Source organism: Sphingomonas sp. BRN-1R (genome assembly GCF_057748035.1).
This window is the reverse complement of the sequence record NZ_CM173236.1, coordinates 808,510-1,037,386: the sequence shown is the minus strand read 5'-3', so window position 1 is coordinate 1,037,386 and position 228,877 is coordinate 808,510. Positions and strand designations below refer to the sequence as shown.

Genomic DNA, 228,877 nt, shown 5'->3' with positions numbered 1-228,877 from the left:
GCACGGCAGCCGGTTCTCGAGCGCGATCTCCTGCGCGCGCAGATGCTTCTTCACGGTGAGCGGGAAATAGGTGCCGCCCTTCACCGTCGCGTCGTTGCAGGCGATCATCACCTGCCGACCGGAGACGCGGCCGATGCCGGCGATGATGCCCGCACCCGGCACCTCGTCGCCGTACAAGCCGTTGGCGGCCAGTTGGCCCACCTCCAGAAACGGCGACCCCGGGTCCAGCAACCGCTCCACCCGCGCGCGCGGCAGCAGCTTGCCGCGCGCGACATGCTTGGCGCGCGCCGCCTCCGATCCGCCGCTCGCCGCCTGAGCTACCGCCACGCGCAGGCGATCGACCAGCGCGCGGTTGTGGCCGGCGTTGGCGGCGAACGTCTCGCTCGCGGTCAGGATCTTGCTGTCGAGGACCGGCGCGCTCACTGGGCGATCCGTTCCGACGCGCCGATCAGTTCGCGGCCGATCAGCATGCGGCGGATCTCGTTGGTGCCGGCACCGATGTCGAGCAGCTTCGCGTCGCGCATGAACCGCTCGACCGGCCAGTCCTTGGTATAGCCCGCGCCGCCGAGCGCCTGCACCGCCTCCAACGAGACCTTCACGGCATTCTCGCTCGCCAACAGGATCGCGCCCGCGGCGTCGAAGCGCGTCGTGCGGCCCGCATCACACGCCTTCGCGACCGCATAGACATAGGCGCGCGCGCTGTTGAGCGCGACGTACATGTCGGCGATTTTGGCCTGCATAAGCTGGAACGCGCCGATTGGCTTGCCGAACTGCCTGCGTTCGCGGACATAGGGCAGCACCACGTCGAGGCACGCCTGCATGATGCCGAGCTGGATGCCCGCCAGCACGGTGCGCTCATAGTCGAGGCCGGACATCAGGATACCGACGCCGCCGTTGAGCGGCCCCATGATGTTTTCCTCCGGAACTTCGCAATCGTCGAACACCAGCTCGGCGGTCGGCGAGCCGCGCATACCGACCTTGTCGATCTTCTGCCCGATCGAGAAACCTTTCATGCCCTTCTCGATCAGGAAGGTGGTGATCCCCTTCGATCCCTCGCCCGTCTTGGCATAGACCACCAGAGTGTCAGCGTAAGCCGCATTGGTGATCCAGAATTTGGTGCCGTTCAGCACATAACGGTCGCCGCGCTTCTCGGCCTTCAGCTTCATCGACACCACGTCGGAACCGGCGCCGGCTTCCGACATGGCAAGGCTGCCGACATGCTCGCCGGAGATGAGTTTCGGCAGGTAACGCGCCTTCTGCTCGGGCGAGCCCCAGCGGCGGATCTGGTTGACGCACAGGTTCGAATGCGCGCCATAGCTGAGCCCGATCGAGGCGGAGGCGCGCGCCACCTCCTCCTGCGCGACGACATGATCGAGATAGCCGAACCCAAGCCCGCCATCCTCCTCCGCCACGGTGATGCCGTGGAGTCCGAGCGCCCCCATCTCCGGCCACAGCTCGCGCGGGAACCAGTCCTTCGCGTCGATCTCGGCGGCGAGCGGGGCGATCCGGTCGGCGGCGAACCGCTGCGCGCTTTCGCGGATCATGTCGGCGGTCTCGCCGAGCGCGAAATCGAAGTCGGTCATGGCATCTCTCCTGCGCACCAGTGTAGCGGGTGCGCAGGCTTTGCAAAATTGAATTTGCGGCAATGACTGTATAGATGCGCTCTATGATGCGTGCGTTGGTGGTGAAAGGACGAGCATGACGTTAGCAGCGCCGTTGCCGTTCGCGTAGTGAGCCGCCGCGACCGGCACGACGCCGCTCGTTCAGAACTGGCTCCAGTCGCCCTCGCTCGGTTCGACGGGCCGGGTGAGCGCGGCGACGGCGGCCTTGGGGAGCGGCTTGACCGGCGAGGTATAGCTTTGCGCCCGCGCGGGCGTGCGGCTGCGACTGCCGTCGACGCGGAAGCGCGCGGCCTGTTCGGTCAGCGCCTGCACCTCGCTGGTCAGGTTGCGCGCGGCGGCCGATGTCTCCTCCACCATCGCCGCGTTCTGCTGGGTCGACTGGTCCATCGTCGACACCGCCACCGAGATCTGCGTCACCGCTGCCGACTGCGCGATATTGTCCGCCGCCATCGTGTTGAGCAGCTCGTGGACCTGCGCGACGTCGCCCGAGATCGCCGACAGCGCGCTGTCCACCTTCGTCACCGCCGCCACGGCGGTGACGATGTCGCCCTGCGTGACGGTGAGCTGGTCGCGCGCGCGCTTGGCCTCTTCCTCGGCGCGCATCGCCAGCGCCGAGACGAGATCGGCGACCACCGCGAAGCCGCGCCCCGCATCGCCCGCCCGGCCCGCCTCGACGGCGGCGTTCATGGCGAGAACGCGCGTCTGGAACGCGATCTTGTCGAGCCCCTCGATCACGTCGTCGATGCCCTTGGCGCTTTCGGACACACGGCCCATCGCGTCGACCGCTTCCTCCGCCACCGCGCGCCCGCCGCCGACCGTCTCGATCGCCTTGTCGGCGCGTTCGACGGTGCGCGCAGCGGCGCTCGCGGTCGCCTTAAGCCGCGTGTCGATCTGCGTCAGCGAGGCGGAGGTCTCCTCCAGGCTCGCCGCATTGCCCTCGGTACGGCGCGCCAGATCCTCCGACGCCTGCGCGATCTCGCTCGAACCCGTGCGGATCTGCGCGGTGCTGTCCGACACCGCGCCGATCAGCTCACGCAGCGCACGCACGGCGTTGTTAAAGTTGACCTTTACGCTGGCGTAGCTCGGCGAGAATTCTGCGTCGATGCTACCGGACAGATCGCCGTTCGAGAGATCCTGCAAGCTTTGCGACAGCGTCGCGACGACCATCTTTTGCTCGGCATCGGCGCGGGCTTTGGCGGCATCGTCCCGCTCTTTGGCTGCCGCGGCGTCTCGGAAGACGAGCACTGCTTTCGCCATGTTGCCGAGTTCGTCACCGCGATCGATGCCAGGCACCTCGAGGTGGTGGTCGCCCTGCGCAAGTCGCTCCATGGTTTTGCGAAGCGCGTCCAGAGGACGTACGATCGCATGAAGCACAATCCAGGCGCCGAGCCCGAGAGCGACCAAGATGCCGACGATGCTGCCGGTCAGCAGAGCCCATGAGGATGATGCCGCAGCGGCCGAAAGATCAGAGGACAGCTTTTTCGACGACGCGATGCGCGTGTCGTTGAAGGATTTGATACTGACGCCAATCGAGACGATGTCGTCATTCGCGCTTTTCATGATCTCCGTAGCGTCGGCATTGTGGTCCTTCATCCCCTCGGCGATAGCGTGCTGAAGCACATCATGAACGCTCGTGATTTTTGCTGCCAGAGTGTCGATCCGCGCTGTCGTGCCGGGCTCGCTGCTCTCGACGTCACCGAGTAGCTTCAACGCCTCCTCGAAGGCCGACTTCTCGTCGTGCGCGGCGGCTTTTGCTTGTGCGCTTGCGCTGTCGAAGGCAATTGTCCGATATGCGGCGAAACCCATTTCGGTAACGCGCCGGTTCGCGCGCGCGAGCTTCGTGCTGTTTGGCAACACGACGTCGGTGAGGCTGGAATATGCAGCGTCGGCAGTCCGCAACTGACTCGATGCGTAATATGCAATCGCGAGCGTCAGCGCACCCAGGATGAGCAGGAGCGAAAGAACCTTGGCCCTGATGGTTGCGTTCTGGAGAAAATTCATGATGCCCTCGGTGCGCTTGAAGTGGCCGCAAAAGATTGATCGTTGCCCGTCACTTATATTCTAGGATGTGATCGCAGATCGTGTGGGGGTTGCGGCGTCGAAACCTCGCCCCGACTTTAAACTGCGTCCGTCTGTTCGGTTTGAAGTCTCGATACATTTTCAGAACTGACTCCAGTCGCCCTCGCTCGGTTCGACGGGCCGGGTGAGCGCGGCGACGGCGGCCTTGGGGAGCGGCTTGACCGGCGAGGTATAGCTCCGCGCGGGCGTGCGGCCGCGAGCGCTGTCGACGCGGAAGCGTGCGGCCTGTTCGGTCAGCGCCTGCACCTCGCTGGTCAGGTTGCGCGCGGCCGCCGATGTCTCCTCGACCATCGCCGCGTTCTGCTGGGTCGACTGGTCCATCGTCGACACCGCCACCGAGATCTGCGTCACCGCCGCCGACTGCGCGATATTGTCCGCCGCCATCGTGTTGAGCAGCTCGTGAACCTGCGCGACGTCGCCCGAAATCGCCGACAGCGCGCTGTCCACCTTCGTCACCGCCGCGACCGCAGTGACGATGTCGCCCTGCGTGACGGTGAGCTGGTCGCGCGCGCGCTTGGCCTCTTCCTCAGCGCGCATCGCCAGCGCCGAGACGAGATCGGCGACCACCGCGAAGCCGCGCCCCGCATCGCCCGCCCGGCCCGCCTCGACGGCGGCGTTCATGGCGAGAACGCGCGTCTGGAACGCGATCTTGTCGAGCCCTTCGATCACGTCGTCGATGCCCTTGGCGCTTTCGGACACACGGCCCATCGCGTCGACCGCTTCCTCCGCCACCGCGCGCCCGCCGCCGACCGTCTCGATCGCCTTGTCGGCGCGTTCGACCGTGCGCGCAGCGGCGCTCGCGGTCGCCTTCAGCCGCGTGTCGATCTGCGTCAGCGAGGCGGAGGTCTCCTCCAGGCTGGCCGCATTGCCCTCGGTACGGCGCGCCAGATCCTCCGACGCTTGCGCGATCTCGCTCGAACCCGTGCGGATCTGCGCGGTGCTGTCCGACACCGCGCCGATCAGCTCGCGCAGCGCATCGAGCGCTTCGTTGAAATTGACCTTGAGCGCCGCGTACGCAGCGGGGAAGTCCGCCGTCACCCGCGCGGTCAGATCGCCTTGCGCCAGGTTGGACAGGCCCTGCTGAAGCGCGGTCACGGCAACCTCGAGCTCGCGCATCCGCTCCGCGCGTTCCTCGGCGACCTCTGCCTGCAAACGCTCCTGTTCCGTGGCCTGCTGCGCCACCGCGTCGAGCAGACAGGTGAGTTTGTGGACGATCCACATCAGCGTTCCCGCCTCCGCCGACAGGATCGCCGCGTGCAGCAGTACCCGCGACATCGAGCTGCCGCCTTCGAACACCCAGGCCGGCACGACCAGGCCGAACAGCAGATGGTGGACCGCGACCACCCCGGTCGCGACCGCAATGGCTTTCCAGTCGCACAGGATCGCGACCATCGCGACCGCCGCGAAGAACAGGAGATGAAGATCGGTCTGCCACAGGCTCCCTCGTGCCGTGTAGAGCAGCAGGGCGGGAACGGCGACGACCGTCATGCTCATCACCAGCCGCGCTTCCGGTCCGGTGCGGGCGGTGAGAGCGAGATTGGCCGGCGCGACGAGCATCGCCAGCGCCAGCAGCGTCGGCACCCCCGGCATCCCCGTGTTCGCCACGTCCGCGATCGCGACGGTAGCGCACAACAGGACCGTGGTGGCGAACAGAAGGCGCATTCCGGTCTGGCGGAGCGAGTTCAACGAGAAAAGCGGCATTGTCATTCTACTCCGACCGTGGCGAACAGCTTGCATTGGCTGCCGCGATCATCAGGGTGCGATGCGCCCAGGACGGCGCAGCAAGCGCCGCGCGCGAACCCTGGACGATGAAGGAACCCGGCAAGGGCCCGGCACGCTGAACCAGCGCACCGGCCGGGATCGCCCAGCCGAGGACGTTCGCACTGCCTCCACCGAGCGGTACGAGCAGCATGGAGCCCTGCGCGGGCGGTACGAGCGCGACCAGCGGGACGATTGCTACGAGGCTAAGCTGAAAGACGAGCCCCCGTATCATCGGCGGGTCGCCGCGATGTTGACGCCGAGAGCGAGGGACGGGCGGCGATGCGCGTCGCCAAGCGCGTGCAGACCGCAGTCGCGGGCGCCAGGTCCGCTATCGGACGGTCGCAACGATCCGGTGTCGCCAATCATCGTCCTTCCGCCGCCTCATCTGCTCATGCTCATCTATTGTATGAAAACATCCGCGTGCCCCGCTGGAAGCGCCTCGCTTTTGACCCGAAATGAGTATGCCGAACGCGCTCGTCCGCCGGTTGAATCGGGACGCTCACAAGGTGGCGGCGAGCCAGACGAACCGTGGCGCGTATCGCCGGTGCGAGGCGTGTCCGATATCGCCGAGGGCGTCGGCGATGTGATCGACGGCCTCGACAGGATCGCGTTTCACACTCACGGTTTGGTATGGACGCCGCCGTCGCGGCGCTCACCAGATCCGCCGACGTCCGCTTTACGCCACGCAATTACGCGCAGCAGCCGAGCGCGTGCCCGCAAGGGTACGAGCCACTCGCCGTCGTCAGTTCGTCGGCGCGCGCCGCCGGTAGCTCAGCGCCTCGGCCACATGCAGCCGCCCCACCCCTTCGCTGCCGGCAAGATCGGCGATGGTGCGTGCGACGCGCAGTATGCGCGTATAGCCGCGCGCCGACAGCCGCATCGCCTCCGACGCCTGCGCGAGCAGCGTGCGCCCCGCCTCGTCGGGCGTCGCCACCGTATCGAGCAGCGCGCCGTCGACCTCCGCATTGGTGCGGATCGGGTGCGCGGCGTAGCGTGCAGTCTGGATGCCGCGCGCCTCCGCGACCCGCGCGCGCGCCTCGGCCGACCCCTCGGCGGGCGGCGGCAGCACGAGATCGGCGGCGGAGAGCGCCTGCACCTCGACATGCAGGTCGATGCGGTCGAGCAGCGGCCCCGACACCTTCGCCTGATAATCCGCCGCGCATTTCGGCGCGCGCGAACACGCCAGCGCCGCGTCGCCGAGATGCCCGCAGCGGCACGGGTTCATCGCCGCGACCAATTGCACGCGCGCCGGGAAAGTGACGTGCGCGTTGGCGCGCGCGACGCTGACCGTGCCGGTCTCAAGCGGCTGGCGCAGCGAATCGAGCACCGCGCGCTGGAACTCGGGCAGTTCGTCGAGGAACAGCACGCCGAGATGCGCGAGGCTGACCTCGCCCGGCTTGACCTTCAGCCCGCCGCCGGTCAGCGCCGCCATCGAGGCGGAATGATGGGGGCTGCGGAACGGCCGCGTCCGGGTCAGCCGCCCGCCGGCGAGCGTGCCGGCGACGCTCGCCACCATCGACACCTCCAGCGCCTCGGCGGCGTCGAGCGGCGGCAGGATGCCTGGCAGGCACGACGCCATTAGCGATTTGCCCGCGCCGGGCGGCCCGACCATCAGCAGATTGTGCCCGCCAGCCGCGGCGATCTCAAGCGCGCGCTTGGCGGTCTCCTGCCCCTTCACCTGACGCAGATCGGGGCCGTGCGTCACGTCGATCGCCTCGCCCGGTTGCGGCGCGCCGATCAGGCCGTGGCCCTTCAAGTGGTTGACGAGCGCAAGGATGTCGGGCGCGGCCAGCACCCCGACCGAGCCGGCCCACGCCGCTTCCGCCCCCTGCGCCGCTGGGCAGATCAGCCCCTTGCCCTCCTCCGACGCATGCAGCGCGGCGAGCAGCACCCCCGGCGACGGCGCGATCCGCGCGTCGAGTCCGAGTTCGCCGACCACCACGAAATCGCCGAGCTGTTCGGCATCCACCACCCCCATCGCGGCAAGCAGCGCCAGCGCGATCGGCAAATCGAAATGCGAGCCTTCCTTGGGCAGATCGGCGGGTGACATGTTGACGACGATGCGCTTGGGCGGGAGCGCCAGCCCCATCGAGGCGATCGCCCCGCGCACCCGCTCGCGGCTTTCCGCCACCGCCTTGTCGGCAAGACCGACGACGTTGAACGCGGGCAGGCCGGGGATGAGCTGCACCTGCACCTCGACCGCGCGCGCCTCGAGCCCGAGATACGCCACCGTCGATACGCTCGCGACCATCAGAAATCCCCCCGCGCAAGCGCTTAGCGGGCGACAGCGGTTTAGAGAAGGGGCTCGACGGCCGGGTAGTCGTTGCCGCGCTTGTCGGTATAGCGCCCGTCGGCGGTGAACAGCATGTCCACGTCCGAATAGCCGCCGCCGAGATCCGGCCCGGCCGAAATCGCGATGAACACGCAGTCGGCGTCGCTGCGGTTGACCAGCATATGACCGTTGCGCACGCCTTCGGGGAAGGCCGCGCAATCGCCGCTGCGCATCGGATGTTCGCCGTCGTCGTCGATCAGCACCGCCTCGCCCGACAGGATCACGACGAACTCGTCCTCACCGTCATGCCAGTGGCGCTGCGCGGATTGCGCGCCGGGTTTGAGCACGACGTGGCTCACCCCCATCTGCGTCAACCCTGCGGCGGGGCCGAGCCGGCGATACCAGCGCCCCGCCACAGCTTGCGCGAACTGCGGTGGATAATCGGTGCGGTTGACCTGCGGGATTGTATCCAGATCGAGCTTGGGCAATGTCCGCTCCCCATGACTGACCAAAGCAATCTGCCCGATCCGGTGGCGCTCACCAAGGCTCTGATCGCCTGCGACAGCGTGACCCCCGCACGCGGCACGGTGTTCGACGTACTGGAGGCGGCGCTGCTGCCGCTCGGCTTCACGGTCGAGCGATTCGTGGAGGGCGAAGCGCCCGACGGGCCGGTCGAGAATCTGCTCGCGGTGCGCGCCGGCGCGGGGCCGCATTTCGCCTTCGCCGGGCATCTCGACGTGGTGCCGCCCGGCACCGGCTGGACCGCCGACGCCTTCGCGCCCGAGGAGCGCGGCGGGCTGCTCTACGGGCGCGGCGCGGTCGATATGAAGGGCGCGATCGCCGCGTTCGTCGCCGCGATCCCGGCAGAGCCCGGCATTCCGCTCAGCCTCATCATCACCGGCGACGAGGAAGGCCCCGCCACCTACGGCACGCAGGCGCTGATGGCGCGCATGGCCGAGCGCGGCGTGCGGCCGGACCTGTGCCTGGTCGGCGAACCGACCTCGGTCGCGCGGCTCGGCGATATGGTGAAGATCGGGCGGCGCGGCTCGGTCAACATCTGGATCGACGTGCCCGGCAAGCAGGGCCATGTCGCCTACCCGCACCTCGCCGACAATCCGATCCCGAAGCTGGTCGCGATCCTCGCCGAGATCGACCGGGTGGTGCTGGACGAGGGCAACGACTGGTTCCAACCCTCGAACATCGAGGCGACCGATATCACCGTCGGCAATCCGGCGACCAACGTCATCCCCGGCCACGCCACCGCGCGGCTGTCGATCCGCTTCAACGACATGCACCGCGGCGCCGATTTGGTCGAGCGGGTCCGCGCGATCGTCACCGCGCATGCACCGCACGCGGCCGTCACCGCGCGTATCTCGGGCGAGGCGTTCCTGACTGAGCCCGGCGCGTTCTCGACGCTGATCGGCGACGCGATCGAGGCGCGACTCGGCCATCGGCCCGAACTGTCCACCACCGGCGGCACCTCGGACGCGCGCTTCCTGTCGGCCTTGTGTCCGGTGGTGGAGTTCGGGCTGTGCAACGCGACGATGCACAAGCTGGATGAGGCGGTCGCGGTCGAGGATCTGCCCGCGCTCACCGCCGTCTATGCCGATATCCTCGTGGCGGTGGCGGCGCTGCCGCGCTAGAGCAGCCCGAGTCGCCGGAAGCTTTCGGTGCGGGCGCCGGCGAGCACGAGATGGTCGATCAGCCGCACCCCCACCCCGTCGAGCGCGCGCGCCAGCCGGCGGGTGAGCGTGCGGTCGTCCTCGCTTGGGCTAGGGTCGCCGCTCGGGTGGTTGTGCGCCATCACCACGCCCGCCGCATCGAAGGCGAGCGCATCGGCGACGATGGTGCGGACCGGCACCTCGACCATATCCACCCGGTCGGACGGCGCGGTGCGCACCGCGAGCAGCCGCCACTGGGGATCGACATAGGCGAACATCGCGACTTCGGTGGTGAGATGGCTGATCGGCGCGAACAGCGCGATCGCGGCCTGTTCGGCATCGAGCGCGCGCGGCGGCACGGCGAGGATCGGTCGTATCTCCACAAGCGCGAGTGTGCCCGTTCCGGGGCGGCGCGGAAGCACAACCCTCTCCAAAACGGCGCATTTCAATCGAGCGGTGACGCGCGCGCATCGCCGCGCTAGACCGCTGCCATGCAGCAATATCTCGATCTCATGCAACGCGTGCTCGACAGCGGCGCACAGCAGATGGACCGCACCGGCACAGGCACGCTTTCGGTGTTCGGCGCGCAGATGCGGTTTGATCTCGCGCAAGGGTTTCCGGTGCTAACCACCAAGAAACTCCACCTGCGCTCGATCATCGTCGAGCTGTTGTGGTTCCTGCGCGGCGACACCAACGTCCAGTGGCTGCGCGATCACAAGGTGAGCATCTGGGACGAATGGGCCGACGAGTCGGGCGATCTCGGCCCGGTGTACGGCAAGCAATGGCGCGACTGGGCGACCGCCGACGGCCGCCACATCGACCAGATTGCCGATTTGATCGAGCAGATCAGGACCAGCCCCGCCTCGCGCCGCCAGATCGTCAGCGCGTGGAACCCGGGTGATCTGCACGCGATGGCGCTCGCGCCGTGCCACTGCCTGTTCCAGACGCATGTCGCGAACGGGCGGCTCTCGCTGCAACTCTACCAGCGTTCCGCCGATATCTTCCTCGGCGTGCCGTTCAACATCGCCAGCTATGCGCTGCTGACCCATCTGCTCGCGCAGCAATGCGGGCTGGAAGTCGGCGAGTTCATCTGGACCGGCGGCGACTGCCACCTCTATTCGAACCATCTCGAGCAAGCGCGCGAGCAACTGAGCCGCACGCCGGGGCCGCTGCCGAGGCTGGAGATCGTGCGCAAGGCGCCGTCGATCGACGCGTATGACTATGAGGATTTCGTGCTGCACGATTATGTCGCGCAAGCCCATATCAAGGCGCCCGTGGCGGTATGATGACGCTCGTCTTCGCGCATGCGCAGAACGGGGTGATCGGGCGCGACGGCGCGCTGCCGTGGCACCTGCCCGCCGACCTTAAGCGCTTCAAGGCGCTGACTTTGGGCAAGCCGATGGTGATGGGCCGCAAGACCTTCGAGAGTTTTCCCGCGCCCCTGCCCGGCCGCCGCCACATCGTCCTCACCCGCGATGCCGCATGGAGCGCGCCCGGCGCGGAGGTGGCGCACGATGTCGACAGTGCGCTCGCGCTGGCGGGCGACGACGTGTCGGTAATCGGCGGCGCGGAGGTGTTCCGGCTGTTCGAGACCCGCGCGGACCGCGCCGAGGTGACGGTGATCTGGCGCGATTACGAAGGCGACACGAACTTCGCGCTCGCTCCGGGCTGGATCGAGACGGGGCGCGAGGATCATGCGGCGGAGGGGGACCGCCCCGCCTATAGCTTCCTCACGCTGACGAGCCCGCGCGCATGAGCGTCCCCACTGGCGCACGGTGCCGCGCCTGCCTATAGCCCGGCGCATGGAGCGACTGGACGGTGGCTCGGTGCTGCCGGCGGCGTTGCGCGGCGGCATCGTGGCGCTTGGCAATTTCGACGGCTTTCATCTGGGCCATCAGGCGGTGGTCGGCCGGGCGATCGCGCGCGCCCGCGCCGAGGGCCGCCCGGCGCTGGTCGCGACGTTCGATCCGCATCCGGTGCGGTACTTCAAGCCCGACGCCGCGCCCTTCCGGCTCACCACGCTCGACCAGCGCGAGCGGCTGTTCGCGGATGCCGGCGCGGACGGGATGATCGTCTTCCGCTTCGACGCCGCGCTCGCCGCGCTCGATGCCGCGGCGTTCGTCGAGGAGCGGCTGGTCGGCGCGATCGGGCTCGGCGGCGCGGTGACGGGGGAGGATTTCACCTTCGGCAAGGGGCGCAGCGGCAATATCGGCGTGCTGAGCGATCTCGGCCGCCGCCACGGCTTCTCGGTCGAGGCGGTCGCGCCCGTCACGCTCGACGGCGAACCGGTCTCGTCAAGCCGCATCCGCGCCGCGCTGACCGGCGCCGATCCGCAGGGCGCGGCGCGGCTGCTCACCCGGCCGTTCACGATCGAGGGCGTGGTGACGCACGGCGCGAAGCTCGGGCGGACGATCGGCTTCCCCACCGCCAATCTCGATCTCGGCAATTACCTGCGCCCGGCATACGGCATCTATGCGGTGCGCGGGCGGCTGCCCGACGGGCGCGTGCTGGACGGTGCCGCCAATCTCGGCGTGCGGCCGAGCTTCGATCCACCCAAGGAACTGCTCGAACCCTATTTCTTCGACTTTTCGGGCGATCTCTACGGCCAGACGATCGCGGTCGAACTGATCGACTTCATCCGCGCGGAGGCGAAGTACGACACGCTCGACGCGCTCACCGCGCAGATCGCGGCGGATTGCGACGCGGCGCGGGTGGCGCTCGCGCGCGGCTGAGTGTTTTGCGCGAGCGGTGCAACCCGCCGCGCGACCAGACGTTACGCAAGCGGATCGAACCCGGCCGGGTGTCGCCGGCTCGTAACACGGCTCGGCCATCCTGCCCGGGCACCCAAGGAGACGCATCATGACGACCCGTTCCGGTTCCGCACGCTACGAAGGCCTCGGCAAGGATGGCAAGGGCCATGTCTCGACCCAGTCGGGCGTGCTCAGCGACTCGCCCTACGGGTTCAGCACCCGCTTCGAGGACGAGCCCGGCACCAACCCGGAGGAGCTGATCGCCGCCGCCCACGCGAGCTGCTTCACCATGGCGCTGAGCTTCGCGCTGGCGCAGGCCGGCTTCTCGGCTGGCACGCTGGAAACGACCGCGAAGGTGACGGTGGTGCCGGCGGACGGCGGCTTCAAGATCACGCGGTCCGACCTCGACCTTACCGCGACGATCGACGGCATCGCGCCCGGGCAGTTCGAGGAGATTGCCGCGGGTGCCAAGGCGAACTGCCCGGTGTCGAAGCTGCTCAACGCCGAGATCACGCTCACGCACCACCTCAACGGCTGAGCGCGCGGATAAACATTGCGTGAACGCAACGTAGTTTGCCGTTCACGCAACTTCCGTCAGCCACCGGCGGTTCTGGATGCACGAACGACAAAGGATGACTGACATGCGCAAGCTGATCTTCGCCGCCCTCGCCGCGGCAACGCTGGTCCCGATGGCCTCCGCCACCGCGCAGGACCGTCAGTGGGACAACAACGGACGGCACGATCGCGATGGCGACCATGATCGTGGCAATCGCGGCGATCGCGGACCGGACGATCGCGGCCGTGGCGACTGGCATGGCGACCGCCGCGACGACCGTGGGCGGGGCGACCGCGCCGACTGGCGCGGCAACGGCAACCGCGACTGGCGTCAGTTCCGAGGCTATGACTATAACCGGCTCGAGCCGGGCCAGCGCGTCTATTATGCCGACCGCTATTACCGCGACGGCGGTTATTACCAGCCGCGCCGGCTCGGCCGTTATGACCGCATCTATCGCGGCGGCAACGGGCGCTATTACTGCCGCCGTTCGGACGGCACGACCGGCCTCATCATCGGCGGTCTCGCCGGCGGTGCGCTCGGCAACGTCCTGTCGAACGGGCGGTCGAGCACGCTGGGCACCCTGCTCGGCGTAGCGGGCGGCGCGGCACTCGGCAGTTCGATCGATCGCGGTCAGGTCGTCTGCCGCTAAGGTTCGAAGACTACCGACAGGCCCGGCGGGAAACCGCCGGGCCTTTTGCGTTTCAGATGATGCCGTGGCCGAGCATCAGCCGTAGCGCGCAGAACACCAACAGCACGAGGTTGAGGTTGCGCCCGCTGCGATGCGACGAGAGCATGCCCACCACCAGCCCGAACAGCGCGACCGGGATCAGGAACCAGTTGAACCAGCCGAACAGCGGGATGAACCCGATGATCGCGCCGAAGAACACCAGCACGCCGACCAGGATTGAAAGCAGATTGAGCATGGCGCCGAGGATGCCGCTCGCGGCGGCGATACGCAAGCGGCGTGCGCACGGTTAACATGCATTTCACGCATTAACCCCGTTCCCGCCTTCGATCTTAACGGAAAATACGGCATGCGGGCGCATTGTCCGCCGCGTACATGGATTGGGAGCTTCTGGAATGCGTCGTAACCGGCTGATCGCCGCACTCGCGCTTGCGCTGGCGACCGCTGGCTGCGGCGCGCGCACCAGCGAGCAGGGCAACCTCGATTCGCTCGACAACCAGCTCGCCGACGCGGGCAACGGCAACAGCCGCGATCCGGCGATGATGGCGGCGCTGCACGACCAGATCATGGTCGACCCCGCGCTCGCCCAGCAGGCCAACAACGATGCGGTGCGCCCGCCCGCGCAACCCTATTCGGGCGCGGTGCCGGCCGACACGGTGACGGCATCGGCCAGCGGTGCGACAACGGGTGCCGATACCAGCGAGACGCTCAAATCCGCCCCTGCTCCGCGCGCCGACGGATCATGCCCGCAATGCGACGCGGCGCGCCAGTCGCTGACGCTCGGCGCGCTCGCCGCGCGCCAGAAGGACAAGCGCACCGCCGGTTGCGCGGGCGACATGCGTTATTCGGCAAGCTGGGCGACACGCCTCCCCACCGACCTGCCGCTCTATCCCGATGCGCGGGTGAGCGAAGCGGCGGGCACCTCCGCAGGCGGCTGCGCGCTGCGCGCGGTCAGCTTCGCGACCTCGGCCTCGCTCCAGACGGTGATCGACTGGTATTACACCCGCGCATCGGGCGCGGGCTTCGCCGCCGAACATGAGGCGGACGGCAGCCAGCATGTGCTCGGCGGCACGCGCGGGCGCGACGGCGCCGCGTTCGCGCTGTTCCTCACCGCGCGCGGCGACGGCGGCACCGACGTCGATTTGGTGGCGAACAACGGGAGTTGAGCGGGGTCGCCCTTCCTCATCCGTTCGTGTCGAGCGAAGTCGAGACACTTGGCGCCAAGTGTCTCGACTTCGCTCGACACGAACGGGTGGTTAGGCGCTTACAAATCAGCGCAGCAGCTTGCGGATGAACCCGATGATCCCGGTCTGGCGCGACCGCTTGAGCCGCTCCGCCGCGAGGATCGTCTTCACGCTGGCGAAGCATTCCTCGACATCGTCGTTGACGAGCACATAGTCATAGCCGTCCCAGTGGCTAACCTCGTTGGCGGCGCGCGCCATGCGGGCGTCGATCACCGCCTGCGAATCGGTGGCGCGGCGTTCGAGCCGCTCGCGCAGGATCTCCATCGACGGCGGCAGGATGAAGATGCGGACGATATCGCCGCCGGCGAGTTGGTGAAGCTGCTGCGCGCCCTGCCAGTCGATATCGAACAGGATATCGCGCCCCTCTTCCAGCACATGCCAGACCTGCGACTTGGGCGTGCCGTAGCGGTGATCGAACACGTGCGCCCATTCGAGGAACTCGTGGTTGCCAACCATCTCGCGGAAGCGTTCGAGATCGACGAAGTGATAGTCGACGCCATCGACCTCGCCCGGGCGCATCGGCCGGGTGGTGTACGATACCGACATGCCGAGTTCAGGCTCGTCGGCGAGCAATTTGCGCGCGATCGTGGATTTGCCCGCGCCCGACGGCGAGGACAGGACGAACAGCACGCCACGGCGTTTGAAGCCGTGCGGATCGGCGGGGTCGAAAGTGCTCATCGCGCGCTCATCGCGCGTGGGTGCCGCCTACGTCAAGGCGGGAAGACGGTTACGCCTCCGCATCGCCCGCGCCGAACGCCGCATCCTTGAGCTTGCCGATGCCGCGCAGCACCAGCCAGCCGGTCGCGAAGGTGAGCGCGAGCGGGATCACCGCGCGGATCACGGTCGCGGCGACCGCACCCTCGATCGCGCCGTCGACCGTGCTGTCGTCGCCGTCCGAACCGTCGATCGCCGCCCCGATTGCCGCGCCGATCATCGTGCTGAAGTTCATGTCGTGTCTCCGTTCGGGAGGACAAAGCACGAGCCGGCGCGATGTTCCGCGCGCGAAATCACACCATCGTCTCGGGCCGCACCAGCCGGTCGAACGTGTCGGCATCGACCAGCCCGAGGTCGAGCCCCGCTTCCTTGAGCGTCAGTCCCTCGGCATGCGCGTGCTTGGCGATCTTGGCGGCATTGTCGTAGCCGATCTCGGGCGCGAGCGCCGTTACTAGCATCAGCGAACGATCGACCAGTTCTGCGATGCGCCCGCGATTGGGCTCGATCCCGTCCAAGCAGCGCTCGGCGAAGCTCTGCATGCCGATGCTGAGCAGATGCACCGAGCGCAGCACCGCCGCCCCGATCAGCGGCTTGAACACGTTAAGTTCGAGATGCCCCTGCATTCCCCCGACCGTCACCGCCTGATGGTTGCCGATCACCTGCGCCGCGACCATCGTCAGCATCTCGCACTGGGTCGGGTTGACCTTGCCCGGCATGATCGAGCTGCCCGGCTCGTTGGCGGGCAAGTCGATCTCGCCGAGGCCGGAGCGCGGGCCGGAGCCGAGCAGGCGAATGTCGTTGGCGATCTTGGTGAGCGCCACCGCCAGCGTGTTGAGCCGCCCGGAGAAATCCACCAGCGTATCATGCGTCGCCAGCGCCTCGAACTTGTTGGGCGCGGTCTCGAACGGCAGCCCGGTCAGCGTCGCGATCTCGGCGGCGATATCCTCCGCAAAGCCGGCAGGCGTGTTGAGCCCGGTGCCGACCGCCGTGCCGCCTTGCGCCAGCTTGCAAAGGCCATGTTCGATCAACGGCACGGTGCGCGTCCGCGCGAGCCGAACCTGCGCATAATAGCCTGAAAACTCCTGCCCGAGCGTGACCGGAGTCGCATCCTGCAAATGCGTGCGGCCGATCTTGACGATATCGCCCCACGCCTGAACCTTCGAGAGCAACGACGCTTCGAGCTGTTCGAGCGCAGGCACCAGATCGCGCGTCGCGGCGATCGCGGCGGCGATGTGCAGCGCGGTCGGGAAGCTGTCGTTGGACGACTGGCTCATGTTGACATGATCGTTGGGGTGGACCGGGGCCTTGCCGCCGCGCTTGCCCGACAGGATCTCGTTGGCGCGGCCGGCGATCACCTCGTTGACGTTCATGTTGCTCTGCGTGCCGCTGCCGGTCTGCCAGATGACGAGCGGGAACTGATCGTCGTGGTCGCCTGCGATCACCTCGGCGGCGGCGGTGTCGATCGCGTCGGCGATCCCGGCGGCGAGACCGTGCTTGCGGTTCACCCGCGCCGCCGCCTGCTTCACGATCGCGAGCGCATGGACGATGCCGATCGGCATCCGCTCGGTCGCGCCGAACGGGAAATTCTCGATGCTGCGCTGGGTCTGCGCACCCCAGTAGGCGTCGGCGGGCACTTGGATCGCGCCGATCGAGTCGGTTTCGGTGCGGGTGTCGGTCATGGGAACCTCGGAACGGAGCTGGGGGTCGAACATAGGACGCATGATCGGGAATTTCGATGCGCGGTAACGGGCGGTGCCGTTAACGCGATCTCATCTCCCTCAGGTGAAGATCGCAGCCATGCGCACTCTCTATCTCGCCGCCCTGCTAGGCCTGACCGCAACCGCCGCAGCGGCGAAGCCGGGCGATGACATACCAATGGTCGTGATCGGGTTGCCGTTCCGGCCGGAGACGCCGCAACCGGTCGCCCCCACCCACCCGCTCTATCATCGCGTGCAGGTCGGCGAGATCGACGGCCTGCCCGCGGTCGTCAAAAGCTCCTCGCTCAACTTCATCGGTGCCGCCAAACGCGCGAGCGTCAATGCCGCGCTCCGCGACAGCTTGCAGTCGATGCACTTGCTCGCCGAAGCGCCTGCCGATGCACGCTTCCGGCTGACGGTGACGTGGCTGGCGGGGCGTGCGCCGTTCCACATCGGCAGCCACAACACGGCGAGCGTCACGCTGCACTACCGGCTTGCGCGGATCGACAATGGCCGGGTTCTGTTCGACCGCGACATCACGACCGCGAGCGATGGCGGCGGCGTGGACGCTTCGATGCGGGACAACGGCATCGTTCGCGCCGCGACCGGGGTAAATTTCGCGTCCGCTGCCAATTGTCTCGACCACGCCGCGTATGGCACCGCGCCGCGTGACTGCGCGCTGGTGCCGAAGTTCCATGTATCGGTAGAGCGTCGGTAGCGGGGGTGAGGCCGTCACGGGAGTGAATCCCGTAAGCCTGCCCTCGCGCAGGCGAGGGTCGGACGCGGGCGTTGCCCGCGCCGGCCGGTCGGGAGCGTCGCTGGCGCGACCGCCTCGTAGCGTCGCTACGCGGCTCGCTCCCTTATTTCTTCCGCTTGAAGTCCACGCTCACGACGTTCGAGCCATCCTCGACCGGCGTCACGCCCGGGCCGTCGTTCTCGGCGCTGTCCTGCGGATCGGGGCCTTCGGGGCCTTCCTGCGCCTGGAAGCGCAGTTCGAAGTTCACCGCCGGATCGTGGAAGCCGGTGATCGCCGAATAGGGAATCACCAGTTTGGATGGCACCTGGTTGAAGCTCAGCCCGACCGAGAACTTCGAATCATCAACCAGCAGATCCCAGAAACGGTTCTGCATGACGATCGTCATCTCGTCGGGGAAACGCTCCATCAGGCGCTGCGGGATGTCGACGCCAGCCGCCTGCGTCTTGAAGGTGATGTAGAAATGGTGGTCGCCCGGCAGGCCGCCGTTCGACGCGACCGAGCCGAGCACGCGCCCGACCACGGCACGCAGCGCCTCCTGTACGATCTCGTCATACGGAATCAGGCTGTCTGGCATTCCATCGCTCATGCGCCCTTGGGTAGCGGGGTTTGCCCGGGGGTCAAGGTTCGAGCGCGAAGTTTCCCCTTCCGATTGCATGACGGCCAGCGCGCGCTATGGAGACGCGATGCGCACCGCCACCATCTCGCGCTCCACCAAGGAGACGTCGATCGACGTGACCGTCAACCTCGACGGCACCGGGCTCTATCAGGTCTCGACCGGGATCGGCTTCTTCGATCACATGCTCGAACAATTGTCGCGCCATTCGCTGATCGACCTCACCGTCAAGACGGTCGGCGATCTGCACATCGACGAGCATCACACCGTCGAGGATACTGGCATCGCCATCGGCGAGGCGGTGGCCAGGGCGCTCGGCGACAAGACCGGCATCCGCCGCTACGGCGACGCGCTGTCGCCGATGGACGAGACGCTGGTGCGCGTCGCGATCGACATTTCGGGGCGGCCGTATCTGGTGTGGAAGTGCGACTTCACGATGGAACGGCTGGGCAGCATGGATACCGAGATGTTCGGCCACTTCTTCCACAGCTTCGCCGGCGCGGCCGGGCTGACGCTGCATATCGAGAAGCTGTACGGCACCAACAACCACCATATCGCCGAGGGCGCATTCAAAGGCGTCGCGCGGGCCTTGCGCACCGCGACCGAGATCGATCCGCGCAAGGCGGACGCGATCCCGAGCACCAAGGGGGTATTGTGATGCCCCTCCTCAAGCCGTCACCCCGCGCCTTGTCGTCACCCCAGCGAAAGCTGGGGTCTTCCTGGGGCTGGCGTTCCACCCGGCACGCTGAGACCCCAGCTTTCGCTGGGGTGACGATAGAGGTGTGGGATCAGGCTGCCGGCCAATCCAGCCGCGTAGCGGCGCCGGCCTGCGCTGGGGTGACGAGTTTGGCGGTATGACGCTCGCCCTCATCGACTATGGCGCGGGCAACCTGCATTCGGTCGCCAATGCGTTGAAGGCAGCGGGTGCGGACGATGTCGCGATCACCGCCGACGCCGCCGTGGTCGCCAAGGCCGACCGCATCGTCCTACCCGGCGTCGGCGCGTTCGCCGCCTGCGCCTCGGCTTTGCGCGCGGTGCCTGGTATGGTCGAGGCGATGGAGCAGCGCGTCCACCGTGATGGCGTGCCGTTCCTCGGCATCTGCGTGGGCATGCAGTTGCTGGCCGACACCGGCGAGGAGTTCGGCGTGCATCCCGGCCTAGGCTGGATCAAGGGCACGGTCCGCCGCCTCGCCCCCGCTGATCCCTCCGCCAAGGTGCCGCATATGGGCTGGAACGACGTCGTGCCGGTGCGCGACCATGCGATGATCCCGCGCGGGGAGGCCTATTTCCTGCACAGCTACGCCTTCACCGGTGCGGATGTCGTCGCCACCAGCGATCATGCCGGCCCGGTCGTCGCCGCGATCGGGCGCGACAACGTGCTCGGCGTGCAGTTCCATCCCGAAAAGAGCCAGCGCTACGGGCTGGAGTTCCTGTCACGGTTCCTGACGTGGAAGCCGTGACCGTAGCCCGCCACGTCATCCCAGCGCAAGCTGGGATCTCCCGGTATGGGCGGGGCGCCCTCCCCATTCAGACCCCAGCGTTCGCTGGGGTGACGCATATGGCCAAGCGACGGATTTGATATGACCCTCATCGTCTTCCCCGCGATCGACCTCAAGGGCGGTCAGGTCGTGCGCCTCGCCGAGGGCGATATGGACCGCGCCACTGTCTATGGTGACGATCCCGCCGCGCAGGCGATGCTGTTCGCCGATGCCGGCGCGGAGTATCTGCATGTGGTCGATCTCGACGGCGCGTTCGCGGGCGCGTCGGTCAACGGCGATGCGGTGCGCAGCATCGTCGAGCGCTTCCCCGGCCATGTGCAACTCGGCGGCGGCATCCGCACGCGCGAATCGATCGAGCGCTGGTTCGATCTCGGCGTGTCGCGCGTGGTGATCGGCACCGCCGCGCTGGAGAACCCTGATCTGGTGCGCGAGGCGGCGCGCGCGTTTCCCGGCGGCATCGTCGTCGCGGTCGATGCGCGCGACGGCTTCGTCGCCACCAAGGGTTGGGCGGACATCTCGACCGTCACGGTCACCGACATGGCGCGCCGGTTCGAGGATGCCGGCGTCGCGGCGCTGCTGTTCACCGATGTCGGGCGGGACGGGCTGCTCAAAGGCTGCAACGTCGAGGCGACCGTTGATCTCGCGCGCGCGGTCCGCATCCCCGTGATCGCGAGCGGCGGCGTGGCGGGAATCGGCGAGATCCACGTGCTCGCGCTCCATGCCCGCGACGGCGTGGAGGGCGTCATCACCGGGCGTGCGCTGTACGACGGGCGGCTCGATCTGGCGACGGCGCTGGCGGTGGCGAAGGCGGCGTGAGCGATATAATCGGCGCTACCGTTCTCTCCGGGATCGGGATCTACGCTGGTTACATCACATACGCTGATTATCAGGCGCGAAAGGTCCGCGTTTTGCTCGCGCGTGGCGAACAATCGATTTTCAACCGCCAAGACGATCCGCGCTGGTTTCTGCCGGTCGTTGCCGTCAATTTCGGGGTCGCTGCCGGCTTCTTCGTCTGCGGGCTGTTACTGCTTAGGTTGGGGTTGCAAGAATGACCGTCCGCGCGCGCGTGATCCCCTGTCTCGACGTGGCAAACGGCCGCGTCGTCAAGGGCGTCAACTTCGTCGACCTCAAGGATGCCGGCGATCCGGTCGAGCAGGCACGCGCCTACGACGCCGCGGGCGCGGACGAGCTGTGTTTCCTCGACATCACCGCCAGCCACGAGGCGCGCGGCACGATCCTCGACGTGGTGCGGCGCACGGCGGAGGTGTGCTTCATGCCGGTCACGGTCGGCGGCGGCGTGCGATCGGCCGAGGATGCGCGCGCGCTGCTGCTGGCAGGGGCGGACAAGGTTGCGGTCAATTCGGCGACGGTGACGCGTCCGGAGGTAGTGGCGGAGATCGCCGACCGCTTCGGCAGCCAGTGCATCGTCGCTTCGATCGATGCGCGCCGCAGCGCAGACGGCTGGGAGGTGTTCACCCACGGCGGGCGGCGCGGCACCGGTATCGACGCAGTCGCGCATGCGGTGCGGCTCGCCGAGCTTGGTGCGGGCGAGTTGCTCGTCACCTCGATGGACCGCGACGGCACGCGCAGCGGCTTCGACCTCGACCTGACGCGCACGATCGCGGACCGGGTCGGCGTGCCAGTGGTCGCCTCGGGCGGCGTCGGGGGCCTGAGCGATCTTGTCGCCGGCGTGGTCGAGGGGCATGCCAGCGCGGTGCTGGCGGCTTCGATCTTCCACTTCGGCGACGCCAGCATTGCGGACGCGCATGCCGCGCTCGCGGCGGCGGGGATACCGGTGCGGCGGCCGATTGCCTGATCCGTCGCCCCGGCGCAGGCCGGGGCCGCTGCGTAATCTGGCAGGCGCATTGAACCAAACTCGGCGGCCCCTGCGCCGGGGCGACGAGTGTGGCAATCCGCCGTGGCGCTGCTAAGACGCGCTTATGCCCTTCACTCTCCTCCTCGCCTCCGCCGCCCATACCGGCGTGCCCGTCGAGCGGACCGCCCCGGCCGCGTCCGATATCGCTTTGTTCGTGATGGCGGCGATCGGCGTGTTCCTCGTCCGCCGTGCTTTGCGCAAGCGCTTCCTCAAGCCCCGGCAGAAGCCGCCGGTCGAACGGGACTGACACGCATGGACGACATTCTCGACACGCTGGAAGCGACGATCCGCGCGCGCAAGGGCGCCGACCCTGCCTCATCCTACGTCGCCAAGCTGTTCGGTAAGGGCCGCGCCAAGATCGCGCAGAAGGTCGGCGAGGAAGCGACCGAGACGGTGATCGCCGCCGTCTCCGAAAGCCGCCAAGCGCTCACCAGCGAGGCGGCGGACCTCGTCTTCCACCTGCTCGTGCTGCTCGCCGACGCGGACCTCAGCCTCGACGACGTGCGCGCCGAACTGCGCCGCCGCGAGGGGCTGTCGGGGATCGACGAGAAAGCCACGCGCCAGGCGTGATTCCCGTTCGTGCGAGCACAGGTGCCTCGACTTCGCTCAGCACGAACGGACTTGGGAATGACCGATCCGAAGGAGCCGCTATGCCGATCGACGCCACCCTGCCCTATGACGACCAGAACGTCTTCGCCAAGATCCTGCGCGGCGAGATCCCGTCGAAGCGGGTCTATGAAGACGATTATGCGGTCGCCTTCCACGACATCGCTCCGCAAGCGCCGACGCATCTGCTGGTGATCCCGCGCGGGGCCTATGTCTCGTGGGACGATTTCAGCGCGCGCGGCAGCGACGCGGAGATCGCCGGTTTCGTCCGCGCCGTCGGCGCGGTTGCGCGGGCGGCGGGGCTGGTCGCGCCGGGCTATCGGCTGCTCGCCAATACCGGCTTGGATTCGCATCAGGAGGTGCCGCACCTTCACGTCCATATCTTTGCCGGGCGCAAACTCGGGCCGATGCTCGCGGCGGACTGAGCGGTAAAGGGATTGCGTGACAGGAATTTACCGGTACGCTCGCGCCCATTCCGACAGAACGGCCAGTGAGAGCCGGGCGTTACCGATTTCCCGGGGGTTCCTTGATGATTTTTGGGCGTATTAAATCTCTGGACGCGATCCTCGCGACGGCGGAGAAGAAATCTCTCCACCGCTCGCTCGGCGTGTTTCAATTGACGATGCTCGGCGTCGGCGCCGTGATCGGCACCGGCATTTTCGTGCTGACTGCGACCGCCGCGCAAAAAGCGGGACCGGGCATGATCATGTCCTTCGTCGTCGCCGGCGCGGTCTGCATATTCGCTGCCTTGTGCTATTCCGAACTAGCGTCGATGGTGCCGGTCGCGGGGTCTGCCTACACCTATTCCTATGCGGTGATGGGCGAGTTGATGGCGTGGCTGGTCGGCTGGGCGCTGATCCTCGAATATGCGCTGGGGGCAAGTGCGGTGGCGGTCGGGTGGTCCGGCCACATCGTCGGCTTCCTCGACGGGTTCGGGATACATCTGCCGCATTTCCTCACGGTCGGGCCGAAGATCTCGCTCGGCTTCCTTGAGGGCGGTGAGGTCGGCGGCATCATCAACCTGCCGGCGGTGCTCGTCACCGGTTTCGTGACGTGGCTGCTGGTGATCGGCACCAAGGAAAGCGCCACCGTCAACGCCGTGCTCGTCGCCATCAAGATCGCCGCGCTGACGCTGTTCGCGATCATCACCGTGCCGATGATCATGGGCCACACCGCCAACTTCGCGCCGTTCGCCCCGCGCGGCTGGGGCAGCCTGGTCGGATCGACCGGCACCGGCGTGCTGGGTGCGGCCGCCTCGATCTTCTTCGCCTATGTCGGTTTTGATGCGGTTTCGACCGCGGCGGAGGAAACCAAGAACCCGCAGCGCAACGTGCCGATCGGGCTGATCGCCTCGCTCGCGATCTGCACGATCTTCTACATCGTCGTCGCCGCCGGCGCGATCGGCGCCTATGGCGCACAGCCGCTGATCGATGCGGCGACCGGCAAGTATTTCATCGAAGGCTCGCCCGAACTCTATGCCAGCGCCGCCTGCCAGTCGGCGACCGCGCCGCTGGTCTGTTCGAAGGAGGCGCTCGCTTATGTGCTGCGTCAGGTGTCGTCGCCGATCTTCGGCCAGATCGTCGGGCTTGCCGCGACGATCGCGCTGCCCTCGGTGGTGCTGCTGATGATGTTCGGCCAGACGCGTGTGTTCTTTGTGATGGCGCGCGACGGGCTGCTTCCCGCCAAGCTGTCGGCGGTGCATCCGCGCTACAAGACGCCTTATGTCGTGACGATCGTCACCGGCACGGTGGTCGCGGTCGCTGCGGCCTTCCTGCCGGTGGGTACGCTTGCCGATTATTCGAACTCGGGCACGCTGTTCGCGTTCGCGATGGTGTCGATCGGCGTGATGGTGCTGCGCATCACCGACAAGGGCCGCAAGCGCCCGTTCCGCACCCCGTTGGTGTGGGTGGTCGCGCCCTTGGCGATCATCGGCTGCCTGGTGCTGTTCTTCAGCCTCAACATCCAGTCGCAGGTGCTGTTCTTCGCCTGGACCGGGATCGGCCTGGTGCTCTACTTCCTGTATGGCTACCGCCGCTCGAACATCGCGCGTGGCGTGATGGACTCGGACGACGAGACCGCGCCGATCGTGTAAAAGCGTTCACCACAACTATCGCTTTTCCTGCCCCTTTCCTCGATTTAATCATGACTTCGCCGATCTGCCGCGCACGACGCGCCGGTCGGCGGGGACATTCCGGGGGGGGGGCATCGATGAAGGTTTCGCGCGCAGGCGCCGGTTCAGCAATATTTGGTCTCACGATGGTGATGGCATCGGTTGCATCCGGGCAAACCGAGCCTCCCGCACCGGCAGCGGCGGCAACAACAGCTTCGGCGCTTGACCCTGCTCCGCTCATCCCACTCGAAGCCTTTGCCGCGTTGCCGTTCATCGAGGCGCCGCAACTCTCGCCCGACGGCACACGCATCGCGACGCGTATCGCACTGCACGGCAAGCAGCGGCTCGCGATTGTGCCGGTCGCAGACAAATCGAAAATGGCATCGATCGATCCCGGCAAGCAGGATCTCAACGGCTGGCAGTGGGTCAACGATCAGTGGCTGGTGGTCCGCACCGGCAAGAGCCAACCGGTCGACGGTGACGATTTCTATGTCACCCGGGCAGTGAGCGTGTCCGCCGACGGCAAGAAGATCATTCCACTCGTGGCCGATCCGATGGGGCAGAATGGCGACGACATTCTGTGGAGCGCGCACGACGGCACGCCGCACGTGCTGATCGCCATGCAGCGAAGCATCTACGTTGGGCAGGATTTCTGGCCCGACGTCCGCGATTTCGATGTCTCAACCGGGCGCAGCAAGGAAGTCGTACCCTCCACCGACTCGGTGATGAGCTGGTATGCCGACGGGCGCGGTGTGGTGCGGTACGGCGTAGGATATAACGATCGGGACCGCACCTATCGTGCGTTGTACCGCGAGCAGCCAGGCACCTCGTTCAAGGTAATCGAGCGCGCCAAGGGCGCGGGCAATTCGCTCGACAATTACCCGGCGTTGTTCCTGCCCGAACCCGGCAAGGCGCTCGCCATCCACGATGATGCCGGCGGTTACTCGACGATTTACCCGCTCGACCTCAAGACCATGACGCGCGGCGCGCCGCTCTATTCGGTCTCAGGCTACGATGTGGACAGTCTGCTGACCGACGATGCGCAGACCCAGATGATCGGTGCGCGCTACACCGACACCCACCTCCACACGCATTGGACCGATCCGGTACTGGCCGGCATTCAGGATGATTTCGATAAAGCGATAGCGCCGCGCCACGCGCAGATCGTCTCGTGGAACAGCGATCGTTCGCGCCTCATCGTCAAGGTCAGCGAACCATCCTCCCCCGGCGCTTATTATCTCTACACACCCAAGGAAGGCGTGCTGCATCTGTTCGCCGTCACCAACAGTCAGCTCGACGGCAAGCGGCTCGCACCGGTGAAGACGATCACCTACAAAGCACGCGATGGGCTGGAGATCCGCGCGGTACTCACGCTGCCTGCCGGACGCGCGGCCAAAGACCTGCCGATGATCCTGATGCCGCACGGCGGCCCGATCGCGCGCGACGACGAGAGCTGGGATTGGTGGGCGCAGTTTCTCGCCAATCGCGGCTATGCGGTACTTCAGCCCAATTACCGCGGCTCCTCGGGATATGGCACCAAATTCACCGAGATGGGTCGTGGGCAGTGGGGCCTCGCCATGCAGGACGATCTGACCGACGCGGTCAGCTGGGCGATCAAGGCAGGGCTGGCGGATAGTAAGCGTGTGTGTATCGTCGGCGGCTCCTACGGCGGCTATGCGGCACTGCGCGCGGCGCAGCGCGACACGGGCATATACCGGTGCGCGGTATCGTTCGCGGGTGTTTCAGATATGCCGGGGATGGTCCGCTATGATGGCGCGTTCCTCAATGGCGGTCGCAACAAAGATTATTTTCGCGCCCGCTCGCCCGATCTGAACGCGGTGTCACCCGCCAACTTCGCGGCCGATTTCTCGATCCCCGTGCTGCTGATGCACGGCACTGACGACACCACCGTGCCCGTCAAGCAATCGCGGTTAATGGTTTCCCGGCTTAAAGCGGCGGGCAAGACCTACCGTTATATTGAACAACCGGGCGGCGACCACCATCTCTCATCCGAAGCCGACCGGGTCCAGTTCCTCAAAGAACTCGAGGCGTTCCTGAAGCAATACAATCCGGCGTGACGCGCCGGATTCACGGCGCCGCAGCCGCATGCTTCCCTTTGGAGCGCTTTGCGGCTATGGGCGCGCTTCACTTCGGATTCCCCTAAAGTTACCCAGAGGTTTGTTTGGCAAAAGAAGAACTGCTCGAAATGCGCGGACAGGTGGTGGAGCTTCTGCCCAACGCCATGTTCCGCGTCCGGCTTGAGAACGATCACGAAATCCTCGGCCACACCGCCGGCAAGATGCGCAAGAACCGCATCCGCGTGCTCGTCGGCGACGAGGTGCTGGTCGAGCTGACGCCCTATGATCTCACCAAGGGCCGTATCACCTATCGCTTCAAGTGATGCGCGCGGGGGCGCACGCCCGCTTCGAACCGAACCGACCCGATGACGCCTGAGCTGGTCCTCGCCTCCTCCTCGCCGCGCCGGCGCGATCTGCTTGCGCGGATCGGTGCCGTGCCCGCGCGGATCGAAGCGCCCGCGATCGACGAGACGCCGCGCCCGCGTGAGCTGCCGCGCGCCTATGCGCTGCGGCTGGCGCAGGAGAAAGCCGCCGCCGTCGCGCGCGGGGCCGACGAAGTGGTGATCGCAGGCGACACCACCGTCGCAGTCGGCCGCCGCATCCTGCCGCCCGCCGAAACCGAGGCGATCCAGCGCGAGCTGCTCGCCTTGCTGTCGGGCCGGCGTCACCATTGCATCAGCGCAGTCTGCGCGATTGACGCGAACGGCAAGATGCGCACCCGCATCGCCGACACGATCGTCACGTTCAAGCCGCTCTCTCCCGCCGAGATCGACGCGTACGTCGCGTGCGGCGAAGGGCTCGGCAAGGCCGGCGGTTACGCCATCCAAGGCCGCGCGGAGGCCTATGTGCGCTACCTCGCCGGTAGCCATTCGGGCGTGGTCGGCCTGCCGCTGTTCGAGACGCGGGCGCTGCTGATCGCCTCCGGCATCCCGCTTGGCTGAGTGGCTCTACGAAGACGGCATCGGCGAGGCGCGCGCGCTGCTGGTCGAGAATGGGCGCATCCTCAAAGCCCGCCTCGCGCTTGACGAGACCTGTCCAAGGCTGGGCGCGGTGCTGGCGGCGCGACTGATCGAGATCACGATCAAGGGTCGCGAGGGGCGCGTGACGTTCGATGGCGGCGAAGCGACGCTCCACGCGCTGCCGCCCGGCATCACGCAAGGTGCGGCGCTGACGGTCGAGATCACGCGCGAGGCGATCCGCGAGAGCGGCCGCGACAAGCTGCCACGCGCCTTCCCCACCGAAGCGCCGCTCCGCCCCGCCCCGACCTTGCTCGAACGGATCACCGCCGGCGGCACGGCGGTGCGCACCTGCCTGCCCCACCAGAGCGACGCGTTCGAGGCGGCTGGCTGGTCCGAGCTGATCGAGGAAGCGATCACCGGCGATATCGTCTTCCCCGGCGGCGCGCTGCGCATGACACCGACCCCGGCGATGACCCTCTTCGACGTCGACGGCTCGGGTCCGCTCGAACCGCTCGCCGTCGCGGCGGCGCGGGCGGTGGCGGCGGCGATCGTGCGGCACGATATCGGCGGCTCGATCGGCATCGACTTCCCGACGCTCGCCGGCAAGGGCCCGCGTCAGGCGGTGGCGGCGGAGATCGACGCCGGCCTACCGCAGCCGTTCGAACGCACCGCCGTCAACGGCTTCGGCTTCCTGCAAATCATCCGCCGGCGAACGCGCGAATCGCTGCCCGAACTGCTCCGCGCCGACCCGGCCGCGACCCGCGCGCGCGCGCTGCTGCGCACGATCGAGCGCACGCCCCCGCCGGTGCCCGCGCTGCACCCTGTCAGCGCGCCGATCCACGCCGCGCTCGCCCGTCGCCCGCACTGGCGCGACGCGCTCGCGCGGCGTACCGGCGCCGACATCCGTTTCGAGGTACGATGATGGCGAGAACCAAACCCTGCCCGCTTTGCGGCAAAGCGCCCCATCCCCTTCACGCGCCCTTCTGTAGCCAGGGCTGTCAGGACCGCGACCTGCTCAAATGGCTTGGTGAGGGCTATACGATTCCGGCTGGCCACCAGGAAGATCCCGACATTCTTGCGCATAACCGCGAAGACGGGGTGGACAGCGCCGAAAAGCCCGATTAAGGACGCGCCTCTCCGGTCCGCCAAGCGGATCATGCCCGGGTAGCTCAGTTGGTAGAGCATGCGATTGAAAATCGCAGTGTCGGCGGTTCGACTCCGTCCCCGGGCACCACTTTCACCCATCAGTCGAGCGTAAGCGGCGGCCCGCGTTACCTGCGCCGCCTTACGGCCGATCCCGCGCTGAAGCAGCTTTTCCCGGGCGCGGGGCGGCAGCATGGCACGCGCGAACAGTCTTCGGGTAGCGAGCGCCAGCGTTCAGCCGCCGCACATCGGCGCTATACCGTAGTGGCGTGTCAGGCTCGCTTGCGGCGCAGCGCTCCCGCGATATCCTCCTCGGTGGCGACATGTTCCTCGATGATGCAGCGCAGTTCGAGCGCGCTGATGCCATGTTCGGACACGACCGCCGCCTGCGCGACGTTGAGACCGTCGAACGCGCGGATCTGCGGGGCCACGCCTGTCGCGATATGCGGGTGCTTGCTGTGGTACGGATAGCTGCCGGTGGTCGCGACGATCCGCCCCCCGGTGTCGACGATGGAAACCACCGCATCGGCGGCGGAGCGTTTGAGCACGCTCATGATCGCCGCCGCCTGCCCTTCGAAATCGAACTCCAGATAGCAGACGCCGATGGTCGCACCGTCGAGCCGCACGGGTGCGACGTAGATCACCACCTTGCGATCGTTCGACCACGGGTTCTGCCAGACCTCGTCGGTCATCCACGTCACCGACGCGGGCGCGGCCAGCGCGCTTCTGAACTGGGTGTAGCCGCTGAAATCCACGCCGCGCACCGCGGCATTGGCATGCGCGCACACCGCGACCTTGCCCTCGGCATCGACCACGAAGGCGTTCAGGAAATAGGGCGAGCAGGCGAGCAGTGCGCGCAACCGTTCGAGCGCACGGTCCTGGATCTTGCTGGACGCGCCGTCGAGCAGCACCGCTTCCGCGATCGAGAAATCCGTGGCGAGCATCCGCACGTCGATCGAGCGATCGTAAAGGGTCCGCGCCAGCGTGTCGGCGAGCGACTGCGCAAGGTCGAGCAGCCGGCCGCCCTCGATCTCACGCGCGAGTTCGTCGGCGATCTGGGTGCCGTGCTGGAGATAGCCTAGGACCTCCTCGCGAAACTTCACCGCCGAGTTACGCGCGAGGCCGGCCAGCGCCTTCACCTCCTGCGCCACCACCGCGAACCCCCGCCCCGCCTCGCCCGAACGTGCCGCCTCGATCGTCGCGTTGAGTGCGAGCAGATTGGTGCGGCTGGCGATGGTCTCGGCCTGATCGGCGTGGGCGCGGACTTCGTCGCTGAGCGAATTGAGCAGGGTTCGGATTCGACGGGGCATCCACGACTTCCATCCACGAGACGCTTGGGAGCTAACAGAACTGCCTTAGCAATTGGTAACGCATCGGATTAACCATGCGCTCCACACGGCGTCGTGAAAACCGCCGCCGCGCTCAGTACGGGTCGGCAAGCGCGGCCACGCCCTTCCCGCTATATTCGAGCTGCAATGCGGCGGACAGTTCGACCAGGCCGAACGGTTTGTTGAGGCGGGTCAGTCCGGCAATCGGATCGGCAACACCGGTGTAGCCCGATATGAGCAGCACCGGCAGCCCGGGCCACCCGTTGCGGATGCGGCGGGCGAGTTCGGCGCCGTCCATGCGCGGCATCTTGTAATCGGTGACGACCATGTCGATCCCCGGCGTCTCGGCCAGCAGCGCCAGCGCCTCGGCACCGCCCTCCGCCTCATGGACGCGGTGGCCGAGCTGGCGGAGCATCTCGGCGGTGCCGCGCCGTACCAGTTCCTCGTCGTCGACGATCAGGATTTCGAGAATGCGGGACGGCTGGAGGCCTTGCGCCGCGGCAGGAGCCAGCTCCGGCGACGAGGAGGCTTCGGTGATCGGCATGTACAGCTCGGCGCGCGTGCCCTCGCCGGGCGTGCTCGACAGCACGAACGCCCCGCCGAGCTGCGCGGTCAGCCCGTGAACCATCGACAGGCCGAGCCCGGTGCCACGCCCCACGTCCTTGGTCGAGAAGAACGGCTCGATCGCGCGCGCCAGCGTATCGGCGTCCATGCCGGTGCCGCTGTCGATTACCGCAAGGCGGATGTAGGTGCCCGGCGGCAACTTGGGTTCGGTCGCCGCGCCCAGCCGGACGCTCTCCGCGGCGATCGTCAGATGGCCGCCGTCGGGCATGGCGTCGCGCGCGTTGACGCACAGGTTGAGGATGGCGAGTTCGAGCTGATTGGGGTCGGCAAGTGCCGGCGGCAGATCGGCCTCGCATGCCAGCCGCAGTTCGACCGTGGCCCCGACCGAACTGGCGACGAGATCGCGCATGCCCTCGATCAGCGCGGCGACATCGACGGCCCCGCGCTGCAACTCCTGCCGCCGCGCGAAGCCGAGCAACCGCTGCACGAGCGTCTTGGCACGCTCGCCAGCCTGTAGCGCGTTGGCGATCCAGCGCTGGACGCGCGGCTCCTGCCCCTCCAGCCTTTGCTGGAGAAGATCGAGCGCACCGATGATCGGGGTGAGCAGGTTGTTGAAATCATGCGCGACGCCGCCGGTGAGCTGCCCCAGCGTCTCGAGCTTCTGCGCCTCGTGCAATTGTTCGAGCGCGGCCTGACGCTCGGCGGTGCGTTCCTCCACCCGCCGCTCGAGTTCGGCCGCCAACCGATGGAGATCCTCCAGCCGCTGCCGCGCCTCGTACTGGCGCCGCCGCGCGCGCCGCGCCGAGCGCGCGAGGCTGATGAGCGTGGTCGGATGGAACGGCCGTTCGAGGAAGGTGACGTTGCCGAGCATCTCCAGATAGCGCGCCGCGGTCGGGTTGCGCTCCAGCCCGCCGCCGCGCAGCGTCAGCAGGATGAAGGGGAAGTCCGACCATTCGGGCTGCGCGGCGATCCAGCTCGCGAGCGGGTGGAGATCGGCGGTGCGCAGCGCTTCCTCGGTTATCAGCCCGAAGCCCGCGCCCGCCGCCAGCTCGGCGACGACCTGTTCGATCGAGCGGCATGGCACGCCAACCAGCCCGGCTTCGGCCAGCATCGCCGCCGCGACCTCCGCATCGCGCCCCTGCGGCGCCAGGATCAGCGCGCGTTCCGAAAGGTGCGGGCTCAATCGGGCTCCCCGGCCGTCAGCAGCAGATCGGCCGGATCGCCGATCATGCTCGGCACGCCGCGCAGCACCCCGTGGAACTGGGTGAGCGGCTCGCCCAGCGTGATGCCGCGCTGGTCGATGCGATATTCGCGGATCGTGTCCTCATGCGCGCCGGTGCGCTTCTTGATGACCGAGATGGCCCGGCGCACGCGGCCCGCCGCCTCGAAATAGCGCAGCAGGATCACCGTATCGGCAAGATAGGTGACATCGACCGGCGCCTTCATGTCGCCGACCAGACCATGCTGCGCGACCGTGAGGAAGGTCGATGTGCCCTGGCGGTTCAGATATTGCAGCAGTTCGTGCATGTGCAGGATCAGCGCCTGCTCGCCCGGCATCGCCGCCTGATAACCGTTGAGGCTGTCGATCACCACCGTCTGCGCGCCGTGGATCTCGACGCAGCGCCGCACCCGCTCGGTAAACTCGCCCGGCGTCAGTTCGGCCGCGTCGACCTGTTCGATGACGAGCTGATCGGTGTCCACCATCGCCTTCAGGTCGATGCCGAGCCCGAGCGCGCGATCGAACAGCAGCCCCAGCTCCTCGTCGAACACGAACATCGCGGCACGCTCGCCACGCTCGATCGCGGCGGTGATGAAGGTCAACGTCAGCAGCGATTTTCCCGTGCCGGCCGGTCCGAGGATCAGCGTGCTCGACCCACGCGTCAGACCGCCGCCGAGCAGGGCGTTCATCTCGGGCGACTGCGTCTGCACGATCTCGCGCCCGCTGTCGCCCTTGTGCTCGGCCGAGACCAGCCGCGGGAACACGCGGACGCCGCCTGGCTGGATCACAAAATCGTGATAGCCGCCGCGATACCGCTGGCCGCGATACTTCACGATCCGCGTGCGCCGTCGCTCCTTGCCGTAATCGGGCGCGAGTTCATCGAGGTGGATGACCCCGTGCGCGATGCTGTGCATCGTCTTGTCGTTGGTGTCGGCGGTGAGATCGTCGAGCATCAGCACGGTCGCACCATGCCGCGCGAAATAATGTTTGAGCGCGAGCGTCTGCCGGCGGAAGCGCAGCGGGCTCTGCGCGAGCAGCATGATCTCCGAAAGGCTGTCGAGCACCACGCGCTCGGGCTTGACCCGCTCCACCGCCTCGAAGATGCGCCGCGTGGTCTCGCCGAGTTCGAGATCGGACGAATAAAGCAGGCTCTGCTGCTGTTCCTCATCGAGCAGGTTCTCGGGCGGAATCAGCTCGAAGATGTCGATGCCGGTGAGATCCCAGCCATGCGAGGCAGCCCCGTTGCGGAATTCGTCCTCGGTTTCGGACAACGTGATGTAGAGCGCGCGCTCGCCCGCCGCCGCGCCCGCGATCAGGAACTGCGTGGCGATGGTGGTCTTGCCGGTGCCGGGGCTGCCTTCCAGCAGGAACAGCCGCCCGCGTGCGAGGCCGCCATCGGTTATGTCGTCGAAGCCCGCGATTCCGAAGGCGGCTTTATCTGTACGTTGCGTCATCGAACTTCCGATTCGGGGCTCCTGATATGTAAAGCTTTAGCGGCGATTTCGCTCCCGCGTCCTGATTCCGTAACAGGCCGCATTGACAGCACTCAAGTCGCCTCCGCCGCGCGTGCCCAGCCTTTCGCGGCTGGCTCCAGCCGGTCGAGGAACGCCGCCGCACTTGCCCTGAGCGCTTCGCGCGCCTCAGGCTGCATCCTGTCCCACGTCCCGTACATGTTGCTCATGCGGCGGTTGCGGCGGAAGCGACGCTCGTGGCGGGCGAGGAAGTCCCAGTAGAGCGCGTTGAACGGGCAGGCATCCGCGCCGGTCTTCTGCTTCACGTCGTAGCGGCAGCGCCCGCAATGGTCCGACATGCGGTTGATGTACGCGCCGCCGCCGGCATAGGGTTTGGTCGCCATTCGCCCGCCATCGGCATGCTGGCTCATGCCGATCACATTGGGTAGCTCGACCCATTCGTACGCATCGGCATAGACGACGAGGAACCAGTCGGCGACCTCCTGCGGGCGCACCCCGGCGAGCATCGCGAAATTGCCGAGCACCATCAGCCGCTGAATATGGTGCGCATAGCCGTGGTCGCGCGTGTTGCGCACCGCTTCAGCGAGGCACAGCATGTCGGTCTCGCCGCTCCAGTAGAACTCCGGCAGCGGCCGTTCCGCGTCCAGCGCGTTGGCGCTGGCGACGTCGGGCATCTCCAGCCAGTAATAGCCGCGCACATATTCGCGCCAGCCGATGATCTGGCGGATGAACCCCTCCGCCGCATTGAGCGGCACGTCGCCCGATGCATAGGCATCGGCGGCGGCTCCCGCGACCTCCAGCGGGGTGAGCAGCCCGAGGTTGAGCGCGGGGCTGAGCCAGCTATGGTAGAGCCAGTCCTGCCCGGTCACCATCGCATCCTGATAGGTGCCGAAATCGGGCAGAGCGGTGCGGATGAAGTGCTTGAGCGCCGCCCGCGCCTGCGTGGCGGTGACGGGCAGAGCGAACTTCTCCAGCCGTCCGAAATGCCCGGCGAACCGCTCCGCCACCAGCGCGAGCACGTCCTGCGTGATCGCATCCGGCGTGAAGTGCATCGGCTCGGGATAGTTGAGCCCGTGCTTGGGCGGCTGGCGGTTCTCCGCGTCGAGGTTCCACTGGCCACCCTCGGGCGTGCCGTCGGGGCGCATCAGCAAGCCGGTCTTGCGCCGCATCTCGCGGTAGAAGAACTCCATCACCAGATCGTTTCGCGCTTGCGCCCAGGTCTGGAATTCGAGGATGCCGCACACGAAGCGGTCGTCGTCCAGCTCATCCACCGCGATGCCGAAGCGCTTGGCCCAACCGTCGATCATGGTCTTCACGCGCCATTCGCCCGATTCGACGATGCGGATCGTGTGTGGCCGATGCCGCTCGACCGCGCGTGCCACCTCGCCGGTGAAGCTGTCGGTGTTGGCGGGATCGTCCAGCGTGACGTAATCGACGCGCCAGCCGCGGCCGCGCAGTTCCTCAGCGAAGTGGCGCATGGCAGAGAAGATCAGCGCGATCTTGCGCTTGTGATGGCGGACGTAAATGGTCTCCTCGGCCACCTCCATCATCAGCACTATCGCCTCATCGCGCGGCACGTCCTGCAACGCGGCAAGGCCGTGCGAGAGCTGGTCGCCGAGAACGGGGATGAGGATCGTCATGTCGCCTGCGCCAACGCGCGGGGTGCCTCCCCGGATGCAACGAATCGCTGCGGCGCGCGCGCGGAGCCGCTAGCATGTGCCCCAAGACGTTGAAGGATCGCGCTTTGTCGAGTGATGTGCCCGCCCGAGACCTGCGCGCCGAGGCGCGGCTGGTGCTGCGGCAATGGCTGGCGAGCGACGAGGCGCAAGTGCTCGCGCGGATCGACGCGCTCGGCCGCCCGGCGATCGCCGCCGCTGCGGAGGCGAGCGCACGGCTCGGGCGTGGCGTCGCGGCGAGCGCGGCGGCGCAGGCAAGCCTCGACGCGCTCCAGACACTCGCGCAGAGCCTCGACGCGCCGGCGCCGGCGCGGGGCAGCTTCTTTCGCCGCAAGCCGGCGGAGGCACCGACGATCACCATCGACGCCCTGGTCGAGCGGCTCGACCGCGAGCGCGACGATGTCGCCCGCTCGCTGATCGTGATCGACACCGATCGCAAGCGGCTGCAAGCGGCGGCCGAGGGGCTGGACGCCGCGCTCGAGCTGGTCCGCGCCTGCGCGCGCGGGGCGGAGGCGGCGGCGCGCGAGATCGCGCCCGACCGGCCCGACACCGCGCGCTTCTTCCGCGATATCGTGGCCGAGCGGCTGCTGGCGCGCGAGCAGGATCTCCTCACGCAGCTTGCGGTGACGCAACAGGGCGTGCTGACGCTCGGGCTGATCGCCGACGGGCAGACCGCACTCGGCGAGGCGCTCGGCCGCGCGCGCGACACCAGCGTCGCGGCCTTGCGCACCGCCATCGCCGCGCGCGCAGCGCTCGCGGGCAGCCAGACCCTCGCCCGCCAGACCGCCGCGCTCGAAAGCACGGTCGGCGCGGCGCAGGACGCGAGCGCGGAGCGTGGCGACGTGCGGCGCATCCTCGACGATGCGCTGACACAGGCGCGCGCGGCGATCGGTGCGGCGGAGGCGGCGCGGCAACGCTGACCACTCTCCTCCCGTTCGTGCTGAGCTTGTCGAAGCACGTGCCTCACGCGCTGCGCTTCGTGGCACGCCCTTGGACTGTGCTCAGGGCGAACGGATGTTGGGTTAGTCAATCCGACTTCCCCCCTCCCGTTCATCCCGAGCGAAGTCCAGGGATGGTCCCAAACGAAGGCGCCTCGACTGCGCTCGGCACGAACGGTGGTGCGGGTAAGCGCGCATATCCAAAAACGGCTCTAGCGCGTTTCCCTGCCCATGCACTACGTAGCGGTTGCGATGGAACTTGGGTGATCGGTTGACGGGATTTCTCGACAGGCTGGCGGATTGGCTAAACGGACCGGCAACGCCCGCGCCTGCGCCACCGCGCGCGGAGCCGCCGGTGGCCAACATCTCGGCTGACGATCCGCGCCTGCCCGAAGCCTCGCGCCCGCTCGTCGCGCGGCTGCTCGGCCTGATCGCCGATGTCGAGGCGCGCACCCAGGCCGACGCGCTGATGGTCTCCGCGCTGACCGAGGTGCGGCAGATGCGCGACAGCCACCTGCCCCGCCTGATCGAAAGCTATGCCGAGATCCCGCCCGCGCACCGTGCCGAAATCTTCCGACAGACTGGTCGCTCGGCCAGCTACAATCTCAATCAGGGGTTCGAGCGGATGATCGAGCGTGTCGAGACGCTCTCCCGCACGCTCGCGCAGGAGGATCTCGACAGTTTCGCCGACAATCTGAAGTTCATCGAGAACCGCTACGGCAAGGACGATCCGCTGCGGTAGGCCGCAAGCGGATCGCCTCTCTACCCCTCACCCCAGCCGCATCGTCGGCGTCAGCCACACCGTGCCGTGCCCGCGAAACAGATAGACCAGCCCCTCGCCGCTGCGCCACGCGTTGCGCAGGCCCCGCACCAGCGGGCGCAGCTCGACCTGCAAACCAGCCGAATACATCAGCATCAGGTCGCCATCGACGATCAGTTCGTCCTGCCCGTTCAGCTCCACCACCTCGACCTCATCGACCGGCACCGGCGATTCGACCGCGAACGCGCCCGCACCAGTCAGCTTGGGCTGCATCAAGCCATTGCCCGACAGGACGCCCGAAACCGAGCGATGCAGGTGCGACGACACCGCGATGTTCGCGTCGCAAGCGTAGAAGGCACCATCATCAAGGATCAGCGAATCCTGCGGGCCGTCCATCGCGGCCAGGATGAAGTGCTTGGTCGTCACCTCGGTCCACACCTCGCCGTAGCCGGCATAGCGGGTCGCGAACGCGCTCTCGCCGGTCGCCGAGGAGGTGATCGCGCGCTGGAAGAAGCCGCCCGCGCCGGCGTTCTTCTGGATGTCGACCTGCAACTTGCCATGCGCATATTGCAGCGCGCCGGGCTCCAGCAGCGCCGCGCCGCCCTCCAGCACGATCCGCACCTGCCGCGCGGTGGCGGCATGTGGCGGGTGGACGTGGATGATCGGGGCGGTGCCGTTGCCTCCGCCGGCCGAAGTCGTCACCGGCGCGGCGAGGACGTGGCTCTTGCGTTCGAACTGATGCACTTCGAAGCGCACGCCGGCGCTTTTCTGCTCGTCGATCTTGGTGCGAAATCCGCTCATATGTCTCCTCCCGAAATCAGGCGCAGCACCGGCTGCGGGTCGGCGATGCCGTACAAAGCGGCACGGGCGAGCAGCCGCTCGGCCCAAGCGCGGTGCGTGGCGGGTTCGCACATCACGCGATCATGCGCGAACACCGCCGGCGCGTCGTCCGCTAGGATCAGCCGCGCCTCCTGCGCCTGATCGGCGGGCACTGCGAAGCCCGCGTGGATCACCGCGATCTGGTCGGGGTGGATCGCGGTCTTGGCGAGCAGGCCGTGCTCGACATCGCGCGCGACCTCCTCGGCAAGCAGCGCGGCATCGCCGAAGCGTTCGAACACCGGCGCGCTGAGTGCGAAGTCCCACGGCGCGAACGTCGCGACGAGACTGCCGATGATCCCGCCGAGCGGCCCTTCATAGGCGGTGCGGCCAGCGGCTCGACGCACACCCATCGCCCGCAGCAGATCGTTGCCGCCGATCCGCAGCGCGAGGATCCGGTCGTGCACCGCCATGAGTTGATCGCGCAGCCGGCGCATCTCATACGGATCGCACGCCTCGCGCGTTTCCAGCGTCGGCATCAGCCGGTGCCGGTCATGCAGCGGCAGCGCGAGATAGGCGGGCATCGAATCGGCATGCGCCTTGGGGATGACGAAGCCGGTCAGCCGCTCGACGCCGGGCATGCACAGCACGTGCTCCAGCATCGCCGCATCGCGCGGACGCACGAACAGCAACGGCTCGGCCGGACCGCCCTCGCGGCTGCCAAGCGTCCGCAGGATCGCGGCGAGGTGCGTCAGCGCAAGCGGCACGTCGCGCTCCAGCACCGCATCCTCGAGGCACAGCACCGCCGAGCGCAGGCCGGGGATGCGGCGCGGCCCGAGCAACGCCTCGGCAAGATCGGTGCGCGTGCACGGCATGTACAGCGTCGCGCCGAGATCGAGCGCGGAGATCACGCGTCGTGCCCCAGGCTGCGGATGATCGCCACCGCCCGGTAGCGGGCGGCGTCGCCGAGCGGCTCGACCGGCACACCGTGCTCGCCCGCGAGATGGAGCAGGTGGGCGACATCCGCATCGGCGCGGTCGCGCACCAGCAGCCGTTCGGGCATGCGGCGCAGCAGCGCGCGCGTCGCCTCGGCGATGCCGGGCTTGATGCGGTTGCGGTCGCGCGTCCCTGCGCGCGCGAGCAGATCGGTCATCATCGTCTCGCATCCCTCGCGCAGCGCCGGGCGGCGCGCCTCATGTCCGCCGATCGACTGCGGCACCGCCGCCGCCGCGTGCGGTGCGATGCCGTCGACGAAGGCGCGCGACAGATCAGCACCCGCATATTGCGGATACGTGACACAGGCGTGGAAGTCGCCCGGCCCCACCAGTTCGGCATTGAGGATCGAGCGGCTCACCAGCCCCGAAACGATGCCGTTGAGCAGCCCGGAGGCGATCAGATAATCGTCGTCGGTCGCGGCGACATCGGCCTGCCCCGCCGGATCGGCGATCACCGCGAGGTTAGGCGCGAAACCGAACGGGTGTTCGACGAGGTCGGCGCGGAGTTGCCCGGCGATCGCGCCCTTGCCGGTCCAGCCGTCGACGAACACCGCGTCGGCGGGGTCGTGGCGGGCGGCGATATGTTCGAGCGCGGCAAGGTCGATGCCACGGTCGCGGATGATGCTGATTGAATAATGGTGTGCTTCGTGCCCCCGTGCGCGCAGCGTCCGCGCGAGCAGCGCGCCGATCGGGGTGCCCGCGCGGGCGAGCGAAACGATTACCACCGGCCGTCCCGGTCGGCGCGCGGCAAGATGCCCGGCGAGGTTCGCCACATCCTGCGCGAGTCGATCGCCGTTACGCGCCAGCGCCGTTTCGTAGAGCGCGAGATAGGTTGTGCCGGGCACGCTCTCGGGCGCGATCATCTCCGAGTAGTGGCGGCGGCCCGACTGGATCGCGGCCTCCTTGTCGGCAATGTCGGTCGGCGCCATCACCACCGGCTTGAGCAGGAAGGTGACGTCGGCGGGATCGTAGCTGCCCGAGAAGCCGCGCGGTTCAGCCAGCATCGAACAGCCCCCCAGCAAGCTGCGAACGCGGCGGCATCATCGCGAAATCGCACAAGCCCATGAACGGCGCGTCGGTGTGGCTGTCCCCCACCCCGATCACCGGCGCATCGGGGAAGCGCGTGCGCAAGGCGGGCAGGATGTGGGCAACGGCGTGCGCCTTGCCGAGGTACGGTGGCATCAGCGCGACGTTGTTGCCGTTGCGATGGTCGGTCCAGCCGAGCGGCAGCGACGGCACGGCAGCGTTCACCACCGCGAACAGCGCGTCGGCATCGGCATCGGCATGCTTGGCGAGCGTGTAGAGCGGCAGGTCGCCCTCCATCAGCACGCGCGCGTTGATCGGGCTCGCGCGGCGCTCCGCCTCGGCCGCGATCGCGTCCGCCAAGGTGGCGAGCGCTCCGGCATGCGGCGCGGCGCGCGCGGCGATCGTCTCCGCCCAGCCGGCATCGACTTCGCCGGTTTCGTCTAAAATCACCCCGCCATGCGCGCACACCGCCGCGCGGAACGGGATGTGCGCGCGGCGCAGCGCGTCGAGGCTGCGCGCGGTGACCGGCACGAGGTGCGTCGTCTCCGCCAGCCATTCGAGGAAGCGCATCTGGCGCGGCGTCGCGTAACTGAGCGGCGAACCGTCCGTGGCGAAACCAAGCGGGGTCAGCCGCTCGACCGGCACGCCGGGCGGGCACTTCCGCAGCGTCTGGAACAGGGTGTCGTCGAGATCGACTAAAGCGATCGCGCGGATCATACCGCCCATCCGATCGGCGTCGCGTCGAGCGCCGCCACCAGCGCGGGGTCGATCGTGCCAGCGCCGGTTTCGTGGCACAGCCAGGTCGCGCGGCCGTCGGACGGGTCGGCGTTGTAGAGGTAATTGGGCACGCCGGTTCGGTAATTGTCGGAAAAGCTGAGCTTGCTCGCCATCGCCGCGCCGACGCGCGCCGGGCTGCGGCTGGTCGCCTGCACCACCACGTCATGGCCCGCCGCCGCCAGCCGCTCGGCGAGGCGGAAGGGCAGATAGGTGAACTCGCCGGTGCCGAGGATGCGCAACGGGCCGGCCACGTCGGGCAGAGCCCCAAGCGGCGGCATCGCGATCGGCTCCGCGATACCGAGCCGTCCGAAATTGCGATGCGTCGCCATCCGCCCGAGCGAGGCGGCCGCCATGTCGAACGCGGCATCGGCGGCGACCGCCTGCCCCTGCGTCCACTCCAGCCGCCCGGAAAGCAGCGCGGCGACCGAGGTCGGGCGCGGCATCCGCGCCTGCCATCCGCGTCCGACCGACCAGTCGGTCAGCGTCGCCACCACGATCGCCTCGACGCCCGGCCATGCCGCGACCAACGCATCGGCGAGGTTGCAGAGCGTCGTGCCTGTCGACACCTCGTCATCGACGATCACCAGCGAACGCGGATCGGGCAAATCGGGGCGGTAGATCAGATGCGCGGAGGCATGGCTGTGCGGCTCCTCGAAGCGACACAGCAACGGATGATCGAGCTGCTGGCGGGTCGAGTGCAGGAAATACACATCGTCGCGCCCGGTGGCGCGGCGCAGTTCCTCGTGTACGCTCTGGCCGAGGCACACCGCCGTCTCGGCGAGGCCGATCACCATCACCGGGCCGGGCAGATCGGCGGGGATGCGCGCGGCGAGATCGCGCACGCTCGCGCGCATCTCCTGTGGTGCTGCGGGCCGATGCCGGCCGAGCACGCGCGACACCACCAGGAAACCGCGCCGAGGGTTCTCGCGCGCGGCGAAGGCGCACAACTGGTCGAGCGGCCATGCCGCCTCCTCGACGGTGATGTCGAGCCGCCCGGTCGGCAGATCGACCGAGCGTGTGTCGCTGGCGAGCGTCAGCATGCGCACGTCACCCGTGCGATCGCATCGCGCGCCTGTCGCACGACGGCGGCGCGACCGATCACCGCGTCGCCATGCGCCATCTGCGGTTCGATGCCGAAAGCGTCGAGGAAACTGAGGATCATCGCGCCCTTGATGCCGAAATTGATGTTTTCCGCCGACCCGCCCGACTGCCGGATGCGGTCGAGGTTGAGCGAGGAACAGACCAGGCCGATCAGATGCCCCGCCATGTCGAGGATCGGCCCGCCGCTGTTGCCGCTGGCGATCGGCGCGGTGAACTGGAACAGGCTGCTGTCGTTGCCGATCCCGCACAAAGCCGCGACATTGCCCGCACTCGCCTGCGGACCCGTGCCGAGCAGCCCCTGCAAGGGAAAGCCGAGCGCCACCACATCCTCGCCGAGGTGCAGCCCGACCTGCGAGCGGAACTGCGCGATGCCGCCAAGCGGCGTGTCGACGCGCAGCAGCGCGAGATCGTTGCGCGTATCGGCAAAGACGATATCGGCAGGCAGCGGCCGCCCGCCCGCCTGCACCGAGACGCTGCCCGCGCCCTCCACGACATGCGCGTTGGTGAGGATGTGGTTGCGCTCGACCGCGACACCGCTGCCGCTCGACGGGCCGGTGCGGGGCGCGCGATCTTCATCGACGCCGCCATGCAGACGCGGGATCAGCCGCGCCACCCATTCGCGATCCACGCCGTGCGCCGCCGCGATCGCCGCCAGCCCCATCGCGTAGCCCTGGCCGTTGGCGGCGATCCGCCAGCCGCCGTGGTGCCGGTAGCATTCGATCAGGATCACCGCCGCATCGGCCCGCGCCCGCAGATCGACCGCGAAACGCAGCGCGTCGCTCGCAAGGGTTACGGTGCGCGCGATCGGCTGGTTGCCGGGATCGAACGCGACGATCAGCAGCCGCTCGACCACGTCCGGCATCGCACCGAGATCGAGGCGCAGCCGCGCACCGTCCTCGAACTGCGCAGCCGGGCGCAGCTCGCGCGTTACCGCGTCGATCGGCGCGAAGCCGGGCGACACTCGGCGGTCCGGCCCCAGCGCGATCAGCGCGAACGTCGGCGCGTCGCCGCCATCGACGGTCAGCCCGAAGACGGGCGTCCCGGCGATAGCGGCGCGCTCGCCCGCGACCAGATCGTGCATGCGCGGACCTGGTCCGCAAGCGTCAGATGTTGACGCCGAACGACTTGGCGAGCGGGCCGAGCCCGCCGGCGAAGCCCTGCCCGATCGCCTTGAACTTCCACTCGCCGTTGTTGCGGTAGAGATCGCCGAAGATCATCGCCGTCTCGGTCGAGGCGTCTTCGGACAGGTCGTAACGCGCGATCTCGGTGCCGCCATCGGCGTTGACGACGCGGATGTACGCGTTCGAGACCATGCCGAAATTCTGCCGGCGTGCGTCCGCCTCGTGGATCGTCACCGCGAAGCTCAGCTTGGCGACATCAGGGGGCACCGCGTCTAGCTTCACCGCGACCACCTCGTCGTCGCCGGCACCCTCGCCGGTCTGGTTGTCGCCCTGGTGGACGACCGCGCCGTTCGCGCCGTTCTTGTTGTTGTAGAACACGAAATCCGCGTCCGAGCGGACCTTGCCGCTTTCATCGAGCAGGAACACGCTCGCATCGAGATCGAACGCGCTGCCATCGGTCACGCGCGTGTCCCAGCCGAGCCCGACGTTGACAGCCTTGAGGCCGGGGGCTTCCTTGCTGAGGCTGACGTTGCCGCCTTTGGAAAGTGAAACTGCCATGTCCTGTCTCCCGTGAATCGTGGATATCAGCCGATGTTGACGCCGTAATTACGTGCCAGCGGAGCGAGCCCGCCCTTGTAGCCCTGCCCGACCGCGCGGAATTTCCACTCGCCATTGTTGCGATACACTTCGCCAAAAATCATCGCGGTCTCGGTCGAGGCATCCTCGGCGAGGTCGTAGCGCGAAATCTCGCGGCCGGTCGCGTCGTTGACGATGCGGATGAACGCGTTGGAGACCATGCCGAAGCTCTGCCGACGCGCCTCGCCCTCGTGTATCGTCACGGTGACGGCGATCTTCTGCACCTCGGCCGGCACGCGCGACAGATCCACCTTGAGCGCCTCGTCGTCGCCCTCGCCCTCGCCGGTGCGGTTGTCGCCGGTATGCTCGACCGAACCGTCGGCGGAGCGCAGATTGTTGTAGAAGATGAAGTCCTCGTCCCCGCGCACCTTGTCGCCGGGGCCGAGCAGGAACGCGCTTGCGTCGAGATCGAAGTCGGCGCCGTCGCTGGTGCGGGTGTCCCAGCCAAGACCGATCAGGATCTTGGCGAGGCCGGGCTCCTCCTTCGAAAGGCTGACGTTGCCGCCTTTGGTCAGGCTGACGGACATGGGTGTTCTCCTGGCTGTAGCGCGTTACAGATGTTCGCCGGTGGCGGAGACCGCACCGGCATCCTCCGCGCGGTTGCTGCGCACCGAGGCGAGGAAGGCGAGGCCGATGAACGCCGCGCCGATCAGTCCGGTCACCGCCTCCGGGATCTCGAATCGCACCGAAAGCAGCATGATCGCGGCAAGCGCGACGATCGCATAGAAAGCGCCGTGTTCGAGAAAGCGATATTCGGTGAGCGAGCCGCGATCGACCAGCATCACCGTCATCGAGCGCACGAACATCGCGCCGATGCCGAGGCCCAAAGCGATGATGAACAGATTGTTCGACAGTGCGAACGCGCCGATCACCCCGTCGAACGAGAAGCTCGCGTCGAGCACTTCGAGGTAGAGGAAGGCGGCGAGCCCCGCCTTGGCGACCGCCGCCGTCGCATCGGCGCCACCGCTGCCTTCCTCATCGTCATTCTCGAGCACCGCGCCGATCGCCTGCACCGCGATATAGGCGACCAGACCGAAGATACCGGCGGTGAGGAAGGTCATCGCCTCGGCCGGATCGATCAGCCGCGAGATGCCGTAGAGCGCGAGCAGCACCAGCCCGATCGCCAGCCCCGAGATCCTCGACAGCGCCGCGAGCGGGCGTTCGATCAGCCCGATCCAGTTCAGCTCCTTGTCCTCATCAAGGAAGAAGGTCAGCCCGACCATGCCGAGGAACGCGCCCCCGAACCCCGAGATGCCGACATGCGCGCTGGTGATGATCCGCTCGTAATTCACCGGATCGGTCGCGGCGAGCTTGATCGCCTCGATCGGCCCAAGCTTCGCGGCGATCGCGACGATCACCAGCGGGAACACGATCCGCATGCCGAACACCGCGATGATGATGCCCCAGGTCAGGAAGCGCCGCCGCCAGATCGGGTCCATGTCGCGCAGCACGGTCGCGTTGACGACCGCATTGTCGAACGACAGCGACGTTTCCAGCACGCCGAGCACGAGGATGATCCACAGGATGCCGAGCGTGCCGGCCAGATCGTGCGTGATCTCCCAGCCGAGGAATGCCCCGATGACGAGGCTCAACACGGTAAAGATCAGCGATCCCTTGAAATATTTGAACATTCTACCCCCGGTTTGCCGCAAGCGGCCTTCAATCCTTACGCCCGGCGACCCATTGCAGCCCCCAGCCGAGCATCTCGTCCAGCACGCGCTGGTCGCGCATATAGTCGACGATGCGCGTCATCTTCAGCTTGCCGCCGTCATTCTCGATCAGCACAACCCCGCATAGGCGGTGATCGTTGCGCCCCTCGGTCATCCGCACCTCGATCGGCGGCTGATCGGGCATGGTGACGAGCACCACGCCATCGGTCTGCTGCCAGTTGGGCACGCCCGAATAGATCGTCGCGAACACCGCGATGCGGCGGATGTCGTTCCAGTGCGCGCCGTTGACGCGGATCGTCTCGCCCTGCGACACGTCGCCGGTGCGATCGTCGCCCGACAGTGCGATGTACGGCGCCTGCGCGAACGATCCGAACGACTTGCCGACCGCCTGCACCGCGCCCTTGCGACCGTCCGCCAGATCGAACAGGCAGCCGAGATCGAGGTCGATCGCGCTGCCGCCGCCGAACAGCCCCTTGCGCCCGCGCGACCAGTTGAGGTTGATAGTGATCTCCCCGAAGCTGGTGCCGCGTTTTTCGAGGCTGACCGTCTGGCCCTTCTTCTCGAGCGTGACCTTGCTGAGGCTGACCGTAGGGGCAGGCGGCGGTGGTGGTGGCGGTGGCGGCGGTGCTGCCGGCGCGGGGGCGGCGTCTTCCGCCACGTCGATCCCGAACGAGCGTGCGAGCGGGGCGAGCCCGCCGTTGAACCCCTGCCCGACCGCCCGGAACTTCCACAGTCCGTTCCGCCGGTACAGTTCGCCAAAGGTCATCGCCGCCTCGCGCGCGCCGGCGAGCACCGGGCAGTAGCGCAGATCGGCCGCATTGCCGCGCGCGGCGACGGTGATCTCCGCGCCATTGAGCAGCGCCAGCGTCTGCCCCCGCGCCTGCGCCTCGTCGATCGTCACGCAGAACACGATGCGCTCGATCTCGGCGGGCAGGCGCGCGAGGTCCACCTCGAACGTGCCGCTGCCGACGCGCGCGAAGCGGATGCCGCCACTTTCGGGCTGGTTGTAGAACACCATGTCGGCATCGCTGCGCACCTTGCCCGCGGCGGTGAGCAGATAGGCGGATGCGTCGGCATCGACCCCGGCCGGCGCCACCCAGGCGAAGGCGACCGTCAGCAGGTCGCCGGGCACGGCCGCGTTGCCGCCTTGTTGCAGATCGGTCATGCGTATTCCTCCCGGTCCGGCGTTACAGCGCGCCGAGAATCTGGCTCATCATGTCCTGAAACGTGCGGCCCGAGGTCCGCTCGCCGAGCGCCTTCATCTCCCAGCCGTCGCCTGAACGCACGATCTTGGCCATCACCTGCCCCGTGTGCGGGCCGGATCCGGTCAGGTCGTAACGCGCCAGCTCCTTGCCATTGGTGGTGTCGACCACGCGGCAATAGGCGTTGGCGATCCGCTCGAAACTCTCGCCGGTGAAGCTGTTGACGGTGAACACCAGCGCCTGCACCCCGACCGGCAGCCGCATAAGATCGACGTTGATCGTCTCGTCATCGCCGTCGCCCGCGCCAGTGCGATTGTCGCCGCTATGGACGATGCTGCCGTCATGGCTGGCAAGCTGGCGGAACCACACCTGATCGACCAGCTTGCGATCACGATCGAACATCAGGCACGACGCGTCGAGGTCGATATCGCCGCCGCCACCGCCGAGCAGCCCGAACAGCCCCTTGGCCTTGCGCACGTCCCAGCCGAGGCCCATCGCCACCCGCGTCAGCGTGCCGCCACCCGTTTTCTCGAGCCGTACCGATTGACCCTTTTGCAGACTAACCAAGCGGCTCTCTCCGTTCTCGAACAGCGTTTCGGCACGTATGCCAGACGATTATGACAGATGATGCGCCCCCCGCAAGAGCCGGGCAAGCGCTTCGTGCGCTTTGTTTTTGCAGACGTTTGCGAACAGCCGACGTGAAGCAAGGAACGTCTCGTCTCATCGGATGATCTACACGGGCGGACGTTCGCCGCGCCAGTGTTTCAGTGTTGCTGGATTGTGTCTGCGCCGGTCATCGGCGCATTTCGGCTTGCACCACCGCGACGATCTCCGCGTCGACGTCGCCCGCGAACGGCCGTGCGTCGCCGGTCACCACGTCGATCCATGTCGTGCTGAACGGGATACCGACCGCATCGCAATAGGATGCTCCGCCGGCCGCGCGCGTGTTGATCTCGAGGATGCGCCACGCGCCGCCGCGATCCTGCTTGTACTGGACGTTGACCGCGCCGTGGAGCGTGAACCGCTCCACCAGTGCGGTCGCGTGGCCGATCAGCGGGTGGCGTGTCTGGATGCGCTGGCGATTGGCGTCGAGCTTGGTGCGCACCGCCGCCAGCAGCGTCCGCCCCGACGCGGCGACGATGTCGACCGATGCTTCGAGCCCGGGGAGATGCTCCATCACCAGCAGCGCGACCGACCGGCCCTGCGCCTCGCCGGCGCGGAGCGCAGCGGCAAAGGCTTCGGGCGTGATCCGACGTGCGTCCGGGTCGGCGAGATGATCGAACGGCCCGCGCGCATCGAGCGTCCAATAGCCCGCCCCGTAGATACCCTTCGACGGTTTGACGCAGGCGGCCGCGCCATCCCGCGCCAGCGCCGCGACCGCCGCTTCGAACGCCGCTGCCGACGCGACCGGGATCGTCGGGCACAGATACGGATCACCCGCCAGCGCCGCGCTGAACGCGGCCTTGTCGTCGAGCAGGTCGAGCGTCGCCGCATCGCCCGCGACGTGCAGCGCGATGCCGGCGGCGGCGAAGCGCCCCCGCACCCGCGCGAGATCGGCGCGGCCGCGCTGCGCGACCACGGCATCGACGCCGCGTGCGACTGCCGTCGCCAACACCCACTCGGCATAGTCGTCCGCGCCGCGCGGCGGCTCCACCCAGAACGCCGGCGCGACGTCGCGAACCGGGGATTGCGGGTCGATCGCGCTGACGCTCAGGTGGAGAGCGGGACGTTCCGCGACGATACGCGCGACGACGTTGCGGAGCGAGAACGCCTGATTGAACCAGATCTTCATGGCACCTGCGGATCGCGGGCACGACGGCATGCGTCAATCACGATCGCACATCGCTGCGCAATCGCGCTCGCATCCCCCGGCGGCTGTGATATGACACCGGTATCCGGCGCGCCGGGGACAAGGAGAGGATATGCGCAGACGAGACGTGATGCTGGCAGCGCCCGGCGCGGCGCTGGTGATGGCAGGACTCGTCCCGCGCGTCGCTGCGGCACGGCCGGCGGGGCAGCTCTGGCAGTTCGATACGCTGCGCACGATCGGCGGCCGCACGCCCGAACTGGTCGGCGCGCCTGCGCTCACCACCAGCCCATGGGGACCGGCGATCGCGTTCGGCGGCGTCGGCGATGGCCTGCTAATCGACCGCCATCCGCTCGCCAGTGCCAAGGCGTTCACCTTCGAGGCGCTGTTCCGCCCCGACGGCGGCGCGTTCGAGCAACGCTGGTTCCACCTCGAAACCGAAGACGGCTCGGCACCCGGCCTTGGCAAGACGCGGATGCTGTTCGAGATCCGGGTGGTCGACAACACATGGTATCTCGATGCCTTCACCACCGATGGCCATGCCAAGCAGACGCTGATCGTACCCAACAAGCGTTTCCCGGTCGGGCGCTGGTATCACGTTGCGCAGACCTACGACGGCACGACCTACCGCTCCTTTGTCGATGGCGTGGTGCAGATGGAGGCGGCGGTGCAGTTCGATCCGCAAGGGCCGGGGCGCGCCGCAGTCGGCATGCGGATGAACCGGGTGAACTTCTTCCACGGCGCGGTGCGCGCGGCGTTCTTCGCCAAACGCGCGCTCGCCCCGCGCGACTTCACGCTACTGCCGCGCGCACCCGTGCGGCAGCCGGCATAACCGAACAACCACAAAGGAATGGGATCGCCAATGCGGACATGGATGCGCAAAGCCCTCGGCGCGGTGGCGCTGTCGACGACGATGCTGTCGGGCGCGTCGTTCGCGCAAAGCTCGCCCCCGGCGCAGCAGCCGGCGAAGAAGGACACGCGCCCCAACATCCTGCTCATCCTGTCCGACGACAACAGCGTGCCGCATGACGGCTGCCACCCCTCGCGCGATCTCACCGCCAACACAATCACACCCAACTTCACCGCCTTCGCCAAGCAGAGCATGTGCTTCGATCGCGCCTATGCCACCTCCCCGCAATGCGCGCCCGCGCGCGGGTCGATCTTCGCCGGGCGCGATCCGCTCGACATCGGCATCAGCCGCTTCGCCGAGCCGGCCAGCCTCGATGTGCGCTACTTCAGCGATATCCTGCGATCGTCGGGCTATTGGGTGGGGCTCGACGGGCGCATCCACCATCTCGGCGGGCGCGAGGATGATCCGCCCCACGTCAAGCAGTTGCTGCGCGACACCGGCATCAGCCGGCTCGACAAGCGTTTCGATTTCGTGCGCGTGTTCGGCACCAAGAACGTCGCGCCCGCCGAGATCGTGCGGCGGCTCGGCACCACGTTCGACACGATGACGCCGGGCAAGCCGTTCTTCCTCTATTTCGGCTTCAACCAGACCCACCGCCCGTTCATCGCGCCGCACACCGATATTGATCCCGCCAAGCTGACGCTGCCGCCCGACTGGCCCGATCTGCCCGCCGTGCGCGCGGACTATGCCGATTACCTGTCCGACCTGCGCCAGATGGACGGACAGTTCGGCGCGGTGATGCAGATGCTGAAGGACCGTGGGCTCGCCGACAACACCATCGTCGTGTTCATGGGCGACAATGGCGAGTCGATGTACCGCGGCAAGGGCACGCTCTACGAACGCGGCAGCCATGTGCCGCTGATGATCCGCTGGCCGGGCGTGGTGAAAGGCGGCACGCACAGCGACGCTCTGGTGAGCCAGATCGATCTCGCCAAGACCTTCGTCGAGGCGGGCGGCCAGCAGCCCGATCCGCATATGACAGGGATCAGCCTCGTGCCGATCCTGCGCGATCCCAAGGCGCCCGGCCATGATTACGTCTTCACCGAACGCGGCGAGCATCCCGGCGGGCTGACCGTCTCCGAAGGGGTCGACTATATGCGCGCGATCACGGGCGTGCGGTATAAGCTGATCTACAACGCCCAGCCCAACCAGCCCTATTCGCCGGTCGATCAGGGCGGCCGCTTCCTCGCGCCCGACCAGCAGAAGATCACGTCGGACGCGGTGCCGGTGCTGCCCGCGATCCAGCGCACCGACGCGGAGCGCGCGCTCGGATCATGGAAGGCGATCGTTCAGGCGCATCAGGCGAAGACGCTGCCGGCCAAGATCGACCGCATCTACTTCAAGCGCCCGCGCCCGATCTTCGAGCTGTACGATCTTCAGGCCGACCCGTATGAGTTCGACAATCTCGCCGGCAAGCCTGAGATGAAGACGATCGAGACCGATCTGCGCCACCGGATGGACAATTGGCAGGTGCTCAGCCACGATTACCTGCCGCTCGCCACCGACGCCTATCGCGAGACGCCCGACCCGACCGCCGGAGACTGATGCACGCGCCCCTCACCTCTTCCGGCATGATCCATCTCGACGGCGGCACCTTCGAGATGGGGTCTGACCGCTTCTACCCGGAGGAAGCACCCGCGCGGCGCGTGCGAGTCGATCCGTTCTGGATCGACGCGACGCCCGTCACCAACCAAGCGTTCGCGGCGTTCGTGGCGGCGACCGGATACGTGACGATTGCCGAGCAGGCGCCTGACCCCAAGGTGTACCGCGACATCGACCCCGCGCTGGCGCACCCCGGCTCGCTGGTGTTCGAACGCACGCGCGGCCCGGTCGATCTGTCGGATGCGAGCCAGTGGTGGCAGTTCCGGTTGGGTGCCGACTGGCGGCATCCGCTCGGGCCGGAGAGCGACCTTGCCGGTCTGGCCGAGCATCCGGTGGTACATGTCGCTTACGCGGATGCGCTCGCCTATGCGACATGGGCGGGCAAGGCACTGCCGACCGAGGCGGAGTGGGAGTACGCCGCGCGCGGCGGGCTCGACGGTGCGGATTATGCGTGGGGCGACGAACTCGCGCCGGGTGGGGCCTTGCTCGCCAATTACTGGCACGGGCTGTTTCCGTTCGCGCACCAGATGCCCGACGCATGGGCGCGCACCTCGCCGGTCGGCACCTATCCGGCGAACGGCTACGGCCTCCTCGACATGATCGGCAACGTGTGGGAGTGGACCGCCGACTGGTATGCGCAGCCCAAGGCCGAGCGCAAGGCCAAGGGTAGCTGCTGCGTGCCGGCCAACCCGCGCGGCGGGTTCGAACGCGCCAGCCGCGACCCGGCGATGCCGGGGCTCGCGATAGGCCGCAAGGTGCTCAAGGGCGGCTCGCACCTCTGCGCGGCGAACTATTGCCAGCGCTATCGCCCGGCGGCGCGGCACCCGCAAATGGTCGACAGCGCGACCGGGCATATCGGGTTTCGGTGCATCGTGCGGGGGTGATTGCTCGAACGGATGGAGTCTTCATCTCGGTTCGTGCCGAGTAGCGTTCGCGTAGGAGAAGCCGTATCGAGACCGCGTATCGAGGCATCGTCTCGCGCGGAGCCTATCCCTCGATACGCCGCCTCGATATGCCCTGCGGGCTACTCGGCAGCTACTCGGGACGAACGGGGTTTGCGGGTGCGGCCCGAACCTTCTGCGCCTGCCACGAGACATTAAGCGGCCGGATCAGCGCACGTGTGAGTAGCCCGACCAGCCCGAGCGACGTTAGCTGAGTGGAACGGGACAAACTCCCCTCCCGTTCGTGTCGAGCGAAGTCGAGAGACCAGCGCTGGCCCCTCGACTTCGCTCGGGACGAACGATGTGTAGCAGGCGGGGCTTGAGCGCGCTTACGGGCGCGCGGTCAGATCCTCCGTCCGCCAGCCGCCGCCAAGCGCCTGGATCAGCGCGACCGCCGTCGTCTGACGGTCCGCCTGCGCCTGGATCAGCGCACGCCGCGCCGACAGCGCAGTCGCCTGCGCGCTCACCACGTCGGTGAAGACGACGATACCCGACTGATACTGGAAGCGCACCGACGCCTCGCTGCGGTCCGCCGCCACCGACGCTTCGCGCAGCAGCGCCTCCTGCCGCGCCAGGATCGCGGTGGCGGCGAGATTGTCCTGCACGTCCTGGAACGCCGCCAGCGTCACCTGCCGGTAGTTCGCCACCGCCGCGTCATAGGCGGCGCGATCCTGCCGCACGCGCGCGCTGCGCGCGCCTGCGTCGAAGATCGTCTGCGCCAGCGACGCGCCGACCGACCACAAGGACGCCGCCGAACTGAACAGCCCCGACAGGCTGTTGTTGTTGAACCCGCCGCTGCCCGAAAGGCTGAGCGCAGGGAAGAACGCGGCACGATCGACGCCGATCTGCGCGTTGGCAGCCGCAACCTGCCGTTCGGCCGCAGCGATGTCGGGGCGGCGTTCGAGCAAGGTCGAGGGGACCGCGACCGGCACGTCGGGCGCTGTCGGCGTCCAGGTTGCCACCGCCGGCAGCGTGAAGGCGGCGGCATTCTCCCCCACCAGCATCGCGATCGCATCCTCGAACTGCGCGCGGGTGCGCTTCTGCCCTTCGAGATCCGACTTGGCCGAGGCAAGCTGCGACTGGCCTTGGAACACGTCGCTGTGCGCGGCGATACCGGCGTTGTAGCGGTTGGTGGCGATGGTGAGCGAGCGCTGGTACGCGGCCACCGTCGCGGCGAGGCTGGCGATCTGCGCATCGCTGGCGCGCAGGCCAAGGTAATCGGTGGCGAGTTCGCCGTCGATCGCGAGCTGCGCCGAGGCGAGATCGGCAAGGCGCGCCTGCTCGGTCGCGCGCGCGTTACGCACGGTGTTGGTGATCTGGCCGAACAGATCGGGCGTCCAGCTCCCGCTCAGGCCCACGTTGTAGCTGGTCTGCGCGCTGCCGCCGCTTGAGGAGGCGACGCCGTTGGTGACGATGGTGCGCGATCCGCCGCTTGCCGAATGCGTGACCGATCCGCTTGCCGAGACGGTGGGGAACAGGCTCGCGCGCGCTTCGCGGGTGGCGGCGCGCGCCTGCGCGTAGGTGGCGGCGGCCTGTGCGATCGTCTGGTTGTGCGCGTGGGCGCGGGCGATCAAATCATCGAGCGTGGCGTCGCCGAAGCCGCTCCACCAGTCGGCGCGCGGCGCCTGATCGGACGGGTTGGCAGGCTGCCAACCGTCGATGGGCTTCCATGCGCCCGACGACGCCACGTCGGGGCGCGTGTAATGCGGCGCGAGCGAGCAGCCGGCCAGCGCCAGCAGCGGCAGGAGGGCGAAACGTACGGACATGGTCATGCGGGCTGCTCGCTTAGGGTCGGTCGCCGTGCGCGCGCGCGGCGCGACGTCAGGCGATCGAGATAGATATAGACGACCGGGGTGGTCAGCAGCGTCAGCAACTGGCTGCCGATCAGCCCGCCGATGATCGCGACGCCGAGCGGCTGGCGCAGTTCCGCGCCCTCGCCGAAGCCGATCGCGAGCGGCAGCGCGCCGAGCGCGGCGGCGATCGTCGTCATCAGGATAGGGCGGAAGCGGAGCAGGCTCGCCTCGCGCGCGGCGGCCTCCGCGCTGATCCCGCGCGTGCGCTGCGCATGGATCGCGAAGTCGATGATGAGGATCGCGTTCTTCTTGACGATGCCGAGCAGCAGGAAAACCCCGATCAGCGCGATGATGGAGAAGTCCATCCCGAACAGCATCAGCGCCAGCACCGCGCCGACGCCGGCGGCGGGCAGGGTCGACAGCACCGTCAACGGGTGGACGAGGCTTTCGTAGAGGATGCCGAGTACGATGTAGATCGTCACCAGCGCGGCGAGGATCAGCAGCGGCTGCTGCCCCTGCGTCTGTTGCGAGGTCGCCGCCTGCCCTGCGAACCGGCCGTGGACGGTCGCGGGCATCGCGATCTGCGCCTCGGTCTCGGCGATCGCCGCCTGTGCGGTGGAGAGCGCGACGCCGGGCGCGGTATCGAACGAGATGGTGGTCGAGACCTCGGTGCCGTCGTGGTTGACGCTCGCCGCCGTCGCCGCCTGCCCGAACGAGGAGATCGCATCGAGCGGCACCATCGTGCGCGGGGTGTTGCTGAGCGCGGTGCCGGTCGAGGGGCTGCGCAGCGCCGGGTTGGTCGGCACTGCCGCGCTCACGGCGGAGGCGGACTTGCCGGCGGTGTCGGTGGTCGCGGTGGTGCCGGTCAGCGTGGTGGCGGAGGTCGCGGTGGTCGCGACGCTGTTGGTGGCGGTCGCGTTCGGTCCGGTCGCGATCACCGCATCGGCATTGGTGGGCACGCGCACGTCAGTCAGCGCTTCGGGACCGCGCGTCGCCGTCTCGGGCCAGCCGAGGATGACGCTATACTGGTTCACGTCCTCGTAGATGTTGGCGACGCTGCGCTGGCCGAATGCATCGTACAGTGCGTTGTCGACATCGAGCGAGCTGATGCCGAGCCGCGCGGCGGTGTCGCGGTCGACCTTGAGGAAGCTCTCGACGCCGTTTTCCGAAAAGTCGCTGTCGACGTTCTTCAACTCCTTGCGCTTGCCGAGCGCGTCGCTGAGCTTCTGCGACCACGTCTTCAGCGCGGCGGTGCTGTCGGCCACCAACGTATATTGATAGGTCGAGTTCGACTGGCGCGCGCCGACGCGCAGATCCTGCACCGGCATCAGGAACAGGCGGATGCCGGCGACCGGTTGCAGCTTGGCCTGCAACCGCGCGATGATCTCGGGCTCCTTCGCGCCGTGGCGCTTGCCCGCGGGTTTGAGCGACACCATCATGAACGCGCTGCCCGCACGACTGCCGCCGGTGAAGCCGACGACGCTCTGCACCGCGCGATCCTGCTTGATGATGCCGACGACCTGCTTGAGCTTGCCCTGCATATCCTGAAACGACACGCTCTGGTCGGCGCGCACGCCCGCCATCAGCAGCGGGGACTGTTGCTGCGGGAAGAAGCCCTTGGGCACCACCACGTACAGCCAGCCGGTGAGCACCACCACGCCGATCAGCAGCAGCAGCACCAGCGGCTTCATCGCCAACGCCCAGTCGAGCGCACGCGCATAACCGCGTTCGAGGCGCTGATACCCCCCCTCCAGCGCACGCGAGACGCGGCCGGGCCGGTGGCTATGATCGGCCGGCCGCAGGAACCACGCGCACAGCATCGGCGTGGTGGTGAGCGACAGCACGAGGCTGATGAGCACCGATGCCGACAGCGTCACCGCGAATTCGCGGAACAGCCGCCCGACGATACCGCCCATGAACAGCAGCGGGATGAACACCGCGACGAGACTGACGCTGATCGACAGCACGGTGAAGCCGACCTCGGACGCGCCCTTCAGCGCCGCCTCGAACCGGTTCATGCCGGCTTCGAGGTGGCGGGTGGTATTCTCCAGCACGACGATCGCGTCGTCCACCACGAAGCCGGTCGCCACCGTGATCGCCATCAGCGACAGGTTGTTGAGGCTGAAGCCGAGGAAATACATCACCCCGAACGTGCCGAGCAGCGAGATCACCGTCGCCGCCGCCGGGATCATCGTCGCGCGGAAATCGCGCAGGAAGGCGAACACCACGACGATGACGAGGATCAGCGCGACCAGCACGGTGATCTCGATCTCGCGCAGCGACGCGCGGATCGAGCTGGTGCGGTCCATCGCCACGTCGAGCTTGATGTCGGGCGGCAGTTGCTGGCGCAGCGCGGGCAGTTCCGCGTTGATCTGGTTGACCATGCGGATCAGGTTTGCGCCGGGCTGTTGGGTTATGTTGACGATGATGGCGCGCTTGCCGTTGAACAGCCCAAGCGTGCGGGTGTCCGCCACGCTGTCCGTCACCGTCGCGATATCGCCAAGTCGCACCGCCGCCGCCCCGCGCCATGCCACCACCAGCGGGCGGTAATCGGCGGCGGTCTTGCCGGCGGCGTTGGTGTAGATCTGCCAGGAGCGGCCGCCCTTGCCCTCGATCAGCCCCTTGGGGCGATTGGCGTTCGACGCCTCGATCGCGGCGCGCACATCCTCCATCGCGATGCCATAGGCGTTGATCTGATACGGATTGACCGACACGCGCACCGCCGGCAGCGACCCGCCGCCCAGTTCGACATCGCCGACGCCGGGGATTTGCGACATACGCTGCTGGATGATGTTCGACACCGCGTCGTATATCTGCCCCGCCGTGCGCGTGTCGGAGGTGAGCGCGAGCGTCACCACCGGCTGGTTGGCGGGGTTGACCTTGCGGTAGGTCGGGTTCTGCCGCAGCGTCGCGGGAAGATCGACGCGCGAGGCGTTGATCGCCGCCTGCACCTCGCGCGCGGCGCCGTCGATGTTCTTCGACAGATCGAATTGCAAAGTGATCCGCGTCGAGCCGAGCGAGCTTTGCGAGGTCATCTCGTTGACGCCGGCAATGGTCGACAGCCGGCGTTCGAGTGGCGTCGCGATGCTCTGCGCCATCACGTCGGGGCTCGCGCCGGCAAGGCTCGCCGACACGCTGATGACCGGGAAGTCGACCTGCGGCAACGGCGCCACCGGCAACGAGAAGAACGCGGCGATGCCGGCGAGCGCGAGCCCGATCGTCAGCAGCATCGTCGCGATCGGCCGCCGGATGAAGGGTGCCGACAGGTTCACGGGCGCGCTTCCGGCCCGACCTCTGGCGCACGCGCGCCCCAGCCGCGCCGCGCGAGCGACTGCTGCGCGCGGTCGAAATAGAGGTACACCACCGGGGTGGTGAAGATCGTCAGCAACTGGCTGACCATCAGCCCGCCGAAGATGGCGATGCCGAGCGGCCGGCGCAGTTCCGCACCCTCGCCCATGCCGATCATCAGCGGCACCGCCGCGAACAGCGCGGCGAGCGTCGTCATCAGGATCGGGCGGAAGCGCAGCACCGCCGCCCGCCGGATCGCCTCCAGGGGCGGCAGCCCCTCGTCGCGCTCTGCGGCGATCGCGAAGTCGATCATCATGATCGCGTTCTTCTTGACGATGCCGATCAACAGCACGATGCCGATGATGCCGATCACGTCGAGATCATGCCCCGTCACCCACAAGGCGAACAGCGCGCCCACCGCCGCCGAAGGCAAGGTCGACAGGATCGTCACCGGATGGATGAAGCTCTCATAGAGTACGCCCAGCACGATATAGACGCACACCACCGCTGCGAGGATCAGATAGAGCTGGTTGGTCAGCGAATTGGCGAACGCGCCCGCCGCGCCGAGGAAGGTGGTCGACACCCCGGCCTTGACGTGGATGTCGGCAAGCTTGGCCTTGATCGCATCGACCGCGCTGCCCAGCGACACGCCCGGTGCGGTGTCGAAGCCGATCGTCGCCGCCGGGAATTGCGCGACGTGGGTGACCTGAAGCGGCGAACTGCCCTCGCGGATCGTGGCGATGGCATTGAGCGGCGTCGCCCCGCCCGAGGCTTGCAGGTGGAGCAGCCCGAGCGACTGCGGATCGGTGAGCAGGCCGGGCGCTGCCTCCAGGATGACGCGATACTGGGTCGTCTCGGTGAAGATCGTCGAGACGATGCGCTGGCCAAACGCTGAATACAGCGCATCGTCCACGCTCGACGCGGTAATGTTGAGCCTGGCGGCGGTATCGCGGTCGATGTTGATGAACGCGGCGGAGCCTTGCGCGCCAGCATCGGTGGTGACGTTGCGGACCTTCGACACTGATTGGAGGGCGGCAGCGATCCGCTTCGCCTCGGCATTGACGTCGGCGGTGTTCGATCCCTCAATCGAGAGGCGGTACTGGGTCGGCCCGCTCTCCGCATCGATGGTGAGATCCTGCGTCGGCTGGAGGTACAGAGTCACCCCCGGAATCCGGTCGACCGCCTCGCGCAGCCGCTTCATCACCTTGGCCTGCGCGCCGTGGCTTTCCTTGAGGTTGACGAACATGCTGCCCGAGTTGAGCGTGGCATTGTCCGACCCGTCGACCCCGACGAACGCCGACAGCGACTGCACGTCCGCATCGGCGAGGATCGCCTTGGCCGCCTGCGCCTGAAGCGAGGCCATCTTGTCGTAGGACACGCTGGTCGAGGCGACGAGCCGCGCCTGCAACTGCCCGGTATCCTGCGTCGGGAACAACCCCTTCGGGATGACGAGGTACAGCAGCACGGTCAGGATCAGCGTGCCGATCGCCACCAGCAACGTCGCGAAGCGCCGGTCGAGCACGAAGCCGAGCGCCTTCTCATAACGCCGCTCGACCGCGCCGAACATGGCGGCGGAGCGCTGCGCGATCCGGCTCGGCTTTTCATCGGATGGCGCCTTCAACCAGCGTGCGGACAGCATCGGCGTCAGCGTCAGCGACACCACCGCCGAGATCAGGATCGTCACCGCCAGCGTCACCGCGAATTCGCGGAACAGGCGCCCGACGATATCGCCCATGAACAGCAGCGGGATCAGCACCGCGATCAGCGAGACGGTCAGCGAGATGATCGTGAAGCCGATCTCGGCCGCGCCCTTCAGCGCCGCCTCGAACGGCGGCACGCCTTCCTCGATATGGCGCTGGATGTTCTCGATCATCACGATCGCATCGTCCACCACGAAGCCGGTCGCGATCGTCAGGGCCATCAGCGACAGGTTGTCGAGGCTGAAGTTCAGCAGGTACATCACCCCGAACGTGCCGATCAGCGAGATCGGCACCGCCAGCCCCGCTACCAACGTCGCGCGGCCGGAGTGCAGAAAGAAGAAGATCACCAGCACGACCAGCACGACCGCGAGCACCAGCTCGAACTCGACGTCGCTGACCGAGGCGCGGATGCCGGTGGTGCGATCGGCGATCACCTTGGCGTCGAGCCCAGCGGGCAGGCTCTTGAGCAGTTCGGGCAACTGCGCCTTGATGGCATCGGTGGTCTGGATCACGTTCGCGCCGGGCTGGCGCTGGACGTTGAGGATGATCGCGGGCGTCGTGCCGGCCAGCGCGCCGAGCCGGCTGTTCTCCGCCCCCTCCACAACCTGCGCGACCTGCGACAGCCGCACCGGCGCGTTGTTGCTGTAGCTGACGATCAAATCCTTATAGTCGTCGACCGACTCAAGCTGGTCGTTGGCGTTGATCTGATATGATCGGTTCGGCCCGTCGAAACTGCCCTTGGCGCTGTTGGCGTTGGCATTGTCGATCGCAGTGCGAAGCTGCGACAGCGACAGGCCGTAGCTCGCCAGTGCCTGCGTGTCGGCGCGGATCCGCATCGCCGGCTTCTGCCCGCCCGCGAGGCTGACGAGGCCGACGCCGCTAATCTGGCTGATCTTCTGCGCCAGCCGCGTGTCGACGATCGACTGCACCTGCGTGAGCGGCAGCGTCTTCGAGCTGATCGCGATGGTCAGCACCGGCGCGTCGGCCGGGTTGACCTTGGCATAGACCGGCGGCGCGGGCAGATCGGCCGGCAGCAGCGCGGACGAGGCGTTGATCGCCGCCTGCACCTCCTGCTCCGCCACGTCGAGGCCCTCGCTCAACCCGAATTGCAGCGTGATGACCGACGCGCCCGCCGAACTGGTGGACGCCATGCGCGTCAGCCCCGGCATCTCACCGAACTGGCGTTCGAGCGGCGCGGTGACGGTCTGGCTCATCACGTCGGGGCTACCGCCGGGATAGAGCGTCGTCACCTCGATCGTCGGATAATCGACCTCGGGCAAGGCCGACAGCGACAGCATGCGGAAGCCGACCAGACCGGCCAGCACGATGCCGACCATCAGCAGGGCGGTCGCGACCGGCCGCAGAATGAAGATGCGCGAGGGGCTCATGAAGCGCGCCGATCAGCCGCCGTTGCGCCGACGATGCCCACCGCTGCGCCCGCCGCCAGCCGCCGGCTTGTCACCGGGCAGCGCGACCTTGGCGCCTTCGCTCAGCCGGTCGCCGCCATCGGTGATGACGATATCGCCGACGTTCAGGCCGCTCACCACCTGCACCTTGACGGCACCGACGATGCCGGTCTTGATCGTGCGCTGCGTCACCGTCCGGTCGGGCTTGAGCAGCCACACGAAGCTCGAATCCTGACCCGAACGCACCGCGGCGGGCGGGATCGTCACCGCCTGGCTGATCGTGTCGACCGTCAGCCGCACGTTGACGAATTGGCTCGGGTAAAGCTGGTTCGCGCCGTTGGCGAAGCGCGCCTTGCCCTTGATCGTACCGGTCGTGGTGTCGACCTGGTTGTCGAGCGTCGAGAAGCGGCCCTGATCGAGCGTCTGCGTGCGCGTACGATCGAGCGCGATCGCCGGGATTTCCGCCCCTTGTGCGACGCGCTTGCCGATCGCGGGTGCCTGATCCTGCGGCACCGCGAACTCGACGTCGATCGGCTGGAGCGTCGTCACCACCGCGATGCCGTTGGTGTCGCCCGCGCCGATGTAATTGCCGATATCGACCACCTTGAGGCCGACCCGCCCGTTCACCGGCGAGACGATGCGCGTGTAGCCGAGGTTGATCTGCGCCTGCTGCACCGCCCCGCGATCGACCGCGATCGTGCCTTCGAGCTGCTTGGCGGTGGCCGCCTGCGTATCGACATCCTGCCGCGCAATCGAATCCTGCCCCAGCAGGGTCCGGTAGCGGCCGAGCTGGACGCGCGCATTGGCGAGCTGCGCCTGATCGCGGATCAGCGCGCCGCGCGCCTGCAACAGCGCCGCCTGATACGGGCGCGGATCGATGATCGCGAGCGTCTCGCCCTTATGGACGAGCTGCCCTTCGCGGTAGAGCAATTGCGTGATCGTGCCCGACACCTGCGGGCGGATCGTGACGGTCGCCGCCGGGGTGACGGTGCCGAGCGCCTCGACCTGGATCGGCATGTCGGCGCGCACCGCCTTGACCGTGCCGACCGTGGTCGGCTGGCCACCGCCGCCGCCCCGGCGGCCACCACCGCCACCGCCGCCGGGACCGCCGCCGAAGCCGCCACCCCCGCCGCCGCCACGTCCGCTGCCACTCGAACTGCTGGAATGGGCAAGCCACACCGCACCGAGCACGATCAGACCGAACACGACCAGCGCGCCGATCCAGCTCAACAGGCGCCCCCGGCGGCCGATCGGACGCGGCTCGACCGCAATGTCGTCCCGATAGGCTGGGGAGGAAGGCTCGACCTCGTTCATGCTCGTTCCGCGCTTGATTTCGTTGACGCTACCGTCTCGGAACGGACCCATCTGTCAATCGCGGAATTGTCGCAGAGTGTCGCGCCGCGCACCAAAATCGCGTTTCGCAGCGCTTTCGGGCGCTCTCATCGTCACGCGGCAGCGTCGTTCCAGGTATCGAGAACGTCGAGCATCTGCGGCGTCACCCAGCCATACCGATAGTTGAGGAGGAACAGCCCCCACAGGACCGTGCCGACGATCAGCACGCGCAGCGCGGTGCGGCCGGGACGGAAATCGTGCGGGGCGCTCTCCGCCTGTCCGGGCACATGCTCCACCCCGGCCTCTTCGGCGGTGCGGACGCCGAACGGCAGCACGAAGAACACCGACAGCGCGCAGAACAGGAACCAGATCGCGAGCGCCGATGTCCACCGCATACAGTCTTCCCCAAACTTCCGTTCGCACTGCGTGTGTCGACGTGCGTACCACGTGCGCCACGGTCATGGCACACGCTTCGACAGGCTCAGCACGAACGACCTTTCAGGCTCGCATGTTACGCCTCGATCAGCAGCACGTCGACGATCGGCTTCTTGCCCGTCCACCGCGTCGCCACCCGCCGCGCGGCGAGGCGGATCGCCTCGCGCAGCTTCTCGCGGTCCTTCGGGGGCTGCTTGGCCGCGGCGATCACCGCCTCGACCGTCTCCTCGATGAACGGCACGCGATCCTCCTCGACGGGCAAGCCGTTATAGCGGACCTGCGGGCTGCCGATCAGGCCGCGCCCGCCGATCGCCACCGCGACCGACATCTGGCCGTTGATGCTGAGCTTGCGCCGTTCGTTGATCGTACCGCCGTCGCCCGGCAGCAACACGTCGCCGTCGAGCACCAGCCGACCGATCGGCGCATGGCCGATCTTGGTCGGCGCGCCGGGCGCGAGCCGGACGATCTCGCCGTTCGACTGGACCATCGCCTGCGGCACCCCCTGCGACAGACCGAAGCGCGCCTGTTCCATCAAGTGGCGCATCTCGCCGTGGACCGGCATCAGGATCTCGGGTCGCAGCCAGCGATACATCTGCGCCAGTTCCGGCTGCCCCGGGTGCCCGGAGACGTGGACATGCGCCTGCCGGTCGGTGATCATCTTGATCCCCTTGGCGGCAAGCTGGTTCTGGATGCGCCCGATCGCGACTTCGTTGCCGGGGATCTGCTTGGAGGAGAACACCACCGTGTCCCCCGCGTCGAGCTTGATCGGGTGGCTGCCGAACGCGACCCGCGAAAGTGCGGCGCGATCCTCGCCCTGCCCGCCGGTCGCCACGATCATCACCTTTTCGCGAGGCAGGCGCATCGCCGCCTCGGGGTCGATCGTCGCGGGGAAATCCTTGAGATAGCCGGTCGCGCGCGCCACCTTCAGGATGCGGTCGAGCGAACGCCCCGCCACGCACAAAGCGCGCCCGGTCTCCTTCGCCACCTGCCCCAGAGTATGCAGCCGCGCCGCGTTCGACGCGAAGGTCGTCACCAGCACGCGGCCCTTCGCCGCCGCCACCACTTCGGACAGCCCGGCGTGGACGTCCGCCTCCGAACCCGACGCTTCGGTGTTGAACACGTTGGTCGAGTCGCACACCAGAGCGAGCACGCCCGCGTCGCCGATCGCGCTCAGCTGCTCGGGCGCGGCCGGGTTGCCGATCACCGGCGTCGGGTCGAGCTTCCAGTCGCCGGTGTGGAACACGCGGCCGAACGGCGTCGCGATCGACAGCCCGCTCATCTCGGGGATCGAGTGCGACAGCGGCACGAAATCGATCCCGAACGGCCCGAGCTGGAGCGTCTTGCCCGGTTCGACCACGTTCAGCTCGACGCGCTTGACGTTGCCTTCCTCCTCCAGCTTGCCGCGGATCAGCCCGGCGGTGAAGGCGCTCGCGTACAGCGGCACGCCGAGATCCTCGGCAAGGTAGGGCAACGCGCCGATATGATCCTCATGCCCGTGAGTCAGCACGATGCCGAGCAGATCGTCGGCACGCTCCTCAATGAATTGGAGGTCGGGCAGGATCAGCTCGATGCCGGGATAGTTCGGATCGGCGAAGGTGATGCCGCAATCGACCATCAGCCATTTGCCCTGGCATCCGTAGAGATTGACGTTCATGCCGATCTCGCCCGAGCCACCGAGCGCGAGGAAAAGCAGTTCGTTCTTGGGGGTCGTCACTAAGTTTCTGTTCTTTCTTATGCGCGGCGGTCAGGCCGCAAATCTCGGATCACCGCCGGGACCGGCGACCTCGCGCGGTCGCTTGAAAAAGCGGCACCGGCAGCGCGGTTCTGACCTGCGTCAGGATGATGTGCTCAGGCACCGGGCGGTCAGCCCGTTTCCCGTCACGTCTGCATATGGGCGCGATCCCACAGCATCGCCAGCCCCTGAATGGTCAGATCGGGTTCGATCGCGTCGAAAGCGTCAGTGTTCTGCTCGAACAATGTGGCGAGACCGCCGGTCGCGATCACCTTGGCGGGGCGACCGATCTCCACCTTCATGCGCGCGACCAGCCCCTCGATCATCGCGACATAGCCCCAATAGATGCCGATGTGCATCTGGCTGACGGTATCGCGACCGATCACGCTTGCCGATGGCGGCGCCTCGATCGCGATGCGCGGCAGCTTGGCGGCGGCAGTGACGAGTGCGTCGAGCGACAGGTTGATACCCGGAGCGATGATGCCGCCCTTGTACGCGCCGCGATAGTCCGCGACATCGAACGTCGTCGCGGTGCCGAAATCGATAATGATGAGGTCGCCCGGGTGATACGCATGCGCCGCGATCACGTTGAGCGCGCGGTCCGCACCGACCGATTGCGGCTCCTCGACGTCGAGCGGCATCGGCCAGCCCGCCGCGCCCTGCCCGGCGATCAGCGGCTCGACCGAGAAGTACTTGCGCGCCAGCGTCTGGAGGTTGTGGAGCGCACGCGGCACCACCGTTGCTATGATGACGCCATCAACATGAGAGCGCTCGAACCCTTCGAGCGCGAGCAACTGGCTGAGCCAAACCGCATATTCGTCGCCGGTCCGTCGCGCGTCGGTCGCGATCCGCCAGCGCGCGCGGATCTGGCCCGCATCGAGCAACGCGAAGACGATATTGGTGTTGCCGGCGTCAATCGCGAGCAGCATGCGTGTCCCCTCCCCTCGCCTGATGGTCGCGTCGCGTCCTCACAGCAGGAAAATATCGGCGGCATGAATGACACGCCGGCTGCCATCCGCCAAGCGCAACACGAGCGCGCCGTCCCCGTCGAGCCCATCGAACAGCCCGTCAATGGTTACGTCGTCAGGCAGGCGCGCGGTCAGCGGCGTGCCCGGCGGATGCGCGCGGTCGAGCCAGCGCGCCCGCACCGGCGCAAGCCCCTGCCCGCGCCAGATGCCGAGCCACCGCGCGAACGCCTCGGCCAGGGTTTCTTGGAAGGCAGGCGCATCGACGGTGACACCCTGCGCAGCAAGGCTGGTGGCGATCCGATCGAGCCTCTCGGGATGATGCACAAGGTTGACCCCGATGCCGATCACCACCGCATCGCCGCTCCGTTCGAGCAGGATCCCCGACAGCTTTCCACCGCCGATCAGCAGATCGTTGGGCCATTTGAGCATCGCCACCGCCGCCCCGCCGAGATGCGCGCGCACCGCCTCCTCCAGCGCGACCGCTGCGACCAGCGCGAGCGAAGCCGGCTGAGGATCGCTCGCCCGCAGCCGCACCAGCGTGCTCGTGCAGAGATTGCCCGGCGGCGAAACCCAAAGGCGCCCCTGCCGCCCGCGCCCGCCACTCTGCCGCTCCGCGCGCAGCCACAGCCCCTCCTCGGCACCGGCGCGGGCGAGATCGAGCATGTCGGCGTTGGTCGAGCCGGTCTCCGCGATCGTGCGGATTGTCATGCGATCGCCGCCCAAACGCACAGCGGCCGGGCACACGCTGCACGCGCGCACCCGGCCGCCAATGTCGTCGTCGCGCGCGCGGGACGGATCAGAACAGCGCCTTGGCCGCCGCCATCGTCGCCAACCCCAACGGCGCGAGCAGCACCCAGCCGACCGGCGACACGAACACCGCGGCCGCTGCGATCAGACCGCCTTCGACCACGTCGCCGCTTTTGGCGAAGCCCGCGCCGACGGGTTCGTCGAAGTACATCACCTTGATGACGCGCAGATAATAATAGGCGCCGATCACCGAGGCGACGAAACCGACCACCGCAAGCGGATACAGGCCAGCGTTCACCGCCGCATCGAACACCGCCAGCTTGGCGTTGAAGCCGAGCAAGGGCGGGATACCCGCAAGGCTGAACATGAAGATCGCCATCGCCAGCGCGAGACCGGGCCGCGTGCGCGACATGCCCGACAGGCTGCTGATCGTCTCGACCGGCTGGCCGTCGGCACCGCGCATCTGAAGCACGACGAGGAACCCGCCGAGCGTCATGACGACATAGACGGTCAGGTAGAACAGCACCGCCGCGATGCCCGCCTGCGTGCCGGCGGCAAGCCCGACCAGCACGAAGCCGACGTTGTTGATCGACGAATAGGCCAGCAGCCGCTTGATGTTGGTCTGCCCGATCGCCGCGACCGCGCCGAAGATGATCGACGCGAGGCTCGCGAAGATCACGATCTGCCGCCACTGGTCGACCGCCGGGCCCATCGCCTCGACCGCGACGCGCACCGCGAGGCCCATCGCCGCGACCTTCGGGGCGGAGGCGAAGAACGCCGTAACCGGGGTCGGCGCGCCCTCGTACACGTCCGGCGTCCACATGTGGAACGGAACCGCGCTCATCTTGAAGGCGAGGCCTGCGAACACGAACACCAGCCCGAACATCAGCCCGTAATTGTGCGTGCCCGGTGCGATGCCCGCATAAGCCTCGCCGATCCCCGAGAAGAGGGTCGTACCGCTGAAGCCGTACACCAGGCTGATGCCGTAGAGCAGGATGCCGCTCGCCAACGCGCCCAACACGAAATACTTGAGCCCCGCCTCGGCCGAGCGCGCATCGCGGCGCATGAAGCTCGCCAGCACATAAGCGGCGAGGCTCTGCAATTCGAGCCCGACATACAGTACCAGAAGATCGCCCGCCGACACCATCATGCCCATGCCGCACGCCGACAGCAGGATCAGCACCGGATATTCCGGGCGCAGATCGTCCCCGCTGGTCTGGCGGAAGAAGCGCGGTGCCATCAGGATCGCGACCGCGCTCGCGCCGTAGATCAGCACCTTGGAGAAGGCCGAGAACGCATCGGCACGCACGAGGCCATCAAAGGCGAGGCCACCGCTCGACGCCGGCCCGAGCAGCGCGATCATCGCCCCCGCCAGCACCGCGACCGCCACCCAGGAGATCATCCGCGTCGCGGCCTGACCGCCCCAGGCGGCGACCAGCATCAGCACGATCGATCCGATCGAAAGCACCTCCTCGGGGAGGACCATCATCAGCGAAGCACTGTTCATGGCCGTACCTCCGCGTGCTGGACCGGCAAGGCGGTACGCCCCGCGGTCGGGCGCGAATCCCCCGCCGGTGCGGCGCGATCGACGCGCGCGATCAGCGTGCCGACGTCCTTGCGCATCGGCGCGAGGAAGCTCTCGGGATACACGCCCATCCACAGCGCCACCGCCGCGACCGGCGCGAGCAGCGCGATTTCACGTACCGACAGATCGGGCATAACCCGCACATCATCCTTGGTCAGATCGCCGAATACGACACGGCGGTAGAGGTAAAGCATATAGGCCGCGCCGAGAATGATGCCGGTGGTGCACACCGCCGTCGCCACGGTCGACACCTGATAGGCGCCATCGAGGCTGAGGAACTCGGCGACGAAACCGCTCGTGCCGGGCAGGCCGATCGACGCCATCGTGAAGAACAGGAACAGCACAGCGTACTTCGGCATGTTGATCGCAAGCCCGCCGTAACGGTCGATCTCACGCGTATGCAACCGGTCGTAGATCACGCCGACGCACAGGAACAACGCGCCCGAGACGAGGCCGTGGCTGAGCATCATGATCATCGCGCCCTCGATGCCCTGCCGGTTGAAGGCGTAGAGACCAATGGTAACGATCGCCATGTGCGCGACCGACGAATAAGCAATCAGCTTCTTCATGTCCGACTGCACCAGCGCGACGAGGCTGGTGTACACCACCGCGATGCCCGACAGCAGCAGGATCAGCCAGGTGAGCTGCGACGAGGCCTCCGGGAACATCGGCACCGAGAAGCGCAGGAAGCCGTAGCCGCCGAGCTTGAGCAGCACACCCGCCAGGATCACAGATCCCGCGGTCGGCGCCTGCACGTGCGCGTCGGGCAACCAGGTGTGGACCGGCCACATCGGCATCTTCACCGCGAACGAGGCGAAGAAGGCGAGCCACAACCATGTCTGCGCGGTGCGCGGGAAATCGGTCTTGAGCAGCGTCGGAATGTCGGTCGTGCCGGTGTAGTGGATCATCCACAGCATCGCGACGAGCATCAGCAGCGAGCCGAGCAGCGTGTAGAGGAAGAACTTGTACGACGCGTAGATCCGGTTCGCCCCGCCCCAGATGCCGATGATGAGGTACATCGGAATCAGACCGGCTTCGAAGAAGATGTAGAACAGCAGCAGGTCCTGCGCCGCGAACGTGCCGATCATCAGCACTTCGGTGAACAGGAACAGCGCCATATACTCCTGAACGCGCTTTTCGATCGCGACCCAGCTCGCGCCGATGCAGATCGGCATCAGGAACACGCTGAGCATGATGAGCATCAGCGCAAAACCGTCGATGCCGAGCTTCCAGTCGAACACACCGATATTGCCGGCATTCTCGACGAACTGCCACTGCGCGCCGCCGATGTCGAAGTTCGCCCACAGCGCGATGCCGAGCACGAAATCGACCAGGGTCGCGGCGAGCGCCAGCCACCGCGCGCCATTGGCGCTCAGAAACAGGCATCCGATCGCGGCGAGTGCCGGGATGCCAAGCATTACCGAAAGAATGGGGAAACCGCTCATCGTGTGATCGCCCAGGTCATCGCTGCGGTCAGCCCGATAAGCATGACGAACGCATAGGTGTAGAGATATCCGGTCTGCAACCGGCCAGCCGCACGGCTGCCCAGCGAAACCAGCCACGCGGAACCGTCGGGCCCGAACCGATTGATCGTCTTCTCGTCGCCGCGATGCCAGAACCACCGGCCGATCGCGAAAGCGGGCTTGACGAAGATCAGGTTGTACAGCTCGTCGAAATACCATTTGTGGAGCAGGAAGTCGTACAGCACGCTGAACTGCGCCGCCATCGCCGCCGGCAGACCGGGCTTCGCGATATAAGCGTACCAGGCGCTCGCCAGACCGATCAGCATCGCGATCGACGCGCCGAGCTTCACCAGCAGCGGCAGTTCCTCGACCGCTTCGGAGAGATGCGCGTGGAACGCGACCGCACCGTGCCAGTAAGTATCGCCCGCCGCCGGATCGATGAAGAAGCGGTGGAAGGCGAACCCTGCGAACACCGCACCGACCGACAGCAGGATCAGCGGGATCAGCATCGGCAGCGGGCTCTCGTGCGGATGATATCCACCCGTCCCGGTCGGCAGATGATGTGCATCCGCGCCGTGCGGCACTGTGCTGCCCTGCCCTTCTTCGGCCGCCTCGCCGTGATGCGCATGCGCCGCCTGCGTGCCGTGACCGTGCGAGTGGTCGGCATCATGGCCATGCGCATGATCGTCGTGGCCGTGGCCATGCGCGTCATGGATGGCGTGCTGGATATGCTCGGACTGCGCCCAGCGCGGCTTGCCCCAGAAGGTCAGGAACATGAGCCGCCACGAATAGAAGCTGGTCAGCAGCGCGACAAGGATGCCGACGATCGACGCGCCCTGCTGGTTCGCCGCCCAGGCCGACAGGATGATCGCATCCTTCGAATAGAAGCCAGCAAAACCAAACACGCCCTCAAGACCGACGCCGGTGATCGCGAGCGTCCCCGCCATCATCGCCCAAAAGGTGATCGGGATGCTCTTACGCAGGCCGCCGTAATAGCGCATGTCCTGCTCATGGTGCATCGCATGGATCACCGAGCCTGCCCCAAGGAACAGCAAAGCCTTGAAGAAGGCGTGCGTGAACAGGTGGAACATCGCCGCGCCATAGGCGCCGCAACCCGCCGCGAAGAACATATAGCCGAGCTGCGAGCAGGTCGAATAGGCGATCACGCGCTTGATGTCGGTCTGCACCAGCCCGCAGGTCGCCGCGAAGAAGCAGGTTGCGGCGCCGATCGTCATCACCACGTGCATCGCGAACGGCGAGGTCTCGAACATCGGCGACAGGCGGCACACCATGAACACGCCGGCCGTCACCATCGTCGCGGCGTGAATCAGCGCCGACACCGGGGTCGGGCCTTCCATCGCGTCGGGCAACCAGGTGTGCAGGCCGAGCTGCGCCGACTTGCCGCACGCGCCGACGAACAGCAGCAGGCACAGCAAGGTCATCGTGTCGATACGATAGCCGAAGAAGCCGATCGTCGAGCCTGCCATGTGCGGTGCCGCCGCGAGGATCTCGGGGATCGACACCGTGTGGAACACCAGGAACGTGCCGAAGATGCCGAGCATAAAGCCGAGATCGCCGACGCGGTTGACTACGAACGCCTTGATCGCCGCCGCATTGGCCGACGGCTTGCGGAACCAGAAGCCGATCAGCAGGTACGAGGCGAGACCGACGCCTTCCCAGCCGAAGAACATCTGCACGAGGTTATCCGCCGTCACCAGCATCAGCATCGCGAAGGTGAACAGCGACAGATAGGCGAAGAAGCGCGGCTGGTCGGGATCGTCCGACATATAGCCCCAGCTATAGAGATGGACGAGTGCCGAGACGCTCGTCACCACCACCAGCATCACCGCGGTCAGCGCATCGACCCGGAGCGACCACGAGACGTGCATGTCGCCCGATTCGATGAACTTCAGCACCGGGGTGATGATCGGCTCGCCGCCGCCGAGATAGTGAATGAACACCGGCCACGACAGCAGGCACGCGAGGAACAGCGCGCCGGTCGTCACGGCCTTGGGGAAGGCCGCGCCGAACGCCTTGTTCGAAAAACCCGCGAGGATCGCCGCCGCCAGCGGCAGGAAAACGATGAAGAGGATCGAAGTCACGCCGGTATTACCCCTTCATCCGGTTGACGTCGTCGACTGCGATGGTGCCGCGACCCCGGAAGTAGATCACGAGAATGGCGAGACCGATCGCCGCCTCGCCCGCCGCAACGGTCAACACGAACATCGCGAAGATCTGCCCGACCAGATCGTGCAGGAACGCCGAGAAGGCGACGAGATTGAGGTTCACCGCGAGCAGGATCAGCTCGATCGCCATCAGCATGACGATCAGGTTCTTGCGGTTGGCGATGAGCCCGAGCACGCCGAGCGCGAACAGGATCGCCGCGACGACGAGATAATGCGTGAGGCCGATCACAGCTCGATCCCCTGTCCTACCGTCGGCCGGGTGTTGCGCGTCGCATCGTGCGGACGGCGCTTGACCTGGCGGCTGATGTTCTGCGGGCGAACCCCGCTGCGTTCGCGGTGCGTCAGCACGATCGCGCCGATCATCGCGACGAGCAGCACGAGACCCGCACCCTCGAACACGAACAGATAGCGCGAATAGAGCAGCAGCCCGAGCGCCTCGATGTTGGGCACCGTCTCCGGCTTGGGCGCAGCACGGCGCGCGAGTTCGATCGTACCCGCCTGCCACGCACCGAAGGCGATCATGATCTCGGCGGCGAGCGCCACCGCAAAGGCGAGCCCGATGAGCGCATAACGCACGAACCCTGCGCGGACTTCGGCGAAGTCGATGTTGAGCATCATCACGACGAACAGGAACAGCACCGCGACCGCCCCGACATAGACGATGACGAGCAGCATCGCGATGAACTCGGCGCCGACCAGCACCATCAGCCCGGCGGCGTTGAAGAACGCGAGGATCAGCCACAACACGGCATGCACCGGGTTGCGCGCAGTGATCGTCAGCACCGCCGACAGGATCACGATCGCTGCGAAAAGATAAAAGGCGAAGGCCTGGATCACGATGTTACTTCGAACCCCCGTTCGCCTGGGATTGGGTGATGGCCGTCGCGCCTGTTGGCGTCTGGGCGTGCGCGCGCACGGACGGCGCGGAATCGATGTGGCTGCGCATTAACGATACGGCGCGTCGGCGGCAAGGTTCGCCGCGACTGCGCTCTCCCAGCGATCGCCGTTATCGAGCAGCTTCGCCTTGTCGTAGATCAGTTCCTCGCGCGTCTCGGTCGCGAATTCGAGGTTCGGACCCTCGACGATCGCATCCACCGGGCATGCTTCCTGGCAGAAACCGCAATAGATGCACTTGGTCATGTCGATGTCGTAGCGCGTGGTGCGGCGGCTGCCGTCGTCGCGCGGCTCGGCCTCGATCGTGATCGCCTGCGCGGGACAGATCGCCTCGCACAATTTGCACGCGATACAACGCTCCTCGCCGTTCGGATAGCGCCGCAACACATGCTCGCCGCGGAAGCGGGGCGACAGCGGGTTCTTTTCGAACGGATAGTTGATCGTCGCCTTCTCCTTGAAAAAATACTTCAAGGTTAGCGCGTGCGCCTTCACGAACTCCCAGAGCGTGTAGGTCTTGATGAAATGCCCGAGGCTCATGCCGGTACTCCAACCCGCACGAGCATCAGATAGCCCGAGACGAGGAAAACGAAGATCAGCGACAGCGGCAGGAAGATCTTCCAGCCCAGCCGCATCAACTGGTCGTAACGATAGCGCGGAACCGTCGCCTTCACCCAGCTGAACAGGAAGAAGAACGCCGCCATCTTGAGCAGCAGCCAGATGATGCCCGGCACCACATAGAGGAAGCCGATGTTGAGCGGCGGCAGATACCCGCCCCAGAACAACGTCGCGTTGAGCGCGCACATCAGGATGACGTTGGCATATTCGCCGAGCCAGAACAAAGCGAAGCTCATCGACGAATATTCGGTCTGATAGCCAGCGACGAGCTCGCTCTCCGCTTCGGTCAGATCGAACGGCGCACGCTGCGTCTCGGCGAGCGACGAGATGAAGAACACCACCGCCATCGGGAACAGCAACGGGTTGCACCAATGGCCGTTGAGAAAGCCGTAATAGCCCTTCTGATTCTCGACGATGTCACCAAGGTTGAAGCTGCCCGAATAGAGCACCACCGAGATCAGCACGAAGCCGATCGCGACTTCATAGCTCACCATCTGCGCGGCTGCGCGGATTGCCGAGTAGAAAGGATATTTCGAGTTGGACGACCAGCCCGCGAGGATGATCCCGTACACGCCGAGCGACGACGCCGCGAGCACGTAGAGCAACGCCACGTTGATGTTGGCGACCGACGCCTCCTTGGCGAACGGCACCACCGCCCACACGATCAGCGCCACGGTGAAGGTGATGATCGGCGCGAGCAGGAACAACGTCTTGTTCGCCGCGATCGGGATGATCGTCTCTTGCAGGAAGACCTTGAGGCCGTCCGCGAACGACTGGAGCAGACCGAACGGGCCGACCACGTTGGGGCCGCGACGCAGCGCCATCGACGCCCAGATCTTGCGATCGACGTAGATGATCATCGCGACCGCGAGCATCAGCGGCAGTGCGATGATGAGGATGTCGATCAGCGTGGCGACGAACCACGCGATGCCGAAATCCCAGCCGAAGCGATAGGTGAAAAACGAGGTCATTCCGCCGCCTCCGCGAAATCCTGGCCGTGCAGGATCTCGGCCGAGCAGCGCTGCATGGTCGGGCTGGCCCGGCAAATCGCGTTGGTCAAGTAGAAGTCCTTGATCGGATAAGCGACTTCGCCCGCCCCTGCCGCGTCGAGCGCGGGCGGATTCCAGCCGAAGGTCTTGAGGCCCAGCGTCGCGAGATCGGGCGTATCGACCGCCATCGCCGCGCGCAGCTCGTCGAGCGTGTCGAACGGCAGCGTGTAGCCGAGCACGGCTGACAAAGCGCGCAGGATTGTCCAGTCCTCGCGCGCATCGCCCGGCGGGAACACCGCGCGGTCGCCGCGCTGCACCCGGCCTTCGAGATTGACGTAGGTGCCCGACTTCTCCGCATAGCTCGCGCCAGGCAGCACAACGTCGGCAGCCGCCGCGCCCTTGTCGCCGTGGTGGCCGATATAGACCTTAAAGCTGCCGGCGAACTTGCTGAAATCCACCTCGTCCGCGCCGAGGAAGAACGCGAGCTTGGGGTTCGCCGCCGCGACATCGGCGATGCCGCCCTTCTGCGCGAAGCCGAGCATCAGCCCGCCGTTGCGCGAAGCCGCCGCGTGCAGCACGTTGTAGCCGTTCCAGCCCTCGCGCACGAGGTTGAGCGTCTTGGCGAGCGCCAGCGTCGCGCCGTGTCCGCCCTTCAAGGCCGCGCCGCCGACGATCACCATCGGCCGTGCCGCACCCTCGAACGCCGACAGAACCGTGTCGGGCAGCTTGCCGAGCAGCGACAGATCGTTGCCGAGCCACTCGACCTTGTAGGTCAGGTCGACTTCCGGCCCGATCGCGAAGACCTTCGCGCCCTTCTTGATCGCCTTGCGGATGCGCGTGTTCACCAGCGGCGCTTCCCAGCGCAGGTTGGTGCCGACCAGCAGGATCGCATCCGCCGTCTCGGTGCCCGCGATCGTCGTGTTGAACGTAACCGCGCCGAGGCTCGACGTGTCGTAATCCATGCCGGTCTGGCGGCCTTCGAGCAGGGTCGAGCCCATGCTCGTCACCAGCGCCTTGGCCGCAAACATCGTCTCGCAATCGAGCAGATCGCCGTGGATCGCCGCGACGCTCGCGCCCGCGTTCACCGCCTTGATCGCCGCGAACGCCTCGTCCCAGCTCACCGCGACCAGCTTGCCGTCACGCCGCACATACGGCCGGTCGAGCCGGCGCCGCACCAGGCCATCGACCGCATGGCGCGTCTTGTCCGACGCCCATTCCTCGTTGACGTCCTCGTTGATGACGGGGAGCGCGCGCAGCACCTGCCGCCCGCGCGCGTCGAGCCGGATGTTGGTGCCGACCGCGTCCATCACGTCGATCGCCAGCGTCTTGCGCAGCTCCCACGGGCGCGCCTCGAACGCATAGGGCTTCGAGGTGAGCGCACCGACCGGGCACAGATCGACCACGTTCCCCGACAGCTCGCTCGACACGGCATGTTCGAGGTAGGAGGTGATCTGCATGTTCTCGCCGCGATACACTGCGCCGATTTCCTCGACGCCGGCGACTTCCTCGGCGAACCGGATGCAGCGCGTGCATTGGATGCACCGCGTCATCACCGTCTTGACGATCGGCCCCATGTACTTCTCGGTCACGGCGCGCTTGTTCTCGTCGTAGCGCGAGTGGCCGCGCCCGTAGGCGAGGCTCTGGTCCTGCAAATCGCACTCGCCGCCCTGATCGCAGATCGGGCAGTCGAGCGGGTGATTGATGAGCAGGAACTCCATCACGCCTTCGCGCGCGTTCTTCACCATCGGAGAATTGGTGAAGATCTCCTGCTTGTCGGCGGCCGGCAGCGCGCACGACGCCTGCGGCTTGGGCGGCCCCGGCTTCACCTCGACCAGACACATCCGGCAATTGCCGGCAATGCTCAGCCGCTCGTGATAACAGAAGCGCGGGATTTCCTTGCCCGCGATCTCGCACGCCTGAAGCACGGTGGCACCCTGCGGCACCTCGACTTCGACGCCATCGACTTTGACTATCGGCATTATTCGGCAGCTTCCATCATCGGAGCCGCGCCGCCGCCGTTCTTGGCGAGGATGCGGCGCTCCATCTCGGGGCGGAAATGCTTGATGAGGCCTTGGATCGGCCACGCGGCGGCATCGCCGAGCGCGCAGATCGTGTGCCCCTCGACCTGTTTGGTCACCTGCTGGAGCGTGTCAATCTCGGAGATGTCGGCGTCGCCGGTGCGCATTCGCTCCATCACGCGCCACATCCAGCCGGTGCCCTCACGGCACGGCGTGCACTGGCCACAGCTCTCATGCTTGTAGAAGTAAGACAGCCGGCTGATCGCGCGGACAATGTCGGTCGACTTGTCCATCACGATGATCGCGGCCGTGCCGAGGCCCGAGCCGACCTTCTTCAGCCCGTCGAAGTCCATCGGACAGTCCATGATCTCGGCGGCCGGCACCAGCGGCACCGACGATCCACCCGGAATCACCGCGAGCAGATTGTCCCAGCCGCCGCGAATGCCGCCGCAATGTTCGTCGATCAACTGGCGGAACGGGATGCTCATCGCTTCTTCGACCACGCAAGGGCGGTTCACATGGCCGCTGATCTGGAACAGCTTGGTGCCCTTGTTGCCCTCGGCGCCAAAGCTCGAGAACCACGCCGCGCCGCGCCGCAGGATCGTCGGGGCGACCGCGATCGACTCGACGTTATTGACCGTCGTCGGGCATCCATAGAGCCCCGCACCCGCCGGGAACGGCGGCTTGAGGCGCGGCTGGCCCTTCTTGCCTTCGAGGCTTTCGAGCATCGCGGTTTCTTCGCCGCAGATGTACGCGCCCGCACCACGGTGGACGAACACGTCAAAATCATAGCCCGAGCCGCTGGCGTTCTTGCCGATCAGACCCTTGTCGTACGCCTCGGCCACGGCTGCGAACAGCACCTCGGCCTCGCGGATATATTCGCCGCGGATGTAGATGTAGGCGGCGCGCGCGCGCATCGCATAGCCAGCGATCAGCGCGCCCTCGATCAGCTTGTGCGGATCGTGGCGAATGATTTCGCGGTCCTTGCACGAGCCCGGCTCGGATTCATCGGCGTTGATGACGAGGAAGCTCGGCCGGCCGTCCTTCGATTCCTTGGGCATGAAGCTCCACTTCATGCCCGTCGGGAAGCCCGCCCCACCGCGTCCGCGCAGGCCCGACGCCTTGATGATGTCGATGATGGCATCCTGCCCCAGCGCCATCAGATCCTTGGTGTTGTCCCAATCGCCGCGCATGATCGCGGCATCCAGGTTCCACGGCTGGAAGCCATAGACGTTGGTGAAGATCCGGTCCTTGTCGGCGAGCATCAGAACCGCCCCCCCTTGTTCTTCGAAAGCGCGAGATACAGGATCACGCCGAGCGCGATCACGACGATCGGTCCAAGCAGCGCGAAGGTCAGCTTCAAAATCCAGCCGAGCACGACGATCCCGCCGATGATGGTGAGGATCGTGACGATCAGATTCTTGTCACGCGCGCTCACGATGCCCACTCCGCGCGGTAATCGTGGTTCTCGTCGACCATCGCCTTAAGGTTGGTCGGGCCGCCGATCGCACAGCTGTCGCGGCGACCGGTCTGCGAGCCCGGCGTCACCGGCTTGCCCTCCGCAAGCGCCTCCAGGAGCGCGGTGGTCTTGTCGTAATCGAGATCCTCGAAATTGTCGTCGTTGATCTGGACCATCGGCGCGTTGGCGCACGCACCCAGACACTCGACCTCGGTCAGCGTGAACAGGCCGTCCGGGGTGGTATGCCCCTTCGACAGGCCCTTGTTCTTGCACGCCGCCAGCACGTCGTCCGACCCACCGAGCAGGCACGGCGTCGTGCCGCACACCTGCACATGATATTTGCCGACCGGTGCCAGGTTGAACATCGTGTAGAACGTGGCGACCTCGTACACGCGCATGTACGGCACGCCGATCTGGCGCGCGACGAACTCGATCACCGGGACCGGAAGCCAGCCCTGCGTGCCCGTATCCGCACCGACCTGACGCTGAGCGAGATCAAGGAACGGGATCGACGCCGACTGCTCGCGGCCCTTGGGATAACGTCCGAGGATCTCGTCCGCCTTCGCCTGGTTCTCGGCCGTCCACGCGAACGCGCCCCAGCGCGCGCGGGTCTCGGCTTCGTCGGGGATCTTGGGGGCGTCGGCCATTAGCGGATGAACTCCACGCGGTCGACCTTGTCGCCCACGAACGAATAGATGGACATGACTTCGAACGTCTCGCCGCCTGTGCTACGTGACACATCCTCATGCAGCACGACGGTCTCGCCGAGCACGAACGACTGGCGGATCTCCGCACGATTTTCAGGATATTGCGCGAACATGGCCTTCAGGCCCGAGCGCACGCCTTCCTTGCCCTCGCGCACCACCGCGCCGCGATACGTCGCCTCGCACGCGGTGTCGGTCATATGCTCGACATAGCCGTCTGCATCCTGCGCATTGTACAGCGCGATCATGCGATGCGTAATTTCGAGCCGGTTCGCGCTCACCGGTCGCACTCCCCGAACACGATATCCATCGCACCGAGGATGGCGGTGGTGTCGGCGAGCATATGCCCCTTCGACATGAAGTCCGCGGCCTGAAGATGCGAGAACGCGGTCGGGCGGATCTTGCAGCGATACGGCTTGTTGGTGCCGTCCGCGACCAGATACACGCCGAACTCACCCTTGGGGCTCTCGGTCGCGACATAGACGTCGCCCGCGGGTACGTGGAAGCCTTCGGTGTAGAGCTTGAAGTGGTGAATCAGCGCTTCCATCGAGCGCTTCATCTCGCCGCGCTTGGGCGGCACCACCTTGCGATCGAGACTGGCGATCGGCCCTTCGGGCATGTCGCGCAGACACTGCTTCATGATCCGCATCGACTGGCGGACTTCCTCGACGCGCACCATGAAACGATCATAGCAGTCGCCGCGCGTGCCGACCGGCACCTCGAAGTCCATCCTGTCGTACACATCATAGGGCTGCGACTTGCGCAGATCCCACGCCAGCCCAGAGCCACGGATCATCGGGCCGGAGAAGCCCCATCTGATCGCGTCCTCGCGGCTCACCACCGCGATATCGACGTTGCGCTGCTTGAAAATACGGTTGTCGGCGACGAGGCTGATCGCATCCTCGAACAGGCGCGGCACGCGCGTGTCGAGCCACTCGGCCAGATCGGCGAGCAGCTTGACCGGCAGATCCTGATGCACGCCGCCCGGACGGAAATAGGCCGCATGCATGCGCGCACCCGAGGCCCGCTCATAGAAGTTCATGCAGTCTTCGCGGATCTCGAACAGCCACAGGTTCGGCGTCATCGCGCCGACGTCCATGATGTGCGACCCGAGGTTGAGCATGTGGTTCGAGATGCGCGTCAGCTCGGCGAGCAGCACGCGGATGTACTGCGCGCGGATCGGCACTTCGAGGTCGAGCAACTTCTCGACCGCGAGCACATAGCTATGCTCCATGCACAGCGGCGAGCAGTAATCGAGCCGGTCGAAATACGGCAGCGCCTGCATGTAGGTCTTGTATTCGATCAGCTTCTCGGTGCCGCGATGGAGCAGGCCGACGTGCGGATCGACGCGCTCGATGATCTCGCCGTCGAGTTCGAGCACGAGGCGCAACACGCCGTGCGCCGCCGGATGCTGCGGGCCGAAGTTGATCGTGTAGTTCTGGATGTCGATATCGCCGACCGACGGGCTCTCCGCGTCGACGACGCCTTCGACCTTTTCGAGATAGTCGCTCATAGATTCTGTCCCTTGCCGGGAGTCGGAACCACGTCGGGGTCGCCCGGCTTCGGCTTGGCGTCAGGCTCCGCCTTGCCCGCGCCGGTCTGCGCCGGCGTCTCCGTCACCTTGGTCTCGGTCGGCGCGACCTTGGCGGTCTGCGCGGCGTCGGCCTTCTGGATCGTATCGGCGGTGAGCGGCGTCGGCGCGCCCTTCGCCTCGGGCAGAGCCGCCTTCTCGTCGCCGGGAAGGATGTATTCGGCGCCCTCCCACGGGCTCATGAAGTCGAAATTGCGGAAATCCTGCGCGAGCCGCACGGGCTCGTACACGACGCGCTTAGCCTCTTCCGAATAGCGCAGCTCGACATAGCCGGTGAGTGGGAAGTCCTTGCGCTGCGGATGGCCGCGAAAGCCGTAATCGGTGAGGATGCGGCGCAGATCGGCGTTGCCCGAGAACAGCACGCCGTACATGTCGTACACCTCGCGCTCGAGCCAGCCCGCGACCGGCCAGATGCCCGTCACCGACGGCACCGGCTTTTCCTCGTCGGTCCGCACATGCACGCGGATGCGGTGGTTGCGCGTCAGCGAGAGCAGGCAATAGACCACCTCGAACCGCTCGATACCCCGATCGGGATAGTCGACGCCGGCGATCTCCATGAGCTGCTGATATTCTAGGCCCGGCGTGTCGCGCAAAGCGAGCATCGTCTCGACCAGGCTGTCGCGCGCGACATGCAGCGCGACCTCGCCGACCAGCTCGGTCGCGAGATCGAGCCTGGACCCGAGCGCAGCGGTCGCCGCGTCGATCACGCCGTCATTGACGGCATACGCAGGAGCAGGCGCCCTCACCGTTCCACCGTTCCCGAGCGGCGAATCTTCCGCTGCAACTGCATGATCCCGTACAGCAACGCCTCGGCGGTCGGCGGGCAGCCCGGCACATAGATGTCGACCGGAACAACGCGGTCGCATCCGCGCACTACCGAATAGCTGTAGTGATAATAGCCGCCGCCATTGGCGCACGAACCCATCGAGATGACGTATTTCGGCTCGCTCATCTGGTCGTACACACGACGCAGCGCCGGGGCCATCTTGTTGCAGAGCGTGCCCGCGACGATCATCACGTCCGACTGGCGCGGGCTGGCGCGCGGCGCGGCGCCGAAACGCTCGAGATCATAGCGCGGCATGTTGACGTGGATCATCTCGACCGCGCAGCACGCGAGCCCGAACGTCATCCACCACAGCGAACCGGTCCGCGCCCACTGGAACAGCTCCTCGGTCGAGGTGACGAGGAAGCCCTTGTCGGTCAGTTCGCCGTTGAGCCCGTCGAAAAAGCTCTGATCGGGCGGCACCACGGAGCCACCGCTCGCGGGTTGCGTGAGTTCTACTCCCATTCGAGAGCTCCCTTCTTCCAGGCATAGACGAGGCCGAGCGCGAGTTCGCCGATGAACACCATCATCGCGAGCCACGCCGTCCAGCTCGCCCAGCCGCCGAATTTGAAGACGCTGACCGCCCACGGATAAATGAACGCCGCCTCCAGATCGAACACGATGAACAGGATGGCGACGAGGTAGAAGCGCACGTCGAACTGGGCGCGCGGATCTTCGAAGGCGGGGAAACCGCATTCATATTCGCTGAGCTTTTCAGGGCTTGGCTTGTGCGTCCCGGTCAGCCGCCCGACGATGATGGGCAGCACGACGAACGCGGTGGACAGTGCCAGCGCCACGCCAAGGAACAGCAGGATCGGCAGATATTGCAGCGGATCGAACAATGGGGTTCTCGCAAGTGCGAAGTGGATGCCTTGGGCTTTAGGCCGATGGTCCGCGCCGGGCAAGGGTCGAGCGCCTGAGAATGAATCGCAACTTAACGGAAATCAGCCACTTTTCGCGTAAAAACAGCAAGGTCCGCCCCGGCCGTTCGGCTGAGGCGGACCCGATTTCCAGCGAGAGCGATCGCCCGCGCGGATCAGCGCAAGGCGCCGGCGATCAGCTTGTGGAGGCGCGACTGGAGCGCATCGTTGGCGGCGAGGAACTCGTTGCGCTCCATCATCTTGTCGCCACCGCGAAAATCGCTGACGAAACCGCCCGCTTCCTTGACGAGCAGCAGCCCGGCCGCGACGTCCCACGGTTTGAGGCTCGACTCCCAATATCCATCGAACCGCCCGGCCGCGACCCAGGCAAGATCGAGCGCGGCCGAACCGAGCCGGCGGATCCCCGCAACTTCGGGCGCGACCGCACCGAAGATACGGCTCCACTGGACGAAATCGCCGTGGCCGAGGAACGGGATGCCCGTCGCGATCACCGAGTCGGCAAGATCACGCCGCGCCGACACGCGCAGCCGCTGTTCCTGCACCCAGGCGCCGCGCCCCTTCTCCGCCCAGAAACTCTCGTCGGTGAGCGGCTGATAGACGATCCCCGACGTCACCTCGCGCTTGCCGTTGGCGAGCGGCTCCTCGACCGCGATCGAGATCGAGAAGTGCGGAATGCCGTGGAGGAAGTTTGTGGTGCCGTCGAGCGGATCGACGATGAAGCGCGGCTTGGACGGATCGCCCGCGATCTCGCCGCGCTCCTCCATCAGGAAACCCCAGTCGGGGCGCGCCTTGCTCAACTCCTCGTAGATCGTCTGCTCGGCGCGCTGATCCGCCATCGAAACGAAATCGGCCGGCCCCTTGCGGCTGACCTGGAGGTGCTGGACCTCGTTGAAGTCACGACGCAGCCGCGGCGCGGCCTTGCGTGCGGCGCGGTCCATGACGGTGAGGAGGCCGGAATGGGATGGCATGGTGGTTCCTTTAACAACGCGACGCGGGCAAAGCCCGCGTCGTCGGCCGAACTGCGTTCGCCGGCCGAGCGGCAGCTTGGCGGATAGCTACGCTATCCGACTCAATCTGCTCGCTTCACATACGTCTGCTCGTAAACGTCGACGACGATCCGCGTGCCCGCGCCGATGTGCGGCGGCACCATCACGCGCACGCCGTTGTCGAGCACGGCGGGCTTGTAGCTGGACGAGGCGGTCTGCCCCTTCACCACGGCGTCGGCCTCGACGATGGTCGCTTCGATCTGCGCGGGCAGCTCAACCGAGATCGGGCGTTCGTCGTACAGTTCCATCACCACGTCCATGCCGTCCTGAAGGAAAGCCGCCGCATCGCCGAGGATGCCGGCGTCGAGCGTGATCTGCTCGTAATTGTCCTTGTCCATGAAGGTCAGCGCGTCGCCGTCGCGGAACAGGAACTGGAAGTCCTTGGTGTCGAGCCGGATGCGCTCCACCGTTTCCGCCGAGCGGAAGCGGACGTTGTTCTTGCGGCCGTCGATGAGGTTCTTCATCTCGACCTGCATATACGCGCCGCCCTTGCCGGGCTGGGTGTGCTGAATCTTGACGGCTTTCCAGATGCCGCCTTCATATTCGATGATATTGCCGGGACGAATGTCCACGCCGCTGATCTTCATGCGATGTACCTGTGGAAAGAGCGAAGGCTGCGGCCTTTAGCTCTAAGGTGTCGATCCGGCAACCCGCCGCCCGGTGAGATAGGGAAACGGGTCGATATCCGTGCCCTCGTACCAATGCTGCTGCGGTGTGGTGCGCGTGAGCCCGAAATGGAGATGGTAGTTGCCAGCCCCCGCATCGCCGGTATCGCCGACATAGCCGAGCGGATCGCCGGTGCGCACCGCCTGCCCCTCGTGCAGCCCCGCCGCGTAGCCCGACAGGTGCGCGTAATAATATGTCCAGCCGCGCGCCGGCGAGCGCACGTAGATGGTGGTGCCGCCCGCCTTGCTGTCGAACAGTTTCTCGACTGTGCCGGGGGCCGCGGCGGTGACGAGGGTTCCCGCCGCCGCCATGATGTCGGTGCCGTGATGCCCGCGCACGCCGCCTTCACGCGGGTCGCCCCAGCTATCGGCAATCGCCTCCCGCCGCACGCCGGCGACCGGCACCGCAAGCAGTCCGCGCGCGGGCGGCGACGCTTCCGACACGACCTCGACCGTCGCCGGACCCGGCGTCGCCGCGGGCCGGTGCGGCGCGTCGGGCAGGTTGAGCAGCGCCAGCCACCCCGCCGCCACCAGCGCCACCAACAGGATTACGGCCAGCCACAGCGTCCGCATCTTATTCCTGGAAGATGGCCGGCGTACCGGGCTTGATCATCAGCGACAGACGCGCCGCATTCCAGTTGGCGAGGCGGATGCAGCCGTGGCTCTCGGTGCGACCGATCGTCGACGGCTCGGGCGTGCCGTGGATGCCGTAATGCTCCTTGGACAGATCGAGCCAGATCACGCCCACCGGTCCGTTCGGCCCCGGCGGCAGGGTGGCGGCCTTCTCGCCCTTCTTGGCATCCCAGAACAGCTTGGGGTTGTAGTGGAACGGCGGATTGTATGACGGTCCGAGGATCTTCCACGTACCGATCGGCAATGGATCGTGCGTGCTGCCCATCGTGGCTTGGAATTGCGCGATCAGCTTACCGTTCGCGTCGAGCACGCGCAGCACCGAGTCCGACTTGTCGACCACCACCTTCGCGCCCTGCGGCTGTTGTGAATCCACGTTGAGGTCGCTCAGCGTCTGGCGCCATTTCTCGGGCAGCTTCGCATCGTAGTTTCGCGCGGTGGCGAGCGCGTTGGGCACGGTGATCTTCACACCGGGTGCGAGCTTGGTGTCGCCGCTGTTGAGCGCGACCAGCACGGCGGGCGTGGTGTGGAACATCTCCCCCATCTTCTCCATCGCGTTGCGATAGCCGAGTTGAGGCAGCTTCGCCTGCAAGGCGGGCTTCTTGGGGAGCGGGTTGGTGAACGGCCCGGACAGGATCTCGCGCGTGAGCGTCACGCTCTGCGTCGCGGTGATGTTCTGATAGTGCTGGAGCGCCGCGACGGTCGGCTTGTCGAGCGTGCCGTTCACCGTGAGCCCACGCGATTCCTGAAAGCCCTTCAGCGCCGCTGTCAGCGACATGCCGGTCTTGCCGTCGAGCACACCCGGCGAAAAGCCGAGATGATCGAGGATGACCTGTACGTGGAGGACCTTCTGGTCGACCGCGACGGGAGCGCTTGGCGCGGCGGCGGAGGCCGCCACCGGACCGACCGAGGCAAGCGCCAGACAGGCGGCAAGCAGCTTCGTTTCTCTCGTCATCTCAGCATCCTGAATAGCCTTCATGCCATCAACGATGAACTCCGCGCTTGTTTCCGCCCCGCAACGGTCGTTGATCGAAGTCATGCACTGCGGCCCACAAACGGAACTGTCCGGCCAAGGATGACGTTTCGATGACATGGAAGAGGGCGAGAGCAGGTACGAGGTGGTTTTCGCGCTCGACTCGCTTGCTTCTGCCACGCCACGCGCGGCATTCCGCTGGTCCTGGGTCAAGATCCGCGCGGATGGCGCGGTGGCGGTACGCGGGCGGATCTACGATACGCTTCGCGACGCGCTGGACGCCGCCGCCGAATATCGGCGCAGCCATGGCGGCGGTCAGATCAAGGTCAATATCCAGGAGAGCCGCCGCCACGACGCGCAGGACGCGGTGTACCTCGACTGAAGCGGGTCGTGCGTTCAGCCGAGGACCGACGCGAACGCCTTCACGCCTGTCGCCTCGTCACCGTTCCACACCGCGCCCGACACCGCGAGGAAATCGGCGCCCGCCGCAACCAGCGGCGCGGCATTGGCGGGCGTGATGCCGCCGATCGCGACACACGGCAGCTCGAACATCGTCGCCCACCAGCTCAGCAGCACCGGGTCGGCATGATGCTTCACCGCCTTCGTGGTGGTCGGGTAGAAGGCGCCGAACGCGACGTAATCGGCCCCCGCCTCGCCCGCTTCCATCGCGAGGTGGCGGCTGTCGTGACACGTCACGCCGATCTGCACGCCCGGCCCGAGCACGCGGCGCGCCTCCTCCGCATCGCCGTCCTCCTGCCCCAGATGCACGCCATCCGCACCGATCCGCTTGGCGAGCGCGATGCTGTCGTTGACGATGAAGGCGACCTCGCGATCCGCGCAAATCCGCAACAGCGGCTCGGCGAGCCGCGCCGCTTCGTGCTGGTCGATGTCCTTGACGCGGAACTGGAACGCCGCGACCGGCCCGGAGTCGAGCGCGCGCGCCAATCGATCCGCGAAGCCGCCGGTCACGTCGAGCGGCGAGATCAGGTAAAGCTGGCAGGGCGGCCGGCGGTCGTCGCGGCGGAACTGCCGCGCGAAGTCGGGGTCGAGCGGGCCGAGCGGATCGTCTTCTGTCATGCGGTCGCCCTAGCGCGGTTCGCGCGTGCGCGCTACTTCGCGAGCTCCGCCTCAATCGCGGCGACGAGCGCGGGATCGTCCGGCGTGACAGAAGGCGCGAACCGGCCCGCGACGCTGCCGTCGCGCGCGAGGAGGAACTTCTCGAAATTCCACAGCAGCTCGGGCGCCTCGGTCGGCTGCATGCCATAGCCGCGCAGCCGGTCGCGGAAGCTGCCGTCATCGCCCGTCGCACTCGGCTGGCCGGCGATCAGCGCCGCGTAGAGCGGATGCTTGCCCGGGCCGGTGACGACCACCTTGGAGAACATCGGAAAATCGACGTCGTAGCTGGTCTTGCAGAAATCCGCGATCTCCGCATCGCCACCGGGCTCCTGCCCGCCGAAATCATTGGCCGGAAAGCCCAGCACCTTGAAACCACGCTCGCGATACTGCCGGTACAGCCCCTCCAGCGCCTCATATTGCGGGGTCAGACCGCATTTCGAGGCGACGTTGACGACGAGCAGCACGTCGCCGGCATATTCGGCAAGGCTGGTGTGGCGACCATCGATCGCCTTGACCGGGGTATCGAGCAGGGTCGTCATTGCCGTTCTCCGTCAGATATCGGCATTCTCTAGCGTGCGCGCCGGACCGGGCCAAGCGCGTTCCCGGCGCACCTCGCAAACCCGTCACCCCAGCGCACGCTGGGGTCTGCCTGTGTGGACACGAAACGCCCGTCCCACGAAGACCCCAGCTTTCGCTGGGGTGACGATTTGGTCCTTACGCCGCCACCGGCTGCGCGACCTTGTCCACCGACGCCTGATAGATCTCGTCGATCGCCGAGGCGAGCGCCGCATCGAACGCGTCGTCGCTCATCTGGTGGCGCAGGTCGGACAGCAACGCACGGCTGAAGCTGGCGATCATGCCGCGATTCTTGGCGAGTTCCGCACAGGCTTCGCTGCGCGAATAGCCGCCCGACAGCGCGACGACGCGCAGCACGCGCGGATGATCGACCAGCGCGTCGTACAGCCCCGCCTTTTCGGGCAACGACAGCTTGAGCATAACTTTGTCGTCGCCCGGCATCGCGTCGAGCGCCTTGAGCAATTCGTCGACGAGGATCACCTCGGCTCGCCCACGCTCCGGGCTCTTGATGTTGAGCTCGGGCTCCAGGATCGGCATCAGCCCGCCCGCGATCACCTGCTGGCCGATCTCGAACTGCTGCTTGACGATCGCGGCGATGCCCTCGCGGTTGGCGAGGTTGACCACCGAGCGCTCCTTGGTGCCGAACACGCCGAGTGCCTTGGACCGGGCGAGCAGCGCATCGAGATCGGGCATCGGCTTCATCAGCTGCACGCCGTTCGCCTCCGCCTCGAGGCCCTTGTCGATCTTGATGAAGGGCACCACGCCGCGTGCGATCAGCGCGGCCGGGGCAGTCTTGCCGTCGACCTGCCCGTCCATCGTCCGCTCGAACAGGATCGCGCCGATCACCTTGTCGCCGGTGAAGCTCGGTGCGGTGATGATGCGGCTGCGCATGTCGTGGATCAGCGCGTACATCTCCTCATCGCCCGAATACGACCCCTCCGCGATGCCATAGCCGGCGAGCGCCTTGGGCGTGGAGCCGCCACTCTGGTCGAGCGCGGCGATGAAGCCCTGGCCGGCGGCGATCTTGGCGGTCATCTCGGCGGTGTTCATGCTGGCTCCATTCCCTGTTCGTGTTGCGGCGCAACGTAGCTTGGCGGACGCGTCCGGACAATCGCCGACACGCGGATTTCCGCCGTTTTCGTGGCGATGACGATGGTATCGCTATCAGCGTGCCAGTGCGGCGACGCCGGGCAGTTCCTTCCCTTCCATCCATTCGAGGAACGCGCCACCGGCGGTCGAGACGAAGGTGAAATCGTCGCCCGCGCCCGCCTGATTGAGCGCGGCGACGGTATCGCCGCCGCCCGCCACCGACACGAGCGAGCCGCCCACCGTCAGCGCCGCCGCCGTCCTGGCGAGCGCGACCGTGGCGGCATCGAACGGCGTCGTCTCGAATGCGCCAAGCGGGCCGTTCCACACCAGGGTCTTGCAGGTCTTGAGTACGTCGGCGAGCGCCTCGACCGCCGAGGGGCCGACGTCGAGGATCATCTCATCGGCGGCGACCTCATGGACGTTGCAGGTGCGTAAGCTCGGCGGGTTGGGTGCGAACTCCTTTGAGACGACCACATCATACGGCAGGTGGATCGTGCAGTTCGCCCCCTCGGCGGTGCTGAAAATCTCCTCGGCAGTGCCGACCAGATCATGCTCGCACAGCGACTTGCCGACATCCACGCCCCGCGCGGCGAGGAAGGTGTTGGCCATGCCGCCGCCGATGATGAGGTGATCGACCTGAGTGACGAGATGCTTGAGCACGTCGAGCTTGGACGACACCTTCGCGCCACCGACCACGGCCGCGACCGGATGCTCAGGCGTACCGAGCGCCTTGTCGAGCGCATCGAGTTCCGCCTCCATCGCCCGCCCGGCAAAGGCTGGCAGCGCATGCGCGAGCCCCTCGGTCGAGGCATGGGCGCGGTGCGCGGCGGAGAAGGCATCGTTGACGTAGAGGTCGCCGAGCTTCGCCATCATCGCGACTGTCTCGGCGTCGTTCTTCTCCTCGCCCGCGAAGAAGCGCGTGTTCTCGATCACCGCAATGTCGCCCGGCTGGAGCGTGGCGACCGCGTCTTCCGCGCCGTCCCAATCGATGAAGCGCACCGGGCGGCCGAGCACCTGCGAATAGGGCTTCACCACCATCGCCAGCGACATGTCCGGGTTGCGCTGCCCCTTGGGACGACCAAAGTGGGCGAGAACGAGGACGATCGCTTGCTTGTCAGCCAGTTCGCCGACCGTCGCAACGGTGGCGCGCAGCCGGGTATCGTCGGTGACGGCGCCGTCCGCCATCGGCACGTTGAGATCCTCGCGGACCAGCACGCGCTTGCCGGCGACATCGCCCATATCGTCGAGCGTCTTGAAGTTCCGAGCCATTATCGCACCACCTCGATTGTGTCGCCTATCCTGATCCTGCCGCCCGCCACGACGCGGGCGCAGACGCCGCCGCGCCAATCGGGCAGCAGCGCCGCCTTCAACCCTTCGGCGAGCGCTTCCATCCGCTCGCACGGATCGGTCTCGCGTGTGATTTCCAGCAGCACGTCCGCGCCGATCCGCAAGCGCACGCCCGGCACCTGCGGGAGATCGAGGCCGTCGACCAGCAGGTTCGAACGCCGCTCGATCCAATCGAAACTATGCCCGACCTCGGCCATCGCCGCCGCCCAGTCGCCGCGTTCGATCAGCGTGACCTGCCGCTTGTACGGCTTGCCTTTCATCGCGCCGCGAAAATCGCCAGCGATGCCGCCTTCGAGCGTCACGACCGCCTCCTCGATCGGCTCCATCGGTGCCTTGGGAAAGCCGTGGCGCGCGATGCCGGCAAGCACGCCGGTCGCCCCGACGACGGCCGGGGCGACGCGCGTCATCAGATGAACTTCGCCATCGCGCCCGCAGTGTCGATCATGCGGTTGGAGAAGCCCCATTCGTTGTCGTACCAGCTCACCACGCGCACCAGCTTGCCGTCGAGCACAGCGGTTTCGAGGCTGTCGATGGTCGAGGAATAGGGCGTGTGAACAATGTCGATCGACACCAGCGGCTCGTCCGAGAAGGCAAGGATGCCGGCGAGCGGACCGCTTTCCGAGGCGGTCTTGAGGATCTGGTTGATCTCCTCGACGCTGGTGTCGCGCTTGGGGGTGAAGGTCAGGTCGATCAGGCTGCCGTCGGGCGTGGGTACGCGGATCGCCGAACCGTCGAGCTTGCCCTTCAGCTCGGGCAGCACCTCGCCCACCGCGCGCGCAGCACCGGTGGTGGTGGGGATCATCGACATGGCGGCGGCGCGGGCGCGGCGCAGATCGGGGTGGATCTGGTCGAGGATCTTCTGGTCGTTGGTGTAGGCGTGCACCGTGGTCATCAGTCCGCGCTCGATGCCGACCGTGTCGTTCAGCACCTTGGCGACCGGCGCGAGGCAGTTGGTGGTGCACGATGCGTTCGAAACGATCGTGTGCTCGGCGGTCAGCTTGTCGGCGTTGACGCCGAACACGACGGTCAGATCGACGTTCTTGCCCGGCGCCGAGATCAGCACCTTCTTCGCGCCCGCGTCGAGATGCTTCTGGCAGCTCGTGCGATCGGTGAAGAAGCCGGTGCATTCGAGCACGATGTCGACGCCCAGCTCGGCGTGCGGCAGGTTGACGGGATCACGCTCGGCGGTGACGCGGATGTGCTTGCCGTCGATGACGATGTCGTTGCCCTGCGCCTCGACCGTGCCGGGATATTTGCCGTGGACGCTGTCGCGGCTGAACAGCCACGCGTTCGACTTGGCGTCGGCGAGATCGTTGATCGCGACCAGTTCGAGACCGGTGTCGGCACGTTCCATCAGCGCGCGTGCCACGAGGCGGCCGATCCGCCCGAAACCGTTGATCGCAACCTTAACCGTCATAGCAAGCGCTCCTCGTCGCCAGGGAGGCGGAGGCGTCCTGCCAATGCAGCAGGCTGTCGCGCCCGATTCCCGTGTTTCGCGGCGGTCTTTGCGGTGGGCGGAGGCTGGCGTCAACCGGCGCGAGTCAAATCAAATATTGTCGGACAGCACATCCATGCTATCGCCGCGCCATGGCAGATGAAACGTCCCCTGCCGCGATCGACCGCATCGAACGCGCCATCGTCCGCATCGAAGCCGCGGTTCTGAACCGCGAACGCGCAAGCGCCGCGCTCGCCGAGCGCCACGAGGTGCTGCGCGCGCGGATCGAGGATGCGATCCGCGATCTCGACGCGGTGATCGCCGGGCAGGACAGCACCGACGGCGATAGCACCGACGACGATGGCGACGACGGAGCTGGCGGCGACGACGAAGGCACCGGCGGCGACGGCCCCGTCCCGCACGAGGGCGATTGATGGCGGAGGTTTCGCTCGTCATCGGTGGCCGCAGCCACGTCGTCGCCTGCCGCGCCGGCGAGGAGGCGCGGCTGCTTGAGCTTGGCGCCATGCTCGACGCGCGCTGGAACGACGCGAGCCGCGCCTCCGGCGGGCTGAGCGGAGAGCGCACGATGCTGTTCGTCGCGCTGATGCTGGCCGATTCGCTCGACGAGGCCGGGCGCCGCCCGGCCGCGGTGCCGGCGGCACCGATCGCGCCAGCGGAAGCGGGTCCGCTCGACCAGGTCGCCGAATGGCTGGAGGAGCTTGCCGATGCCCTTGAGAATCTGCCCGTCCACGCCTAGATTGGCTGGTGGCGGGCACTGCCCGGTACGAGCCTTATCGATTATCCCTGAGGCGATTAAACTTCCTAGGGGGTTGTCCCTGCGCTGGCCCTGGCCTGTCGTACATGATCCCCACCTGATGCTTACGGCGTCAGAGGATATTCAGGCAAACGGCCACGGCGGTCCCGCCACCCCCCGTCCGGTTTGCGCGTGATGCTCGACAAAGGCGCCCTCCGCGCCCGCATGCGCGCCGCGCGCGACGCCTTCTTCGCGGCCTCGCCGCCGCCGATCCGGGCGAACGAGGCATTCACCGCGCTGCTCGGCCATGCCGCCACCGTCGCCTCCTACATACCCGTCGGCAGCGAGGCCGACCCGATGTGGCTCGCGCGCGCCGCCGTGGAGCGCGGCTGCGCGATCGTGCTGCCGCACGTCACCCGCCGCACCGAGCCGATGCGGTTCCTCGCATGGGATGCCGAGGATGATCTCATCCCCGGTCCGTTCGGGCTGCACCAGCCGCACCACGCCGCGCCCGCCCTCGCCCCCGATCTGGTGCTGACGCCGCTGGTCGCGTTCGATGCGGCGCTCAACCGGCTCGGACAGGGGGCCGGCTATTACGACCGCGCGTTCGCGGAATTTCCGAACGCGGTGCGAATCGGCGTGGCGTGGAGCGTGCAGCAGGTCGATTCGCTTGCCCTCGACCCTTGGGACATGCCGCTCCACGCGATCGCCACCGAAACGGAATGGATCACACCATGACTCCAAGCTGGCGCAAACCGTTCGGCATGTTCGCCATCCTCGGGCTGATCGCGGTGTGGGTGGTGCTGGTGACGAGCCTCTCGGGCGTCGTGGGGCGGTGGCACCCGCTGTTGCAGCTTGGGTTCTACCTCGTGACCGGAATCGTATGGATCGCGCCGCTCAAGCCGCTGCTGGGCTGGATGGAGACCGGCCGATGGCGGTAGCGGCGCGTCCGTCCAGCCGTCGCGCCGAGCGTACCAGACCCGCGGCCTGACCCTGCCCTTCGCGTTCGCTCGCGGCGACCGTGCGACGATGTTTCGATGAAGAACCGCTGCATCGCCATCCCCTGTTAAATCAAGGGGATGGCGCGAGTGACGGGGCTCGAACCCGCGACCTCCGGCGTGACAGGCCGGCGCTCTAACCAACTGAGCTACACCCGCTTGGAAAGCGTGAGGCGCGCCAACTAGGCCGGGGGTTCGAGCCTGTCAACGACTTTCCAAAACTTTCTTCTCAACCCTCGTTTTTGGGTGCCGGCGCACCCGCCATCGCGCCGTGTTCGAACAGGAAACCGGCGATGTCCGGCTTGCCGATCGCGCCCAGCACGGTTTGCAGGATGATGAGCAGCGGCACCGCCAGCAGCGCGCCCGGCGTGCCCCACACCCAGCTCCAGAAGCTGATCGAGATGAGGATCAGGATCGGGTTGATCGTCAGCCGCCGCCCGACGATCAGCGGCGTGATCGCATTCGCCTCGACCAGATGGCAGCACAGCATCAGGATGCCGGGGAACAGCGCCGCCCACAGATCGCGGAACGTCATCAGCCCGCCCAGCGCCAGCAGCAGCGCCGCCGCGATCGGCCCGAAATACGGCACATAATTAAGCAAGGCGACGATGCCGCCCCACATCAACGGGTAAGGCATGCCCATCACGTAGAGCACGCCCGACACGACCAGACCGAGCATGAGGTTGATGACCGTGATCGTGCCGAGATAGGCGGCGGTATCGTCGACGACGTGCTGGATCACGCGCGCGGTCGCCATCGCGCCGCCGAAGCTGGTGCGGCTGGTGATGGTGCGCCGCCGCAGCCGCGTCCAGCCGGCGAGGAAGAAGTAGATCACGAGGATGCCGAAGAACACTTGCACGATCGCCGTCGGCGCGGTGGTGGCGGCGAGTTCGAGGATCGAACTGGGCGGCGCCACGGCGGAGGTCTGCGCCGCCTTGACCGGCCCGGGCGTCGCGAGATGCCGCACCGCGCGGTTGAGATATTTCTCCAGGCTCGAATACAGGTCGATCAGCGGGGCGATATTCATCTGGATGCGGTCGATCCGCTCGGGCAGCTTGCGGAAGAACTCGACCGCCGGCACCACGATCGCCGCCAGGGCGATATTGGCGGCAAGGAGGAACAGCAGGATGCACGCCAGCGCCGCCACCGCCGAAGGCACGCGGTGCCGTTCCAGCCACTCCAGCACCGGCACCAGCGCCACCGCGATCACCAGGGCGGCGGTGGTCGGCAGGAAGAACTCCGCCCCCGCTTTCAGCGCGAACGGCATCGACAGGGCGAGACCGATACCCGCGAACAGCGTCAGCGTGGCGAGGATGCGGTCGCGCCGCATCGCCAGCACCAGCATCATCTCGTCGGGATCGGCGGCGGCCGGGATCGCCGGGAAAGCGCCAACCGGCAGCGGCGGCACACGCACCTCGGCCTTCCGCGTAGCTCCGCCCGTTTCGTCCACCCGCAACCCTCCTGTACCGACGCCCGGAAACCCTAGCGGCATTCCCCCTGCTTGCAATCGGCGCTACGGGACGAAATGGCCGATTTGATCCTCGTCCTCGATGAAGGCACCACATCCACGCGCGCGATCGCCTTCGCGCCCGACGGCACCGTCGCGGCGAGCGAATCGGTCGAGCTGCGCCAGCACTATCCCGCGCCCGGCCTGGTCGAGCATGACGCCGCCGAAATCTGGGACAAGACGCTCGCCTGTGCCCGTGCGGTGGTGGAGCGGGTCGGCGGGGCGGATCGGATCGCCGCGATCGGCATCACCAACCAGCGCGAGACCCTGGTGTTCTGGGACCGGACCACCGGCGTGCCGCTCGCCCCCGCGATCGTCTGGCAGGACCGGCGCACAGCCGCCGAGTGCCGCGCGCTGAAAGACGCCGGGCATGAGCCGGGGGTGCAGGCGATTTCCGGGCTTCTGCTCGATCCCTATTTCTCCGGTTCGAAGATCGGCTGGGCGATGCGCAACTGGCCGCAGCTTGCGCAAGCGGGCGACCGGCTCGCGATCGGCACGGTCGAGAGCTGGCTGGTGTGGAAGCTGACCGGCGGCGAACATATCACCGACGCCACCAACGCCAGCCGCACCGCGCTGATGTCGATCGGCAGCGGTCACTGGGACGATGGTCTGGTCGAGCTGTTCGGCGCGCCCCGCGCCGCCTTGCCGCGCATCGTCGATTGCACGGGCGAGTTCGGACGCACCACGCTGCTCGGCGGGTCGATCCCGATCTGCGGGCTGGCGGGGGATCAGCAGGCCGCGTCGATCGGCCAGACCTGCTTCGCACGCGGCGACACCAAGGCGACGCTCGGCACCGGCGCGTTCATCCTCACCCATGCGGGCGCGACCCCGCCGGTATCGCGCCACCGCCTGCTCTCGACGGTCGCGTGGCAGATCGGCGGGCGGCGCGCCTATGCGCTGGAAGGCGCGATCTTCGTCGCGGGCAGCCTGATCCAGTGGCTGCGCGACGAATGGCATCTGATCGGCACGGCGGCGGAGACCGAGGCGATGGCGCGCAGTGTGCCCGACGCGGGCGGCGCATATCTCGTGCCGGCGCTCTCCGGTCTCGGCGCGCCGTGGTGGGAGCCGGAGGCGCGCGCGGCGCTGTCAGGCCTCAGCTTCGCGACGACGCGCGCGCACATCGTGCGCGCCGCGCTCGAAGCGATGGCGCATCAGGTCCACGACCTCAAGACCGCCTTCGCCGCCGATGGCGCGCCGTGGAAGACGCTTCGCCTCGACGGTGGCATGGCCGCCAACGCCTGGATCGCGCAGGACATGGCCGACATCGTCGATGTGTGCGTGGAGCGCCCTGCCCTCACCGAGACCACCGCGCTCGGCGCGGCGATGCTCGCCGGGGTCGGCTGCGGGCTGTTCGCAGATCTCAAGGCGGCGAGCGTCATGCGCGGCAGCGTCGATGCGTTCGCGCCGGACATGGCGGCGGATGCCCGCGAGGCGCGGCTGGCGGGCTGGCGACGCGCGGTCGACGGCGTCGTCGCCGCCGCACGCTGATGTCGCTGCGGCTCCGCCTCGTCCGCCCGGTCAACTGGCTGCGGCGGCGGCTGCGCGCGAGCGAGGCGGCGTTCATCCTGCTCGCGATCGGCATCGGCGGTGCTGCGGGCGCGCTCAGCGTCGTCCAGGGTGCGATCGCGCGGACGATGCAGCACTGGTTCTTCGCATTGCCCGGCGTCGAGCGGCTCAGCGCGCAGGAAAACATGCCGCTCGCCGCGCTGATCGTGCTGCCGATCGGCGGCGCGGTGCTCGCCGCCTTCACGCTCGCGACCCGCGCCCGCAAGCGCGCGCTGGTCGATACGGTCGAGGCGAACGCGCTGCACGGCGGGCGAATGGGCATCGCCGACAGCCTCGTCATCTCCGGGCAGACGATCCTCTCCAACGGCTTCGGCGCATCGGTCGGGCTGGAGGCCGCCTATGCGCAACTCGGCGGCGCGGTGGCCTCGCTGACCGGCGGGCTGCTCAACCTGCGCCGGCCCGATCTGCGCAACCTCGTCGGCGCGGGCGCGGGCGCCGCCATCGCCGCCGCGTTCGGCGCGCCGCTGGCGGGCGCCTTCTACGCGTTCGAGATCGTGATCGGCGCCTATACGCCTTCCGCGATCGCGCCGGTCGCCGCCGCCGCGCTGTCGGCGGTGCTGGTCTCGCAGACGCTCGGCGCGCAACCCTATGTGGTCGAGGCAGCGTCGGGCGTGGCGATCGAGACGCACCATTACCTCGCGTATGCCGCGCTTGGCGCGGTGTGCGCGGGGCTGGGCATCGTGCTGATGCGCTCGGTCGCGCTGCTCGAACAGGGCGTGCGGCGCGTGCGCATCCCGGACTGGGCGCGCCCCGCAATCGGCGGTGCGCTGCTCGTGCCGATCGCGATGGTGTCGCCGCAGGTGCTGTCGGCCGGCCACGGCGCGCTCCACAACGATCTGGTGGCGGGCGTCTCGATCCAGTTCATCGCGACCGTGTTCGTGCTCAAGTGCCTCGCGTCGATCATCTCGCTGGGCTTCGGGTTCCGCGGCGGGCTGTTCTTCGCCTCGCTGTTCCTCGGCACGCTGGCAGGCACGCTGTTCGCCAATGCGCTGACGATGGTGGCGGGCTTCACCATCGTCGATCCGCATAACGCCGCGATCGTCGGCATGGCGGCGCTGGGCGTGGCGGTGATCGGCGGACCGATGACGATGGCGATGCTGGTGCTGGAGGCGACTCACGATTTCGGGCTGACCGGCGCGGCGATCGCCGCCAGCCTCGTCTCCTCCACCATCGTGCGCGAACTGTTCGGTTATTCCTTCTCGACGTGGCGGCTCCACCTGCGCGGCGAGACGATCAAGAGCGCGCGCGACGTCGGCTGGGTCAAGACGCTCACCGCCGGTCGCATGATGCGCGGCGAAACGCGCGAGACGCCGACCGCCACCACCATCGCCGAGTTCCGCCGTCGCTTCCCGCTAGGCTCGGCAAGCAAGGTGGTGCTGATCGACACCAACGCGCATTACGCCGGCATCGTGCGCACCAGCGACGCCTATGCCGAGACGCTCGATCCCGCCGCCTGCGTCGCCTGCGTGGCGGTCAACACCGATGCCGCGATCAAGCCCGACATGGACATCAAGCAGGTGATGACCGCCTTCGACGCGAGCGGCGCGGACGAACTCGCGGTGCTCGCGGCGGACCGCACGGTGCTGGGCGTATTGTCCGAAACCTATGTGCGGCGGCGCTATGCGGAGGAACTGGAGAAGGCGCAGCGCGACCTGTTCGGGGAACGCTGAGGCCGGATCAGCGCATCCGCATGAAGAAGGCGAGCGCGCTGCGGGCGCTGTCCGCAAAGCCGTCGTAGATCGCGCGCGAGACCTCGGCGATGCCGGGCTGGCGATCGCGTCCCCCGCGCGCGAACACCGCGAGCGCGACACGGTGGCCGTCGGGCATGGTGATGAACCCGACATCGTTGGTGACACCGTCGAGCGTCCCGGTCTTGTCCTCCACAAGCGTACCGATCGGCAGCAGCGCGCGGATCCGGCGCGAGCCCGTCTCGCAGCGTCGCATCAGGTCGAACAGGACAGCGCGGCTCTGCGCGCTGAGGACGGTGCCGCTGTTCAGCTTGTACAACAGCGTGACCATCGCGTTGGGCGTGGCGACGTCGCGGCTGTCGGCAAGATGGCCGCGCTCGCGCAGCAACTGGGCGATGGTCCGGTCCACCCGGATGCCGGTCATGCCGTGCAACGACAGCCACTGCTGGACCGCGACGGGGCCGCCGACCGCGGCAAGCATCTGGTCGGCCGCATTGTTGTCGCTCCGCACGAGCATCAGCTCCATGACCTTCGCGGCCGATCGACCGAGGATCATGTCGCCAAGGCTGCGCCGGCCCTGATCGACCTCGGCGAGATAGGCGGCCGCGATGGCGACCTTGACCGTGCTCGCCATCGGGAACGGTGTGTCGCCGTTTACAGCGACGACCGAGCCGTCGCGCAGATCGAGCGCGGCGATGCCATACTCACCCGAGCGCCCCGCCACCAGCATGCTCAGTTCGCGTTCGAGCCCGACCAGGCCGGGCGAGCTTGCCGCCGCCGGCGCGGGAACGAGGAGGCTTGCAGCGATACCGGAGAGAAGCAGTCGGGAAAACAGGGCTACGCGCATCGATGGTCCTCGGGTGTCCTTCAGCGACATGTTCATTCTAGGCGGAAAAACCTGAACATGTCGTGTCGCAAGACCATCGCGTGCGGTCAATGACATGACGCGGGCGGTGAGTGGCCGGGGCGGTCCGCCGCCGCGTCGCCATGACGATTTGGCGCGCGGCGCGGGACGCTGTAGAGGCGCGGCGATGTTGCGTCTTTCCGGCCTGTACCTCCCGCTCGACCATGATCCGCAAGCGATCGCGCCCGCGATCTGCGCGCGGCTCGGCATCGCTGCGGAGGATCTGCGCGGCTTCACGCTGTACCGGCGCGGCAACGATGCCCGCCGCAGGAATGCGGTGCAGCTCGTCTATACCTTCGACGTCGATCTCGCCGAGGAAGCCGCCGTGCTGGCACGGCTGGCCGGCGACAAGGACGTGCGCCCCACTCCCGACATGACCTACCGCCCGCCCGTCACCGCGCCAGCGGGTTGGTCTGGCAAGCGGCCGGTGGTGATCGGCGCGGGGCCGTGCGGGCTGTTCGCCGGGTTAATCCTCGCGCAGATGGGGTTCCGCCCGATCATCCTCGATCGCGGCAAGCCCGTGCGCGAGCGGACCAAGGACACCTGGGGCCTGTGGCGGCGCGGGCAGCTCGACCCCGATTCGAACGTCCAGTTCGGCGAGGGCGGCGCCGGCACCTTCTCCGACGGCAAGCTCTATTGCCGGGTGAAGGATCCGCGTTTCCTCGGTCGCAAGGTGCTCGAGGAGTTCGTGAAGGCGGGCGCGCCCGACGATATCCTGTGGGAAGCGCACCCGCATATCGGCACCTTCCGCCTCGTCACGATGGTGGAGAGCATGCGCCGCAGCATCGAGGCGCTGGGCGGCGAATATCGCTGGCAGACCCGCGTCGACGGGCTGGAGCTTGAACGCACCGCCGAGGGGCATCAGCGCGTACGAGGCGTCCACCTCCACGACGGCAGCGTTATCGACACCGACCATGTCGTGCTCGCGGTCGGCCACAGCGCGCGGCCGACGTTCGAGATGCTCCACGCAAGCGGCGTGCATATCGAGGCCAAGCCGTTCTCGATTGGCGTGCGGATCGAGCATCCGCAAAGCTGGATCGACCGCGCGCGGTTCGGCGCATGCGCGGGCCACCCCGATCTCGGTGCGGCCGCCTACAGCCTGTCGCACCATTGTTCGAACGGACGCACGGTGTACAGCTTCTGCATGTGCCCGGGCGGGCGCGTGGTCGCGGCGACCTCCGAAGAAGGCCGCGTCGTCACCAACGGCATGAGCCAATATTCACGCGCCGAGTTCAACGCCAATTCCGGCCTCGTCGTCGCGATCGACCCGCGCGACTATCCGGGCGGTCCGCTCGCCGGCATCGCCTTCCAGCGGCACTGGGAGTCGCTCGCGTTTGTGGCGGGCGGATCGTCCTACCACGCGCCGGGCCAGCGCGTCGGCGATTTCCTTGCTGCACGGCCCTCGACAGCGCTCGGCACGGTGACGCCCTCCTACCAGCCGGGCGTAACCCCGACCGACCTCGCCGCCTGCCTGCCCGACTATGCGATCGAGGCAATGCGCGAGGCGCTGCCCGTGTTCGGCCGTCAGATCGCGCGCTACGACGATCCCGATGCGGTGATGACCGGCGTGGAGACGCGCACCTCCTCCCCCATCCGCATCACGCGCGGCAAGGATTTCCAGAGCATCAACACCGCGCACCTTTACCCGGCCGGTGAAGGTGCGGGCTATGCCGGCGGCATCCTCTCGGCGGCGATCGACGGCATCAAGGTGGCGGAGGCTGTCGCGGCGCGCATCGCGGGATAGCGAACGGATCGCTCGCGATGCTCGCGCGACGCGGATAGCCGATCCTGGGGCCTGGCGGAGGCGAAAGGCCTTTCGAAAGCGTGGCACCGCGCGTAGTGCGGAACGAGACGACACGCGGGGACGATGAGTTTGCCAACCGAGCGACACGCGGGCACCGAACCGACCATCACCGACGTCGCGACCGCGGCGGGGGTTTCGATCCGTACGGTTTCGCGCGTGCTCAACCGGTCGACCAACGTCAACGCCGCCACACGCCAGAAGATCGAGGCTGCGATCGCGCGGCTCAACTTCCGCCCGAGCCCCCGCGCGCGGGCGTTGGCGATGGGGCGATCCTTCCTGATCGGCATGGTCCACAACGATCGCAACGCGCTGGTGCTGGAAGCGGTGCAGCGCGGCATCGTCGGGGAGGCCGCACCGGGCGGCTACGAACTCATCATGCATCCGGTCCCCGCCGACGAGACGCTCGCCATCAAGGACGTGCTTGCGTTCGTCCACCGGTCCCGGGTGGACGGGCTGGTGGTGCTGCCCCCGGTCTCCGGCATTCCGGGCCTCGCCGATGCGCTCGCGAAGGAAGGGGTGGCGGCGGTGGCGCTGTCCTCGACACCGGTGAGAGGCTATCTTTCGGTCATCCTCTCCGAAGAGCGGCGCGCCGCCGCGCGGGTCGGGGCCTATCTGGTCGGCCTTGGCCATCGCCGGATCGCGATGGTGACAGGCCCGCAGACGATGATCTCCGCCCGCGAACGGCGTGGCGGCTTTCTCGACGCGCTCGACGAGGCCGGCATGACGCTGCAGGCCGAGGCGGAGGGCGACTATGGCTTCGCATCGGGGCTGGCGGCGGCGACGGCGTTTCTTGACCGGCCCGATCCGCCCACCGCGATCTTCGCGGCGAACGATATCATGGCGGCGGCTGTGCTGAAGGTCGCCGCCGCGCGCGGCATCGCCGTGCCGGCGGACCTGAGCGTGGTCGGGTTCGACGGCAGCGTCCTCGCGCAGATGCTGACGCCGGCGCTGACGACGGTGCTGCGCCCGTTCGACGAGATGGCGCGGCAGGCGACGCGGCACCTGCTCGACGCGCTGGCCGGTCAGCCGATCGCCGAGGTCGATCGTGCCGACCTGCCGCTGATCCGCAGCGAATCGAGCGCGCCGCCACGCGCGTGAGCGGTCAGCCGCGCACCGCCACATCGGTGTTGGCGGCGACGGTGAAGCGACGCGGCGACCGATCGCCGAGCTGCACGCGGGGGTGCTGCGTCTCCGCCTCGATACCGGTCATGCGCAGCGGCCGGCCCGCGCTGTCCGTCACCAGCCGCACATGCCCGCCCGCGACCCGCGCGATCGTCGCGCCGTCGAGCGTAAGGGTCGCGCCGCCGCCGTCATACGCAAGCATCGCCACCCGCCCCGCGTCCGTGCGCAGCACGGCGCGCGCGCCGCGTGCCGCCGGATGCGCAGCGCGACAGTTCCAGTGCAACTCGTCGCCCTCCTGCCGCACGCCGACCAGCCGCCACGTGAAATCGACCATCACCAGCGCCGCCGGCGAATAGTTTGGCGCATCTTCCTGCGTGAATACGCCGGTGATCGGGTCGATCTGCTGGCGGAAGCTCGGATCGCGCTGGATCGCCTCGCACCAGCGGCTCATCAGCACGCCGTGTTCGGCGGAGCGACGATACCGGTCCATCCACCGCCCAGTGCGCAGCGCGGTGAGCGCCTGCGCCGCACCACCCCAACTGTTGCGCGGGATCGGACGCACGAAGCCGGCATCGTCGAGCGCGATCGAGGGGAAGGGAAACGGCGCCCAGAACGCCTTAGGGTTGCCAAGCTGGCGCTGCCACATCGCATCGAACATCGGCTGATCCACGACGTGTTCGCCGGCGATGCGCGTGAGGATGTCGCCACGCACCCGCACGAACCGGTCGGCGGCGTCGCGGTCGTAGAAAGCGGCGTCCTCCGCCGCGTAGAGCCGCGTGACGATCAGGTGGCGGATCGTCTCGGCGGCTTCGTCCCAGCGGTCCGCCTCGGCAGTATGGCCGAGCGCGCGCGCCATCCCGGCGAGCGCGCGCCTGCCGCCATGGACCGTCGCCGACAGGTCTGGGCACAGCCGCGGCAGCCCCACCCCGGGCGGATAGCGTCTGGCATCCTTGTTCGGACACTGGTTTGGCACGCCCGCCCAGCGCGGGCTGTTGTCGTGGCCGGTATCGTAGGTGCAGAACCCCTCGATCAAGCCGGTGCCGCGCGTGTTGCGATAGCGCATCAGCCAGCCGTCCCAGGCCGAACAGGCGCGATAGGCGCTGTCGAGCAGCTCGGCGTCGCCGGTCGCGCGCGCAAGCTCCCAGGCGGTGGCGGCGATCGGCACGACCATCTGGATCTGGCCGAAGCCGGTTTCGGTCAGCTTGTTGTTGGCCGGCAACTGGCCGTCGGCGCGTTGCAGCGCGAAGAAGGTCAGGTGGCTGGCACGCGCTACGTCGGGCCGCCAGTGCCGGTAAACCAAGGCTTCGTGCGGGCCGCATTCCTGCCAGATGCCCTGATAGACCGACCCTTCGATCAGCACCGGATCGGGAATGTAGGGCAACACACGCACATTGCCGGCAAGCACCGCGAGCGCCTTGTCATAGGCGCTTTGCCAACGCGCGTCGGCGGTGGTGAACTGCGGCGCGGCGGGCGCGGCGGGCGCGGCGGGTGCCGCGCGCGCGATTGCGGGCATGGCGATCGCTGCGGCGGCACCGGCGAGAAAGGGGCGACGACCGACGATCATGGCTGCTCCACCCGGAAGGAATCGACATCGATGCTGCCACCCGCGCCGCGCGTGTTGAAGGTGAACAACGCCGGGCGCGAACCCTTCCACCACGAGAATTCGGCGAGCGGGATCGCATCGCCGAAGCGTGTGAAGCGCTTGCCGTCGAGGCTGTAGCTGTAGCGCACGGTCTGCTCCGCCCCCACCTCGGCGCGCAGCGACAGCAGCTTGGCGGCGAGCGGTGACCCTGCCGTTTCGATCCCCTTGGAGGCGAGCGTGATGCGGCGCGCGGCACCGGTCTGCACCACCCCGATCCAGCTCGGGCCGACGCCGAACAGCGACAGTCCGGCGCGCTCGCCATCGGCCATCCGCGTGACGTCGATGCGGGTGGTGATGCGGCTCGACGGACCTTGCAGGATCTGGGTCAGCGTATTGCGCGCGGTGACGAGGTGCTCGGCCGGCAGCGCGGTGAGTCTCAGCCAGCCGGGGCGCGCGGTGAGGCTCCACGCGCGATCGTCCGGGTTGTGGTTCCACTCCCATTGCACGCCGAGCTTCGCCGACGCGAAATCGTCCGAGGCTTGCAGCCGGTCGTGCGTGGGAGGGGTCCCCGTATCGGGCATCGGCGCGCTCGCGACCGGCTGGCCCGCATCCGCGTCGCCCGGAATGGGGGTGCCGATCACCGGCCAGTCGTCCACCCAGCGAAGCGGTTCGAGATAGTCGATCCGGCCGAACGCACCCGTCGAGTTGAAGTGGATGAACCACCCCTGCCCGGACGGCGTCTCGACCCACGCGCCCTGATGCGGCCCCTGCACCCCGCTGGTGCCGGCCTTGAGGACGGTCCGCCATTCGTACGGCCCGCGGATGTCGCGCGCGCGCCCGACCGCCTGCGCGCCGGTCGACACGCCGCCGAACGGCGCGAAGATGTAGTACCAGCCGTTGCGCTTGTAGAGCTTGGGGCCTTCCAACGTCGGCAACCGCACCTTGTCCTCGGCGATGACTGTGCCGGGATCGAGCACACGCGTACCGTCCGCGCTCATGCGGTGCAGGATGAGCGGACCGGCGCCGGTGCGGCTGTGGACCAGCCAGGCGCTGCCGTCGTCGTCCCAGAACGGGCATGGGTCTTCCAGCTTGGCCTGCGCGATCACCGCCACCGGTTTGCTCCACGGCCCGGCCGGGTTGGTCGCGGTGGCCATGAAGATACCTTCCTGCGGCGTTGGCCAATAGACGTAGAATTTGCCGGCATGGAAACGGATCGCCGGCGCCCATACGCCGCCGGCATAGCGTGTGCCGCCGACCGGCTTCGATGTGGCGTCGGTCAGCGTGTGCGGGCCTGGCATGTCGTATTCGGGCGCGAACGGCAACGTGGGCAAAACATGGCCGATGATCGACCAATGGACCAGATCGCGCGAGTGCAGCACCGGCAGCCCGGGGGAGAAGTGGAAGCTCGACGCGACCAGGTAATACTCCTTGCCGACGCGGATCGCATCGGGGTCCGAATAGTCGGCGAACAGGATCGGGTTGCGGTACGTGGCCGGCTCGGGCGCGGGTGCGGCTCCGATCGACGCGGCGGCGCTTGCGATCAGCAGCGCGAGGCGGCGCGCCCCAACTCGGGCATCAGACATGGTTGCGCTCTCCTTCCTCGTCGGGTGCCGCCGAACCGCGACACTCTTGACGAGCATCCTACCCATAGCATAGAGGCCAAACCCAACAAGTGAGTTCTGCCAGCGCTGGCAAATGATAGCGCTAACTCAGAACTGACCAAGAGCAGACGGCGCTGAACGCCGCAAACCGGGTAAAAAAACGCCGCAGGGGTAAAACAGGGAGGATGTTTATGATCGAATTGAAGATGGTACGCGCTCGACTGATGAGCAGTGCGCCGCTCGCCGTGCTAGCGCTATCGCTGGCGCTCCCCGCAGCCGCGCAAACCACGCAGCAGCCCGCTCCCGCCACCGAGGCCGCGCCCCCGGGCGTCGCCCCCGCGACCACCGACGCTGCGCCCGCTGCCGAAGCTGCCGCGCCCGATGTGGTCGTCACCGGATCACGCATCGCCCGCACCGGCTTCGATGCCTCGACGCCAGTCAACGTCTTCAGCCAGGAAGACATCAAACTCTCGGGCAACGTCAACATCGACCGCACGCTGGAGCAGGTGCCGCAGGTCGTCGCCTCGCAGCTTGGCGGCGCGACCTCGAACACGGTGCCGGGCGGCTATGCCGACGTGAACCTGCGCGGCTTCGGTTCGACGCGCAATCTCGTGCTCGTCAACGGTCGCCGCTTCGCGATTTTCGGGCCGGAGCAGGTCACCGATCTCAACACCATCCCCTCCTCGCTGATCGCGCGGACCGAGATCGTCACCGGCGGCAGTTCGGCGGTGTATGGTTCGGACGCGATCACCGGCGTCATCAACTTCATAATGCGGGACGACTTCTCGGGCGTCGAAGGCCGCGCGCAGGTCAACGTCGACCGGCCGACCGGCACGCCGACCTACAATTTCGATCTGACGATGGGCGGCAACTTCGCCGAAGGGCGCGGCAATCTCGTCGTGTCGGGCAATTACCTCAACCGCGGTTCGATCACGCGCGGCGAGCGCGGCAGCTTCGCCTATCTGAGCCTCGCCGACGGCTGCGTCGTTCCCGGCTCGGGTAGCGCCACCCGGCCCGGCACACCGTTCACTCCGACCGGTGGACAGAGCTGCACCGCCGGCGGGGGTCAGCTCGGCTTCATCGCCAGCGGTTCGGGCGACATTCCCAACGGCCGCTTCTCCGGGATTCCGGCGGCGGGCGGATCGAACACCGCGCTCAACGCCGCCTACGCCGCCGCCGGTCTGTCGGGCCTGTCGTCGCGCGGGTTCACGTTCGACAGCGGCGGCACCACCGCGCGCCCTGCGCTCACCCCGCAGGACGATTTCAACCTCGGCCCCGACAACTACCTGATCCAGCCGCAGAAGCGCTGGATGATCAACAGCTTCGGCCATTATGATTTCAACGATCACATCACCGGCTATATGGAGCTGCACTATAGCCACAACGAGGTGAACGCACGCCTCGCGCCGACCAACATCGGTTCGGCGACGCTGTTCAACGTCAACAATCCGTATCTCTCGCCCGCGCTCCAGAACGTGTTGCGCGTGCTCGACCAGTCAGAGACCGGCCCGACCACCGTGTCCGCCGGCACCGCCAGCTACACCAACCGCCCGAACGACGGCCTTGCGTCGATCATCGCTGGTCGCCGTTACGTCGAGGTCGGTCCGCGTCTGGCCAGCGAGCGGCGCAACGTGTTCCGGGGCGCATGGGGCTTCCGCGGCAATCTCGGCGATGTCAGCGACAGCTTCCTCACCGATCTGAAGTACGACGTTTATTACACCTACTCGCACAGCGAGGACACGCTGCTGCTCCAGAACGCGCTGTCGCGCAGCCGCGTGCAGGCGGCGGTGCTGTCGCAGAACGGCGCCGCGCCGGTGTGCGACATCTTCGGCGCACGCATCACCGACGCTTGCGCCGCCGCGATCCGCATCAGCGCGACCAACACCACGGTCGCCACGCAGCAGGTCGCTCAGGGCAGCCTGACCGGCAATCTGTTCGCGCTGCCGGCGGGTAAGGTCGGCTTCTCCGCCGGGTTCGAATGGCGCCAGACCGACGCGACCTTCTCGCCCGACAGCTTCCTCGCCTCGGGCGATGTCGCCGGCTTCAACCCCGGCCTGCCGACCAAGGGCGGTGTGGGCGTGAAGGAAGGCTTCGGCGAAATCCGCGTGCCGCTGATCCACGACACGCCGTTCATCGACGACCTCACCGCCAATGCGGCGTTCCGCTATTCGGACTATGATCTGAAGGGCATCGGCGGCAACTGGACCTATCTCGGCGGGCTCGACTGGCGCGTCAACAAGAGCGTCGCTTTCCGTGGCCAGTACCAGCGCGCCATCCGCGCGCCCAACGTCTCGGAACTGTACGGCGGCGTGAACCGCGTGACCGGCGTGGCGACCGATCCGTGCTCCAGCCGTGTCGCGGCGGTGCTCCAGACCGCCGCCGCGCGCGCGGTCTGCGTGGCGACCGGCGTACCGGCGGCGAACGTGTTCACCGCCGCCGTCCAGCCCAACACGATCATCCCGGCCGATTTCGGCGGCAACCCGAACCTCTCTGCCGAGAAGTCGGATACGTACACCGCCGGTGTGGTGTTCACGCCGGCCTTCGCGCCACGGCTGTTCTTCAGCGTCGATTATTTCGACATCAAGCTAGACGGCGCCATTTCGTCGCTCGGCGGCGGCCTCCAGAACACGCTGAGCCTGTGCTACAATGTGATTCAGGACGCGAGCAGCCCCTATTGCCAGGCGATCAACCGCAATCCGACGACCGGAGAAATCAACGATCCCTATGTGGCGAAGATCCTCAACGCCAACACCGGATCGCTCAAGACCTCGGGCATCGACTTCGCGGCGCGCTACCGCTTCACCAGCGATTTCGGCTTTCCGGGTCTGGGTGAGACCAGCACGTTCGATATCAGCAGCAGCTTCACGTGGCTGAACGACTTCACGTCGGTGCCGGTCGCGGCGATCCCGAGCATCCAGAACCATTGCGAGGGATCGTTCGGCCCGACCTGCGGCCAGCCGCTGCCGATCTGGCGCGGCACCAGCCGCGTGACGTGGACGACCGGCCCGCTCGGCCTGTCGCTGCGCCACCGCTATATCGGCCCGGTCACGACCGACCGCTATCTGGTGCCGCTGCGTCAGGGTTCGGCGGCGACGCCCGCGCTCAGCACGATCGCTTATCCCAAGCTGCCGTCGCGCAACTATTTCGATCTGTCGTTCAACTATGACGTGGCCAAGAGCTTCCAGCTGTTCGGCGGCGCCAACAACATCTTCAACCTCAACCCGCCGATCACCACGCAGGGGCCGAGCGCCAACACCTTCTCGGCGACCTACGACGTGATGGGGACGGAGTTCTTCTTCGGCATCACCGCCAAATTCTGATCGCTTCCCTCCTCTCCGGCCGGCATCATGCCGGCCGGACCTTTTTGCGGAGCCTGCCCATGAAGCGACGCGACCTTCTCCTGTCCGGCGGCGCGGCGGCGCTGGCCACACTCCTTCCCACACACGCGTTCGCGGCGGATGCAGGCTGGCTCGACGTGCGGACCTTCGGCGCGCGCGGCGACGGGCGCAGCATCGACACCCCCGCGATCAACCGCGCGATTGCGGCGGCAGCGGCACGCGGCGGCGGCACCGTGCATTTCCCGGCGGGCACCTATGCCAGCTATACGATCCGGCTGATGAGCGCGGTGACGCTCCACCTCGATCCCGGCGCGACGATCCTCGCCGCCACGCCACAGGGCAGCAACGGCTATGACGTCGCCGAGCCGATCGACCCAGCCTTCGAACATTTTCAGGATTTCGGCCACGGCCACTGGCGCAACAGCCTGATCTGGGGCGAAGGACTGCACGATATCGCCATCGTCGGCGGCGGGCTGATCTGGGGCAAGGGCCTCGGGCGCGGCGACGGCAAGGACGGCTGGCTCAAGGACGCGAACGGCCCCGGCACCGGCAACAAGGCGATTGCGCTCAAGAACTGCCACGGCGTGCTGCTGCGCGACTTCAAGCTGCTCGAAGGCGGCTGGTTCGGCATCCTCGCCACCGGGGTCGACAATCTCACGATCGACAACCTCACGATCGACACCAACCGCGACGGCATGGACATCGACTGCTGCCGCAACGTGCGGATCAGCAATTGCACGGTCAACTCGCCCTATGACGACGGCATCTGCCCCAAATCGAGCTTCGCGCTCGGCTACGCGCGAATGACGGAGAATGTGACGATCACCAACTGCTACGTGACCGGCAATTATCAGGTCGGCTCGGTGATCGACGGCAGCTGGAAGAAGATGCCGGCCGATTTCGCGAAGACGATCCACGGCCGCATCAAATGCGGCACCGAAAGCAACGGCGGCTTCCGCAACATCACGATCAGCAACTGCGTGATCGAGGACAGCCGTGGCATCGCACTGGAAACGGTCGACGGTGCGGTGATCGAGGACGTGACGATCAGCAACATCGCGATGCGCGGCACAATCGACGGGCCGTTGTTCCTCCGCCTCGGCAAGCGGATGCGTGGGCCGGCGGGTGCGGCGATCGGCACGCTTCGGCGCGTGCTGATCCAGAACGTGTCGAGTTCGGGTGCGACGCTGCTGCCTTCGGTGATCGCCGGGCTGCCCGATCATCCGATCGAAGACGTCCAGATCAGCGATTGCCATTTCGAGCAGGTCGGCGGCGCGCCGGCGGCGATGGCGAGCGTCGTGCCGCCCGAGAACGAACTCGGCTACCCGGAGGCGACGATGTTCGGCGATCTGCCCGCGTCCGGTTTCTTCGTCCGCCACGCACGCGGCGTGCGGTTCAGCAATGTCGAGATCGCGACGGCAGCGCCCGACCCGCGCCCCGCCTTCCGCCTGGAGGACGTGCGCGGGGCAAGCTTCCTCGGCGTACGTGGCCCGCGCAGCCCGTTGATCGCTCTGGCCCGCGTCAGCGATCTTTCGGTGGCGGCGTCACGCGGGGTGCGTGACCGCATTGCCGCCGGCCCGCTCAGCGAGACGCTGTGATGCGCCGCCGCGATCTCCTCGCCGCGGGCGTCGCGGTTGCCGCCTCCGCTTCGCTACCGGCCGCAACGCCGCCACCGTCGCTGCGCGAAGTCGCGCGCGCCGGCGGGCGACGGTTCGGCAGTACGATGGGTGGCGCCAATTTCGCCGACCCGGCCTACCGCGCGCTCAACGCGGCCGAATGCGGGCTGATCGTGCCCGAAAGCGAGATGAAGTGGGTCGCGACGCGGCCCGACGCCAAGACCTTCGACTTCCGCGCCGCCGACGCGATCGTCGGCTGGGCGAAGGCGAACGGCCTCGGCGTACGTGGGCACACGCTGCTGTGGCATTACGAGCGCTGGTTCCCGAAATGGCTGATCGAGCATGATTTCGGTTCCCGGCCACGCGCTGAGGCCGAACGCCTGCTCGCCGAGCATGTCCGCACCGTCGCCGGCCGCTACGCGCCGGTGGTGGACAGCTTCGACGTGGTGAACGAGGCTGTCGATCCCGACACCGGCCTGCTGCGTGAGACCGCGCTGTCGCGCCCGCTCGGCGGCGCGGAAGCGACGCTCGACCTTGCTTTCCACACCGCGCGCGAGGCCGCTCCGCACGCGCAGCTCGTCTATAACGACTTCATGAGCTGGACCGCCGACGGCGGCAAGCACCGCGCGGCGGTCCTGCGTCTGCTCGAAGGTATGAAGAAGCGCGGTACGCCGGTCGACGCGCTGGGCGTGCAGAGCCATCTCGGCAGCAAATACAGCGAAGCGCCGACGGGGCTCGGCAACCTCGACGAGCGCGCGTGGCGGCAGTTCCTCGACGACGTGACCGGCATGGGGCTCGACCTGCTCGTCACCGAGATGGACGTGCACGACAATCCCCTGCCGGGGCCGATCGCGCAGCGCGACGCGGCGGTGGCGGCGCATGTGCGCGCCTATCTCGATCTCATGCTGTCCTACCGGCAGTGCCGCACGGTGATGTGCTGGGGCCTGAGCGACCGCTATAGCTGGCTCAACGCCTTCCGCCCGCGCAGCGACGGCCTGGCGAAACGCCCCTGCCCATTCGATGCGGACTTCCGCCCCAAGCCGTTCCGCGACGCCATCGCCGCGGCGCTTCAGGCGCAGCCATCGCCACGCGCCGTTGGATAGTCAAAGATAGTGGCGGCGTCCGCTCTCGGGCACGCTGAGGAGTGACCGACCGCGACGGCCGGGGCGGATACCGTCGACACTTCGGGTCCGTTCACACGCGCCGCTCCCGCCCGCGCCGTACCAGCAGCGCGATCGACCAGCCGGCGAGGAGGATGACGAACGGCATCGCCGGATAGTGATAGCGCACCTGCCCGGTAAACCCGAACGCGGTCAGCGTCACGAACGCGGGCATGCAAGCGAGCAGCAGCAGCGGCGCGCGGGCGTCCTCGCGACGCCACAGCGCGGGCGCCACGATCACGAGCGCGGCGACCCCGAACAGCAGCAGCCCCATGTAATAAAGCTGGTTGACCGCCTGCGCGACGGTGAACGCCGCGCCGAGCTGCGGATAGCTCGCGTCGATTCCCCACAGGCCGTCCCCGTCCTTGCGCCACAGCAGCAGCATCTTCTGCACACCAAGCGCCACCCAGCGCGCGGGATGGCGGGCGATCCAGTCCTTAGCGAGCGCCTTGAAACGCCGGTCCAGCTCGACCTGCCGGATGAGATGCTCGCGGTAGGGAATGCCGACGCCGGTCTGGTCCCAGATCGGCGTGCGCTCCCATTCGTACCAGTCGCCGGTCGCGCGGTCGTTCGCGCCGTAATACAAGGCGATGCCGCCGTTGGTCGAAACGGGCACGAAGCTGCCCAGTTCGGCCGTGTTGCGCAGGCTCCACGGCAGCACCACCGCCGCGATCGCGAGATGCACCGGCAGCATCGCGCGCAAAGCGCCGCGCCAGCCGAAATCCTTGAGGCACAGCGCCATCGCGATCAGCGCGCCGACCGGGAACAGCATCGCCTGCGCGCGCATCAGCGTGGCGGCGCCGAACAGCAGCCCCGCCCCCGCCAGCCCCCACCAGCGCGCACGCCCCGCGATCAGCGCAACGAACGCCGCCATCAGCAGCGCGGTCGCGACCGTCTCGGAGCACGGCTGCCCCGTATAGGCGATATGCGCGGGGTAGAGCGCATACAGCAACGCGGCGATCCGGAGGCCAAGCGCATCAAGCCCAAGCATCACGCCCAAGCGGAACATCAGCGCGAGGATCGCCGCCACCGCGAGCAGATTCAGCGCAATCGGCCCGAGCATCCCCGGCCCGGCCACCAGCATGCTCACGGCGAGCGCGGCGGGATAGCCCACCGGATAGAAAGCGGTCGGGTGGCCACCCTCCTGGAAACCCATGCCGCGCGCGATCTCACTCGCGCGGTCCATGTACCACAGCCCGTCGGAGATCGGCTGTTGCGGCATCGCCAGTACGAGCAGCAGCCGCAGGCCCAGCGCCAGCGCGACGATCGCCGGCACCACCCAGCGCGCGGTCGCGACCGTGTCGATCCAGCCGCGTCGCGCCTGCGTCGCCGCCATGCTCCCGCTCACCGCCATGTCCATCGCGTGTCCCCTTGCCTGCCCGAGCCGCAGCAACCAGAGCCGTGCGTGCGCCGGAAGGCCGCAAGCCTAGCAAAATACCGTTAACGAACCCGATCGCCCGCGCCGGAGATTACCGGGCACCGGGTCCGTCCGATTTCGGCACGCGCGCGCTTGACTTGGCGCGCCCGTCACTGAAGCTACGGCATGACCGAACTCAGCCGCCCGCCCGAGGATCTCGCCCGCGAACTGGTCGCCTTGCTCGATATCGAGCAGATCGACACCGATCTGTTCCGTGGCCCCCGCCTGCCGGGTGCAGTCGGCCGCGTGTTCGGCGGTCAGGTGATCGCGCAGGCGCTGCAAGCCGCGCAGCGCTCGACCGATGCGCCCAAGGTCGCGCATTCGCTTCACGCCTATTTCATGCGCGGCGGCGACGACGATTTCCCGATCATCTACCGCGTGCTGCGCGATTTCGACGGGCGGAGCTTCGCCAATCGCCGCGTCGTGGCGACGCAGAAGGGCGTGCCGATCCTCAACTTCACCGCCAGCTTCCAGACGCCGGAGGACGGCCTCGATCACCGGGCTTCGATGCCCGACGTGCCCGGCCCGGAAGGGCTGGCGAACGAGGTGGCGCTGCGCGCCGCCCGCCCGGAGCCAGCCTCCGAACGGCTGCGCGCGCTGGTGCGCAGAGGGCGACCGATCGAGTTGCGCCCGGTCGATCCCGAGGCATGGCTGCGTCCGGTCGTGCGACCGCCGGTGCTGTACCTGTGGTTCCGCGCGGCCGCACCGATCGGCGACGATCCCGCGCTGCACCGCGCGGCGCTCGCCTACGCGTCCGACTACGGGCTGATCGGCGCTGCGGTACAGCCCCACCCGGTCGCGCTGTTCCAAGCCGGCATGCAGAGCGCGAGCCTCGATCACGCGGTGTGGCTGCACGCCCCGTGCCGGGTCGACGACTGGCTGCTCTACGCGATCGATTCGCCCTGGGCCGGCGGCGGGCGCGGCCTGGCGCGCGGGCGCATCTTCACGCGCGACGGCCGGCTGGTCGCGAGTTCCGCGCAGGAGGGGTTGATCCGGCTGCGCGGCTGAGCGCATCTGCGCGGACGATGGCGCCGAAGGAATATGCATGACCAGATCGACGATCGGGCGCGACACGAGACTGTGCATGTCGCTGGCGGCGCGGCCGGGCACGTTCGGCTCGCGCTTCCACAACCGCCTCTACGAACTGCTCGGGCTCGATTACGTCTATAAGGCGTTCACCACGCAGGATCTGCCCGGGGCGGTCGCCGGCATCCGCGCACTCGGCATTCGCGGCTGCGCGGTGTCGATGCCGTTCAAGGAGGCGGTGATCCCGCTGCTCGACGGGCTGGAAGGCTCCGCCGCCGCGATCGACAGCGTCAACACCATCGTAAACGATGGTGGCCGGCTGACCGGCTACAACACCGATTACAGCGCGGTGCGTGCGCTGCTCGACCGCAGCGGCGTGCGCGCCGACACGCCGTTCGTGCTGCGCGGATCGGGCGGCATGGCCAAGGCGGTGGCGGCGGCGCTGCGCGATGAAGGGTTCACCACCGGCACGATCGTCGCGCGCAACGCGGAGGCAGGCCGGAGCATCGCCGCGCACTATGGCTTCACCTGGCAGGCGGAGCTTGGCAGCGCGGGTGCGCCGCTGCTCGTCAACGTCACCCCGCTGGGCATGACCGGGGCCGACGCCGACGCGCTCGCCTTCCCGCCCGCGATGGCGGCGGACAAGCGGCGCATCACCGGCGCCGAGGTGGCGGTGCTTCAGGCGCTCGAACAGCTCGTGCTCTATACCGGCGTCACGCCGACGACCGAACAGGTCGATGCCGCCGCCGCCTTCGCGCGCGGCGGCTGACGCGTCACACCACGCCCGAGCCGCCGTTCGCGCCGAACACGCTGCCCGAGGTGTAGCTGGTGCTGCCGTCCGCCAGCGTGACGTAGAGCGATGCGAGTTCGGCAGGCTGGCCCGCGCGGCCGAGCGGCGTGTCCTGCCCGAACTTGTGCATGTCGCCCGGCAACTGCCCTCCCGCGACCTGAAGCGGCGTCCAGATCGGCCCCGGCGCGACCGCGTTGACGCGGATGCCCTTGGACGCGAGCTGCTTGGCGAGCGCCTTGGTGAAGATCAGGATGCCGCCCTTGGTGGTCGCGTAATCGAGCAGTTCCTTTTCGGGGCTGACCGAATTGACCGACGCGGTGTTGATGAAGCACGCGCCCGGCTTCATCAGCGGGATCGCGGCCTTGCTGATGTGGAACAGCGCGTAGAGGTTGGTCTTGAGCGTGCGGTCGAACTGCTCGGCGCTGATCTCGTCGATCGACGCTTTCGACTGCTGGTACGCGGCATTGTTCACGACGATGTCGAGCCCGCCCAGCGTCTTTGCCGCCTTGCCCGGCAGCGCGTCGCAGAACGCCACTTCGGTCAGATCGCCGGGGATCAGCACGATCTTGCGGCCCTCGCCGCGCAGCAGCTTGGCGACGTCCTGCGCGTCGGGCTCCTCGCTTGGATAATAATTGATCGCGACGTCGGCGCCCTCACGCGCGAAGGCGATCACGGCGGCGCGACCGATGCCGGAATCGCCACCCGTCACCAGCGCCTTGCGACCCGCGAGCCGTCCACTGCCGCGATAGCTGGTCTCGCCGCAATCGGGCACCGGGTGCATGTTGCGCTGGAGCGCGGGCCATGGCTGCTTCTGTTCGGCGAACGGCTCGGTCGGGAAGCGATTGGTGGGGTTCGGCGCGGGGGCGGTCCCTTGCGCGAGCGCGGGTGCGGCGGCGAGGCCGGCACCGGCGACGGCGGCCCCTTTCAGCATGTCGCGGCGGGTGGTGCTGTCGGGCATCGGCATTTCCTCGCATGGTTCCGCCAACGGCCGATGCGCATGTGCGCACCCTTGCCGAAAGCACGCACGCTCAACGGCTTGCGCTCCGCCGCGTTCCGGACGTCACCTTCGAAACCGCCGAAAAGCGGCTTTCCTGATCTGAATCAAACCGGCGCGCGCGTGCTGCCGATCGTGCTTCCCGCCGCCGCGCCGATGATGCACAGGATCGCCACCCATTGCACCGGCGTCAGCACCTCGCCCAGCACGACGAAGCCGGCGAGCGCCGCGATTGCGGGGCTCGTGCTGACAAGAATGCCGAACACCGGCGCGGGCAGCCGTCGCATCGCCTCCATCTCCAGCGAATAGGGCAAGGCGCTCGACAGCAGCGCGATACCAAGGCCGGCGAGCAGCACGCCCGGCGCGAGCATCGCAGCCCCCGACGTCGTCAGCCCGACTGGCAACGTGAACGTCGCGGACACCAGCATCCCCCACGCCACCGCGTCGCGCCCGAGCGTGACCGACACCCGCTTGCCGAACACGATATACAGCGCCCAGCATGCCGCCGCCCCGCCCGCGAAGGCCATCCCGACCGGATCCAACGGATTGTCGACGCGCAGCGGCAACAGCAACAGCAACCCGGCGACAGCGGCCGCCAGCCACAGGAAATCGATCGGCCGCCGCGATCCCGACAGCACGATGACGAGCGGACCGATCACCTCGATCCCCGTTGCGACCCCGAGCGGGATGCGCGCGAAGGCCTGATAGATCAGCAGGTTCATCAGCCCGAGCGTCGCGCCGTATGCGATCAGCGCGGGCAGCACCGACCGCACCACCGGCCGCCGCCACGGCCGCCGCAGCCCGATCAGCACGGCGGCGGCGAGCGTGACGCGCAGCCCCGTCACGCCATAAGCGCCGACGACGGGGAACAGGTGTTTGGCAAACCCCGCGCCGAGGTTCATCGACACCAGCGAACCGAACGCCGCGGCCATGCCGACGAGCGGAGCGGTACGAGGCGGTGCGAGCGTTTTGGAGATCATGAGACGAGACATATCCTCGCTTGGCTGGGCGGTGTGCGCAAAAACATCGCCTTTCGCGCAATTTTGCCTCACGATGCGAAGGATGATGAGAGATTCCGCCCGTTCCCGCTCGCGACTCGATCGGTTCGATCGGTTCGATCGGTTCGATCGTGCGATCCTGCGTATCCTCCAGCATGACAACCGCACGCCGCAGCGGACGATCGCCGAGCGCGTCAACCTCTCGCCCGCCGCCGTCCAGCGCCGCATCACCGCGCTGGAGGCGAGCGGCGTCATCACCGCCAACGTCGCGATCCTCGCGCCCGATGCGGTGCAGGCGGCGATCACCTTCGTCGTGCAGGTACATCTTCAGAACGACCGCAGCAGCATCGTCGAACCCGTCAAGGCGCTGTTCCGCGAGACGCCGGAGATCCAGCAATGCTATTACGTCACCGGCAGCGGCGGGTTCATCCTGGTGATGATCGTGCCCGACATGACGCGCTACGAAGCGCTGTCGCGACGGCTGTTCGCGGACAATCCGGTGGTCGAGACGTTCCGCACCATGGTAGTACTGGACAGCGTGAAGACGGGCACCGCGATCGTCATCCCCGACGAACCGGCGTAGATATGCGATGATGGACGTTCGCGCGTTCCTGTTCGGGCGAAAGGACGAGGCGGTCGAGGTCGCGGTCGGCGTGCCGCACGCGATCCCGCTCGAGGCGAACCACACCACACCATATCGCTGGCACGCGGTGCTGCCCCGGCACGTCTCGCTCGCCGATGCGCCGGCCTATGTATCCGACCCCGCACCACCGCTGATGTGCGGCGTCGGCGGGGTGGAGACCTTCACCGTCGTCTGCGCGCGGCATGGACGGCACCGGCTGCGCTTCGAACATCGCCATCTGGACGGCACGCCCGGCGAGATCGTCCATATTCTGCTGGTGGCGCGCTGAGACGCCGACCGCTCAGCGCGCGACGATTCCGCACGCCACCGCGAGCCGTCCGTCGAATCGCGCCACGACCCGGTCCCCGACAGCAACCGGGTGAACGCCCGTCACCGCACCGGTCGACACCCACTGCCCCGCCGCCACCGCGATGCCGCGCGCGGCGAGCGTCTCGAGCAGGAAGCGCACCGCACCGAACGGCCCGTCGAGCATCGTCGCGGTGGTGGCGGCGCCGATCGGCGCGTCGTTGATGAGCAGTTCGACCGGCCACGCATCAAGGTCGAGATCGCGCCAGCCTTCCACGGCCGCGCCGACGATCAGGCCGTTGTTGTTGCCGAAGTCGGACACGGTGACGGTTGGCCCGTGATCGTTGATGCCGGGGAACGGCGAACTGGCGATCTCGATGCCGACGTGCACCGCGTCGATCAACGCCGTCGCTTCCTCGGTGGTGTAATGCTTTTTGCTCGGATCGGGCGCGGTGCCGATGCGCAGGAGGAACTCGGCCTCGGCCGCGCCGAAACCGTCGGCGAAGATCGGCATCGTCAGCCCGTCGCGCGCCGCTACGACGGAATCGGCGAAGATCGGCCCGGCGAGCCGATCGATCCCGTCAAACGGCGGGCTGATCTTGCCGACCTTCCACCCCGCGATCGGCCCGGCGGACAAGGCGATCGCGCGGTCCTGCACGGCGTAGGCGGCGGACAAAGTACCGGGAATGGAACCGGGAAAATCGGGCAGCGCGACGCCGGCGCGGCGCGCATCGGTGAACGACCGGGCAATCAATTCCGCATTCGAGTCCGACGTCACCGCTTCCCTTTCGACCTTGATAATGTCCTTCACCTTACCGGAAACCGGTGTCACGAACAAGAACGCGCGCGGAGGCTGGTTCGTGCCCGCACCAGTGGCTATGCAGGCGTGATGGAGCGAACCGGCCAGCCCACGATCAACGATGTCGCGCGTGTCGCGGGCGTGTCGAAAAAGACCGTCAGTCGCGTCATCAACCGCTCGCCATTGCTCAACGACAAGACGCGCAAGCATGTCGAGGCGGTGATCGAAAGCCTCGCATACGTGCCCAATCCGCAGGCGCGCGCGCTGGCGTTGCGGCGCAATTTCCTGATCGGGCTGGTCCACGGCAATCCCAATGCGCAGACCGTGATGAACGTGCAGCAGGGCATGCTCGAGGCGCTGCACGACACCGAGTTCGAAATGGTGGTGCGCCCGCTCGATCGCGGATCGCCGACGATGATCGAGGATCTGCGCCACTTCCTCGAACGCCAGCGGCTGTTCGGCGTGCTGCTGATGCCGCCGATCAGCGAAAACGATGCGGTGGCGCGGTTGTGCGATGAAATCGGCTGCCGCTACGTGCGGATGGGCTCGGCCGAACTCGACGCCGATGAGCATATGGTCGCCTCCAACGATCGCGAGGCGGTGCGCGCGGCGACCGATTATCTGATCGCGGAGGGGCATCGCCGCATCGGGCTGGTGGCGGGGCCGCACGGCTTCCGCTCGGCGCGCGAACGCCGGCTCGGCTTCGAGGATGCGCTGCGCGAGGCCGGCATCGCCTTGCCACGCAGCATGATCGCGGACGGCGACTATCGTTTCGAATCGGGGCTGGTCGCAGCCGAGCGGCTGCTCGATCTGGTGCCGCGCCCCACCGCGATCTTCTCGTGCAACGACGAGATGGCGGCAGGCGTGATCCACGCCGCCTGCCAGCGCGGGCTTACCGTGCCGCGCGACCTGTCGGTGATCGGGTTCGACGATACGCCGATCGCCGCGCATATGTGGCCGCCGCTGACGACGGTGCGCTGGCCGATCGCGACGATGGCGCGCTCGGCCGCGCTGAAGCTGATCGTCGGCGCGCCCGGCCACGACGGCGGCGTGGCGGCACCCGAGCCGTCGCTGTTCCGCTCGACGCTGATCCGGCGCAATTCGGTGACACGCCCGCCGCTGGATTGAGGCGCCCGTTCGGGTTCCGATACCGCGAAAATGGTTCCGATCCGGCTTTGGCCGGGGCGTCGCCGCGTCTATTGTGCAGCGCACACCATTCGACCGGCGACGGGGGCCGGCCGAAACCGCCGCGCCGTGCATGACCGGACTCACCTACAGGGGGCGAAACGCGCCGATGTATTTCCGTAGTCTCGCCGACATGTCCGCCACCATTCGGCGCATGATCCACGCCCTGCCCGCGCAGATCGACGTGGTGGTCGGCATCCCGCGCAGCGGCATGGTCCCCGCGCTGATGGTCGCGCTGTACAAGAACACGATGATCACCGATCTCGACGGGCTGTTCACCTCGCGCGCGCTCGATCCGGGGTCGCGGCGCGACAAGCCGGGGCTGGTGCGCGATCCCGCCAAGTGGCGCAGCGTGCTGATCGTCGACGACAGTATCGACAGCGGCGAGACGATCCGCACGCTCAAGGCGACGATCGCAGAACAGCGGCCCGACCTGAAGGTGTTCGTCTGCGCGATCTATGGCACCGCGCCGCGATATGAGGGTGTCGACCTCGTGCTCGAACAGTGCGCGAAGCCGCGCATCTTCGAATGGAACATGCTGCACCATTCCGATCATCTCAAGCGCACCTGCTTCGACATCGACGGGGTGCTGTGCGTCGATCCGACCCAGGTCGAGAATGACGACGGCCCCGGCTACGAGCGTTTCCTGAGCGGCGCGGTGCCGCTGTTCATCCCGACCGTGCCGATCTCGACGCTCGTCACCTCGCGGCTGGAGAAATACCGCGCCGCCACCGAGGACTGGCTGGCGCGCGCGGGCGTGCGGTACGATGCGCTCCATATGGTCGATCTGCCGAGCGCAGCCGAAAGGCGGCGGCGCGGCATCCACGCGAGCTTCAAGGCCGAAGTGTATCGCAGCCTCACCGACCACATCCTGTTCCTCGAAAGCGACCGCCGGCAAGCGCCCGAGATCGCGCGGCTGTCGGGCAAGTCGGTCGTGTGCATCGATACGATGACCTTCTACGGCGATTCCGCGCTGACCGAGATCAAGCAGCGCGGCGCGACCTTCAAGCGCAAGGTCAAGCGACGCCTCTCCAACCTGATCGGCATGCAACATGCCTGATGCGTCGGTGCTCGCACCGGGGTTCAGTGTCGTCATCCCGCTGTTCAACAAGGGCCCGCACATCGACCGCGCGATCCGCTCCGCGCTCGATCAGACGGTGCCGGTGCGCGAGATCCTCGTCATCGACGACGGCTCGAGCGACGACGGCCCGGCGCGCGTCGCGGGCGTCGCGGATCCGCGCGTGCGCTTCCACCGGCGCGACGTGCCCGGACCGGGCGGCTATGCGGCGCGCAACCTCGGCATCGCGCAGGCGACCAGCCAATGGATCGCCTTCCTTGATGCCGACGATGCGTGGCAGCCGGGGCACATTGCCACGCTACAGGCGCTGATCGACCGATATGGCGAGGCCGGTTGCGTCTTCACCGGCTACGACATGCACGATCCGAGCGGCGCGGTTCGCACGCGCGGATACGCCAAGTCGCTGGGTGAGCATGGCCCCCGAACGGTGACTTTCGCCGCGTTCCTGCGCGCGTGGATCGCGGACAAGGATCCGCCGATCTGGACCGGCGCGGTCGCGTTCCGGCGCGAGGTGCTGCAATCCGCCGGGCTGTTCCCCGAGGGCCGCTGCCGGCGTGGCGGCGACAAGGATCTGTGGCTGCGCGCGATGGCGCAGACCACCGCCGCCTTCGATCCCACGCCAAGCGCGATCTACTATCGCGACGCGGTGAACATGGTGACATCGACCACCCGGATCTGCGCCAAACATTGCGTGGTGGAGACGATCGCCGCGCTGCTGGCGCACAATGACGGCGAGATCGCGACGCTGCTCAAGAAAGTGTCGGACATCGAGACGCTCGGCTATACGCTGTCGGCGCTGCGCACCGGGCGGCCCGACCGGCAGATTTACGAGACCTTCTACCACCGCGCGTCGAGCCCGATGTTCAACCTGCTGCGGCTGTCGAACCCGTTCCGCGATCTGCTGCCCGATGCATTCGCGCGCTATCTGCAAAAGTTCTGGTATCGCTATTTATGACGGTGGCTGTGCCGGTCGGACGACCCAAGAAGGCCATGAACTTTGATCCCGAGCCGAACGTCGTCGGCCGCTCGGCGGTGCGCGGCGTGCTCGTCATCAGCGCCTCGCAAGGGGTACGCATCGCGACGCAGATGCTCAGCGTGATCGTCATGTCGCGCCTGCTCAGCCCGAGCGATTTCGGCGTCGTCGCGATGAGTTCGCCGGTGATCGCGTTCATCGCGCTGTTCCAGAACCTGGGTTTGAGCAACGCGACCATCCAGAACAAGACCATCAGTCACGACAGCGTCAATTTCCTGTTCTGGATCAACGTGTTCGTCAGCGGCGGGCTTGGACTCGTGCTGGTCGCGATCGCGCCGCTGGTCGCCTTGTTCTTCGGCGACGCACGGGTTGGGCCACTGGTTGCGGCGATGGGCGCGATCGTGTTCGTGCAGGGGCTCGGGCTGCAACATCAGGCGCTGGTCAACCGGCGGATGGAATATCACCGGCTCGCGCTGAGCGAGGGGCTATCGGCGATTGCCGGGCTCGCGGTGTCGATCGGCGCGGCGGTGGCGCTGCGGAGTTACTGGGCGATCTATTTCGGTACGCTCGCGCAGGCGCTGGTGGTGACGGCGGGCTATTGGTGGTCGTCGCACTGGCGGCCGGACCGGCCCGATTTCCCGCGCGCGCATCTTCATCTCGTCAAGTTCGGCGCAGGGATCACCGGCTTCAACCTCGCCAATTATTTCGCGCGCAATCTCGACAACATCCTGATCGGCAAGTTCTGGAACAGCTACGAACTCGGCGCCTACGACCGCGCCTACAAGCTGCTGCTGTTCCCGATCTCGCAGATCGCCAACCCGCTCGGCCGTGTCATGCTGCCCTCGCTGTCGCGGATGAACGACGATCCGCCGCGCTATCGATCATTCTTCCTCACCTCCGCGTTCGCGATGATCTTCTGCGTCAATCCGATCATCTCGATGATGATCGTCTATTCGAAGGAGTTGATCCCCTTCCTGCTCGGCGCGAAGTGGATCAAATCGGCGGAGATTTTCCAGTTGCTCGGCTTCGCCGGCATCATCCAGTCGCTCAACAATCCGGCTGGGTGGCTGTTCATGTCGCAAGGGCGCACCACCGAGTTCTTCAACTGGGGGCTGGTGACGGCGGCGGTGGCGATCCTCGCCTTCGTGATCGGCCTGCCCTATGGCGCGCTCGGCGTGGCGGGGGCCTATGCGGTGTCCGAGTATGTGAAGACGCCCTTCTTATGGGCCTATCTGTGCCGCAAGGGGCATCTGCGGCTCGGCGACTTCCTCGGCATGGCGCTGCCGACCTTCATCGGCACGCATGTCACCCTGGTAGCGCTCTACCTCGTCCGCGGCCGGATGCCGGTGCCGCTGATGGTCGAGTTCGCGCTGGCGGTGCTGCTGTCCTATGCGGTGGTGCTGGTCGTTGCGGCGGCGAGCGCGCGCAACCGCACGATCATCGCGTCGCTCGCGCAAGGACTCGCGCGCAAACTGCGGATCGCCTGACGCTCAGGCGATGCCAGCCCGCCCGGACTCCACGGCGAACCGCGCGATCGGCGCCGCGGCCGAGCCGATATCGGTCGCATCGGCGAGGCCGACGAACGCCACATCGGCCCCCTTTGCGGTCAGATCGACCCGGCCGTAGCCGCGCTTCTCGTATTCGGCGAAGCGGATGCCGGGGTTGAGCTTCGCCTCCTCGCGCCAGTGCGGATCGTTGACGGTCGAGGTGATCGAGCCACCGACGAACTCCGCCGCCACCGGCGCGCCGTCGGGCCGGTCGGGATGGTGGATGTCGGCGGCGGTGAAGGCATGGATGTCGCCGCTCAGCACCACCGGGTTGGGCGTGCGCGCCTCACCCCAGCGGCGGAAGATCGCGTCGCGCGCGGCGGTATAGCCCTCCCACCGATCGGCGGGGTGGAGCGACGCGCCAGCCTCCGAGTGCTTGGGGTCGATCACCGCGAACGGCGCCATCAGCGTCTGCTGCGTCAGCAGGTTCCACTGCGCGTGCGTACTGCCGAGCGCCGCCATCAGCCACGCCTGCTGCTTGCTGCCGAGCATCGAGCGCGCACGATCGCCGCGATCGGCGCAGTCCGGCACCGCGACCCGGTATTGCAGATGATCGCGCAGCAGTTCGGGCGGCTGACAGGCACGCGGCCCACGATATTGCCGGTCGTCTACGATCTGGAACTGCGCGAGTCCGCCCCAATCGAGCGTATGGTACAGCAAGGCGTCGGGGCCGTGCGGATGCGCGCGCGACCGCAGCGGCATATGCTCCCAATAGCCCTGATATGCCGCCGCGCGCCGCGCGAGGAACGCGACGGGATCGCCGTTCTTCTCGTCGAGCGCACCGGCGTAGTCGTTGGCGACCTCGTGATCGTCCCATGTCGAAATCCACGGCGCGACCGCATGCGCGGCCTGCAACAGCGGATCGAGTTTGTAGGTGGCGTAGCGGATGCGATAGCCAGCGACGTCGCGCGGTTCGGGATTGAGATGCTGGCGCACCGCGCTTTTGGTCGGCGCATTCTCGTAGATGTAATCGCCGAGGAACACGATCAGATCGGGATCGTCCGCCGCGACATGGTGCCACGCGGCATAGTGGCCGGCGTCGTAGCGCTGGCACGAGCCGAAGCAGAAGCGGAAACGATCGACCGCCGCGCCCTTCGCAGGGGCAGTGCGGGTGCGACCGACCGGGCTCGCCTGCCCGCCGGCGATGAAGCGGTAGAAATACGCGCGTGCGGGCTTCAGGCCGGACACTTCGACATGCACGCTGTGCGCCGCCGCAGGATCGGCGATCGCGGTGCCGGTGCGGACGATGCGGGCGAAGCCCTCGTCCTCTGCCACCTGCCACGTTACCCGGACCGGCGCGGCCAGCATGCCGCCATCGTCCTGCAAGGGTTGCGGCGCGAGGCGGGTCCACAGCACCATTCCATCGGGCCACGGCTCGCCCGAGGCGACGCCAAGCGTGAACGGCGTCGCCACGCCGCCGGCGCCAAGCGCGCGGGTCGGCATGGTCAGGATCGCCGGCGCGGCGAGTGCGGACTTGAGCAGGTCGCGGCGGTTCGGCAGGATCACAAGCGGAGCTTTCGTGGCAGCGTTACGCCCCCAATCGGCGCAAGCTGTTACGAAATGAAGACACCGCTGCGGACCTTAGCCCTCCGCCTTACCCCCCCCCCGCGCGTGAGACGCAGAACCTATTGTGAACGCCTCAGCGCGTCTCATCCGTGTTGCGGCTGACCAGATGCGCGGCGAGCGCCAGCACCGTCAGGATCGCGGGGTACAGCACCTTGCCACGCAGCGAATGCCATGCACCGCCCGGTTCCCCACTCGGCGCGGTCTTCACACGCGACGCGCGCCGCAATTCGGTGCCGGCATCGCCGAACAGGCCGACACGGGGCAGCAAAGGTGCGACAGACGACTTCACATGCGACATGGGGTTTCTCCGCGATTTGCCCATTGTGTACCGTCCATCCCTTAACACACCCGTAAGCGGGCATGTGCCGTCACGACGCTACGATGCTTATCTTATGGGCGGGATTCAAGGCGATCCCAAATCGCGAGCCCAAGATAAACATCGTACCGTCGCGCGGGCAGGATGGCCGGAAGGCCCGCCGCCGGAGAGACGACTAGGCCGGCACCTCGTAGAAGTCCCGATACCAGGTGGCGAAGCGCTTGAGCCCGTCCTCCAGCATCACCTCGGGGTGATAGCCGGTCAGCGCACGCAGCTTGGACACGTCGGCATAAGTGGCGGTCACGTCGCCGGGCTGCATCGGCCGCATGATCTTCTCCGCCGTCCGGCCAAGCGCGGCTTCGAGCGCCTCGATCATCTCCATCAATCCGACCGGACGGCTGTCGCCGATGTTGAGCACGCGGTGTTCGCCGCGCACCGGCGGATGATCGAGCGAACCGATGATGCCGTCGACGATATCGTCGATGTAGGTGAAGTCGCGCGCCATCTTGCCTTCGCCATAGACCTCGATGGGATCACCGCGCAGGATCTTCTGGGTGAAGCCGAAATAGGCCATGTCGGGTCGGCCCCACGGGCCATAGACGGTGAAGAACCGCAGGCCGGTCTGCGGAAAGCCGTACAGCTTGGCGTAGCTGTGGCTCATCAACTCGCACGCGCGCTTGGTGGCGGCGTAGAGCGATACCGGGCTCGCCGCCGGCTCGTCCTCGGTAAAGCCCGCCCCGCCCATCGGCTTGTCGCCATAGACCGATGAGGACGAGGCATAGACGAGATGCTCGAATTCGGGCGCGTGCCGGCTCGCCTCGAGCAGCGAGAGGTGCCCGGCGAGGTTGGAGCGTTCATAGGCGAACGGGTTTTCCAGGCTGTAGCGCACTCCCGCCTGTGCGGCGAGGTGGATGATCCGCTGTACGCCATTGTCGCGCACCAGCGCGGCGATCGCGGCGGCATCGGCGATATCGAGTTTGTGGAAGGTGAACCCCTCCACCCCCTCGAAGGTCGCCAGCCGCGCCGCCTTCAGCGCGGGATCGTAATAATCGTTGACGATATCGACACCGATCACCCGCTCTCCACGCGCGAGCAGTTTATGCGCGGTCGCGTGGCCGATGAACCCGGCGGCGCCGGTGACGAGCACAGGATCGGAGCGCATCACCGCCCCACCGCCGTGTACGAGAAGCCTGCCGCTTCGACCGCGTCGCGCGGGTAGATGTTGCGCAGGTCGACCAGGATCGGCTGCGAAAGCAGGCTCTTGGCGCGCGGCAGATCGAGCGCGCGGAACGCATCCCATTCGGTGACGATGACGAGCGCGTCGGCCCCCTCCATCGTCTCATAGGCGTTGCGGCAATAGGCCACGTCCTTCAACACCAGCGCCGCCTGCTCCATGCCTTCGGGGTCATAGGCGCGCACGGTGGCGCCGGCGTCCTGAAGCGTCTGGATCACCGCAATCGCCGGGCTGTCGCGCATGTCGTCGGTGTTGGGTTTGAAGGTGAGGCCGAGCACCGCGACCGTCTTGCCGCGCACGTCGCCGCCCATCGCCGCGATCGCCTTACGCCCCATCGCGCGCTTGCGGCTGTCGTTGACGTTGACCACCGCCTCGACGATGCGCTGCGGCGCGTCGAAATCCTGGCTGGTCTTGAGGAGCGCGAGCGTGTCCTTGGGGAAACACGAGCCGCCATAGCCGGGGCCGGCGTGGAGGAATTTCGAACCGATGCGGTTGTCGAGCCCGATGCCGCGCGCGACATCCTGCACGTTGGCGCCGACCTTCTCGCACAAATCGGCGATCTCGTTGATGAAGGTGATCTTCACCGCGAGGAAGGCGTTGGCGGCGTATTTGGTCAGCTCCGCCCCACGCCGGTCCATCTCCACGATCGGCGACTTGTTGATGTAAAGCGGACGGTACACCTGCCGCATCACCTCCATCGCACGGGGATCGTCGCCGCCGATGACGATGCGGTCGGGCCGTTTGAAATCGTCGATCGCCGCGCCTTCGCGCAGGAACTCCGGGTTGGAAACGACCGCGAACTCCGCGTCCGGGTTGGCCTCGCGCATGATCCGCTCGACCTCGTCACCGGTGCCGACCGGCACGGTCGACTTGTCGACGATGACGGTGAAGCCGGTGATCGCCTGCGCGATCTCGGCGGCGGCGGCATAGACATAGGACAGATCGGCATGGCCATCGCCACGCCGCGACGGCGTACCGACCGCGATGAACACCGCGTCCGCACCGCCCACGCCCGCCTTGATATCGGTGGTGAACGACAGCCGCCCCGCCGCGACGTTGCTGGCGACGAGATGGTCGAGACCGGGTTCGAAGATCGGGATCTTGCCCGCCTTCAGCGCCTCGATCTTGCGCTCGTCCTTGTCGACGCACACCACGTCATGCCCGAAATCCGCAAAGCAGGCCCCGGAGACCAGGCCGACATAGCCTGATCCGATCATCGTGACTTTCATGCAATCAGCCCCCGTTTGTCAAAATACATATCGTGGATGTCGTCCGCCCCGTCACGACCCGAATTCATGCGAGATCGTGAAGGTGATCGTATCGGCGGAATAGGGGAAGTTCACCCGGTCCGACGCGCGCTCGATATGCTGGTAATCGAGGTTGAGCGCGAAGCGCGTGCCGGTGACATAGGACAACCCTGCGTTGGCGAGCGTCGTGCGCTCGCTGCGGTTGAGCGCGAGCGGGTCGGTCGCCTGAAGATCATAGCGGAACCGGCGGTTCTCGCGGCTCAGCCCGACCTTCACGCCGAGCCTGCCGAACAGCTTGTCGCTCGCGGTCACGCTGTAGCGTGTAGCGGTGATTCCGTTCGAGAACAGCCGGCTTTCCGATGAAAAGCCACGCCGGAACGCCGGTTTGATGACGAGGCTGGGCAACGGCGACCAGCTCAGCGCGATATTCGCCACCAGCCCGGAGAAGTCGGCGTTCAGCACCGATCGATCGTCGTGCCGCGTATAGCCGATGCTGCCCTTCAGGCTGGTGATGCCGGTGATGTGGTAGTCGATGTTCGAAACGATCGCGGTGTCGCGCGAATCGCCGCGATACGCCATGCGGGTATCGCCGACCGCGACGGTCTGCACCGCATCCCCGGTGCCCCGCGTCCGCGAATATTCGAGCGTGATGCTGTTGCCGGTCGAGGGGAAATAGCCCACCCCGCCGTTGAAACCGACGCTGTGCGACCCATAGGCATCGAGCCCGCCGCCCGAGACGGTGGTGCGCGCGTAGTTCAGCCGGCCGACCAGCCGCAGATCGCCGAGCAGGTCGCGCGACGCGTTCAGCCCGAAATCGGTGGAGGCGCGCAGCACCTTTTGCGTGTTGGCGGCGTCGTCGAACGGCACCGGCTCGCGGATGTAGGCGGCTGCGGCATCCACTTCCCCCTGCCCGGTTTCGTAGCGCGCGGTCGCGTTGCCGGTGTAATTGAGTGTGTCGATGCGTGGGTTGTTGGCGTGAAAGCTCTGCCCGGCGGCGGCATCGACCTGCACCGCGACCACGCCGATCCGCGTCTGCGCGCCGCCGCTGACGATCAGGTAGGTGACGATATCCTCGCCGTGATCGGGCAGGCTCTCGCGCACCGCCGGCGAGAGGCGGAAGAGATTGTCGTCATAGCGGACGGACGTGCTCGCGGTGGCGTGGTAGCGCTGCGCCTGCGCACCGCCGGCCATGGTCAGCGCGGTCGCGAGCAGCGGCAGCGTTGCGATATACGTACGGCTCACGCGGCCACACCTTCGAACAGTTCGGGGAAGGTCGCGCGCGCGCACGCAGCCCATGTGAACAAACCGGCGCGGGCGCGTGCGGCCTTGCCCTGTGCGGCGCGCAGATCCGCATCGCCGGCGAACGCCGCGATCCGTGCGGCGAAACCGTGGAGATCCTCCGCGCCGACCACCGCGCCGGTATCCCCCAGCACCTCGGGGATGCCGCCCACCGCGGCCGCGATCGAGGGACAGCCCTGCGCCGCCGCCTCGACCAGCACCAGCCCGAACCCCTCGATCTTGCCGGGCAGCGCGCGCGCGAACAGCAGATGCGCCGACGCGCGGGCGTACACCCGCTTGATATCGTCGACCGACAAGCGCCCAGGCAGAACCACCCGCACCCCGCACGCGCGGCCGCGCGCGGCGATCGACTGGGCATAACCTTCGTCCTCGGCGCGGCCGACCACGACATAGAGCGGCTCGGCCATACCATGTTTCGCGCGCGCCAGCGCCAGCGCCTCGACCGTATCGAGATGCCCCTTGCGCGGCTCGAGCCGGCCGACGCTCACGAACAGCGGGCGATCGTGTGGCAGCGCCGCGAGCGCCTCGTTCTCGAACCCGCCGGGCGCGGGCGGATCGAACCAGCCCTGCCCGACACCGAGATAGGTGATCGCCTCATGCGGCGGCTGGCCGAGCTGTGCGCGGAAGATGTCGCGCGTGGCTTGCGAATTATAGGCGACCAGTTCGGCCGCGCGATAGGCGCCGCGCACCAGACCCGACACCACGCCGCCGCGCGCGAACTTGCTCGCCTCGCTGCCATGCACCATCACCCGGTAGCGCCGCCGGTGGAACGGCTGAAGCAGACGGAGCAGCAGCAGGCTGCGGATATCGGCAGCGAGCAGGATCGCACCCGCCGGCAATCCGCGCAGCAGCGCGAGCAGCTTTGGCGCGGCGGCGAGCGGCACGTTATGATGCCGCAGGATGAGGTGATGCTCGACCCCATCGGGCAGCGCCTCCGCCACGCCCGCATAGGCCGCCGCCACCATCACGACGCGCCGTCCGCTCGCCACCAGCGTGGTGGCGAGTTCGACCGCATAGGTGCCGATCCCACCCGGGAACGGCGCATATTCACAGGTGACGATCACCACCGGCGGATGCGGGCGCAGCAGCATCACCCCACCCCCAGCGCGGCCTGGCGCGCGCGTCCGTCCGCGCCGAGCATGCGCAGCGCCAGTTTCGGGAACACCGCCGCCGCGACCAGCGACCGCCACGCGCCACGGTTGAGGGGGTCAAGCCGCACCGCCAGCCGCAACAGCGCCACCGCGCCCACACGATCGCCAAGCAGGAAACGCTGGTTGCCGAGCTTGCGCGCGCGCTCCGCCAGCCGGCGCGGCACCAGTGGCAGCAGCGCGGGCTCGTCCGCCGCCGCCTTCAGCGCGACGAAGGCGTGATGCGCCATCAGATCCTTGCGCCCGCCGGTGATGCTGCTGCCGCGCTGGCGCTTGTAGAGCAGCGGCGCATCGACCAGCGCGAAACGCGTCACCCGTGCGAGCCGCAGGTAAAAATCGGTATCCTCGAAGATCCGCACTGCCGCATCGAACCCGTCCGCCGCCGCATAGGCGGTGCGGCGCAACAGCGTCGTCGATGGAATGATCGGCGGATCGTTGAGGAAATAAGTGCGCGAGAGCGTATCGCTGCCGGTGATGTCGAGCACGCCCGCGCGCCGCGCCGCGCCGAGATCGTCGTTCGGGAAGATGCAGAAATCGGCATAGACCAGCCCGACGGCGGGGTTCGCCTCCAGCACCGGAAGTTGCCGTTCGAGCTTGTCGGCGGTCCACAGATCGTCGCCGTCGAGGATCGCGAGCACGGGCGCGCTGGTCTCGGCGATCGCCTTGCGGCGTTGCCCCGGCAGCCCCACTCCGCCGGCGCCGTACAGCACGCGGATGCGCGCATCCCAGCTTTCGATCGCGCGCAACTGCGCCACGGTCGCCGCATCCGAACCATCGTCGGCGATCACCACCGCCTCGATCAGATCGGCGCGGCTCTGGTCGAGCACGCTGCGCACCGCCGCGCCGATATACGGGCCCTCGTTGTAGCAGGTCATCACGACCGCGACCGTCAGCGTCATCGCATGGTCTCCCGCCCGCAGGCATGGCGGCGCGCTCCGACAGGCAAAGCGATCGTGGTGCGCATGCTCAGAACGACGCGGTTTCGGAAGCACGCGTCAGCGCACTGTCACGCCGACCGGCAATACGCGCGACCAGAGCCTGCCCCGGCAGTTCCAACCAGTAATAGGTGAGCGCGGCCAGCGCGATCACGCTGAGCGCATACAGCAGCGCGAGCAGGTCCATCGCGCCGATCGGGCCGAAGTCGATCATCTGCCCGCCCGCGACGTCGTGGTACAGCGGACGATGCAGCATCGCCTGCACCGCGCGCAAAGCGCCGCCGAGCAGCGACAACACCACGAAATGCACCATGTAGATCGAATAGGAGATCCGCCCGAGGAAAGCCCAGCCGCGCCCGCGCAGGATCTGCGAGATCGTGCCCGCGTCGAAGGCGAACACCAGCACCACACCGGCGAACACCGCGATCGACGCCGCCGCACCCACCGGCGCAAACCAGTATAGCGCCGCGATCACCGCGACCGCCGTCCCCTCGAACGCGGTCGCCCGGGCCGGGCCAGGCGCGCGGACCATGCCGAACACCCGGTAGGCGAGGTGCCCCGCGAAGAAGCCGCACACGCACGTCGCCAGCCCGCGGAACTGCGTCTGGCGCAAAGCGGGCATGTCGCGCTCGATCAGCATCAACAGCGCCGCCGTCGCGCCGACGAGCAACAGCCCCGGCACGATCGTGCGCGTGCGGAACAGGACGACGATCGCGCAAAACAGCAGATAGGTGTAGAACTCCACGCTGATCGACCAGCTCGGCACGTTCCAGCTATAATCGGGCAGCGGGATCACCGCCTGGAGCAGGAACAGGTTGGCGACCAACGAGACGAGATCGTTCGCCCCGATGAACGGTGCCTGCCCACTCGGCAAGCCGATCCGCACCATCGCCCATTTCGCCAGCTCGAGCAGCACCAGCGCGCCCAAGGTGACGAGGTGGAGCGGATACAGTCGCCCGATCCGCCGCGCCACGAACCGCGCGACCGCCGCGCCGTCACTCAGCCTGTCGCCATAAGCGTGACTAATGACGAACCCCGACAGCACGAAGAAGAACGGCACCGACAAGCCGCCGTGGCGGATCGGCGGGAACCCGTAGAACAGCCCGTTCGCCGACAGGTGGAACAGCATCACCAGCACCGCCGCGATCCCGCGCCAGGAGTCGAGCGCGCGAAACCTCATGCGCTGCGCCCGGCAATGCGCCCGCCGCGCATCGCCGCAGCGACCGGTGCGGTGTCGGTCCGGCCGATCGCGTCGATCGCGGCGAGCGTACGCGCGGCAATGGCGTCGATGCCGATATTGTCACGCGCGAAGCCGCAGGCCGCTCGCGACATCTCACGCCGCGCCGCGGGGGCGAGCGCCAGCGCGCGGCGCATCGAGGCGGCAAAGGCGCGCGGCGTGGCCTCCTCGACGATGAAGCCGTTCCAGCCATCCGACACGACCTCCTCGACGCCGCTCGCGCGGAACACGATCGGGATCACGCCCGCCGACATCGCTTCGAGCAAGGCGTTCGACTGGCCTTCGCGCTGCGAGGCGCACACGAAAAAGTCGCTCGCCTGCAATTCGGGATAGACGTCTGCGACGAAGCCCGCGAACGAGATTGCCGATGGGAAGGCGGAAGCCGCGACGATCGGCGCCAGCCGGTCCTTCTCCGGACCATCGCCGACCAGCCGGAGATGCAGCCCGGTCCCCTCCGCCGCCAGCGTCGCCGTCGCCTGGTACAGCACGTCGACGTTCTTGTCGGAGTGGAGACGCGCTGCATAGACGAAGCGCCGCCCGGTGCGCGCGGCGGTCGCCTGTTCGAGCGCGTCGGGCGTCGGCAATGCCACGCCGTTGGGGAACTCCGCGATCCGCTCACGGGGGGTGCCCAGCCGGCGCAGCTCGGTGGCGATCTGCGCGCTGTTGGCGACGAACAGATCGACTCGCTTCCGCAACAGCCGCTCGACCAATCGGCCATAGAGATATTTCTTCGCTCGCAGCGCCGCGAACTCGGACGCCTCCCCGCCCCCGCCGAGCTTGACCAGCAGCGGCGCGCCATGCCGCATCGCGGCCAGCGCGGGGCCGAGCGCGTGGAGCCGGGCGTGGAACACATAGACCGGCACGCCGCGCCATGCCGGGTCACGCAGCCGCCACGGCACCCACAGGCTCCACGCAAGGAAGGCGAGCAGATTGCGACCGCCGAGATTGGGATAGGCATGCAGCCGCTTGCGCAGGATTTGCCCGAACGCGGTCGGCTCGACGCGCGGCAGGTCTCTCGCCACCGTCGGCGCGATCAACGTCACCCGCACGCCGAGCCGCCCGAGCGCCTCGGCGAGGATGCGCGCCTGCCGCTCCGCCCCGCCGTAACTATCAGGGAAATAGGCGGCCACGGCGAGGATCAATGATCGCTCGCCGCTCACGCCGCGCACCCCGGCCACGCCGACCGCGAACGGCGCGCGCGCTGCATCGTGCCTCCCTGTCTCGTGACCATGCCCATGCCCCTTTGATCGACCAGCGCGATCCTTGCGCGATCTTCACCGCAAAATGTGCAGTGTCGCGTCCGCTACGGTGCTATTTCCACACCTTGACGTAGTCGAACCACACCGACTGCGGGAACGTCCGCACGGTGTCCTTGGGGTTGATCGACAACGTCAGGTTGAAATAGAACGGCGTGGTGAAGAAATCGGGCTCGGGCGCGATCCGTCCGACCTCCTTGCCGTCCATGTAGATCACCACCGCCTGCTTGCCGTTGAGCGTGGCGATCCCGCGCAGATCCGCGCCATAGGTGTGCCAGCCGAAATCGGCGATGGCGTCCATGCCGGTATAATCGGGCTTCTGCGTGTGTCCCTCTCTCTCCTTCGGGCCCCAGCGGTGGATCGTATGATGGTGGCCGCGCTTGTCGCCCGCGCCATAATATTCGATCGCATCGACTTCGAGGTGGCCGCGCTGGCGCGGACTGTCGGGCGAGAGCAGCCAGAAGCTCGCCCAGGTCGCGCGCGCGTTTGGGAAGCGCGCATGCGCCTCGAAATAGCAGGCGACGCAGGTGAAGCCGTTCACCCCCGGCACGATCGGCGCACCGTCATAGGCCTGCATCACGTTGACAGACTGGATGTTGCCGCTGTGGATACCGGCCTTGTCCTGATAGGCCTCAAGCCCGAGTACGCCGCTCTGAAGCTTATAGGCCGGGCCACCCGCCGGATCGAATTTCTCCAGCCCGACATCGGTATGCTGTTTGGCCCACAGGATCGGACCGTTCCAGCTATGCGGCGTGTTGAGCTGATCCTGAAAAACCAGCTTCGCCTTGCTGAGATCGATCGGCGTGCCGCGCAGCGCCTCGCTCCAGCCGTTGTCGGCCAATGCGACGGACGGCACCATCGCCAGCGCAAGTGCCGTTCCAACTACGCCGGCGCGCTTCAATTTCATCATCACTCGTCTCCTGCAAGATGAACCTGGCAGACCCGATCTGCCGACCAATTCCCCCGCCCAAGACGATGTGGATGAGCCGAACCGGCAAGATCGCCCCGCCCTGCGCGCAGGCGCGCGGGCGATGGAGCGATGCCGGCACTGTTTAACGCATCAATCACCGAAACCCTTCCGAACCGTGGCTTTTGCCAATCGGCACCCTCTCCCGAACCCTGTCCGCCCGCCGTTCAGGCGCAGCGGTAAATCGTCTGCATTCCCCGCGATGCCGCGCGCGCATCCATCCGTGCCGCAACGCGCGGCAACGCGAGCGTTTCGCGATATGCTTGGTCGAGCTGCGCGAACATCGACGGAAACTTCCAATCCTCCACCGCTGCGCCACCCGCCGCCGCGGTCATCTGTGCGAGCCGATCGTCGTCGCGCACCAGCTCGACCGCGGTCCGCGCGACTGTCTCGGCATCGCTCTGCCGCACGACGATGCCGTTGCGGCCGCTGTCGATGATTTCCTCGATGCCGCGCAGCGGGCTGACCACCGCCGGCTTTCCGCCCGCGAGGCTTTGCACGATGGTGCGCGGCAACCCCTCCCGCAACGATGCGAGCGTCGATATGTCGGAAAGCGCAATCAGCCGCTCCGGATCGGTACGGTGCCCGAGCAACTTCACCCGGTCACCAACGCCGAGTTCCTCCACCAGCGCGGCAAGCGTATCGCGATCGGGTCCGTCGCCAGCGATCAACAGCCGGATTTTCTCGCCCGGTCGAGTCGCCTGTGCGAAGCCGGTGATGAACGCCACCTGCCGCTTGCGCGCTTCGAGCACCGCCATCATCAGGATCGTACGCGGCTTGTCCTCGTCGGGACCAATGCCGAGCAACGCCCGCCAGTCCTCCGGCCACGTTGCGGTCTGGAATTTGTCAATGTCCATTCCCGACCGCACCACCGAATGCAGCCGATTGCCGCCCAGCCGTGCAAGCTCGTAGGCGCGCCGCGTACCATGGCTGACGTGGATGAAATGATCCGTCACGGGCGCGACGACATGTTCGGCGGTGAGATAGACCATCTTCTCGGCGATGCCGACGTTGCTGAACGGCAGGATATGGACGCCGTGGACGATCGCGGGCACCTTGGCGTTGCTCGCGGCAAGACGCCCGACGATACCAGCCTTGCTGGTGTGGGTGTGGACGATATCGGCCTGCACCTCACCGAACAGCGTCGACAGCCGGCGATAGGCGGCAACGTCGTCCTTCGCCGAAACCTCACGCACCAGTTCGCTGACGAGATGCACGCGCACCGGCGTGCCGCGCCCGCTATACTCCTCCACGTCCGAAGATCGTCCGCAGAACAGATGCACGATATGTCCGGATTCAGCCTGATGCACGCAGGACGCCCAGGTATTTTCCTCCGCCCCGCCCGATCGGTTCATCCGCGTCTGGACATGCGCGATGACCAGCGGACGATCCGATCGCGCAGGTTCGCGAAACTGACTATGCGATTGCTGCCCCATACCGGATTTCCCCAAGTCGCGTTGCGCCTGCCCACCCGATCAGAAATACATGCCGATTAAGCATGATCTTGATCCGCGCCGTTCATTACTACAACTGACGATGACGATATCATCAACAGACATTTAAGGAAGACGTATTCCTGAGCCACGCCGTTCAATTAGATCGACTTTGGAGGATTATTGGCGAGCATTATTCTAAGCGGTGTGCTCGCGTCTGACAGCAGTGTCCGGAAGAACCCGATCAGCATGTCGCTCGCGACGCCCGGGCTGGCAGATGCAAGTTCGTCTTCGAGGAACGACGCCCGCACCATCACCCCATCGGGCAGGCGCAACGCGAGGCTCTGCCGGAACAGCGCGGCGCGCACGCCAAGCGAGCCGCTCGGCACCGTGTCACCGATCCGCATAAAATAGCCGACCAGTTCGCGCCGCCCGGCGCGCACCCCGACGAAGCGCGACAGCATGATGTTTCCGGCCTCCGCGCCGAGCGACACCGGCGGCAGACGCTCGACGCGGAAGCCCTGCGTCGCGTAACAGAATTCCGGCCAGTGGAAGCGATCCTCCTGCCGCACCTCGCGCTTGTAGGCGATGTTGAGCATGATCCGCGGCAGCGTCTGCGATACATAATCGCGCTCGATCACGCGATCATACATCTCCAGCGCTTGCGCGAACGCCTCGTCCACTTCGATCGGATCGACCATATCGGCGCGCGCCGGCTGCAAACGCCACTCGCCGAGCTGCGCGGGCAAGCGCGCCAGGATCGCGTCGCCGCCCGGCGGCACCGATTGCTGTGCGCGGCGGAACGCGACCGCCCCGCCCGATGCACCCGCGGCGAGCCCAGCGAAAATGCCCGCGCCGAGCAGGTCACGCCGCCGGATCATGCCGCCAACGCCTTCGGCCCAAGCGCCTTGCCGAGCAGGGTGAAAGCCAGCAACACGATGCCTACCTCCAGATAGGCGGCGATGTCGTGCGCGAACGCCTCGCCCGACACACCGGTCAGCGCCGCGATCACGATCAGCGCGAACACGCGCAGGAAGTTCACCGCCAGCGCGATCAGCGGCATCAGACAAACGAACACGATCGCCGCGCCGATCGAGCGCGCCGGGAAGAAGTGCAGGAACAGGAAGCCGATCGCGGTCATCGACACCATCGCGCGCAGACCGACACAGGCCCCCGCGACGTTCAGCTCGACGAAGCCGACGTAGATCAGCACGCCCGATGTGCTCACCGGAAAACCGAGCAAAGCCGCCAGCCGCGCCGCGCCGTGCGTGAGCGCAAGCCGTAGCGGCACGAGCAAAGCATCGGCGATCGGGCCGAACCACGGCACGATGAAGACCAGCAGACCGCTCAGCAACAACCAGCGCCGCGCCAGCCTCACTCCGCCCGCCGCCATCGCGAGCCCGGTCATTACCACCGGCAGCGACAGGCCCTGCATCTGCACCGAATCGGTGACCCGGCCGACGAAATACAGGATCAGCCCGACCAGCACGGCGGCAGCGCCCCCGATCAGCTCGCGCCGCGTCGAGGTCCAGGCGAACGCTTTCCGATCCTGCCAATAGCCGAACAGCACCAGCGCGAGCAGCAGCCCGCTGTGGTTGTCGTCCTCGCTCCACAGGAACAACGCGCCATATTCGATAAGGACGGGGACGTAGAGCGCCGCCAGCCCGAACAACATCAGGCCAAGCGCCATGCGGTTGCGGTCGCGCAGCACGGCATCGACCGGAAGGGCGGCGAGCGGCGGCGCTGGCGCGGGCATGGCGGTGAGCGGCGGCGTCACGCTTTCAACATCACGCCGCCGACGACGGCGATCCCGGCATCCTCGCACAGATCGAGCACGCGCGACGAGCGGCGCGCACGCGTCACGCCCTCCCGCGTCACGCACAAGGCGCCGGTCGTGGCGAGCGCGGCGATCTGATAATCGTTCGAGGTCGCCGCAGCGGGTGTATCGACGAAGATCACCTCGAACTCGCCGCGCATCCGCTCGACCAGCGCTTGCAGCGCCGATTGCATGAAGCGATCCGACTTCAGCTCGACCAGCGCGGACGCCGGGACGACCGAGAGGTTCTCGACCCCCTCCACCGGTCGGCACACCGCGCCGCTCGCGCGCGGTTCGGCGAGGCTGAACTTGGTGTGGATCGCCGGATTGTGCAGATCGGCGTCAATCAGCAGCGTCCGCACGCCAGATTGCGCGAAGATGCAGGCAAGATTGCTGGCGATCGCGGTGCGTCCCTCGCGCCGGTCGGCGCTGATGATCGACAGCGCGGCGTGCTTGGTCTCGCCCAGAAACCAGCGCATCGCCAGCGTCTGCGCCACCCGCCGCAGATCGGCGACGCGCGGCGAGTGCGGGCTCTTGAGGACGAACAGATCGTCCGCCACGCCGAAGCCTCCGGAGATCGCTGGTGCCCGCGGCCGCGGTGGCGCTCCGCGATCGGTAACGTCATTGCCGAGCCGATCGGCGATGTGGACGGAAAGATCGTCCCGTTCCCGGCTGATCTGTTCCATCATTCGACCCTCATGCTTGGGAGAAGCCCGGTCACCATGCGCGTCAGGCGGAACGGCTGTGGCGGGCTGATGCGGATGCTGCCCAGGTCGGGAATGCCGAGCCAGCTCTCGATCTCGCTGCTGAAGCGGATGCGCCGATCGAAGAACTCGATGGCGAGTGCGAGCAACACGCCGGCCACTCCGCCGAGCACCAGCCCGAGCGCGAGCGTGATGAACCGCCGTGGCAGCACCGGCTTCTCGGTCGGCGTCGCGGGCGAGAGCAGCGAGATATTGGTCTGCCCGGTATTGTCGAGCACCTGAAGCTGCGCGCGGCGCTGCGCGATCTGATCGTAGGACGCCTGGAGGTTGGCGATATCCTGCTGCATCACCGACACTTCGCTTTGCGCCGCACGCACCTTGGTCACCCGGTCGCGCTGCGCCTCGACCGCACCGCTCAACCCCGATTGCATCGCCTGCGCCTGCGACGCTGCGGCGGCGGCGGACTTGCGGATCAACGCCTCCTGGCTGGCAAGCTGCCCCCGCATCGCGCCGATCTGTGCGACGAGCTGGCGGTAGTCGGGATTGTTCGGGCCGGCGGTGGCGCTCAACTGGCTGCGCTGCGCCTCCAGCCGGGCGATCTCGGTCTGCAACCCCTGCACCACCCCGCTCGCCATCGTGTCGGGCAGCGCGGCCGCACCCGCGCGCGACGATGCCGCCGCGCTGCCGGCCTGCGCGGCGGCCAGCTGCGCCGACAGCGCATTCAGTCGGGCACTGTCGGGATCGAGTTCGCCCTTGGTGGCGACGATATCGAGCGCACCTTCCTTCGCGACGAGCGCGGCCTGCATCTTGTGCAGCGTCCGGCTCAGTTCGTCGAGCTGGTTGGTATAGGACGCCACGGTGCGCCGCGCCGGGTCCGCCTGCAACTGCACGTTGACGTCGATGAAGGCGTTGGCGAAGGCATTGGCCATCGTTGCGGCGAACTGGCGGTCGCCGCTCAGAAAGCTGATCTCCATCACGCGCGAGTTGGTCGCGCTCGAATCGATCGTCAGCGCGGCACGCAGCTGGCGCGCGATGAAGTCGGGCAGCGCGCCGTCCTTAGGCGTCCAGCCATATTGGCGGATCGCGTTGGGAGAATCGGCAAGGCCGAGGTCGGTCACGACTTGTCGGGCGACGCGGTCGCTCTTGAGGATGTCCTCCTGCGTCAGCAGATAATCGGCGGAGAGCTGCTCCGCGACCGATTGCGGCCCGATCGTCTCGGGCGCGCGCACCCCGGCGACGACGGTGGCGGTGGATTTATAGACCGGCGTCGTCACGACGATGATGAGGACGGCGATCGCGACCGACAAGGCCGTGGTCAGCGCGACGATGCGCCACTTTTCGATCAAAACCTTGCCGAGATGCTTTGGGGTCATCGCTGTCGCCTAGAAAAGTCGCGCGCCGACCGTGATGAGGTCGCGCGGTTTGACGGGATCCTGCGGCTTGGCGCGGATGAGCTGGTCGGCATCGCCGCTGCGGCGCGAGACCTTGAGGCGGCTGCGCGCGCCGCGCTGGGTCACGCCACCGGCGAGCGCGACCGCGCGTTCCATCGTCAGGCCGGGCTCGAGCGCGAACGAGCCGGGCCGCTGGACCTCGCCCGAGATGTAGAAGGTCGCGCTTTCGGTGACGATCAGCGTGTCGTGCGGTCCGAGCCGCTGGTTGACCGATCCGGCCAGTACCTGATCGGCGGCGAGATCCTGCTGGGTGCCGTCGTGGCGCAACAATCGCACCGTGCCGCCACCGACGCCCAGTGTCGCACCGGCGCGCGCGAGCATCTCGGTGATCGTCATGCCGCCGCGATCGAGCGGATATTCACCCGGCTTGGCGACCGCCCCGAGCACCGAAACGGTGCGCGCGCGATAGGTCTGCACGAGCACGTTGACGATCGGATCGCGCAGATATCCGCCCGACCGCAGCGCCGCCGCGATTGCGTCGCTGACTTGCGCGGCGGTCTTGTTGACCACGTTGATGCGTCCGGCGTCGTTGATCGGCACCGTCCCGTCGGCGGCGACCTCGACAAGGCCGCTGTAATTGGGCGCGCGGTACACCGTCACCGTCAGCTGGTCGCCAGGGCCAACTTGATAGGACGTATCTTCGACGCGTGACCCAGGCGCATCCGGTTGCGCCGTGGCGGCGCCATGCGCCGACAGCGGCGTGGCGAGGCATAGCAGCGCAAGTGCGGCGATGCGCCTCACGACGTCACCGCCGCCGTCGTCGTACCGCCCGCGACCGCTTTCAAATTGGTATTGAGGATCTCGACCTTGCGCGACTTGCGCAGCGTCTGGACCGCTGCCTGCGTGATCGCGCTCGTGCGTTCGGCGGTGAGGCTCTGTTCGATCCGCCCGCGCGCCGCTTCGATCGCGATCGGCTCGGGTGCCGCCGCCGTGATCCGTCCGAGATGCACCTGTCCAGGCGATTGATAGACGATGTTCGATCCCACCGTCAGCTTGTCGAGCGCACCGCCGCGATTCTCGGGCAGTTCGTCGGTGAAGCGGGCGACCGTCGCCGGATGCACCCCCGGTGCCTTGTCGGCGATCATCGAGCCCAGAGTAGTGAAATCACCGCGATCCAGCGTGTCGAGATAGGTCTTGAGATCGGGCATGTCGCTTCGCAGCACATATTCCTCGACCACGAAGCGCCTGCGATTGGCGAACAGCGCAGGATGCGCGGCGTAATATGCACGCACCGCGTCTTCACGCGGCTTGGGGATGTTGCCCGCGAGCGAATGCACGTAAGCCTGCGCGAGAATGGTGCGCCGCGCCGCAGCGATCGCTTGGCTGCTGCCCGGATCATTGTCGATGCCCGCGCCCACCGCCGCATCGGCGAGCAGTTTCTCGTCGATCAATTGCTGCAAGAGCGCGCGTCGCAGCGGCGCGACCGCCTCCTTCGTCACCGGCGGAAACCGGCGGAGCAGCTGGTCGTATTCCTGCAAGGTGATCTCGAACTTGTCGCCCTTGACGAGCAATTGCTCCGGGTTCTTCGCCGCGCCACAACCGCCAAGCGCGGCGATGAGCGCCAGCGGCAAGCCTGACTTGACGAGGCGACCGCAGCGCGCGACCGGACGCACGAGCACTTCCTGGAACATCAACAACCCCCACCACGACGATTCTGCCGGCGCACCGCGCCGCCGATCGAGCGTTCCCCATGTGATGAAAACGGGTGCAGCCGGTGACCGACCGCACCCGTTCCAAGTTCTACGATCAGGCGAGAGCCGCCTCCGCCTTCGCCTTCTGGCGACGACGACGCCCCGCCATCAGCGCAGCCGCGCCGCCGACGAAGAGGATGCCGGCCGGCCCCGGTGCGGACGCCGCCTGGGTGGCGGTGAGCGCAAGAGCGTAGGAGCCGCCCACGCCCGGGAAATTGGTGTACGGCGTGCCGGTGACGTTGACGAAGTAATCACCAGCAGACAGGCCGGAGACGCTCGAGGTTTCCAGCAGGAAGCCGCCGGTCAGGCTGGCGAGATGGCCAACGAAACCGGTGCTGGCGCTGTAGAGATCGGCCGTCAGGCTCGACAAGCCGAAGTCGAGGTTGAGACCCGGCGCCAACGCGATCGTCATCTTCGGAAGCTTGCCCACCGTCGAGCCGAGATCGTCGGTCGCGCTGAGCGAGAAGAAGATGCGGTCCGAGGGACTGCTGCTGGTGAGATAGCCCGCCGCCGGGGTGGCGACGCCGGTCTGCAACGTGCCGAGATTATAGTCGACGGCCATCGACGGTGTTGCCGCGACGGCGGCGCATGCGCCGACCAGCGCGCATAATGTTCGCTTAAAAAATACCCCCATAGAAAGTCTCCTCAAATGAAGCCTGTGGGCCCTGGCGAATGATTACCGGCGCATCCCGTTTCCATGCGGAGATTCGGCGGTATCAAGCTCAGTATTCCTACGTAATATTCCGCAGCGCATCAAATCGTATTTGGCTAATCTAGGCGCATACATCCAAAACGGGGCAGTATATTGCTTGTACCCGCAATGAGTATCTGTTTAGTCTTTTGGCATTACGCAGGAGTATTTCGCGAGCGCATTCAACAACAAAATTGACGGCGGGTGTTCCTGCATCATGCTGGCGCGGGCTCAGCCTCGTCGACAAAACTGCAAGAGTTTGCCCGATGCGGGAAGCACTTCACTCAGCTTTGGATGTAGTTGAGCGGAGGTGACGCTCACCGATCGGGATTCGGCGCTATGGTGCGGTCGGTTCGCCGTCTGCGCAACGTTCGCAAACCCGGCGCGTCCTGCCGCCAGACTTTCCCCAACGGTCAGGGAGCCATCCGTTTGCCCGAGTTCCGCCGTCCGGCACCCTGCTCCCGCATCGCGCTGCGCTGCCGCTCGACGCGAATGCCGGCGGTGATCCGCTGCGCCGAAGATCAAGGTGCCGCATGTCACCCGCTGCGCTGAAGGCACGGGCAACGGCGATGCTCGTCGCGTCGCCGCAGCCCGGTGCAGGCGTCGCGTCGACGCCCCGTGCAGCGTCCGGGTCGCACGGCCATGCGTGGCGAGGGCTACTGATCGCGCTCATCGTGCTCGGGCACAATCATCTGTTCGCATCGGGGTTCCCGGCGCTCTACCGCCTGATCTACGACTTCCACGTCGAGGCGTTTCTGATCATTCCCTTCCTGCGCGCGCCCGATGACGGTCGCCGCGCGGTGTTGCTGTATCCGCTGCACACCTATTACCGGCCGTTCTGCGTGTTCGTGACTGCGTATGCGGCGCTGTTCGCAGTGTCCGGCATCGTCGAGGCGCCCGCATCGTTCGGCGATGCGGTCCTGCGTTGGGTCTGCGCGCTCACCATCGCGAACAGCGACGTGCTCAACTGGGCGACCGGTTTCGAGATGTTCTGGTTCCTGCCGGTGTTCATCCTGTTGTCGACGCTGCGGCCGCTGATCGACCGGGGCGGCGGGCGTGTCCTGGTCGGCGCGCTCGCCGCCGCAGCGGCGTTGCAACTCACCGTCGGATATCTCGGATCGGATGCGGTCGCATGGCTGCCGTGGGGACTGCCGGTGATCGGCTATATGCTGTTCCCCTGCCTGACCGCCGCCGCGCTCGCGCGCTCCGGCATCAGCCGCAGCGTGCCGGTCTGGATCGTGGCGAGTGGCTTCGTGATGGCGCTGGTGGCGTGCGCGGCGGGCGGTTTCTGTATCAACCTGTCGGACTTCAAGGTCTATGATGCGCGGAACCTCGCCGGGCTTCTCGCTACCGACGCGTGCATGGTGGCGGCATCGCTGTTCTTCTACCGGATCGACGGGTTCGTGCGCATGGGCGCGATCGACGCGATCGGCCGCTACTCGCTGCAAATCTACCTCATCCACGGCGTCATCGGCTATCTGCTGGTGCGGGTCGCCGGCAAGCACCACGGCGAGGCCGTGACGCTGGCGCTGCTGGCGATCACCTATGCGGCGACGCTGGCGCTCAGCTATGGCGCGGCGCGTGTGCTGATGGCGAGCCGCCCCGGCGCGTGGATCTTCAGCGCCAGACCGCAAGGGCGGCGGTAGCCGTCACGCCCGGCGGCGCAGGCTCCCGGCGAGCGCGGGCGTGCGCGGCTGATTCCGCGTCGGGCGCACGAAACCGCCGTGCAGCCGGCCGAACCGTTGCCGGCCGCGACGCCCGGTACGCGACACGATCGGCAGCGCGCCGACGATCGCGCCGACCCCGCCGATCAGCAGCAGCATCGCGGTGTCGACCGCCTCGGAATAGCAATAGCTCAGCAGCAGCGCGACGCAGTAGAGCGGCACGCGATCGAGCGAGCCCGCCCGCCACCCGCCGTGCGCCGCGGCGTGGCGCAGCGCCCGCAATGCCGCCAGCCCGAGGAAGCCGAGCGCGATCGCGATACCGAGTATGCCGCCTTCCGCCGGTACGCGGTGATATTCGCCGTGGATGTTCATCGCCAGCCCATTGGCGCCATAGGTTTTCGCCGCCCATGTCCAATAGCCGTTGGCCCCCACGCCCAACGCAGGGTGGCGCAGGAACACCTGCCACGCATTACGGTTGACGAACTCGCGGATGATGTCGCTCTGGTCGTAGATCGCGCGTACCGAGAAGAAATAGCGCATCGGCGTGCGCGAATAGTCGTGCGACGCGCTGAACAACTGGCGATGCACGTACCCGGTATCGTCGAGCAGGACGAGCGCCGTCACCACTGCGATCAGCATGGCGAGACCGAGCTTGGCTGCGACGGGATAGCGACACAGAGCGAACAGCACGACGAACAGCATCAGCGCCTTGCGCTCGCCGCTGAGCAGCAGGACGACGAACGCGGCGAGCAGCGCCAGCGTGAACAGGTGCCGCCCCTTGCCCTTGATCCAGTCCTCCAACCCGAACAGCGGAACCAGCGCGAGCGACAGGATCAGCTTGGTATCGTAGAGATATTTCCAGGTGACGAAATGGTGGTGCAGCAGGTGCCAGCCGATCAGATGCGCGAGCACCAGCGCGCACACCACGCCCGCGCCTTTGAGGATCACCTCCGCATCGCGACGCTGCGCCGCCTGTGCATAAGCGTAGAGCCCGATCAGCGAGATGGCGATAATGCAGAACTGCACCGTCCGCCCGATCCCGGCCGGCACGGAGACCATCAGCGTGCTGATCGTCGCGTCGGCGACATAGGCCATCGCCAGCACGAATACCGCATCGACGCGGCGCAAGCTGTACCGGCACGTCCACGCGGCAATGCCAAGCGCGAGCATCACCAGCACGCCGAGCGCGGTCAGCTTGTAGCACAAGGACGCGATCAGCAGCGCGATGCCCGCGAGCATCGCGCCCCGCACGGTAACGCCGCGTGCGCCCGCGCGCCGTCCGTCGCCGTTCACGCCGCGGAAGGCACCGCGCCGCGTTTCGATCGGCATGCGGCCGCCTTCGGCAATCCTGTCGGTCACGTCGCTTCTGCCCCCGCCTCGCAAGCCTGCGTGGGCGCAGGTTTAGCTACCCGGAGGCCCGCCGTATCGGATCGCATCGAGATCGGCGCGATCTCTCGCCGCGTGACCTCGCCGCCGGCCTCCGCTATCGCAGCCGCACCGGCGCGGATCGCCGGGCTGGGGACATGATGGCAGGCAGCTTGATACGCCGGCTCGGCGCGAGCCGGATGGTGACGAACACCGGCGCGTATCTGGCGGGTACGATGCTCAACCGGCTGTTCCCGCTGCTGCTCGTGCCGATCTACACGCGCATCTGGACCACAGCCGAGTTCGGCGCCTGGGGCTTCTGCATGACCGTGCTCAACGTGCTGCTGATCGTCTCGGGGCTCGGGCTCGATGCGGCGACGACGCGGCTCTATTACGATCATCACGACCCGGAGGAGATCCGCCGTTTCCTCGTGGTCGGCTTCGTGCTGCGGATCGTGGCGGCGGCGGGCACCGCGCTGGTGCTGTTCGTGCCGCTGGTGGCGGTGTGGCCGTGGATCAGCGGCGGGGCAATTCCCGCCTTCCCGTTCGTGCCGCTGCTGCTCGCCGGATCGTCGATCCAGGCGGTGGTCGCGTTCAACCTCGCCAATGCCCGCGCCGAGCGCAAGGCGAAGACCTTTATCCAGATCCAGCTCGCGCAGGCGCTGCTTCAGGCCGGTGCCAGCCTCGCATTCGTGCTGACCGGCTGGGGTGCTGCGGGCGCGTTCTATGGCTATGCGATGGGCGCGGCGGTGGTCGCGATCGTGGCTGGCGCGCTGTTCCTGCGCCGCAACCGCACCGCCGGGCCGCTGCCATGGGGGCAGATGCGCGAGAACCTCGCCTATGGCATCAAGACGCTGCCGGTGGCGATGTCGACCTGGCTGAGGCGGATGGCGGACCGCGTCATCATCGGTCGATCGGTGTCGATGACCGACCTCGGCCTGTATCAGTTGAGCGCGAGCGGCATGGCGCCACTATCGATCCTGATGGCGAGCTTCAACGCCGCCTATCTGCCGTTCTTCTACGAGAAGCGCCGACAAGGCCCGGCCTCGCTGCCGCTGATCGCGGCGATGGATATGGCGATCGTCGCGGTGCTGGCGATGCTGTCGGTCGGGGTGATGGCGCTCACCCCCGAACTGATCCGCCTGCTCGGCCCACCGCGTTATGCCGGCGCGGCGCTGATGACGCCTGCGCTGGTGCTGGCGGTGATGCTCGACGGCATCCAGTTGCAGTTCACCAAGGAGCTGATGTTCCACAAACGCCCCGGGCTCGCCAGTTGGATGACGACCCCGCCCTCGCTGCTCGGCGTAGTGGCGGACGTGCTGCTGATCCCGCAGTACGGCGCGATCGCGGCGGCGTGGGTGGCCGCGGTCGTATCCGCCGTCATCCTGATCGGCTGCATCGCGGCGACGCGACGGGTGGAGCGCACCGGGCACGATCTGCGCCGGCTCGCGCTCGCCTGCGTAGCTGTCGCGGGCTTCGCGCTGGCGGCGAGCCTCTTGCTGCCGTTGCGGCCGTTCGATCCGCGTGCGCTCGTGCTGCGGCTCGGCAGCGGCGCGTGCGTGTGCGCGGCGATCGTGCTGATCCTCGCACCCGGCAACATCCGCACGGTGCTGCGCGCGCTGGGGCGATGACGATCAGGCGTGCTTGTCGAGATCGACCTGCCTGACCTCGACCGGATCGGGGTACGGCATGATGAGCGTTCCGTCGGGCGCGGCGGTGAAGCTGGTCTGGGTCGGGTAAGGCAGCGAGATCCCTTCGGCCGCGAACCGGCGCAGGATCGCCACCATCAGCCGGTCGCGCGTCGCATGTGCGGTGCCCCAATCGTCGCCGGGGATGTCGAACTGCACCGAGAAATCGAGCGTGCTTGCGCCGAACGATTCGAAGCCGTTGCGCGCCGCCTTCGCACCCTCCGCCTCGATCAGTTCCTTCAGCATCGCCGGCAGCTTTTCCAGCGTCTCAGGCGGCGTCTCATAGGCGACGCCGAGCGTGAAGGAGATGCGGATTTTATCGCGCTGCGAGACGTTGAGGATTTCCTTGTCGAGCAGATTCTTGTTGGCGATCACGCGCAGCTCGCCCGAATAGGCGCGAATGCGCGTCGATTTCAGCCCGATGCTGTCGATGATGCCGCTGCTGCTCCCGAAGCTGATCTTGTCGCCGCGCTTGAACGGCCGGTCGAACAGGATCGACAACGCCGCGAACAGATCCGCGAAGATGCCCTGTGCGGCAAGACCGATCGCGATACCGCCGACGCCCAGCCCCGCGACAAGCCCGGTGACGTTTACGCCGAGATTGTCGAGCACGACGATGAACGCGATCGCGAACACCGCGAAGGTGACGAGCAGCCGGATGATGCTCATCGCATTTTCCAGCGCCTCGCCGGCATAATGCTGCGAGCCGGTGTGCCGCTGGATCGCGCCGAGGATGATCTCGCGCGCCCAGATCGCAACCTGGAACACGGCGGCAATGGTGAACAGGAAGCGGATCGTGGTGGTGACTTCGGGCGGCGCGCCGGCATAGCCCTGCACCAGCTTGGCCGCGACCATCACGATGAAGAAGTTGTTGGTCCTGACCACCGCATGGCCGACCACCGGCCCCCAGCCGGCCAGATTGAAGCGGCTGTTGCACAGTTTGCCGCCGAGCCGGCGCAGCGTCGCCAGCGCGACGACGATCGCCGCGCCGATGCCGACCGCGATCAGGATCTGCAACCAGTGTGTGCCGAGCCAATCGATCGTCGCGCCGATCAGGTCGCGAATCTGTGCGTTGATGTCGCGCACCTTCACCGGCGGAAGGATCGCCGCGCTTGTATTACTCATGACGGTTACGCAGCCTTTGCCAGTTCGGGCACGCCGCCCGCCTCCAGGAACGCGATCAATCCGCGCTCGGTACGGCTGAGATAGCGTGCGGTTCGCGGCAGGCGGATCGCACGCAGTGCGGCCTGTCCATGTTTGGTCGCCTCTATCAGCAGCGGATGAACGTAGGATTTCCGGGAAATCGCCGGCGTGTTGCCGAGCGCCTCGGCCACAGGCTCGAGCATCTCCTTCAGGCCCAGATCGTGCGGCGCCGTCACCAGCGTCTCGAACGCGATCACGCTCGCGCCCCAGGTGCGGAAATGCTTGGCGGTATAGTCCCCGCCCATCGCCTCGCGAATATAGGCGTTGACGTCGGAGGAGGTGACCGGGTGCGTCGCGCCGTCGTCATCGACCCAGCGGAACAGATGCTGGCCGGGCAGATCCTGGCACTTCTTGACAAAGCGGCTGAGCGAGGCGTCGGTGATGGTGAGCAGCCGCATCTTGCCGGACTTCGCCTTGTACTGCAGCTTCAGCGTCTTGCCCTTCAGCGCGGCATGGCGGCGGCGCAAAGTGGTCGCGCCGTAGCTCTTGTTCTCCTTGACGTACCCCTCGTTGCCGATGCGGACATGGCCGAGATCGAGCAGCCGCACGATCGCCGCCACCGCCACATCCTTGCCAAGCCCACGCCGCTTGAGATCGGCCTCGACGCGCGCGCGCAGCTTGGGGAGCGCCAGACCGAACGGCGCGCACAGATCGTATTTGGCGCATTCCTGCGCGGCGCGGAAATCGAGGTGGTAGCGATATTGCTTGCGCCCGCGTTCGTCCCAGCCGACCGCCTGGATGTGACCGCACGGGTTCGGGCAGAACCATGCGTCGCGATAGGCGGGCGGCAGGCCGATGCGGTTTAGCCGGTCGATCTCCTCGCGATCGGTGATGCGGTTGCCCTCCGCATCCCAATAGCCCCAGCCGTTCCGGACCTTGCGCCGGGTGATGCCGGCGTCGCTGTCGTCGTGGTAGGTGATTTCGGCGCTCATCTTGCTCCTCGTTCACCCTTTCAAATGCGCGGTCGGTCGCTTCGTTCCGGAACGGAGGCTCAGGCCCGGGGGTTTGAGCGTACACCTGCCAAGGAGACCCCCTCGTGACCGACCTTTCCCACGCGCACGTCCTGATCGTCGCCACCGACGGCTTCGAACAGGCCGAACTGTTCGAACCGCGTCAGGCGCTGCTCGACGCCGGTGCCAAGGTGACGCTCGCCTCGCTGTCGACCGACCCGATCCAAGGGATGAAGCACGACGAGAAGGGCGACACGATCACGCCCGACACGACCATCGATGCTGTCGATACCGAGGACTACACCGCGCTGCTGCTGCCCGGCGGGGTCGCCAATCCGGATGCGCTGCGCATGAACGATCGCGCGGTCGAAATCGTCGAGCAGTTCGTCGACGACGGCAAGCTGGTCGCGGCGATCTGCCACGCGCCGTGGCTGCTGATCGAGGCCGATGTGGTCGACGGCAAGACGATGACGAGCTGGCCCTCGCTGCGCACCGATCTCGCCAATGCCGGCGCCGATGTGGTGGACGAGGAAGTGGTGCGCGACGGCCAGTTCATTACCAGCCGCAAGCCAGACGATATCCCCGCGTTCAACAAGGCGATCCTCGAAGCGCTGGCGGAAGAGACCGCGGACGCTTGATCCTCTCATCCTCATACCGTTCGTGCCGAGTAGGGATTGAGTAGCCCGAAGGGCGTATCAAGAGCCCGTATCGAAGCACAGGTCGCGCGCGGGGCCTATCCTTCGATACGCCACCTCGATACGCCGCAAGCGGCTACTCGGCAGCTACTCGGGACTATCGGATAGGGGCACTGCTCGCTGATCTCCGGGCAAGGCCGGAGTCCAGTTACGGACCGTCGATCACCTGGCGCTGCGCTCCGTCAACGGTGACCTTTCCAACCGGACCCCGGCCTGCGCCGGGGATCAGCTATTTCACGCCAACGCCGGCTCCGCGCCTGCCACCTCACGCTTCACCTTGCGGAACGGCCGCCACGCCCCTTCCGAGCGCTTGCGCGCCAGATAGGTGTCGAGCCCAATCTGCGCGCCGATCAACTGATAGATGAACGGCTGAAACGCGATTCCCACGAACGACGCACCCAGCAGATAGATCAGCAGCGCCGATTGCAGCGCTCCGGCCAGGGGCGCGATCCACGCCTCCTCCGGCCCGGCCTTGCGGTAGCGCCGCCGCAGCATTTCCATGCGGAAGATGCCCAGCAGGTTGAGCCCGCCCCACAGCACGATCCCCGGCCAGCCCTGTTCGCCAAGCATCTCGAAATACGAACTGTGATAAGCGCGCGCCCGGTCCGAGGTGGGGATGTGCTTGAGCGTCATGTTGCTGCCGGTGCCCTCGGCGACGATCAGGTCGTAGTTGAGCACGTCCTGCCGGTACATGTCGAAGCCGCCGCCGAACGGATGCGTCTTCGCGTAATTCCACGTCCATTGCCACACCGCCAGCCGGGTCGAGGCGGATTCGTCGGCCTTGTAGGTCTTGATCGTCCCCATGCGCGACACGAAAGCCGACGGCAGGAACGGCACCGCCACCAATCCGATCGCGGCGATGATGCCGATATAGAGCATCTTGCGCTTGGCATCGCGCAGCAGCAGCACCGCCGCCAGCACGATGCACAACAGGCCGGTCCGCGCCGAGGTGCCGACCGGGATCATGCAACACGCGAACACCAGAGCGTAGCAGAAGATCTTCACCTTCCAGTCGGGCTTGAAGATCGTGCCGTGGTTGGAGAACCACAGCACCAAAGGCACGATCGCCACCGCCACGGTCGAGATGATCGACCCTTCGTACAGCCCGCTGTTGTTCGACACCATCAGGTTGAGCTCGCCATAGCCGCCGCCCGACACCACCGTCTTGATCCCGCCGACGATGATGATCGACGAGGCCGACAGCACCATGAACAGCAGCAGGGATTCGATGCGCAACTTGGTGCGCAAGGTCAGCGGCAGGAAGGCGGCGAAGACGAGCGCCTTCCACACCCAATCCCATTTATCGAGCGCGGGCTGCGGGAAATCGGCGTTGAGCGTGGTGATCCCGCAGTAGGCGAGCAGCAGCAGGATCACGATCTGACGCGGGGCAAGCCGTGTGTCGCGCTTGTCATCGATCAGCGCCCACGACATCACCGCCGCGATGAACGCGATCAGCGAGATCGGGATCGAATTGAGCAGCAGGTACGTCAACCGCTGCGGGCTGACGATGTCGATATAGATATAGGCGAGGATGAAGATGAACGGCTTGCGCAAGCCCGCGAGGAAGAACCCGCCGAGGAACGCGACGAAGATGAGGTCACGCACCCGGCCGGTCCTCCCGCGCGGGCTTGGCACGGCGGCGCGGCTCGCGATCGTGCGGGCTCGGCTCGCGGTCGAGGTCGGGGCGCTTGAGCAGAGCCCAGATCGCCAGCATCATCAGGCCGTGGCTGATCGCGAGCGCGAAATTGTCGATCATGCCCTTGGCCCTTCGTTGGTGCGCTCCGCGCGCGGTGCCGGCCCGCTCCCCCACCAGACCGCCCATTCGGGATATTCTGTGGGCGGTCGGGTGGGGGAGCGGGCCGGCACCGCACTTCAGATAAAGGCTCGAAGTTGAGGCTCCGTTAAGCAGTCCCATGGCAAGCGTGCGCCCATGAAGATCCTGCACGTCCTCGATCATGGCCTGCCGCTTCAGAGCGGCTACACCTTCCGCACGCGCGCGATCCTGAAGGCGCAGCAAGCGCGCGGCTGGCAGGTCGCCGCCGTCACCGGCACGCGACAGGGCGCGACCGCGCTGGCGGCGGAGACGGTCGACGGGATCGACTTCTACCGCACGCCGCCGACGGCCAAGCTGCCGCCGGTGCTCGGCGAACTGGCCGAGATCCACGCGCTGTCGCGCCGCGTCGCGGCGGTAGTGGACACGTTCCGGCCGGACATCATCCACGCGCATTCGCCGGTGCTCGGCGCGCTCGCCGCCCTGCGGGTCGCGCGCACGCGGCGGCTGCCGCTCGTCTATGAAATCCGCGCGTTCTGGGAGGATGCGGCAGTCGGCAACGGCACCGGCCACGAGGGCTCGCTCCGCTACCGCGCGACGCGCATGCTCGAGACCTGGGCGGTGCGCCGCGCCGATGCGGTGTCGGTGATCTGCGAAGGCCTGCGCGGCGACCTGATCGCGCGCGGCATCGCACCTGAGAAAATCCTCGTCTCGCCTAATGGCGTCGATCTCGCGCTGTTCGGCGCGCCCGCCGATTACGACCGCGCGCTCGCCGAACAGCTCGGCATCGTCGGCGCCGACGTGATCGGTTTCATCGGCAGTTTCTACGATTACGAGGGGCTGGACGATCTGATCGCGGCGATGCCCGGCCTCGTCGCCGCGCGCCCATCGGCGCGGCTGCTGCTGGTCGGCGGCGGCCCGATGGAGGCGGCTTTGCGCGCGCAGGCCGCCGCCTCGCCGGTCGCCGCGCACATCCACTTCACCGGGCGCGTGCCGCACCAGGAGGTCGAGCGCTATTACAGCCTGGTCGACATCCTCGCCTATCCGCGCAAGCACATGCGGCTGACCGATCTCGTCACCCCGTTGAAGCCACTCGAGGCGATGGCGCAGCGCCGCCTCGTCGCCGCATCCGACGTCGGCGGCCACCGCGAGTTGATCTGCGACGGGATTACCGGCACGCTGTTTCCGCCCGGCGATCCCGCCGGCATCGCCGAAGCGCTCGCCGATCTGCTCGCCAACCGCGAGGGCTGGGAAACGCGCCGCGCGCGCGGCCGCAGCTTCGTCGAGGCGGAGCGCAACTGGGCGGTCAACGTCGGTCGTTACGAGCCGGTTTACCAGAAACTAACCAGTGCCGTGGCATCACACGGACTATGGTCGCGTCCCCCCGTCAGCGTCTGATCCTCCCGCTCGCGCCCACCGGCGCGGGGGTGGCAGGCGTGCTTGTCGCCCTCGTCTTTGCCGTACTGCCTACGGCTACGCTCGAATCGCTCGTCGTGGACAGCGGCATCGCTTCGCTCGTCAACGCAGCGCAACCGCCGCTCGGCTTCACCGCGCGCGCGATGCTGGCGCTGCTCGGCGGCGGCGTGGTGGCGGTGCTGGCCTGGGTCGCGCTGTTCGTGGCGGTCGGCACCCGCTCGGTGATCCTGCAAGACCCGCGCGCGAGCGGCGATGCCCCCGTGCTGCGCCGCGCCGACGTCCACCCCGACGCACCGCCGCGTGAGCCGGTGTTCGCCAACCGCGATCTCGGCAGGCCGTTCCTCGAAGTGCGCGCCGAACCTGCGCCCGAGCCGGTGCCCGCCGAGCGCGACCTGCCCGCCGATCTCGACATGCCGCTCGCTGCGTTCGACCCGCAATCCTTTACCGCGCCGGCGCCCGTGCAGGACGACGCCATCGCACCCGCCCCGCTGCCGATCCGTACCATTCCCACATCGGCGATGGACCTGATCGCCGCCGCGACGCGTCAGGCGCCCTACCCGGTCCCCGCGCCGCCGCGCGAGGACATCGACGCGTTCGACCGCCGCCCGATCCTGCGCGACGAACCGGATGCGCCGCCGATGCCGATCCGCCTCGACACTGGCCGTGCGATTGACCTAATCGCCGCCTCGATGCAAGAGCCTGCGCCCGTACCCGCCCCGCAGCCCGCGCCGGCCGGATCCTCCGATTCGATCCGCGCCTTGCTCGACCGGCTCGAACGCAGCGTCGCCCAGCGCGAGGCGCCCGCCCCGGCAGCGCCGACCCGGCAGGCGCGGCAGGAGTCGATCCGCGACACGCTCGATACCTTGCGCGGCCTCGCCACCCGCGCCGGCTGATTTGCCCGCGCCAGCGCGCGCCGCTAAGGCGGCGCGATGACCGGCAGCCCCCTCACGCTCTACAACAGCCTCACCCGCGCGACCGAGGTGTTCGCGCCCATCGACCCCGCCAACGTGCGCGTCTATTCGTGCGGGCCGACCGTCTATAACTATGCGCACATCGGCAATTTGCGGGCCTATGTCTTCACCGACACGCTGAGCCGCGTGCTGACGTGGAAAGGCTACCCGCTCACCCACGTCATCAACATTACCGACGTCGGCCACCTCACCTCGGACGCCGATGCCGGCGACGACAAGATGGAAGCCGCCGCCCGCGCGCGTCAGTTGAGCATCTGGGACATCGCCGCGCATTACACCGCCGCCTTCAAGCAGAACCTGCACGACCTCAACATCCGCGATCCGCAGCACTTCCCGCTCGCCACCGATCACATCGCCGAGATGATCGCGTTCGGCGAGAAGATCGCGCCGAAGCACTGCTACGAGCTGGAGAGCGGCCTCTATTTCGACGTGTCCACCGTGCCCGATTACGGCCGCCTCGCCCGTATCGGCGACGACGAGCGCGAGGGCCGGATCGACCCGGTCGCGGGCAAGCGCCAGCCGCAGGATTTCGCGATCTGGCGTAAGTCCGAGCCGGGCGAGCACCGCCAGATGGAATGGGAGTCGCCCTGGGGTCGCGGCGCGCCCGGCTGGCACCTCGAATGTTCGGTGATGAGCCGCAAATATCTGGGCGACGGCTTCGACATCCACACCGGCGGTATCGACCACCGCGAAATCCACCATCCCAACGAGATCGCGCAGAATCAGGCGCATTGCGAATGCGCCGACACCGGTGCGCGCGTGTGGATGCACAACAACTTTCTCGTCGAGCGCGCGGGCAAGATGTCGAAATCCTCGGGCGACTTCACCACGCTCCGGACGCTGGTCGATCGCGGCTTCCACCCGCTCGCCTATCGGCTGATGTGCCTGTCGGCGCAGTATCGCAGCGAACTGGAGTTCTCGTGGGAGAACCTCGCCGCCGCCTTCACCCGGCTCAAGCGACTAGTGATGGCGGTCGAGGCGCTCAAGGCGCGCGACGATGGCGCGACCAAGGGTGATGCCGCTGCCTACCGCGCCCGGCTGGACGAGGCGGTGTCGGACGATCTCGGCACCCCGCGCGCGCTGCCGGTGCTGGACGAACTGCTCGCCGACAAGAAGCTGTCGCCTGCGGTGCGGCTGGCGGCGCTGGCGGACTTTGCGGACGTGCTCGGCCTGCCGTTGCTCACGCTCGCCCGCGCCGACCTGCGCGTGATGCCGGCCGGCGTGACGATCACCCCTGCGGAGATCGACGCACGGCTGGCGGAGCGCAAGGACGCGCGCGTGGCGAAGGACTTTGCCCGCTCTGATGCGCTGCGCGAGGAGCTTGCGTCGGCCGGCGTCGAGGTGATGGACGGCGATCCGCTCGGCTGGGACTGGAAGCCGCGCCTGTCCGACTAATGGCGGCAGAAGAAGGTTTGTTCGCGCGGAGGCGCAGAGAGAAGAAATATATAGCGGCCGAAGGCCGCATTGTATCTGCCGACACGTAGCCCGTTCCCAGACCGCAATCCCTCGGCGCCCTCTGCGCCTCTGCGCGAACCACCTTCTCTCCTCCCTTCGCGCCTGCGCGCCCCCGCCTGCCGATCTCTACATCCACGCAATTACCCTATCAGCGTAAATCGTCGCTTGCGCCACTTACTCCATCGGAGTAATGCCCACTTCCCATGACGACGCTCGCAGGCATCAAGATCAGGCGCTTCCGCGAAGAACGCACGCTCAGCCGGGCGGCGTTCGGTGCGTGGTACGGCGCGCCCGGCAGCACCGTGCAGGGCTGGGAGGAGAACGGCAAACGCGCCGGCAGTCAGGTCGTCAACCAGATCGCTGCCAATGGCATCGCCACCCACGCCGACTGGTACATTCAAATTCGAACGGAGAACGACATGAGCACCTGGGCGCCCGATAGCTGGACGAAGGCCGAAGCGCGCCAGATGCCGACCTATCCCGATGCCGCCGCACTCGACGCGGCGACCGACCAGCTCGCCAGCTTCCCGCCGCTGGTGTTCGCGGGCGAGGCGCGCAATCTCACCGCCGATCTCGCCAAGGTCGCGGAAGGCAAGGCGTTCCTGCTGCAAGGGGGCGACTGCGCCGAATCGTTCGCCGAGCACAGCGCCAACAACATCCGCGACACCTTCCGCGTCATCCTCCAGATGGCGGTGGTGCTCACCTATGCGTCGAAGCTGCCGGTGGTGAAGGTCGGCCGCATGGCGGGCCAGTTCGCCAAGCCGCGCTCCGCCGATACCGAGACGATCAACGGCGTCGAGCTGCCCAGCTACCGCGGCGACAACGTCAACGACATCGCCTTCACGCCGGAAAGCCGCATCCCCGATCCGCAGCGCATGGTGCGCGCCTACAGCCAGTCGGCGGCGACGCTCAACCTGCTGCGCGCCTTTGCGGGCGGCGGTTACGCCAATCTCCATCAGGTGCACCGCTGGACGCACGACTTCATGGGCCGCAGCCCTTGGTCGCAGAAATACGCCGACGTCGCCGACCGGATCGGCGAGGCGCTCGACTTCATGGAGGCGTGCGGCATCAACCCCGAAACGGTGCCGCAACTGGCGGAAACGCGCTTCTACACCAGCCACGAGGCGCTGCTGCTGCGCTACGAACAGGCGCTGACCCGGCAGGATTCGCTCACCGGCGACTGGTACGACACCTCCGCGCACATGCTGTGGATCGGCGACCGTACCCGTTTCGAGGGCAGCGCTCATGTCGAGTATTTGCGCGGCATCGGCAACCCGATCGGCATGAAGTGCGGCCCCTCGCTCGAGCCGGATGCGCTGCTGCGCCTGCTCGACACGCTCAATCCGGCACGCGTGCCCGGCCGGATGACGCTCATCACCCGCTACGGCCACGACACGATCGAGGCCGGCCTGCCCAAGCTGGTGCGTGCGGTGATGCGCGAGGGCCATCCGGTGGTTTGGAGCTGCGACCCGATGCACGGCAACGTCGTCAAGGCCGCCAATGGCTACAAGACGCGGCCCTTCGAGCGTATCCTCGCCGAAGTGCGCGGCTTCTTCGCGGTCCACCGCGCCGAGGGCTCGATTGCGGGTGGCATCCACGCCGAGATGACCGGCCAGAACGTCACCGAATGCACCGGCGGCGCGGTCGACGTGACCGAGCAGTCGCTCGCCGACCGGTACCACACCCACTGCGACCCGCGCCTCAACGCCGGCCAGAGCCTGGAACTCGCCTTCCTGCTCGCGGAAATGCTCAACGACGAGATGTCGGAGCGCCGGCGCGCGGCCGCATAATCCACCTTGACGCGGCGAGGCGCGCGCCCTAAAGCGCCGCCTCCCGCATACGGCCCCTTCGTCTAGCGGTTAGGACGTCGCCCTCTCACGGCGAAAACACGAGTTCGATTCTCGTAGGGGTCACCAGCGTCAAGCCAGAACTATCAGTGTTGTGCGCTTTTTGACGGGGGCGACTGGAACGACGCCCACATTGGCCCCATACAATTCGTAAGCGTTGAAGCGCCGTGAGAACCTTACGGGCAGCGCGCAATCAACGACTACAGCGATGGTTTGAGATGTTGCGGCCGCTGCCCGGCAGCTTTGCGGCTGATTGAGCCGAAGCGGGCCAAGTGAGCGACTATCACGGCGCGGCAGCGCTGCCCGACGATATGCCAAAGGCGCAATGGCTGCTCGGCGACTGCGACGACGACGGATTCAGGCACGCCTTGCAGGCCAAAGGCACTCAGCCCTGTAATCTGGGGCGACGATCCCGCAACGAGCCGGTCGGACACGACACGCGCCGCTATCGGCGACGTAGCCGCATCAAGATCATGTTCGCCGCATCAAGTATGGCGCCGCGTCGCGACCCGCTACGGATCGCTGCCCGACCGCATTCTTCTCCGCCGTCAGAACAGCTTGATCTCGACGAGGCGCACCTGCTTGCCCTCAGCCTTGCGGATGACGAGGCGGATCGCGTCGGTGCGGACGCGCGCGAAGCTGCGCACGTCGGTCGCGTTGGCGCGCGGTGCTGCGCCTTGCGTGTCGAGCGGACGCCACGCGCCGCCGATGCGCGCCTCGAGCCGGTAGCTTTCGGGGAGCGCGAGTGTACCGCCCGCGAAGAACGACAGTTCGGCGCGGTTCAGCGTGACCGGCTTGCCGAACGCGACCGTAAACCATTCGTCGCGACCGGCGCCGGTCGAGTCCCAGCCGTTCACCGCCTCGGGGAAATACCACACGCGTCCGTCGATCGCCTGATGCATGCGCTCGGCGTCGGTGCCGCTCGATGCGCTCGGGCGCGGATAGTCGCTGCGCAAAAGGCTGATCGACTGCGCGAGCGGCCGTGCGATCGCAGGGTTGGCCGCAGGCGTGACCGGCACCACCATCCTGCCGAGCGCCGGCCGCGACGCCGCCAGCGCGCCATCGAGATAGACGCGCAGCCCCGCACGCGCATGATAATGCCGCCCGTCCTCGTCATACACCACCGACAGCAGCCGGCCGTGATAGGGCACGTCCTGCACCGCGAACCAGCGCAGCCGGTCGCGCGCGCCGCCCCGCGTCGGCAGCAGCGGATCGACCACCACGCTGTCGTCCGCCTGCGGGGTGATGCCGGCGAGGCCGGAGATCACCAGATCGTCGAATCCACTATGGAAATAATGATGGCTGCGGGCGAGGCCGACGATCGGCGCGCCGGTGGCGGGATCGTAATCCTCCTCCAGATCGAGCCGGCCATGCTGATAATGCAGCCGCGCATATTGGCGCAGCAGCCGCAGGTAGTCGCCGCGCCCGATCGCGCCGTCCGGACCGGCGTGGAGGCGGTTGGCGAGCCCTTCCAGCACCTGCGTCGTCTGGAACGGCCATACAGGCCCGTTCCACTGGCATTCGCGCAGACCCGTCGGCGTGTCGTAGCGGTACTGCCGCATGTAATATTGGTAACTCGGCTCTACGGTGCGCAGCCCGGCCGGACCGGCGAGCTCATCGCGCGCGAGGATGTGCTTCCATGCACCGTCGTAGCTCGCGTCAGCGCCGACGAGGCCGAACGTCCAGGGCAAGTATCCCACTAGCTCGCGGCCGCGAATCCGATCCCAGTATTTCACATCCGCGTTGTCGACCTTGTAGCGGTCGACGAAATGGCCGAACTCGGCGCTCCACAGCGCGTCCAGGACGCGCTCGCGCAGCATGGTCGCACGCGCAGCATAATCAGACGCCGCCGCGGAGTCACCGGCGAGCGCGGAGAGGCGACTGATCGCCATCGCATTGGCATATTGGAAGCTGTTGATCGACGGCCGGAACGCGTCGCCGCCGCGAAAGCCATCCTTGCCGCCGGACGCGTCGATCGAGGAGATGGTATATTCGGTCGCATCGAGCAGCGGCTCGATCCAGTAGAGCCCCTTGGCGACATCGAGATGGTCGTCCCACAGGCCATAAACGTGGCGCATCGCCGGCAGCAGCGCGAGCGCGGCGTCGCGGTCGTGATCGACCAGGTAGCGGCCCCACACCGCGTCGGCGATGGCCTCGCTGAAATGCCGGTCGTTGCCGCCGTCGAGATAGAGGAAGCGGAGGTAATCGTCGGCGAAGCGCCGGTCGCGCAGCCAGCGGCCTTCGCCGATGTGGAAGGCGGTGGCGTCGTTGAGGCTGGCGTAGGGCTCGCGCTGCCAGCCGACGTCATTGAGGAACTCGGTGGAGATGAAGCCCCGCTGCCCAAGATCGCGCTGATGCGCGCGGAACACCTGCCAGCGGTAGTAATAGACGGCGTTCAGCGTCGCGTCCGAACTGTCGAACAATGGGATGCGGTCACGATACCAATCCGCGTCGTTGCCGTACTGCCGCGCGAGGATCGCGTCGCGGTCGAGCACCGGCATCGGCGCCACCGTCGGCGGGGGCGCAGCCGCCGCCAGCAAAAAAGGCGCCGTGCACAGCATCGCCGTGCGCAGCGCCCGCAGGCGCGATCCGGCCCGGCGCATCGCTCTTCCCCGCGAACGCGCGCCACCGGTTCGCGGAAACGTCACCGGAAGCCGTACCGCACGCCGAGCGCGAAGGTGCGCGCCAGCAACGTCGTCCCAAGATTGTCGGTGGTCGGGCCGCCGGCATTGCCGAACTGGTAGTAGGTCTGCTGGGTCGAGTTGGTCAGGTTGACCGCGTCGAAGGTGATGCCCAGCCGCTTGGTGAGATTGTAGGTGAGCTGCACGTCGAGGCTCTCCTCCGGCGTGTGCCACACGCCGATCGGGTTGGCGAACAGCCGCGCCTCGTTGTTGGCGAGGAACGCCTTGCGCCACACGTACGACACGCGCGCGCCTACCGGTCCGCGATCATAGGCGAGGGTGGCGTTGTACGACAGTTTCGACACGCCGAAGAAGGCCGAACGATCCTGCCCGATCAGCTTGCCGGCATTGTCGTATTGCGGGATGTTCTGGCTCGAATCGAGCACGGTCAGGCTGCCGACGAAGCCGAGGCCGTTGAGCAGGTCGGGCAGATAATGCGGGAAGTAGGTGAGCCCGACCTCGATACCCTTGAGTACGCCGTCCGATGCGTTGAGCGGCCGGGTGATCGCGAAGGTGTTGGTCGCGCCTGCCACGATGCCATTGTTGGGGATCGTCTCGATCTGCGTGACCGGCACGACCAGCCCGTCGATCTCGCGGCGGAAGCCGGTGACGGTGATCGCGCTGTCACGGGCGAAATACCATTCGAGCGCGACGTCGTAGTTCTTCGACTCGGTCGGGCGCAGATTGGCGGTGCCGGCCGTTCCGGAGCCGTAGCCGACGTTGGTGAGATCGCCGGTCAGCGTGTAGTTCGGGTTGAGATCGGTATAGTTCGGCCGGCGCAGCGTCTGGCCATAGTTGAGGCGCAGGTGCAGGCGCGGCGTGATCTCGTAGCGCAGCGTCGCGCTCGGCAGGAACTTGCTCGTCGTCACCGACGCGTCGGTCTCGGCATAGCCGGCCAGCCGGTTGAAGAACTGCGAGTTGGTGTCGACCGTCACGTAGCGCACGCCACCCTCGATCTGGAGCGGGCGGCCGAAGATCGACAGTTCCCCGTCGGCCATCGCATAGGCCGACATCGTCACCTCGTCGGTCTGGAAGACCTTGCCGAGCGTCAGCGACGAAGAGGTCGGCAGGCCGTACAGCGCGCGCACCTGATCGGCATGGTCATACACCCAGTAACCGTTGGCGAGCACCCAACTGCTCGGCACGTCGGCGCGGCCATCGAAGAAGCCCGAATTGGTGAAGGTCGCATCCGCGCCGAGCGACGACAGCGGTCGCCCCAGCGACGCGGCGTCCTGCGTGCGGGTCGCCACGTCGGCCTTGCGGTCGTCGATGCGCCAGCCCCCCTTCACGCGGCGTAGGAAGCCCTCGTCCCACTTGTATTCGCCGTCGAGCGTTGCGGTGATCGCGCTGCCGTGATCGCGCTCGGCATTGTCGTAGAGCTGCGCGACGTTCCAGATCGCCGGATTGGTGAGCAGCGAATCGTCGCTGAAATGGTAGGACGGGATGCCGCCGCCGGCGTTGAAGTCGACGCTGATTTGATCGGCGGTGCGATCGGTGCGCATCGCGATGAAAGACGTGTTGTAGGTGCTGGTCTGATAGGCGACGTCGGCGACGACCTTGCCGTGCCCGTCGGCGACGTTCCACGCGCCGTTCAGCGCATAGACGAAGCTGTCGGTCTTGTTGCTGGTATAATCGCCGCTGTTGAAGCCGTACACCTGATTGGCGACGCGCGACTTCACGATGTTGGTGCCCTGATACAGTGTCGGCGCCTGCGGGTTCGCCCAGTAATCGACGAAGCTGAATTGCAGACTGTTGAAGGTGTTGCCGCGGAAGCCCGAATAGAACGCCTCGGCGGTGTAAACCGAATCGGGATTGGGCGACCACTGAATCGCGATGTTGCCCGACGGGCGCTGGCGCTCGCCGTAAAGATCGGAACTGAACACCGCGTCGCGGGACAGCACATAGGGCGTGGCGACGCCGTTGACCGGAATGGTCGAACCCGGCGCGGTCGACAGGCCCGCATTGGTGCCGACCTGCCACGCGCCGAGCCCCGGCGCGGGGATGAACGCGCCCGTCACGGGATCGGTGCCCGCGGGGAAGATGCGCTGGAACGGCGTCAGCCCCGAGCCGGCCGGCGGCGTCAGCGTTGCGAACGGGACGAGCGCGCCCGCCGTCGTCGTCATGTCGCGGTAGTTGGTCTTGCTGTAGCTGCCGTTGACGAGGATGCCGATGTCGCCGATGCCGGTCTGCCAGCGATCGCTGACCAGCAGCGCGACGTTCGGATTGTAGCTGTTCGCCTGCTCGTTGTAGATGCCGCGCGCGAGGCCGGAGATCGCGAACCCATCGAAATCAAACGGACGGCGCGTCTTCACGTCGACCTGGCCTGCGAGGCCGGTCTCGATCTGGTCGGCCGCGCGCGTCTTGTACACGTCAACAGAGCGGATCAGGTTGGCCGAGATATCCTGGAGCGAAAAGGATTGGCCGGCGGCGGTGAAGATGTTGCGGCCGTTGAGCGTGGTCAGCGCATCCGGGAGGCCACGGATCTGGATGCCCGATGCTTCGCCGCCGCTGCGGTTGGTGACCTGCACGCCGGTGACGCGCTGGAGCGCCTCGATCACGTTGTTGTCGGGCAGCTTGCCGACGTCCTCGGCGACGATCGAGTCGACGATCTGGGTCGAGTTCTTGCGGGTGTTGAGCGCGCCGACGATCGACGCGCGCACGCCCTTGACGACGATGTCGTCGGTGGCGGGATCGCTCGACGGAATCGCCGGATCGGCCGGGGCGGCGGTGGCGTCGCCCGATGCGGCGGTGGTGCCCCCGTCGCTCGGCGGCGTGGACCCCGTGATCTGCGCGAAGGCGGGCGTGCCGCCCAGCAGCGCGAGAACCGAAGCCGAGCACAGGACTACGCGATTGACTGCCATGTCACATCCCCTCTCAACGGCCATTCTATGCGGCCTTTAGTCCAACAATTAAGATGGAGCTTTTACACCGCGCATGATGACCGTCAAGCAGGAGCAATCGCTTCTGGAGCGATGTGGCGCGAAAGCCACCATGAAGATGAGATCAATCCGCGTCAGCGCGTATGGCTGAGCGACTATTAAGTCGGAGTAACGGATCAGCCGCGCCGGTCGACGGGCCGCGCCGCGCACACCGCCGTGCGGGCGGCGCGCCCATAGATCGCATACCGCCGCCGCGCCGTCGGGGCCGATTCACATCTGCAAAGGTCTGGAGTGGAGGAGCCGGGGTTCTGTCCTCCGGCTCACTCCCCGGGCACTGCGCGCGCGGAGTGTTTTACGTGTCAGGCGCGCAAATCGGCACGGAATTTGGGTCAGACCCGCGTTCCGGCGCCGATCCACATACGTATGCGGCAGACACTACACGACTTCAGGGCCGCCATCCGTTGAAAATGCGGGCCGATGTAAAGGTGGCAGCCTGTCGTGCGCCCAAGATACGGCGTCTCGCCGAGGCCTGGCCCGCACCCGGGCCGGTACTGCCGAACTCAAAAAAGCGCGCGGCTTCGGGCTCGATAAAAGCCATGCCCCCACCCTTCACGTAATAGTGCATACGATACCAGCCTTCCGGAACGATATGATCGTCCATCCAGCAGCGGATATACACTGCCTGGCCGATTGCATCCGGATCGGCGTACTCACCATCGGGAAATTTGCGCTGGCGCTTCCACGCTCGGCCCAAGGCAACGGTATGCGGCGCCACGCCGGCTTCCTTCTCAAGCCGGCAACCAACGAAAACGAGACCGAAAGGCTGGTGGATATCCGTGTCCGGCGCGGCGATGAAGCCGTTGAAATCCTTGCCCGGTCGCAACCGCGACACGATGGTGCAGCGATCGAACAGCGCCACGCCCGCGCCGTAGATGAAATCGACGCAGCCACTGATTCGGCATTGCCGGAACAGTGCGCGACCGACCTCCGCCCACAAGGTGTCCTGATATCCGGTGATGTCGACGCGATCGAAGACCGCTCGATCCGATCCGACATCGAGCATGATCGCCTGCGCCTGCGCGCCGCTTGCACCGGTCCGGTCGAACGTCACCTCGGCGGGCATGTTGGCGACATAATCGAAGTCGTTGGCGATCGTCATCGTTTCCGCCCGGAAGCCCGGGGCGCGGACCAGAACGGTGGCGGTCGCAGGCTCGCTTGGCCGGCGATCCTTGCGCGAGGCGTTGGACACCAGCCGGCTTGCGCCACGCCCGGCGCCGATCAGATGGATGTTGGGCCTCGTCACGACGATCCGCTCTCGCCACTCGCCGGGCGGGACAAGGATGCGGTAGGGCCGGCTGCCGCTCGCGGGTGCAGCGTCGATCGCTTCACCAAGCGTGCGAAAACCAGGCGCGCCATCGCGGGGCATCCCGTCCGGTGTCAAAACGGCGTCGAACAGCGCCGGCGCCGCGATCGCGGGCATGCCGATCGTCATACCGATCCCGCCAGCGCCGATCAGGACGGCGCGACGATCCATCAATTCCGTCATATCGACATTCTCAGAAGGTGAAGCGAACGCCACCGTGAACCTCCCGTCCGGTATGGGTATAGACGTAAACGCTCTCACGCCTGCTGTCATTGAACTGGTTGTTGAAGGCGTCCGTCAGATTCTGCCCGTCGAGCGTCAGCTTGACATGGCGGTTGAGCGCGTAGGACATCGAAACGTCGAAAGTGGTGATCGGGTTAACGCCATCGACGTCGTTGGTGCTCGTCCCGCTGGGTACTGCGGTCAAGTACCGCCCGCGGTAGGCGACGGAACCACGGATCGAAAGCTTCGCATCCTCGTAATAGAGAGTGCCATTGAAAGCATGTTTTGACAACCCGACGAGATCGTTCGTCGTTACACCCGTCGGCGATAGGGCTGAGAAATAGTTGATGCGGGAATCCACGTATGTGTAGTTCGCCAGAAGTCCGAAATGCTTGAGGAAGCCGGGCAGGAAAGTGAAGGGCTGCTGATAATTGACTTCCACACCTTTCAGCGGACCACCCGGCGTGTTGACCGGCTGCTTGAACGTAAACGGATCGTTTGGCGAAACCGGGAGCCCAGCCAGTAAGGCGACGGGCAGGTTGGATTGATTGAAAGGCATCGTGACCTGATTGGTCTGGATGTAGCTTTCGATGTTCTTGTAGAACACACCAAGCGACAGCAGCCCGTTCTTCTGGAAATACCATTCCGCCGAGAAGTCCACCGTCTCGGCACGGATCGGATCGAGTGTCGGATTGCCGGAGCTGACGCTGAACACGCCGTTGGTGTTGATGCTGCCGCCGGGCGACAGGGTGCCGAGATCGGGACGGGTCATCACGCGTGCCGCACCGACGCGCAGCAGGAATTTCGGCGAAAGTTCGCCAGTCAGGTTCAGCGATGGCAACCAGTCCGAATAGCTGCGTCGGACTGTCACCCATGTCGGCGACACGCCGATGAGCTGGTAACCACCCGAGGACTGTTCCGTGTTCACATACCGGACGCCGACATCACCACGGATCGGAATGCCGATCGCATCGCTTTTCAACAGCAATTGCCAAAACAGATCTTTGTCGGTTTCGGCGATGTCCACGATGCCGCCGCGGGCGTTGGCGTTCTGTGCACCACCCAGCGCAAAGATGCCGGTGTTGCTGTAAATATCGAATAAACTGGCGAACTTCTGGAGGTCCGGCGCGATCCACGAGGTCGGCACGCCTTCGGGCGCGCCGAGATTGCGGCCGAAGCCGGTGACAAGCTTCGTCAGATCCGCCAGCGTCGTACCGGCCGGAAGCTGCGGCACCACCGTCTCATCACGCCGGACGAGTGCGCGCGAGGTATATTCGAAACGCTTCAGGCTGCCGCCGACCACCAGGCTGACGTTGTCGTTCGCGCGCCATGTCCCGCTCAGTTGCGCGTTCTTGAAGACGTTCTTCACGCTGCTCGGGCGGATACGGATCTCGGTACGCGGCCCGCCAAAATTGAAGCTGTTCGGACTGGTGACGTCGAAACCGTAGTCGATCAGCGGAAGGTTCTTGTTGACCGTGTAGTCATACGTAAACCCGTTGGAATTTTCGCGGTTGAGGATGATGTCTGTGTCGATCGGCTGATCGAAGAACGATCGCGAATAGCCGACCAGCGCGTTGACCTTGAACCTGTCGCTGAATGTTTGCTCGCCCGTCAGCGTATATTGCCTGAATGTCGTGGTGGATTGGGCGATACGATCCTCACTCTCGATATCGACACTGTCGAACCGGCCTTTGACGAGATCGCCCTTGTTGTTGATCGTGCCACTTTCGACGATGATGTCAGGCCGTCCGCCCTGGGAAGCGGGGCGGGCGAAGGCGAGCGATTCCAGCCACTCCTCCTCGCGCGTCGACTTGAAGCGCGAATACAGCGTGTCGAAGCTGATCAACGTGCGGTCGGTCGGCCGGAACTGGATCGAGCCGGTCAGTCCAAGCCGATCCTCATCGCGCGTCAATCGGCCGTAGCGCGGAAAGCGTGGGCTGTAGGTGGTCGCCAGATTGGCTTGCGGGAACGGCGATGCCCGACTGAAGCCGCCGACGTTGGTGCCGTCAAGCCAGCCGCCAGAACCGTGTCCATCTTCGAACGTCCGGCGCTGAGACCATGCGCCCGACACGAGCACGCCCAATTTCCCGCCGAAGAACTGATCGGCGACAAGACCGGTCAGGCGTGGCTTCGCCGCTTGGGAGAGGTCGTTGTAGTCGGCCTCCGCAGACCCCGCGATCGTCAGTTTGTGGTAATCGAACGGGTGCGCCGACTGAAGATCGACGGTTGCGCCGAGCGATCCTTCATCGACGTCGGCCGACGCCGTCTTGCGAACCGTGAGCGAGTTGAACAATTCTGCCGCGAAGACATTGAAATCGAAGCCGCGCCCGCGGTTCGTTCCGCCCGAGCTGTCGGTGCCGGTCGAGGTGCTCTGGGCTTCCATGCCGTTGATCCGGACCCGGGTGAACTGCGGCCCGAGGCCACGCACCGTGATCGTACGGCCTTGGCCACCGTCGCGCGCGATCGAAACGCCTGGAACACGCTGGAGCGACTCGGCGAGATTGGTATCCGGGAAGGCCGCGATATCGTCGGCCTTGATGACGTCGATAATTCCACTTGCTTCGCGCTTCGCATTCAGCGCGCTGTCAAGGCTGGCGCGGAATCCGGTTACGACGATGTCGGCAACGGGATCGTCCGCATCGGGCGCGGTAGCGGGAGATTGCTGTGGCGGCTGCGGCATGGCGGCGGCGCCCTGACTCGCCGCCAGGATGACGTACCCCCGGCCGGACGGTTTGAACGTCAAATCGGTTCCGGACAGCAGACGCCGCAGCGCCTCGGCCAGCGAGATCTTGCCATACACGCCGCGGCTCCGCTTCCCTTCGACAAGCGATGGCTGCGAAATGACCTGAGTACCGCTCTGCTTACCGAGCAGTTCGAGTGCGGAAACAAGTTGCTGCGGCGCAATCGCGAATCGTCGCGCTTCCTCTGCGTGCGCGGGTGCCGACATGACGATAGTCGCCGCTGCTCCACATAGCAGACGCGCAAAAACGATCCCCTTCATGGATCCCCTCCTGTTTATTGTTCTGCTTCTTAAGAGCGCCGAACCCGCTGCCCCCTCACCCGGTCTGTAAAAAATTCAAGGTGTCAGTTCTTGGACAGCGTGATCGTGCCGACATCTCTCGCAATAGTCCGGGCGATCCCCAAATCATGGACGGCGGCCGCCAACGTATCGACGTCACCTGCCTTCAGAACGGCGCTCAGCCGTTGCCGACCGATGGCCGGATCACTAAGCAGAATCTTACGCGGCGAATATCGGTTGGTCTCCCGCACCACGTCGGAAAGCAGCGCGTTGCGAAACGTCAGTTCGCCCGTAGTCCATCCGCGCACGGCATCGATATCGACCGCGCCGAGACGCCATATTCCGGAATTTGCGGTAAGGCTGCGGCCGGCGACAAGCGCGACGGCTGCTCCGCCCGCTTTGGTGGTGGGAACGGCGACCACCCTGCCCTCGACCATGCTCACGACGTCGGAGGGTTGGTCCAGATCGACGACGAACTGCGTTCCTGTGGCCGTGACCGATACATGTCGCCCGGTCACCGAAAACGGGCGCTTTTCGTGAGCGACGCGAAAGAAGGCCCGGCCGCGTTGTACGAACACACGCCGCGTCTTGCCGTCGAACACCGTCTTCAATGCGGAACCGGTGTCCAGAATGACCGTCGAACCATCCGCGAGCGCGACCTTCGACACCTGACCCACGTCGGTTTCGAAGCGTGTCACCATCGCCGGGTCTATCGTCGACGGCGCAGGCCGTTTCCAGTGCGCGCCATGAGGCCAAACACATAGCATGCCGGCAGCAGCGATCCCCGCGACGATGCCAAATCCGTAGCGCCAAGTCCGTCGTCGCGAGCCGCGGAAGGTTTCTCTGATACTGAGGATGCGCGGATCGTCGCGGACATCGCCCAAGGCCGACCAAAGCGCGGAACACTGGTCGGCGGCGGCGAGGTTCAACGCGCTTGCGGCCAGCCAGTCGTCATAGGCAATGTGATCCTGCGGCGACATGTCTCCGGATCGCAATCGGGAGAGCCACCAGCATGCCTGTTCGGCGGCACCGGCGTGCATCAGATCCTCCGGGATCATGGTCGCACCTGAACGGCCTGCGACAGCGCACGCAGAGCGTTCATGATGTGCTTCTCCACGGCGCTTGTCGATATGCCGAACTGACGTGCGATCGCGGCGTAGGTCATATCCTCGAAACGATGCGCGACAAAGATGTCGCGCGTACGGGGCGGAAGATCCTGAATCGCAAGCACAATGCGATCGACTTCGCGCCGGCCCAGCACGATCCGCTCGGGTGTGAGCATGTCGACACCTTCAGCGAGGTCCGATCCATATTCGCCGACCGCCAGATGTCGCCGGCGTGCGATCAACACATGCGCCGCAACGGTAAAAATATAACCCCCGACATTCTCGATTTGGCTGTCTGCGCGGCGACTGTGCATCCGCAACATCACCTCTTGAACCAGATCATCGACATCGGCGGGGTTGCAGCGCTTGCGGAAATAGGCGCGCAAGGCCGAGCCGTAACTCTCCGGCTCACGCGACCTGTAATCTTCACTGGGCGTGCGTCGCTCTGCGCTCAAGACGATTCCGATCTAAGGCTGCCAAGAAGCAAGAGTATCCAAATCGTCTTTACCTCAACACATGTGATCGATTTATCGGAATGGCTGGACTGAGAAAGCTAAGGCCAATCACCGCAGAGGTGGATGGTGAGGACGGCGATCTCTACGCGGCCGACGATCGCCACGTCCGCTCCGCTCAGCGCAGCGCCCCGGCGAGACGCAGCAGCATCGCGGCGACCGCCATCGGGTCCATGGGCGCCGACGCATCCTGAAGACGTGCTTTGGCACCCGCGACGATCGTCGAGGCGGCCGCCAGCCGCTCACCCCTTCTGCGTCAGTTCGGTGGTCTGGACCCGGCGATGCCCGGGATGCGGCGTCCGCGCGAAGAGGCCCGCACGATCCAACCCGACGAGGATCGCCTGCATCGTCTGCGGTGTCACGAATGCCCGGCGCGCCAGTGCGGCGTTCGATACGCGGCCGCCACTTCGCCTTCCGCGACCGGTTCGGCTACACGATCACCGCCCATGATGTAGCGGCGTCCTGGACAGGGTGACCAGTCGCCATGGCGGAAAAACCTCGGTATCCGGCGCAGGTTGATCCGGCTTGTGCAGAAACGAGGGACGTCTCCATGGCGCGCATTCTTGTCATCGAGGACGATCCCGATGCGGCGGGCCAGATCCTCGATGTTCTCGGCCGCGGCGGTCACGACACCGTGCACATGCGGGACGGCGCCGAGGCGCTCGCCCGCGCGATGGGCGAACCGTTCGATGCCGCCACGCTCGACCGGATGCTGCCGGGGCTGGACGGGCTGTCGCTGGTCGCCGCGTTGCGTGAGCGGCGGATCATGCTGCCGGTGCTGATGATCAGCGCGCTCAGCGATGTCGACGAGCGGATCGCGGGCTTGCGCGCCGGCGGCGACGATTACCTCGTCAAGCCGTTCGTGCCCGAGGAGGTGGCGATGCGGATCGAGGTGCTGTTGCGCCGGCAGGATCGCGGCGAGACCATCCTCCAGGCGGGCGGCATCGCGCTCGATCTTGTCCGCCGCGAGGTGACGGTGGATGGCGCGGCCGTACGACTGCTCCATATGGAGTTCAAGCTGCTCGAATTCTTTCTGCGCCACGCCGGCGACACGCTCAGCCGACAGATCATCTTCGAGCAGGTGTGGGGCTATTATTTCGATCCCGGCGCCAATCTCATCAACGTCCACATCGCGCGGTTGCGCAAGAAGCTCGACCGGCCGGGCCAGTCCTCCGTCATCGTCACGGTCAAGGGTGAAGGATACCGGTTCGATGCCGGTTGATCGGTTGCATCTGCACGAGATCCGCAAGACCAGCACCTTCCGGCTGACGGTGCTGCTCGGGGTTCTGTTCGCACTCGGCATGGTCGCGCTGCTCGGGCTGATCTACGGGCTGTCCGCGCATGAACTGACCGGGCGGACGGACCGCATCCTGCAACTGGAGGCAGTCCGCTTGCAGGCGGTGTCGCCGGACGCCCTGCCCGATCGCATCGCCGCCGAGATCCGCCACAATGCCAGCGGCCTGACGCTGTTCGGCTTGCAGACGCGCGACGGCGAGCACATCGTCGGCAACCTGCGTGTCTCGACCGACCTCGGTTTCGACCGGCCGACCAACATCACCGCCAAGCCGGGCGCGCACGGGCCGCTGCGCGTGCTGGCGATCCGTGCCGGCACCGGCGAGACGATCCTGATCGGCCGCGACATCACCCCGATAGTCGATCTGCGGCGGCGCATTCTCGACGTGCTGGTCGTCAGCGGTGCGATCATGGTGCCGCTGGTGCTGATCGCGGCGTTCGTGCTGAGCCGCGCACCGCTGCGGCGGGTGCGAGACTTGCAGGCGGCGAGCCGGCGCATCGCGGGCGGACGGCTCGACCAGCGCATGCCGATCAGCCCGCGCGGCGACGAGCTCGACCTGTTCGCCGCGACCGTCAACACGATGGTCGAGGAGGTCGAGCGCGTGGTCGCGCAGGTGAAGGGCGTGACCGACGCCATCGCGCACGATCTGCGCACCCCGCTGACGCATGTGCGCGGGCGGTTGCATGAGGCGATCGCGCTGGCCGGCGCCGATCCGCGCCTCGTCGCGCTTGCCGAAGCGGCGACCGCCGACCTCGATCTGGTGCTGGAGCGGTTCACCGCGCTGCTGCGGATTTCCGCGCTGGAGGCGAGCGGACGCCGCGCCGGGTTCGAAACCGTTGCGCTCGCGCCGCTGCTCGCGGCGGTGCGCGACCTCTACGAACCGCTCGCGGAGGATGCCGGCGTGCGGCTCGGCTTCGACCGCGCTGCGGACGCGACGGTTGCGTGCGACCCCAAGCTGCTGTTCGAAGCGGTCAGCAATCTTGTCGACAATGCCGTCAAGTTCACCGGTGCGGGCGGAACCGTGCGCATCTCGCTCGAACCCGCACCGGGCGCGGCGATCATCGCGGTGCGCGATGACGGCCCCGGCCTCGCTGTCGGCGAGCGCGAAGCGGCGCTGCGGCGCTTCTACCGGGGAACCGACGCCGCAGGGGTGCCCGGCACCGGGCTCGGCCTCAGCGTGGTCGCCGCGATCACTCACCTCCACGGCTTCGACCTCGAGCTGGGGGATGCGGCGCCGGGGCTGGTCGCGCGCATCCGTTGCCCGACGGGGCTGGCCGAAGCCTGATCGGTGAGGTGAAATTCATTTAAGGTGCGTCGCAGCACGACGCGGCTAGATGGAGCGCCTCGTTCCTCCGAGGCGTCCTTAACCGTGCTGCAACTCGTCAAGCTCGCGCTCAGCAAGCCCTATACCTTCGTCGTCCTCGCCATCCTGATTGTGCTTGGCGGCTCGATCGCGTGGGTGCGTACCCCGACCGACATCTTTCCCGACATCAAGATCCCGGTGATCGCGGTGGTGTGGACGTATCGCGGGCTGCCGCCCGAGGACATGGCGGGGCGGGTCGTCTATTATTACGAACGCCAGCTTTCCAGCACGGTCAACGACATCGACCATATCGAGAGCCAGTCCTTGAACGGCGTCGGCATCGTGAAGATCTTCTTCCAGCCCGGCGTCGATATCCGCACCGCCTCCGCGCAGGTGACGGCGGCCTCGCAGACCGTGCTCAAGCAGATGCCGCCCGGCATCACCCCGCCGCAAATCCTCAACTACAACGCCTCGACCGTGCCGATCCTGCAACTCGCGCTGTCGGCGAAGGATCTCTCCGAACAAAAGATCTACGATCTCGGCCAGAACTTCATCCGCCCCGCGCTCGCCTCGGTACAGGGCGCGGCGATCCCCTCCCCGTATGGCGGCAAGGAACGCCAGATCCAGATTGACCTCGATCCCGGCGCGCTCCAGGCGCGGCACCTTTCGGCGAGCGACGTCGGCGCGGCGCTGGCGGCGCAGAACCAGATCGTGCCGGCCGGCACCACCAAGATCGGCCAGTACGAATACAACGTCCGGCTCAACAATTCGCCCGAGGTGATCGACCAGCTCAACGATCTGCCGATCAAGACCGTCGATGGCGCGACGGTGACGATGCGCGACGTGGCGCACGTCCGCGACGGGTCGCCCCCGCAGCGCAACGTGGTGCGCGTCGACGGCGGCCGCGCGGTATTGATGACCGTGCTGAAATCGGGCGCGGCCTCGACCATCGCCATCGTCGATCAGGCCAAGGCGCTGCTGCCCAAGATCCGCGAGACCTTGCCGCCGTCGCTCAAGGTGCAGCCGCTGTCGGATCAGTCGCTGTTCGTGAAGGCGGCGGTGTCGGGCGTGGTCAAGGAAGGCGTGATCGCCGCCGCGCTCACCTCATTGATGATCCTGCTGTTCCTAGGCTCGTGGCGGTCCACCGTCATCATCGCCGCGTCGATCCCGCTCGCCATCCTCGCCGCCGTCGCGGCGCTGGCGGCCGCTGGGCAGACGCTCAACATCATGACTTTGGGTGGCCTCGCGCTCGCGGTCGGCATCCTCGTCGACGATGCCACCGTCACGATCGAGAACATCAACTGGCATCTCGAACAGGGCAAGACGGTGCGTGACGCCATCCTTGACGGCGCGCAGCAGATCGTCGGGCCGGCGTTCGTGTCGCTGCTGTGCATCTGCATCGCCTTCCTGCCGATGTTCTTCCTGCCCGGCGTCGCCGGTTTCCTGTTCGCGCCGATGGCGATGGCGGTGGTGTTCGCGATGATCGCGTCGTTCATCCTGTCGCGCACATTGGTGCCGACGATGGGCAATTACCTGCTGCGGCAGCACGCCAGCGAGCACACCGCCGAGGTGATGGTCAGCCACGATGCGATGACCGGCCGCCCGAAGAGCCACAACGTGTTCCGCCGTTTCCAGAGCGGGTTCGAACGTCGCTTCGAGGCGGTGCGCGGCTATTACGTCGCTTTGCTCGACTTCGCGCTCGCGCGGCGGCGCGTGTTCGTGCCGGCGTTCATGGCGGTGGTGCTGGTGTCGTTCGCGCTGGTGCCGATGCTCGGGCGCAACTTCTTCCCGACGATCGATGCGGGCCAGATCAACCTCCACGTCCGCGCGCCGATCGGCACCCGCATCGAGGAGACGGCGGCGATGTTCGATCACGTCGAGGACAGGATCCGCAGCGTGATCCCGGCGGGCGAACTGGTGTCGATCGTGGACAATATCGGCATGCCGGTGTCGGGCATCAACCGCGCCTATTCGAACACCGGCGGGGTCGGCCCGCAGGACGGCGACATCCTCATCACGCTATCCGAGGATCACAAGCCCACCGCCGAGTACGTCCGGCGCTTGCGCAAGGCGCTGCCCGATGCGTTCCCCGGCTCGGTCTTCTCGTTCCTGCCGGCCGACATCATCAGCCAGATCCTCAATTTCGGCGCACCCGCCCCGATCGACGTGATGGTGACCGGCAGCGACATCAAGGGCGGCAAGGCCTATGCGCAGATGCTTGCCGAGAAGATGCAGCACATCGCCGGCATCGCCGACGTGCGCGTCCAGCAGACCGAAGCCTATCCCGAACTCGGCTTCGACGTCGATCGCGCGCAGGCCAACCGCGTCGGCATCACCGAGAACGACGTGACGCGCAGCATGGCGGTGAACCTCGCCGGCAGCTTCCAGGTCGCGCCTGCCTTCTGGCTCAACCCGAAGAACGGCGTGTCCTATCCGATCGTGGTGCAAACGCCGCAGTACCGCACCGACTCGCTGTCGGCGCTCCAGAACCTGCCGATCACCGGATCGGGCGGCACCTATCAGTTGCTCGGGGGCCTCGGCACGCTCCACCGCGAGCCGTCGCCGGCAGTGGTGACGCATTATGCGGTGCAGCCCTCCTACGATGTCTATGCGACGACGCAGGGACGTGATCTCGGTGCGGTGGCGGCGGACATCCAGAAGGTGCTCGATCAGGCGAAGGGGACGCTGCCCAAGGGATCGAGCGTGAAGCTGCGCGGTCAGGTCGAGACGATGAACACCGCCTTCTCGGGGCTGATCTTCGGCCTGATCGGAGCGATCGCGCTGATCTACCTGCTGATCGTCGTCAACTTCCAGAGCTGGGTCGATCCGACCGTCATCATCTCCGCGCTGCCCGCCGCGCTCGCCGGAATCGTGTGGATGCTGTTCGCCACGCACACCCCGCTGTCGGTCCCCGCACTCACCGGCGCGATCATGTGCATGGGCGTGGCCACCGCGAACTCGGTGCTGGTGGTCAGCTTCGCGCGCGAACGGCTCGCCGCCACCGGCGATGCCTTGCGCGCCGCCGCCGAAGCGGGCGCAACCCGCTTCCGCCCGGTGCTGATGACCGCGCTCGCCATGATTATCGGCATGGCGCCGATGGCACTGGGTCTCGGCGAAGGCGGCGAGCAGAACGCGCCGCTCGGGCGCGCGGTGATCGGCGGATTGATCTGCGCGACGCTCGCCACGCTCGTCTTCGTCCCCGTCGTCTTCTCGATCGCGCACCGCAAGCAGCGGGGCGCGGCTTCCGACACTCTCGCAACCGGAACCCTCGCTCATGCAGGCTGAAGCTGTTCAGACCCCCGCCCCCGCCCCCCGGGGCCTCAAGACAGCGGGTATCGTCGCATTGGTGGCGGCGGCCGGCGTGGTCGCGGCCGGCGCGCTGGTGCGGCGCGGCGACACGCACGAGGCGCAAAGCTGGTCCGACGCGCGTTCGGTGCCCGCCGTCCACATGATCGCCGCGAAGGGGGCATCGGCGAACGACGCGCTCACCCTGCCCGGCACGATGCAGGCATGGAACGCCGCCAAGCTCTACGCGCGCGTCGGCGGTTATGTCAGCGCGTGGTACAAGGACATCGGCGCGAACGTCGGCGCGGGCACCCCGCTCGGGCGGATCGACACGCCCGAACTCGACCAGCAGATTGTGTCGGCACGCGCGGCGCTGGTCAGCGCGCAGGCCCACGCTTCGTTGGCGCGCAGCACGGCGGCGCGCTGGAACGACCTGCTCACCGATAATTCGGTGTCGAAGCAGGAGGCCGACGAGAAGAACGGCGATCTCGCCGTGCGCAATGCAGCGGTGATGGCGGCGCGTGCCGATCTCGGCCGGCTGCTTGCGCAGAAGGCGTTCTCCACCGTTCGCGCGCCGTTCGCGGGCACGGTCACGTCGCGCAATGCCGATATCGGCGATTTGGTCGGACCGGGCGCATCGGTGCAGCAGCCGATGTTCTCGGTCGCCGATACGCGCAAGATCCGTATCTACGTCAACGTGCCGCAGAACTATTCAGCGGGCATGACGCCGGGCCTCGACGCCACGCTCACCACGCCCGATGATCCGACACGCAGCTTCGATGCGCACGTGATCGGCAATGCCGGCGCGATCAACCAGCAGACCGGCACGTTCCAAGTGCAACTGCTCGCCGACAATCCAAACGGCGCGCTCAAGCCCGGCGGCTATGCGCAGGTCCGCTTCGACGTGCGCGGCCAGAGCGGCACCGTGCAGATCCCGTCGAGCGCGCTGATCTTCCGCGCGCAGGGCACGCAGGTGGCGACCGTGGGTGCCGACGCCCACGTCCACCTGCGCGCCGTCACGATCGGCCGCGATCTCGGCCAGACGGTCGAGGTGACATCGGGACTGACCGCCCAGCAGAAGATCGTCGACAATCCGCCCGATTCGCTCAGCGACGGCGAACTGGTCCGCGTCGAGGACGGCACACATGGCTAAGCGTGGATGGCTGGCGCTGCCGCTGCTCGCCGCGATCGCCGGCTGTTCGTTCGCGCCCGCCTACCGGCCGCCGGCAACCCCGGCCGTCACCGCCTTCAAGGAAGCCGGCCCGTGGCAACCCGCCGCGCCCGCATCCCCCGGCGGCGACTGGTGGGCGGTGTTCGGCGATCCGACGCTCGACCGCCTCGAACGCAGGATCGCCACCGACAACCCGACCTATGCTGGCGCGCTCGCGCGGTACGATGCGGCGCGCGGGTTCCTCGGCCAGAGCCGCGCGGCGCTGCTGCCGCAGCTCGGCGTCGATGCCCAGGCGACGCGCAACCGCCAGTCCGACAACCGTCCGCTGCGCGGCGCGAACCAGCCCGACGTCTATAGCGCCGACACCATAGAGGCGAGCTTCGGCTACGAACTCGATCTTTGGGGTCGCGTGCGCAACAGCGTCGCCGCCGGCAAGGCCGAGGTACAGGCATCGGGCGACGATCTCGCCGCGATCCGGCTGAGCCTGCAAGCCGAACTCGCCACCGATTTCATGGCGCTGCGGGGTTACGATCGCCAGGCCGTGCTGCTGTCGCAGACCGTCGATGCCTTCGCCAAGGCCGATCACCTGATCGCGCGCCGGTTTCAGGCCGGCATCGTCAGCGGCATCGAGACCAGCCGCTCGGGCGCGCAACTCGCCGAGGCGCGCGCGCAGCTTGCCGATGTCGCCGCATCGCGCGCGCTGACCGAACATGCCATCGCAAGCCTCGTCGGCACGCCCGCCTCCGACTTCTCGATTCCGCCGGTGGCGAGCGATTTCGCCGTGCCGGCGGTCCCGCTAGGCCTGCCTTCGACACTGATCGAGCGCCGCCCCGACATTGCCGCCGCCGAACGCCGCGTCGCCGCCGCCAATGCCGGCATCGGCGTCGCCAAGGCCGCGTTCTTCCCGGCGATCCGGCTGGGCGCGAGCGGCGGCTTCCAGAACACCGGCCTGCCGGGACTGTTTTCGGCCCCCAATCAGATCTGGTCAATCGGGCCGAGCGCGGTGCTCGCCCTGTTCGACGGCGGCCGTCGTCGCGCCGAACTCGCGGTCGCGCGGGCGCGCTGGGCGAGCGCCAGCGCCGACTATCGCGGTACGGTGTTGACCGCGTTTCAGCAGGTCGAGGACAATCTCGCGCTGCTCCACCATCTCGGCGACGAAGCCGCCGCGCAGGACGAGGCGGTGCGTCAGGCTGCCACCACCGAGCGGCTCTCGCTCAACCGCTATGCCAAGGGCGCGGTCACCTACCTTGAGGTGTTCACCGCCCAGACGACGGCGCTGCAAGCCCGGCGCACCGCGCTCGATCTCGACACGCGGCGCTTGCAGGCGAGCATCCGCCTGATCCGCGCCCTCGGCGGCGGCTGGACAGCGGGTGACGCGCCGACACGGACGAAACCGTGACGACCTGCTCCGCCAGCGCCGGCGCGGGACGGATGGAAAAACCCCGGGCGTGCGCCTAAGCCGGGTGTTCGCAATACAGCCGGAGTTTCCCGATGCGCCGTTCCGCCCCGTTCGTCCTCGCGCTTGCCACCGTTCCCGCGTTGCTTGCCGCGCAGACGGGCGCGCCCCGCTACCGGCCGTGGGGCCTCGAATTGCAGAACATGGACAGGGGCGTGAAGCCCGGCGACGACTTCTACGCCTATGCGGTGGGCACATGGCTGCGCGATCATCCGATCCCGGCGGACAAGGTCGGCGCTGGCTACAATTACGATCTGCCCGACGAGATCGAGGTTCAGGTCCGCAAGATCGTCGAGACCGCAGCGGCCAGCCCGACCACCCCGGACGCGCGCAAGGTAGGCGATTTCTACGCCGCGTGGATGGACGAGCAGGCGATCGAGCAGCGCGGACTGGCGCCGATCAAGCCATGGCTCGCGCGTATCGACGGGGTGCGGGATCGCGTGCAGCTTGTCGAGCTGATGATGCGGCCGGGCTTCCCCTCCCCGGTCAACATCGGCATCTCGACCGACGCCGACGATCCGACCCACTATATGGCCGATGCCGGTCAGGCGCGGCTCGGCCTGCCGACGCGCGACTATTATCTTCTCCCCGGCGAGAAATACGACGCGATCCGCCGCGCCTACCGCACCTATCTCGTCACGCTGCAACAGTTGGCCGGCATCCCCGATGCAGCGGCCAAGGCGGACCGGATCATCGCGCTGGAAACGCGGCTGAGCCAGGATCAGTGGACGCCCGAGCAGCGCCGCGACCCGGTCAAGACGCACAACCCGATGACGCGCGAGCAACTCACCAAACTCGCGCCCGAAATGGACTGGACGCCGACGCTGGCGAGCATGGGGCTGGGCGCGGCTATGAAGGTCAACGTGTCGGAGCCGAGCGCGGTCGCGGCGGCGGCGAAGCGGCTCGGCGACGTGCCGCTGTCGACCTGGAAGGAATGGATGACCGCCCGGTTCCTGTCCGGTGCCGCGCCGTTCCTGCCCAAGGCGTTCGATCAGGCGAACTTCGACTTCTATTCGAAGACGTTGCGCGGCGTGCCGGAACAGCGCGCGCGATGGAAACGCGGCATGGCGCTGATCGACGATGCACTCGGCGAGGCGGTGGGCGCGATCTACGTCCAGCAATACTGGTCGCCCGCGACGCAGGCCAAGGCCGACGAACTCGTCGCCGACATGCAGGCCGCCTATAAGGACAAGATCGAGGCCGCCAAGTGGATGGACGCGGCGACCCGCACCGCCGCGCTCGCCAAGCTCGCCACCTTCGATCCGCGCGTCGGCCATCCCAAGGCGTGGATCGACTATACGACGCTGAAGGTCAGCCGCACCGACCCGCTCGCGAACAGTATCGCGGTGGCCGATTTCCAGTGGCGGCTGCAATTGCAACGCTTCCCCAAGCCGGTGGATCGCGGCCTGTGGTACATGACTCCGCAGACCGTGAACGCCTATTACGATCCGACGATGAACCAGATCACGCTGCCGGCGGCGATCCTCCAGCCGCCGTTCTTCGATGCCAACGCCGATCCGGCGGTGAATTACGCGGAAACCGGCGCGACCACGATCGGGCACGAGATGGGGCACGGCTTCGACGACGAAGGGCGGCAGTTCGACGAGAAAGGCCGCCTGCGCGACTGGTGGAGCAAGGCCACCGCTGCGCAATATACGGTGCCGGCCGACCGGCTGGCCGCGCAGTTCGACCAGTACGAACCGATCCCGGGCGTGAAGATCAAGGGCCGGCTGACGCTGGGCGAGAACCTCGCCGATCTGGGCGGTCTGGAGACCGCTTATGCCGCGTACCGCCGCTATGTCGCGCGCCACGGCGAACCGCCCGTGCTGAACGGGATGACCGGGGACCAGCGCTTCTTCCTCGCCTATGCGCAGGCATGGCAGGGCAAGCGGCGCGAGGAGGCGGTGCGCCAGCAGTTGCTCAGCGATCCGCACTCACCCGACAAGTACCGGGTCAACGGGATCGTGCGCAACTTCGCGCCATGGTATCAGGCGTTCGGCGTCAAGCCGGGTGACGCGCTGTATCTGCCGCCCGATCAGCGCGTCAGCGTCTGGCGGTAGCGGCGCGCTTCACCCAAGCGAGGATTCGCGCACCAGCACCCGCGTCAACGCGCGCACCACGCGGGCGGCGACGCTTTCGCCGCGGGCCGGCAGGATGACGCTGCCCGCCACTGGCTGGGGCAGGCCCGCAGCGGCGCTCTGCTGCGCGATCAGGCGGAGCGCGACGGTCGCCTCGCTCGGTTGCAGGCCGTCCTTCGTGGCCGGGCGGGTCGCGATTGGGCCGCCGTTGACGGTGGCGAGCGCGGGCTGGTCGAGCGTGCGGATCGCGTTGCCGCCGATCTCGTCGAGCCGCACCGCCCATGTCCCCGTCGCCGCCTCGCCGGGCACGAAGCGCCCCTGTGTGCCGGGGGTCAGCCGCCAGCTTTCCGCCTCGGGGATATAGGCGTTCACCGCATAGCGGCCGGGGGTGACGACGCGCAGCAGCGGCATCTTGCCGTCGGTCCAGCTACCGGCCTCGAGATCGTCCGACAGGTCGACCACGCGCCCGGCCACCTCGGCGCGGATGGTCAGGGCGGCGCGCCGCTTCTCCAGCCCGGCGAGCAGGTCGCGCTGCGCGATCAGATCGCGGCCCAGCACGGTCGCATCGGCGAGATCCTCGCGGTCGGCGACGCCGCGCGCGATCTGGCTTTCGAGCTGCGCGATGCGCAACTGCGCCTGCGAGATGCCGAGCGCGATGTCGGGCGAGGACAGTTCGATCAGCGGCTGCCCTGCCCGCACGACCGCGCCGTCCTCGACCAGCACGCGCTCGACCCGTGCCGGATCGCCGGTGACGACCGGCTTGTCGGCGAGCGGGGTGAGCATCGCCGGCAGCGTCACCGAACGGTCGAGCGGCAGGAACGCCGCCACCGCCAGCGCGCCCGCGACGACGGCGAGCATGTGCGCGCGACGGCTGGCGCGGATCGCGGGCCAGCGCGCGCGCCACTCGCGCGCTTCCGAAAGGACGGGACGGGCGAGGAACACGGAAACCTCCACGGCGAAAAGGACAAGGCCGAGCGCCTTGAAGAAGCTGTGATAGACGAGCAGCGCGATGCCGACGTAGAGCGACGCGCGGTAGCAGAAGGTGATGCCGGCATAGACGATCATCGCCCGGCGGGTCCGCGCGGGCATCGCCTCGGGCGGCGCTTCCCCCAGCGCGAACAGCAGTTCGCGGGCGCGCCAGCGGGCGAGCGCGAAGGCGCGGGCAGCGAGATTGGGCACGCCGAGCAGGTCCGACAGGATGTAATAGCCGTCGAAGCGCATGAACGGGCTGGCGTTGACGAGGATCGAGGTGGCGAGGCTGGTGGTGGCCAGCACGAACGCGCCGGTCCGCACCGCCCCGTCGGGCAGGAACGACCACAACAGGATCGCCACCGCCGCCACGCTGAACTCCGCGCACAGTCCGGCCGCGTCGATCGTCATGCGTTGCGTACGCGAGCGCAGCCGCCACGCCGCGCTAGTATCGGTATAGAACACCGGCACCATCACGAGGAAGCTCACCCCCATCGCCGGCACGCGGCAGCCGAAGCGCGTCGCGGTATAAGCGTGGCCGAGTTCGTGGAACGCCTTCACCATCAGCAGCGCGCAGGCATAGGAGGCGAGCCCCTTGGCGCTCAGCAGCCCGGCGAAATTGGCGGTAAACGCATCCCATTGGCGGGTGACGAGGAACAGCCCGAGCAGCGCCATCGTCGCGAGCACCGCGATGCCGGTGTTCGACCAGATCGCGCGCGCATACGGCAAAGTGCGTTCGAGGAACGCCGCCGGGCGCACCAGCGGCACGCGGATGAACAGATAATGGTCGAGCAGCCAGCGCCACCAGTCGCGCCGGGCGGCGGCGTTGCGCCTGGCGAGCGTCTCGATCGCATTCCCGGGCGCCTCGCGCGTCAGGCTGTTGGCGAGCGCGAACTCGTGGAAGGCGACGATCGCGTCTTCGGCATCCTCGAGCTCTGCCCCTTCCGCGATCAATGCGGCGCGCACCGCCCCCGCCTCGCCCTTGCGCCAGTGCGCCACCACACGCTGTTCGAGCGCGCCGATCTGGAAGAACAGGTGCCTGAGCGGATCGAACAGGCAGCGACATCGGCATGCGTGACATCGGCAAAAGCGGCGAGCGCCTGCGCGCCATCGGCACCGGCGGGGAAGTCGCAGCCGTAGATCAGGATATCGCCGCCGGGCGCGAGCGACTGGCCGATCTGGCCGAGCGAGGCCGACAGCGAAGCCGTGATCGCTGCGGCATCGACCCGTGTGGTGCCGAGAAAGAACGCCCCCTCCTCACCGTGGCTGACGATGTGGATGGCGGCGATGCCGGTCTGGCCGGCGAGCGCTGCCTGCACCTGTGCGATGCCGTCCCTGGTGCCGTCGATCAGCACGATCTCGCCACGCCCGGCCCATGCGCTGGCGAGCTGGCGGTAATCATCGACCGATGTGTCGATGAAGATCACGTCGTGCGGCGAATCGGTCGACGTCATAGCGGGCGTGCCACCCTGCTCCGACAGGCGCTGCGCGTCCCGCGATGCGTTCTCGGCGGGATCGACCGCCACCGGCGTGGTGTGCGCGCCGGTGGTGTGCGCCGCACCGGTGGCCGCCGGATGATCGCCGCCATCGGCAAACGGGGTGGCGTGCGTCGCCGCATCCTGATCCGCTGCGGCATTCTGGAGCGTGACCGCAGCCGCCGCGTCGAACATCATGCGCGGCTCGAGCGCCAGCAGATGCGATTGGCGGCGGATCTTACGAGGGGCAAATCAGTCACGACATCATCCATGGATCCACTGCGGATCGGCCGCCGGACAATGCCGGCGCATGGTGAAAGCGCGCTTAAGTAAGCTCCGTATAAACCCGGAGCATCCGTGATCGCGCCGAATAGAATTCAACGAAAGCAAGAACTTGCTTCGGTCAATCGTATGCCCGTCGGCGCCACCGGGGTCTTCGCGTCCCGGTTCTGCGCTACTCCCTCAGCCGGCTGCGGCGCCGGGTCTCGCCGTTCGTAGGGTCGCAAGCCGCGCGGCGACCTCGCTGCGGTCGAGCAGCGTCGCGGTCGTCTCGGGCATGCGGCGGCGCCAGTTGGGATGCTCGTCGATCGTACCGGGCAGGTTGGGCTGCTCCACCGCGCCGATCACATCCTCCAGCGGGACGATCGCCAGTGCCGACGGCGTCCGCGCGACGAAGGCGAGCGCCGCATCGACGACGCCCGCGTCCTCATCCGCCGCCGGCTCGGGCCGATCCACCACGCCGGCTGCGACGAACGCCTCCCACAAGGTCGTGCGCTCCTTCGCGCGGGTCGCCTGATCCTCGGCTTCGTCGCGCGCGCGTGAGGTGCGGCCGAGTTGCCAGTTCCACGCGATGTCGCGGCCGCGCCACCAGCCTGCGACCGTGGCGAGATCGTGCGTGCCGGTCATCGCCGCCGCGTCGCAATCATAGTCTTCGGGCGGCAGGAAACCGCCGTCTTCGTTCCGCTCGAACCACAATACGCGCATGCCGAGCATCGCCTTGTCGTCCATCGCCGGGCGGAACCCCTTGGGCACGGTGCCGAGATCCTCGCCGATCACAACCGCGCGCGCGCGGTGCGATTCGATCGCGAGCACGCGGAACATATCGTCCATTGGCATCGTCAGATACGCGCCCTGCTTGGGCGAAGCGCCTTCGGGCACGACCCACAGCCGCCGCAGCCCCAACGCATGGTCGATGCGGATACCGCCGGCGTGATCGAGCGCGGCGCGCAATGTCGCGATGAACGGCGCGAACCCGGTGCGCTGCAAGGCATGCGGGGAGAAGCCGGTGATCCCCCAGCTCTGCCCGTCCGGCCCGAGCAGATCGGGCGGCGCGCCGATCGACAGGCCGCTGAGCAGATCGTCGGGCCGGCTCCACGCATGGCTGCCGCCCGGGTCCATGCCGACGGCGAGGTCGGCGATCAGCCCGAGCGCCATCCCCGCCCCGGTCGCCGCCTGTTGCGCGGCATCGAGACTGCGCTTGGCGAGCCATTGCAGGTATAGGTGGAACCCAACTTCCTCCGCATGCTCGGCCGCGAACTTCGCGACGTCAGGACCGGCCGGATCGTGGAACGCCTCCGGCCAATCCTGCCAGCCACGCGCGCCGTTCTGCGCGAAGAAATGCGCGTGCAACGCATCGAACCGCGCGTGCCGTTCGAGTTCGTCGTCGCCCTGCGCGGCATGATCGGCGATTGCCGCGCGCACTGCGTCGCTTCGCGCGTCATAGGCTTGGCGCAGGCTCCGCATCCGTTCGGGGATCGCCTCCCCCCAGTCGATCAGATCGCCGCCCGGCGCAACGGGCAGCGTCGCGCCGGCCAGCGCGGGATCGGCGTAGAGCACGTTGAGGAACAGTCGGCTCGACGGCGCATAGGGGCTGTAGCGGCTGCTGTCGGCAGGAAACAGCGCATGCACCGGGCTGATCGCCAGCGCGTCCGCACCTTGCGCGGCGAACGCGCGCGCGGCGGCGGCAAGGCTGCCGAAATCGCCGAACGGCTTGGGCGTATCGTCGCGCAGCGACGCGATCTGGACGGACGATCCCCAGATGCGCCGCCCCGCCGCGGCATCCGCAACCGAAAAGCAACGCGGCGGCGCGACCGCGAGCGTGATCTCCCGTCCACCGACGACCAGCCGGTGATAGCCGATCGTCGCGACCGGCGGGACGTGCAGCGCATCGCCATCAGCGGTGAGGGTGATCTCCCGGCGGGTGCCGTCCTCGAGGATCAACGCGGCCGCGCCGGCTGCGCCGCAGCGCGGCGGCAGCGCGATCGGCGTGTCGAGCGTGCCGGACACGAACGCGCAGTCGGTCGCACGGTCCTGCGCGATGCGGGCGGCGCTTTCAGCGATCGCGGCGTCGTCGTCGGCGGGAAAGCCGAGCGCGGCGAGGATCGCCACCAACGAGTCATCCGCCACGCGATGCGGCTCTCCGAGCGCATCTTCCCATGCGATCTGGAGACCCGCCGCCTCGGCGAGGTCGTGCAGCTTGCTCAAGCCTCGCTTCCTTCGAAGCGCAGCACCAGCCCGGCGAGCGGCGGCACGACGATATCGGCGCTCGCCGGCTGGCCGTGCGCGCCGCTGGCGACAGCGTGGACCGAGCCGCCGTTGCCGATATTGGCGCCGCCGTAGCTGCCGGCATCGCTGTTGAAGACCTCGCGCCACACGCCCGTGCGCGGCAGACCGGTCGTGTAGCCGTGATGCGGATTGGCGCTCATGTTGAGCACCACCACCACCGGCGCATCGCCCGCCGCACCGTAGCGCGCATAGACGAACACACTGGCCTGCGTATCGCCGCCGACGATCCACTGGAACCCCGCCGGATCGGCGTCGCGCGCGTGCAATGCGGGCTCGGCCGCATAGAGGTGGTTGAGATCGCGCACCAGCCGCTGCATCGCGGCATGCTCGGGCCGTTCGAGCAGTTCCCACGCCACCTGCGTATCGTGGTTCCACTCGCGTTCCTGCGCGATCTCGCACCCCATGAACAGCAGCTTCTTGCCGGGATGCGTCCACATCAGGCTGAAATAGGCGCGCAGATTGGCGAAGCGCCTCCACGGGTCGCCCGGCATCTTGCCGATCAGCGAACCCTTGCCGTGGACCACCTCGTCATGGCTGATCGGCAGCACGAAGCGCTCGGAAAAGGCATAGACCAGCCCGAACGTCACCTCATTATGGTGCCAGCCGCGATACAGCGGGTCACGCTCGACATAGCGGAGCGTGTCGTTCATCCACCCCATGTTCCACTTGTACGAAAAGCCGAGGCCACCCTGCGACACCGGCGCGGAGACGCCCGGCCACGCGGTCGATTCCTCGGCGATCGTCATCGCGCCGGGCACGCGTTCGGCGACGACCTCGTTCAGCCGCTTGAGGAACGCGACCGATTCCAAATTCTCGCGGCCCCCGTAGATGTTGGGCACCCACTCGCCCGCGTTGCGGCTGTAATCGCGGTACAGCATGGAAGCGACCGCATCGACGCGCAGGCCGTCGACATGGAACGTCTCCAGCCACCAGAACGCCGAGGCGAGCAGAAAGCCCGACACCTCGCGCCGCCCGAGATTGTAGATCAAGGTGTTCCAGTCCTGATGGAACCCCTCGCGCGGATCGGCATGTTCGTAGAGCGGCGTGCCGTCGAAATGCGCAAGGCCGTGCGCGTCGGTCGGGAAATGCGCGGGCACCCAGTCGAGGATCACGCCGATGCCGTAGCGATGGCAGGCATCGACGAACGCGGCGAACTGGTCCGGTCGGCCGAAGCGCGCGGAAGGCGCGAACTGCGACAGCGGCTGATAGCCCCATGATCCGCCGAACGGATGCTCCATGATCGGCATCAGCTCGACATGGGTGAAGCCCATGTCGGCGACATAGGGGATCAGCCGATCGGTCAGCCCCTGCCAGTCGAGCGTGCCGTCGGCATCGTCATCGGGCCGCAACCACGATCCGGCGTGGATCTCGTAGATCGACAGCGGCGCATCGGGCGCGTGGCGCGCCGCACGTTCGGCCAGCCAGTCTCCGTCGGACCAGGAGAAATCAGGCGCAGGTGCGACGATCGAACCGGTTTTCGGCGGCAACTCGGTCTGTCGGGCAAGGGGATCGGCCTTTTGCGCGACGCTGCCGTCCGCCCCGGCAATCTCGAACTTGTAATGTTCGCCAGCCCCGATGCGCGGCACGAACAGCTCCCAAACGCCCGCGCCCTGCCGCAAGCGCATCGGGTGACGGCGACCGTCCCAGCCGTTGAAATCGCCGACCACCGACACGCGCCGCGCGTTGGGCGCCCAGACGGAGAAAGCGACGCCCTCCACTCCGTCCATCGTGCGAGGCTGCGCGCCCATCGCGCGCGCGAGTTCCCAGTGCCGCCCTTCGTTGAACAGGTACAGGTCGAGATCGCTCAGCACGAGGCCGAAGCTGTAGGCGTCTTCCGTCTCCTGCACCGCGCCGTCCGGCCACTCGATCCGCAAGGCGTAAGGTACCGCCTCGGCCATCGCGCCGACGAACAGGCCGGGTGCCTGCTCCGCCAGCGTGCCGAGCGCGCGGCCGTCACCCCGGGCGACCAGCGCCACCGATCGCGCGCCGGGTTGGAAGGTGCGCACCTCGCCGTCATGCGCGCCCAGCACCGCGAACGGATCGCTCAGCCGTGCTTCGAGGATCGCCGCGGCGATGTCGCTATAGGCGCTCACGCCGCATTCTCCTGCAACAGCCGTTCGGCAGCACGGGCGAGCCCCGCGATCGGCACCCCGATCCAGTCGGGCCGGTTGGCCGCTTCATAGGCGATCTCGTACGCCGCCTTTTCCAGCACGAACAGGTCGAGCAGCGGTTCGTGCATCGCCGCAACCTCGCGGTAGCCGGCGAGGAACGCCGCGACCGCGCTCTGGCGGAAATCCTCGTAACGCGCGTCGGTGCGCGCCTCCTCCGCATCGGCCATTGCCGGGCGGGCGCGTTCGGCGACTGCGGCGGCATAGTCGAACGAGCGCAGCATCCCCGCCGCGTCGCGTTCGGGCAGATCCTTGGCGCGGCGTTCGTCGAGCGATTTCACCGGCTCGCCCTCGAAGTCGATCAGCATCACGTCGCTGCCCGTCACCAGCATCTGCCCAAGGTGGAGATCGCCGTGGATGCGCGTACGCGTGCGCCCTTCCGCCTCGCGTGCGACGCTCTTGATGCGCGCCATCAGATCGGCGCGGTGATCGCGCAGATAGGCGGCCGCCGCCGCATCGGCCTCGCCCAGCGTCGCACCGCTCAGGATGCCGAGCGCCTTGTCGACCTGCCCCTCGATCCGCCCGGACAGGCGATCGGCATCGGCAAGCGTCAGCGCTTCGGGCGCGAACGCGGCGTCGTCGCTCGGGCGCGCCAGAACGCCGTGCATCTCCGCCAGCCGCCGACCGAGGTTCTGCGCGAAGTTCTCGTAGTTGGACGAGTTCCAGTCGGCATCGGTGGCGAGCCGTTCGAGCAGGCCCAAAGTCCACGCCCAGCCGTCGCCCTGATTGTAGACGAAGCGCTGCACCAGCATGACGAGGCTCGATGCCTCGCCTTCGTCCAGCCACACCTCGCCGAGGATCGCGGGGACGTTCTCGAACCCGCCCGCGACGAGATAGCGCACCATCTCGGCATCGGGGTGGATACCCGGCTGCACCTTGCGCAGCAGCTTCAACACCGCGCGTTCGCCGAGGATCATCGTGCTGTTCGACTGTTCCGCGCCGATCCATTCGGGGGCGGCATCGGTGCCGATGTCGAGCGCGTCGGTGCCGACGAAGCGCAGTTCGCCGCCGTCGACCGGAACCGTATCGCCGCGCCCGATCGCGCCGATCACCGCCGCCGCGAAGCTGGAGACGGTGAAGCCGTCGGTCAGCAACCCGACGCGACGCTCGCGCCGCACCCGGCCGATCGCGAGGTTGGATGCGAACGGCCCCTGCAACTCGCCTTCCCAGCCGATGCCGAGCGGCAGCGTGTAGGTCTGCGTGCCCGCGTCGGTCGTCACCTCGATCAAGGTCAGCACGAGATCCTCGACTTCCGGCAAGGCGACCGTGCGCGCCACGCGGACATTGCGGATCGTCTCGTCCTTCTCGCCGAACCAGCGGCGCTGCGCCACGTACGATGGCAAAATCTCGCTTTCGAGCACCTGCGCGTTGCGTCCCCGCGTAACGCCCGCGAGATCGGGGCGCAGCACGAAGGTGTAGCGCTCGACATCGCCGCCCGGCGCCGCGCTCGACCATTCGGGCGCGCCAACGCTGCTCGACAGGCAGAACCACAGGAAGCCATAGGGCGGCAGCGTCAGCAGATAGGGAAGCTGGCCGACCGCCGGGAACGCCGCGCCGCCCGACAGTTCGACCGGCGTGCTACCTGCATAGTCATGCAGGTCGAGCTCCACCGCCTGCGCGGTGCGGCTGAGGTTGGCGACGCACAGCACCGCATTGCCCTCATGCTCGCGCAGATAGGCGAGAATTTTGCGGTTGGCCGGCCGCAGGAAACGCTGCGTGCCACGGCCGAACGCGCGGTGTTCGCGCCGCACCGCCAGCATGCGCTTGACCCAGTTGAGCAGCGAATGCTGGTCGCGTTCCTGCGCCTCGACGTTGATCGCCTGGAAACCGTAAAGCGGGTCCATGATCGGCGGCAGCGTCAGGCTGGCCGGGTCGGCGCGGCTGAAGCCGCCGTTGCGATCCGACGACCATTGCATCGGCGTGCGCACGCCGTCGCGGTCGCCGAGATAGACGTTGTCGCCCATGCCGATCTCGTCGCCGTAATAGAGCACGGGCGTGCCCGGCATGGTCAGCAGCAGCGCGTTCATCAGTTCGATACGCCGGCGGTCGCGCTCCATCAGCGGAGCGAGGCGGCGGCGGATGCCGAGGTTGATGCGCGCGCGCTTGTCGGCGGCGTAGGTGTTCCACAGATAATCGCGCTCTGCGTCGGTCACCATTTCGAGCGTCAGCTCGTCATGGTTGCGCAGGAAGATCGCCCATTGGCAGTTGACCGGGATTTCCGGGGTCTGGCGCATGATGTCGGTGATCGGAAAGCGATCCTCCTGTGCGACCGCCATGTACATGCGCGGCATCAGCGGGAAGTGGAACGACATGTGGCATTCGTCGCCCCAGCCGTTCTCGTCGACCTCGCCGAAATATTGCTGGGTGTCTTCCGGCCACATATTCGCCTCGGCGAGCAACATCCGGTCGGGGTAATGCGCGTCGAGATCGGCGCGGATCTTCTTCAGCACCGCATGCGTCTCGGGCAGGTTCTCGTTCGAGGTGCCGTCGCGCTCGACCAGATAGGGAATCGCGTCGAGCCGCAGCCCGTCGACACCCGCGTCCAGCCAGAAGTGCATCACCGACAGCACCTCCTCCAGCACCTTCGGATTGTCGAAGTTGAGGTCGGGCTGGTGCGAATAGAAGCGGTGCCAGAAATAGGCCTGCGCCTCCTCGTCCCACGTCCAGTTCGACTTTTCGGTATCGCAGAAGATGATGCGCGTGCCCGAATAGAGCTTGTCGGTGTCCGACCAGACGTAGAAGTCGCGCTCGGGGCTGCCGGCGGGCGCCTTGCGCGCCGCCTGGAACCACGGATGCTGATCCGATGTGTGGTTGATGACCAGTTCGGTAATGACACGCATGCCGCGTTCGTGCGCCGCCGCCACGAAGGCGCGCGCATCGTCCATCGTGCCGTAATCGGGGCTGACGTCGCGATATTCGCCGATGTCATAGCCGTCGTCGCGGCGCGGGCTGGGGTAGAAGGGCAGCAGCCAGATCGCGGTGACGCCGAGTTCGGCGATGTAATCGAGCTTCGCCATCAGTCCGGCGAAGTCGCCGATGCCGTCGTTGTTCGAATCGTAAAACGATTTGACGTGCACCTGATAGATGACGGCATCCTTGTACCAGAGCGGATCCTGGTCGATCGCGGTCATGCTGTCTCTCCCGGGGCGATGCGCCAGATGCGATAGGGGTGTTCCGGATCGAGCCGGATATGCTGCGTCTTGCCGTGCCAGTCGAACCGGTAGCCCTCGGCAAGATCCTCGACCGCGATGCTGGCGGTATCGGACAGGCCGAACTCCCACAGCGGCACCTCGAAATCGGCCTCCTGCGGATTGTGCGGGTCGAGGCTGACCATCACGAGGATCATGTCCGCGCCATCGGCGGCGGGCTTGGCGTAGTAAAGGATATTGTCGTTGTAGGCGGCGTGGAAGCGCGTGTTGAGATGCGTCTGCAACGCCGGATGCGCGCGGCGCAGGCGGTTGAGCAGCGCGATATCGGCGATGATGTTGCCCGGTGCCGCCCAGTCGCGCGGGCGCAGCTCGAACTTCTCCGAGTCGAGATATTCCTCCTTGCCGGGCAGCGGCGCCGCCTCGCACAGTTCGAACCCCGAATAGACGCCGAACAACCCCGACAGCGTCGCCGCCAGCACCGCGCGGATGCGGAAGCCCGGGCGGCCGGAGGTTTGCAGGAAGATCGGGTTGATGTCGGGCGTGTTGACGAAGAAGTGCGGGCGGTAGAATTCTTTCGGCGCGGTGGTGGTGAGTTCGGTGATATACTCGGTCAGTTCCGCCTTGCGGTCGCGCCAGGTGAAATAGGTATAGCTCTGCGAGAAGCCGATCTTGGCGAGCCGGTACATCATCGCCGGTTTGGTGAAGGCTTCGGCGAGGAAGATCACCTCCGGATGCGCCGCGCGCACCTCGCCGATCATCCATTCCCAGAACGGCAGCGGCTTGGTGTGCGGATTGTCGACGCGGAACGTCTTTACGCCGCGCTTCACCCACAGCAGCACGATATCGCGCAGCGCGACCCACAATCCGGGCACCGCGTCCGGCCCGTAGAAATCGACGTTGACGATATCCTGATACTTCTTGGGCGGGTTCTCGGCATATTTCATCGAGCCGTCCGGCCGCCACGCGAACCAGCCGGGATGCTCCTTGAGCCACGGATGATCGGGCGAACACTGGATCGCGAAGTCGAGCGCGATCTCCAGCCCATGCTCGCGCGCCGCGTCGACCAGCGCGAGAAACTGGTCGAGCCCGCCCAGTTCGGGATGGATCGCCTCATGCCCGCCATCGGCGGTGCCGATCGCATAGGGGCTGCCGGGATCGCCGGGCTCGGGCGTCAGCGTGTTGTTCGGCCCCTTGCGGTTGGTGGTGCCGATCGGGTGGATCGGGGGGAAATAGAGTGTGTCGAACCCCATGTCGCGGATCGCCGGCAACCGCTCGATCACATCGGCGAAGGTGCCGTGGCGGCCGACCGCCTGCGAGCGCGGAAACAGTTCGTACCAGCTCGAATAGCGCGCGGCCAACCGCTCCGCATCCAGCGGCTGGACGGCGGAGCGCAACCGGTGCGGGCGATCGTCAGCCTGCGCCATCGCCGCCGCCAGCGCCTCCGACAGCAGCAGATCGGCATCGGCATCGCCTGCCAGTGCGTCGGTGAACCGCTTCAGCTCCGCCTGCAACGCGCCCGAGGTGCGGTCGCGCGCCTGCTCGACCAGCAGCCGCCCCTCCGCATGATCGACCGGCTGCGCCACGCCCGCGTCGAGCTTCTTGCGGAAATCGCGCGTGAAGCCGCCGAACCGGTCGAGCCAGGCTTCGATCACGAACTCGTGCCGCCCGAGCCGGGTCGGCGCGAACTGCGCATGCCAGCGATAGTTGGGCCGCTCCTCGAGCGGAACCACCGTCCATTCGGCGCTGTCAGCGGTGCGCCACAGCAGCTCGGCGGCAAGCTGCTCATGGCCGTCGGCGAAGATCGTCGCCGCGACCGGCACCGTCTCGCCCGTCACCCGCTTGACCGGCAAGCCGCCATCGACATTGGGCACGACATCCTCGATGACGAGGCGTGGCGACCCCGCCGCCGTCGCGATGCCATCGCCCGCGACCGCAGGCGTGATCGCGGTCGCGCGCCGCGCCGTCACCATCCGGACCTCTCCTGCGTGCAGCGGGGCGAAGGCGTCGTCACCGAACGAGTCGAACGCCGCACCCGCAGCCGACAGCACGATGCCCCGGTCCGGTGCGGGCTGATCGGCCTGCGTCGTGTTGATGAACACCAGCAGCGCCGCCTGCGCAGCGCGGACATCGCCGGCGTCGGCGCGCAGCAGCGCCGTCACCGCGCCGGCCGAGCCGCTCAGGCGACGCATCTCGCCGGTGAAGCTCGCCGTCTGCCGCACCGCAGCCACCGCCTGTGCGACCGCCGCGGCATCACGCGCGACGATCTCCAGCGGCGCGATCAGTCCTTCGGCGCTTGCCGCCGCCGCCAGCAGCGTGCGGGCGGCGTCCTGCTCCAGTTGCGCCGGGCCGGGCTCGGCGATCAGCGGCGCGACCGTGTGCAGATCCTGCCGCTCCTCGATCAGCCATGCGGCGCGCATGTCCCACCATCCGAACGACGAGGTCAGCCCGTCGAGCCCGACCCCGCGCAACGCACGCGCGGCCTCCCGCGTCAGCCCCGGTCCGGCGATCGCGACCACATCGCCGCGGTGGTCGCGCAGACGTGCGATCAGCGCCTTCAGGAACTCCGGCGCGATCCGCTCGGCCTGCAAGAAGCGGAAACCTTGCGCGCCGGCGTCGACCAACGCGACCAGCCCGTTCGCGATCGGCCCGAGCAACACGCGCGCGGCATCGTCCACGCGCAGCCGCGCCACCGCCGTGCCCGATGGCTGCGGCGGCACGCGCGGATCCACGACGGCACCGCCGACCGGCTCCCGCCGCAGCGCGAACAGCGCCGGGTTTGCAGCCACCAGCGGATCGGCAACTGCGAACGCGGTGACGTCGATATCGAGCAGAAGCGCGAGCCCGGCGTCGGCGCAAAGGCGGCCGAGGCCGTGGGGAAGCGTGGCGGCAGCGTCACCGCCCTCCTCCGCCACACGCCACAACACCGCCTCGAAACCGGCCTGCGCCGCCGTCGAAAGCGCGCGCTCGTCCGTGTGCGGATCGCCTGCGCCCCGATCGGGGCCGGCGGAAAGGATGCAGCGATATGATAGAGGCAAACGGCATCTCCGGTCGGCTTGGCGCAGCCACAACCGACAGCCGCTCGAACACGTTCCCGCCTTCCCGGCGAAGTTATCGTGATTCAGGTTAAACCGCGCCACCGGCGCACACGGCGGCCGTGCTAAGCATTGCGTTAACCCACGTGGATTAAGCCGCCAACATGGTCGAGCGTGCTGTCGAAGACATTGATGTGCGATACGGGATCGAGGCGGCGCGACTTTCGACGCTTGCCGATCTCGACATTCTCGACACGCCGCCCGAACATGAGTTCGACACGATCGTCGAATGCGCACGGCGAAGCCTGGGCTGCAAGATCGCGCTGGTCTCGCTGGTCGACGAGCATCGCCAGTGGTTCAAGGCCAAATGCGGGCTCGACACCTGCGAGACGCCGCGCAGCCAGGCGTTCTGCGCGCATGCGATCCTGCGCGCCGACGTGATGATCGTGCCCGATGCGACGCTGGACCCGCGCTTCGCCGACAACCCGCTCGTCATCGGCGCGCCGCACATCCGCTTCTACGCCGGCATGCCGCTGCGCGTGCGCGGCGGGCGTGACGACGGTGCGACGTTCGCGCTTGGTACGCTGTGCGTCATCGATTCCGAGCCGCGCACGCTTTCGGCGGGGGATGCCGAGATACTGCGACGGCTCGCGCGGCTGGCCGAATCGCTGCTCGACACGCGCGCCGCGCTCGCGCTGGCGATGAAGACCGCCGCCGAACACCGCACGCTGCTACGCCGGCTCGATGTCGCGCACCGCCAGTTCCGGCAGGCCGAACGCATGACCAACATCGGCTCTTGGACCTTCGCGCTCGCCGAGGAACGGCTCGAATGGTCGGATCAGGTCTATGCCATTCATGGTCTTCCTCTGGGCAGCGCGCCTCCGCTCGACGCGGCGTTGCGCTTCTACCCACCGCACGCACGCGCGCAGATCGCCGCCGCAATGGCCCACACGATCGAAAGCGGCGCGCCTTTCGAGGTCGAAACCGATTTCATCACCGCGCGCGGCGACAGCCGGCGCGTGCGGACGCTCGGCGAGATCGAGATGCGCGACGGCGTGCCGCACGCACTGGTCGGCGTGTTCCAGGACGTGACCGAACGGCACCGTATCGAACAGGCGCTTCGCCGCAGCGCCGACACCGACGACCTGACCCAACTGGCGAACCGCGCCCGTTTCAACGACACGTTCGCCGCGCAGATCGCCGCCGCGCGGCAGACCGGGCTGCCGCTGGCGGTGCTGCTGATCGACCTCGACCATTTCAAGGCGGTCAACGACCGCGCCGGGCACCGCGTCGGCGACATGCTGCTGAAGGCGGTGGCTGAACAGCTCACCGCGCCCTATCTGGCCGAGTGTTTCGCGGCGCGGCTGGGCGGCGACGAGTTCGTGCTGATCGTGCCCGACGATGCGTTGCTCGCCGATCTGCCCGCGCTGCTGTGCCGTCTGCTCGCCAATCTGCGCCTACCGGTTGCTCATGGCGACGACATCATCCCGGTTTCGGGCACGATCGGCGCGGCCTTCCTCGATGCGAGCGTCGCGGATGCGAGCGCGCTGCTCCATAACGCCGATCTCGCGCTGTACGCCGCCAAGAACGCGGAGCGCGGCACCGCCGCGATCTTCGGGCGCGCCGGCCTGTTCGGCGCGGAGGATGTGCAGGACCGCGCCGCCTGAGCGATTTGCACGCCGCCATGATCTGACATAGTAACGCCCAAGTATCGCCAACCGGCGAGGGATCGACGGGGAGGTTGGAACCATGGCTTCGCGAGCAAGTCCGACGCCTCACGACCGCGAATATCTGTACAGCCCCGCACAAACCGTCGTCGTCAGCGCGAGTTTCGGGCTCGGCAGCAACCTGACATGGGACGCCTATGCGCGCGAACTCTACAATCGTGCCGACAGCAGGCTTCAGCAGCAGGCGAATGCCCTGCTCGCGCGCGGCAGCGTCACCGAAAACGAGGTGCGCGCGCTGAGCGCGCAGCGCGACCTGATCCGTTCCACCATCCGCAACCGGCTGAGCCCGTTCGGCCGGCTCTATTCCGAAATTCTGTCCCCCACCCTCAAGAACCCGTCGTTCGAGGAGCGCCTGCTGCAAAAAGGTAGCCTCGAAGCGATGCTGCGCAGCGTCGGCAAGTCGCGCGCGGTGGTCAACCGGCTGGCGACGCGGATGCGCTTCTTCGGGCACAGCGCGATCGTCGTGCAGATCGTGTTCTCCGCAGTCGTCATCATCGAGGCAAAGCCCGAGGATCGCGCGCGCGTCGCAACACGCCAGGGCGGCGCGGTCGCCGGCGGCGCGGCCGGGGGCTGGCTCGGCGCATGGGCGGGATGCGCGGGGGCGGCGACGCTCGCCTCGCCGTCGCTCGTCATCCCCTGGGTCGGCGAAGTGACGGAGGCGGGCGCATGTCTCGTCGGCGGTTTCGCCGGCGGGCTCGGGCTCGGCGCGCTCGGCGCGGCGGGTGGCGAGCATGTGGCCGGCGCCGCTTATGATTACGTCACTACATTGACCTGGACGCGGCGGTGAGCTGGGTCGATCGCATCAACACCGCGCTGGTACGGCGGCTGCACCGCAATCGACCGGCGGTGGAGATCGGCGTGACCCCATCTGGCATCGCGGTGGCCGACCGCATGCTGCGCTTCGCCGATCTGACCGCGCTACGCGCCGGGCGGCGCGATGTGTTCGCGGGCGATCAGGCCTATCTGCTGCTCGCCTTCGCGCCGGACGACGGTCTGGAGATCACCGAGGCGGATGCCGCCTGGAACGACGTGATCGCCGCGCTCGACGCGTCGGGTCGCACGCGCAAGCCATCGCGCGAATGGCTGGTCGAGGTGATCGCCACCGCGCTGGATGCGGCGCCGATCACGGTCGCGCTGCGCTAACGCCCCTTGAAGATCCCGCCCAGCACGCCGCGCACGATCCCGCCGAGCAGGTCGCCGCCGCTGCTGCTGCCGCGCCGCGAACCGCTGCCGAACACCTGTTTGGCGACTTCGTTGGCGACATGACGCGTGATCGTCGACGTCGCCGTCCGCGCGGCGGTGGTGGCGATCTTCGCCCACGGGCTGTTGGCGGCGGCGCGATCGGCGGCGATCTTCGCGCGCTCGGCCTCCTTGGCGGCGCGCGCGTCCTCCTTGGCTTGTGACGCGGCGGCCTTGTCGGCATCGTCCTTCGCGCTCGCCTCGGCAGCGGCGGCGCTCGCCTCCTGCGCCTTGGCGGCGAGGATCTCCTCGCACGATTCGCGGTTCACCAGCGTGTCGTACTTGGCGCCGATCGCGTCGGTTTCGATCAGCACTTTCCGCTCGGCCGGGGTGATCGGGCCGACGCGCGACGCGGGTGGCTTGATGAGCGTGCGCTGCACAGGTGCCGGCGAACCATCGGGTAGCAGCAACGAGACGAGCGCCTCGCCGACCTTCAGCTCGGTGATCGCGGTTTCGACATCCACGTCCTTGTTGGCGCGGAAAGTGGTCGCCGCCGCCTTCACCGCCGCCTGATCACGCGGGGTGAAGGCGCGGAGCGCATGCTGCACGCGGTTGCCGAGTTGCCCCGCCACCGTATCGGGCACGTCGATCGGGTTCTGCGTGATGAAATAGACGCCGACGCCTTTGGATCGGATCAGCCGCACGACCTGCTCGATCTTCTCCAGGAGCGCCTTGGGGGCGTTGTCGAACAGCAGATGCGCTTCGTCGAAGAAGAACACGAGGACGGGCTTGTCGGGATCGCCAACCTCGGGAAGATGTTCGAACAGCTCGCTCATCAGCCACAGCAGGAAGGTGGCGTACAGCTTGGGGCTCTGCATCAGTTTGTCGGCGGCGAGCACGTTGACGATGCCCCGGCCTTTGTCGTCCAAACCGATGAAATCGGCCATCGCCAGCGCCGGCTCGCCGAAGAAATTCTCGGCGCCTTGGCTGCGCAGTTGCAGCAGCGACCGCTGGATCGCGCCGATCGACTGTTTGGAGACGTTGCCATATGCCGTGGTGAGTTCGTCGGCACGACCGGCGCAGTAGCTCAGCATCGACTGGAGATCGTCCAGATCGAGCAGCAGCAGCCCTTCCTTGTCGGCGACGTGGAAGGCGATATTGAGAACGCCTTCCTGCACCTCGTTAAGGTCCATCAGCCGCGCGAGCAGCAGCGGCCCCATCTCCGAGATGGTGGTGCGGATCGGGTGGCCCTGCTCGCCGTACAGATCCCAGAATTGCACAGGCGTGTCGGCATAGGCCCAGGTGTCGTCGCCGATCTCCTTGGCGCGCGCGGCGAAGGTCTCGTGCGTCTTGGCCTGCGGCGATCCCGCCATGCCGAGCCCCGACAGATCGCCCTTCACGTCGGCGACGAAGCACGGCACGCCGGCGGCCGAAAAGCCTTCGATGATGCCCTGGATCGTCACGGTCTTGCCGGTGCCGGTCGCGCCCGCGATCAGCCCGTGGCGGTTGGCGCGCTTGAGCTCAAGCGTCTGAGGGTCGGCCCCGCCCGCGTCCGCGCCGATGAAGATGCCGCTGTCGGTCATAGAGTCTCCGCCCGCTCAACCCTGTCGTCACCCCGGCCGTGTGCCGGGGTCCACCGCGCCGCGAGCGCATCGCCAGAGCTTCCGGCGTGAACCTTGCTGCACCGTGGACCCCGGAACAAGCCCGGGGTGACAGGTGGTTATGGTTATTCGAACCCGCGCGGCGCGGGCGAGACGGTGACGGCGGTGCCGCCGCGCACTTCCTGCACCTCCAGCGCACGTTGGGCGACGCCGTCCTTGCCGAAGCGGAACGCGCCGTCGATGCCGGCGAACCCGCCCGCATCGGTCAGCCGCCGTTCGGGAAAGGGCGTGCCGACGGTCCAGTCGGCGGAGATGCGGATCGTCAGCAGCACCGCGTCATAGCCGAGACTCGACAGGCGGAACGGCGCGGAGCCGAAGCGCGCGCGGTATTTGGCGGCATATTGGCGATACAGCCCGTTCGACACGCTGGCGAACCACGCACCGTTGAGCGACGGCTTGCTCACCATCGAGCTTTCCGAGTTCCAGAGTTCGGTGCCGAGCACATGCGCGCCGCCGTTGCCGACCCGGCGGATCACCGGCACCGCCGCCGAGGCGGTGTTGGCGCTGTCGGCGATCAGGATCGCCTGATAGGGCGAGTCCTTCGCCATCTTGGTGATCGCGGCGCTGATCGAGCCGGGCACGCGCTGATAGGTCTGGAGCGAGACGACTTGCCCGCCGGCGCTTTCGACCGAGCGCAGGAACGCGGTCGACGCACGCTCGCCATAGGTGCCGTTGGGGACGAGGCCGGCGAAGTTGCTGACGCCCTGCCCCTTGGCATACTCGACCACGCGCGCGATCGACTGGGCGGGCGCATAGCCCATCAGATACGCGCCCTGCCCCGCTGCCGAGGCGTCGTTGGAGAAGGCCACCACGGGCACGCCCGAACGGTGCGCGATCGGCGTCACCGCGCGCACGTCGTCGCCGAGCAGCGGGCCGAGGATCAGTCGGTTGCCCTCTGCGATCGCGCGTTGCGCGGCGGCGGTAGCACCGAGGTTGGTGTCGTAGGTGGTGATGCGGATGCGCTGGTTGTTCGAATCGAGCAGCGCCATCTGCGTCGCGTTGGCGAGGCTCTGGCCGACGCCCGCATTCGGCCCCGACAGCGGCACCAGCAGCGCGACGCGGTGGCGCGCGGTGTCGGTGGGGATGCCCTGCTCGACCGGCGTCGGCTGCTGGCGCTGCGGCGGCGGGCGGCGGCCCGGCTGGGTCGGGCCGCGTGGCACCACCGTCTCGCAGCCCGCCAGCAGCATCGCGCCCGCGACGAAGATCGCGTGGATCAACCGCTTGGCCGGTTGCCGTACCCTTGCTCCGTCTGTCATGAACCCCTCCGATGAACGCTGAACTCGCGCCCGGTCTCTATATCGTCGCCACCCCGATCGGCAATCTCGGTGATCTGTCGCCGCGCGCCGCGCATATTCTGTCGAATGCTGCCGTGATCGCGGTCGAAGACTCGCGCGTGACGGCGGGATTGCTTCGCCACATCGGCGTCAAGCGGCCGATGACGCCGTATCACGACCATAACGCCGAGGCTGTCCGCCCCGGTCTGGTGGCGCGGATGGGGATGGAGGCGGTGGCTTTGGTGTCGGATGCGGGCACGCCGCTGATCTCCGATCCCGGCTACAAATTGGTGCGCGACGCGCGTGCGGGCGGCCATGCGGTGGTGACGATCCCCGGCCCGTGCGCCGCGATTGCCGCGCTGACGCTCGCCGGATTGCCGACCGACCGCTTCTTCTTCCTCGGCTTCCTGCCCCCCAAGGCAGTCGCGCGCGCCGCCGCCATCGCCGAGGTCGCCGCGATCCGCGCGACCCTGGTGCTGTACGAATCGGGGCCGAGGCTGGCGACCACGCTGGCAGCACTGGCGGAGGGTCTTGGCGACCGCGAGGCGGCGGTGACGCGCGAGATCACCAAGCGGTTCGAGGAAGCCGTGACCGACTCGCTTTCCGCGCTCGCCGCACGCTATGCCGATGCGCCGCCCAGGGGCGAGATCGTCATCGTCGTCGCGCCCCCCGGCGAGCCCGAGGCAGCGAGCGCGGAAGATGCCGACGCGGCGCTGGCGGAGGCACTGGAACGGCTCCCCGCCTCGAAAGCGGCGGGCGAGGTGGCGAAGAAGCTCGGGCTCGACCGCAAGGCACTCTACGCGCGGGCGCTGGAGATGAAGGGGTGAGCCGCGCGCCTACGCGCGCCAAGCCCCCACCCTCGCCCAAGCGCCTCGCCGCCGAAGCCGCCGGCCGACGCGGCGAGCGGATCGCGGCCTGGTGGCTGCGGCTGAAAGGCTGGCAGATCGTCGCCCGGCGTGTGCGCACCAAGGCGGGCGAGGTCGATCTGATCGCCCGCCGCCCCGGCCTCGTCGCGTTCGTGGAAGTGAAGTTTCGCCGCACCGCCGCCGAACTCGACATGGCGATCGACGAACGCCGCCTCGCCCGCGTCGCTGCGGCGGCAGAGGTGCTGATGGCGGACTATGCGCACGCCGGCGACGACATCCGCGTCGACGTGATCCTCATCGCGCGCGGCACGCCGCTTCGGCATATCGAGAACGCTTGGATCGGGTGACGACCACGCTATAAGCGCTTCTAGCGTTGACATCGCTAAAACTTCTCTTTAGAACTAGTCGCCTGTCACGGAGGTATAAAATGCACACCTACAGCTTCGACGATGCCCTTTTTGCGCGTTTGCAAAGCTTTGCTGTTCCGTTCGTTGATACGCCGGCTGACGTAATATCGCGCGCACTTGATGCGCTGGAAGCTTCCAAGCAAGTTTCAGGCGTTACAAACATTGCGACTTATAGCGGATTGAAAGATTACAAGAGCTTTGCTCCTGAAAGTCCACCAAGCCTCACCCACACAACATTATTGGGTATGTCTGTAGCGGGGAAGCAGTTATTAAAAGGTGTTTCATGGAACAATCTCATGATTGAAATGATCCGCGTTGCCGGAAATTCTGGTATCAGCGCTGATGATATCATGTCCTTCATGGAAGTTCCTGCCACAAAAGGTAAATCAGCTAATTATAGCTACACGTACGTTTTGGAAGCAGACATCTCGGTGCAAGGTCAAAATTCAAACAGGGCATGGAAACAGGCATTTAGATTGGCTTCTGCCGCCAACGTGCGATTGGAGGCATCTTGGATCTGGCAACAGAAGGCGGAAGCTGCACAACCGGGCGTCAAGGGCATCATGATCTTTGATCCCGTTAAAGGGTGATTGTGCGCGTCGACATGATCCTTAGCGCGCGGAGCATGCCGCTCAGGTATATCGTGAACGCTTGGGTTGGGTGACTTCGCGGTGTGGGGCCCCTAGATGATCGTCGCCCCGGCGAATTGGAGAAGCGAATGTCGTTAATCGTAGCCGTCCAGATGGACCCACTCGACCAGATCAACATCGGCGGCGATTCGACCTTCGCGCTGATGCTCTCCGCGCAGGCACGCGGTCACCGGCTGTTCCACTACACCGCCGATGCGCTCAACTATTCGGATGGCCGCGTATGGGCGCTCGCCCACCCGGTCACTGTGCAGCGCGTGACGGGCGATCACTTCACCTTCGGCGAACCGGTCAAGCTCGACCTCGGCGAGGAGGCCGACGTGGTGCTGATGCGGCAGGATCCGCCGTTCGACCTTGGCTACATCACCGCCACCCACCTGCTCGAGCGGATCGCCGGCAAGACGCTGATCGTCAACGATCCGGCCAACGTGCGCAACGCGCCCGAAAAGGTGTTCGTGCTCGATTACGCGCACTTCATGCCGCCGACGCTCGTCACGCGCAGCCTCGACGAAGCAAAGGCGTTCCTCGCCCAGCACGGTGAAATCGTCATCAAGCCGCTGCACGGCAATGGCGGCAAGGCGATCTTCAAGGTCGGCACCGATGGCGCCAATCTGTCGGCGCTGATCGAGGTGTTCAACACCGCGTATCGCGAGCCGCACATGATCCAGGCGTTCCTCCCCGACGTCGCGAAGGGCGACAAGCGCATCGTGCTGATCGACGGCGAGGTCGCGGGTGCGATCAACCGCTTGCCCGGCGCGGGCGAGATCCGCTCGAACCTCGCGGTCGGCGGGTCGGCGGTGCAGACCGTGCTGACGCCGGAGGAGGAGGCGATCTGTGCCGAACTCGGGCCGGAGCTGAAGCGGCGCGGGCTGCTGTTCGTTGGCATCGACGTGATCGGCGGCAAGTGGCTGACCGAGATCAACGTCACCTCTCCCACCGGCATCGTCGCGATCGAGAAGTTCGACGGCACCGATGTGGCCGGGCTGATCTGGGATGCGATCGAGCGCAAGGTCGCCGCCGCCGGATGAGGCGCGGCGATCAGGCGAGGCGCTCGGGCACCGACAGCGCCTCATCCATGATCGTCTCGCTGGCGCCCACCGCTTCCCACGGGAACACGAACCAGCGCTTGTCCTCGTTGCGATCGATCGTCCGCGCGCGATAGTCGACCCGCGCCTTGGAACGGACATTGTCCATCACCACCGCGAAACGCAGATTGGCGCTCTCGCAACCGGCGTCGGTCAGCAGACGTCGGATATAGTCGATGGTGCCGCCTGTGTCGTTGATGTCGTCGACGAACAGCAGTCGCTCGCCATCCGCGCTTTTCCGCGCGCCCTTGCGGAGCAGCTCGTCCGCAAAATCGGACACTTTGGAGGAATGGTCGACCGACAGCATCGGCAGATCGAGCTGGTGCGAGATGAACACCGCGGGCACCAGACCGCCGCGCCCGATGCCGATTATGAAATCGGGCTTCCAGTCATCCTCGGCGATGCGCGCGCCGACCGCGCGGACGTCGGCAAGGAACGCGTCATAGGGAATATAGTAGAGGTCCGGGCTCATGATCGCGCGCGACTCCGAATGGGGGGGAAGCGGCCCGGATATCGCTTCCGCGCGGGCGCGGCAAATCGCGCCTAGCCGCCGCGTTCCTTCACCGTCTCCATCGCCACGAAGGTCGAGGTGCTTTCGACATGCGGCAGGCTGGAGATCTTCTCGCCGAGCACGATGCGATAGCGGCGGATGTCGGCGGTGCGGACCTTGAGCAGATAGTCGAAGCTGCTGGCGATCATGTGGCATTCCTCGACCTCGGGGATACGCCGCACCGCCAGGTTGAAGTCGCGCAAAGCGCCCTCGCGCGTGTCGGAGAGTTTCACCTCCGCGAAGGCGACGTGATCGAGCCCGAGTTTGGCCGGATCGACCACCGCGCGGAACCCTCGGATCACGCCCGCCGCGATCAGCCGGCGCAGCCGCATCTGCGTCGGCGTCTTGGACAGACCGACGCTGCTCGCGAGATCGGTGACGGTCATCCGTCCGTCCGCCGTCAGCGCGGCGACGATGCGGCGGTCGAACTCGTCCAGTTCGACTGGATCGGCGGCTTTTTCCATTCATTATGCCTAGCGGGCAGTTTCAATAAAGTCGATCAGGTGCGCAGCAGGGCTTACTAAAGCCGGATCGCCACACGCGCGCATGCTATATTCATGGCATGACGACGCCCCCGCCCTTCGCCGCCTTCGCGCCCCCGATCCGCCCCGCCACGCCCTTGCGCGACGCGATCACCGCCGCCTATCGCCGCGACGAGGCCGAGGCGCTCGCGCCATTGATCGAAGCTGCGACACTCGACGCGGCGACCCGCGCGAAGGTGGCCGAGACGGCTCGCGCGCTCGTCACCACGCTGCGCGCGCAGAAACGCGGCGGCGGGGTCGAGGGGCTGGTGCAGGAATATGCGCTGTCGAGCCAGGAGGGCGTCGCGCTGATGTGCCTCGCCGAAGCGCTGCTGCGCATCCCCGACGACGCGACGCGCGACGCGCTGATCCGCGACAAGATCGCCGAGGGCGACTGGGGCGCGCATCTCGGCGGCGGCAAGTCGCTGTTCGTCAACGCCGCTACCTGGGGGCTGGTCGTCACCGGCAAACTGGTCGGCAATGTCGATGATCGCGGGCTGGGCGCGGCGCTCACCCGGCTGGTCGCGCGTGCGGGCGAGCCGGTGATCCGGCGCGGCGTCGATCTGGCGATGCGGATGATGGGCGAGCAGTTCGTCACCGGCGAGACGATCGACGAGGCGCTGCGCCGTGCGCGCACCGAGGAGGCGAAAGGCTTCGGCTACAGCTACGACATGCTCGGCGAGGCGGCGACCACCGCGGCCGACGCGGCACGCTACCTCGCCGATTACGAGCGCGCGATCCATGCGATCGGCAAGGCGTCGGCCGGGCGTGGCATCTATGGTGGGCCGGGCATCTCGATCAAACTGTCCGCGCTCCACCCGCGTTACGTGCGTGCGCAGGCCGGGCGGGTGATGGCGGAACTGCTGCCGCGCGTGAAGGCGCTGGCGCTGATCGCCAAGCGATATGACATCGGCCTCAACATCGACGCGGAGGAGGCCGACCGGCTCGAACTGTCGCTCGACCTGCTCGAAAGTCTCGCGCTCGCCCCCGATCTGTCCGGGTGGAACGGGCTCGGCTTCGTCGTGCAGGGCTATGGCAAGCGCTGCCCGTTCGTGATCGACTGGATCGTCGATCTCGCGCGACGCGCCGACCGGCGGATCATGGTGCGGCTGGTCAAGGGCGCCTATTGGGACGCCGAGATCAAGCGCGCGCAAGTCGACGGGCTCGCGGATTTCCCGGTCTATACGCGCAAGGTCCACACCGACGTGGCGTATATCGCCTGCGCGCGGAAGCTGCTGGCGGCGCGCACGTACGTTTTCCCGCAATTCGCCACGCATAACGCGCAGACGCTCGCCACGATCTATCACCTCGCCGGGCCGGATTTCGTGACCGGCGATTACGAGTTCCAGTGCCTGCACGGCATGGGCGAGCCGCTCTACGAACAGGTGGTCGGCAGCAATCAGCTCGCGCGGCCCTGCCGCATCTACGCGCCGGTCGGCACGCACGAGACGCTGCTGGCGTATCTGGTGCGCCGCCTGCTCGAAAACGGCGCGAATTCGTCGTTCGTCAACCGCATCAACGATGCCGCGGTGCCGGTCGAGACGATGATCGCCGATCCGGTCGAAGTCGTGCGCGCGATGCCGCGTCCGGGTGCGCATCACGACGCGATCGCGCTGCCGGCGAAGCTCTACCCCGATCGCGCCAATTCGGCAGGCATCGACCTCGCCGACGAACATGCGCTGGCGGCGCTCCATGCCGCCTTGCTGGAGAGCGCCGCGACCGGCTGGATCGCCGCCCCGCCCGAAGGCGAGGGCACGGCGCGGCCGGTGCTCAACCCGGCCGATACGCGCGATGTGGTCGGCACCGTGTTCGAGCCCTCGCCCGCGCAGGCCGAGGCCGCAGCCAAACGCGCCGCCGCCTCCGGCTGGGGCAGCGTGCCGGTCGCCGAGCGGGCGGCGATGCTGGACGCTGCCGCCGATGCGATGCAGGCGCGCATGCCGGTGCTGCTCGGGCTGATCGTGCGCGAGGCGGGCAAGTCGCTCCCCAACGCGATCGCCGAGGTGCGTGAGGCGATCGACTTCCTGCGCTATTACGCAGGGCAGGCGCGCAACACCTTCACTCACGAACAGACCCCGCTCGGCCCGGTGGTGTGCATCAGCCCGTGGAACTTCCCGCTGGCGATCTTCACCGGGCAGGCGGCAGCGGCGCTGGCGGCAGGCAATCCGGTGCTGGCCAAGCCGGCCGAGGAAACCCCGCTGATCGCCGCCGAAGCGGTGCGCCTGCTCCACGCCGCCGGCGTGCCCGCCGATGCGCTGCAACTCCTGCCCGGCGACGGCGCGATCGGCGCGGCGCTGGTCGCCGCGCCCGAGACGGCGGGCGTGGTGTTCACCGGCTCCACGCAAGTCGCGCGGCTGATCCAGCGCCAGCTTGCCACCCGTCTGTCCGCCGCCGGCAAGCCGATCCCGCTGATCGCCGAGACCGGCGGGCAGAATGCGATGATCGTCGATTCCTCCGCGCTCGCCGAACAGGTGGTGGCGGACGTGCTCGCCTCGGCGTTCGACAGTGCCGGGCAGCGCTGCTCGGCTTTGCGCATCCTGTGCTTGCAGGAGGAGGTGGCGGATCGCACGCTGGCGATGCTGAAAGGTGCCCTCGCCGAGTTGAGTCTCGGCCGCACAGACGCGCTCGCCGTCGATATCGGACCGGTCATCACCGCCGAGGCGCGAGCGCACATCACCGCGCATATCGACGCGATGCGCATGCGCGGGCACCGCATCACGCAAGCCCCGCTGCCCGAAGCGGCAGCCAACGGCACCTTCGTCGCGCCCACCATGATCGAGATCGACAGCATCGCGGACGTCGAGCGCGAGGTGTTCGGCCCCGTGCTGCACGTCCTGCGCTTCCGGCGCGAGCGGCTCGGCGAACTGGTCGATGCGATTAACGCGACCGGCTACGGCCTCACCTTCGGGCTGCACACGCGGCTCGACGCGACCGTCGCCGAGGTGACGTCGCGCGTTCAGGCGGGCAACCTCTACGTCAACCGCAACGTGATCGGCGCGATCGTCGGGGTGCAGCCGTTCGGCGGGCGCGGCCTGTCGGGCACCGGCCCCAAGGCGGGCGGGCCGCTCTATCTCGGGCGGCTGACGCAAGCCGCGCCGGGCGTCGCCGAACATACCGGCCGCATGCCGCAAGCTTTGCGCGACTTCGCCGACTGGCTGGGCAAGGCCGATCCGCGCGCCGCCGCCAAGGCGCTGCGCTATGGCGCGGCCTCGGCGGTCGGGGTTGAGCGGGTGCTGCCCGGCCCGGTCGGCGAGCGCAACCTCTATGCGCTCCACCCGCGCGGTCGCGTGCTGATGAAGCCCGCCACCGAAGCGGGGCTGATCGAGCAGATGGCGGCGGTGCTGGCGACCGGAAACACCGGCACGATCGCGGGCATGGCGCTGCCCGCCGGGCTGCCGCCGAGCGTGGCGGCGGCGTTTACGGAAGGCAGCGTGCCGCCCTTCGCGGTCGCGCTGGTCGAAGGCGATGCGATCGACACGCTGACGGCGGTGGCGACGATGCCCGGCGCGATCGTGCCGGTGTACCGCGCCGATCCGTCGCGCCCACTCGCTTACGATCCGGTGTGGCTGGTCGAGGAGGTGTCGACCTCGATCAACACCACGGCGGCGGGCGGCAACGCCAGCCTGATGGCGATCGGCTGATCCGCGCCGCCGTTTGACGGCGCGCGCGGCGATACCCTAGGCTCGCCCCCGACACAGGGGGTGCGGAACGATGGCATGGCATGATCGGCTGGCATGGCTCGTCTGCGTCGGCGTGGCTGTCGCCGCGCCCGTGTCGGCGCGGCAGATCCTCGTCTCGGCGGAGGACGGCAAGCCGGTGCGGCCCGGCGACGGGGTGACGGCGGTCGTGCCCGACGTGCTGCGCATCCTCGCGGTCGAACCGGGCGGGCTGCGCACGCTCGCAACGGTGCCGGTGCCGGCGAGCATGACCGGCCCGCCCGAAAGCGTGAAGCTCACCCCCGATGGCCGCTATGCCGTGGTGAGCGCGTCGCAGGCGCTGGTGGCGGGCGCAACGCCGGTGCTGGAGCCGGGCGATGCGGTATCGCTGGTCGATCTGTCGGTGCCGACGCGGCCGCGCCCGATCGAGACGGTGCATGCCGGTGCGGGCGCGAGCGGGGTCGCGATCGGTCCCGATGGGCGGCTGGTCCTCGTCGCCAACGCGCGTGCGGACAGCATCTCGGCCTTCGCGCTGACCGGCGGGCATCTCGTCGCCCGCGCGACGGTCGCGCTGCCGGCGGGGTCGCGGCCGCTGTCGGCGCGGGTCGCGCCGGACGGCCGCAGCGCGCTGGTGGTGGGGGGCGCGGGCCGGATCTTCCGGCTGCGCATCGCGGCGGGCGGCATCACGCTCGATCCGGCACCGCTCGATATCGGCAAGGGCGCATCGGCGATCGCGCTGAGCCCTGATGGCGGCACCGCCTATGTCTCCGGGCCGGGCGACGATGCCGACCATGCCCGCGTCACCGCGATCGACACGGTGCGGCTGCGCATCACCGCCACCGCATCGCTGCCGCCGGCGGCGGAAGGGCTGGCGTTGTCACGCTCGGGCCGGTTCCTCGAAGTGACCTTGCTCGACGGCACCAACCGCCCGCCCGGCGACCCGAAGCGGCGCGAGACGGGCACGCTGGCCGTGCTGTCGACCGCGCGCGGGGGGCTGCGCGTCGTCGCGCAGGGTGCGACCGGACGGCTCTGCCAGGGCGCGGCGTGGCGCAGCGACGAACGGCGCATCTTCCTGCAATGCGCGGACGATCGCAGCATCGAAAGCTACAGCTTCGATGGCCGCGCCACGCTGCGCCGGCTCGCCCCGCCCCTCCACACCGAGGGACGGGGCGGCGCGCTGGCGATCCGCTAGATCATCATCCCGCCCGACACTTCGATCCGCTGCGCGTTGACCCAGCGGTTGTCTTCGGACAGCAACGCCGCGATCATCGGCCCGATATCGTCGGGCAGGCCGGGCCGGCCGAGCGCGGTCGCCTCGGCGATGCGGCGGTTGATCTCGGGATTGTCGCGCACCATGCCGCCGCTGAAATCGGTCTGGACTGCGCCGGGCGCGACGACGTTGACCGCGATGCGCCGGTCGCCGAGTTCCTTGGCGAGATATTTGGTGAGCACCTCGACCGCGCCCTTCACCGCCCCGTAGGCGGCGCTGCCGGGATAGATGATGCGGGTCAACCCGGACGAGACGTTCACGATCCGCCCGCCGTCGGCGATCAGCGGCAACAGCGCCTGCGTGAGGAAGAACACGCCCTTGAGGTGGACGCGGTAGAGCGCATCGAAATCGTCCTCGGTAACCCCGGCGATCGGCGCGTGGTGCGACGTGCCGGCGTTGTTGACGAGATAGTCGAACCGCTCCGCCCCGCGCTCGGCGAGTGTCCTGCGAACCGCCTCCGTGAAACCGGCGAAGGCGGCGATGTCGCCGGTATCGAGTTGGAGCGCGGTCGCGCGGGCGCCCGCCTGCTCGACGGCGGTGACCACCGTCTCGGCGGCGGCGCGGTTGCTGTGATAGGTGAAGATCGAATCGACGCCGCGCCGGGCGAGCGCCTCGACCGTGGCGCGGCCGAGACCGCGGCTGCCGCCGGTGACGAGTGCGATGGGGGAGTGTGCGGGCATGGGAACCTCCGTTGGTTGGCAGCCCCGATGTAGCGCCCGCAACCGCGCCGATTAGATCGCGGTTGCGGTCAACATTGTTTTGCGGGACAGAATGATCGCGATGGATCGTCTCGCCAGTCTCGAACTGTTCGTGCGCATCGTCGATCGTGGCAGCTTCAGCGCCGCCGCCGCCGATCTCGGGATTTCGCGCCCCGTCGCCACCGCGACGATCAAGGCGCTCGAACGGCGGCTGGGCGCGCGGCTGCTCCACCGCTCGACCCGCCACGTCCAGCCGACGATCGAGGGCGAGGCCTATTACCGGCGCTGCGTGGCGATCCTCGCCGATCTGGAGGATGCCGATCGCGGCGCGGGCGGCGCGGTGGCGGGGCTGTTGCGGATCGATGTCGCGGGCAATCTCGCGCGCACGGTGTTGCTGCCCGCGCTGCCGGCGTTCCTCGCGCGGCACCCGGCGTTGACCGTGCATCTCGGCGAGGGCGAGCGCTTCGTCGATCTGGTGCGCGAGGGGGTCGATTGCGTGGTGCGCGCCGGCCCGTTCACCGACAGCGACATGATCGTGCGACACCTCGGCACGATCGAGGAGATCACCTGCGCGAGCCCCGCATACCTGGCGCGGCACGGCACGCCGGTCTCGCCCGATCGGCTCGACGGGCACGTCATGATCGGCTTCGTCTCGTCGCGAACCGATCGGCCGCTGCCGCTGGAGTTCACCGTCGACGGCAGGGCGGTCGAAGTAACGCTGCCCGCGCGGCTGCTGGTCGGCGGGGCGGATACCAGCGCGGCGGCGGCGCGGCTCGGGCTCGGGCTGGTGCAGGCGCCGCGCTTCCGCTTCGAAGCCGACCTTGCGAGCGGCGCGCTGGTCGAGGTGCTGGCGGACTATCCGCCCACGCCCACCCCGGTCGCGATCCTCTACCCGAGCAACCGCCAGCTATCGCCGCGCGTGCGCGTGTTCGTCGACTGGCTGGTCGAGACGCTGTCGCCGTACTTCGGCGGACACGCATGAGCTTGGCGCGCACCGCCGTTCCGCGATAGGGAGGCGGGGTGACCCGGCTGATCCTGCTCAACAAGCCTTATGGCTTCCTCAGCCAGTTCACCGATCGCGGCACCGAGACGGCGCGGGCGACGCTCTCGACGCTGGTCGACGTGCCCGGCGTCTATCCGGCCGGGCGGCTTGACCGCGACAGCGAGGGGCTGCTGCTGCTCACCGACGACGGCCGGCTTCAGGCGCGGATCGCCGATCCCAAATACAAACTGCCCAAGACCTATCTGGTGCAGGTCGAGGGCGAGCCCGATGCGGCGGCGCTGGAGCGGCTGCGCAGCGGCGTGACGTTGAAGGATGGCCCGACCCGCTCAGCGCTCGCCGAGCGGATCGCAGCGCCAGAGCTGTGGCCGCGCGACCCGCCGATCCGCCAGCGCGCGAGCATCCCCGATTGCTGGCTGAAACTCACCATCCGCGAAGGGCGCAACCGTCAGGTGCGGCGGATGACGGCGGCGGTCGGCCACCCGACCTTGCGGCTGGTGCGCTGGCGCATCGGCGACTGGACGCTCGACGGCATCGCGCCGGGCACCTGGCGGCTCGCCTAGCGGCGTTCGGCCACCCGCCACCGCGTGTAACCGATCGCAGCGAGCACGACCATCGCCGCATAGAGTCCGGCGGTCGGCAGCAGCCCCTTCACCACGAACATGCCGACGTAGAGTATATCGACGACGATCCACAGCAGCCAGTTGGCGGCGTGGCGGCGCGCGGTCCAATATTGCGCGACGAGACTGAAGCTGCTCAGGCCGGCGTCGATCCACGGCAGCGCGGCGTTGGTATAGTGGCTGGTGAACCAGCCGATCGCGACCGCCCCTGCCCCACCTGCCGCCAGCCCGGCGACCGCCGCGCGGGTGCCGAGCGGCGCGACCACCACCGCGCCGTCGTCACCCCGCCCGCGCAACCACGCCACCCATCCGTAGAGGATCGCCGCGCCGAACAACGCCTGCAAAACCATGTCGGCATAGAGCCGCACATCGAGGAACAGCTTGAAGTAGAGTGCGCAGGCGACGAGGTTGATCGGCCAGCACAGCATCTGCCGCTTGGCGGTCAGCCAGATCGCGAGGAAGCTGGTGATGACGGCGGCGATTTCGAGCGCGGACATCAGGCGGCGATCCGGCGCAGGAACGCCTGTCCCGCTTGCGTGCCGAACCAGTCGGCATGGCCGATGAGATAGCCGTCCCACGCCAGCGCGGCCTGATCGGGCTGGTCAAGCACGCCCGCGAAATAGTCGATCTCGGACAAGGCGAACTCGACATGCACCAGGGGCAGCAACGCGACGACCGTCGCCACCTCTTCCGCGCTAAGCGGCAGGACTGAGCCGTAGCCGGCGAGCAGCGCCAGCGCCGCCTGCGGATCGCCGATCGCATCGTCGGGTGCCTGCCCCAGTTGCAGCCAGTCGAGCGCGGTGCGCTCGATCGCGGTTGCGAGATCGTGCGCCGCGCAGGTGCGATCGGCAAGCCCGAAGTCGAACGCGGTGCGCACCGTGCCTTCCGGCGTCCACAGCAGGTTGGAGGGGTGCCAGTCGTTATGCGTCCACAGCGGCGCTTCGCCCGCCCGCCGTGCCGCCAGCCCCGCGCCGAACGCAGCGAACAGCCGCGACAGCGTCGCCCGCCACGGCTTCTGGCCAAGATACGCCGCAAGTGCCGGCCGCACCGCGACGTAGCGCTCCGCCGCCGCGAGCGGATCGGCGTCGGGCAGGATGGTGAAGCTCGCCACCAGCGGCTGCGGCGCGCGCGCGGGCGCGGCGAACCCGCGCGACGCCGCGTGCAGCCGCGCCAGCGCCGCCCCGGCGGCATGCGCGTGTGCGGGCGAGAGGAACGGCGTCCATGACAGGCGGTCGCGGTACAGGTCTGCGCCGGGGGACTTGCGGTGGAGTTCGTACGTCCAGTCGCCCGCCGTGATCGCGCCCGCGCCGGTATCCGCACGGATCACCTCGGGCACGGCGAGACCCGCCGCGCAGAGATGCGCGATGAAGGCATGTTCCCCGGCCAGCCCCTCGGGCGTGCGCAGCCTCTGGTGGTGGCGCTTGAGGAAGAACGCGCCGCCGGTCGCCCGCACCAATGTCGCCGCCGAGAACGGGCGCGGCGAATGCCAGCGCAAGCCGATCATCCGCCCCGCGGCGGGGAAGCGCGCGAGCACCGCCTCCGCCTCGGCGACGGTGATGGCCGGCCAAATCGGCGCTTCCAGTTCGGTGCCCATGCCATGCACGCGATGCTCGGTCACGGCGTCATGACGCACCGCGGCCATCGTCAGAACGCGCGCGACAGCGTCGCGATTACACCGCGCCCGCTGCCGATGAAATAGGCCGGCGCGCTGCCGGGGATGACGGTGCCGCCCCGCCCGATCGTGTCCTGCGCGTTGGTGCTGATCGCCTCGACGCCGGACAGCACATGCGGATCGGTGACGTTGATCGCGTTCAGCCGCAGATCGGTACGCTTGCCGTCGAGCCACTCGGCCAGATGCACGCCCACCGACAGATCGAGCGTGGCATAGCCCTTGATGCTCTCGTCGTTGGTGAACGTCGCATATTGGCGGTCGACATATTTGAGCGCGAAGCTGCCGAACAGCCGCCCGTCGTCATAGGTGCCGCCGAGGCCAAGCTGATAGGTCGGGCTCGACACCGCCTGCTTGCCCCTGGTCGGCAGCAAATCGTCGCCGATTGGGATATCGTCGTCGAGCCGCGCGTGGAGATACTCGCCCGAGACGTAGACGCTCACGCCCTTGGCCGGGCGATAGTCGATCTCGGCATCCACGCCGTAGCTGGTCTGGCGACCGGCGTTGAGCGTCGAGTTGATCTGCGCGCCGCCCAGATCGACCACGGTCGCAAGCTGTCGGTTGCGGAAGTGGTAGTGGAAGCCCGTCACCGACGCCGATAGCCGCGCGCCGATGTAGCGATAGCCGACTTCTTCCGAGACCGAATATTCGTTCTTGAGCGCGGTCGTCCCCTGCCCCGACACCGCGCCGCTGTCGTACACGTTGTAGAGCGTATATTCATCGGGCGCGCGGAAGTTGGTGGTGATGTTGGCGAACACCTGCTGCCGGTCGTCGAGCTGATAGCGCACCGCAGCGCGCGGCAGCGCGGCGAAACTGTCGAACCGCACGCGCGATTGCGGTCCGGGCAAGTAATTGCGCCCATTGTGCAGGACGTCGACGCCCTTGAAGCCGACATCCACGGTCAGGCCGGGCGCGAGCGCGATCGTGTCGGCGACGAAGAAAGCCTTGGTCACGGTGACGGTGCGTTCGTTCTCGTAGGCGAGCAGGCGGCCGTCGGCGGTGCGGATCGCATGGTCCTGATAGCCCCACGGATCGACCGGGCGGCCATCCGCGCCGATCGACGTGTAGGTCTGGAGCACGCGGTCGGTGCCGTAATCCGCCCACAGCCCGGCGACGAGCGTATGCGCGCCCGCCTGAAGCGTCAGCTTGGCGACCCCGCCACCGCGGAACTGATCGCCGGTGAAATTGCCGAGCACCGTCGCCACCCCGTCGACCGTGCCGGGCAGCGGCACCGGATCGGCCAGCGCCTCGGTGCCGAGGTAATTGCCGGTCGTGCTCAGTTGCGTGCCGTAGGGCGAATTGCCATAGCCGAATTGCAGATAGCCGGTGGTGTCGAGCGTCAGCCGGTCGCTTAGTTTCAAATGAAGCGGCGCGGACACGTAGATGTTGCGGAACGGCGCGCGGTACAGCCGCCAGTAATTGGTGTCGCCGTCGGTGTAGCGCCTGTCGTAGTTGAAGCCGCGCCCCTCCGCCTGCCAGTCGGCGAGCGTCGGACTCGGATAAGTCGAGGAATTGGCGTCGTTGAACGACACCGACAGGCTGGCGCGGTTGCCGTCGCCCCACTCGTCGAGCAGCTTGGCATCGACATGCTGGCGCAGATCGTAACCCGCACCGCGCCAGTTGTCCGCGCGCATGTTCGAGTACGACAGGAACGCCTTCAATCCGGTCGCGCCGATCGTGCCGGTGTCGAACCGCACGAACGCCCGGCGTGCATTGTATTCGCCGATCGACAGATCGACCAGACCGCCGCGCTCCGCCTTCGGATTGTCGAGCGCGAGCGACAGCAACCCGCCCGCCCCACCAATCGTGGGCGAATCGAGATCGACCGCCCCTTGTGCGAGCGTGATCTGCCGGACGTTCTCGGCATCGGCGAACTGCGAGGGGTAGGCGTAATAATAGCCGATGTCGTTCTGCGGCGCGCCCTCCATCAGCACGCCGATCTCGTCCTGCCCCAGCCCGCGCAGCGTCAGGCTCGATGTGGTCGACAGACCATAGGGATCGCTCGACGAGACGTTGGCGCCGGGCAGCAGATTGACGAGCTGGAAGGCGTTGAGCGTCGGCGCCTGCTTGGTGATGAAGTCGCTCGAAATCGCGCTTTTCGCCTGCGGGGCGGTCTGGTCGGGCAACAGCCCTTCGGGATCGGGAATGCCGACCACGCGGATGTCGGCGGGTTCGGCCGGATCGGACGCGGCCACCGCAGGCGCGGCGAGCAGCAGCGCGGGAGCGAACCCGCAGACCATGGAAACTCGAATTGAAACACCGGCCATCGTTTACGCGTCCACTCCACAGGAGGGACGCCGGACCGATGCCGCCAACCCTCCCTACGCCGGTATCACCCGGATCAGGTTCAGCGGGTCGTGGGCTGCTGCCCACCTCTCAGCCGCGCATGAGCGGCCCCCCGGGGATCGCTCCGCTTTGGACGTCGGAGAGGCGGTCGTAAAGCACTATCGTTTCGCCCCGGCTATCGCCGCCAGACCGGGACGCCGCCGCTCACCCCAGTGCGTAGGTGCGGCAGTGTTCGAGGTAGCCGACCTCGTGCGCGCCGGCCATTTCGGTGATCCCACGCCACAGCCATGTCGGCGCGTCGAGCGCGGCGGAGCGCTGCCCGGCGAGCGTCTCCACCCATGCCTCGCGCTGCACGTCGCTCAACTGGCGCGCGTGCGCGATACCGACCACGAACGCGAGATAGCCGGCCGCCGCAATCGCCTGACGGGTGGAGAATTGCCGAACCTCGATCTTGAGATCCTGCGGCGCCAGTTCGCGCAGCACCACGGGCTTGCCGAGCAGATGCGCGGCGATCATCCGTTCGCCGAGATTGGGGGACAGCGCACGGGCGCCCGCCAGCACGCGCGCGCCGGCATCGTCGGGCATGTCCGCGCCGGGGTGCGCAGGGGCAACCGAACGGACCGCTTCCTTGATGTCGACCAAGGCGAAACGCTCGTCGCTGTCGCGCCCCTTGCGCAGGCCGATCAGCACCGCATAGCGCAGCCGGCCGAGCGAGCTACAGCCCTTGCGCCAATAGGCCGCGTCGATCACGCGCACCTTGCCGCCCGCATCGATCTCGGCAAGCTCGCAGACGCGGGCGCGCACCGCAGGGTCTGCGAACAGCAGGTCGATCTCGTGCTTCTCGGCGTCGGTCAGGCGCCAGAAGCGCTTGTTGCGCGGGATCGCGGGCTCGACATCCTCGATCCGTTCCTTGGCGAGATGCCGCCAGCGCCGACCTGCCGCGCGCCGCCGTACCGATCGCACCACGTCGGGTTCGGGCACGTCGTCGTCGCTTCGCGGCGTGAGCGCGCGGAGGTAGCCGTCGAGCATCGCTTCGACCATGCGCGCGGTGATGACGCCGGGCAGGTCCGAGCTGCGCGCGGCGGTTTCGAGCGACAAGCCGAGCCGAATGAGATCATGCGCAGGATTGCCGATCACGGTCTGGTCGAGATCACGGATCTGAATCGCCACTCGCCGGTCGGCGTCGGCGAGCGGACCGAGATTACCGAGGTGGCAATCGCCGCAGATCCACACCGGCGGCCCTTGCGGGATGATCGCCGCGACCGGCGAGGCTTCGAGCCATTCGTAGAATTGCGCGGTGTTGCCACGCACATAGGCATGGACAGAGCGCGCCATCTTCAGCGCGCGCGTCCGTTCGAGGACGTGGGCGCGCTCCGCCGGGGAAACCTTCAACCGTGCGCCCGAGCCGCTGCGCGTTGCTGCCGTGCCCGCTTGGCGTAATGGTGATGCGCGGCGATGCAGCCGATCGCCGCACCGGCGACCGCATGGCCCTTGCCGACGAAATGCCCGGCGACACCGCCGGCGGCCGCGCCGCGGATGCAGCCTTTCGCCTCGGCCTGGGTCGCGGTTACGGTGACGAGGCTGGCCGCGATCAGCGCGGTGGTCATGATCTGTTTCATGTCACAAAGAAGCAACATTGCCGCGCTTGGTTCCGTGACAAACCTGTCATCTTCAGAACAGCAACGTCAGGCTGTAGAACAGCGCACCGACCGCAGCCGACGCCGGAATGGTGATGATCCACGCGATCACCACGTTGCCCGCGACCCCCCAGCGCACCGCCGAGGCGCGCCGCGCGGTGCCCGCGCCGATCACCGCGCCGGTGATGGTGTGCGTGGTCGATACCGGAATGCCGAGCCACGAGGCCGAGAACAGGATGATCGACCCGCTCAGCGAGGCGCTGAAGCCCTGATGCTGCGACAGCTTGGTGATGCGCGAGCCCATCGTCTCGATGATCTTCCACCCGCCCGTCATCGTCCCCATCGCGATCGCGACATAGCAGCAGATCGCCACCCAATGCGGCACCGCAAACGTCCCGTGCAGATAGCCGGTCGAATAAAGCAGCACGGTGATGATCCCCATCGTCTTCTGCGCATCGTTTAGGCCGTGGCTCAGCGAATAGGCGCCCGAGGAGAGCAGATGGAGGTTGCGGAACGCCTTCTCCGCGCCGCGCGCGCTGGCGCGGCGGAACAGCCAGCTCGTCAGCAGCATGATGAGCATCGCCAGGATCATGCCGAGCGTCGGCGACAGCACGATCGCGATCAAAGTCTTGTTGAGGCCCACCCATTTGACCGCGCCGAATCCGGCATGCGTCACGCCAGCGCCGATCATCCCGCCGACCAGCGCGTGGCTCGAGGAGGACGGAATGCCCTTCAGCCAGGTGACGACGTTCCACACCATCGCACCGGCAAGCGCCCCGAACACGACGCCGGGGGTGATGAGATCCTTGTCGATCAGCCCCTGCCCGATCGTGTCGGCGACCTTGTGCAGGCTGGGGAAGGTGATCGTCAGGAAATAGGCGGCGAAGTTGCAGAACGCCGCGAAGCCGACCGCATGGACCGGCTTGAGCAGCCGCGTCGCCACCACCGTCGCGATCGAATTGGCGGCATCGTGCAGCCCGTTGAGGAAATCGAACGCCAGCGCGACGGCGATCAGGCCGATCAGCAGGGGCAGGGAAAGGTCGTACATGGTGCCAGCCGATCAGGAATGATCGATGACGATGCCGTCGATCTCGTTCGCGACCGCTTCGAACGCATCGACGATCCGTTCGAGATGCTTGTAGATCTCGCGCGCGACGACGAAGCCCATCGCGTCGCCGCCGGCGGGTTCCTTGGCGGCCTGTTCCTTGAACGCGCGCTTGACGCCGGCGGTGTGGATGTCGTCGGCTTGGCTCTCCATGCGCACCAGCCGCTCGGTCAGTTCGTGCAGGCGTGGACCATTGGCGGCGACGTCGCGCAGCAGCGGCATCGCCTCCGCGGTCAGCCGCGCGGCATCGACGATGATCGCGCCCATGTCCTTCATCTCGGGCTCGAAGTGGGTCACCTCGTACAGGTCGATCGCCTGCGCGCTGGCCTGCATCTCGTCGATCGCATCGTCGAGCGACCCGATCAGGCTGGTGATCGCGCCGCGATCGAAGGGGGTGAGGAACGTCTCGCGCACGGTGCGCAGCACCTCGCGGTTGATGTCGTCGGCATCCTGCTCGCGTTCGATGATCTCGCGGATATGGTCGTGCTTGCCGTCTTGAAGCAGCCGCGCGAGCGCGTCGGCGGCGGCGACGACGGTGACGACATGCGCTTCGAACAGGTCGAAGAAATTGCCGCTCTTGGGCAGCAGTCGTTGAAACCAGGCGAACATCGGACCTACCTTCGATTTTTGCGCGACGGTTTGCAGCAGGCCGGTGCGGCGCGTCGCTGCCTTGAATTCATGCGGCCCGAACGAGCGGATCAGGTCGCGCAGATCGGGCTCGTCGACCGCGTCGGCGGCATCGGCGAGGCTGAACCAGCGGCGCTCGCGCTCGGACTGCTCCTTCCACGCGGGCAACTCAGTGTTGACGGCGAGCGGGAACACATCGACGTCGATCATCAGCGACGCACCGTTGCCGCGACGCTTGCGGTAGCGGTACGAGCCGAGCGGCGTCGGGCACACCAGCCCCAGCACGCCCGCTTCCTCCTCGGCCTCGACGGCGGCGGCGGTATGCGCGCTCATGCCGGAGGGGTGATTGCCCTTGGGGATCACCCAGCGCCGCGTCGCGCGCGACGTGACGAGCATGACACGCACCCGCGCATCGATGGCGGGACCATCCGTGCAATAGGGCAAGGCGGCGATCTGGCGAATGACGATGCTCCGGCCGGTGGTGGCAAAGGGGTGTGACCGGATCAGCCTCTAGCGCCTTCCCCCCCGCCTGTCCAAAGCGCCGTCGTTCAGGGGCGCTGCGGGTTCAGCAGTCGGTCCCGCACTCGGTCGTCTCGACCTGCACGGTCGCATGGCCGATGCCGAAGCGCTTGCGCAACATCGCCTGCGTCTCGGTGAGGAAGGCGTCGCCGGGGTGGCCCGCCGGCATCAACAGATGCGCGGTCAGCACGGTCTCGGTCGTGCTCATCGGCCAGATGTGGAGATCGTGGATGCGCGTGACGCCGGGCAGGCCGGCGAGCGCCGCGCCGACCGCATCATAGTCGATCGCGCGCGGCACCGCCGCCAGCGACATCTCGACCGATTCGCGCAGCAGGCCCCAGGTCTGCCACACGATCAGCGCGGCGATGGCGATGCTGACGGCGGGGTCGAGCCACGTCACGCCGGTCAGCAGGATTACCGCGCCGACGATCACCACGCCCGCCGACACCGCCGCATCGCCCGCCATGTGCAGGAACGCACCGCGAATGTTGATGTCGTCCTTGCGCCCGCGCGCGAACAGCAGCGCGGTCGACAGGTTGACGACGATGCCGACCGCCGCCACCCCCGCCACCATCCCGCCCGCCACCGGCGCGGGCGTGGCGAGCCGCTGCGCCGCCTCGAGGATGATCGCGCCCAGCGCCACCAGCAGGAACAAGGAATTGAACAGCGCGGCGAGGATCGTCGAGCCCTTGAAGCCATAGGTGAAGCGCTTGGACGGCGCGCGCCGCGCCAGCGTCGCCCCGCCCCACGCAATGGCGAGGCCGAGCACGTCGGAGAGGTTGTGGCCGGCATCGGCGAGCAGCGCGACCGAGTGCGCGACGAAGCCGAACCCCGCCTCCACGCCCACGAACACGATGTTGAGCGAAATGCCGATCAGGAAGGCACGGTCGAACGCGGCAGGCGCGTGGACATGACCATGACCGTGCGAATGCCCGTGGCCATGCGAATGGCCGTGGTCGTGCCCGGCATGATCGTGCGCGTGATGATGATGGCCGGCCAAGGGGAACTCCGCGTGTCGCTTTCGCGTGCCGTAGCACCGCAGGCGCAGGTGATACTAGGACGCGGACTTCACCCACCAACGCGAAGTCACGTTCCGAAGCGGTTCGTGCGTGGTCGCGACTGCCGCCGGCCGACATTGCCCAAGCACACCCGCACTCCTAGAGCAAATCGGTGACCGAACCCGCGCTTCCCGTCCTCGCCGTCCTGCCCGATCTGCTCGCCGCGCTCGGCGCTGGACCGAGGGCGGTGCTGGTCGCGCCGCCGGGTGCGGGCAAGACCACCGCCGTCGCGCCTGCGCTGCTCGGTGAGCCTTGGTGTAGCGGCGAAGTGCTGCTGCTCTCGCCACGCCGCCTCGCCGCGCGCGCCGCCGCCGAGCGGATGGCGGCGCTGGCGGGCGAGCCGGTCGGCCAGACCTTCGGCTACGCCACGCGGATGGACAGCAAACGCTCCGCCGCGACACGCGTGACGGTGCTGACCGAGGGCATTTTCGTCAACCGCATCCAGACCGATCCCGAGCTGGCCGGCGTCTCGGCGGTGGTGTTCGACGAGGTGCACGAACGCAGCCTCGACAGCGACTTCGGCCTCGCGCTCGCGCTCGACGCGCAAGGTGGGCTCCGGCCCGATCTGCGGCTGGTGGCGATGTCGGCGACGCTCGACGGTGCGCGCTTCTCGGCGTTGATGGGCGGCGCGCCCACGATCGAGAGCGCCGGGCGCATGTTCCCGCTGACGCTCCGCCATCTCGGCCGCGCTGCGGAGGCGCGAACCGAGGATGCGGTCGCCGCAGCGATCCGCACCGCTCTGCGCGAGGAGGACGGCGGCATCCTCGCCTTCCTGCCCGGCGTCGCCGAGATCGAGCGCACCGCCGAGCGGCTCGCCGGCCTGGGCGAGACACACGTGCTGCACCGGCTGCACGGCAATCTCGAACCCGGCGCACAACGCGCGGCAATCGCGCCCGATCGCGACGGCCGGCGCAAGATCGTGCTCGCCACCTCGATCGCGGAGACCAGCCTTACGCTCGACGACATTTCTGTGGTGGTCGATTCTGGGCTCGCGCGCCGCCCGCGTTACGATCGCGCGGCGGGGATGACGCGGCTCGTCACCGAACGCGCGAGTCAGGCGGCGGTGACGCAGCGCGCCGGCCGCGCCGCGCGCCAGCGGCCCGGCACCGCCTATCGGCTGTGGGAGGAGGCCGCCACCGCCGGACTGCCGCGCTTCGACCCGCCCGAAATCCTCGAGGCCGATCTGTCGGCGCTGACGCTCGATTGCGCGCTGTGGGGGGTGAGCGATCCACGCGCGCTAGCATGGCTCGATCCGCCCCCCGAGGCGGCGGTGAACGAGGCGCGCGCGCGGCTGACCACGCTGGGGGCGGTCGACGCCGACGGCCGTCCTACCGCTCACGGTGCGGCGATCGCGCGGCTGCCGCTGCCGCCCCGGCTCGGGCATATGCTGGTGCGCGCTGGCGAGATCGGGCTCGGCGCGGTGGCCGCCGAAGTCGCGGTGCTGCTGGGTGAGCGTGGGCTGGGCGGCAACGACGTCGATCTCGACATGCGGCTGCGGCGCTGGCGCGGCGAGCGCGGCCCGCGCGCGGAGGGCGGGCGACGGCTGGCGAAGCGCTGGGCGAGCCTCGTCGCGCGGGCTGGCGAGGGCAGCGGCGACGGCATCGCCACGGCCATTGCGCTCGCCTTCCCCGATCGCATCGCCCGCCGCCGCGACGCGAGCGGCGAAACCTGGGCGTCGGTCGGCGGGCGCGGGTTCAGGCTCGATCCCACCTCCTCGCTCGCCCGCGCGGAATGGCTCGCCGTCGCGGAGACGCAGGGGATGGCGGCGGGCGCGCGCATCCTGTCGGCCGCGCCGATCGACGCGGCGACGGTCGAGGCGCTGTTCGGCGACCGCATCGTCACCCACCGCGGCGTCGCGTTCGATCCCGCCACCGGCGGCGTGCGCGCCACGCGCGAGCGGCGGCTCGGCGCGATCCGGCTGTCGAGCGGGCCGGACGCCGATGCCGACCGCGACGCCATCGCCGACGCGCTGCTGGCGGGCGTGCAGGCGGGCGGTTTCGCGCTGCTGCCGTGGAGCGAGGCCGCACGAGACCTGCTCGCCCGCATCGCCTTCCTGCGCGATCAGGGCCGGCCGGTCGAGGCGATCGACGAGGCCGCGTTGCTGGAGCGCGCCGACGAATGGCTCACCCCGCTGCTGACCGGCAAGCGCCGGCTCGATGCGATTGACTCCGGCGCGCTGGCCGAGGCTTTGCGCGGCGTGATCGGCTGGGACACGCTACGGCTGCTCGACGCGGAGGCGCCGACCCACTTCCAATCCCCCGCTGGCAGCAGCCACCCGATCGACTATGCGGCCGAGGGCGGCCCGCGCGTCGATCTGCGTCCGCAGGCGCTGTTCGGGCTGGCGGCGCATCCGATGATCGCGGGCGGGCGCGTGCCGCTGGTGCTGAGCCTCACCTCCCCCGCCGGCCGCCCGATCCAGACCACGCGCGACTTGCCGGGTTTCTGGGCGGGAAGCTGGGCCGATGTCGCGCGCGAGATGCGCGGCCGCTACCCCCGCCACCCCTGGCCCGACGATCCCGCCGGCGCGCTTCCCACGACGCGCACGAAAAACGCGGATGCAAGAGCGCGCGGTGCGCGTTAAAGAGGCTCGACTTAGAGGGAATCCGACCGACGATGGCCACCGCCCGTATCTACCAGCACCCGAAGAACGCGATGCAGTCGGGCCGCGCCCGCACCCACGGCTGGGTGCTCGACTTCGCACCTGCCGAGGCCAAGCGCCCCGATCCGCTGACCGGCTGGGCCGGCTCGGGCGACACGCGCGACCAGCTCCGCATCAGCTTCCCGACGCAGGAAGCCGCGATCGCTTATGCCGAGCGCGAGGGCCTCGCCTACACGGTGATCGCCGCACCCGAGCGCAAGCTGAAGTTGCAGGCCTATGCGGACAACTTCCGCTAGGCCTTTCGCCGGCTCTGCGTGAGATTGCGAGACCGACACGAGCCAACAGCGCGCTACGTCATCGTAGCTCCGTTCGTGCTGAGTAGGGATTGGGTAGCCCGCAGGGCGTATCGAGAGCCCGTAGCGAAGCACAGGCGGTCACTCGTGGCCTGTCCTTCGATACGGCCTGCGGCCTACTCGGGACGAACGGAGTGAAGGCGCCTTCTAGGCAGCCAGAACCGAAGCGCCCAGCAGCAACAACAGCTTCACGTCGACCGCCAGCCCCTCGGCACGCTTGGCCGCGATGAACGTCGGGATATTCGCCAGCGCCACACGGTGAACGGTGATGTTCTCGCCCGGCACGCCGCCGCCTTCGCTCACCTTGGTCAGCCCGGTCGCGCGGACAAGCGTGAAGCTCTCCGACACCATGCCGGGTGACGAACAGAACTCGCCGATCACCGTGATCTCGGCGGGGCGATAGCCGGTCTCCTCCTCAAGCTCGCGCGCGGCGGAGGTCTCCACCCCCTCCCCCTCGGTCTCGTCGCCGACCAGGCCAGCCGGCATCTCGATGCACCGGCGCCCGAGCGGCACGCGATATTGCTCGACCAGCAGCACCTCGCCGTCCTCCACCGCGAGGATCACCGCCGCGTGGATGTCGCGGGCGCGGCCGACATATTCCCACGTGCCCTGCTTGCGCACGGTGATGAACTTGCCCTGCCAGACGGTTTCGATCGCATCGCCGCTCATAGCTCGATCACCCGGTCGGGAAGCTCGTTCACGTCATTCTCCGTCTTTGGGAAGCTTTCGGACAGGATCGCGCCGATCGCGGCGACGGCGGCGACCATGCCGTCGCCAGCGCGGCCCTGGCGCACCTCGGTCACCAGCGCCGCCATCGCATCGCCCCAGCGTTCGGGCGGGACCGCCGCGTGGATCGCGGAATCTGCGACGATCTCGGCCATGCGCTCGCCGGTGGACAGGTAGAGCAGGATGCCGACCTTGGCCTGCGTGCGGTTCTCCGCGCCGACGTGGAAGCACAGCAAGGCGCGCCGCCGTACCCGCCGCCGCCGGGTCGCGCGCGGGGTGAGCGCGAACCGCACCGGCGCCCAGCCGACGAGGTAGCGCACCGCGAGGAACGTCAGCGTCTGCACGATCAGCAGCACCAGCAGCGCGCGTCCGAAGTCGGGCTCGCCCCACGGATCGACGGCAAGGTCGAGCGTGCGCCATCCGAGCGACGCCAGCGCGGTGACGATCAGCATCGCCAGCACCGCATAATGCAACGGCACGTCGTTGTAGCGATCGGACTCGCGCGCGACGATCGTGACGATCTCGCCATCGGTGCCGCGTTCGGCCGCCGCGACCGCCGCGGTGATGCGGTCGCGATCGGCGGGCGTGAGCGAGAACCGCGCCATCACCAATCCCCCGAGGCGCCACCGCCCCCGAAATCGCCGCCACCGCCCGAGAAGCCGCCGCCATCGCTGCTACCGCCGCCCCAGCCGGACGAGCCGCCGCCCCACGATCCGCCCCGGTCGCGGTTCGACAGGCCGTCGAGCACCGACCACAATGCGACGTTGGCGACCGTGCTGCCGATCCCGCTACCTCCGGTGTAGCGCTGGCCGCCCGCGCCACGCCGCAAGAACGACAAGCCGACGAAGGCGACCACCAGCACGACCAGGATGATCGGCACCGCCGCGACGCCCACATCGTCTCCCGACTGGCGGCTCTGCTGTTGCGCCGCGAGGATGCTGGCGGAACGCTGTTCCGCCGCTTCAAGCGGCAACTTCATCTGCTCGGCGATGGCATCGGCACCGGCGACGATCCCGCCGCCCATGTCGCCCGCCTTGAATTTCGGCACGATCGTCTGGTTGATGATGACGCTCGACAGCGCGTCGGTCATGATCGGTTCGAGCCCGCGACCGACCTCGATGCGGACCTTATGCTCCTTGGGCGCGACGATCAGGATGATGCCGTTGTTCGCGTCCTTCTGCCCGATCTTCCAGGCCCGCCCGAGCTTGTAGCCGAACTCCTCGATCGGATAGCCTTGCAGGTCGGGGATCGTCGCCACCACGAACTGCCGCGTCGAAGCCCGCTCGATCTCCGCCGAGCGTGCGGTCAGTTGCGCGATCTGATCGGCGTTCAGCACATGCGCGTCATCGACCACGCGGCCGGTGAGCGGTGGGAAGGTCTGCGCCGCCGCCGGGCTGCCGATCAGCAGCCCCGTGAGCAGCAGCAACAGGAACCGCAGCAGCGGCATCGTGCCGGTCCGGCTCAGCTACCGTTTCCGAAATCGACCTTCGGCGCGGTTTCGGCGTTGGGGGTGGTCGCCTGGAACGGCACCATCGGCTTGGCGCCGTAGAAGATCTTCGCGCCGATCGCATCGGGGAAGGTGCGGATCGTCACGTTATAGCTGCGGACCGCCTCGTTGTAATCGTTGCGCGCGATCGAGATGCGGTTCTCCGTGCCCTCGAGCTGGCTCATCAGCGTCGTGTAATTGCCCTGCGACTTCAGATCGGGATAGGCCTCCTGCAAGCGTTGTAGCGACAGGCCGAGTGCGCCCTGCGCCTGCGCGAATTGCTGGACCTTCGCGGGATCCTTCAGATCGTCGCCGGTGATCCTGACGCTGTTCGCCGCCGCGCGCGCCTGCGTCACCTCGACCAGGATCGCCTTTTCCTGCGCGCCTGCCGCCTTCACCGTGGCGACGAGGTTGGGGATGAGATCGGAGCGGCGCTGATACTGGTTCTGCACCTCGCCCCATTTCGCCTTGGCATTCTCCTCGGCGGTCGGCACGCTGTTGAGCCCGCAAGCGGACAGCATGGCGGCGGCAGCCAGCGCGAACACGGCACGAAACTTCATGGATCAACGTCCTCCAACCCTTGGCGGCGCTGTCTTACCCGGATACCATGGCTGGGCGGAAGCGAAAACGGACGGAGGCCGACGGTGTTCAAGGAGTTCAAGGCATTCATCGCGCGCGGCAACGTGCTCGATCTCGCCGTGGCGGTCATCATCGGCGCGGCGTTCGGCAAGATCGTGTCCTCGCTGACCGACGACATCATCATGCCCGTGATCGGCAAGATCACCGGGGGCCTGGATTTCTCCAGCCATTTCCTGATCCTCGGCGACGTGCCCGCCAATCTTGCCGGATCGAGCGATTATGCCGCGCTGAAGAAGGCGGGCGTCGCGGTGTTCGGCTACGGCGCGTTCATCACCGCCGCGGTCAACTTCCTGATCCTGGCCTTCATCATCTTCCTGCTGGTGCGCAGCGTTCACAAGCTGATGGACAAGCCGGTCGTGCCCGCCAAGGAGGCACCGCCCGAGCCGGCCGACATCGCGCTGCTGCGCGAGATCCGCGACGAACTGAAGAAGCGCCCGGTCACCTGACCGGCCGGGTTCACGCGGCGGCGAGATGCTCCGCGCGCGTATCGGCGAGGCTGGTGCCGTCGAGAATGCGCGCGGTCTCGTCGCGCACGCGCAGCATCGCATGGCGGATCGCGCAGGCCGCTTCGTCCTTACAGTCGGTGCACGAGCGATAGGCGGTGCGGCTGACGCAGGGCACGAGCGCGAGCGGCCCCTCGATAACGCGGATGATTTCGCCCAGCGAAATGAGGTGCGTCGGACGTGCGAGCAGATAGCCGCCCATCTTGCCGCGATGGCTGTGCAGGAAGCCCGCCTCGCGCAGATCGGCGAGTATCAGTTCGAGAAACTTGCGCGGCACGTTCGCCTCCGCCGCAATCCGGTTCATCGGAATGGGCGGGCTGCCAGTGGGGGCTTCGGCGAGGTAGATCATCGCGCGGAGCGCGTATCGGGAACGCTGCGTCAACATAGTATGCCCGCTATGGACCCGTAATGTGGCGAGTGAAAGGCACCCCTTTGCAATAAGTTTTGGCCGCCCTATATGGATCGTGCAGGCCGGTTCGTCCGGTGGCTATGGCGATAAAGTGCGGCGTGAAATAGATGCAGCGGACCCGGGGGCAGTACCCGGCGGCTCCACCACAGCCTACCCTTTCAGGGTGGGCTATGACGGGGCCGAACCAGGATCGACGTGTATTGAAAGGCGCTGTTTTTGCCCGGGCTGAGTAACCCGTTCAAGGCTCAAAACCACAAGTGCTAACGATAACGAAGCACTCGCGATTGCCGCGTAACTGACGGCTTAACGGCCTAAGTTACGACGCATAAACGCGGTTCGGGCCGCACCGGGCAACAGAAGCGGACACCGGCGGTACGGGGGGCACCGAGCAACAGAAGCTCCCCACTTTCCTCACATTTTCAATTCTTCTCCGTTCGTGCCGAGCGAAGTCGAGGCCCCTGCGCAGGCGCCTCGACTTCGCTCGGCACGAACGGTTTGGAGTGGTGCCTATTCGCGTTCGTCGGCACCCGGCGGATTGGCCTTGGCCTCGGCGGTTTCCAGCGGCTTGCGCTCCTCGTAGATCTCGGCGAGCTTCGCCTCGGCCTCGTCGGAAAGCTCGTCGGCGGCGGCGGGGAACATATCCTCCTCCTCCTCGGTGATGTGATGCTCGTAACGGCGGCGCATGTGGAAGAACTTTTCGCTCCACGCATCCGAGCCGAAGTCGAGCCCCGCCATCTCGCCGAGCAGATCGTCGACCTCCTTGTGCTCCGCCACCGAATGCCGGGCGTCGTCGCGCAATTCGGGGTCGCCGAGCATCGTCGCGTAGAGCGACTCCTCCTCCGCCGCCGCATGGCCCTGCAACTCGACGCGGAACGCCTCGAACAGCGCCTGCCGCTCCGCGCCGTCGCCGGTCTGTTCGGCCAGTCGCTTGAGCATATCGCGCTGCTTGTCGTGATCGCGCTTCAGGTCGCGGTAGATTTGCGCTTCGGCCATGACGGTCCTTTCGTGGCGGGTCGCAGCAACAACCCGCCAACGCCCGCGAAGGGTCCGCTTAAGCCGCGAGCAATCCGGCCGCACCGCCGAGATCGACCGAGACGAGCCGGCTCACCCCCTGCTCGATCATCGTCACGCCGAACAGGCGGTGCATGCGGCTCATTGTCACCGCATTGTGCGTGACGATCAGGTATCGGGTCTGCGTCTCGCAGGCCATCGCGTCGAGCAGGTCGCAGAAGCGTTCGATGTTGGCATCGTCGAGCGGCGCGTCGACCTCGTCGAGCACGCAGATCGGCGCAGGGTTGGTGAGGAACAGCCCGAAGATCAGCGCGACCGCGGTCAGCGCCTGTTCACCGCCCGACAGCAGGGTGAGCGATTGCAGCTTCTTGCCCGGCGGCTGCGCCATGATCTCAAGCCCCGCCTCGAGCGGATCGTCCGAATCGACCAGTTCGAGGTGCGCCTGCCCGCCGTTGAACAGCGTGGTGAACAGCCGGCGGAAATGCGTGTCGACCGCCTCGAACGCGGCGAGCAGCCGCTGGCGCCCCTCGCGGTTGAGCGTGCCGATCGAGCCGCGCAGCCGGTTGACGGCGAGGCCGAGTTCCTCGCGTTCGGCGGCATTGCCCGCGCTCGACGCCTCAAGCTCGGCCAGTTCAGTTTCGGCGACGAGGTTGACCGGGCCGATCCGTTCGCGATCGACCATCAGCTTTTCGTGCGCTGCGGATTCCTCGGCGGGCGTGCGCACGCCGGCGCCGTCGAAACCGACCCGTTCGGGCAACAGCACCGAGGGGCATTGGAAGCGTTCGCCCGACAGGCGGTTCATCTCGATGCGGCGCAGTTCGTGGTTCTCCGCGCGCGCCGCCGCGCCGGCGCGGGCCTCGCGCGCCTGCGCGAGCGCCTCGGCGGCGGCGTGGGCGCGCGCTTCGGTGTCGCGCAAGGCGGCATCGGCGGCGCGTTCGGCGGTGGCGGCGTGGTCGGCGGCGGCGCGCGCTTGCGTGTGGGCCGCCTCCATCGCGGCGATCTCGGCGGCGAGCGCGGCGGGACGGTCGGCGAGCGTCTTGGCTTCGGCGGCGAGGTCGACCGCGCGCTTGTCCATCTCGGCGATGCGCTTGGCCGCTTCGCCCGCACGCGCGCGCCAGCCTTTCGCCTCGGCCTGCCCGGCGGCGAGCCGCTCGCGCGCGTCGCCGATCGCGCGGTCGAGACCGGCGCGTTCGGCGCGAACGGTGGCGATCGCGGTACGCTTGGCATCGGCATCGGCGGAGAAAGCGGCGACGCGCGCGCGGGTCGCGCTGCCGTCGGGGAGCGCGGCGCGTGCCGTTGTGGCGCGATTCACCTCGGCCGCCGCCTCGGCATGTTCGCCGCGCACGCGCTCGGTGCGCACGGCGAGATCGGCACGCTGCGCCTCCAGCCGTTCGAGCGCGGTGGCGGCGCGATCCTCGGCGCGCCCCGCCTCGCGAGCGCTGGCGTCGGACGAATCGAGCAGCCGGCGCGCATCGGCGGCGGCGCGGCGCGCGTCGGCGATGGCGGCGTCGATGCGGCGCAGTTCGGCATCCGCGCCCTCGACCGCGCGGACCAGTTCGGGTCGTAGCCCCTCGATCGCGCGCAACCGGTTGAGCCGTTCGAGTCGCTCCGCCGCCGCCGCGCCGCCGCTCTTCGCGACATAGCCGTCCCACCGGCGCAGTATGCCGCCAAGCGTCACCAGCCGCTGGCCGACCGCAAGCGGCGTGCCCTCGTCGGCGTCGGCCACGAACACTTGCGCGAGCCGTCGGGCCAGCGCTTCGGGCGCGGCGACGTGGGCACCGAGCGGCGTCGTACCCGGCGGCGGGAGCGGATCGTCCGGCTGTATGCCTGCGCCCGCCCAGTGCCGCTCGGCCGCCGGATCGAGCCCCGCTTCGAGATCGTCGCCAAGCGCCGCCGCGAGCGCGCGTTCGTAACCGGGATCGGGCCGCACACGATCGAGCAGCCGGTCGCGTCCGTCCCGCCGCGTCGCCTTGGTGAGCGCCGCCGCCTCGCTGTCGAGCGCGGCGAGCTCGGCATGCGCGGCGGAACGGGCCGACTGGGCATGGTCGCGCCCGCCGATCGCGGCGCGCTCGGTCGCGTCTGCGCCGGCCAGCGCGGTCCGCGCGCTTTCGGCATGACGCAGCGCCTGCGCGCGTGCCTCGGCGGCGCGGGTACGCTCGGCGCGCAGTGGTGCGGCATCGGCGAGCGCGTTGGCCTCGCCGGTCACGCGGGCAAGATCGCGCGCCGCCCGGTCGAGCCGCGCGCGCGCCGCCGACAGCGCGGCGTCTGCGACGCGGACGTCGGCGATCTCGCTCGCTTGCGCCGCCAGCGCTTGCGCCAGCGCGACCTCCGCGTCGCGCCCCGCCCGCTCGGCCTCCGCCACCGCGCCGTCGAGTTCGGGCAGTCGCGCGGTTGCCGCCGTCAGCCGCGCCTCGTGGCCCTTCGCTTCCTCGGCGAGCCGCGCGATCGCTTCGGCCGCGTCGCTCGCCAGCGCGCCCTCGCGCGTGCGATCAGCGGCGAGGCGGGCGGCGCTGTCGTCGAGGTCCTTGATCCGGCGTAGCACCGCCGCGTGCCTGGCGCGCAAGGCGGTGAGCGTATGCCCCGCCTCGCTCGCCGCATCGCGCGCGGCCAGCGCGGCGGCGCGGGCCAGCGCGACTGCCTTGGTCGCCTGCGCGCTATCGGCCGCCGCCGCGCGCTGCGCCTCGGCGGTTTCGGTGACACGCGCCTCGCACGCCGCCGCCTCGGCCTTGGCGGCATCCGACGCCGCCTGCGCATCGCGCCAGCGTGCGAAGATCATCCGCGCCTCGGCCAAACGGATCTGGTCGGACAGCGCGCGGTATCGCTCGGCCTGCCGCGCCTGCCGTCGGAGCGCGGCGGCCCGCGCGTCCTGATCCGAGATCAACTCATCGAGCCGCGCGAGATTGGCCTCGGTCGCGCGCAGCCGCGCCTCGGCATCGCGGCGGCGAACGTGGAGACCAGCGATGCCGGCAGCCTCCTCCAGCATCGCGCGACGCTCGGCCGGCTTGGCGGCGATCACCGCGCTGATCCGCCCCTGACTGACGAGCGCGGGCGAATGCGCGCCGGTCGCCGCATCGGCGAACAGCAGCGACACATCCTTGGCGCGCACGTCGCGCCCGTCGATCCGATAGGCCGAGCCCGCTCCGCGCTCGATGCGGCGGACGATCTCGGTCTCGGTCCCCTCGATCTCGGTGAGCATCGACACTTCGGCGAAGTCGCGCTGCGGGCGGGTGGAGGTGCCCGCGAAGATCACGTCCTCCATCCCCGCCCCGCGCATCGAGCGCGCCGAGGTCTCGCCCATCGTCCAGCGCAGCGCCTCTAGCAGGTTCGATTTGCCGCAGCCGTTCGGCCCGACCACGCCGGTCAGGCCGGGTTCGATGCGCAGGTCGGCCGGATCGACGAAGCTCTTGAAGCCCGACAATCGCAGCCGCTTGATCTGCACCCCCCGGCCCTCTCAGCGGTGCTTACAGCGCGCCGGCATCCTTCAGCGCGGGCTGGAGCTGCTCCCATGCCGCCGCATTGGGCACGACCTTGCCGTTGACGATGAAGGTCGGCGTGCCGGTGATGTTGTAGGTCTGGTTGGCGGCATCGGTCTGCTTGGCGATCGCCTCCAGCGCCTTGCCGTCGTTGAGGCAGGCCATCGCCTTCGCCTCGGGCACGCCGCGCTGCTTCACGAAATCGAGATAGCCGTAGAATTTGGCGAGATAGGTGATGACCTGCGCGGGCGACATCGCATTGAGCTTGGCCTGATCGGCCGCCGGGATCTGCTCCTTGCGGTAGATCAGCGATTCCTGATTGGCGAACATCTGGTCGAGCATCGGGAAGAACTGCGCCGGCTCGACGCACTGGCCGAGCAGAATCGGGCCGAGGTCGATTTGGTTATGGACCGGGTAATCGTGGAATTCGTAGGAGAGCTTGCCCGCCGCGATCGGCCCGGCCTTCAGTTTGGGCAGGCCCTCGGCATCGAACACGCCGCAGTGCGGGCAGGTGCGCGAGCCATATTCGATCAGCTTCACCGGCGCATCGGGGTTGCCCATGCGGTAGCCGCCGTCATCGGTCCTGGCGACGGTGTCGACCCAGTTCTGCCCGGCGGGCGCGGCCTTGGCGGCGGCGGGCTTGGCGGGCGTGCCGGCGTCGGCGCTGGTCGCGTCGCCGGCAGGCTTGCAGGCGGCAAGGGTGATCGCCGCGACGACCGCGACCGCGAAACGGGTGTTCATTCTGGATCAGCTCCTGAGGGTACGAATATCAGTGGGCGCCGGCGGCGCGCAGCGCCTTTTCGAGATCGGCCCAGCCCTTGTATTCGTAGGGCTTGCCGTTGAGCATGAACGACGGGGTGGATTTCACCGTCTGCCATGACGCGTCGCTGATCTTGGCGAGTGCGGCGACGGCGGCGGGATCGGCGAAACAGGCGTCGAACGCGGCCGCGCTCATCCCGCGCGCGCGCATCAGCTCGTCGAGCCCGGCGCCGGCCGCGACCTTCTTGAGCTGCACGTTGACCGGATAATCGGCGATGCGCCCGTCGTTGAACTCGCCGAACTTCATCGCCTGCGGCAACCATGTGTCCTGCTGCGCGAAGATCGCCTCGGTCGCGGCGGAGAAGCCCGCCGGGCCGGCGCAGCGCGCGAGCAGCGCCGCCGCCAGATCGGCACGGTCGCGCACGGCGTTGCGCACTTCGACGCTGAGCGAGCCCGATTTCACCATCTGACCCTTCAGCGTGGCGGATGACTCACGGCTGAACGCGGCGCAGTGCGGGCAGGTGTAGCTGAGATATTCGACCAGCTTCACCTTGGCCTTGGGATTGCCGATCACGTAACTGCCGGTCGGCGTCTTGTTCGCCACGGTGGTCCAGTCCGGCGCGGCCAAAGCGGGCAGCGCCATCAACCCGAAACACACCAGCAACACCGCCAACCAACGCTTCATTCTTCACCCTTCCCAACCACCGGCGCGCCGCGCGTCGAGGCGACGCCCGCCGCCAGCGCTTCGAGCACCGCCTTCAATTCCGGGTCCGCGATCGTGCGGAGACTCGTTCCGAGTTCGACCGGCACCGGCCGGATCGACGGCGGCGCGGCGCGTGGGGGCCGCGGTGCGGGCACGTCGCCCTGCCGGATTACCACGCGCGCGACCGCGTCATAGCCGAAGAAGCGATTGACCCGCTCGACGATCTCGGGCGCGATATGCTGCATCATCGTCGCATGCGCGCCGCGCACGACGAGGTTGAGCGTGCCGCCGGTGCGCTCCCCCATCGGAA

General features: G+C 67.5%; 202 protein-coding genes, 3 tRNA genes, 1 other RNA gene, 1 pseudogene and 1 riboswitch (2 of these 208 running past the window's edge). Of the genes and pseudogenes, 78 read left to right on the top strand and 129 right to left on the bottom strand.

The annotated features are described in order from the left end of the window. The 6 genes from AC3ANX_RS04730 to AC3ANX_RS04705 form a co-directional block, all read right to left on the bottom strand. Positions 1 to 423: the 5' portion of a carboxyl transferase domain-containing protein gene (locus AC3ANX_RS04730; RefSeq protein ID WP_488335876.1), read on the bottom strand. The gene continues 1,179 nt to the left of window position 1, outside the view; 423 of the gene's 1,602 nt are visible here — the first part of the coding sequence; the start codon lies at positions 421 to 423; its stop codon lies beyond the left edge, outside the window. After that, complete coding sequence (locus AC3ANX_RS04725) at positions 420 to 1,583, bottom strand: isovaleryl-CoA dehydrogenase (RefSeq protein ID WP_488335875.1); 1,164 nt, start codon at positions 1,581 to 1,583, stop codon at positions 420 to 422. The genes AC3ANX_RS04730 and AC3ANX_RS04725 overlap by 4 nt, the downstream gene beginning before the upstream one ends. 180 nt (positions 1,584 to 1,763) lie before the next feature. Then, positions 1,764 to 3,623, bottom strand: coding sequence for a methyl-accepting chemotaxis protein (locus tag AC3ANX_RS04720; protein ID WP_488335874.1), 1,860 nt, complete (start codon positions 3,621 to 3,623; stop codon positions 1,764 to 1,766). Between the two features lie 159 nt (positions 3,624 to 3,782). Then, positions 3,783 to 5,408: a methyl-accepting chemotaxis protein gene (locus AC3ANX_RS04715; protein WP_488335873.1), complete on the bottom strand. Its 1,626-nt coding sequence runs from the start codon at positions 5,406 to 5,408 to the stop codon at positions 3,783 to 3,785. Between the two features lie 796 nt (positions 5,409 to 6,204). Further along, entirely contained in the window at positions 6,205 to 7,713 is a 1,509-nt protein-coding gene (locus tag AC3ANX_RS04710; RefSeq protein ID WP_488335872.1) for a YifB family Mg chelatase-like AAA ATPase, read from the bottom strand. Positions 7,714 to 7,754: 41 nt separating this feature from the next. Further along, positions 7,755 to 8,222 (bottom strand): cupin domain-containing protein, encoded by a 468-nt coding sequence (locus tag AC3ANX_RS04705; protein WP_488335871.1) that lies wholly within the window; start codon positions 8,220 to 8,222, stop codon positions 7,755 to 7,757. Positions 8,223 to 8,234: 12 nt separating this feature from the next. Between AC3ANX_RS04705 and dapE the strand changes: the two genes are divergently transcribed. Beyond that, positions 8,235 to 9,377 (top strand): succinyl-diaminopimelate desuccinylase, encoded by a 1,143-nt coding sequence (gene dapE, locus AC3ANX_RS04700; protein WP_488335870.1) that lies wholly within the window; start codon positions 8,235 to 8,237, stop codon positions 9,375 to 9,377. Here the strand turns inward: dapE and AC3ANX_RS04695 are convergent. Then, positions 9,374 to 9,817 carry a JAB domain-containing protein gene (locus tag AC3ANX_RS04695; protein WP_488335869.1) on the bottom strand — a complete coding sequence of 148 codons (444 nt, stop codon included), beginning with the start codon at positions 9,815 to 9,817 and terminating at the stop codon, positions 9,374 to 9,376. The two genes, dapE and AC3ANX_RS04695, sit on opposite strands and share 4 nt — an antisense overlap. Positions 9,818 to 9,886: 69 nt before the next feature. Here AC3ANX_RS04695 and AC3ANX_RS04690 point away from each other — a divergent pair, with 69 nt between their 5' ends. The 5 genes from AC3ANX_RS04690 (at position 9,887) to AC3ANX_RS04670 (ending at position 13,350) form a co-directional block, all read left to right on the top strand. After that, on the top strand, positions 9,887 to 10,681 hold the full coding sequence (locus AC3ANX_RS04690) for a thymidylate synthase (RefSeq protein WP_488335868.1): 795 nt from the start codon (positions 9,887 to 9,889) through the stop codon (positions 10,679 to 10,681). Next, positions 10,678 to 11,151, top strand: coding sequence for a dihydrofolate reductase (locus tag AC3ANX_RS04685; protein WP_488335867.1), 474 nt, complete (start codon positions 10,678 to 10,680; stop codon positions 11,149 to 11,151). Before AC3ANX_RS04690 ends, AC3ANX_RS04685 begins: the two co-directional genes overlap by 4 nt. 46 nt (positions 11,152 to 11,197) lie before the next feature. Continuing rightward, entirely contained in the window at positions 11,198 to 12,127 is a 930-nt protein-coding gene (locus AC3ANX_RS04680; RefSeq protein WP_488335866.1) for a bifunctional riboflavin kinase/FAD synthetase, read from the top strand. Between the two features lie 127 nt (positions 12,128 to 12,254). Next, positions 12,255 to 12,683: an OsmC family protein gene (locus tag AC3ANX_RS04675; RefSeq protein ID WP_488335865.1), complete on the top strand. Its 429-nt coding sequence runs from the start codon at positions 12,255 to 12,257 to the stop codon at positions 12,681 to 12,683. A gap of 103 nt (positions 12,684 to 12,786) precedes the next feature. Continuing rightward, the gene (locus AC3ANX_RS04670) at positions 12,787 to 13,350 is read left to right on the top strand and encodes a glycine zipper 2TM domain-containing protein (RefSeq protein WP_488335864.1); all 564 of its coding nucleotides are present in this window, start codon (positions 12,787 to 12,789) and stop codon (positions 13,348 to 13,350) included. Between the two features lie 52 nt (positions 13,351 to 13,402). On the opposite strand, the gene AC3ANX_RS04665 is transcribed toward AC3ANX_RS04670, so the two are convergent. Continuing rightward, positions 13,403 to 13,660: a hypothetical protein gene (locus tag AC3ANX_RS04665; RefSeq protein WP_488335863.1), complete on the bottom strand. Its 258-nt coding sequence runs from the start codon at positions 13,658 to 13,660 to the stop codon at positions 13,403 to 13,405. Between the two features lie 121 nt (positions 13,661 to 13,781). Here AC3ANX_RS04665 and AC3ANX_RS04660 point away from each other — a divergent pair, with 121 nt between their 5' ends. Beyond that, complete coding sequence (locus AC3ANX_RS04660) at positions 13,782 to 14,552, top strand: hypothetical protein (RefSeq protein WP_488335862.1); 771 nt, start codon at positions 13,782 to 13,784, stop codon at positions 14,550 to 14,552. Positions 14,553 to 14,657: 105 nt separating this feature from the next. Here the strand turns inward: AC3ANX_RS04660 and gmk are convergent, their stop codons facing one another. From gmk to fumC, 3 genes are read right to left on the bottom strand one after another with little or no spacing between them, the layout of a single operon-like run. After that, complete coding sequence (gmk, locus tag AC3ANX_RS04655) at positions 14,658 to 15,308, bottom strand: guanylate kinase (protein WP_488335861.1); 651 nt, start codon at positions 15,306 to 15,308, stop codon at positions 14,658 to 14,660. Between the two features lie 49 nt (positions 15,309 to 15,357). Beyond that, positions 15,358 to 15,579, bottom strand: a complete 222-nt coding sequence (locus AC3ANX_RS04650) for a hypothetical protein (protein WP_488335860.1) — start codon at positions 15,577 to 15,579, stop codon at positions 15,358 to 15,360. Between the two features lie 58 nt (positions 15,580 to 15,637). After that, a complete protein-coding gene (gene fumC / locus AC3ANX_RS04645) occupies positions 15,638 to 17,023 on the bottom strand; it encodes a class II fumarate hydratase (RefSeq protein WP_488335859.1) in 1,386 nt (461 codons plus the stop codon). Positions 17,024 to 17,141: 118 nt separating this feature from the next. On the opposite strand from fumC, the gene AC3ANX_RS04640 reads away from it, so the two are divergent. Next, positions 17,142 to 17,759 (top strand): hypothetical protein, encoded by a 618-nt coding sequence (locus AC3ANX_RS04640; RefSeq protein ID WP_488335858.1) that lies wholly within the window; start codon positions 17,142 to 17,144, stop codon positions 17,757 to 17,759. A gap of 142 nt (positions 17,760 to 17,901) precedes the next feature. Here AC3ANX_RS04640 and AC3ANX_RS04635 read toward each other — a convergent pair whose 3' ends face one another. Beyond that, positions 17,902 to 18,384 carry an SspB family protein gene (locus tag AC3ANX_RS04635; RefSeq protein ID WP_488335857.1) on the bottom strand — a complete coding sequence of 161 codons (483 nt, stop codon included), beginning with the start codon at positions 18,382 to 18,384 and terminating at the stop codon, positions 17,902 to 17,904. 97 nt (positions 18,385 to 18,481) lie between these two features. On the opposite strand from AC3ANX_RS04635, the gene hisB reads away from it, so the two are divergent. The 15 genes from hisB (at position 18,482) to AC3ANX_RS04560 (ending at position 28,773) form a co-directional block, all read left to right on the top strand. After that, entirely contained in the window at positions 18,482 to 19,069 is a 588-nt protein-coding gene (gene hisB, locus AC3ANX_RS04630) for an imidazoleglycerol-phosphate dehydratase HisB (protein ID WP_488335856.1), read from the top strand. 196 nt (positions 19,070 to 19,265) lie between these two features. Then, a complete protein-coding gene (gene hisH / locus AC3ANX_RS04625; RefSeq protein WP_488335855.1) occupies positions 19,266 to 19,871 on the top strand; it encodes an imidazole glycerol phosphate synthase subunit HisH in 606 nt (201 codons plus the stop codon). A 120-nt stretch (positions 19,872 to 19,991) separates the two neighbouring features. Continuing rightward, on the top strand, positions 19,992 to 20,726 hold the full coding sequence (gene hisA / locus AC3ANX_RS04620; protein ID WP_488335854.1) for a 1-(5-phosphoribosyl)-5-[(5-phosphoribosylamino)methylideneamino]imidazole-4-carboxamide isomerase: 735 nt from the start codon (positions 19,992 to 19,994) through the stop codon (positions 20,724 to 20,726). Beyond that, positions 20,723 to 20,962, top strand: a complete 240-nt coding sequence (locus AC3ANX_RS04615) for a hypothetical protein (RefSeq protein WP_488335853.1) — start codon at positions 20,723 to 20,725, stop codon at positions 20,960 to 20,962. The genes hisA and AC3ANX_RS04615 overlap by 4 nt, the downstream gene beginning before the upstream one ends. Then, positions 20,959 to 21,726, top strand: a complete 768-nt coding sequence (gene hisF, locus AC3ANX_RS04610; RefSeq protein ID WP_488335852.1) for an imidazole glycerol phosphate synthase subunit HisF — start codon at positions 20,959 to 20,961, stop codon at positions 21,724 to 21,726. The genes AC3ANX_RS04615 and hisF overlap by 4 nt, the downstream gene beginning before the upstream one ends. Before the next feature lie 124 nt (positions 21,727 to 21,850). Next, positions 21,851 to 22,033, top strand: coding sequence for a hypothetical protein (locus AC3ANX_RS04605; RefSeq protein WP_488335851.1), 183 nt, complete (start codon positions 21,851 to 21,853; stop codon positions 22,031 to 22,033). A gap of 5 nt (positions 22,034 to 22,038) precedes the next feature. Next, a complete protein-coding gene (locus AC3ANX_RS04600) occupies positions 22,039 to 22,356 on the top strand; it encodes a phosphoribosyl-ATP diphosphatase (RefSeq protein WP_488335850.1) in 318 nt (105 codons plus the stop codon). Positions 22,357 to 22,436: 80 nt separating this feature from the next. Then, a complete protein-coding gene (locus AC3ANX_RS04595) occupies positions 22,437 to 22,817 on the top strand; it encodes an HIT domain-containing protein (protein ID WP_488335849.1) in 381 nt (126 codons plus the stop codon). Positions 22,818 to 22,921: 104 nt separating this feature from the next. Continuing rightward, complete coding sequence (locus tag AC3ANX_RS04590; protein WP_488335848.1) at positions 22,922 to 24,484, top strand: amino acid permease; 1,563 nt, start codon at positions 22,922 to 22,924, stop codon at positions 24,482 to 24,484. 50 nt (positions 24,485 to 24,534) lie between these two features. Next, on the top strand, positions 24,535 to 26,580 hold the full coding sequence (locus tag AC3ANX_RS04585) for an alpha/beta hydrolase family protein (RefSeq protein WP_488336883.1): 2,046 nt from the start codon (positions 24,535 to 24,537) through the stop codon (positions 26,578 to 26,580). A 104-nt stretch (positions 26,581 to 26,684) separates the two neighbouring features. Further along, positions 26,685 to 26,903 carry a translation initiation factor IF-1 gene (gene infA, locus AC3ANX_RS04580; protein ID WP_003049127.1) on the top strand — a complete coding sequence of 73 codons (219 nt, stop codon included), beginning with the start codon at positions 26,685 to 26,687 and terminating at the stop codon, positions 26,901 to 26,903. A 42-nt stretch (positions 26,904 to 26,945) separates the two neighbouring features. Then, the gene (locus AC3ANX_RS04575; protein ID WP_488335847.1) at positions 26,946 to 27,521 is read left to right on the top strand and encodes a Maf family protein; all 576 of its coding nucleotides are present in this window, start codon (positions 26,946 to 26,948) and stop codon (positions 27,519 to 27,521) included. After that, positions 27,514 to 28,461, top strand: coding sequence for a ribonuclease (locus AC3ANX_RS04570; protein WP_488335846.1), 948 nt, complete (start codon positions 27,514 to 27,516; stop codon positions 28,459 to 28,461). The genes AC3ANX_RS04575 and AC3ANX_RS04570 overlap by 8 nt, the downstream gene beginning before the upstream one ends. Then, the gene (locus AC3ANX_RS04565) at positions 28,461 to 28,664 is read left to right on the top strand and encodes a DNA gyrase inhibitor YacG (protein WP_488336882.1); all 204 of its coding nucleotides are present in this window, start codon (positions 28,461 to 28,463) and stop codon (positions 28,662 to 28,664) included. Before AC3ANX_RS04570 ends, AC3ANX_RS04565 begins: the two co-directional genes overlap by 1 nt. 33 nt (positions 28,665 to 28,697) lie before the next feature. Beyond that, a tRNA-Phe gene (locus AC3ANX_RS04560) sits at positions 28,698 to 28,773 on the top strand. Between the two features lie 181 nt (positions 28,774 to 28,954). Here AC3ANX_RS04560 and AC3ANX_RS04555 read toward each other — a convergent pair. The 4 genes from AC3ANX_RS04555 to AC3ANX_RS04540 all read right to left on the bottom strand — a co-directional run bounded on the left by AC3ANX_RS04555 (position 28,955) and on the right by AC3ANX_RS04540 (position 34,905). Beyond that, a complete protein-coding gene (locus tag AC3ANX_RS04555) occupies positions 28,955 to 29,992 on the bottom strand; it encodes a cache domain-containing protein (protein ID WP_488335845.1) in 1,038 nt (345 codons plus the stop codon). 112 nt (positions 29,993 to 30,104) lie between these two features. Continuing rightward, positions 30,105 to 31,757 (bottom strand): response regulator, encoded by a 1,653-nt coding sequence (locus tag AC3ANX_RS04550; protein WP_488335844.1) that lies wholly within the window; start codon positions 31,755 to 31,757, stop codon positions 30,105 to 30,107. Further along, positions 31,754 to 33,247 (bottom strand): ATPase domain-containing protein, encoded by a 1,494-nt coding sequence (locus tag AC3ANX_RS04545; protein ID WP_488335843.1) that lies wholly within the window; start codon positions 33,245 to 33,247, stop codon positions 31,754 to 31,756. The genes AC3ANX_RS04550 and AC3ANX_RS04545 overlap by 4 nt, the downstream gene beginning before the upstream one ends. A 92-nt stretch (positions 33,248 to 33,339) precedes the next feature. Further along, a complete protein-coding gene (locus AC3ANX_RS04540; protein WP_488335842.1) occupies positions 33,340 to 34,905 on the bottom strand; it encodes a cryptochrome/photolyase family protein in 1,566 nt (521 codons plus the stop codon). Between the two features lie 74 nt (positions 34,906 to 34,979). Between AC3ANX_RS04540 and AC3ANX_RS04535 the strand changes: the two genes are divergently transcribed. Further along, positions 34,980 to 35,861 carry a toxic anion resistance protein gene (locus AC3ANX_RS04535; protein WP_488335841.1) on the top strand — a complete coding sequence of 294 codons (882 nt, stop codon included), beginning with the start codon at positions 34,980 to 34,982 and terminating at the stop codon, positions 35,859 to 35,861. Between the two features lie 373 nt (positions 35,862 to 36,234). Then, on the top strand, positions 36,235 to 36,621 hold the full coding sequence (locus AC3ANX_RS04530; RefSeq protein ID WP_488335840.1) for a hypothetical protein: 387 nt from the start codon (positions 36,235 to 36,237) through the stop codon (positions 36,619 to 36,621). Between the two features lie 27 nt (positions 36,622 to 36,648). Here the strand turns inward: AC3ANX_RS04530 and AC3ANX_RS04525 are convergent, their stop codons facing one another. From AC3ANX_RS04525 to AC3ANX_RS04470, 12 genes are all read right to left on the bottom strand, one after another. After that, on the bottom strand, positions 36,649 to 37,440 hold the full coding sequence (locus AC3ANX_RS04525) for an AIM24 family protein (RefSeq protein WP_488335839.1): 792 nt from the start codon (positions 37,438 to 37,440) through the stop codon (positions 36,649 to 36,651). Further along, on the bottom strand, positions 37,437 to 38,366 hold the full coding sequence (locus tag AC3ANX_RS04520) for an HpcH/HpaI aldolase/citrate lyase family protein (protein WP_488335838.1): 930 nt from the start codon (positions 38,364 to 38,366) through the stop codon (positions 37,437 to 37,439). The genes AC3ANX_RS04525 and AC3ANX_RS04520 overlap by 4 nt, the downstream gene beginning before the upstream one ends. Next, complete coding sequence (locus AC3ANX_RS04515) at positions 38,363 to 39,454, bottom strand: cysteine protease StiP family protein (protein WP_488335837.1); 1,092 nt, start codon at positions 39,452 to 39,454, stop codon at positions 38,363 to 38,365. Before AC3ANX_RS04515 ends, AC3ANX_RS04520 begins: the two co-directional genes overlap by 4 nt. Continuing rightward, a complete protein-coding gene (locus AC3ANX_RS04510) occupies positions 39,444 to 40,193 on the bottom strand; it encodes an HAD family hydrolase (RefSeq protein ID WP_488335836.1) in 750 nt (249 codons plus the stop codon). Before AC3ANX_RS04510 ends, AC3ANX_RS04515 begins: the two co-directional genes overlap by 11 nt. After that, a complete protein-coding gene (locus AC3ANX_RS04505) occupies positions 40,190 to 41,293 on the bottom strand; it encodes a phosphoribosyltransferase domain-containing protein (RefSeq protein ID WP_488335835.1) in 1,104 nt (367 codons plus the stop codon). Before AC3ANX_RS04505 ends, AC3ANX_RS04510 begins: the two co-directional genes overlap by 4 nt. After that, positions 41,287 to 42,435 (bottom strand): trypsin-like peptidase domain-containing protein, encoded by a 1,149-nt coding sequence (locus AC3ANX_RS04500; protein ID WP_488335834.1) that lies wholly within the window; start codon positions 42,433 to 42,435, stop codon positions 41,287 to 41,289. Before AC3ANX_RS04500 ends, AC3ANX_RS04505 begins: the two co-directional genes overlap by 7 nt. 22 nt (positions 42,436 to 42,457) lie before the next feature. After that, the gene (locus tag AC3ANX_RS04495; RefSeq protein ID WP_488335833.1) at positions 42,458 to 43,033 is read right to left on the bottom strand and encodes a TerD family protein; all 576 of its coding nucleotides are present in this window, start codon (positions 43,031 to 43,033) and stop codon (positions 42,458 to 42,460) included. Positions 43,034 to 43,059: 26 nt separating this feature from the next. Then, positions 43,060 to 43,638, bottom strand: a complete 579-nt coding sequence (locus AC3ANX_RS04490; protein ID WP_488335832.1) for a TerD family protein — start codon at positions 43,636 to 43,638, stop codon at positions 43,060 to 43,062. 24 nt (positions 43,639 to 43,662) lie between these two features. Beyond that, the gene (locus AC3ANX_RS04485) at positions 43,663 to 44,742 is read right to left on the bottom strand and encodes a DUF475 domain-containing protein (protein WP_488335831.1); all 1,080 of its coding nucleotides are present in this window, start codon (positions 44,740 to 44,742) and stop codon (positions 43,663 to 43,665) included. Between the two features lie 28 nt (positions 44,743 to 44,770). After that, positions 44,771 to 45,946 (bottom strand): TerD family protein, encoded by a 1,176-nt coding sequence (locus AC3ANX_RS04480; protein ID WP_488335830.1) that lies wholly within the window; start codon positions 45,944 to 45,946, stop codon positions 44,771 to 44,773. A 22-nt stretch (positions 45,947 to 45,968) separates the two neighbouring features. Next, positions 45,969 to 46,550, bottom strand: coding sequence for a TerD family protein (locus AC3ANX_RS04475; protein WP_488335829.1), 582 nt, complete (start codon positions 46,548 to 46,550; stop codon positions 45,969 to 45,971). Positions 46,551 to 46,776: 226 nt separating this feature from the next. Continuing rightward, positions 46,777 to 47,775, bottom strand: a complete 999-nt coding sequence (locus AC3ANX_RS04470; protein ID WP_488335828.1) for an ATP-grasp domain-containing protein — start codon at positions 47,773 to 47,775, stop codon at positions 46,777 to 46,779. 130 nt (positions 47,776 to 47,905) lie between these two features. Here AC3ANX_RS04470 and AC3ANX_RS04465 point away from each other — a divergent pair, with 130 nt between their 5' ends. Genes AC3ANX_RS04465 through AC3ANX_RS04455 form a run of 3 tightly spaced genes read left to right on the top strand, consistent with a single transcriptional unit; the run spans position 47,906 to position 51,186 of the window. Further along, positions 47,906 to 48,622 carry a LamG-like jellyroll fold domain-containing protein gene (locus AC3ANX_RS04465; protein ID WP_488335827.1) on the top strand — a complete coding sequence of 239 codons (717 nt, stop codon included), beginning with the start codon at positions 47,906 to 47,908 and terminating at the stop codon, positions 48,620 to 48,622. A gap of 42 nt (positions 48,623 to 48,664) precedes the next feature. Next, positions 48,665 to 50,245: a sulfatase family protein gene (locus AC3ANX_RS04460; RefSeq protein ID WP_488335826.1), complete on the top strand. Its 1,581-nt coding sequence runs from the start codon at positions 48,665 to 48,667 to the stop codon at positions 50,243 to 50,245. A gap of 26 nt (positions 50,246 to 50,271) precedes the next feature. Next, positions 50,272 to 51,186 (top strand): formylglycine-generating enzyme family protein, encoded by a 915-nt coding sequence (locus AC3ANX_RS04455; protein WP_488336881.1) that lies wholly within the window; start codon positions 50,272 to 50,274, stop codon positions 51,184 to 51,186. A 386-nt stretch (positions 51,187 to 51,572) separates the two neighbouring features. Here the strand turns inward: AC3ANX_RS04455 and AC3ANX_RS04450 are convergent, their stop codons facing one another. The 28 genes from AC3ANX_RS04450 to AC3ANX_RS04315 form a co-directional block, all read right to left on the bottom strand. Beyond that, positions 51,573 to 53,015: an efflux transporter outer membrane subunit gene (locus tag AC3ANX_RS04450; RefSeq protein ID WP_488335825.1), complete on the bottom strand. Its 1,443-nt coding sequence runs from the start codon at positions 53,013 to 53,015 to the stop codon at positions 51,573 to 51,575. After that, entirely contained in the window at positions 53,012 to 56,308 is a 3,297-nt protein-coding gene (locus AC3ANX_RS04445; protein ID WP_488335824.1) for an efflux RND transporter permease subunit, read from the bottom strand. Before AC3ANX_RS04445 ends, AC3ANX_RS04450 begins: the two co-directional genes overlap by 4 nt. Next, a complete protein-coding gene (locus AC3ANX_RS04440; RefSeq protein ID WP_488335823.1) occupies positions 56,305 to 59,412 on the bottom strand; it encodes an efflux RND transporter permease subunit in 3,108 nt (1,035 codons plus the stop codon). The genes AC3ANX_RS04445 and AC3ANX_RS04440 overlap by 4 nt, the downstream gene beginning before the upstream one ends. A 12-nt stretch (positions 59,413 to 59,424) precedes the next feature. Then, a complete protein-coding gene (locus tag AC3ANX_RS04435; RefSeq protein WP_488335822.1) occupies positions 59,425 to 60,744 on the bottom strand; it encodes an efflux RND transporter periplasmic adaptor subunit in 1,320 nt (439 codons plus the stop codon). Positions 60,745 to 60,875: 131 nt separating this feature from the next. Further along, a complete protein-coding gene (locus tag AC3ANX_RS04430; protein WP_488335821.1) occupies positions 60,876 to 61,157 on the bottom strand; it encodes a DUF1467 family protein in 282 nt (93 codons plus the stop codon). Between the two features lie 116 nt (positions 61,158 to 61,273). Further along, positions 61,274 to 62,851, bottom strand: coding sequence for a ribonuclease J (locus AC3ANX_RS04425; RefSeq protein ID WP_488336880.1), 1,578 nt, complete (start codon positions 62,849 to 62,851; stop codon positions 61,274 to 61,276). 224 nt (positions 62,852 to 63,075) lie between these two features. Beyond that, positions 63,076 to 63,858: a type III pantothenate kinase gene (locus AC3ANX_RS04420; RefSeq protein ID WP_488335820.1), complete on the bottom strand. Its 783-nt coding sequence runs from the start codon at positions 63,856 to 63,858 to the stop codon at positions 63,076 to 63,078. A 39-nt stretch (positions 63,859 to 63,897) separates the two neighbouring features. Continuing rightward, positions 63,898 to 64,605, bottom strand: coding sequence for a biotin--[acetyl-CoA-carboxylase] ligase (locus AC3ANX_RS04415; protein WP_488335819.1), 708 nt, complete (start codon positions 64,603 to 64,605; stop codon positions 63,898 to 63,900). Positions 64,606 to 64,693: 88 nt separating this feature from the next. Further along, positions 64,694 to 66,151, bottom strand: a complete 1,458-nt coding sequence (nuoN, locus tag AC3ANX_RS04410; RefSeq protein ID WP_488335818.1) for an NADH-quinone oxidoreductase subunit NuoN — start codon at positions 66,149 to 66,151, stop codon at positions 64,694 to 64,696. Next, on the bottom strand, positions 66,148 to 67,674 hold the full coding sequence (locus AC3ANX_RS04405) for an NADH-quinone oxidoreductase subunit M (protein WP_488335817.1): 1,527 nt from the start codon (positions 67,672 to 67,674) through the stop codon (positions 66,148 to 66,150). Before AC3ANX_RS04405 ends, nuoN begins: the two co-directional genes overlap by 4 nt. Continuing rightward, on the bottom strand, positions 67,671 to 69,794 hold the full coding sequence (nuoL, locus tag AC3ANX_RS04400) for an NADH-quinone oxidoreductase subunit L (RefSeq protein ID WP_488335816.1): 2,124 nt from the start codon (positions 69,792 to 69,794) through the stop codon (positions 67,671 to 67,673). The genes AC3ANX_RS04405 and nuoL overlap by 4 nt, the downstream gene beginning before the upstream one ends. Before the next feature lie 7 nt (positions 69,795 to 69,801). Further along, on the bottom strand, positions 69,802 to 70,107 hold the full coding sequence (gene nuoK / locus AC3ANX_RS04395) for an NADH-quinone oxidoreductase subunit NuoK (protein WP_130156446.1): 306 nt from the start codon (positions 70,105 to 70,107) through the stop codon (positions 69,802 to 69,804). Further along, positions 70,104 to 70,715, bottom strand: coding sequence for an NADH-quinone oxidoreductase subunit J (locus AC3ANX_RS04390; RefSeq protein ID WP_488335815.1), 612 nt, complete (start codon positions 70,713 to 70,715; stop codon positions 70,104 to 70,106). Before AC3ANX_RS04390 ends, nuoK begins: the two co-directional genes overlap by 4 nt. Positions 70,716 to 70,823: 108 nt before the next feature. Beyond that, the gene (gene nuoI / locus AC3ANX_RS04385) at positions 70,824 to 71,309 is read right to left on the bottom strand and encodes an NADH-quinone oxidoreductase subunit NuoI (protein ID WP_488335814.1); all 486 of its coding nucleotides are present in this window, start codon (positions 71,307 to 71,309) and stop codon (positions 70,824 to 70,826) included. Continuing rightward, the gene (gene nuoH / locus AC3ANX_RS04380; RefSeq protein WP_488335813.1) at positions 71,306 to 72,358 is read right to left on the bottom strand and encodes an NADH-quinone oxidoreductase subunit NuoH; all 1,053 of its coding nucleotides are present in this window, start codon (positions 72,356 to 72,358) and stop codon (positions 71,306 to 71,308) included. The genes nuoI and nuoH overlap by 4 nt, the downstream gene beginning before the upstream one ends. Next, entirely contained in the window at positions 72,355 to 74,355 is a 2,001-nt protein-coding gene (gene nuoG, locus AC3ANX_RS04375) for an NADH-quinone oxidoreductase subunit NuoG (protein ID WP_488335812.1), read from the bottom strand. Before nuoG ends, nuoH begins: the two co-directional genes overlap by 4 nt. Beyond that, positions 74,355 to 75,659, bottom strand: a complete 1,305-nt coding sequence (gene nuoF, locus AC3ANX_RS04370) for an NADH-quinone oxidoreductase subunit NuoF (RefSeq protein ID WP_488335811.1) — start codon at positions 75,657 to 75,659, stop codon at positions 74,355 to 74,357. The genes nuoG and nuoF overlap by 1 nt, the downstream gene beginning before the upstream one ends. Further along, positions 75,659 to 75,832 carry a hypothetical protein gene (locus AC3ANX_RS04365; protein ID WP_488335810.1) on the bottom strand — a complete coding sequence of 58 codons (174 nt, stop codon included), beginning with the start codon at positions 75,830 to 75,832 and terminating at the stop codon, positions 75,659 to 75,661. Before AC3ANX_RS04365 ends, nuoF begins: the two co-directional genes overlap by 1 nt. Further along, the gene (locus tag AC3ANX_RS04360) at positions 75,829 to 76,500 is read right to left on the bottom strand and encodes a complex I 24 kDa subunit family protein (protein ID WP_488335809.1); all 672 of its coding nucleotides are present in this window, start codon (positions 76,498 to 76,500) and stop codon (positions 75,829 to 75,831) included. Before AC3ANX_RS04360 ends, AC3ANX_RS04365 begins: the two co-directional genes overlap by 4 nt. Then, on the bottom strand, positions 76,500 to 76,805 hold the full coding sequence (locus AC3ANX_RS04355) for a nuclear transport factor 2 family protein (RefSeq protein ID WP_488336879.1): 306 nt from the start codon (positions 76,803 to 76,805) through the stop codon (positions 76,500 to 76,502). Before AC3ANX_RS04355 ends, AC3ANX_RS04360 begins: the two co-directional genes overlap by 1 nt. Positions 76,806 to 76,834: 29 nt before the next feature. Next, complete coding sequence (locus tag AC3ANX_RS04350; protein ID WP_488335808.1) at positions 76,835 to 78,070, bottom strand: NADH-quinone oxidoreductase subunit D; 1,236 nt, start codon at positions 78,068 to 78,070, stop codon at positions 76,835 to 76,837. Further along, positions 78,067 to 78,894 carry an NADH-quinone oxidoreductase subunit C gene (locus AC3ANX_RS04345; protein WP_488335807.1) on the bottom strand — a complete coding sequence of 276 codons (828 nt, stop codon included), beginning with the start codon at positions 78,892 to 78,894 and terminating at the stop codon, positions 78,067 to 78,069. Before AC3ANX_RS04345 ends, AC3ANX_RS04350 begins: the two co-directional genes overlap by 4 nt. Continuing rightward, positions 78,891 to 79,436, bottom strand: a complete 546-nt coding sequence (locus AC3ANX_RS04340; RefSeq protein ID WP_488335806.1) for a NuoB/complex I 20 kDa subunit family protein — start codon at positions 79,434 to 79,436, stop codon at positions 78,891 to 78,893. The genes AC3ANX_RS04345 and AC3ANX_RS04340 overlap by 4 nt, the downstream gene beginning before the upstream one ends. Continuing rightward, a complete protein-coding gene (gene ndhC, locus AC3ANX_RS04335) occupies positions 79,427 to 79,813 on the bottom strand; it encodes an NADH-quinone oxidoreductase subunit A (RefSeq protein WP_488335805.1) in 387 nt (128 codons plus the stop codon). The genes AC3ANX_RS04340 and ndhC overlap by 10 nt, the downstream gene beginning before the upstream one ends. 194 nt (positions 79,814 to 80,007) lie before the next feature. Then, on the bottom strand, positions 80,008 to 80,820 hold the full coding sequence (locus tag AC3ANX_RS04330) for an inositol monophosphatase family protein (RefSeq protein ID WP_488335804.1): 813 nt from the start codon (positions 80,818 to 80,820) through the stop codon (positions 80,008 to 80,010). Between the two features lie 101 nt (positions 80,821 to 80,921). After that, positions 80,922 to 81,485, bottom strand: coding sequence for an elongation factor P (gene efp, locus AC3ANX_RS04325; RefSeq protein WP_488335803.1), 564 nt, complete (start codon positions 81,483 to 81,485; stop codon positions 80,922 to 80,924). Between the two features lie 42 nt (positions 81,486 to 81,527). After that, positions 81,528 to 82,136, bottom strand: coding sequence for a M23 family metallopeptidase (locus tag AC3ANX_RS04320; protein WP_488335802.1), 609 nt, complete (start codon positions 82,134 to 82,136; stop codon positions 81,528 to 81,530). A 1-nt stretch (position 82,137) separates the two neighbouring features. Next, on the bottom strand, positions 82,138 to 83,148 hold the full coding sequence (locus AC3ANX_RS04315) for a L,D-transpeptidase family protein (protein WP_488335801.1): 1,011 nt from the start codon (positions 83,146 to 83,148) through the stop codon (positions 82,138 to 82,140). Positions 83,149 to 83,311: 163 nt separating this feature from the next. Between AC3ANX_RS04315 and AC3ANX_RS04310 the strand changes: the two genes are divergently transcribed. Next, positions 83,312 to 83,548 (top strand): hypothetical protein, encoded by a 237-nt coding sequence (locus AC3ANX_RS04310; protein WP_488335800.1) that lies wholly within the window; start codon positions 83,312 to 83,314, stop codon positions 83,546 to 83,548. 14 nt (positions 83,549 to 83,562) lie between these two features. Here AC3ANX_RS04310 and thiE read toward each other — a convergent pair whose 3' ends face one another. From thiE to gap, 6 genes are all read right to left on the bottom strand, one after another. Continuing rightward, positions 83,563 to 84,243 carry a thiamine phosphate synthase gene (gene thiE, locus AC3ANX_RS04305; RefSeq protein WP_488335799.1) on the bottom strand — a complete coding sequence of 227 codons (681 nt, stop codon included), beginning with the start codon at positions 84,241 to 84,243 and terminating at the stop codon, positions 83,563 to 83,565. A gap of 32 nt (positions 84,244 to 84,275) precedes the next feature. After that, positions 84,276 to 84,821, bottom strand: a complete 546-nt coding sequence (locus AC3ANX_RS04300) for a glutathione peroxidase (protein WP_488335798.1) — start codon at positions 84,819 to 84,821, stop codon at positions 84,276 to 84,278. A gap of 175 nt (positions 84,822 to 84,996) precedes the next feature. Next, positions 84,997 to 85,908: a fructose bisphosphate aldolase gene (locus AC3ANX_RS04295; RefSeq protein WP_488335797.1), complete on the bottom strand. Its 912-nt coding sequence runs from the start codon at positions 85,906 to 85,908 to the stop codon at positions 84,997 to 84,999. A 114-nt stretch (positions 85,909 to 86,022) separates the two neighbouring features. Further along, positions 86,023 to 87,216, bottom strand: coding sequence for a phosphoglycerate kinase (locus AC3ANX_RS04290; RefSeq protein WP_488335796.1), 1,194 nt, complete (start codon positions 87,214 to 87,216; stop codon positions 86,023 to 86,025). Then, positions 87,216 to 87,701, bottom strand: a complete 486-nt coding sequence (locus tag AC3ANX_RS04285) for an MOSC domain-containing protein (RefSeq protein WP_488335795.1) — start codon at positions 87,699 to 87,701, stop codon at positions 87,216 to 87,218. Before AC3ANX_RS04285 ends, AC3ANX_RS04290 begins: the two co-directional genes overlap by 1 nt. Further along, a complete protein-coding gene (gap, locus tag AC3ANX_RS04280) occupies positions 87,701 to 88,711 on the bottom strand; it encodes a type I glyceraldehyde-3-phosphate dehydrogenase (protein ID WP_488335794.1) in 1,011 nt (336 codons plus the stop codon). The genes AC3ANX_RS04285 and gap overlap by 1 nt, the downstream gene beginning before the upstream one ends. A 170-nt stretch (positions 88,712 to 88,881) precedes the next feature. Here gap and AC3ANX_RS04275 point away from each other — a divergent pair, with 170 nt between their 5' ends. The 4 genes from AC3ANX_RS04275 to AC3ANX_RS04260 all read left to right on the top strand — a co-directional run bounded on the left by AC3ANX_RS04275 (position 88,882) and on the right by AC3ANX_RS04260 (position 90,424). After that, complete coding sequence (locus tag AC3ANX_RS04275; protein ID WP_488335793.1) at positions 88,882 to 89,163, top strand: hypothetical protein; 282 nt, start codon at positions 88,882 to 88,884, stop codon at positions 89,161 to 89,163. Then, positions 89,163 to 89,486, top strand: coding sequence for a cell division protein ZapA (locus AC3ANX_RS04270; RefSeq protein ID WP_488335792.1), 324 nt, complete (start codon positions 89,163 to 89,165; stop codon positions 89,484 to 89,486). Before AC3ANX_RS04275 ends, AC3ANX_RS04270 begins: the two co-directional genes overlap by 1 nt. A gap of 192 nt (positions 89,487 to 89,678) precedes the next feature. Further along, entirely contained in the window at positions 89,679 to 90,221 is a 543-nt protein-coding gene (locus tag AC3ANX_RS04265; RefSeq protein WP_488335791.1) for a 5-formyltetrahydrofolate cyclo-ligase, read from the top strand. Next, on the top strand, positions 90,218 to 90,424 hold the full coding sequence (locus AC3ANX_RS04260; RefSeq protein WP_488335790.1) for a DUF2842 domain-containing protein: 207 nt from the start codon (positions 90,218 to 90,220) through the stop codon (positions 90,422 to 90,424). Before AC3ANX_RS04265 ends, AC3ANX_RS04260 begins: the two co-directional genes overlap by 4 nt. Before the next feature lie 139 nt (positions 90,425 to 90,563). Here AC3ANX_RS04260 and AC3ANX_RS04255 read toward each other — a convergent pair. Together AC3ANX_RS04255 and AC3ANX_RS04250 are read right to left on the bottom strand one after the other, a co-directional pair. Beyond that, positions 90,564 to 90,640, bottom strand: a tRNA-Asp gene (locus AC3ANX_RS04255). 70 nt (positions 90,641 to 90,710) lie between these two features. After that, a complete protein-coding gene (locus AC3ANX_RS04250) occupies positions 90,711 to 91,829 on the bottom strand; it encodes an AI-2E family transporter (RefSeq protein ID WP_488336878.1) in 1,119 nt (372 codons plus the stop codon). Positions 91,830 to 92,006: 177 nt separating this feature from the next. On the opposite strand from AC3ANX_RS04250, the gene AC3ANX_RS04245 reads away from it, so the two are divergent. Then, positions 92,007 to 93,476, top strand: coding sequence for an FGGY family carbohydrate kinase (locus tag AC3ANX_RS04245; RefSeq protein ID WP_488335789.1), 1,470 nt, complete (start codon positions 92,007 to 92,009; stop codon positions 93,474 to 93,476). After that, positions 93,476 to 95,224, top strand: coding sequence for a chloride channel protein (locus AC3ANX_RS04240; protein WP_488335788.1), 1,749 nt, complete (start codon positions 93,476 to 93,478; stop codon positions 95,222 to 95,224). Before AC3ANX_RS04245 ends, AC3ANX_RS04240 begins: the two co-directional genes overlap by 1 nt. A gap of 7 nt (positions 95,225 to 95,231) precedes the next feature. On the opposite strand, the gene AC3ANX_RS04235 is transcribed toward AC3ANX_RS04240, so the two are convergent. Continuing rightward, complete coding sequence (locus tag AC3ANX_RS04235; protein WP_488335787.1) at positions 95,232 to 96,089, bottom strand: serine hydrolase; 858 nt, start codon at positions 96,087 to 96,089, stop codon at positions 95,232 to 95,234. Between the two features lie 184 nt (positions 96,090 to 96,273). Here AC3ANX_RS04235 and AC3ANX_RS04230 point away from each other — a divergent pair, with 184 nt between their 5' ends. Both AC3ANX_RS04230 and AC3ANX_RS04225 read left to right on the top strand, forming a co-directional pair. Next, the gene (locus tag AC3ANX_RS04230; protein WP_488335786.1) at positions 96,274 to 97,890 is read left to right on the top strand and encodes an NAD(P)/FAD-dependent oxidoreductase; all 1,617 of its coding nucleotides are present in this window, start codon (positions 96,274 to 96,276) and stop codon (positions 97,888 to 97,890) included. Between the two features lie 123 nt (positions 97,891 to 98,013). Further along, positions 98,014 to 99,048 carry a LacI family DNA-binding transcriptional regulator gene (locus AC3ANX_RS04225; protein ID WP_488335785.1) on the top strand — a complete coding sequence of 345 codons (1,035 nt, stop codon included), beginning with the start codon at positions 98,014 to 98,016 and terminating at the stop codon, positions 99,046 to 99,048. A 4-nt stretch (positions 99,049 to 99,052) separates the two neighbouring features. On the opposite strand, the gene AC3ANX_RS04220 is transcribed toward AC3ANX_RS04225, so the two are convergent. Then, complete coding sequence (locus AC3ANX_RS04220; protein WP_488335784.1) at positions 99,053 to 100,636, bottom strand: MGH1-like glycoside hydrolase domain-containing protein; 1,584 nt, start codon at positions 100,634 to 100,636, stop codon at positions 99,053 to 99,055. Then, on the bottom strand, positions 100,633 to 102,237 hold the full coding sequence (locus AC3ANX_RS04215; RefSeq protein ID WP_488335783.1) for a glycoside hydrolase family 43 protein: 1,605 nt from the start codon (positions 102,235 to 102,237) through the stop codon (positions 100,633 to 100,635). Before AC3ANX_RS04215 ends, AC3ANX_RS04220 begins: the two co-directional genes overlap by 4 nt. Positions 102,238 to 102,446: 209 nt before the next feature. Here AC3ANX_RS04215 and AC3ANX_RS04210 point away from each other — a divergent pair, with 209 nt between their 5' ends. Genes AC3ANX_RS04210 through AC3ANX_RS04200 form a run of 3 tightly spaced genes read left to right on the top strand, consistent with a single transcriptional unit; the run spans position 102,447 to position 108,312 of the window. After that, positions 102,447 to 105,575, top strand: a complete 3,129-nt coding sequence (locus AC3ANX_RS04210; RefSeq protein WP_488335782.1) for a TonB-dependent receptor domain-containing protein — start codon at positions 102,447 to 102,449, stop codon at positions 105,573 to 105,575. A 59-nt stretch (positions 105,576 to 105,634) separates the two neighbouring features. After that, positions 105,635 to 107,191, top strand: coding sequence for a rhamnogalacturonidase (locus AC3ANX_RS04205; protein WP_488335781.1), 1,557 nt, complete (start codon positions 105,635 to 105,637; stop codon positions 107,189 to 107,191). Then, the gene (locus tag AC3ANX_RS04200) at positions 107,191 to 108,312 is read left to right on the top strand and encodes an endo-1,4-beta-xylanase (RefSeq protein ID WP_488335780.1); all 1,122 of its coding nucleotides are present in this window, start codon (positions 107,191 to 107,193) and stop codon (positions 108,310 to 108,312) included. The genes AC3ANX_RS04205 and AC3ANX_RS04200 overlap by 1 nt, the downstream gene beginning before the upstream one ends. Positions 108,313 to 108,403: 91 nt before the next feature. Here AC3ANX_RS04200 and AC3ANX_RS04195 read toward each other — a convergent pair whose 3' ends face one another. Further along, positions 108,404 to 109,729, bottom strand: a complete 1,326-nt coding sequence (locus tag AC3ANX_RS04195; RefSeq protein ID WP_488335779.1) for a hypothetical protein — start codon at positions 109,727 to 109,729, stop codon at positions 108,404 to 108,406. 183 nt (positions 109,730 to 109,912) lie between these two features. On the opposite strand from AC3ANX_RS04195, the gene AC3ANX_RS04190 reads away from it, so the two are divergent. Further along, positions 109,913 to 110,794 (top strand): acyl-CoA thioesterase, encoded by an 882-nt coding sequence (locus tag AC3ANX_RS04190; RefSeq protein ID WP_488335778.1) that lies wholly within the window; start codon positions 109,913 to 109,915, stop codon positions 110,792 to 110,794. Between the two features lie 37 nt (positions 110,795 to 110,831). Continuing rightward, entirely contained in the window at positions 110,832 to 111,581 is a 750-nt protein-coding gene (locus tag AC3ANX_RS04185; protein ID WP_488335777.1) for a shikimate 5-dehydrogenase, read from the top strand. Positions 111,582 to 111,585: 4 nt separating this feature from the next. Here AC3ANX_RS04185 and AC3ANX_RS04180 read toward each other — a convergent pair whose 3' ends face one another. Together AC3ANX_RS04180 and AC3ANX_RS04175 are read right to left on the bottom strand one after the other, a co-directional pair. After that, positions 111,586 to 112,560, bottom strand: a complete 975-nt coding sequence (locus AC3ANX_RS04180) for an SDR family oxidoreductase (protein WP_488335776.1) — start codon at positions 112,558 to 112,560, stop codon at positions 111,586 to 111,588. Positions 112,561 to 112,703: 143 nt separating this feature from the next. Then, positions 112,704 to 113,576, bottom strand: a complete 873-nt coding sequence (locus tag AC3ANX_RS04175; protein WP_488335775.1) for an EamA family transporter — start codon at positions 113,574 to 113,576, stop codon at positions 112,704 to 112,706. Positions 113,577 to 113,658: 82 nt separating this feature from the next. Here AC3ANX_RS04175 and AC3ANX_RS04170 point away from each other — a divergent pair, with 82 nt between their 5' ends. After that, the gene (locus tag AC3ANX_RS04170) at positions 113,659 to 114,177 is read left to right on the top strand and encodes an Lrp/AsnC family transcriptional regulator (protein WP_488335774.1); all 519 of its coding nucleotides are present in this window, start codon (positions 113,659 to 113,661) and stop codon (positions 114,175 to 114,177) included. A gap of 7 nt (positions 114,178 to 114,184) precedes the next feature. Continuing rightward, the gene (locus AC3ANX_RS04165; RefSeq protein ID WP_488335773.1) at positions 114,185 to 114,505 is read left to right on the top strand and encodes a protease inhibitor I42 family protein; all 321 of its coding nucleotides are present in this window, start codon (positions 114,185 to 114,187) and stop codon (positions 114,503 to 114,505) included. Between the two features lie 12 nt (positions 114,506 to 114,517). On the opposite strand, the gene AC3ANX_RS04160 is transcribed toward AC3ANX_RS04165, so the two are convergent. Then, the gene (locus AC3ANX_RS04160) at positions 114,518 to 115,300 is read right to left on the bottom strand and encodes a 2-keto-4-pentenoate hydratase (RefSeq protein ID WP_488336877.1); all 783 of its coding nucleotides are present in this window, start codon (positions 115,298 to 115,300) and stop codon (positions 114,518 to 114,520) included. A 111-nt stretch (positions 115,301 to 115,411) separates the two neighbouring features. Here AC3ANX_RS04160 and AC3ANX_RS04155 point away from each other — a divergent pair, with 111 nt between their 5' ends. From AC3ANX_RS04155 to AC3ANX_RS04140, 4 genes are all read left to right on the top strand, one after another. Then, on the top strand, positions 115,412 to 116,449 hold the full coding sequence (locus tag AC3ANX_RS04155) for a LacI family DNA-binding transcriptional regulator (RefSeq protein ID WP_488335772.1): 1,038 nt from the start codon (positions 115,412 to 115,414) through the stop codon (positions 116,447 to 116,449). A gap of 166 nt (positions 116,450 to 116,615) precedes the next feature. Continuing rightward, positions 116,616 to 117,566, top strand: coding sequence for a phosphoribosyltransferase (locus AC3ANX_RS04150; protein ID WP_488335771.1), 951 nt, complete (start codon positions 116,616 to 116,618; stop codon positions 117,564 to 117,566). Continuing rightward, positions 117,559 to 118,539 carry a glycosyltransferase family 2 protein gene (locus AC3ANX_RS04145; RefSeq protein WP_488335770.1) on the top strand — a complete coding sequence of 327 codons (981 nt, stop codon included), beginning with the start codon at positions 117,559 to 117,561 and terminating at the stop codon, positions 118,537 to 118,539. Before AC3ANX_RS04150 ends, AC3ANX_RS04145 begins: the two co-directional genes overlap by 8 nt. Positions 118,540 to 118,574: 35 nt before the next feature. After that, entirely contained in the window at positions 118,575 to 120,044 is a 1,470-nt protein-coding gene (locus AC3ANX_RS04140; RefSeq protein WP_488335769.1) for a lipopolysaccharide biosynthesis protein, read from the top strand. A gap of 3 nt (positions 120,045 to 120,047) precedes the next feature. On the opposite strand, the gene AC3ANX_RS04135 is transcribed toward AC3ANX_RS04140, so the two are convergent. The 18 genes from AC3ANX_RS04135 to AC3ANX_RS04050 all read right to left on the bottom strand — a co-directional run bounded on the left by AC3ANX_RS04135 (position 120,048) and on the right by AC3ANX_RS04050 (position 139,038). Then, entirely contained in the window at positions 120,048 to 121,610 is a 1,563-nt protein-coding gene (locus AC3ANX_RS04135; protein WP_488335768.1) for an alkaline phosphatase D family protein, read from the bottom strand. A gap of 133 nt (positions 121,611 to 121,743) precedes the next feature. Further along, entirely contained in the window at positions 121,744 to 121,968 is a 225-nt protein-coding gene (locus AC3ANX_RS04130) for a hypothetical protein (RefSeq protein ID WP_488335767.1), read from the bottom strand. Positions 121,969 to 122,161: 193 nt separating this feature from the next. Further along, on the bottom strand, positions 122,162 to 123,148 hold the full coding sequence (locus AC3ANX_RS04125; RefSeq protein WP_488335766.1) for an SDR family NAD(P)-dependent oxidoreductase: 987 nt from the start codon (positions 123,146 to 123,148) through the stop codon (positions 122,162 to 122,164). After that, positions 123,148 to 124,449: a UDP-glucose dehydrogenase family protein gene (locus AC3ANX_RS04120; protein ID WP_488335765.1), complete on the bottom strand. Its 1,302-nt coding sequence runs from the start codon at positions 124,447 to 124,449 to the stop codon at positions 123,148 to 123,150. The genes AC3ANX_RS04125 and AC3ANX_RS04120 overlap by 1 nt, the downstream gene beginning before the upstream one ends. Before the next feature lie 51 nt (positions 124,450 to 124,500). Beyond that, on the bottom strand, positions 124,501 to 125,709 hold the full coding sequence (locus AC3ANX_RS04115; RefSeq protein ID WP_488335764.1) for an outer membrane beta-barrel protein: 1,209 nt from the start codon (positions 125,707 to 125,709) through the stop codon (positions 124,501 to 124,503). After that, entirely contained in the window at positions 125,706 to 126,857 is a 1,152-nt protein-coding gene (locus AC3ANX_RS04110) for a glycosyltransferase family 4 protein (RefSeq protein WP_488335763.1), read from the bottom strand. Before AC3ANX_RS04110 ends, AC3ANX_RS04115 begins: the two co-directional genes overlap by 4 nt. Then, positions 126,857 to 127,813: a glycosyltransferase family 2 protein gene (locus AC3ANX_RS04105; protein ID WP_488335762.1), complete on the bottom strand. Its 957-nt coding sequence runs from the start codon at positions 127,811 to 127,813 to the stop codon at positions 126,857 to 126,859. The genes AC3ANX_RS04110 and AC3ANX_RS04105 overlap by 1 nt, the downstream gene beginning before the upstream one ends. A gap of 67 nt (positions 127,814 to 127,880) precedes the next feature. Next, positions 127,881 to 129,029 (bottom strand): acyltransferase family protein, encoded by a 1,149-nt coding sequence (locus AC3ANX_RS04100; protein WP_488335761.1) that lies wholly within the window; start codon positions 129,027 to 129,029, stop codon positions 127,881 to 127,883. Further along, a complete protein-coding gene (locus AC3ANX_RS04095; RefSeq protein ID WP_488335760.1) occupies positions 129,026 to 130,228 on the bottom strand; it encodes a glycosyltransferase in 1,203 nt (400 codons plus the stop codon). The genes AC3ANX_RS04100 and AC3ANX_RS04095 overlap by 4 nt, the downstream gene beginning before the upstream one ends. A gap of 169 nt (positions 130,229 to 130,397) precedes the next feature. Continuing rightward, complete coding sequence (locus AC3ANX_RS04090; protein ID WP_488335759.1) at positions 130,398 to 131,252, bottom strand: glycoside hydrolase family 16 protein; 855 nt, start codon at positions 131,250 to 131,252, stop codon at positions 130,398 to 130,400. A 224-nt stretch (positions 131,253 to 131,476) separates the two neighbouring features. Beyond that, complete coding sequence (locus AC3ANX_RS04085; RefSeq protein ID WP_488335758.1) at positions 131,477 to 132,619, bottom strand: glycosyltransferase; 1,143 nt, start codon at positions 132,617 to 132,619, stop codon at positions 131,477 to 131,479. A gap of 284 nt (positions 132,620 to 132,903) precedes the next feature. Beyond that, a complete protein-coding gene (locus AC3ANX_RS04080) occupies positions 132,904 to 133,623 on the bottom strand; it encodes an exosortase C-terminal domain/associated protein EpsI (protein ID WP_488335757.1) in 720 nt (239 codons plus the stop codon). Further along, entirely contained in the window at positions 133,620 to 134,519 is a 900-nt protein-coding gene (locus AC3ANX_RS04075; protein WP_488335756.1) for an exosortase/archaeosortase family protein, read from the bottom strand. Before AC3ANX_RS04075 ends, AC3ANX_RS04080 begins: the two co-directional genes overlap by 4 nt. Then, on the bottom strand, positions 134,516 to 135,247 hold the full coding sequence (locus AC3ANX_RS04070; protein ID WP_488335755.1) for a CpsD/CapB family tyrosine-protein kinase: 732 nt from the start codon (positions 135,245 to 135,247) through the stop codon (positions 134,516 to 134,518). The genes AC3ANX_RS04075 and AC3ANX_RS04070 overlap by 4 nt, the downstream gene beginning before the upstream one ends. Beyond that, positions 135,244 to 136,635 carry a Wzz/FepE/Etk N-terminal domain-containing protein gene (locus tag AC3ANX_RS04065; protein WP_488335754.1) on the bottom strand — a complete coding sequence of 464 codons (1,392 nt, stop codon included), beginning with the start codon at positions 136,633 to 136,635 and terminating at the stop codon, positions 135,244 to 135,246. The genes AC3ANX_RS04070 and AC3ANX_RS04065 overlap by 4 nt, the downstream gene beginning before the upstream one ends. A 9-nt stretch (positions 136,636 to 136,644) precedes the next feature. Beyond that, the gene (locus tag AC3ANX_RS04060) at positions 136,645 to 137,454 is read right to left on the bottom strand and encodes a polysaccharide biosynthesis/export family protein (RefSeq protein ID WP_488335753.1); all 810 of its coding nucleotides are present in this window, start codon (positions 137,452 to 137,454) and stop codon (positions 136,645 to 136,647) included. Then, entirely contained in the window at positions 137,451 to 138,344 is an 894-nt protein-coding gene (locus AC3ANX_RS04055; RefSeq protein ID WP_488335752.1) for an EpsD family peptidyl-prolyl cis-trans isomerase, read from the bottom strand. Before AC3ANX_RS04055 ends, AC3ANX_RS04060 begins: the two co-directional genes overlap by 4 nt. Positions 138,345 to 138,459: 115 nt before the next feature. Next, a complete protein-coding gene (locus AC3ANX_RS04050) occupies positions 138,460 to 139,038 on the bottom strand; it encodes a hypothetical protein (protein WP_488335751.1) in 579 nt (192 codons plus the stop codon). A gap of 590 nt (positions 139,039 to 139,628) precedes the next feature. On the opposite strand from AC3ANX_RS04050, the gene AC3ANX_RS04045 reads away from it, so the two are divergent. After that, positions 139,629 to 140,741, top strand: coding sequence for an acyltransferase family protein (locus tag AC3ANX_RS04045; protein WP_488335750.1), 1,113 nt, complete (start codon positions 139,629 to 139,631; stop codon positions 140,739 to 140,741). Between the two features lie 3 nt (positions 140,742 to 140,744). Here AC3ANX_RS04045 and AC3ANX_RS04040 read toward each other — a convergent pair whose 3' ends face one another. Further along, the gene (locus AC3ANX_RS04040) at positions 140,745 to 142,118 is read right to left on the bottom strand and encodes an O-antigen ligase family protein (RefSeq protein ID WP_488335749.1); all 1,374 of its coding nucleotides are present in this window, start codon (positions 142,116 to 142,118) and stop codon (positions 140,745 to 140,747) included. Between the two features lie 164 nt (positions 142,119 to 142,282). Between AC3ANX_RS04040 and AC3ANX_RS04035 the strand changes: the two genes are divergently transcribed. Beyond that, positions 142,283 to 143,755 carry a lipopolysaccharide biosynthesis protein gene (locus AC3ANX_RS04035; protein ID WP_488335748.1) on the top strand — a complete coding sequence of 491 codons (1,473 nt, stop codon included), beginning with the start codon at positions 142,283 to 142,285 and terminating at the stop codon, positions 143,753 to 143,755. A 3-nt stretch (positions 143,756 to 143,758) separates the two neighbouring features. Here AC3ANX_RS04035 and AC3ANX_RS04030 read toward each other — a convergent pair whose 3' ends face one another. Next, positions 143,759 to 144,937 carry a mechanosensitive ion channel family protein gene (locus AC3ANX_RS04030; protein WP_488335747.1) on the bottom strand — a complete coding sequence of 393 codons (1,179 nt, stop codon included), beginning with the start codon at positions 144,935 to 144,937 and terminating at the stop codon, positions 143,759 to 143,761. Positions 144,938 to 144,942: 5 nt separating this feature from the next. Next, complete coding sequence (locus AC3ANX_RS04025; protein WP_488335746.1) at positions 144,943 to 145,947, bottom strand: DNA topoisomerase IB; 1,005 nt, start codon at positions 145,945 to 145,947, stop codon at positions 144,943 to 144,945. A 104-nt stretch (positions 145,948 to 146,051) separates the two neighbouring features. On the opposite strand from AC3ANX_RS04025, the gene AC3ANX_RS04020 reads away from it, so the two are divergent. Beyond that, the gene (locus tag AC3ANX_RS04020) at positions 146,052 to 146,603 is read left to right on the top strand and encodes a type 1 glutamine amidotransferase domain-containing protein (protein WP_488335745.1); all 552 of its coding nucleotides are present in this window, start codon (positions 146,052 to 146,054) and stop codon (positions 146,601 to 146,603) included. Between the two features lie 291 nt (positions 146,604 to 146,894). Here AC3ANX_RS04020 and AC3ANX_RS04015 read toward each other — a convergent pair whose 3' ends face one another. Both AC3ANX_RS04015 and AC3ANX_RS04010 read right to left on the bottom strand, forming a co-directional pair. Next, positions 146,895 to 148,265: a putative O-glycosylation ligase, exosortase A system-associated gene (locus tag AC3ANX_RS04015; protein WP_488335744.1), complete on the bottom strand. Its 1,371-nt coding sequence runs from the start codon at positions 148,263 to 148,265 to the stop codon at positions 146,895 to 146,897. After that, positions 148,258 to 148,416 carry a hypothetical protein gene (locus AC3ANX_RS04010; RefSeq protein WP_488335743.1) on the bottom strand — a complete coding sequence of 53 codons (159 nt, stop codon included), beginning with the start codon at positions 148,414 to 148,416 and terminating at the stop codon, positions 148,258 to 148,260. Before AC3ANX_RS04010 ends, AC3ANX_RS04015 begins: the two co-directional genes overlap by 8 nt. A gap of 174 nt (positions 148,417 to 148,590) precedes the next feature. Between AC3ANX_RS04010 and AC3ANX_RS04005 the strand changes: the two genes are divergently transcribed. The 6 genes and pseudogenes from AC3ANX_RS04005 to AC3ANX_RS03980 all read left to right on the top strand — a co-directional run. Then, positions 148,591 to 149,829 (top strand): TIGR04063 family PEP-CTERM/XrtA system glycosyltransferase, encoded by a 1,239-nt coding sequence (locus AC3ANX_RS04005; RefSeq protein ID WP_488335742.1) that lies wholly within the window; start codon positions 148,591 to 148,593, stop codon positions 149,827 to 149,829. Next, positions 149,802 to 150,740 carry a hypothetical protein gene (locus AC3ANX_RS04000; RefSeq protein ID WP_488335741.1) on the top strand — a complete coding sequence of 313 codons (939 nt, stop codon included), beginning with the start codon at positions 149,802 to 149,804 and terminating at the stop codon, positions 150,738 to 150,740. Before AC3ANX_RS04005 ends, AC3ANX_RS04000 begins: the two co-directional genes overlap by 28 nt. A gap of 36 nt (positions 150,741 to 150,776) precedes the next feature. Further along, positions 150,777 to 152,213, top strand: coding sequence for a cysteine--tRNA ligase (cysS, locus tag AC3ANX_RS03995; RefSeq protein WP_488335740.1), 1,437 nt, complete (start codon positions 150,777 to 150,779; stop codon positions 152,211 to 152,213). A 479-nt stretch (positions 152,214 to 152,692) separates the two neighbouring features. Further along, positions 152,693 to 154,063, top strand: a complete 1,371-nt coding sequence (locus tag AC3ANX_RS03990) for a class II 3-deoxy-7-phosphoheptulonate synthase (protein ID WP_488336876.1) — start codon at positions 152,693 to 152,695, stop codon at positions 154,061 to 154,063. Between the two features lie 51 nt (positions 154,064 to 154,114). Next, positions 154,115 to 154,189, top strand: a tRNA-Glu gene (locus AC3ANX_RS03985). A 194-nt stretch (positions 154,190 to 154,383) separates the two neighbouring features. After that, positions 154,384 to 154,682 (top strand): annotated as a pseudogene (locus AC3ANX_RS03980) (transposase family protein); the annotation flags it as partial. On the opposite strand, the gene AC3ANX_RS03975 reads toward AC3ANX_RS03980, so the two are convergent. The 6 genes from AC3ANX_RS03975 to AC3ANX_RS03950 all read right to left on the bottom strand — a co-directional run bounded on the left by AC3ANX_RS03975 (position 154,669) and on the right by AC3ANX_RS03950 (position 165,776). After that, a complete protein-coding gene (locus AC3ANX_RS03975; protein WP_488335739.1) occupies positions 154,669 to 156,723 on the bottom strand; it encodes an MGH1-like glycoside hydrolase domain-containing protein in 2,055 nt (684 codons plus the stop codon). The pseudogene AC3ANX_RS03980 and the gene AC3ANX_RS03975 overlap by 14 nt on opposite strands. Positions 156,724 to 156,764: 41 nt before the next feature. Then, entirely contained in the window at positions 156,765 to 159,662 is a 2,898-nt protein-coding gene (locus AC3ANX_RS03970) for a TonB-dependent receptor (RefSeq protein ID WP_488335738.1), read from the bottom strand. 463 nt (positions 159,663 to 160,125) lie between these two features. Then, positions 160,126 to 161,259 (bottom strand): pectinesterase family protein, encoded by a 1,134-nt coding sequence (locus AC3ANX_RS03965; protein ID WP_488335737.1) that lies wholly within the window; start codon positions 161,257 to 161,259, stop codon positions 160,126 to 160,128. Beyond that, positions 161,237 to 164,266, bottom strand: a complete 3,030-nt coding sequence (locus tag AC3ANX_RS03960; RefSeq protein WP_488335736.1) for a TonB-dependent receptor — start codon at positions 164,264 to 164,266, stop codon at positions 161,237 to 161,239. Before AC3ANX_RS03960 ends, AC3ANX_RS03965 begins: the two co-directional genes overlap by 23 nt. Before the next feature lie 83 nt (positions 164,267 to 164,349). Beyond that, positions 164,350 to 165,342: a FecR family protein gene (locus AC3ANX_RS03955; RefSeq protein WP_488335735.1), complete on the bottom strand. Its 993-nt coding sequence runs from the start codon at positions 165,340 to 165,342 to the stop codon at positions 164,350 to 164,352. Further along, positions 165,339 to 165,776: an RNA polymerase sigma factor gene (locus AC3ANX_RS03950; RefSeq protein WP_488335734.1), complete on the bottom strand. Its 438-nt coding sequence runs from the start codon at positions 165,774 to 165,776 to the stop codon at positions 165,339 to 165,341. The genes AC3ANX_RS03955 and AC3ANX_RS03950 overlap by 4 nt, the downstream gene beginning before the upstream one ends. 676 nt (positions 165,777 to 166,452) lie before the next feature. Between AC3ANX_RS03950 and AC3ANX_RS03945 the strand changes: the two genes are divergently transcribed. The 6 genes from AC3ANX_RS03945 (at position 166,453) to AC3ANX_RS03920 (ending at position 176,471) form a co-directional block, all read left to right on the top strand. Further along, positions 166,453 to 167,124, top strand: coding sequence for a response regulator transcription factor (locus AC3ANX_RS03945; protein WP_488335733.1), 672 nt, complete (start codon positions 166,453 to 166,455; stop codon positions 167,122 to 167,124). After that, positions 167,114 to 168,481, top strand: a complete 1,368-nt coding sequence (locus AC3ANX_RS03940; protein ID WP_488335732.1) for a sensor histidine kinase — start codon at positions 167,114 to 167,116, stop codon at positions 168,479 to 168,481. The genes AC3ANX_RS03945 and AC3ANX_RS03940 overlap by 11 nt, the downstream gene beginning before the upstream one ends. Positions 168,482 to 168,565: 84 nt before the next feature. After that, on the top strand, positions 168,566 to 171,784 hold the full coding sequence (locus AC3ANX_RS03935; protein ID WP_488335731.1) for an efflux RND transporter permease subunit: 3,219 nt from the start codon (positions 168,566 to 168,568) through the stop codon (positions 171,782 to 171,784). Then, positions 171,774 to 172,937 carry an efflux RND transporter periplasmic adaptor subunit gene (locus AC3ANX_RS03930; protein WP_488335730.1) on the top strand — a complete coding sequence of 388 codons (1,164 nt, stop codon included), beginning with the start codon at positions 171,774 to 171,776 and terminating at the stop codon, positions 172,935 to 172,937. The genes AC3ANX_RS03935 and AC3ANX_RS03930 overlap by 11 nt, the downstream gene beginning before the upstream one ends. Then, on the top strand, positions 172,930 to 174,354 hold the full coding sequence (locus tag AC3ANX_RS03925; protein WP_488335729.1) for an efflux transporter outer membrane subunit: 1,425 nt from the start codon (positions 172,930 to 172,932) through the stop codon (positions 174,352 to 174,354). Before AC3ANX_RS03930 ends, AC3ANX_RS03925 begins: the two co-directional genes overlap by 8 nt. A 92-nt stretch (positions 174,355 to 174,446) precedes the next feature. Beyond that, positions 174,447 to 176,471, top strand: a complete 2,025-nt coding sequence (locus tag AC3ANX_RS03920) for a M13 family metallopeptidase (RefSeq protein ID WP_488335728.1) — start codon at positions 174,447 to 174,449, stop codon at positions 176,469 to 176,471. Between the two features lie 9 nt (positions 176,472 to 176,480). On the opposite strand, the gene AC3ANX_RS03915 is transcribed toward AC3ANX_RS03920, so the two are convergent. The 6 genes from AC3ANX_RS03915 to AC3ANX_RS03890 form a co-directional block, all read right to left on the bottom strand. Next, entirely contained in the window at positions 176,481 to 178,457 is a 1,977-nt protein-coding gene (locus tag AC3ANX_RS03915) for a site-2 protease family protein (protein ID WP_488335727.1), read from the bottom strand. Next, a complete protein-coding gene (locus AC3ANX_RS03910; protein ID WP_488335726.1) occupies positions 178,409 to 179,131 on the bottom strand; it encodes a DUF4347 domain-containing protein in 723 nt (240 codons plus the stop codon). Before AC3ANX_RS03910 ends, AC3ANX_RS03915 begins: the two co-directional genes overlap by 49 nt. A 264-nt stretch (positions 179,132 to 179,395) precedes the next feature. Then, positions 179,396 to 181,417: a 4-alpha-glucanotransferase gene (malQ, locus tag AC3ANX_RS03905; RefSeq protein WP_488335725.1), complete on the bottom strand. Its 2,022-nt coding sequence runs from the start codon at positions 181,415 to 181,417 to the stop codon at positions 179,396 to 179,398. Continuing rightward, complete coding sequence (gene glgB, locus AC3ANX_RS03900) at positions 181,414 to 183,591, bottom strand: 1,4-alpha-glucan branching protein GlgB (protein WP_488335724.1); 2,178 nt, start codon at positions 183,589 to 183,591, stop codon at positions 181,414 to 181,416. The genes malQ and glgB overlap by 4 nt, the downstream gene beginning before the upstream one ends. After that, complete coding sequence (gene treS, locus AC3ANX_RS03895; RefSeq protein ID WP_488335723.1) at positions 183,588 to 186,797, bottom strand: maltose alpha-D-glucosyltransferase; 3,210 nt, start codon at positions 186,795 to 186,797, stop codon at positions 183,588 to 183,590. The genes glgB and treS overlap by 4 nt, the downstream gene beginning before the upstream one ends. After that, positions 186,794 to 189,850, bottom strand: a complete 3,057-nt coding sequence (locus AC3ANX_RS03890) for an alpha-1,4-glucan--maltose-1-phosphate maltosyltransferase (protein WP_488335722.1) — start codon at positions 189,848 to 189,850, stop codon at positions 186,794 to 186,796. Before AC3ANX_RS03890 ends, treS begins: the two co-directional genes overlap by 4 nt. A 161-nt stretch (positions 189,851 to 190,011) precedes the next feature. Here AC3ANX_RS03890 and AC3ANX_RS03885 point away from each other — a divergent pair, with 161 nt between their 5' ends. From AC3ANX_RS03885 to AC3ANX_RS03875, 3 genes are all read left to right on the top strand, one after another. Then, on the top strand, positions 190,012 to 191,514 hold the full coding sequence (locus tag AC3ANX_RS03885; RefSeq protein WP_488335721.1) for a diguanylate cyclase domain-containing protein: 1,503 nt from the start codon (positions 190,012 to 190,014) through the stop codon (positions 191,512 to 191,514). Positions 191,515 to 191,596: 82 nt separating this feature from the next. Then, the gene (locus tag AC3ANX_RS03880; protein ID WP_488335720.1) at positions 191,597 to 192,361 is read left to right on the top strand and encodes a hypothetical protein; all 765 of its coding nucleotides are present in this window, start codon (positions 191,597 to 191,599) and stop codon (positions 192,359 to 192,361) included. After that, positions 192,358 to 192,717 carry a hypothetical protein gene (locus AC3ANX_RS03875; protein WP_488335719.1) on the top strand — a complete coding sequence of 120 codons (360 nt, stop codon included), beginning with the start codon at positions 192,358 to 192,360 and terminating at the stop codon, positions 192,715 to 192,717. Before AC3ANX_RS03880 ends, AC3ANX_RS03875 begins: the two co-directional genes overlap by 4 nt. Here the strand turns inward: AC3ANX_RS03875 and AC3ANX_RS03870 are convergent. Together AC3ANX_RS03870 and AC3ANX_RS03865 are read right to left on the bottom strand one after the other, a co-directional pair. After that, positions 192,714 to 194,336 carry a helicase HerA-like domain-containing protein gene (locus tag AC3ANX_RS03870; protein ID WP_488335718.1) on the bottom strand — a complete coding sequence of 541 codons (1,623 nt, stop codon included), beginning with the start codon at positions 194,334 to 194,336 and terminating at the stop codon, positions 192,714 to 192,716. The genes AC3ANX_RS03875 and AC3ANX_RS03870 overlap by 4 nt on opposite strands. 143 nt (positions 194,337 to 194,479) lie before the next feature. Continuing rightward, a complete protein-coding gene (locus AC3ANX_RS03865) occupies positions 194,480 to 195,670 on the bottom strand; it encodes a penicillin-binding protein activator (RefSeq protein ID WP_488335717.1) in 1,191 nt (396 codons plus the stop codon). Between the two features lie 11 nt (positions 195,671 to 195,681). On the opposite strand from AC3ANX_RS03865, the gene rsmI reads away from it, so the two are divergent. From rsmI to gshB, 4 genes are all read left to right on the top strand, one after another. Further along, a complete protein-coding gene (gene rsmI, locus AC3ANX_RS03860; protein WP_488335716.1) occupies positions 195,682 to 196,515 on the top strand; it encodes a 16S rRNA (cytidine(1402)-2'-O)-methyltransferase in 834 nt (277 codons plus the stop codon). Further along, entirely contained in the window at positions 196,512 to 196,901 is a 390-nt protein-coding gene (locus tag AC3ANX_RS03855) for a YraN family protein (RefSeq protein WP_488335715.1), read from the top strand. Before rsmI ends, AC3ANX_RS03855 begins: the two co-directional genes overlap by 4 nt. Before the next feature lie 80 nt (positions 196,902 to 196,981). After that, positions 196,982 to 197,551, top strand: a complete 570-nt coding sequence (locus AC3ANX_RS03850; protein WP_488335714.1) for a T4SS efffector SepA family protein — start codon at positions 196,982 to 196,984, stop codon at positions 197,549 to 197,551. Positions 197,552 to 197,679: 128 nt separating this feature from the next. Continuing rightward, positions 197,680 to 198,636: a glutathione synthase gene (gene gshB / locus AC3ANX_RS03845; RefSeq protein ID WP_488335713.1), complete on the top strand. Its 957-nt coding sequence runs from the start codon at positions 197,680 to 197,682 to the stop codon at positions 198,634 to 198,636. A 10-nt stretch (positions 198,637 to 198,646) separates the two neighbouring features. On the opposite strand, the gene AC3ANX_RS03840 is transcribed toward gshB, so the two are convergent. Beyond that, a complete protein-coding gene (locus tag AC3ANX_RS03840) occupies positions 198,647 to 199,165 on the bottom strand; it encodes a phosphoribosyltransferase (protein WP_488335712.1) in 519 nt (172 codons plus the stop codon). A 71-nt stretch (positions 199,166 to 199,236) separates the two neighbouring features. After that, on the bottom strand, positions 199,237 to 199,707 hold the full coding sequence (locus AC3ANX_RS03835; protein ID WP_488335711.1) for an Lrp/AsnC family transcriptional regulator: 471 nt from the start codon (positions 199,705 to 199,707) through the stop codon (positions 199,237 to 199,239). A gap of 98 nt (positions 199,708 to 199,805) precedes the next feature. Between AC3ANX_RS03835 and putA the strand changes: the two genes are divergently transcribed. Together putA and AC3ANX_RS03825 are read left to right on the top strand one after the other, a co-directional pair. Beyond that, a complete protein-coding gene (gene putA, locus AC3ANX_RS03830) occupies positions 199,806 to 203,402 on the top strand; it encodes a trifunctional transcriptional regulator/proline dehydrogenase/L-glutamate gamma-semialdehyde dehydrogenase (RefSeq protein ID WP_488335710.1) in 3,597 nt (1,198 codons plus the stop codon). Between the two features lie 70 nt (positions 203,403 to 203,472). Then, positions 203,473 to 204,609, top strand: coding sequence for a YncE family protein (locus tag AC3ANX_RS03825; protein WP_488335709.1), 1,137 nt, complete (start codon positions 203,473 to 203,475; stop codon positions 204,607 to 204,609). Here AC3ANX_RS03825 and AC3ANX_RS03820 read toward each other — a convergent pair. Further along, positions 204,606 to 205,367, bottom strand: coding sequence for an SDR family NAD(P)-dependent oxidoreductase (locus tag AC3ANX_RS03820; RefSeq protein ID WP_488335708.1), 762 nt, complete (start codon positions 205,365 to 205,367; stop codon positions 204,606 to 204,608). The genes AC3ANX_RS03825 and AC3ANX_RS03820 overlap by 4 nt on opposite strands. Positions 205,368 to 205,467: 100 nt before the next feature. On the opposite strand from AC3ANX_RS03820, the gene AC3ANX_RS03815 reads away from it, so the two are divergent. Together AC3ANX_RS03815 and AC3ANX_RS03810 are read left to right on the top strand one after the other, a co-directional pair. Beyond that, a complete protein-coding gene (locus tag AC3ANX_RS03815) occupies positions 205,468 to 206,367 on the top strand; it encodes a LysR family transcriptional regulator (RefSeq protein ID WP_488335707.1) in 900 nt (299 codons plus the stop codon). 38 nt (positions 206,368 to 206,405) lie between these two features. Next, positions 206,406 to 206,948 carry a pseudouridine synthase gene (locus AC3ANX_RS03810; RefSeq protein ID WP_488335706.1) on the top strand — a complete coding sequence of 181 codons (543 nt, stop codon included), beginning with the start codon at positions 206,406 to 206,408 and terminating at the stop codon, positions 206,946 to 206,948. Here the strand turns inward: AC3ANX_RS03810 and pnuC are convergent. The 8 genes from pnuC to AC3ANX_RS03770 form a co-directional block, all read right to left on the bottom strand. Then, the gene (pnuC, locus tag AC3ANX_RS03805) at positions 206,945 to 207,502 is read right to left on the bottom strand and encodes a nicotinamide riboside transporter PnuC (RefSeq protein ID WP_488335705.1); all 558 of its coding nucleotides are present in this window, start codon (positions 207,500 to 207,502) and stop codon (positions 206,945 to 206,947) included. The genes AC3ANX_RS03810 and pnuC overlap by 4 nt on opposite strands. Beyond that, complete coding sequence (locus AC3ANX_RS03800; RefSeq protein WP_488335704.1) at positions 207,502 to 208,647, bottom strand: phosphotransferase enzyme family protein; 1,146 nt, start codon at positions 208,645 to 208,647, stop codon at positions 207,502 to 207,504. Before AC3ANX_RS03800 ends, pnuC begins: the two co-directional genes overlap by 1 nt. A gap of 2 nt (positions 208,648 to 208,649) precedes the next feature. Further along, on the bottom strand, positions 208,650 to 210,914 hold the full coding sequence (locus tag AC3ANX_RS03795) for a TonB-dependent receptor (protein ID WP_488335703.1): 2,265 nt from the start codon (positions 210,912 to 210,914) through the stop codon (positions 208,650 to 208,652). A gap of 61 nt (positions 210,915 to 210,975) precedes the next feature. Then, positions 210,976 to 211,085, bottom strand: a riboswitch (TPP riboswitch). Between the two features lie 79 nt (positions 211,086 to 211,164). Then, entirely contained in the window at positions 211,165 to 212,352 is a 1,188-nt protein-coding gene (locus AC3ANX_RS03790; RefSeq protein ID WP_488335702.1) for a DUF2252 family protein, read from the bottom strand. Continuing rightward, positions 212,349 to 212,567, bottom strand: a complete 219-nt coding sequence (locus tag AC3ANX_RS03785) for a hypothetical protein (protein ID WP_488335701.1) — start codon at positions 212,565 to 212,567, stop codon at positions 212,349 to 212,351. The genes AC3ANX_RS03790 and AC3ANX_RS03785 overlap by 4 nt, the downstream gene beginning before the upstream one ends. Before the next feature lie 64 nt (positions 212,568 to 212,631). Further along, the gene (locus AC3ANX_RS03780; RefSeq protein WP_488335700.1) at positions 212,632 to 213,645 is read right to left on the bottom strand and encodes an inorganic phosphate transporter; all 1,014 of its coding nucleotides are present in this window, start codon (positions 213,643 to 213,645) and stop codon (positions 212,632 to 212,634) included. Between the two features lie 12 nt (positions 213,646 to 213,657). Next, positions 213,658 to 214,725 carry a DUF47 family protein gene (locus AC3ANX_RS03775; protein ID WP_488336875.1) on the bottom strand — a complete coding sequence of 356 codons (1,068 nt, stop codon included), beginning with the start codon at positions 214,723 to 214,725 and terminating at the stop codon, positions 213,658 to 213,660. A gap of 169 nt (positions 214,726 to 214,894) precedes the next feature. Continuing rightward, on the bottom strand, positions 214,895 to 215,848 hold the full coding sequence (locus AC3ANX_RS03770; RefSeq protein WP_488335699.1) for a cation diffusion facilitator family transporter: 954 nt from the start codon (positions 215,846 to 215,848) through the stop codon (positions 214,895 to 214,897). Between the two features lie 170 nt (positions 215,849 to 216,018). On the opposite strand from AC3ANX_RS03770, the gene hrpB reads away from it, so the two are divergent. Both hrpB and AC3ANX_RS03760 read left to right on the top strand, forming a co-directional pair. Then, positions 216,019 to 218,487 carry an ATP-dependent helicase HrpB gene (gene hrpB, locus AC3ANX_RS03765; protein ID WP_488335698.1) on the top strand — a complete coding sequence of 823 codons (2,469 nt, stop codon included), beginning with the start codon at positions 216,019 to 216,021 and terminating at the stop codon, positions 218,485 to 218,487. 32 nt (positions 218,488 to 218,519) lie between these two features. Then, positions 218,520 to 218,801: an ETC complex I subunit gene (locus AC3ANX_RS03760; RefSeq protein ID WP_488335697.1), complete on the top strand. Its 282-nt coding sequence runs from the start codon at positions 218,520 to 218,522 to the stop codon at positions 218,799 to 218,801. Positions 218,802 to 219,005: 204 nt separating this feature from the next. Here the strand turns inward: AC3ANX_RS03760 and AC3ANX_RS03755 are convergent, their stop codons facing one another. From AC3ANX_RS03755 to AC3ANX_RS03740, 4 genes are read right to left on the bottom strand one after another with little or no spacing between them, the layout of a single operon-like run. Beyond that, positions 219,006 to 219,527: an NUDIX hydrolase gene (locus AC3ANX_RS03755; RefSeq protein ID WP_488335696.1), complete on the bottom strand. Its 522-nt coding sequence runs from the start codon at positions 219,525 to 219,527 to the stop codon at positions 219,006 to 219,008. After that, complete coding sequence (locus AC3ANX_RS03750; RefSeq protein ID WP_488335695.1) at positions 219,524 to 220,189, bottom strand: TPM domain-containing protein; 666 nt, start codon at positions 220,187 to 220,189, stop codon at positions 219,524 to 219,526. Before AC3ANX_RS03750 ends, AC3ANX_RS03755 begins: the two co-directional genes overlap by 4 nt. Continuing rightward, positions 220,189 to 221,031 carry a TPM domain-containing protein gene (locus tag AC3ANX_RS03745; RefSeq protein ID WP_488335694.1) on the bottom strand — a complete coding sequence of 281 codons (843 nt, stop codon included), beginning with the start codon at positions 221,029 to 221,031 and terminating at the stop codon, positions 220,189 to 220,191. The genes AC3ANX_RS03750 and AC3ANX_RS03745 overlap by 1 nt, the downstream gene beginning before the upstream one ends. A gap of 14 nt (positions 221,032 to 221,045) precedes the next feature. Beyond that, positions 221,046 to 221,630, bottom strand: coding sequence for a LemA family protein (locus AC3ANX_RS03740; RefSeq protein WP_488335693.1), 585 nt, complete (start codon positions 221,628 to 221,630; stop codon positions 221,046 to 221,048). An 84-nt stretch (positions 221,631 to 221,714) separates the two neighbouring features. Between AC3ANX_RS03740 and mscL the strand changes: the two genes are divergently transcribed. Continuing rightward, positions 221,715 to 222,155, top strand: coding sequence for a large conductance mechanosensitive channel protein MscL (gene mscL / locus AC3ANX_RS03735; RefSeq protein ID WP_488335692.1), 441 nt, complete (start codon positions 221,715 to 221,717; stop codon positions 222,153 to 222,155). Between the two features lie 10 nt (positions 222,156 to 222,165). On the opposite strand, the gene AC3ANX_RS03730 is transcribed toward mscL, so the two are convergent. Then, positions 222,166 to 222,597: an RrF2 family transcriptional regulator gene (locus AC3ANX_RS03730; RefSeq protein WP_488335691.1), complete on the bottom strand. Its 432-nt coding sequence runs from the start codon at positions 222,595 to 222,597 to the stop codon at positions 222,166 to 222,168. A 42-nt stretch (positions 222,598 to 222,639) separates the two neighbouring features. Here AC3ANX_RS03730 and ssrA point away from each other — a divergent pair. Next, positions 222,640 to 222,989: a transfer-messenger RNA gene (ssrA, locus tag AC3ANX_RS03725) on the top strand. 139 nt (positions 222,990 to 223,128) lie between these two features. Here the strand turns inward: ssrA and AC3ANX_RS03720 are convergent. The 5 genes in view from AC3ANX_RS03720 to AC3ANX_RS03700 are tightly spaced (at most 58 nt apart) and all read right to left on the bottom strand, a layout consistent with a single transcriptional unit that may run on beyond the window. Beyond that, positions 223,129 to 223,614 (bottom strand): hemerythrin domain-containing protein, encoded by a 486-nt coding sequence (locus AC3ANX_RS03720; RefSeq protein WP_488335690.1) that lies wholly within the window; start codon positions 223,612 to 223,614, stop codon positions 223,129 to 223,131. A gap of 58 nt (positions 223,615 to 223,672) precedes the next feature. Further along, on the bottom strand, positions 223,673 to 227,071 hold the full coding sequence (locus tag AC3ANX_RS03715; RefSeq protein ID WP_488335689.1) for a chromosome segregation SMC family protein: 3,399 nt from the start codon (positions 227,069 to 227,071) through the stop codon (positions 223,673 to 223,675). Between the two features lie 22 nt (positions 227,072 to 227,093). Next, entirely contained in the window at positions 227,094 to 227,846 is a 753-nt protein-coding gene (locus tag AC3ANX_RS03710; protein WP_488335688.1) for a thioredoxin domain-containing protein, read from the bottom strand. A 28-nt stretch (positions 227,847 to 227,874) separates the two neighbouring features. Further along, positions 227,875 to 228,549, bottom strand: a complete 675-nt coding sequence (locus tag AC3ANX_RS03705) for a thioredoxin domain-containing protein (protein ID WP_488335687.1) — start codon at positions 228,547 to 228,549, stop codon at positions 227,875 to 227,877. Next, positions 228,546 to 228,877, bottom strand: the 3' portion of a protein-coding gene (locus tag AC3ANX_RS03700; protein ID WP_488335686.1) for a DUF721 domain-containing protein. Its footprint extends 214 nt past the window's final position; the window shows 332 of its 546 coding nt (coding positions 215-546); its start codon lies beyond the right edge, outside the window; its stop codon occupies positions 228,546 to 228,548. Before AC3ANX_RS03700 ends, AC3ANX_RS03705 begins: the two co-directional genes overlap by 4 nt.

What these genes read in the sequence shown, in the direction of transcription:
- AC3ANX_RS04725 (WP_488335875.1), bottom strand. Translation starts at nt 1,583, where the DNA reads ATGACCGACTTCGATTTCGCGCTCGGCGAGACCGCCGACATGATCCGC.
- AC3ANX_RS04720 (WP_488335874.1), bottom strand. Translation starts at nt 3,623, where the DNA reads ATGAATTTTCTCCAGAACGCAACCATCAGGGCCAAGGTTCTTTCGCTC.
- AC3ANX_RS04715 (WP_488335873.1), bottom strand. Translation starts at nt 5,408, where the DNA reads ATGACAATGCCGCTTTTCTCGTTGAACTCGCTCCGCCAGACCGGAATG.
- AC3ANX_RS04710 (WP_488335872.1), bottom strand. Translation starts at nt 7,713, where the DNA reads ATGGTCGCGAGCGTATCGACGGTGGCGTATCTCGGGCTCGAGGCGCGC.
- dapE (WP_488335870.1), top strand. Translation starts at nt 8,235, where the DNA reads ATGACTGACCAAAGCAATCTGCCCGATCCGGTGGCGCTCACCAAGGCT.
- AC3ANX_RS04690 (WP_488335868.1), top strand. Translation starts at nt 9,887, where the DNA reads ATGCAGCAATATCTCGATCTCATGCAACGCGTGCTCGACAGCGGCGCA.
- AC3ANX_RS04685 (WP_488335867.1), top strand. Translation starts at nt 10,678, where the DNA reads ATGATGACGCTCGTCTTCGCGCATGCGCAGAACGGGGTGATCGGGCGC.
- AC3ANX_RS04680 (WP_488335866.1), top strand. Translation starts at nt 11,198, where the DNA reads ATGGAGCGACTGGACGGTGGCTCGGTGCTGCCGGCGGCGTTGCGCGGC.
- AC3ANX_RS04675 (WP_488335865.1), top strand. Translation starts at nt 12,255, where the DNA reads ATGACGACCCGTTCCGGTTCCGCACGCTACGAAGGCCTCGGCAAGGAT.
- AC3ANX_RS04670 (WP_488335864.1), top strand. Translation starts at nt 12,787, where the DNA reads ATGCGCAAGCTGATCTTCGCCGCCCTCGCCGCGGCAACGCTGGTCCCG.
- AC3ANX_RS04660 (WP_488335862.1), top strand. Translation starts at nt 13,782, where the DNA reads ATGCGTCGTAACCGGCTGATCGCCGCACTCGCGCTTGCGCTGGCGACC.
- gmk (WP_488335861.1), bottom strand. Translation starts at nt 15,308, where the DNA reads ATGAGCACTTTCGACCCCGCCGATCCGCACGGCTTCAAACGCCGTGGC.
- AC3ANX_RS04650 (WP_488335860.1), bottom strand. Translation starts at nt 15,579, where the DNA reads ATGAACTTCAGCACGATGATCGGCGCGGCAATCGGGGCGGCGATCGAC.
- fumC (WP_488335859.1), bottom strand. Translation starts at nt 17,023, where the DNA reads ATGACCGACACCCGCACCGAAACCGACTCGATCGGCGCGATCCAAGTG.
- AC3ANX_RS04640 (WP_488335858.1), top strand. Translation starts at nt 17,142, where the DNA reads ATGCGCACTCTCTATCTCGCCGCCCTGCTAGGCCTGACCGCAACCGCC.
- AC3ANX_RS04635 (WP_488335857.1), bottom strand. Translation starts at nt 18,384, where the DNA reads ATGAGCGATGGAATGCCAGACAGCCTGATTCCGTATGACGAGATCGTA.
- hisB (WP_488335856.1), top strand. Translation starts at nt 18,482, where the DNA reads ATGCGCACCGCCACCATCTCGCGCTCCACCAAGGAGACGTCGATCGAC.
- hisH (WP_488335855.1), top strand. Translation starts at nt 19,266, where the DNA reads ATGACGCTCGCCCTCATCGACTATGGCGCGGGCAACCTGCATTCGGTC.
- hisA (WP_488335854.1), top strand. Translation starts at nt 19,992, where the DNA reads ATGACCCTCATCGTCTTCCCCGCGATCGACCTCAAGGGCGGTCAGGTC.
- hisF (WP_488335852.1), top strand. Translation starts at nt 20,959, where the DNA reads ATGACCGTCCGCGCGCGCGTGATCCCCTGTCTCGACGTGGCAAACGGC.
- AC3ANX_RS04605 (WP_488335851.1), top strand. Translation starts at nt 21,851, where the DNA reads ATGCCCTTCACTCTCCTCCTCGCCTCCGCCGCCCATACCGGCGTGCCC.
- AC3ANX_RS04600 (WP_488335850.1), top strand. Translation starts at nt 22,039, where the DNA reads ATGGACGACATTCTCGACACGCTGGAAGCGACGATCCGCGCGCGCAAG.
- AC3ANX_RS04595 (WP_488335849.1), top strand. Translation starts at nt 22,437, where the DNA reads ATGCCGATCGACGCCACCCTGCCCTATGACGACCAGAACGTCTTCGCC.
- AC3ANX_RS04590 (WP_488335848.1), top strand. Translation starts at nt 22,922, where the DNA reads ATGATTTTTGGGCGTATTAAATCTCTGGACGCGATCCTCGCGACGGCG.
- AC3ANX_RS04585 (WP_488336883.1), top strand. Translation starts at nt 24,535, where the DNA reads ATGACTTCGCCGATCTGCCGCGCACGACGCGCCGGTCGGCGGGGACAT.
- AC3ANX_RS04575 (WP_488335847.1), top strand. Translation starts at nt 26,946, where the DNA reads ATGACGCCTGAGCTGGTCCTCGCCTCCTCCTCGCCGCGCCGGCGCGAT.
- AC3ANX_RS04565 (WP_488336882.1), top strand. Translation starts at nt 28,461, where the DNA reads ATGGCGAGAACCAAACCCTGCCCGCTTTGCGGCAAAGCGCCCCATCCC.
- AC3ANX_RS04555 (WP_488335845.1), bottom strand. Translation starts at nt 29,992, where the DNA reads ATGCCCCGTCGAATCCGAACCCTGCTCAATTCGCTCAGCGACGAAGTC.
- AC3ANX_RS04545 (WP_488335843.1), bottom strand. Translation starts at nt 33,247, where the DNA reads ATGACGCAACGTACAGATAAAGCCGCCTTCGGAATCGCGGGCTTCGAC.
- AC3ANX_RS04540 (WP_488335842.1), bottom strand. Translation starts at nt 34,905, where the DNA reads ATGACGATCCTCATCCCCGTTCTCGGCGACCAGCTCTCGCACGGCCTT.
- AC3ANX_RS04535 (WP_488335841.1), top strand. Translation starts at nt 34,980, where the DNA reads ATGTGCCCCAAGACGTTGAAGGATCGCGCTTTGTCGAGTGATGTGCCC.
- AC3ANX_RS04525 (WP_488335839.1), bottom strand. Translation starts at nt 37,440, where the DNA reads ATGAGCGGATTTCGCACCAAGATCGACGAGCAGAAAAGCGCCGGCGTG.
- AC3ANX_RS04515 (WP_488335837.1), bottom strand. Translation starts at nt 39,454, where the DNA reads ATGCTGGCTGAACCGCGCGGCTTCTCGGGCAGCTACGATCCCGCCGAC.
- AC3ANX_RS04510 (WP_488335836.1), bottom strand. Translation starts at nt 40,193, where the DNA reads ATGATCCGCGCGATCGCTTTAGTCGATCTCGACGACACCCTGTTCCAG.
- AC3ANX_RS04505 (WP_488335835.1), bottom strand. Translation starts at nt 41,293, where the DNA reads ATGCTGACGCTCGCCAGCGACACACGCTCGGTCGATCTGCCGACCGGG.
- AC3ANX_RS04500 (WP_488335834.1), bottom strand. Translation starts at nt 42,435, where the DNA reads ATGCACGATCTGGTCGCGGGCGAGCGCGCCGCTATCGCCGGGACGCCC.
- AC3ANX_RS04495 (WP_488335833.1), bottom strand. Translation starts at nt 43,033, where the DNA reads ATGGCAGTTTCACTTTCCAAAGGCGGCAACGTCAGCCTCAGCAAGGAA.
- AC3ANX_RS04490 (WP_488335832.1), bottom strand. Translation starts at nt 43,638, where the DNA reads ATGTCCGTCAGCCTGACCAAAGGCGGCAACGTCAGCCTTTCGAAGGAG.
- AC3ANX_RS04485 (WP_488335831.1), bottom strand. Translation starts at nt 44,742, where the DNA reads ATGTTCAAATATTTCAAGGGATCGCTGATCTTTACCGTGTTGAGCCTC.
- AC3ANX_RS04480 (WP_488335830.1), bottom strand. Translation starts at nt 45,946, where the DNA reads ATGACCGATCTGCAACAAGGCGGCAACGCGGCCGTGCCCGGCGACCTG.
- AC3ANX_RS04470 (WP_488335828.1), bottom strand. Translation starts at nt 47,775, where the DNA reads ATGAAGATCTGGTTCAATCAGGCGTTCTCGCTCCGCAACGTCGTCGCG.
- AC3ANX_RS04465 (WP_488335827.1), top strand. Translation starts at nt 47,906, where the DNA reads ATGCGCAGACGAGACGTGATGCTGGCAGCGCCCGGCGCGGCGCTGGTG.
- AC3ANX_RS04460 (WP_488335826.1), top strand. Translation starts at nt 48,665, where the DNA reads ATGCGCAAAGCCCTCGGCGCGGTGGCGCTGTCGACGACGATGCTGTCG.
- AC3ANX_RS04455 (WP_488336881.1), top strand. Translation starts at nt 50,272, where the DNA reads ATGATCCATCTCGACGGCGGCACCTTCGAGATGGGGTCTGACCGCTTC.
- AC3ANX_RS04450 (WP_488335825.1), bottom strand. Translation starts at nt 53,015, where the DNA reads ATGACCATGTCCGTACGTTTCGCCCTCCTGCCGCTGCTGGCGCTGGCC.
- AC3ANX_RS04440 (WP_488335823.1), bottom strand. Translation starts at nt 59,412, where the DNA reads ATGAGCCCCTCGCGCATCTTCATTCTGCGGCCGGTCGCGACCGCCCTG.
- AC3ANX_RS04435 (WP_488335822.1), bottom strand. Translation starts at nt 60,744, where the DNA reads ATGAACGAGGTCGAGCCTTCCTCCCCAGCCTATCGGGACGACATTGCG.
- AC3ANX_RS04430 (WP_488335821.1), bottom strand. Translation starts at nt 61,157, where the DNA reads ATGCGGTGGACATCGGCGCTCGCGATCTGGTTCCTGTTCTGCGCGCTG.
- AC3ANX_RS04425 (WP_488336880.1), bottom strand. Translation starts at nt 62,851, where the DNA reads ATGAACGTCAATCTCTACGGATGCCAGGGCAAATGGCTGATGGTCGAT.
- AC3ANX_RS04420 (WP_488335820.1), bottom strand. Translation starts at nt 63,858, where the DNA reads ATGCTGCTCGCGATTGACGCCGGCAACACCAATATCGTCTTCGCGTTG.
- AC3ANX_RS04415 (WP_488335819.1), bottom strand. Translation starts at nt 64,605, where the DNA reads ATGACAATCCGCACGATCGCGGAGACCGGCTCGACCAACGCCGACATG.
- nuoN (WP_488335818.1), bottom strand. Translation starts at nt 66,151, where the DNA reads ATGAACAGTGCTTCGCTGATGATGGTCCTCCCCGAGGAGGTGCTTTCG.
- AC3ANX_RS04405 (WP_488335817.1), bottom strand. Translation starts at nt 67,674, where the DNA reads ATGAGCGGTTTCCCCATTCTTTCGGTAATGCTTGGCATCCCGGCACTC.
- nuoI (WP_488335814.1), bottom strand. Translation starts at nt 71,309, where the DNA reads ATGAGCCTCGGGCATTTCATCAAGACCTACACGCTCTGGGAGTTCGTG.
- nuoH (WP_488335813.1), bottom strand. Translation starts at nt 72,358, where the DNA reads ATGACCTCGTTTTTCACCTATCGCTTCGGCTGGGATTTCGGCATCGCG.
- nuoG (WP_488335812.1), bottom strand. Translation starts at nt 74,355, where the DNA reads ATGCCGATAGTCAAAGTCGATGGCGTCGAAGTCGAGGTGCCGCAGGGT.
- nuoF (WP_488335811.1), bottom strand. Translation starts at nt 75,659, where the DNA reads ATGCTCGCCGACAAGGACCGGATCTTCACCAACGTCTATGGCTTCCAG.
- AC3ANX_RS04360 (WP_488335809.1), bottom strand. Translation starts at nt 76,500, where the DNA reads ATGGCCGACGCCCCCAAGATCCCCGACGAAGCCGAGACCCGCGCGCGC.
- AC3ANX_RS04355 (WP_488336879.1), bottom strand. Translation starts at nt 76,805, where the DNA reads ATGATCGCGCTGTACAATGCGCAGGATGCAGACGGCTATGTCGAGCAT.
- AC3ANX_RS04350 (WP_488335808.1), bottom strand. Translation starts at nt 78,070, where the DNA reads ATGAGCGACTATCTCGAAAAGGTCGAAGGCGTCGTCGACGCGGAGAGC.
- AC3ANX_RS04340 (WP_488335806.1), bottom strand. Translation starts at nt 79,436, where the DNA reads ATGGGAGTAGAACTCACGCAACCCGCGAGCGGTGGCTCCGTGGTGCCG.
- AC3ANX_RS04330 (WP_488335804.1), bottom strand. Translation starts at nt 80,820, where the DNA reads ATGCCATCCCATTCCGGCCTCCTCACCGTCATGGACCGCGCCGCACGC.
- efp (WP_488335803.1), bottom strand. Translation starts at nt 81,485, where the DNA reads ATGAAGATCAGCGGCGTGGACATTCGTCCCGGCAATATCATCGAATAT.
- AC3ANX_RS04320 (WP_488335802.1), bottom strand. Translation starts at nt 82,136, where the DNA reads ATGCGGACGCTGTGGCTGGCCGTAATCCTGTTGGTGGCGCTGGTGGCG.
- AC3ANX_RS04315 (WP_488335801.1), bottom strand. Translation starts at nt 83,148, where the DNA reads ATGACGAGAGAAACGAAGCTGCTTGCCGCCTGTCTGGCGCTTGCCTCG.
- thiE (WP_488335799.1), bottom strand. Translation starts at nt 84,243, where the DNA reads ATGACAGAAGACGATCCGCTCGGCCCGCTCGACCCCGACTTCGCGCGG.
- AC3ANX_RS04300 (WP_488335798.1), bottom strand. Translation starts at nt 84,821, where the DNA reads ATGACGACCCTGCTCGATACCCCGGTCAAGGCGATCGATGGTCGCCAC.
- AC3ANX_RS04295 (WP_488335797.1), bottom strand. Translation starts at nt 85,908, where the DNA reads ATGAACACCGCCGAGATGACCGCCAAGATCGCCGCCGGCCAGGGCTTC.
- AC3ANX_RS04290 (WP_488335796.1), bottom strand. Translation starts at nt 87,216, where the DNA reads ATGGCTCGGAACTTCAAGACGCTCGACGATATGGGCGATGTCGCCGGC.
- AC3ANX_RS04285 (WP_488335795.1), bottom strand. Translation starts at nt 87,701, where the DNA reads ATGACGCGCGTCGCCCCGGCCGTCGTCGGGGCGACCGGCGTGCTTGCC.
- gap (WP_488335794.1), bottom strand. Translation starts at nt 88,711, where the DNA reads ATGACGGTTAAGGTTGCGATCAACGGTTTCGGGCGGATCGGCCGCCTC.
- AC3ANX_RS04275 (WP_488335793.1), top strand. Translation starts at nt 88,882, where the DNA reads ATGGCAGATGAAACGTCCCCTGCCGCGATCGACCGCATCGAACGCGCC.
- AC3ANX_RS04270 (WP_488335792.1), top strand. Translation starts at nt 89,163, where the DNA reads ATGGCGGAGGTTTCGCTCGTCATCGGTGGCCGCAGCCACGTCGTCGCC.
- AC3ANX_RS04265 (WP_488335791.1), top strand. Translation starts at nt 89,679, where the DNA reads ATGCTCGACAAAGGCGCCCTCCGCGCCCGCATGCGCGCCGCGCGCGAC.
- AC3ANX_RS04260 (WP_488335790.1), top strand. Translation starts at nt 90,218, where the DNA reads ATGACTCCAAGCTGGCGCAAACCGTTCGGCATGTTCGCCATCCTCGGG.
- AC3ANX_RS04250 (WP_488336878.1), bottom strand. Translation starts at nt 91,829, where the DNA reads ATGATGCTGGTGCTGGCGATGCGGCGCGACCGCATCCTCGCCACGCTG.
- AC3ANX_RS04245 (WP_488335789.1), top strand. Translation starts at nt 92,007, where the DNA reads ATGGCCGATTTGATCCTCGTCCTCGATGAAGGCACCACATCCACGCGC.
- AC3ANX_RS04240 (WP_488335788.1), top strand. Translation starts at nt 93,476, where the DNA reads ATGTCGCTGCGGCTCCGCCTCGTCCGCCCGGTCAACTGGCTGCGGCGG.
- AC3ANX_RS04235 (WP_488335787.1), bottom strand. Translation starts at nt 96,089, where the DNA reads ATGCGCGTAGCCCTGTTTTCCCGACTGCTTCTCTCCGGTATCGCTGCA.
- AC3ANX_RS04230 (WP_488335786.1), top strand. Translation starts at nt 96,274, where the DNA reads ATGTTGCGTCTTTCCGGCCTGTACCTCCCGCTCGACCATGATCCGCAA.
- AC3ANX_RS04225 (WP_488335785.1), top strand. Translation starts at nt 98,014, where the DNA reads ATGAGTTTGCCAACCGAGCGACACGCGGGCACCGAACCGACCATCACC.
- AC3ANX_RS04220 (WP_488335784.1), bottom strand. Translation starts at nt 100,636, where the DNA reads ATGATCGTCGGTCGTCGCCCCTTTCTCGCCGGTGCCGCCGCAGCGATC.
- AC3ANX_RS04215 (WP_488335783.1), bottom strand. Translation starts at nt 102,237, where the DNA reads ATGTCTGATGCCCGAGTTGGGGCGCGCCGCCTCGCGCTGCTGATCGCA.
- AC3ANX_RS04210 (WP_488335782.1), top strand. Translation starts at nt 102,447, where the DNA reads ATGATCGAATTGAAGATGGTACGCGCTCGACTGATGAGCAGTGCGCCG.
- AC3ANX_RS04205 (WP_488335781.1), top strand. Translation starts at nt 105,635, where the DNA reads ATGAAGCGACGCGACCTTCTCCTGTCCGGCGGCGCGGCGGCGCTGGCC.
- AC3ANX_RS04200 (WP_488335780.1), top strand. Translation starts at nt 107,191, where the DNA reads ATGCGCCGCCGCGATCTCCTCGCCGCGGGCGTCGCGGTTGCCGCCTCC.
- AC3ANX_RS04195 (WP_488335779.1), bottom strand. Translation starts at nt 109,729, where the DNA reads ATGGACATGGCGGTGAGCGGGAGCATGGCGGCGACGCAGGCGCGACGC.
- AC3ANX_RS04190 (WP_488335778.1), top strand. Translation starts at nt 109,913, where the DNA reads ATGACCGAACTCAGCCGCCCGCCCGAGGATCTCGCCCGCGAACTGGTC.
- AC3ANX_RS04185 (WP_488335777.1), top strand. Translation starts at nt 110,832, where the DNA reads ATGACCAGATCGACGATCGGGCGCGACACGAGACTGTGCATGTCGCTG.
- AC3ANX_RS04180 (WP_488335776.1), bottom strand. Translation starts at nt 112,560, where the DNA reads ATGCCCGACAGCACCACCCGCCGCGACATGCTGAAAGGGGCCGCCGTC.
- AC3ANX_RS04175 (WP_488335775.1), bottom strand. Translation starts at nt 113,576, where the DNA reads ATGATCTCCAAAACGCTCGCACCGCCTCGTACCGCTCCGCTCGTCGGC.
- AC3ANX_RS04170 (WP_488335774.1), top strand. Translation starts at nt 113,659, where the DNA reads ATGATGAGAGATTCCGCCCGTTCCCGCTCGCGACTCGATCGGTTCGAT.
- AC3ANX_RS04165 (WP_488335773.1), top strand. Translation starts at nt 114,185, where the DNA reads ATGATGGACGTTCGCGCGTTCCTGTTCGGGCGAAAGGACGAGGCGGTC.
- AC3ANX_RS04155 (WP_488335772.1), top strand. Translation starts at nt 115,412, where the DNA reads ATGGAGCGAACCGGCCAGCCCACGATCAACGATGTCGCGCGTGTCGCG.
- AC3ANX_RS04150 (WP_488335771.1), top strand. Translation starts at nt 116,616, where the DNA reads ATGTATTTCCGTAGTCTCGCCGACATGTCCGCCACCATTCGGCGCATG.
- AC3ANX_RS04145 (WP_488335770.1), top strand. Translation starts at nt 117,559, where the DNA reads ATGCCTGATGCGTCGGTGCTCGCACCGGGGTTCAGTGTCGTCATCCCG.
- AC3ANX_RS04140 (WP_488335769.1), top strand. Translation starts at nt 118,575, where the DNA reads ATGAACTTTGATCCCGAGCCGAACGTCGTCGGCCGCTCGGCGGTGCGC.
- AC3ANX_RS04130 (WP_488335767.1), bottom strand. Translation starts at nt 121,968, where the DNA reads ATGTCGCATGTGAAGTCGTCTGTCGCACCTTTGCTGCCCCGTGTCGGC.
- AC3ANX_RS04125 (WP_488335766.1), bottom strand. Translation starts at nt 123,148, where the DNA reads ATGCGCTCCGATCCTGTGCTCGTCACCGGCGCCGCCGGGTTCATCGGC.
- AC3ANX_RS04120 (WP_488335765.1), bottom strand. Translation starts at nt 124,449, where the DNA reads ATGAAAGTCACGATGATCGGATCAGGCTATGTCGGCCTGGTCTCCGGG.
- AC3ANX_RS04110 (WP_488335763.1), bottom strand. Translation starts at nt 126,857, where the DNA reads ATGCTGCTGCGCCCGCATCCGCCGGTGGTGATCGTCACCTGTGAATAT.
- AC3ANX_RS04105 (WP_488335762.1), bottom strand. Translation starts at nt 127,813, where the DNA reads ATGACGCTGACGGTCGCGGTCGTGATGACCTGCTACAACGAGGGCCCG.
- AC3ANX_RS04100 (WP_488335761.1), bottom strand. Translation starts at nt 129,029, where the DNA reads ATGAGGTTTCGCGCGCTCGACTCCTGGCGCGGGATCGCGGCGGTGCTG.
- AC3ANX_RS04090 (WP_488335759.1), bottom strand. Translation starts at nt 131,252, where the DNA reads ATGATGAAATTGAAGCGCGCCGGCGTAGTTGGAACGGCACTTGCGCTG.
- AC3ANX_RS04080 (WP_488335757.1), bottom strand. Translation starts at nt 133,623, where the DNA reads ATGATCCGGCGGCGTGACCTGCTCGGCGCGGGCATTTTCGCTGGGCTC.
- AC3ANX_RS04070 (WP_488335755.1), bottom strand. Translation starts at nt 135,247, where the DNA reads ATGATGGAACAGATCAGCCGGGAACGGGACGATCTTTCCGTCCACATC.
- AC3ANX_RS04065 (WP_488335754.1), bottom strand. Translation starts at nt 136,635, where the DNA reads ATGACCCCAAAGCATCTCGGCAAGGTTTTGATCGAAAAGTGGCGCATC.
- AC3ANX_RS04055 (WP_488335752.1), bottom strand. Translation starts at nt 138,344, where the DNA reads ATGTTCCAGGAAGTGCTCGTGCGTCCGGTCGCGCGCTGCGGTCGCCTC.
- AC3ANX_RS04050 (WP_488335751.1), bottom strand. Translation starts at nt 139,038, where the DNA reads ATGGGGGTATTTTTTAAGCGAACATTATGCGCGCTGGTCGGCGCATGC.
- AC3ANX_RS04045 (WP_488335750.1), top strand. Translation starts at nt 139,629, where the DNA reads ATGTCACCCGCTGCGCTGAAGGCACGGGCAACGGCGATGCTCGTCGCG.
- AC3ANX_RS04035 (WP_488335748.1), top strand. Translation starts at nt 142,283, where the DNA reads ATGATGGCAGGCAGCTTGATACGCCGGCTCGGCGCGAGCCGGATGGTG.
- AC3ANX_RS04030 (WP_488335747.1), bottom strand. Translation starts at nt 144,937, where the DNA reads ATGAGTAATACAAGCGCGGCGATCCTTCCGCCGGTGAAGGTGCGCGAC.
- AC3ANX_RS04025 (WP_488335746.1), bottom strand. Translation starts at nt 145,947, where the DNA reads ATGAGCGCCGAAATCACCTACCACGACGACAGCGACGCCGGCATCACC.
- AC3ANX_RS04010 (WP_488335743.1), bottom strand. Translation starts at nt 148,416, where the DNA reads ATGATCGACAATTTCGCGCTCGCGATCAGCCACGGCCTGATGATGCTG.
- AC3ANX_RS04005 (WP_488335742.1), top strand. Translation starts at nt 148,591, where the DNA reads ATGAAGATCCTGCACGTCCTCGATCATGGCCTGCCGCTTCAGAGCGGC.
- AC3ANX_RS04000 (WP_488335741.1), top strand. Translation starts at nt 149,802, where the DNA reads ATGGTCGCGTCCCCCCGTCAGCGTCTGATCCTCCCGCTCGCGCCCACC.
- cysS (WP_488335740.1), top strand. Translation starts at nt 150,777, where the DNA reads ATGACCGGCAGCCCCCTCACGCTCTACAACAGCCTCACCCGCGCGACC.
- AC3ANX_RS03990 (WP_488336876.1), top strand. Translation starts at nt 152,693, where the DNA reads ATGAGCACCTGGGCGCCCGATAGCTGGACGAAGGCCGAAGCGCGCCAG.
- AC3ANX_RS03975 (WP_488335739.1), bottom strand. Translation starts at nt 156,723, where the DNA reads ATGCGCCGGGCCGGATCGCGCCTGCGGGCGCTGCGCACGGCGATGCTG.
- AC3ANX_RS03970 (WP_488335738.1), bottom strand. Translation starts at nt 159,662, where the DNA reads ATGGCAGTCAATCGCGTAGTCCTGTGCTCGGCTTCGGTTCTCGCGCTG.
- AC3ANX_RS03960 (WP_488335736.1), bottom strand. Translation starts at nt 164,266, where the DNA reads ATGAAGGGGATCGTTTTTGCGCGTCTGCTATGTGGAGCAGCGGCGACT.
- AC3ANX_RS03955 (WP_488335735.1), bottom strand. Translation starts at nt 165,342, where the DNA reads ATGATCCCGGAGGATCTGATGCACGCCGGTGCCGCCGAACAGGCATGC.
- AC3ANX_RS03945 (WP_488335733.1), top strand. Translation starts at nt 166,453, where the DNA reads ATGGCGCGCATTCTTGTCATCGAGGACGATCCCGATGCGGCGGGCCAG.
- AC3ANX_RS03940 (WP_488335732.1), top strand. Translation starts at nt 167,114, where the DNA reads ATGCCGGTTGATCGGTTGCATCTGCACGAGATCCGCAAGACCAGCACC.
- AC3ANX_RS03930 (WP_488335730.1), top strand. Translation starts at nt 171,774, where the DNA reads ATGCAGGCTGAAGCTGTTCAGACCCCCGCCCCCGCCCCCCGGGGCCTC.
- AC3ANX_RS03925 (WP_488335729.1), top strand. Translation starts at nt 172,930, where the DNA reads ATGGCTAAGCGTGGATGGCTGGCGCTGCCGCTGCTCGCCGCGATCGCC.
- AC3ANX_RS03920 (WP_488335728.1), top strand. Translation starts at nt 174,447, where the DNA reads ATGCGCCGTTCCGCCCCGTTCGTCCTCGCGCTTGCCACCGTTCCCGCG.
- AC3ANX_RS03910 (WP_488335726.1), bottom strand. Translation starts at nt 179,131, where the DNA reads ATGATGTTCGACGCGGCGGCTGCGGTCACGCTCCAGAATGCCGCAGCG.
- treS (WP_488335723.1), bottom strand. Translation starts at nt 186,797, where the DNA reads ATGACCGCGATCGACCAGGATCCGCTCTGGTACAAGGATGCCGTCATC.
- AC3ANX_RS03885 (WP_488335721.1), top strand. Translation starts at nt 190,012, where the DNA reads ATGGTCGAGCGTGCTGTCGAAGACATTGATGTGCGATACGGGATCGAG.
- AC3ANX_RS03880 (WP_488335720.1), top strand. Translation starts at nt 191,597, where the DNA reads ATGGCTTCGCGAGCAAGTCCGACGCCTCACGACCGCGAATATCTGTAC.
- AC3ANX_RS03870 (WP_488335718.1), bottom strand. Translation starts at nt 194,336, where the DNA reads ATGACCGACAGCGGCATCTTCATCGGCGCGGACGCGGGCGGGGCCGAC.
- AC3ANX_RS03865 (WP_488335717.1), bottom strand. Translation starts at nt 195,670, where the DNA reads ATGACAGACGGAGCAAGGGTACGGCAACCGGCCAAGCGGTTGATCCAC.
- rsmI (WP_488335716.1), top strand. Translation starts at nt 195,682, where the DNA reads ATGAACGCTGAACTCGCGCCCGGTCTCTATATCGTCGCCACCCCGATC.
- AC3ANX_RS03850 (WP_488335714.1), top strand. Translation starts at nt 196,982, where the DNA reads ATGCACACCTACAGCTTCGACGATGCCCTTTTTGCGCGTTTGCAAAGC.
- gshB (WP_488335713.1), top strand. Translation starts at nt 197,680, where the DNA reads ATGTCGTTAATCGTAGCCGTCCAGATGGACCCACTCGACCAGATCAAC.
- AC3ANX_RS03840 (WP_488335712.1), bottom strand. Translation starts at nt 199,165, where the DNA reads ATGAGCCCGGACCTCTACTATATTCCCTATGACGCGTTCCTTGCCGAC.
- AC3ANX_RS03835 (WP_488335711.1), bottom strand. Translation starts at nt 199,707, where the DNA reads ATGGAAAAAGCCGCCGATCCAGTCGAACTGGACGAGTTCGACCGCCGC.
- putA (WP_488335710.1), top strand. Translation starts at nt 199,806, where the DNA reads ATGACGACGCCCCCGCCCTTCGCCGCCTTCGCGCCCCCGATCCGCCCC.
- AC3ANX_RS03825 (WP_488335709.1), top strand. Translation starts at nt 203,473, where the DNA reads ATGGCATGGCATGATCGGCTGGCATGGCTCGTCTGCGTCGGCGTGGCT.
- AC3ANX_RS03820 (WP_488335708.1), bottom strand. Translation starts at nt 205,367, where the DNA reads ATGCCCGCACACTCCCCCATCGCACTCGTCACCGGCGGCAGCCGCGGT.
- AC3ANX_RS03815 (WP_488335707.1), top strand. Translation starts at nt 205,468, where the DNA reads ATGGATCGTCTCGCCAGTCTCGAACTGTTCGTGCGCATCGTCGATCGT.
- pnuC (WP_488335705.1), bottom strand. Translation starts at nt 207,502, where the DNA reads ATGTCCGCGCTCGAAATCGCCGCCGTCATCACCAGCTTCCTCGCGATC.
- AC3ANX_RS03800 (WP_488335704.1), bottom strand. Translation starts at nt 208,647, where the DNA reads ATGGCCGCGGTGCGTCATGACGCCGTGACCGAGCATCGCGTGCATGGC.
- AC3ANX_RS03795 (WP_488335703.1), bottom strand. Translation starts at nt 210,914, where the DNA reads ATGGTCTGCGGGTTCGCTCCCGCGCTGCTGCTCGCCGCGCCTGCGGTG.
- AC3ANX_RS03785 (WP_488335701.1), bottom strand. Translation starts at nt 212,567, where the DNA reads ATGACCACCGCGCTGATCGCGGCCAGCCTCGTCACCGTAACCGCGACC.
- AC3ANX_RS03780 (WP_488335700.1), bottom strand. Translation starts at nt 213,645, where the DNA reads ATGTACGACCTTTCCCTGCCCCTGCTGATCGGCCTGATCGCCGTCGCG.
- AC3ANX_RS03775 (WP_488336875.1), bottom strand. Translation starts at nt 214,725, where the DNA reads ATGCTCGTCACGTCGCGCGCGACGCGGCGCTGGGTGATCCCCAAGGGC.
- AC3ANX_RS03760 (WP_488335697.1), top strand. Translation starts at nt 218,520, where the DNA reads ATGGCCACCGCCCGTATCTACCAGCACCCGAAGAACGCGATGCAGTCG.
- AC3ANX_RS03755 (WP_488335696.1), bottom strand. Translation starts at nt 219,527, where the DNA reads ATGAGCGGCGATGCGATCGAAACCGTCTGGCAGGGCAAGTTCATCACC.
- AC3ANX_RS03750 (WP_488335695.1), bottom strand. Translation starts at nt 220,189, where the DNA reads ATGGCGCGGTTCTCGCTCACGCCCGCCGATCGCGACCGCATCACCGCG.
- AC3ANX_RS03745 (WP_488335694.1), bottom strand. Translation starts at nt 221,031, where the DNA reads ATGCCGCTGCTGCGGTTCCTGTTGCTGCTGCTCACGGGGCTGCTGATC.
- AC3ANX_RS03740 (WP_488335693.1), bottom strand. Translation starts at nt 221,630, where the DNA reads ATGAAGTTTCGTGCCGTGTTCGCGCTGGCTGCCGCCGCCATGCTGTCC.
- AC3ANX_RS03730 (WP_488335691.1), bottom strand. Translation starts at nt 222,597, where the DNA reads ATGTTGACGCAGCGTTCCCGATACGCGCTCCGCGCGATGATCTACCTC.
- AC3ANX_RS03720 (WP_488335690.1), bottom strand. Translation starts at nt 223,614, where the DNA reads ATGGCCGAAGCGCAAATCTACCGCGACCTGAAGCGCGATCACGACAAG.
- AC3ANX_RS03710 (WP_488335688.1), bottom strand. Translation starts at nt 227,846, where the DNA reads ATGAACACCCGTTTCGCGGTCGCGGTCGTCGCGGCGATCACCCTTGCC.
- AC3ANX_RS03705 (WP_488335687.1), bottom strand. Translation starts at nt 228,549, where the DNA reads ATGAAGCGTTGGTTGGCGGTGTTGCTGGTGTGTTTCGGGTTGATGGCG.